At 42.3% G+C, this 230686-nt stretch carries 189 protein-coding genes, 2 tRNA genes and 1 pseudogene (2 of these 192 cut by a window edge); 107 read left to right on the top strand and 85 right to left on the bottom strand.

From position 1 onward, the window contains the following. The 4 genes in view from MUCPA_RS33275 to MUCPA_RS33260 are tightly spaced (at most 21 nt apart) and all read left to right on the top strand, a layout consistent with a single transcriptional unit that may run on beyond the window. Positions 1 to 99, top strand: partial view of a heme/hemin ABC transporter substrate-binding protein gene (locus tag MUCPA_RS33275; RefSeq protein ID WP_040626791.1) — the 3' portion only. Its footprint begins 747 nt before the window's first position; the window shows 99 of its 846 coding nt (coding positions 748–846); the start codon falls outside the window, past its left edge; it ends in the stop codon at positions 97 to 99. After that, the gene (locus MUCPA_RS33270) at positions 100 to 1143 is read left to right on the top strand and encodes a FecCD family ABC transporter permease (RefSeq protein WP_233276815.1); all 1044 of its coding nucleotides are present in this window, start codon (positions 100 to 102) and stop codon (positions 1141 to 1143) included. Then, entirely contained in the window at positions 1143 to 1925 is a 783-nt protein-coding gene (locus tag MUCPA_RS33265; protein ID WP_008512729.1) for a heme ABC transporter ATP-binding protein, read from the top strand. Before MUCPA_RS33270 ends, MUCPA_RS33265 begins: the two co-directional genes overlap by 1 nt. A gap of 21 nt (positions 1926 to 1946) precedes the next feature. Continuing rightward, a complete protein-coding gene (locus tag MUCPA_RS33260; protein ID WP_008512728.1) occupies positions 1947 to 2966 on the top strand; it encodes a hemin-degrading factor in 1020 nt (339 codons plus the stop codon). A gap of 92 nt (positions 2967 to 3058) precedes the next feature. Here MUCPA_RS33260 and MUCPA_RS33255 read toward each other — a convergent pair whose 3' ends face one another. Continuing rightward, positions 3059 to 3706 (bottom strand): pyridoxamine 5'-phosphate oxidase family protein, encoded by a 648-nt coding sequence (locus tag MUCPA_RS33255; protein WP_008512727.1) that lies wholly within the window; start codon positions 3704 to 3706, stop codon positions 3059 to 3061. A 74-nt stretch (positions 3707 to 3780) separates the two neighbouring features. On the opposite strand from MUCPA_RS33255, the gene pdxR reads away from it, so the two are divergent. Continuing rightward, entirely contained in the window at positions 3781 to 5253 is a 1473-nt protein-coding gene (gene pdxR, locus MUCPA_RS33250; RefSeq protein ID WP_008512726.1) for a MocR-like pyridoxine biosynthesis transcription factor PdxR, read from the top strand. A 27-nt stretch (positions 5254 to 5280) separates the two neighbouring features. Here pdxR and MUCPA_RS33245 read toward each other — a convergent pair whose 3' ends face one another. After that, a complete protein-coding gene (locus MUCPA_RS33245) occupies positions 5281 to 6060 on the bottom strand; it encodes a DUF6896 domain-containing protein (protein WP_008512725.1) in 780 nt (259 codons plus the stop codon). Between the two features lie 230 nt (positions 6061 to 6290). Here MUCPA_RS33245 and MUCPA_RS33240 point away from each other — a divergent pair, with 230 nt between their 5' ends. The 6 genes from MUCPA_RS33240 to MUCPA_RS33215 all read left to right on the top strand — a co-directional run bounded on the left by MUCPA_RS33240 (position 6291) and on the right by MUCPA_RS33215 (position 20675). After that, the gene (locus tag MUCPA_RS33240; protein ID WP_008512724.1) at positions 6291 to 7121 is read left to right on the top strand and encodes a mechanosensitive ion channel family protein; all 831 of its coding nucleotides are present in this window, start codon (positions 6291 to 6293) and stop codon (positions 7119 to 7121) included. A 749-nt stretch (positions 7122 to 7870) separates the two neighbouring features. Next, positions 7871 to 11968 carry a hybrid sensor histidine kinase/response regulator transcription factor gene (locus tag MUCPA_RS33235; RefSeq protein ID WP_008512723.1) on the top strand — a complete coding sequence of 1366 codons (4098 nt, stop codon included), beginning with the start codon at positions 7871 to 7873 and terminating at the stop codon, positions 11966 to 11968. Between the two features lie 314 nt (positions 11969 to 12282). Beyond that, a complete protein-coding gene (locus MUCPA_RS33230) occupies positions 12283 to 15468 on the top strand; it encodes a SusC/RagA family TonB-linked outer membrane protein (protein ID WP_008512722.1) in 3186 nt (1061 codons plus the stop codon). Positions 15469 to 15488: 20 nt separating this feature from the next. Next, complete coding sequence (locus tag MUCPA_RS33225) at positions 15489 to 16958, top strand: RagB/SusD family nutrient uptake outer membrane protein (protein ID WP_008512721.1); 1470 nt, start codon at positions 15489 to 15491, stop codon at positions 16956 to 16958. 3 nt (positions 16959 to 16961) lie between these two features. Then, positions 16962 to 18404 (top strand): agarase, encoded by a 1443-nt coding sequence (locus MUCPA_RS33220; protein ID WP_157544032.1) that lies wholly within the window; start codon positions 16962 to 16964, stop codon positions 18402 to 18404. A gap of 39 nt (positions 18405 to 18443) precedes the next feature. Further along, a complete protein-coding gene (locus MUCPA_RS33215; RefSeq protein ID WP_008512718.1) occupies positions 18444 to 20675 on the top strand; it encodes a glycoside hydrolase family 3 N-terminal domain-containing protein in 2232 nt (743 codons plus the stop codon). 72 nt (positions 20676 to 20747) lie between these two features. Here MUCPA_RS33215 and MUCPA_RS33210 read toward each other — a convergent pair whose 3' ends face one another. Next, complete coding sequence (locus MUCPA_RS33210; protein ID WP_008512716.1) at positions 20748 to 22016, bottom strand: Hsp70 family protein; 1269 nt, start codon at positions 22014 to 22016, stop codon at positions 20748 to 20750. Positions 22017 to 22124: 108 nt separating this feature from the next. Continuing rightward, positions 22125 to 24266: an FUSC family membrane protein gene (locus MUCPA_RS33205; protein ID WP_008512714.1), complete on the bottom strand. Its 2142-nt coding sequence runs from the start codon at positions 24264 to 24266 to the stop codon at positions 22125 to 22127. Positions 24267 to 24553: 287 nt separating this feature from the next. Here MUCPA_RS33205 and MUCPA_RS33200 point away from each other — a divergent pair, with 287 nt between their 5' ends. The 3 genes from MUCPA_RS33200 (at position 24554) to MUCPA_RS33190 (ending at position 30120) form a co-directional block, all read left to right on the top strand. Next, positions 24554 to 27139, top strand: coding sequence for a phosphoenolpyruvate carboxylase (locus MUCPA_RS33200; RefSeq protein WP_008512713.1), 2586 nt, complete (start codon positions 24554 to 24556; stop codon positions 27137 to 27139). A gap of 112 nt (positions 27140 to 27251) precedes the next feature. Then, positions 27252 to 27791 carry a DUF4142 domain-containing protein gene (locus tag MUCPA_RS33195; RefSeq protein ID WP_008512711.1) on the top strand — a complete coding sequence of 180 codons (540 nt, stop codon included), beginning with the start codon at positions 27252 to 27254 and terminating at the stop codon, positions 27789 to 27791. A gap of 139 nt (positions 27792 to 27930) precedes the next feature. Next, entirely contained in the window at positions 27931 to 30120 is a 2190-nt protein-coding gene (locus MUCPA_RS33190; protein ID WP_008512703.1) for a bifunctional alpha,alpha-trehalose-phosphate synthase (UDP-forming)/trehalose-phosphatase, read from the top strand. Positions 30121 to 30157: 37 nt separating this feature from the next. Here the strand turns inward: MUCPA_RS33190 and MUCPA_RS33185 are convergent, their stop codons facing one another. Continuing rightward, complete coding sequence (locus MUCPA_RS33185) at positions 30158 to 30592, bottom strand: acyl-CoA thioesterase (RefSeq protein ID WP_008512701.1); 435 nt, start codon at positions 30590 to 30592, stop codon at positions 30158 to 30160. Positions 30593 to 30941: 349 nt separating this feature from the next. Between MUCPA_RS33185 and MUCPA_RS33180 the strand changes: the two genes are divergently transcribed. After that, a complete protein-coding gene (locus MUCPA_RS33180; protein WP_008512700.1) occupies positions 30942 to 31451 on the top strand; it encodes a hypothetical protein in 510 nt (169 codons plus the stop codon). Between the two features lie 52 nt (positions 31452 to 31503). Here the strand turns inward: MUCPA_RS33180 and MUCPA_RS33175 are convergent, their stop codons facing one another. Then, a complete protein-coding gene (locus MUCPA_RS33175; RefSeq protein WP_008512699.1) occupies positions 31504 to 32706 on the bottom strand; it encodes a DUF763 domain-containing protein in 1203 nt (400 codons plus the stop codon). Positions 32707 to 32893: 187 nt separating this feature from the next. Here MUCPA_RS33175 and MUCPA_RS33170 point away from each other — a divergent pair, with 187 nt between their 5' ends. After that, a complete protein-coding gene (locus MUCPA_RS33170; RefSeq protein ID WP_008512698.1) occupies positions 32894 to 33151 on the top strand; it encodes a hypothetical protein in 258 nt (85 codons plus the stop codon). Between the two features lie 119 nt (positions 33152 to 33270). On the opposite strand, the gene MUCPA_RS33165 is transcribed toward MUCPA_RS33170, so the two are convergent. From MUCPA_RS33165 to hemF, 5 genes are all read right to left on the bottom strand, one after another. Then, positions 33271 to 34452 carry a tetratricopeptide repeat protein gene (locus MUCPA_RS33165; protein WP_008512697.1) on the bottom strand — a complete coding sequence of 394 codons (1182 nt, stop codon included), beginning with the start codon at positions 34450 to 34452 and terminating at the stop codon, positions 33271 to 33273. Positions 34453 to 34515: 63 nt separating this feature from the next. Beyond that, complete coding sequence (locus MUCPA_RS33160; protein ID WP_040626787.1) at positions 34516 to 35568, bottom strand: tetratricopeptide repeat protein; 1053 nt, start codon at positions 35566 to 35568, stop codon at positions 34516 to 34518. 81 nt (positions 35569 to 35649) lie between these two features. After that, entirely contained in the window at positions 35650 to 38301 is a 2652-nt protein-coding gene (gene gyrA / locus MUCPA_RS33155; RefSeq protein ID WP_008512695.1) for a DNA gyrase subunit A, read from the bottom strand. A 145-nt stretch (positions 38302 to 38446) separates the two neighbouring features. Beyond that, complete coding sequence (locus MUCPA_RS33150; protein WP_008512694.1) at positions 38447 to 38857, bottom strand: hypothetical protein; 411 nt, start codon at positions 38855 to 38857, stop codon at positions 38447 to 38449. Positions 38858 to 38925: 68 nt separating this feature from the next. Continuing rightward, complete coding sequence (gene hemF / locus MUCPA_RS33145; RefSeq protein WP_008512693.1) at positions 38926 to 39837, bottom strand: oxygen-dependent coproporphyrinogen oxidase; 912 nt, start codon at positions 39835 to 39837, stop codon at positions 38926 to 38928. A 152-nt stretch (positions 39838 to 39989) separates the two neighbouring features. On the opposite strand from hemF, the gene MUCPA_RS33140 reads away from it, so the two are divergent. The 5 genes from MUCPA_RS33140 to MUCPA_RS33120 are packed head-to-tail and all read left to right on the top strand — an operon-like array spanning position 39990 to position 42949. Further along, the gene (locus MUCPA_RS33140; protein WP_008512692.1) at positions 39990 to 40826 is read left to right on the top strand and encodes an ABC transporter ATP-binding protein; all 837 of its coding nucleotides are present in this window, start codon (positions 39990 to 39992) and stop codon (positions 40824 to 40826) included. Between the two features lies 1 nt (position 40827). Further along, positions 40828 to 41613 carry a hypothetical protein gene (locus MUCPA_RS33135; protein WP_008512691.1) on the top strand — a complete coding sequence of 262 codons (786 nt, stop codon included), beginning with the start codon at positions 40828 to 40830 and terminating at the stop codon, positions 41611 to 41613. A 17-nt stretch (positions 41614 to 41630) separates the two neighbouring features. Next, entirely contained in the window at positions 41631 to 42008 is a 378-nt protein-coding gene (locus MUCPA_RS33130) for a GntR family transcriptional regulator (protein ID WP_008512690.1), read from the top strand. Between the two features lies 1 nt (position 42009). Further along, entirely contained in the window at positions 42010 to 42741 is a 732-nt protein-coding gene (locus tag MUCPA_RS33125; RefSeq protein WP_008512688.1) for a hypothetical protein, read from the top strand. A 25-nt stretch (positions 42742 to 42766) separates the two neighbouring features. Beyond that, the gene (locus MUCPA_RS33120; RefSeq protein ID WP_008512687.1) at positions 42767 to 42949 is read left to right on the top strand and encodes a hypothetical protein; all 183 of its coding nucleotides are present in this window, start codon (positions 42767 to 42769) and stop codon (positions 42947 to 42949) included. Positions 42950 to 42951: 2 nt separating this feature from the next. Here MUCPA_RS33120 and MUCPA_RS33115 read toward each other — a convergent pair whose 3' ends face one another. The 4 genes from MUCPA_RS33115 to MUCPA_RS33100 all read right to left on the bottom strand — a co-directional run bounded on the left by MUCPA_RS33115 (position 42952) and on the right by MUCPA_RS33100 (position 45892). Beyond that, on the bottom strand, positions 42952 to 44214 hold the full coding sequence (locus MUCPA_RS33115; protein ID WP_008512685.1) for an MFS transporter: 1263 nt from the start codon (positions 44212 to 44214) through the stop codon (positions 42952 to 42954). Positions 44215 to 44321: 107 nt separating this feature from the next. Continuing rightward, entirely contained in the window at positions 44322 to 44519 is a 198-nt protein-coding gene (locus MUCPA_RS33110) for a cold-shock protein (protein ID WP_008512683.1), read from the bottom strand. A gap of 145 nt (positions 44520 to 44664) precedes the next feature. Beyond that, positions 44665 to 45300, bottom strand: coding sequence for a peroxiredoxin (locus tag MUCPA_RS33105; RefSeq protein WP_008512681.1), 636 nt, complete (start codon positions 45298 to 45300; stop codon positions 44665 to 44667). 82 nt (positions 45301 to 45382) lie between these two features. Next, a complete protein-coding gene (locus MUCPA_RS33100) occupies positions 45383 to 45892 on the bottom strand; it encodes a hypothetical protein (protein ID WP_157544031.1) in 510 nt (169 codons plus the stop codon). A gap of 97 nt (positions 45893 to 45989) precedes the next feature. Here MUCPA_RS33100 and MUCPA_RS33095 point away from each other — a divergent pair, with 97 nt between their 5' ends. Continuing rightward, on the top strand, positions 45990 to 47774 hold the full coding sequence (locus MUCPA_RS33095) for a glycoside hydrolase family 15 protein (RefSeq protein WP_008512678.1): 1785 nt from the start codon (positions 45990 to 45992) through the stop codon (positions 47772 to 47774). A gap of 124 nt (positions 47775 to 47898) precedes the next feature. Here the strand turns inward: MUCPA_RS33095 and rpmA are convergent, their stop codons facing one another. The 4 genes from rpmA to MUCPA_RS33075 all read right to left on the bottom strand — a co-directional run bounded on the left by rpmA (position 47899) and on the right by MUCPA_RS33075 (position 49972). Beyond that, on the bottom strand, positions 47899 to 48309 hold the full coding sequence (gene rpmA / locus MUCPA_RS37370; protein WP_008512677.1) for a 50S ribosomal protein L27: 411 nt from the start codon (positions 48307 to 48309) through the stop codon (positions 47899 to 47901). Between the two features lie 50 nt (positions 48310 to 48359). Next, the gene (gene rplU, locus MUCPA_RS33085; RefSeq protein ID WP_008512676.1) at positions 48360 to 48668 is read right to left on the bottom strand and encodes a 50S ribosomal protein L21; all 309 of its coding nucleotides are present in this window, start codon (positions 48666 to 48668) and stop codon (positions 48360 to 48362) included. A gap of 122 nt (positions 48669 to 48790) precedes the next feature. Then, entirely contained in the window at positions 48791 to 49309 is a 519-nt protein-coding gene (locus MUCPA_RS33080; protein ID WP_008512675.1) for a hypothetical protein, read from the bottom strand. 165 nt (positions 49310 to 49474) lie between these two features. Continuing rightward, a complete protein-coding gene (locus MUCPA_RS33075; RefSeq protein ID WP_008512674.1) occupies positions 49475 to 49972 on the bottom strand; it encodes a hypothetical protein in 498 nt (165 codons plus the stop codon). A 140-nt stretch (positions 49973 to 50112) separates the two neighbouring features. Here MUCPA_RS33075 and MUCPA_RS33070 point away from each other — a divergent pair, with 140 nt between their 5' ends. Further along, positions 50113 to 50688: a nitroreductase family protein gene (locus MUCPA_RS33070; RefSeq protein ID WP_008512673.1), complete on the top strand. Its 576-nt coding sequence runs from the start codon at positions 50113 to 50115 to the stop codon at positions 50686 to 50688. Positions 50689 to 50744: 56 nt separating this feature from the next. On the opposite strand, the gene MUCPA_RS33065 is transcribed toward MUCPA_RS33070, so the two are convergent. From MUCPA_RS33065 to MUCPA_RS33025, 7 genes and pseudogenes are all read right to left on the bottom strand, one after another. Then, the gene (locus tag MUCPA_RS33065; RefSeq protein WP_008512671.1) at positions 50745 to 51491 is read right to left on the bottom strand and encodes an SGNH/GDSL hydrolase family protein; all 747 of its coding nucleotides are present in this window, start codon (positions 51489 to 51491) and stop codon (positions 50745 to 50747) included. A 97-nt stretch (positions 51492 to 51588) separates the two neighbouring features. Beyond that, positions 51589 to 52596 (bottom strand): PorP/SprF family type IX secretion system membrane protein, encoded by a 1008-nt coding sequence (locus MUCPA_RS33060; RefSeq protein ID WP_008512669.1) that lies wholly within the window; start codon positions 52594 to 52596, stop codon positions 51589 to 51591. Next, a complete protein-coding gene (locus MUCPA_RS33055) occupies positions 52597 to 54102 on the bottom strand; it encodes a PKD domain-containing protein (protein WP_316928945.1) in 1506 nt (501 codons plus the stop codon). After that, positions 54099 to 54968: a PKD domain-containing protein gene (locus MUCPA_RS39120; protein WP_040626783.1), complete on the bottom strand. Its 870-nt coding sequence runs from the start codon at positions 54966 to 54968 to the stop codon at positions 54099 to 54101. Before MUCPA_RS39120 ends, MUCPA_RS33055 begins: the two co-directional genes overlap by 4 nt. A 1-nt stretch (position 54969) precedes the next feature. Next, a protein-coding gene (locus tag MUCPA_RS37365) for an IS630 family transposase (RefSeq protein WP_085983330.1) occupies positions 54970 to 56102 on the bottom strand; the annotation gives its coding sequence in 2 pieces (ribosomal slippage) (positions 54970 to 55676 and positions 55676 to 56102; 1134 coding nt in all). After that, positions 56099 to 57219, bottom strand: a pseudogene (locus tag MUCPA_RS39115) (IgGFc-binding protein). Before MUCPA_RS39115 ends, MUCPA_RS37365 begins: the two are co-directional and overlap by 4 nt. A 412-nt stretch (positions 57220 to 57631) precedes the next feature. Further along, on the bottom strand, positions 57632 to 58084 hold the full coding sequence (locus MUCPA_RS33025) for a response regulator (protein WP_008512664.1): 453 nt from the start codon (positions 58082 to 58084) through the stop codon (positions 57632 to 57634). A gap of 127 nt (positions 58085 to 58211) precedes the next feature. Here MUCPA_RS33025 and MUCPA_RS33020 point away from each other — a divergent pair, with 127 nt between their 5' ends. After that, the gene (locus MUCPA_RS33020; protein WP_008512661.1) at positions 58212 to 60344 is read left to right on the top strand and encodes a sensor histidine kinase; all 2133 of its coding nucleotides are present in this window, start codon (positions 58212 to 58214) and stop codon (positions 60342 to 60344) included. A gap of 20 nt (positions 60345 to 60364) precedes the next feature. On the opposite strand, the gene MUCPA_RS33015 is transcribed toward MUCPA_RS33020, so the two are convergent. Further along, positions 60365 to 61417, bottom strand: a complete 1053-nt coding sequence (locus MUCPA_RS33015; RefSeq protein ID WP_008512660.1) for a nucleoid-associated protein — start codon at positions 61415 to 61417, stop codon at positions 60365 to 60367. A 131-nt stretch (positions 61418 to 61548) separates the two neighbouring features. On the opposite strand from MUCPA_RS33015, the gene MUCPA_RS33010 reads away from it, so the two are divergent. The 4 genes from MUCPA_RS33010 to MUCPA_RS32995 all read left to right on the top strand — a co-directional run bounded on the left by MUCPA_RS33010 (position 61549) and on the right by MUCPA_RS32995 (position 64252). Continuing rightward, positions 61549 to 61863, top strand: coding sequence for an RNA recognition motif domain-containing protein (locus MUCPA_RS33010; RefSeq protein ID WP_008512658.1), 315 nt, complete (start codon positions 61549 to 61551; stop codon positions 61861 to 61863). A gap of 186 nt (positions 61864 to 62049) precedes the next feature. Further along, complete coding sequence (locus MUCPA_RS33005) at positions 62050 to 62526, top strand: Lrp/AsnC family transcriptional regulator (protein WP_008512657.1); 477 nt, start codon at positions 62050 to 62052, stop codon at positions 62524 to 62526. Between the two features lie 5 nt (positions 62527 to 62531). Then, positions 62532 to 63479 carry an EamA family transporter gene (locus MUCPA_RS33000; RefSeq protein ID WP_008512656.1) on the top strand — a complete coding sequence of 316 codons (948 nt, stop codon included), beginning with the start codon at positions 62532 to 62534 and terminating at the stop codon, positions 63477 to 63479. A gap of 77 nt (positions 63480 to 63556) precedes the next feature. After that, positions 63557 to 64252 (top strand): toxin-antitoxin system YwqK family antitoxin, encoded by a 696-nt coding sequence (locus tag MUCPA_RS32995; protein WP_008512655.1) that lies wholly within the window; start codon positions 63557 to 63559, stop codon positions 64250 to 64252. Positions 64253 to 64279: 27 nt separating this feature from the next. On the opposite strand, the gene MUCPA_RS32990 is transcribed toward MUCPA_RS32995, so the two are convergent. The 13 genes from MUCPA_RS32990 to MUCPA_RS32930 form a co-directional block, all read right to left on the bottom strand. Beyond that, positions 64280 to 65203 (bottom strand): TPM domain-containing protein, encoded by a 924-nt coding sequence (locus MUCPA_RS32990; protein ID WP_008512654.1) that lies wholly within the window; start codon positions 65201 to 65203, stop codon positions 64280 to 64282. A gap of 135 nt (positions 65204 to 65338) precedes the next feature. After that, positions 65339 to 66871, bottom strand: coding sequence for a rhamnogalacturonidase (locus tag MUCPA_RS32985; protein ID WP_008512653.1), 1533 nt, complete (start codon positions 66869 to 66871; stop codon positions 65339 to 65341). Between the two features lie 157 nt (positions 66872 to 67028). Beyond that, entirely contained in the window at positions 67029 to 67754 is a 726-nt protein-coding gene (gene pgl, locus MUCPA_RS32980) for a 6-phosphogluconolactonase (RefSeq protein ID WP_008512652.1), read from the bottom strand. Position 67755: 1 nt separating this feature from the next. Continuing rightward, the gene (zwf, locus tag MUCPA_RS32975) at positions 67756 to 69270 is read right to left on the bottom strand and encodes a glucose-6-phosphate dehydrogenase (RefSeq protein ID WP_008512651.1); all 1515 of its coding nucleotides are present in this window, start codon (positions 69268 to 69270) and stop codon (positions 67756 to 67758) included. Between the two features lie 47 nt (positions 69271 to 69317). After that, positions 69318 to 70733, bottom strand: coding sequence for an NADP-dependent phosphogluconate dehydrogenase (gene gndA / locus MUCPA_RS32970; RefSeq protein WP_008512650.1), 1416 nt, complete (start codon positions 70731 to 70733; stop codon positions 69318 to 69320). 187 nt (positions 70734 to 70920) lie between these two features. Beyond that, positions 70921 to 71544 (bottom strand): HAD family hydrolase, encoded by a 624-nt coding sequence (locus MUCPA_RS32965; protein WP_008512644.1) that lies wholly within the window; start codon positions 71542 to 71544, stop codon positions 70921 to 70923. Between the two features lie 5 nt (positions 71545 to 71549). Further along, positions 71550 to 72647 carry a transaldolase gene (tal, locus tag MUCPA_RS32960; protein ID WP_008512643.1) on the bottom strand — a complete coding sequence of 366 codons (1098 nt, stop codon included), beginning with the start codon at positions 72645 to 72647 and terminating at the stop codon, positions 71550 to 71552. Positions 72648 to 72784: 137 nt separating this feature from the next. Beyond that, positions 72785 to 73492, bottom strand: coding sequence for a ribose 5-phosphate isomerase A (rpiA, locus tag MUCPA_RS32955; RefSeq protein ID WP_008512642.1), 708 nt, complete (start codon positions 73490 to 73492; stop codon positions 72785 to 72787). Between the two features lie 185 nt (positions 73493 to 73677). After that, complete coding sequence (gene tkt, locus MUCPA_RS32950) at positions 73678 to 75684, bottom strand: transketolase (protein ID WP_008512641.1); 2007 nt, start codon at positions 75682 to 75684, stop codon at positions 73678 to 73680. 16 nt (positions 75685 to 75700) lie between these two features. Beyond that, a complete protein-coding gene (locus MUCPA_RS32945; RefSeq protein ID WP_008512640.1) occupies positions 75701 to 76453 on the bottom strand; it encodes an ROK family protein in 753 nt (250 codons plus the stop codon). A 543-nt stretch (positions 76454 to 76996) separates the two neighbouring features. Next, positions 76997 to 77530, bottom strand: a complete 534-nt coding sequence (locus MUCPA_RS32940; protein ID WP_008512638.1) for a hypothetical protein — start codon at positions 77528 to 77530, stop codon at positions 76997 to 76999. Between the two features lie 797 nt (positions 77531 to 78327). Beyond that, a complete protein-coding gene (locus MUCPA_RS32935; protein WP_008512637.1) occupies positions 78328 to 78882 on the bottom strand; it encodes a hypothetical protein in 555 nt (184 codons plus the stop codon). 26 nt (positions 78883 to 78908) lie between these two features. Next, positions 78909 to 79385 (bottom strand): SRPBCC family protein, encoded by a 477-nt coding sequence (locus MUCPA_RS32930; protein WP_008512636.1) that lies wholly within the window; start codon positions 79383 to 79385, stop codon positions 78909 to 78911. A 194-nt stretch (positions 79386 to 79579) separates the two neighbouring features. On the opposite strand from MUCPA_RS32930, the gene MUCPA_RS32925 reads away from it, so the two are divergent. Then, positions 79580 to 81493 (top strand): AMP-dependent synthetase/ligase, encoded by a 1914-nt coding sequence (locus MUCPA_RS32925; RefSeq protein ID WP_008512635.1) that lies wholly within the window; start codon positions 79580 to 79582, stop codon positions 81491 to 81493. Between the two features lie 231 nt (positions 81494 to 81724). Further along, positions 81725 to 82660 (top strand): YXWGXW repeat-containing protein, encoded by a 936-nt coding sequence (locus tag MUCPA_RS32920; RefSeq protein WP_008512634.1) that lies wholly within the window; start codon positions 81725 to 81727, stop codon positions 82658 to 82660. 237 nt (positions 82661 to 82897) lie between these two features. Here the strand turns inward: MUCPA_RS32920 and MUCPA_RS32915 are convergent, their stop codons facing one another. Beyond that, on the bottom strand, positions 82898 to 83245 hold the full coding sequence (locus MUCPA_RS32915) for a DUF1801 domain-containing protein (RefSeq protein WP_008512633.1): 348 nt from the start codon (positions 83243 to 83245) through the stop codon (positions 82898 to 82900). Between the two features lie 83 nt (positions 83246 to 83328). Here MUCPA_RS32915 and MUCPA_RS32910 point away from each other — a divergent pair, with 83 nt between their 5' ends. The 3 genes from MUCPA_RS32910 to MUCPA_RS32895 all read left to right on the top strand — a co-directional run bounded on the left by MUCPA_RS32910 (position 83329) and on the right by MUCPA_RS32895 (position 86229). Further along, positions 83329 to 83670, top strand: coding sequence for a hypothetical protein (locus MUCPA_RS32910; protein ID WP_008512632.1), 342 nt, complete (start codon positions 83329 to 83331; stop codon positions 83668 to 83670). Between the two features lie 256 nt (positions 83671 to 83926). Next, positions 83927 to 85666, top strand: a complete 1740-nt coding sequence (gene lysS / locus MUCPA_RS32905) for a lysine--tRNA ligase (protein WP_008512630.1) — start codon at positions 83927 to 83929, stop codon at positions 85664 to 85666. A gap of 356 nt (positions 85667 to 86022) precedes the next feature. Beyond that, the gene (locus MUCPA_RS32895; protein WP_008512626.1) at positions 86023 to 86229 is read left to right on the top strand and encodes a hypothetical protein; all 207 of its coding nucleotides are present in this window, start codon (positions 86023 to 86025) and stop codon (positions 86227 to 86229) included. Positions 86230 to 86278: 49 nt separating this feature from the next. Here MUCPA_RS32895 and MUCPA_RS32890 read toward each other — a convergent pair whose 3' ends face one another. Continuing rightward, a complete protein-coding gene (locus tag MUCPA_RS32890; RefSeq protein WP_008512623.1) occupies positions 86279 to 86833 on the bottom strand; it encodes a hypothetical protein in 555 nt (184 codons plus the stop codon). Between the two features lie 67 nt (positions 86834 to 86900). On the opposite strand from MUCPA_RS32890, the gene ung reads away from it, so the two are divergent. After that, positions 86901 to 87578, top strand: a complete 678-nt coding sequence (gene ung, locus MUCPA_RS32885) for a uracil-DNA glycosylase (RefSeq protein WP_008512622.1) — start codon at positions 86901 to 86903, stop codon at positions 87576 to 87578. Positions 87579 to 87661: 83 nt separating this feature from the next. Here ung and MUCPA_RS32880 read toward each other — a convergent pair whose 3' ends face one another. Continuing rightward, complete coding sequence (locus tag MUCPA_RS32880; protein WP_008512621.1) at positions 87662 to 89101, bottom strand: tetratricopeptide repeat protein; 1440 nt, start codon at positions 89099 to 89101, stop codon at positions 87662 to 87664. Between the two features lie 398 nt (positions 89102 to 89499). On the opposite strand from MUCPA_RS32880, the gene MUCPA_RS38495 reads away from it, so the two are divergent. The 8 genes from MUCPA_RS38495 to MUCPA_RS32875 are packed head-to-tail and all read left to right on the top strand — an operon-like array spanning position 89500 to position 91045. Next, positions 89500 to 89646 (top strand): hypothetical protein, encoded by a 147-nt coding sequence (locus MUCPA_RS38495; RefSeq protein ID WP_008512620.1) that lies wholly within the window; start codon positions 89500 to 89502, stop codon positions 89644 to 89646. Positions 89647 to 89693: 47 nt separating this feature from the next. Next, positions 89694 to 89840 carry a hypothetical protein gene (locus MUCPA_RS38490; RefSeq protein WP_169316217.1) on the top strand — a complete coding sequence of 49 codons (147 nt, stop codon included), beginning with the start codon at positions 89694 to 89696 and terminating at the stop codon, positions 89838 to 89840. 29 nt (positions 89841 to 89869) lie between these two features. Beyond that, positions 89870 to 90031 carry a hypothetical protein gene (locus tag MUCPA_RS38485; RefSeq protein WP_008512618.1) on the top strand — a complete coding sequence of 54 codons (162 nt, stop codon included), beginning with the start codon at positions 89870 to 89872 and terminating at the stop codon, positions 90029 to 90031. Between the two features lie 36 nt (positions 90032 to 90067). Continuing rightward, positions 90068 to 90229: a hypothetical protein gene (locus tag MUCPA_RS38480; protein WP_008512615.1), complete on the top strand. Its 162-nt coding sequence runs from the start codon at positions 90068 to 90070 to the stop codon at positions 90227 to 90229. 36 nt (positions 90230 to 90265) lie between these two features. Next, a complete protein-coding gene (locus MUCPA_RS38475; protein WP_008512616.1) occupies positions 90266 to 90427 on the top strand; it encodes a hypothetical protein in 162 nt (53 codons plus the stop codon). Positions 90428 to 90463: 36 nt separating this feature from the next. Next, positions 90464 to 90625, top strand: a complete 162-nt coding sequence (locus MUCPA_RS38470; protein ID WP_008512615.1) for a hypothetical protein — start codon at positions 90464 to 90466, stop codon at positions 90623 to 90625. 36 nt (positions 90626 to 90661) lie between these two features. Next, positions 90662 to 90823, top strand: a complete 162-nt coding sequence (locus MUCPA_RS38000) for a hypothetical protein (protein ID WP_008512614.1) — start codon at positions 90662 to 90664, stop codon at positions 90821 to 90823. Between the two features lie 36 nt (positions 90824 to 90859). Continuing rightward, positions 90860 to 91045 carry a hypothetical protein gene (locus MUCPA_RS32875; protein ID WP_008512613.1) on the top strand — a complete coding sequence of 62 codons (186 nt, stop codon included), beginning with the start codon at positions 90860 to 90862 and terminating at the stop codon, positions 91043 to 91045. Between the two features lie 18 nt (positions 91046 to 91063). On the opposite strand, the gene MUCPA_RS32870 is transcribed toward MUCPA_RS32875, so the two are convergent. Further along, positions 91064 to 92047, bottom strand: a complete 984-nt coding sequence (locus MUCPA_RS32870) for a GDSL-type esterase/lipase family protein (RefSeq protein WP_008512612.1) — start codon at positions 92045 to 92047, stop codon at positions 91064 to 91066. 158 nt (positions 92048 to 92205) lie between these two features. On the opposite strand from MUCPA_RS32870, the gene MUCPA_RS32865 reads away from it, so the two are divergent. The 10 genes from MUCPA_RS32865 to MUCPA_RS32820 all read left to right on the top strand — a co-directional run bounded on the left by MUCPA_RS32865 (position 92206) and on the right by MUCPA_RS32820 (position 102080). Further along, the gene (locus tag MUCPA_RS32865) at positions 92206 to 93576 is read left to right on the top strand and encodes a dipeptidase (RefSeq protein WP_008512611.1); all 1371 of its coding nucleotides are present in this window, start codon (positions 92206 to 92208) and stop codon (positions 93574 to 93576) included. 85 nt (positions 93577 to 93661) lie between these two features. Further along, entirely contained in the window at positions 93662 to 94630 is a 969-nt protein-coding gene (locus MUCPA_RS32860) for a glycosyltransferase family 2 protein (protein ID WP_008512610.1), read from the top strand. Positions 94631 to 94764: 134 nt separating this feature from the next. After that, positions 94765 to 95733, top strand: coding sequence for a glycosyltransferase (locus tag MUCPA_RS32855; RefSeq protein ID WP_008512609.1), 969 nt, complete (start codon positions 94765 to 94767; stop codon positions 95731 to 95733). 4 nt (positions 95734 to 95737) lie between these two features. Further along, positions 95738 to 96475: a hypothetical protein gene (locus tag MUCPA_RS32850; protein ID WP_008512608.1), complete on the top strand. Its 738-nt coding sequence runs from the start codon at positions 95738 to 95740 to the stop codon at positions 96473 to 96475. 2 nt (positions 96476 to 96477) lie between these two features. Next, on the top strand, positions 96478 to 97983 hold the full coding sequence (locus MUCPA_RS32845) for a GH3 auxin-responsive promoter family protein (RefSeq protein WP_008512606.1): 1506 nt from the start codon (positions 96478 to 96480) through the stop codon (positions 97981 to 97983). A 70-nt stretch (positions 97984 to 98053) separates the two neighbouring features. Further along, the gene (locus MUCPA_RS32840; RefSeq protein ID WP_008512604.1) at positions 98054 to 99244 is read left to right on the top strand and encodes a 1-deoxy-D-xylulose-5-phosphate reductoisomerase; all 1191 of its coding nucleotides are present in this window, start codon (positions 98054 to 98056) and stop codon (positions 99242 to 99244) included. Positions 99245 to 99258: 14 nt separating this feature from the next. After that, positions 99259 to 100584, top strand: coding sequence for an RIP metalloprotease RseP (gene rseP / locus MUCPA_RS32835; protein ID WP_008512603.1), 1326 nt, complete (start codon positions 99259 to 99261; stop codon positions 100582 to 100584). 183 nt (positions 100585 to 100767) lie between these two features. Further along, the gene (gene hscB, locus MUCPA_RS32830; protein WP_008512601.1) at positions 100768 to 101298 is read left to right on the top strand and encodes a Fe-S protein assembly co-chaperone HscB; all 531 of its coding nucleotides are present in this window, start codon (positions 100768 to 100770) and stop codon (positions 101296 to 101298) included. A 28-nt stretch (positions 101299 to 101326) separates the two neighbouring features. Then, positions 101327 to 101406: transfer RNA gene (locus MUCPA_RS32825), tRNA-Leu, on the top strand. A 158-nt stretch (positions 101407 to 101564) separates the two neighbouring features. Then, complete coding sequence (locus MUCPA_RS32820) at positions 101565 to 102080, top strand: DUF6155 family protein (RefSeq protein ID WP_008512598.1); 516 nt, start codon at positions 101565 to 101567, stop codon at positions 102078 to 102080. A gap of 919 nt (positions 102081 to 102999) precedes the next feature. On the opposite strand, the gene MUCPA_RS32810 is transcribed toward MUCPA_RS32820, so the two are convergent. The 9 genes from MUCPA_RS32810 to MUCPA_RS32775 form a co-directional block, all read right to left on the bottom strand. Continuing rightward, a complete protein-coding gene (locus MUCPA_RS32810; RefSeq protein WP_157544030.1) occupies positions 103000 to 103596 on the bottom strand; it encodes a hypothetical protein in 597 nt (198 codons plus the stop codon). Between the two features lie 127 nt (positions 103597 to 103723). Further along, positions 103724 to 103873: a hypothetical protein gene (locus MUCPA_RS37995; RefSeq protein WP_008512596.1), complete on the bottom strand. Its 150-nt coding sequence runs from the start codon at positions 103871 to 103873 to the stop codon at positions 103724 to 103726. A 210-nt stretch (positions 103874 to 104083) separates the two neighbouring features. Next, positions 104084 to 105607: a glycoside hydrolase family 32 protein gene (locus tag MUCPA_RS32805; protein ID WP_157544029.1), complete on the bottom strand. Its 1524-nt coding sequence runs from the start codon at positions 105605 to 105607 to the stop codon at positions 104084 to 104086. A gap of 50 nt (positions 105608 to 105657) precedes the next feature. Further along, positions 105658 to 107139, bottom strand: a complete 1482-nt coding sequence (locus MUCPA_RS32800) for a glycoside hydrolase family 32 protein (protein ID WP_008512594.1) — start codon at positions 107137 to 107139, stop codon at positions 105658 to 105660. Between the two features lie 48 nt (positions 107140 to 107187). Continuing rightward, on the bottom strand, positions 107188 to 108579 hold the full coding sequence (locus tag MUCPA_RS32795; protein WP_008512593.1) for a DUF4960 domain-containing protein: 1392 nt from the start codon (positions 108577 to 108579) through the stop codon (positions 107188 to 107190). Positions 108580 to 108595: 16 nt separating this feature from the next. Beyond that, a complete protein-coding gene (locus MUCPA_RS32790) occupies positions 108596 to 110317 on the bottom strand; it encodes a RagB/SusD family nutrient uptake outer membrane protein (protein WP_040626775.1) in 1722 nt (573 codons plus the stop codon). Between the two features lie 18 nt (positions 110318 to 110335). Continuing rightward, positions 110336 to 113425, bottom strand: coding sequence for a SusC/RagA family TonB-linked outer membrane protein (locus MUCPA_RS32785; RefSeq protein WP_008512580.1), 3090 nt, complete (start codon positions 113423 to 113425; stop codon positions 110336 to 110338). A gap of 39 nt (positions 113426 to 113464) precedes the next feature. Next, positions 113465 to 114382 carry a carbohydrate kinase family protein gene (locus MUCPA_RS32780; RefSeq protein ID WP_008512578.1) on the bottom strand — a complete coding sequence of 306 codons (918 nt, stop codon included), beginning with the start codon at positions 114380 to 114382 and terminating at the stop codon, positions 113465 to 113467. 14 nt (positions 114383 to 114396) lie between these two features. Beyond that, positions 114397 to 115734, bottom strand: a complete 1338-nt coding sequence (locus MUCPA_RS32775) for a sugar porter family MFS transporter (RefSeq protein WP_008512577.1) — start codon at positions 115732 to 115734, stop codon at positions 114397 to 114399. Positions 115735 to 116103: 369 nt separating this feature from the next. Here MUCPA_RS32775 and MUCPA_RS32770 point away from each other — a divergent pair, with 369 nt between their 5' ends. The 7 genes from MUCPA_RS32770 (at position 116104) to MUCPA_RS32745 (ending at position 122788) form a co-directional block, all read left to right on the top strand. After that, positions 116104 to 118848 (top strand): substrate-binding domain-containing protein, encoded by a 2745-nt coding sequence (locus tag MUCPA_RS32770; protein ID WP_008512572.1) that lies wholly within the window; start codon positions 116104 to 116106, stop codon positions 118846 to 118848. Between the two features lie 555 nt (positions 118849 to 119403). Further along, the gene (locus MUCPA_RS37990) at positions 119404 to 119574 is read left to right on the top strand and encodes a hypothetical protein (protein WP_008512571.1); all 171 of its coding nucleotides are present in this window, start codon (positions 119404 to 119406) and stop codon (positions 119572 to 119574) included. Beyond that, positions 119571 to 119831 carry a hypothetical protein gene (locus MUCPA_RS32765; protein ID WP_040626774.1) on the top strand — a complete coding sequence of 87 codons (261 nt, stop codon included), beginning with the start codon at positions 119571 to 119573 and terminating at the stop codon, positions 119829 to 119831. Before MUCPA_RS37990 ends, MUCPA_RS32765 begins: the two co-directional genes overlap by 4 nt. Next, complete coding sequence (locus MUCPA_RS36585) at positions 119828 to 120337, top strand: ankyrin repeat domain-containing protein (RefSeq protein WP_008512569.1); 510 nt, start codon at positions 119828 to 119830, stop codon at positions 120335 to 120337. The genes MUCPA_RS32765 and MUCPA_RS36585 overlap by 4 nt, the downstream gene beginning before the upstream one ends. A gap of 5 nt (positions 120338 to 120342) precedes the next feature. Further along, on the top strand, positions 120343 to 120768 hold the full coding sequence (locus tag MUCPA_RS32755; RefSeq protein ID WP_008512568.1) for a VOC family protein: 426 nt from the start codon (positions 120343 to 120345) through the stop codon (positions 120766 to 120768). A gap of 73 nt (positions 120769 to 120841) precedes the next feature. Then, the gene (locus MUCPA_RS32750; RefSeq protein WP_008512567.1) at positions 120842 to 122128 is read left to right on the top strand and encodes a retropepsin-like aspartic protease; all 1287 of its coding nucleotides are present in this window, start codon (positions 120842 to 120844) and stop codon (positions 122126 to 122128) included. 273 nt (positions 122129 to 122401) lie between these two features. Further along, positions 122402 to 122788 carry an acyl-CoA thioesterase gene (locus MUCPA_RS32745; RefSeq protein WP_008512566.1) on the top strand — a complete coding sequence of 129 codons (387 nt, stop codon included), beginning with the start codon at positions 122402 to 122404 and terminating at the stop codon, positions 122786 to 122788. Between the two features lie 51 nt (positions 122789 to 122839). Here MUCPA_RS32745 and MUCPA_RS32740 read toward each other — a convergent pair whose 3' ends face one another. After that, on the bottom strand, positions 122840 to 123817 hold the full coding sequence (locus tag MUCPA_RS32740) for a 2-hydroxyacid dehydrogenase (RefSeq protein ID WP_008512564.1): 978 nt from the start codon (positions 123815 to 123817) through the stop codon (positions 122840 to 122842). A gap of 325 nt (positions 123818 to 124142) precedes the next feature. On the opposite strand from MUCPA_RS32740, the gene MUCPA_RS32735 reads away from it, so the two are divergent. The 11 genes from MUCPA_RS32735 (at position 124143) to MUCPA_RS32685 (ending at position 141854) form a co-directional block, all read left to right on the top strand. Then, positions 124143 to 126197, top strand: coding sequence for a copper-translocating P-type ATPase (locus MUCPA_RS32735; RefSeq protein WP_008512562.1), 2055 nt, complete (start codon positions 124143 to 124145; stop codon positions 126195 to 126197). Positions 126198 to 126229: 32 nt separating this feature from the next. Continuing rightward, positions 126230 to 126610: an HYC_CC_PP family protein gene (locus MUCPA_RS32730; protein WP_008512560.1), complete on the top strand. Its 381-nt coding sequence runs from the start codon at positions 126230 to 126232 to the stop codon at positions 126608 to 126610. A gap of 142 nt (positions 126611 to 126752) precedes the next feature. Next, positions 126753 to 126998, top strand: coding sequence for a heavy metal-binding domain-containing protein (locus MUCPA_RS32725; RefSeq protein ID WP_008512558.1), 246 nt, complete (start codon positions 126753 to 126755; stop codon positions 126996 to 126998). A gap of 156 nt (positions 126999 to 127154) precedes the next feature. Beyond that, positions 127155 to 128429, top strand: coding sequence for an efflux RND transporter permease subunit (locus MUCPA_RS32720; RefSeq protein ID WP_040626773.1), 1275 nt, complete (start codon positions 127155 to 127157; stop codon positions 128427 to 128429). Further along, complete coding sequence (locus MUCPA_RS32715; RefSeq protein ID WP_008512554.1) at positions 128426 to 130318, top strand: efflux RND transporter permease subunit; 1893 nt, start codon at positions 128426 to 128428, stop codon at positions 130316 to 130318. Before MUCPA_RS32720 ends, MUCPA_RS32715 begins: the two co-directional genes overlap by 4 nt. A 4-nt stretch (positions 130319 to 130322) precedes the next feature. After that, positions 130323 to 131582, top strand: a complete 1260-nt coding sequence (locus tag MUCPA_RS32710) for a TolC family protein (RefSeq protein WP_008512552.1) — start codon at positions 130323 to 130325, stop codon at positions 131580 to 131582. Between the two features lie 43 nt (positions 131583 to 131625). Then, complete coding sequence (locus tag MUCPA_RS32705) at positions 131626 to 132879, top strand: HlyD family efflux transporter periplasmic adaptor subunit (RefSeq protein WP_008512551.1); 1254 nt, start codon at positions 131626 to 131628, stop codon at positions 132877 to 132879. Further along, positions 132876 to 134114 (top strand): efflux RND transporter periplasmic adaptor subunit, encoded by a 1239-nt coding sequence (locus MUCPA_RS32700; RefSeq protein ID WP_008512550.1) that lies wholly within the window; start codon positions 132876 to 132878, stop codon positions 134112 to 134114. Before MUCPA_RS32705 ends, MUCPA_RS32700 begins: the two co-directional genes overlap by 4 nt. Before the next feature lie 154 nt (positions 134115 to 134268). Beyond that, positions 134269 to 135489 carry a BamA/TamA family outer membrane protein gene (locus tag MUCPA_RS32695; protein WP_008512548.1) on the top strand — a complete coding sequence of 407 codons (1221 nt, stop codon included), beginning with the start codon at positions 134269 to 134271 and terminating at the stop codon, positions 135487 to 135489. A gap of 361 nt (positions 135490 to 135850) precedes the next feature. Further along, entirely contained in the window at positions 135851 to 139453 is a 3603-nt protein-coding gene (locus MUCPA_RS36580; protein WP_050982193.1) for a family 43 glycosylhydrolase, read from the top strand. Between the two features lie 568 nt (positions 139454 to 140021). Then, entirely contained in the window at positions 140022 to 141854 is a 1833-nt protein-coding gene (locus MUCPA_RS32685) for a DUF4859 domain-containing protein (protein WP_008512544.1), read from the top strand. A 595-nt stretch (positions 141855 to 142449) separates the two neighbouring features. On the opposite strand, the gene MUCPA_RS32675 is transcribed toward MUCPA_RS32685, so the two are convergent. The 7 genes from MUCPA_RS32675 to MUCPA_RS32640 form a co-directional block, all read right to left on the bottom strand. Beyond that, positions 142450 to 143427, bottom strand: a complete 978-nt coding sequence (locus tag MUCPA_RS32675) for a hypothetical protein (protein ID WP_008512542.1) — start codon at positions 143425 to 143427, stop codon at positions 142450 to 142452. A gap of 34 nt (positions 143428 to 143461) precedes the next feature. Next, positions 143462 to 144160 carry a hypothetical protein gene (locus MUCPA_RS32670; RefSeq protein WP_008512540.1) on the bottom strand — a complete coding sequence of 233 codons (699 nt, stop codon included), beginning with the start codon at positions 144158 to 144160 and terminating at the stop codon, positions 143462 to 143464. Between the two features lie 23 nt (positions 144161 to 144183). Continuing rightward, entirely contained in the window at positions 144184 to 145689 is a 1506-nt protein-coding gene (locus MUCPA_RS32665; RefSeq protein WP_008512538.1) for a RagB/SusD family nutrient uptake outer membrane protein, read from the bottom strand. A gap of 41 nt (positions 145690 to 145730) precedes the next feature. Then, positions 145731 to 147065 carry a SusC/RagA family TonB-linked outer membrane protein gene (locus MUCPA_RS39110; RefSeq protein ID WP_040626771.1) on the bottom strand — a complete coding sequence of 445 codons (1335 nt, stop codon included), beginning with the start codon at positions 147063 to 147065 and terminating at the stop codon, positions 145731 to 145733. Between the two features lie 143 nt (positions 147066 to 147208). Further along, a complete protein-coding gene (locus tag MUCPA_RS39105; RefSeq protein ID WP_040626769.1) occupies positions 147209 to 148921 on the bottom strand; it encodes a TonB-dependent receptor plug domain-containing protein in 1713 nt (570 codons plus the stop codon). Between the two features lie 731 nt (positions 148922 to 149652). Continuing rightward, the gene (locus tag MUCPA_RS32645; protein ID WP_008512535.1) at positions 149653 to 151935 is read right to left on the bottom strand and encodes a S9 family peptidase; all 2283 of its coding nucleotides are present in this window, start codon (positions 151933 to 151935) and stop codon (positions 149653 to 149655) included. A gap of 99 nt (positions 151936 to 152034) precedes the next feature. Continuing rightward, positions 152035 to 154263, bottom strand: coding sequence for a putative Ig domain-containing protein (locus MUCPA_RS32640; RefSeq protein ID WP_008512534.1), 2229 nt, complete (start codon positions 154261 to 154263; stop codon positions 152035 to 152037). 190 nt (positions 154264 to 154453) lie between these two features. Here MUCPA_RS32640 and MUCPA_RS32635 point away from each other — a divergent pair, with 190 nt between their 5' ends. Then, positions 154454 to 156229 (top strand): aminopeptidase P family protein, encoded by a 1776-nt coding sequence (locus tag MUCPA_RS32635; protein ID WP_008512532.1) that lies wholly within the window; start codon positions 154454 to 154456, stop codon positions 156227 to 156229. A 91-nt stretch (positions 156230 to 156320) separates the two neighbouring features. Here MUCPA_RS32635 and MUCPA_RS32630 read toward each other — a convergent pair whose 3' ends face one another. The 7 genes from MUCPA_RS32630 to MUCPA_RS32600 form a co-directional block, all read right to left on the bottom strand. Next, positions 156321 to 157778, bottom strand: coding sequence for an APC family permease (locus MUCPA_RS32630; RefSeq protein WP_008512529.1), 1458 nt, complete (start codon positions 157776 to 157778; stop codon positions 156321 to 156323). Positions 157779 to 157826: 48 nt separating this feature from the next. Continuing rightward, on the bottom strand, positions 157827 to 159650 hold the full coding sequence (locus MUCPA_RS32625; protein WP_008512525.1) for a DUF885 family protein: 1824 nt from the start codon (positions 159648 to 159650) through the stop codon (positions 157827 to 157829). A gap of 196 nt (positions 159651 to 159846) precedes the next feature. After that, positions 159847 to 160749 carry an AraC family transcriptional regulator gene (locus MUCPA_RS32620; protein WP_008512523.1) on the bottom strand — a complete coding sequence of 301 codons (903 nt, stop codon included), beginning with the start codon at positions 160747 to 160749 and terminating at the stop codon, positions 159847 to 159849. Positions 160750 to 161126: 377 nt separating this feature from the next. Further along, the gene (locus tag MUCPA_RS32615; RefSeq protein WP_008512522.1) at positions 161127 to 162371 is read right to left on the bottom strand and encodes an NAD(P)/FAD-dependent oxidoreductase; all 1245 of its coding nucleotides are present in this window, start codon (positions 162369 to 162371) and stop codon (positions 161127 to 161129) included. Positions 162372 to 162411: 40 nt separating this feature from the next. After that, positions 162412 to 163413: a 4-hydroxyproline epimerase gene (locus MUCPA_RS32610; RefSeq protein ID WP_008512521.1), complete on the bottom strand. Its 1002-nt coding sequence runs from the start codon at positions 163411 to 163413 to the stop codon at positions 162412 to 162414. Between the two features lies 1 nt (position 163414). Beyond that, on the bottom strand, positions 163415 to 164998 hold the full coding sequence (locus MUCPA_RS32605; RefSeq protein ID WP_008512520.1) for an aldehyde dehydrogenase (NADP(+)): 1584 nt from the start codon (positions 164996 to 164998) through the stop codon (positions 163415 to 163417). A gap of 15 nt (positions 164999 to 165013) precedes the next feature. Further along, positions 165014 to 165952 (bottom strand): dihydrodipicolinate synthase family protein, encoded by a 939-nt coding sequence (locus MUCPA_RS32600; RefSeq protein WP_008512519.1) that lies wholly within the window; start codon positions 165950 to 165952, stop codon positions 165014 to 165016. 311 nt (positions 165953 to 166263) lie between these two features. Between MUCPA_RS32600 and MUCPA_RS32595 the strand changes: the two genes are divergently transcribed. Continuing rightward, positions 166264 to 168633, top strand: a complete 2370-nt coding sequence (locus MUCPA_RS32595) for a glycoside hydrolase family 127 protein (protein ID WP_008512518.1) — start codon at positions 166264 to 166266, stop codon at positions 168631 to 168633. Positions 168634 to 168675: 42 nt separating this feature from the next. Continuing rightward, on the top strand, positions 168676 to 171081 hold the full coding sequence (locus MUCPA_RS32590) for a glycoside hydrolase family 127 protein (protein WP_008512517.1): 2406 nt from the start codon (positions 168676 to 168678) through the stop codon (positions 171079 to 171081). Positions 171082 to 171169: 88 nt separating this feature from the next. Here MUCPA_RS32590 and MUCPA_RS32585 read toward each other — a convergent pair whose 3' ends face one another. After that, positions 171170 to 172096 (bottom strand): hypothetical protein, encoded by a 927-nt coding sequence (locus MUCPA_RS32585; RefSeq protein WP_008512516.1) that lies wholly within the window; start codon positions 172094 to 172096, stop codon positions 171170 to 171172. 73 nt (positions 172097 to 172169) lie between these two features. Then, positions 172170 to 173636, bottom strand: coding sequence for a POT-type proton-dependent oligopeptide transporter (locus tag MUCPA_RS32580; protein ID WP_008512514.1), 1467 nt, complete (start codon positions 173634 to 173636; stop codon positions 172170 to 172172). A 289-nt stretch (positions 173637 to 173925) separates the two neighbouring features. Here MUCPA_RS32580 and MUCPA_RS32575 point away from each other — a divergent pair, with 289 nt between their 5' ends. Next, on the top strand, positions 173926 to 174276 hold the full coding sequence (locus MUCPA_RS32575; RefSeq protein ID WP_008512513.1) for a hypothetical protein: 351 nt from the start codon (positions 173926 to 173928) through the stop codon (positions 174274 to 174276). A gap of 33 nt (positions 174277 to 174309) precedes the next feature. Here MUCPA_RS32575 and MUCPA_RS39375 read toward each other — a convergent pair whose 3' ends face one another. Continuing rightward, positions 174310 to 174435, bottom strand: coding sequence for a hypothetical protein (locus tag MUCPA_RS39375; RefSeq protein WP_262492976.1), 126 nt, complete (start codon positions 174433 to 174435; stop codon positions 174310 to 174312). 194 nt (positions 174436 to 174629) lie between these two features. On the opposite strand from MUCPA_RS39375, the gene MUCPA_RS32570 reads away from it, so the two are divergent. From MUCPA_RS32570 to MUCPA_RS32535, 9 genes are all read left to right on the top strand, one after another. Further along, complete coding sequence (locus MUCPA_RS32570; RefSeq protein WP_008512512.1) at positions 174630 to 176246, top strand: DUF6377 domain-containing protein; 1617 nt, start codon at positions 174630 to 174632, stop codon at positions 176244 to 176246. A 55-nt stretch (positions 176247 to 176301) separates the two neighbouring features. After that, positions 176302 to 176424, top strand: coding sequence for a hypothetical protein (locus MUCPA_RS39370; protein ID WP_262492975.1), 123 nt, complete (start codon positions 176302 to 176304; stop codon positions 176422 to 176424). A gap of 539 nt (positions 176425 to 176963) precedes the next feature. Further along, positions 176964 to 179969, top strand: coding sequence for a SusC/RagA family TonB-linked outer membrane protein (locus MUCPA_RS32565; RefSeq protein ID WP_008512511.1), 3006 nt, complete (start codon positions 176964 to 176966; stop codon positions 179967 to 179969). A 22-nt stretch (positions 179970 to 179991) separates the two neighbouring features. Then, the gene (locus MUCPA_RS32560; RefSeq protein ID WP_008512510.1) at positions 179992 to 181575 is read left to right on the top strand and encodes a RagB/SusD family nutrient uptake outer membrane protein; all 1584 of its coding nucleotides are present in this window, start codon (positions 179992 to 179994) and stop codon (positions 181573 to 181575) included. Between the two features lie 64 nt (positions 181576 to 181639). Beyond that, positions 181640 to 182716: a SusE domain-containing protein gene (locus MUCPA_RS32555; protein WP_008512509.1), complete on the top strand. Its 1077-nt coding sequence runs from the start codon at positions 181640 to 181642 to the stop codon at positions 182714 to 182716. Between the two features lie 110 nt (positions 182717 to 182826). Continuing rightward, entirely contained in the window at positions 182827 to 185283 is a 2457-nt protein-coding gene (locus tag MUCPA_RS32550; RefSeq protein ID WP_008512508.1) for a glycoside hydrolase family 31 protein, read from the top strand. 10 nt (positions 185284 to 185293) lie between these two features. Further along, complete coding sequence (locus MUCPA_RS32545) at positions 185294 to 187147, top strand: glycoside hydrolase family 13 protein (protein ID WP_008512507.1); 1854 nt, start codon at positions 185294 to 185296, stop codon at positions 187145 to 187147. 57 nt (positions 187148 to 187204) lie between these two features. After that, positions 187205 to 188611, top strand: a complete 1407-nt coding sequence (locus MUCPA_RS32540; RefSeq protein ID WP_008512506.1) for an MFS transporter — start codon at positions 187205 to 187207, stop codon at positions 188609 to 188611. Between the two features lie 31 nt (positions 188612 to 188642). Beyond that, the gene (locus MUCPA_RS32535; protein ID WP_008512505.1) at positions 188643 to 190556 is read left to right on the top strand and encodes an alpha-amylase family glycosyl hydrolase; all 1914 of its coding nucleotides are present in this window, start codon (positions 188643 to 188645) and stop codon (positions 190554 to 190556) included. A gap of 103 nt (positions 190557 to 190659) precedes the next feature. Here MUCPA_RS32535 and MUCPA_RS32530 read toward each other — a convergent pair whose 3' ends face one another. The 4 genes from MUCPA_RS32530 to MUCPA_RS32515 all read right to left on the bottom strand — a co-directional run bounded on the left by MUCPA_RS32530 (position 190660) and on the right by MUCPA_RS32515 (position 195991). Beyond that, on the bottom strand, positions 190660 to 192000 hold the full coding sequence (locus MUCPA_RS32530) for a hypothetical protein (protein ID WP_169316216.1): 1341 nt from the start codon (positions 191998 to 192000) through the stop codon (positions 190660 to 190662). A 613-nt stretch (positions 192001 to 192613) separates the two neighbouring features. Then, on the bottom strand, positions 192614 to 193777 hold the full coding sequence (locus tag MUCPA_RS32525; RefSeq protein WP_157544027.1) for an O-antigen ligase family protein: 1164 nt from the start codon (positions 193775 to 193777) through the stop codon (positions 192614 to 192616). 179 nt (positions 193778 to 193956) lie between these two features. Further along, on the bottom strand, positions 193957 to 194526 hold the full coding sequence (locus tag MUCPA_RS32520; RefSeq protein WP_008512502.1) for a hypothetical protein: 570 nt from the start codon (positions 194524 to 194526) through the stop codon (positions 193957 to 193959). Positions 194527 to 194536: 10 nt separating this feature from the next. Continuing rightward, complete coding sequence (locus MUCPA_RS32515; protein ID WP_008512500.1) at positions 194537 to 195991, bottom strand: hypothetical protein; 1455 nt, start codon at positions 195989 to 195991, stop codon at positions 194537 to 194539. Between the two features lie 756 nt (positions 195992 to 196747). Between MUCPA_RS32515 and MUCPA_RS32510 the strand changes: the two genes are divergently transcribed. The 3 genes from MUCPA_RS32510 to MUCPA_RS39660 all read left to right on the top strand — a co-directional run bounded on the left by MUCPA_RS32510 (position 196748) and on the right by MUCPA_RS39660 (position 198892). Further along, a complete protein-coding gene (locus MUCPA_RS32510) occupies positions 196748 to 197467 on the top strand; it encodes an acyltransferase family protein (RefSeq protein ID WP_008512498.1) in 720 nt (239 codons plus the stop codon). A 639-nt stretch (positions 197468 to 198106) separates the two neighbouring features. Further along, the gene (locus tag MUCPA_RS37355) at positions 198107 to 198472 is read left to right on the top strand and encodes a hypothetical protein (RefSeq protein WP_050982192.1); all 366 of its coding nucleotides are present in this window, start codon (positions 198107 to 198109) and stop codon (positions 198470 to 198472) included. 225 nt (positions 198473 to 198697) lie between these two features. Further along, positions 198698 to 198892, top strand: a complete 195-nt coding sequence (locus MUCPA_RS39660; RefSeq protein WP_083839429.1) for a DUF4261 domain-containing protein — start codon at positions 198698 to 198700, stop codon at positions 198890 to 198892. A 59-nt stretch (positions 198893 to 198951) separates the two neighbouring features. Here MUCPA_RS39660 and MUCPA_RS32500 read toward each other — a convergent pair. The 5 genes from MUCPA_RS32500 to MUCPA_RS32480 form a co-directional block, all read right to left on the bottom strand. Continuing rightward, a tRNA-Lys gene (locus MUCPA_RS32500) sits at positions 198952 to 199024 on the bottom strand. Between the two features lie 124 nt (positions 199025 to 199148). Further along, positions 199149 to 200384, bottom strand: a complete 1236-nt coding sequence (locus MUCPA_RS32495; protein WP_008512494.1) for a M20 family metallo-hydrolase — start codon at positions 200382 to 200384, stop codon at positions 199149 to 199151. 96 nt (positions 200385 to 200480) lie between these two features. After that, positions 200481 to 201371, bottom strand: a complete 891-nt coding sequence (locus MUCPA_RS32490) for an SdiA-regulated domain-containing protein (protein ID WP_008512492.1) — start codon at positions 201369 to 201371, stop codon at positions 200481 to 200483. Then, positions 201368 to 203416 carry a polyphosphate kinase 1 gene (gene ppk1 / locus MUCPA_RS32485; protein ID WP_008512490.1) on the bottom strand — a complete coding sequence of 683 codons (2049 nt, stop codon included), beginning with the start codon at positions 203414 to 203416 and terminating at the stop codon, positions 201368 to 201370. Before ppk1 ends, MUCPA_RS32490 begins: the two co-directional genes overlap by 4 nt. A 5-nt stretch (positions 203417 to 203421) precedes the next feature. Beyond that, a complete protein-coding gene (locus tag MUCPA_RS32480; RefSeq protein WP_008512488.1) occupies positions 203422 to 204657 on the bottom strand; it encodes a Pycsar system effector family protein in 1236 nt (411 codons plus the stop codon). Between the two features lie 122 nt (positions 204658 to 204779). Between MUCPA_RS32480 and MUCPA_RS32475 the strand changes: the two genes are divergently transcribed. Then, on the top strand, positions 204780 to 205391 hold the full coding sequence (locus tag MUCPA_RS32475; RefSeq protein ID WP_008512487.1) for a phosphatase PAP2 family protein: 612 nt from the start codon (positions 204780 to 204782) through the stop codon (positions 205389 to 205391). A gap of 168 nt (positions 205392 to 205559) precedes the next feature. Next, entirely contained in the window at positions 205560 to 207944 is a 2385-nt protein-coding gene (locus tag MUCPA_RS32470; protein ID WP_008512485.1) for a hypothetical protein, read from the top strand. A gap of 40 nt (positions 207945 to 207984) precedes the next feature. Here MUCPA_RS32470 and MUCPA_RS32465 read toward each other — a convergent pair whose 3' ends face one another. The 4 genes from MUCPA_RS32465 to MUCPA_RS32450 are packed head-to-tail and all read right to left on the bottom strand — an operon-like array spanning position 207985 to position 210857. Then, positions 207985 to 208494 carry a molybdopterin-dependent oxidoreductase gene (locus MUCPA_RS32465; protein ID WP_008512482.1) on the bottom strand — a complete coding sequence of 170 codons (510 nt, stop codon included), beginning with the start codon at positions 208492 to 208494 and terminating at the stop codon, positions 207985 to 207987. Then, positions 208491 to 209663 carry a cytochrome-c peroxidase gene (locus MUCPA_RS32460; RefSeq protein ID WP_233276814.1) on the bottom strand — a complete coding sequence of 391 codons (1173 nt, stop codon included), beginning with the start codon at positions 209661 to 209663 and terminating at the stop codon, positions 208491 to 208493. Before MUCPA_RS32460 ends, MUCPA_RS32465 begins: the two co-directional genes overlap by 4 nt. Continuing rightward, a complete protein-coding gene (locus MUCPA_RS38560) occupies positions 209630 to 209875 on the bottom strand; it encodes a hypothetical protein (protein WP_008512478.1) in 246 nt (81 codons plus the stop codon). The genes MUCPA_RS32460 and MUCPA_RS38560 overlap by 34 nt, the downstream gene beginning before the upstream one ends. A gap of 10 nt (positions 209876 to 209885) precedes the next feature. Further along, complete coding sequence (locus MUCPA_RS32450) at positions 209886 to 210857, bottom strand: GlxA family transcriptional regulator (RefSeq protein WP_008512477.1); 972 nt, start codon at positions 210855 to 210857, stop codon at positions 209886 to 209888. A gap of 131 nt (positions 210858 to 210988) precedes the next feature. On the opposite strand from MUCPA_RS32450, the gene MUCPA_RS32445 reads away from it, so the two are divergent. The 8 genes from MUCPA_RS32445 to MUCPA_RS39365 all read left to right on the top strand — a co-directional run bounded on the left by MUCPA_RS32445 (position 210989) and on the right by MUCPA_RS39365 (position 215286). Continuing rightward, entirely contained in the window at positions 210989 to 211492 is a 504-nt protein-coding gene (locus MUCPA_RS32445) for a DinB family protein (protein ID WP_008512475.1), read from the top strand. A 56-nt stretch (positions 211493 to 211548) separates the two neighbouring features. Then, positions 211549 to 211926, top strand: a complete 378-nt coding sequence (locus MUCPA_RS32440) for a DoxX family protein (RefSeq protein WP_008512473.1) — start codon at positions 211549 to 211551, stop codon at positions 211924 to 211926. 386 nt (positions 211927 to 212312) lie between these two features. Further along, positions 212313 to 212744 (top strand): VOC family protein, encoded by a 432-nt coding sequence (locus tag MUCPA_RS32435; protein ID WP_008512472.1) that lies wholly within the window; start codon positions 212313 to 212315, stop codon positions 212742 to 212744. A 95-nt stretch (positions 212745 to 212839) separates the two neighbouring features. Then, entirely contained in the window at positions 212840 to 213217 is a 378-nt protein-coding gene (locus tag MUCPA_RS32430; protein WP_008512471.1) for a hypothetical protein, read from the top strand. A 40-nt stretch (positions 213218 to 213257) separates the two neighbouring features. Then, entirely contained in the window at positions 213258 to 213482 is a 225-nt protein-coding gene (locus MUCPA_RS32425) for a hypothetical protein (protein WP_008512469.1), read from the top strand. 32 nt (positions 213483 to 213514) lie between these two features. After that, complete coding sequence (locus tag MUCPA_RS32420) at positions 213515 to 213904, top strand: VOC family protein (RefSeq protein ID WP_008512467.1); 390 nt, start codon at positions 213515 to 213517, stop codon at positions 213902 to 213904. Between the two features lie 141 nt (positions 213905 to 214045). Beyond that, complete coding sequence (locus MUCPA_RS32415; RefSeq protein WP_040626762.1) at positions 214046 to 215071, top strand: serpin family protein; 1026 nt, start codon at positions 214046 to 214048, stop codon at positions 215069 to 215071. A 2-nt stretch (positions 215072 to 215073) separates the two neighbouring features. Then, on the top strand, positions 215074 to 215286 hold the full coding sequence (locus MUCPA_RS39365) for a serpin family protein (RefSeq protein ID WP_316928944.1): 213 nt from the start codon (positions 215074 to 215076) through the stop codon (positions 215284 to 215286). Positions 215287 to 215501: 215 nt separating this feature from the next. On the opposite strand, the gene MUCPA_RS32410 is transcribed toward MUCPA_RS39365, so the two are convergent. Beyond that, the gene (locus MUCPA_RS32410) at positions 215502 to 216398 is read right to left on the bottom strand and encodes a pirin family protein (RefSeq protein WP_008512464.1); all 897 of its coding nucleotides are present in this window, start codon (positions 216396 to 216398) and stop codon (positions 215502 to 215504) included. 305 nt (positions 216399 to 216703) lie between these two features. Here MUCPA_RS32410 and MUCPA_RS32405 point away from each other — a divergent pair, with 305 nt between their 5' ends. The 11 genes from MUCPA_RS32405 to MUCPA_RS32350 all read left to right on the top strand — a co-directional run. Then, a complete protein-coding gene (locus MUCPA_RS32405; protein WP_008512463.1) occupies positions 216704 to 217864 on the top strand; it encodes an ABC transporter substrate-binding protein in 1161 nt (386 codons plus the stop codon). Beyond that, positions 217864 to 219012 (top strand): CaiB/BaiF CoA transferase family protein, encoded by a 1149-nt coding sequence (locus MUCPA_RS32400; protein ID WP_008512461.1) that lies wholly within the window; start codon positions 217864 to 217866, stop codon positions 219010 to 219012. Before MUCPA_RS32405 ends, MUCPA_RS32400 begins: the two co-directional genes overlap by 1 nt. A 3-nt stretch (positions 219013 to 219015) precedes the next feature. Next, positions 219016 to 220164, top strand: coding sequence for a CaiB/BaiF CoA transferase family protein (locus MUCPA_RS32395; RefSeq protein ID WP_008512460.1), 1149 nt, complete (start codon positions 219016 to 219018; stop codon positions 220162 to 220164). Next, entirely contained in the window at positions 220154 to 222472 is a 2319-nt protein-coding gene (locus tag MUCPA_RS39100; RefSeq protein ID WP_008512458.1) for an extracellular solute-binding protein, read from the top strand. The genes MUCPA_RS32395 and MUCPA_RS39100 overlap by 11 nt, the downstream gene beginning before the upstream one ends. Positions 222473 to 222989: 517 nt before the next feature. Beyond that, complete coding sequence (locus MUCPA_RS32380) at positions 222990 to 223436, top strand: MaoC family dehydratase (RefSeq protein ID WP_008512456.1); 447 nt, start codon at positions 222990 to 222992, stop codon at positions 223434 to 223436. Positions 223437 to 223439: 3 nt separating this feature from the next. Continuing rightward, entirely contained in the window at positions 223440 to 224744 is a 1305-nt protein-coding gene (fucP, locus tag MUCPA_RS32375; RefSeq protein ID WP_008512454.1) for an L-fucose:H+ symporter permease, read from the top strand. A 5-nt stretch (positions 224745 to 224749) separates the two neighbouring features. Then, on the top strand, positions 224750 to 225994 hold the full coding sequence (locus MUCPA_RS32370) for a ribulose-bisphosphate carboxylase large subunit family protein (protein WP_008512453.1): 1245 nt from the start codon (positions 224750 to 224752) through the stop codon (positions 225992 to 225994). Between the two features lie 38 nt (positions 225995 to 226032). After that, the gene (locus MUCPA_RS32365; protein WP_008512451.1) at positions 226033 to 227427 is read left to right on the top strand and encodes a four-carbon acid sugar kinase family protein; all 1395 of its coding nucleotides are present in this window, start codon (positions 226033 to 226035) and stop codon (positions 227425 to 227427) included. 11 nt (positions 227428 to 227438) lie between these two features. After that, positions 227439 to 228098: an aspartate/glutamate racemase family protein gene (locus tag MUCPA_RS32360; RefSeq protein WP_008512449.1), complete on the top strand. Its 660-nt coding sequence runs from the start codon at positions 227439 to 227441 to the stop codon at positions 228096 to 228098. A gap of 11 nt (positions 228099 to 228109) precedes the next feature. Continuing rightward, positions 228110 to 229426, top strand: coding sequence for a bile acid:sodium symporter family protein (locus MUCPA_RS32355; RefSeq protein WP_008512447.1), 1317 nt, complete (start codon positions 228110 to 228112; stop codon positions 229424 to 229426). Positions 229427 to 229647: 221 nt separating this feature from the next. Next, positions 229648 to 230686: the 5' portion of a metallophosphoesterase family protein gene (locus tag MUCPA_RS32350; RefSeq protein ID WP_008512445.1), read on the top strand. Its footprint extends 128 nt past the window's final position; the window shows 1039 of its 1167 coding nt (coding positions 1–1039); it begins with the start codon at positions 229648 to 229650; its stop codon lies off the right edge, out of view.

The raw sequence follows: 230686 nt of genomic DNA, 5'->3' as shown, positions 1-230686 counted from the left end.
AGAAATAAAAAATTCATCACGATGGAAGGCGAGTTACTTACCGGTTTTGGGCCAAGGCTGGGGCAAGCGGTAGTTCAGTTATCACAAAAGCTAAAATAAGTGTTTAAAAACCATCGATTGATTTTAACCGGTTTAACGTTGCTATTGTTAGCAGTAATGGTGGCATCGGTTTGTATAGGCGCGGTGCATATCAGCCTACCGCAGTTCTGCTCCATAATTGCCAATTATATAGGTATTAGCCACCAGGCAAACTTCAGCACACAGCAAACAGCCGTGTTGTTAAGCTTGCGGTTACCCAGGGTATTGTTGGGTGTTATTATTGGAGCCGCGCTGGCTATTTCGGGTGCTGCTTTACAGGGCTTATTCCGCAATCCACTTGCCGAGCCCGGATTAATTGGCATCTCATCGGGCGCTACCTTATTTGCCGCTTTAATGATTGTGTTTGGGGGTAAACTGCTCAATACTATCGGCAGTATTTATGGCTATTACGCTTTGGCTATAGCAGCCTTTACAGGTGCGTTTATTACCACGCTTACCGTTTACCGCATGGCCATGCACCAGGGCCGCACGGTAATTACGGCCTTGCTGTTAACTGGCATAGCCATCAATGCACTGGCTTTTGCTTTTACCGGTTTGTTAACCTATATCTCTACTGATGAGCAATTACGTAACATTACCTTTTGGAGCCTGGGCAGCTTGGGGGGCGCCAGTTGGATATCATTCTGTAGTGTGCTGCCCTTTATAGCGGTGCCGCTGGTTGGCTTGCCTTTTATGGCAAAATCACTCAACGCTATTTCCCTCGGCGAAGTGCAGGCCGGACACATGGGTATCCAGGTAAACCGCACAAAAAGGATGGTAATTATATTAGCCACCATGGCCGTTGGTGCTTCGGTAGCGGTGGCAGGTATCATTAGCTTTGTTGGCCTGGTTATCCCGCACATCCTGCGCATGGCTTTCGGCTCCGATAACCGCCTGGTACTGCCGGGTTCGGCTTTGTTGGGCGCGGCGGCTTTAACACTTTCCGATTTGATATCCCGCACCATCGTAGCACCGGCAGAATTGCCTATTGGCATTGTAACCGCATTGGCCGGTTCGCCGGTATTTATTTATATGATTTTTTCACAACTTAAAAAACAGGCTTGATGATCAGCGTACAAAATGTTTCCTACATCGCCGGGCGAAAGAAGATCCTCAACGATATCAGCTTCCAACTTTCGCCCGGAGAAATGCTGGCTGTAATTGGCGCTAATGGTGCGGGCAAAAGCACACTGCTCAAACTACTTTGCCGGGAAATGAATGCGCAAAGCGGCAGCATACAGTTTAATGGAAAGGCAATTAACGCATATGCTATTAAAGAACTGGCCCAACTAAGGTCGGTACTTACGCAGCATAGTACGGTAAGCCTGCTATTTACGGTAAAGGAATTGGTGCTGATGGGCCGGTATCCTCACTTTGAGCATCATCCCTCCAGCCTTGACCTATGGGTAATTGATGAGGTAATGCGCGAAACGGGGATTACTGATTTTGCTTTACGCGATTATAATACTTTATCCGGCGGGGAACAGCAAAGGGTGCAACTGGCACGGGTGATAGCCCAGATTTATGACAAGCCTAACGCTTTTTTGTTTCTGGATGAGCCCACCAACGGGCTCGATTTACTGTATCAGCAACAGATACTGCAACTGGCCCGCAACATGGCTGATAGGGGTTATACAGTAATCAGCATACTGCACGATATTAATTTTGCTTCGCGATATGCGGATAAGATACTGATCCTGAAAGACGGGCAGACGGTTGCCTTCGGCGAGCCGAAGAATGTCATTAACTGCGAAAACATTCACCGGGCGTTCAATATCCATGTCAAGCTGATGGACTGCGAAGGATTAAAGTGCCCGCTGGTTATTCCAAGCGGCGTATTGGTATGAAATTAATTAAAATAAAGAGAAATGGAAAAAGTAATCAATTCAATAAAAGAACAATGGCAACAGTTAAAAGTTAGCCAACCTAAACTTCGCATCCGCGATGCGGCAAAACAATTGGGTGTTAGCGAAGCGGAGTTAGTTAATACCGGTGTTGGCGATCAAAGCACCCTGCTCAATAGCGATTTTAAAGAGTTGTTAAAAGAAACTGCTTCGTTAGGCTATGTAATGGCCCTAACCCGTAATGATTATTGCGTACACGAACGAAAGGGCATCTATACAAAAGTTGGTTTTAACGGGCCTGTCGGGCTGATTGTTACGCCTGATATTGATCTGCGACTGTTTATGCACCACTGGCACTTTGGCTTTGCAGTGAACGAAAACGACAGACTGAGCCTGCAATTTTTTGATGCGGCTGGCAGTGCGGTACATAAAATATATTTAACCGAACAAAGCGATGTGACGACCTATCATCAACTGGTGAAAAAATTTAAAGCCGACGATCAACATCAGCAATTGAACATTCAGCCGCCTGCGGAAAAGGCCATCGAGAAATCAGACCTTGAGGTAGATTTGAAAAGTTTTAAGGAGGCCTGGATTGCATTGCAGGATACACATGATTTTCATGGTTTATTAAAAAACTACAGCCTAAGCCGTACCCAGGCCTTAAGGCTTGCGCCAGAGGGCTATGCCAGGCAAATTAGTGTAAACTCGTTAAAACAAATACTCACTAAGGCATCCGAAACAAATTTACCAATTATGGTATTTACCGGTAGCGCGGGCTGTATACAGATCCATACCGGCGAGATTAAAAAACTGGTACAAACCGGCCCCTGGTTCAATGTGCTCGACCCGGAATTTAATATGCATTTGCGCGAGGACGGCATTGCATCGGTATGGTTGGTTAAGAAACCGACTACAGATGGCCCGGTACATAGCCTGGAAGTTTTTGACCAAGATGGAAACATCATTGTACAGTTTTTTGGAAAGCGTAAACCGGGCATCCCCGAAAGCGAAGATTGGAGAGCGGTACTTAACAGTTTTTAAGCAAACGGGATTTATCCTTAGTAATGTAAACAGGCTGCTCATGATGGTAAGTGGGCAGCCTGTTTGGTATTCTCAACTATGTAATAGTCCAATTATATCGCATTCAACGCTAAAAGGTGGGGCGGCATTGCTATATCCAGGCTTGTTTCATCGGGCACAAAAGGCATTCTCTGCGTTTTGAAGGGGATAATTCCCGACCATATCGGCAAGGCTTTATCTTCTTGCTCATCATTGGGCATACCCGTACGTATTTTGGCAGAGGCTTCTTCTATACTAAATGCCAGGGCGGTTGTTTTGCGCACTTCGCTTTCGGTTACCGGTCGCAGGTAATCCCAACTGCCCGGCACCATTTTATTGGTGAGCCACTCAAACGATCTGATCTTATCATCTATACTCTCAATTTTTTCCGCTTTAGCGAACATAATTACAGCCCTGTAATTTACCGAGTGGCTAAATGCCGACTTAGCAACTACCAAAGCATCCATCAGTGTAACAGAGATACAAACCGGTATGCCCTTTTCAATTTCCCTGATAAAGTGACTACCTACCGAACCGTGGATATAAATTTTGTCCTCATATCGTACAAAGGCGGTTGGTATGGAATATGGCTTGTTATCTACAGCGTAGCTGATGGTGCAATATAAAGCTTCGTCGAGTATCGGGAAGATAGTTTCCGGATCAAAATGGGCACGCTTGGCGGCGCGACTTGGCACAAGGTGGGGTGGAGGTGTTTTCATCATTTTTTTTGATACAAATGTGTACCTTTATTGGATGCTTTCAATCAGCCAATTTTAATAAATTAAGTAGTCCAATTATGCAGGCCGTCTTTCTTACCATCAGTATCAGCAAGAATTCTTTACAGCCCGTTTACCTACAATTGGCAGAAATCATCACGTCTCTAATTAAAAATGGCAATTTAAGAGCTGGCGACAGGCTGCCAAGCACGCGGCAACTGGCTCAATTTCTGGAGGTGCACCGCAAAACAGTGGTCAGAGCTTATGACGACCTGTTGGCGCAAGGATGGCTGGAAAGCGAAACAGGCAACGGAACCTTTGTAGCACGCAACTTACCGCAAGCAAAACCTAAGCAACTGATAACTGGTAACCAGGTTATACCCGATCCGGTAAAAGTTGCAGGCTTCGTTTTTGAGCAGCCCGAGCATTTAAACAGGCATCTCAATATTTCAACCTCAACCTACCATTTAGATGATGGCTTTCCGGATACCAGGCTGGCCCCTTTACATGATCTTTCAAGGGCTTACCGCACACAACTATTAACCGGGAATCCCTATAAGAAGATGGGCTATGCTGATACGCAAGGCTCTTTAGCCCTACGGGAACAATTATCAACCCATCTGAATATTACAAGAGCGTTAAATATCACTGCTGATAATATCCTGATCACCAGGGGCTCTGTAATGGGTTTGTACCTGGCGTGCACCAGTTTGTTAAAACGAGGCGATAGGGTAGTGGCCGGTTCGCCGGGTTGGTTAGGCGCAGATACTAATTTTGCCCAGGCGGGCGCTGATTTGATCAAGATTCCGGTGGATGAGTTTGGTATCAGGGTGGCTGAGCTTGAGCAAATTTGCAGCAAAAAAACTGTGCGCCTGGTTTATGTTACATCGCATCATCATTATCCTACAACCGTAAGCCTGCGGGCCGATCGCCGCATTCAATTGCTCCGGCTGTCCGAAAAGTATGGCTTTATCATTTTTGAAGATGACTACGATTACGACTTTCACTACCTGAACAAGCCGCTGTTGCCTTTAGCCAGTGCCGATCAGCAAGGTACGGTACTCTATTGCGGGTCATTCACTAAAACCATCTCGCCAGCCTTCAGGGTTGGTTATCTTGTTGGGCCAGTCAATGTAATTCAGCATTTGGCTAAACTGAGAAGAATTGTTGACCGCCAGGGCGATGAGATGCTTGAAAACGCAATAGCAGAGTTATTACAGGATGGCATCATTCAAAGACATCTGCGTAAGTCGTTACGTATTTACCGGCAAAGACGCGATATGCTTTGCGATTTGTTGCGCACAGAGTTAAATGACTATTTGCAGTTTGAGGTTCCAGATGGCGGCATGTCTGTCTGGACCTGTTTCGACCAGAAGATTAACCTGGAAAAATTAGCGCTGGAGGCCAAAAAGAAAGATCTTTACTTTTCCGATGGACGTATTCACCACACGCCGCTCAATCAACAAAATGCTACGAGGCTCGGATTCGCCTCATCTTCGATCATCGAGTTGGAGCAAAGTACCAATATATTGGCTGGCTTGCTGAAAAAGTAGGATGCTGATTGAAACCTTAACTAACTTTTATTTTAATCCTAAAAACCTGCGTATGCTAAACCGGGATGGCGTAAAATCATCAGGGTCGGGCTCATAAATATGGATTGCAATCTTTTCTCTATCTGTTACAGCAACACCAAAATGGTTGTTAATATTGGATGTTATCCGTTCATATTTTCCAAGGGAAAGCATGGTTTCAATTATCCTGACCCCATCAGCATAATCCTCATAAATGCAAACCGGCAGGGGCTGATATTGAGGTGTTGATTTGATATACCTCGTGAAAAAATAAGGATCTAAATCTCCAAACTCAAGGCCAAAAACCAAAGGGACTTCTATCAACTGCCCTGTTGATGAATGTTCGAAACCACAATGATAGCCGTGCAAATTATAACGCCATGCGGCAAGCTTACCAATCTGCTTTTTTGAATTCTTCAACTCATTGAACGAGATTAATGGAAACGAATTATTAATTTTAATACCAAGTTTAGTTGATAGCATCAATATAAGCCTCTCTGCTAATGCCCGGTAATCTTTAGCGCACTGCTCAAAAAACAACTCGTTGGCTTCAATTTCTGCGTTGCTTATAAGTTTACAGATATTTATTTCAGGTTGAATGGTGTGTACCGATACCTGGAATCCGGGGAGCTCATTTTTTAATTCCAGTCCAATCCGCTCACGTTGCTGTTGAAAATCGCCCTCAAAACAAAGCTTTAGTTTGGTTTCTCTTGCTGTTTCAAGAATCGTTTTAACGGACGGGACCTGCTCAATTGCTTCAATAATTTTTATTTGTGTTTTTCTTTCCAAGCAGTTTTTCTATCGTTTCATAAACAGGCAGTGGTTTGCTCTCGCTGGTACTGTAATTCACTAACAAAAATAGCTAAATACCAGGTCCTTCCACCGCCTTTTTTTTACATACATTATTTTTTTACTTATTATTATCATTGCTTTAATAATTGTGCGTTATCATTGCTTTAATTACATCAACTGTACACAATTAATCTCATACATAAACTTAAACCACAATTCAATTCATTATGGAGAACGTAACCATTTACACAGCTGCTATTTTTAACTGGCTAAGCACCTTCGGTATTAAACTGGCCAGCGCATTAATTGTCTTTTTAGTAGGGTTGTACATCATTAACTGGATAGGCCGGGTGTTTAATATTTCAATGGCCAAGGGAAAAATTGATGTATCCTTGCAAACATTTTTTAGCAGCCTGATGATGGCCGGTTTAAGAATTTTACTGCTTATTACCGTTGCCGGAATGTTAGGTATCCAAACCACGTCGTTTGTAGCCATTATTGGTGCGCTTGGTTTAGCTGTCGGATTGGCTCTGCAAGGCTCTTTAGCTAATTTTGCCGGAGGGGTTTTAATACTGGTTTTTAAGCCCTTTAAAGTGGGCGATATCATAGAGTCGCAGGGCCAAACCGGCGCAGTTATAGAAATCCAGATTTTTAATACCATGCTACTCACTCCCGATGGCAGAACCGTTATTTTGGCAAACGGGGCGGTATCAAACAATACGGTAATCAACTTTAGCGCTTACGGTAGTCTGCGTGTAGATATTTCCGTTGAAATTGAGCCTAAAAACGATATGGATTTTGTGCGTCGTGTAGCAACCGAAACTTGCCTTTCGCACCCACTGGTTTTAGACAAGCCATCACCTGTGGTTAAGGTGGCTAAAATAAACGAAGGTAAAATCGCAATCAATATTTGCCCTTACACCCATGCTCACGATTACTGGGTTGTATTTTTCGGCGTTCAGGAAATGATCAAAAAAGCCTTTGACGAAAATAATGTAATTATGCCAGAACCGCATTTATACGTTACCCAACTTGCATCTAAGGAATCGATGGCGTAAAACCACGTCCGGGTTTTATCATCAATACCCATTTGTACATCCAATTATATAAAAGGCAAGGTGTTAATTACCAATACCTTGCTTTTTTATTATTCAGTTTGAGAACTAAAAATTTCTTGGTTTTTTAACATATTGGTAATGTGATTTTTTGTAATCATTAATTATATTTGTTTACCAATTATAAACTTTTAGCATGTGAAGAATACTGCCCTTACCACAGCTATGTTTAATAACAACCAAAATTTAAATCCGAAGAGGGTGTGCCGATGTGGTCTTACAGACAAAAGCAGTCTGGAGCGTATCAGAAGGCCAAAATGGATGAAATTATTTTTGTTTTGGCTGCCCGTAAAAAGATATAAATGTTTTAAATGCGGCAGGAAGCAATATGTATTTAACGAAAAAAACTACGAATAACTGTAGCTTCGCACACTCACGGTGGCGCGCTTTTAATAACTTAGCTCTGTAAAGAAATAACAGTTTGCTCAATCAATAACCGTCCCGGTAACTTTCAATACTATTTCTTCGCTGGATTCACAAACACAAAAGTAAATATTGCCCATATCTTATAATTAATCGGGAAGAAAATACTTGCCATGTATTTTAGGATGCCAGGTACAGTTGATCACTTCTTCGGCAAAGAATAACTGTTAGTAATCTCAATATTAGCATTATATTTGAATATCAATATGCAATAGCGGTTACGCCCCTGTTTTGCCAATTATAACATAAAAATAGATTTGTTTTTTGCCATGATAAAACAAGGGACTATAGCCGCGTTTTTTTTGATGATCGCGTTTCTGCCTTGCTATGCTCATGCTCAGCAGCCAGCAATACGTTTCAGGCATATCAGCTATAAAGATGGCTTGGTGCAAAGCCCCATTTCTACTATCCTTCAGGATAAAAGCGGTTATGTCTGGATAGGTAGTTGGGCTGGCTTATCGCGCTACGATGGCTCGTATTTTAAAAATTTCCGCCCAAACGACTCCAGTAATACCAGTATCAGCCATAATCGTATCAACCGAATTATACAGGATGCACAGGGGCATCTGTGGATAGGTACAGGCGGTGGTTTAAATTTATATGATAGTAAAACAGAGAAATTTCGACACGTTGGCTTATCAAGCGCCAAAGGTGGAGGCAATTTTATCACCGCCATTCAGCAGGATCACAGTGGCAAGATATGGGTTGCCACATTTAACGGGATAAAGTCCATCACTTCAGATTTGGCAAACCTGATCAGCATTGACCGTTGGAAAAATAAAGAAAATGAACTTTTTAAAGGCGTTGCATTTTCCCTGGCTGAGGATGATAAGCAAACTATATGGGCAGGAATCAACCAGGGCCTGAAAAGGTTCAATCCTCAAAATGCGGCTGTCATACCTTTACCGGATATCCTGCGCAGCCAAAAAGAATTATTGTCAGCAAAAGTGATTGTTATCACGGCCGATCATAATGGGTCCCTTTGGTTCGGCACTGAAAGCGACGGGATTTTTAGATATAACGAGCGTTTAAATAGTTGCACTCATTATGTAAATAAGGCTAATGATATATACAGCTTACCATCTAACTGGATAAACGACCTTTTAATTAAAGATGGAAACGTTTGGGCGGCTACACGTAACGGTTTAGCCATTTTAAACCCGCAGACAAATACCTTTACCAATTACAAACACGACCCGGACGATTCCAGAACCATGAGCGATGGCTCTGTATGGAGTTTAATGACAGACCATACCGGAAACGTATGGTTAGGCACCTACTCCGGGGGGCTTAATTTATATTATCCTGGCAATTCTAATTTTGTAAATATAGGTGAGCGGGTTGGTAACAATATCGGGCTGAGTAAATCACTTGCCGAAGCAATTGTGGGGGATGCGGACGGCGGCTTGTGGATAGGTTCTTTTGGCGGAGGGTTAAACTATATTAACCGTCAAAAAGGCTTGGTTAGCTACTTCCCGGCATCAGAAGAGATCAAGGCGCTGGTTAAAGATTCGGTAAAAAATTTATGGGCAGGTACTTTAAATGGCTTGTTTAAATTTAACCACCAAAACAAAACTTTTGGCCGTATCAGCCTCGAAACGTTTAATAATAAAACCGCCGCCAGGTTAATTAATGCATTGTTACCTGCCAAACGTGGTATCTGGGTGGGCACTAACGGCGCAGGTTTAAGACTGGTTGACTACCAAGGCAAAGAAATACTGCGCTTGCGTAGTGAGCCCGGAGCACAAATAGGCCTGAGCGATAACTATGTTAACTGTTTGTTGAATGACGGTAGCAAATTATGGATCGGCACGCAAAATGGTTTGAATTGTTATGATCAAATAACACAGCAAATCAAATATTACCGACGAAAGAATAGCGGCTTAGGCAACAACAATGTGCTTTGCCTATACATGGATAACCACAAACGTTTGTGGATTGGCACCGATGGCGGAGGATTGAATTATTTGGACGAACCAAATAACCGGATATATGCCATTCGGCAGGCAGACGGATTGATTGACGACGTTATTGCCGCTATTGTTGCCGATAAACAAGGGGCTTTATGGATAAGTACTAATAATGGCATTTCTCAGCTTAAGTTGGTTAGAGAAGAATTTCCTTTAAAGCGCGGTGATTATCAAATTGCCAATTACACTGCCGCTGATGGATTACAAAGTAACCAGTTTTTGGTGAACTCTGCCTATCAAACTGCGCAAGGTGAAATACTATTTGGAGGTATGAATGGTATAACCGCCTTTTTTCCGGATAAGATTGTAAAAAATAAATTTAAGCCCGACATTTTGCTGACCGGCTTTTACATCAGCAACAAAGAGGTTAGCTTTGGTAATCAGTCATATTTAAAACTCCCCCTTAACGAAACCTCTGAACTGACCCTGCCCTATAACCAAAATAATTTCACCATAAAGTTTTCCGCATTAAATTTTATTAACCCAGAAAAAAATGTTTATGCCTATAAAATGACGGGCTTACGCAACAACGACCAATGGATAATAACCGGAAACCAAAAGGAAGCCGGTTTTACCAACCTTGCGCCAGGGCATTACGTTTTTACAGTGAAGGCTGCTAACAACGATGGTTATTGGAACGAAAAAGGGCGAACGATAACGATTAACATTTTACCACCACTTTGGGAAACCTGGTGGGCTTACTGTTTTTATGCGTTGGTAGTGGCTTTTCTGTTTTACAAGGTGATCCGTTTTGTACAGATCCGTGCCGCTCTTGAGAGGGACCTGTATAACGAACATTTACAAAACGAACGGCAGGAAGAGTTTTATCAAATGAAGCTTGATTTTTTTACCAATATCTCACATGAAATACGTACCCCATTAACGCTGATAATGGGGCCGGTGGAAAACTTGTATAATAACACTATGGATAATCCATTCATTAGCAGGCAGGTGCTTCAGATTAAGAATAACGCTGAACGTTTATTAAGGCTTATGACAGAACTGATGGACTTTAGAAAGGCCGAAACCGGAAACATGGTATTGTACGTACAGTATAATAACATCGTTGGTTTTATCAAAGAGATTTATCTTTCGTTCACAACCCTGGCCGAGAGCCGCCATATCAGTTATCAATTTACCAGCAACCTGCCAGAAATTTATTTATATACTGATAACGAACAATTAGAGAAGGTTTTTTTTAACCTGCTATCCAATGCTTTTAAGTTTACGCCAGATTATGGCTGTATAACTGTAGAGCTGCAAAGCAACGAGCAATACGGCTTAACAATTAATATTGCCGATAATGGGCAGGGTATCCCGGCTGAATATCAATCTAAATTATTTACCAATTTTTACCAGGTACATAGTAAAAAATCAAACCAGGGTACCGGGGTAGGGCTGGCTCTCTCGAAAAGCATTGTTGAATTGCACCAAGGCACTATTGCTTTTAAAAGTTCGCCTCAACAAGTTGATCAGCCGGGGGATACGGTATTTACCGTTCATTTACCTGTTAATTTTAAGCCGGTAAACAATGTTCACATCATCAGCGATAACTCGGGGATTGAAAGCGTTGCCTCGTTCAGGATGCGCGCGGAAATTGATGTACTTAATCAAGAAGAACATCCAAATGGCGGACAAAAAGGGACTATAATATTGGCCGAGGATAATGAAGAACTCAGGAATTTCATTGTGGATTCATTGCCCGGATACGAGGTAGCCGCATACGAGAATGGCCACGTAGCATTTGAGCAGGCGATAACGCAAATCCCTGATCTGGTTATCAGCGATGTAATGATGCCCGTAATGAATGGGTTGGAGCTTTGCCGTAAAATTAAAACCGACGAACGCACAAGTCATATTCCCGTTATCCTGCTTACGGCCCTTGCTACCCATATACACCAGGTTAACGGGCTGCAAACGGGTGCCGATGTTTATTTAACCAAACCCTTTAGTATCAAGTTATTGGAGTTAAATGTGCAAAATTTGTTAACATCGAGAGAATTGATGCGTAACAAATTTAGCCAACAGGTTATTTTGCATCCTCAACAAGTAGTTTTAAATAATCCCGACGAGAAATTTATTCAAAAGTTGATGGCTACAATTGAACATAATATGGAGAATCCCGAATTTGGGGTAATAGCCTTAGGTGCCGAGATAGGTATGAGTAAATCTGTGTTGTATAAAAAAATATGTGCTCTCACCAATCTTTCGCCGGCAGACTTTATAAAATCAATGCGTTTAAAAAAAGCTGCCGACTTGTTGCAGCAAAATTCGCTATCGGTTAATGAAGTGGCTTCAATGGTTGGGTTTAACGACCGCAAATACTTTAGTCGAGAATTTAAAAAAATACATGGTAAATCGCCCTCGGAAATGAATACGCCAGCTTCAGCAAGATAATAAATTGTAGCTTTCCGGATCTCCGCTTTCAACCTTTTTTAGCTATTTTCTTCTTTAATTGTTAAGAAAGTCATTTTTTACCCCTAAAAAAGTCTTTTTTTAACCGGCTTTCAGCTGTCTTATCTTCAGTTTTGCCTAACCAATTACAACGGACAAGATTCGTTTTCTTAACCAGTTAAACCAATTAAATTGCATGAAGAATAACTACGTTTTCTATTCCCCGCATTTCTCACTCCCCAAAATGATTTATACTGCCGTTCAATTTTACGACAACCCTAATTTAAACCGATAACCCTAATTAAATTTCCAGAATTATGAAGGTATTTTACTTACACTATTTACAACAACCCCAACCTTTGCCAAAGGGGCGGATATTCACTGTGTTGTTTTTGGCATTATTTTTCCAGGCTTTCTCGCTCTTCGCGCAAACACTTACCATTAAAGGTAAGGTTGTTGATGGTAGCGGCGCCCCTCTTCCGGGTGCCACCGTTATGGTTAAAGGTACTACTACGGGTACTGTTACCGATCCCAACGGAAATTATTCGATTAATATACAGAATAGAAATGCAATACTGGTGTTTAGCTTCATTAGTTTCCAGAAGCAGGAACAACCGGTAGGCAATAACACCCAGGTGAACGTAACCATGCATGAAAATGCCTTATCATTAAATGATGTGGTCGTGGTAGGGTACGGGGAAATGAAAAAGAAAATGTTATCAACCGCAGTAAGTTCCGTTAGCGCAAAGCAAATTGAAGATCGCCTTGTAGCTACCCCGGCCGAAGCGCTGGTGGGACAGGTTTCTGGCGTGCAAATATCGCAGGCTCTTGGCGACCCGGGCGCCGCCCCTGTAATAACAATCCGCGGGCTTGGCTCCATAGGTGCGGGTAACGGCCCGCTGTTTGTTGTTGACGGCTATCCCCTTAACAGTTCCGACGACTTTAACCAGATCAACCCTGCTGATATTGAAACGGTGCAAGTGTTGAAAGACGCGGCAGCCGCGGCCATTTATGGCTCAAGGGGGGGCAATGGCATCATCATTGTAACTACCAAAAGAGGTAAAGCAGGCGCAACAAAATTTAATTTTACTGCCAATACTGGCTTTGCTAACGTGTCGAAAACCGTAGCAGTTTTAAATAAAGATCAGTATGTTGATTATGTAAAAGATGCATTTGCCAATTCAGGCAAAACATTGCCTGCAATCTATAACGACCCATCGACGCTGCAAAATACGAACTGGCAGGATGAAATATTTCGCCGCGGATGGACGAGTTCCTATGCATTGTCTGCCTCCGGAGGTACCGATAAGGTTACTTTTAATGTAACGGGTGCATACTACAGGCAAACAGGTATCATTAAGGCTACCGATTTTAACAGGTATAACCTGCGGGCCAGCATGGATGCCAAGCTGACAAAAAAATTAAAGTTTAGTTTCAATATCGCGCCATCGTATACCATTAATGATCAGACAGCAACGGGCGGTGGTTTGAATAACGCGCTCATTAACGGTATCGGCGTTAACCCATCTGGCGTAGGAGGCACTGTGATCAGCGCACTGCTGCAACCCCCTATAATACCCGTAAGGCAACCCAATGGCGACTATTCAAATGCCACATCGATTTTATCAGTTGGTGGCCAAACATTTAATGGCAATCCGTATAATCCCGTTGCCGTACTTGATTTGTACAAAGACAGAACTTCAACAGGGCGTGTTCTATCCAATACTGCTATCGACTTTGAGATTATTAAAGGCTTGAAATTTAGAAGCAGCTTCGGTTTCGAGGGAATATTTAATAACCGCGCCTGGTTTGTGCCCTCTACCTTACAATCCGACAATGCACCTACAGCAAACATCAACAACCCGGTTTTAACTAACGTAAGGGCAAGAACAACACAGGGAACAAATTATAATTACGTGTCAGAAAATACGCTTAATTACAATACAAAATTTGGCAAAAATCACGATTTAAGCTTATTGGCTGGTTATTCGTTTCAAAAAAACACCTATACCGAAACAAGCCAGGCCGGGCAAAACGGAACTGTTACCAATGGCATAGTTGAAAATCCCAACGATGCTGGGGTTATATTAGGTACATATGCCTACAGTTCTAACGCGTTGATCTCCACTTTTGGGCGTGCCAATTATAGTTATAAGGATAAATACCTGCTCTCGGCATCAGTACGTACCGATGGCTCATCACGTTTTGGTTTAAATAACCAGTACGCCACTTTTCCTGCATTTTCTGCTGCATGGCGCATAGGCGAAGAAGGCTTTATGAAAAAGATAACTGCCATCAGTGAGTTAAAATTAAGAGGAAGTTATGGTGTAAGCGGCAACAATAACATAGGCGATTATAGCTCACAAAGCTATGCAACCCAAGTTAATTATGTTTTTGGGGCCAATAACTCTACCCCTGTATTCGGCTTTTCGCCCAATTCGCTCGCTAACGCCGATCTTACCTGGGAAACCAACAAGCAAACCGATTTGGCTTTGGAAATAGGTTTGTTAGGCGACCGCATTTATTTTACAGTAGATGCTTACCACAGGCTTACCAATAACTTGCTTTTAAGCAGGGGAGTGCCGGGCATATATGGCTTTGCAAACACTATTTTTACCAATGTAGGTTCCGTTCAAAACAACGGTTTGGAGTTTTCAGTTAAAACAAACAATTTGAATGGCACCATCAAATGGACCACTGACGCCAACATTTCCTTTAATCAAAACAAGGTAATCGCTCTTACCGATGATGGCAACTTTGTTGGCTATGATGCCGCTTTCGGTTATACCAACTCCATCCGGGTGGTACCCGGCCAAGCCATGAGCAGTTTCTATGGTTACAGGCAGATAGGAGTTTATAAAGATGCCGCCGATGTGGCTGCCAGTGCAAAATGGGCGGCGGGTGGTTCGGTACCCGGCGATGTGAAATATGCCGACGTTAATGGCGATGGTAAAATTGATGCCAGCGATATTGTGAATATAGGCAGCCCTTTGCCTAAGTTTACTTACGGTATAACCAATAGGTTTGATTATAAGAGTTTCACCTTTAGTTTTCTATTTCAGGGAACTTATGGTAACCAGGTTTTAAACTCGGCCGACAGGTATACGGACTATTATAATGGCTCATTCAACGTTCGTACCAATGCCCTTAACCGCTGGCGGTCAGCCACGGATCAAGGCGACGGGATGACACCGCGTGCAGCCGCAACCAACCCATCTTCTACCACCGTGGTATCAACACGCAATATTTTTGATGGCTCTTACCTCCGCTTGCGTAATGTAACGTTAGGCTATGTGTTAACGGGTAATTTATTAAAAGTACTTCATGTTAACACTGCCAGGGTATTTCTTTCGGCCGAGAACGTGGCCACATTTACCAAATACTTTGGTTACAATCCGGAAGTTAACGTTTGGGCCGGCTCACCCGCGCCGCGTTACGGGGTTGACCAAGGCACCTATCCGCTGCCACGTACATTCTCGTTCGGCTTAAACATTGGTTTTTAATTCTATAAATAAATACAATCATGAAGAAATATATAACACTGCTGTTTCTCCTTTTAGTAATGGGGGCATCATGCAAAAAAGACTATATCGCGTTAGAGGATCCCACTAAAATATCGACGGCCGACTTGTACTCGGATGCCAATGGACTTGGTCTGGCCGTAACGGCAGCGTATGGAACGCTGCAAGATATTTACGGTAAAGGGACAAGCGGCACAGGCATGTACTTGTTTACCGACGTACCTTCGGATAACAGTAATGCCCTGGTATCGGGAGCCGGTTTGGGCGACTTTGACTTGTTTACAGTAGCGCCAGAAAATGTAAACCTTTCAACGCAATGGCAAAATTTTTATAAATGTATTGCACGTTGCAATGCCATTATTGGCCGGGCGCCCGGAATTGACATGACAGCCACCCTAAGAGACCGCTACATAGCCGAGGCTAAATTTTTAAGGGCGCTTAGTTATTTTAATGCCGTAAGAATTTGGGGCGGCGTACCGCTGGTAACTAAAGAAATTCAATCTATCGACGAGTCGTTAAGTTACAAACGGGAAACCGTGGCTAATGTATACGCACAAATAGAGAAAGACCTTACCGATGCCGAAACTGTGTTACCTACCAGTTATGCTACAGCCGATTTGGGCCGCGCAACCAATGGTGCCGCTAAGGCCATTTTGGGCAAAGTGTATCTTACAGAGGGTAAATACGGCCAATGTAAAACCAAATTGGCCGAGCTTTTGCCAAGGGGAACCAATGCCTGGGGGTATGACCTGCTACCGCTTTACAGCGACATTTTTTCTACCAGTAACGAATTGAATAAGGAGACTATTTTTGCCGTAAGGTACACCAAAGGCGGCTTTGGTACCGGAAGCCCGTTTTTTAACTGGTTTGTGCCGAACCAAAGCGGTTCTACTATTGCTACAGTTGGTGGGGGATCGGGGTTTAATACCATTATGCCTGATCTGTACGATGCTTTTCCTGCCACCGATCCACGGCGCGGATTTTCTATAGCGTCCTACGTAAGCAGCGGCGTAACCTATTATTATACCAAAAAATACACCGACGTACCCGCAAACGCCATGGACAGCAATAACGATTGGATCGTGATTCGCTACGCCGATGTCATGCTGATGTATGCCGAGGCAGAAAATGAACTTAACGGCCCCGCAGGTGCAATTAGTTATGTCAATGATGTTCGCCGCCGTGCTTATGGTAATACCACTAATGATTTAACGGCAACTCAAACATCATCGCAAGGCAATATGAAACTCGCTATTGAAACCGAGCGCAGGCTTGAACTTAATATGGAAGGGCACCGCTGGTTTGACTTGTTGAGAACAGGGCGCGCAATTGATGTGATGAACGCGTCTTTTACCAAATATCAAACTAAGAATGGTACGGTAGTGATACAGATATCAGCTCCTCATAACTTATTATTTCCTATTCCGCTTCGCGAAATACAGATCAATCCAAATCTTACACCTAATCCTTAATCAATGATGCTTCGTAAACAGTTCATCCTATTGTTCATGTTATTTTGCGCTTCAACTTTTGCGCAAACTCCAGCTGAGTATACCTTAAAAGTTAGTGCTAAAATTTCAAACCAGGGTAGCGGGCAGAAACCCGGTTTTCGCGAATGGAAAGATTATCCTACACGTACGTTGGCTACCTTAAAGAATTACCAGCCAACCAAAGATATGCAGCTGGATAATTATGGCGGAACAACCACCATTAGGGCAGATGCAACCGGCTTTTTCCATGTTGTCAAGGTAAATGGCAGATGGTGGTCTGTTGATCCCGAAGGAAATTTGTTTATTGATAAAGGAATGAACGATATCAACATCGGCGTTTCTGACAACAATAAGGCTGCTTTTGCCATCCAATTTAGCGATCCATCAAACTGGGCGCTTAAAACTACCCAAATGCTGCGCCAATTGGGTTTTAACGGAGCAGGGGCATGGTCATCTTACAACTTATTAAAAAAACTGGATAATAAGGTAAAACCACTGGCTTATACGGTTATGCTCGATTTTATGGGCAGTTATGGCAAAAACAAAGGTGCTTATCAGCAATCGGGCCATTTGGGTTATCCTGATAACGCCATATTTGTTTTCGATCCCGGTTTTGAAAAATACTGCGATCGGTACGCCCGGCAGATCAGGGATAACAAAAATGATAAAAATTTGTATGGTTATTTCTCGGATAATGAACTCCCGTTCTATAAAAAATCGCTTGATAATTATTTGTCGAAAAAAGACAAAACAGACGCCGGATATATCGCCGCTCAAAGATGGCTTCAGGATCATCAATACGAACAAACGGCCATAACCGACCAAATGCGCAACGAGTTTTTAGGTTTCGTTGTAGATCGTTATTTAAGCATCGTTTCAAAAGCTATCAAGAAGTACGACCCAAATCACATGTATATAGGCTGCCGTTTTAACGGGTACGAAAAAACAGTTAAACAGGTAATTGAGGCCGCGGGCAAATACCTTGATCTCATATCGATTAATTACTACGATCACTGGACACCCGATGCGGGTGATATGCGGAACTGGACAGCTTGGTCGGGCAAACCTTTCATTATAACTGAATGGTATGTAAAGGGCGAAGACTCGGGTATGGGCAACTATTCGGGTGCTGGCTGGGTGGTTAAAACGCAGCAGGACCGTGGCATGTTCTACCAGAACTTTACACTTGGGCTACTTGAATCGGGCAATTGCGTGGGCTGGCATTGGTTTAAATACCAGGATAACGATCCTGCTAATAAAAACGTAGACCCATCCAATACAGATGCCAACAAGGGTATCCTGAACAGCCAGTACCAGCTATATACCGGATTAACCGAGAAAATGGAAGAGCTTAATCAGCAAGTTTACAACTTGATCGGCTTTTTTGAAACCAGGAAAAAAAACGCTGAAAGGCCTGTAAATAAGTAATCAACAGCAAAAGAATAAAATCAATATCATAACTAAAATATGTTTTCAAAAAGGCTTTTATTGGGTATGCTTTGGATGTCTGTTGTTTTAGATGTAAAAGCGCAAAAACAAGATCCCGCAATTACTCAAAAAGTTGATCTGTTACTCAACCGAATGACATTGGAAGAAAAAATTGGTCAGCTCAACCAGTATTCTGGCAAGGCCTTAACAGGGCCGGCTACTGCTAAAAGTAACGATTTGCAAACCGAAATCAGAAACGGCTGGGTGGGCTCTGTACTCAATGTGAAGGGAACAAAAAACACCCGCGAGGTTCAGTCCATTGCAATGCAGAGCCGATTAAAAATCCCCTTGCTGTTTTCTTTGGATGTTATTCACGGCTATTACACTACATTTCCTATACCATTGGCCGAAGCAGCCTCCTGGGATATGGAAGCCATCAAACTATCTGCACATCTCGCAGCACGTGAAGCCGCCGCCTCTGGCATCCACTGGACCTTCGCTCCAATGGTAGATATCGCCCGCGATCCGCGATGGGGACGCATTATGGAAGGGGCAGGAGAGGATCCGTATTTGGGGAGCTGTATTGCAGAAGCCCGCGTCAGGGGGTTCCAGGGCAAAGTTTTGGGCGATACAGATGCCGTAATGGCTACTGCAAAACATTTTGCAGCTTATGGTGCAGCTACGGCAGGTCGCGATTATAGCGGGGTAGAGATGAGTGATCATGAATTATGGCAAACTTATTTGCCACCGTTTAGGGCAGCGGCAAAGGCAGGCGCGGCTACTTTCATGAACTCGTTTAACACCTTGAACGGTATCCCGGCAACTGGTAATTCCTATTTATTGAGAAATATTTTGAAGGGGAAATGGCATTACACTGGCTTTGTGGTAAGCGACTGGAACTCGATAGGCGAAATGGTAACATGGGGATATGCCAACGATGTGAAAGACGCGGCACTGAAGGCTATTACCGCTGGATGCGATATAGATATGGAGGGGGGGGCTTATCGTAAAAACTTGATTTCGCTGGTAAAAGAGGGTAAGGTACCCGTAGCCTTAATTAACGAAGCCGTAAAACGCATACTTTACCAAAAATATCAGCTGGGCCTGTTTGATGATCCGTACAAATTTTGCGACGAAAAACGGGAGAGCCTTGTTTTGAATGATAAAAAAAGCCGCCTGGCAGCAAGATCTGTTGCAGAAAAATCAATTGTGCTACTGAAGAATGATGGAGCAATATTGCCGCTGAATACCAACCTGAAAACTATAGCGGTTATAGGTCCCTTAGCTAAGGCAAAAAGGGATATGGCAGCGGCCTGGAACGTTAACCAGGACACAACTGCCGTGGTGAGTTTATACGATGGCATCAGTTTGGCAATACGTGGCCGCCAAACAGTATTGTACGCTAAAGGTGGAAGCGTGATGCATAGTAGCCAGCAAGACATTGCAGAAGCGGTTTCAATAGCATCTCAAGCAGATATTGTGGTTATGGCCCTTGGCGAGAGTTTTGATATGAGCGGCGAATCCAAATCTCGCGCGGATATTGCATTGCCCGGAAACCAGGAGGATTTGTTTGAAGCCGTAGCGGCGACTGGAAAACCAGTGATTGTTACTATAATGGGAGGGCGGCCGTTGATATTTAACCGTATAGCCAATAAAGCGCAATCTATTTTATATACCTGGTGGCTGGGCAGCGAAGCTGGAAATGCTATAGCCGACGTTATTTTCGGCAAATACAATCCATCCGGAAAGTTGCCGGTGAGTTTTCCGCGCTCCATGGGGCAGATACCGATATTTTATAGCCAAACCAACACAGGTCGCCCTTATAACAATGAGCCCGAAAAACTATACTTGTCATCCTACATCGACGAACAAAATTCGCCGCGCTACGCATTTGGCTACGGCTTAAGTTACACTACCTTTGGTTACAGTGAATTAAAGTTGGATAAAAATATAATTTTTGCCAATGATTCTGTTACGATATCCTTCAGCCTTACTAATACCGGTAGATATGCAGGCGAAGAAGTTGCACAACTATACCTGCGCGATGAGGTGGCATCTGTTGTTCGCCCCCTAAAGGAGTTAAAGAAATTTATTAAGGTGCAGTTGCAGCCTGGAGAGAGCCGCATAGTACACTTCGTACTTGGCAACGATGATCTATCCTTTTATGATGCCAAACTCAATTGGATTGTTGAACCCGGCGTATTCCGGATCATGATTGGATCGGCATCGGACGATATCAGGGCAAGCACCGCTTTTACGTTAAAAAAATAGATGTTGGCACCCCACATCAACACAAAATATTAAATTATAATGAGCAAGTGTTGTTACATTTGCTCATTGTAATTAATCTGCAAACAGGTAACCGCTGTAAGCTAAGCCTGTAGCCACACTTTTAAAGTTATCGCCTGAGTTGAGGCTAACATGCGGAAATTTGTTTTTAAATAGCTTTTGGATACTTCCAACCATGGACGTGCCTCCGGTTAAAAAAAGGCTATCGATATTTTGGCCGGCAATGTTGTTTTGCAACATAAAATCATCCAGGTAATTTGCAATCCGGTCTACATCTTTCGCGATAATCTGTTCATAACTATTGATGGATATTTCCTCGTCAATATCGATATCCATTTTGTGGTAGCTAAATACCGTTTTGTCTGTATTTGAAAGCTCAATCTTGGTACTTTCAATCGATTGAAAAACTGAATAACCCAGGTTGTTTTCAATCAGGGTGATCAGGTTTTTAAATTGCGGATTGTTACCCGAAAAATAGTAATAGTCTTCAATATCTTTTTGAATACGCAATCCATTAAAAAAATTCATTTGTTCCCAGGAACATATGTTTGCGAAAAGCGATTTGGGTACGGTTAATACCTTGCCGGGCGTGGCTTCATATTGGGTATGCTTGCCAAAATAAGGCGTGCCCACTTCCCACATAAAGGCAGAATCGAAACTATCTCCACCTATATAAATGCCTCCATTGGCCATCATGTCGTTTTTCCTGTCTTTGCTGCCCACTTTTTCCGGATCAAGTACCAGGTAAGTAAAATCTGTGGTGCCACCGCCAAGATCCGCCACCAACACATTCTCTTTTTTTACCAGGCTTTTTTCATAGGCGAACGCTGCGCCGATAGGTTCAAACTGAAACCTCACTTCTGTAAATCCGGCAATTTGTGCCGCCTTGTTTAGCCTGGTTTGCGCCAGCGTATCTTTTTGCACGTTGTCGTCGTCAAAAAACACCGGCCTGCCAATTACCGCCTTCCGGCAGTCTTGCCCGATCAACTGATCTGCACGATCTTTCAACTCTTTTAAAATGATAGCCACCAGGTCAGATGCGTTGTACCTTCTGTTATGGATACGAGTTTCCGTGAATGTGCTTCTTGATAAAATTTGCTTAATGGATTTGATAAACCGGCCCTTCATGCCATCACTCAGATAGGCCGTAATGGCATCCTCGCCTACAACATAATTTTGGTCGCTTGCCGGGTTAAAATGGTGGTGAAAATAAATAAGCGATGGAATGATGATAGTGCTATGTATTTCTTTTGTTTCTTCGTTGTAGATAGCCAGAGCCGAGTTGGTGGTTCCAAAATCAATTCCATATAAAAATTTATTCATACCAAAAGGAGATAAAATGATCGAAATTTAAAGGGCGGCGAAACTATAAAAAAATAGCTTAGCAACGAAATAGGTAGAGTGTTTTTATGTTGATGCCGATAAATACGTCTATTCCAATATCGCATCGGTTACCTTGGCAATATCAGCGCTAACCTTGGTAATAAACTCCAGTTGCTCTTTCAATAAATGTGCCTCCAGGTTGCCTTCCGTTTTCTCGGCATGCGGCAACACCGGCGGAATAACTATTTTAGAAGGTTCTTGAATTGCGGGACTGATTTTTTTGGCTGAGTCGTATAGTAGAATGATGGAACGCTTCACCAGTTTTAAATTTTCAGGTTGTACCTTAGCATGGCCTGCACTAATCATCGTAGAAGCTATATTGGCTATATACGATGCCAGGATATGGTTGAGCACCACAAATTTATGCACTTCTTTAATATGCTGTTGCTTCCGTTTAGGCTCAGATGTCATTCGCTCAAACGCGGCAGATAGGTTGGCCGAGTATACATATACATCTTTACGGGCCAGTTTATACTCCGTAGTATTTACATTTTTGCCCGATAACGATTCGGCTACTTTCATCAGGTAGCTGATGTTGGCCTTTAATACATCATTCAGCGTGCTTTTAATCAGCTCAAACTCCCAGGTTGGAAAGATGATATAGCTGGCTATAAAAGCAATAACAGAGCCTATCAGCGTATCAATAACGCGCTCCTCCACCACATGGCCCACGCCTAAAAACTTAAACAGTATCAGTACATAGGGTGTCATAAAAATAACGCTGACAATATAATTTAATCGCTGAAAGCTATAGGCAGCGATCATAAATATCATTAAAAAAACAAACTGTGCGGTGGTATCAGGGATAAAGGTTAATATCAATATTCCAATTACCCCGCCCCCTATGGTGCCTATTAGTCGTTGGTAATTGCGTTGCTTGGTTAAACTGAAACCTGGTTTTAAGATCACGATAATGGTGAGCAATATCCAATAACTATGATGCCCGTGGGTGAGTGTTTTTGCTGCCAAAAAACCAATTAAACACACCAGCGCTACCCTTAATGAATGTTTAAAGATAGAAGAACTAAAGGCCAGGTTATCAATATACACCTGCAAATCGTACTCCTGGTGGCTAACAAATTTAGAGTATTCAACTTCGGCGCGATTCTCGAGCAGGGCGGCCGACTTTGAATTATTATAATCAGAGATGTTAACAATGCTTTGATTGAGGTTACGCAGGTTAATTAATATCTTTTTCAGCACCAGGTTACTTACGCCTATGCTTTCGGTTCCCAACTGGTCAATCTTTTCCTTGAGCTTTTCCAGTTTCGGATTCACATCTACGGTATGCTTGTACCGCGAGTTAGCCTGAATAGCAAAACCCAAATTATCCAGTTCATCAGCAATAAACGACAAAACATAGGCTATATCGTCCAAAATGCCCGTTTTTCCAAACTTTTCGCGAATGGTTGCATAATCGTAATGGGTGGCCATTATTTGTTCAAACAAATCAACCAGGTCAACAAAAGTAAGCACCAGTATCCGGCTGGCATTTGTTGATTCCTTTACCACCAGGCGGCTTTTAAATAGCAATTCCCTAACGGCATCCTGGTTATGGCTTACATGTATTTGCTGCGATACTACCTTATGGTAATTCTCTTCGATATCGGTATCCGGTTTATAAAAATCGGCTTTAATTCTCAAAAATTTTGATACATCAAGCATGTTTTCGCCAATAGCTTGCTGGGCTGCCCTGTATGGCCGGATACTAAAAAAGGTAATACTGAGCAGTGTGTACCATATACTGCCGACCCAGATGGTAGCGCTGTAGCCCAATACTTCCGAAGGGAGCAGCGCCTTTTCCATCATCAGGATCATAATAAGCAAACAAGCGGTGCCGATGGAGGCTGCCCGGTTGCCATAAACTGTAAACATAGAAAAAAAGAATGCCAGAGCTACAATTTCAATACCCATGCTCACTACGTTGAGCCTGGCAAAGCCTGTGGCGATAGCCACGATGAACATCAGAAGGCCGCAAATCAGCATTCCGTTACGTTTGTGGATAACCGGGCCCGGGTTATCGGCGCCACTTACGCAAAGTGCGCCTAATGATAAAGTTAAGCCTGTTTCAAGTTGGTTAAACTGCGCCATCAAAATTGACGGAAGCAAAACGCCGAATGTGATGCGCAGGCCATCAGAAAAGTACTGGCTGTAAAAAAAACTCTTTATCTCTCGGGTTTGCCGGTTCATAACTAAATTACATGACGAATATAGGCAAGTAATGTTTACTCAAACTATCCATATTTCAACAAAAATTAAAAAACAGGTTTACCGCGTTTCTTTGTTGAGCCTTTAAAAACTATTAACGCTCAATAAAGTACAATACACCTTAAGCGGTGTCATTTAATATACACCCTATCAATTTACTGGATTTTTACAATTTTATGCATTAATTCAGCTAATTTGCCTATTTTCATCCGTCGGATAGTATTGTGTACTTTCCACACACTTATTTAAAATCAAACCACACATAATTTATGACCTCGGTTTCAAAACTCAGCCAAAAAGAAACAGCTTTTAACCAGGAAGTTGTTACCCGTTTTGAGTTGTATAATAGCCTTTTTTTAACACTGCCGTTTTACCAGGTTAAAGACACAGGGATATTATTGCCATTCTTTAGTTCACATTGCGAGCACGGGGCTGCCGAGCAATTGTCTCCTTTGGAGATTATCCGCAGTTTTTTTGAAAAATATGTACCTGATATTGACCGCGAGGAGCGCCTTAACCGCCTGTTTCGTTTTATACAGTATATAGAACGGCAAGTGGTGCTGTTCGATTCGATTGAAGATGCAGCGTTTAATAAGCTCGGCCATAGCGATGACGGCGGCGGTACATTGCATAATTTATTCCAGCAAGGTCAGGGTCGCGAATCCATGCGTCAAACGATTGGCGAAAAATTGCAAAAATTTAGTTTGCGATTGGTTTTAACCGCTCATCCTACGCAGTTTTATCCCGGCCCGGTATTGGGCATCATGACGGATTTAAGTGAAGCTTTGAAGCATGATGATATTAACTCGATCAACTTACTTTTACAACAGTTAGGTAAAACCCCGTTTTTTAATAAAACTTCTCCAACTCCTGTTGACGAGGCGGTAAGCCTGGCCTGGTTTCTTGAAAATATTTTTTATTACGCCGCTGCATCCATACAAGCACGTGTTGATGATGAGGTTGAAGGCAATGGCAACCACCAGGTTGTTGAATTAGGTTTTTGGCCGGGCGGAGATCGGGATGGTAACCCGAACGTATCCTCTAAAAGTACAGAGGAAGTAGTTATACACTTACGCAAAGTACTCTTCAGGTGTTATTACAGGGAGTTTAAGGACCTGAAAAAACGGATTACATTCCGCGGTGTAAACGAGGCTATGAATGCTTTGGAAAAGATACTTTATCACAACGCCTTCAACAGCAACCCCAAGCCAGAAAATCAACAAGCCGAAATATTAGCTCATCTGGCTACAGTTAAAGAGGTATTGGAGAAAGATCATTACGCCTTGTTTGTTAACCTGGTTGATAGCCTTGTGCGTAAGGTAAAGCTATTCGGCTGCTATTTTGCTACTTTGGATATCAGGCAGGATAGCAGGGTATTGCGCAACGTGCATCGTTATTGTATCGAAAATAGCTCGCTTAAAAATTTAGTTTCAACTGAATATTTCGACATGAGCGAGGAGGATAAGCTAAAGGCTATTCAATTCACAGAAATCAATTACAGCCCGCTTGAAGATGCGGATCACCTGGTGAAGGACACTTTGGTCACTATCCGGCTGATGAAAGATATTCAGCAATCAGGCGGCGAGAAGGCTTGCCAGCGTTTCATTATCAGCAATTGCCAGCAGGCTTCTGACATATTACAACTCATGAACCTCTTTTTATGGTCGGGATGGAAAAAAGAGCAGCTCAGTGTTGATTTTATGCCACTCTTTGAAACCGTTCATGACCTGGCCAACGCTGCCGGCGTAATGGAACTTCTTTACACTCACCCGTTTTACCAGGAGCATTTAAAAAGGCGGGGTAACAAGCAAACTATCATGCTGGGCTTCTCTGATAGTACAAAAGACGGGGGCTATTTAATGGCCAACTGGTCTATTTATAAAGGAAAGGTTGAGCTTACTGCAATGGCACTCAAATACGGCATCGAACTTGCCTTTTTTGATGGGAGGGGAGGTCCACCGGCTCGTGGCGGTGGCAAAACCCACCGTTTTTATTCATCCATGGGTAAAGAGATCGCAAACGATCATATCCAGTTAACCATCCAGGGGCAAACTGTAAGCTCTCTATACGGATCTTTCGATACAGCGGTATTCAATATGGAACAGTTGGTTAACGCCGGTATTGTATCTGCCTTACATCCTGAAAATAACGATCTGCTGGATAACGAGCATAGGGCGCTTATATCGAAGATGGCCGACACAAGCTACAACAAGTTTATGGAACTGCGTGAGCATCCCTTATTTTTGCAGTATCTCGAAAAAATGAGCCCGCTCAAGCTATTGGCTAACATCAATATCAGTAGCAGGCCAACCAAGCGCAATGCCGATGCAGAATTAAAGCTTGAAGATTTACGTGCCATTAGTTTTGTAACATCGTGGAGCCAGTTAAAACAAAACATTCCGGGATTTTATGGTGTGGGCACCTCGTTAAAGCAAATGCAGGATGAAGGGCATTGGGAAGGCTTAAAAGAGCTGTACGCTAATTCGGGTTTTTTCAAAACGATGATTGATAACTGTATGATGTCGATGTCGAAATCCGATTTCAGGATTACCGCTTACCTGGTAGATGATGCTACATTTGGTGGTTTTTGGAAGATGCTGAAAGCAGAGTTTGACCTTACCCGCGAACTGCTGTTATCCTTAACCGGGTCGACCGTTTTAATGCAGGAGTACCCGGTTGAAAGAAGATCGATCGCCCTGCGCGAAAAAATTGTTTTGCCTTTAGTTATACTACAGCATTTTGCATTACAGCAACTAAACCAGTTGCCGCCTGACGATAAGTTTTATGCGGTTTACAACAAGTTAGTGGTACGTACGGTGTATGGTATAGTAAATGCCGGAAGAAATTTGGCTTAAAACATTGCTCCACAACAGGATTTTCTCAGTGGAATAAAATTTATATTGCCATTAAAATTAATCATCATATCTATAATATTTATTAGTTTTGCCACACAAAATAACAACATCAATGAATTTGAAAATCAAAACACTTAGTTTTATCACGCTGGCCGCATTTGGTGCCGCTTCAATGCAATCTTGCAGCCCGGACAGGGCAAAGGCTTACAATGCACGTACAGATGTTAATGCCAATGGTTTAGCTTTTATTAAGGGCGCTCACGAAGGTGGATTAACCGAGATTGAAGCTTCTAAAATAGCGCAGAAAATTTCTACCAATAAAGCCGTTACAGATTTTGCGGCGATGATGATTAAAGATCACTCTGAAGCCGGAACGGAAGTGGACAAACTGGCTGATGAGAAACAAGTTTTTGTGAGGGATTCCGTTAATCATGAACATAAAATCCTTTTGGATAGCCTGTCAAAAAAATCTGGCGCTGGGTTTGACAAAGCCTACATTGAAATGATGGTAAAGGATCATGAAGAGGCTGAAGAGCTTTTTAAAGAAGGAAAAGAAAGTACTTATGCCGATATCAGGGAGCTTTCTGAAAAAATATATCCGAAGATCAAGGCACACCTGGAATCTGCAATTTCCATCAACAAATCTTTATAGTAAAATAAGCTCAATCCGCTTAAAATATAACGAGGGATCCGATTATTTCGGGTCCCTTTTTTTATTGTGATATTGCTAATAGTGATATTTAAAAAAACAAATACCGCCAAATGGTATTTGAAATAGAAACTCTACAGTTATGAGTAAGACTATCATTATTTCGAACAGGCTACCGGTTAAGATTTTAGAACAGAACGGAGAGTATACTCTTGAAGCTACCGAGGGCGGATTAGCTACCGGCCTGGGTTCTATTTACAAGCAAGGTAACAATATATGGATAGGATGGCCCGGTTTAGAAATGCCCGAGGACAAACAAGATGATATATCCAAAAAACTGCATGACATGAGTTTGTTTCCTGTGTACCTCTCCCAGGAAGAAATTAACGAATATTACGAGGGTTTTTCGAACGAAGTGCTTTGGCCTGTTTTTCATTATTATGCCTCTACCTACGCCAATTACAAGCAAAGCAACTGGCAGTATTATCAACAGGTTAACAAAAAGTTTTGCGAAGTTGTATTGAGCATTGTAGAGCCTGGCGACACCATATGGGTACACGATTACCAACTGCTTCTGCTACCTGGACTGATCAGGAATGCACAGCCAGAACTATCCATTGGTTTTTTTCTGCATATACCGTTTCCGTCATATGAAATGTTCCGGTTAATTCCCTGGCGGGCGGAATTGCTCGAGGGGATGTTGGGCGCAGACTTGATCGGTTTCCATACGTTTGATGATGCAAGGCACTTTTTAAGCGCCACCGGGCGGATCCTGCCGGTAAGGGCTTCGTCAAATATCGTATCCATTAACGATAGATCTGTTGTTGTTGAGTCGTTCCCGATGGGGATCGATCACGACAAATATGCTTCTTTAACTAAGGACGATAAAGTAAAAGAACAGATTAAACTCCTGAAAGCTAATTTTAAAGGCATAAGGATCATTCTATCCGTAGACAGGCTGGATTATAGTAAAGGTATATTACAGCGCTTGCAGGCCTTTGAAATGCTGCTAAAAACCTATCCCGATTATAAAGAGAAGGTTTCGCTATACATGATCGTTGTGCCATCGCGGGATACCGTGCCGCAATATAAGGAGCTTCGCGATCAGATAGATAAAAAAGTAGGAAACATCAACGCGTTGTACCGCACAATGGATTGGAGCCCCATTCATTACTATTACCGCTCTTTCCCGCTGGAAACTCTTTCGGCATTATACCATATAGCTGATGTTGGCCTGGTTACCCCCATGCGTGATGGTATGAACCTGGTAAGTAAAGAGTATGTAGCCAGCCGAACCAAAAACGATGGCGTTTTAATTTTAAGCGAAATGGCTGGTGCATCTAAAGAGCTGATAGACGCGATAATCGTTAATCCTAACAATACACTGGAAGTATGCGGGGCTATAGTGGAAGCTTTGAACATGGATGATGATGAAAAAAAACGACGGATGAGCTCGATGCGAAAGGTTGTTGAAAAATTCAACATTGGGCATTGGGTAAAGCTATTTATGAACAAGCTAACAGAAGTTAAAACCCTGCAGCAATCTATGCGCACCAAACATGTTAGTTATAAAACCGAGCAGCATCTGAAAGGCTGGTATGCCCACGCGGAGAAACGCATCATATTTTTGGATTATGACGGCACTCTTGTAAATTTCAACACCAATATTAACCATGCTTCACCAGACGAAGATCTGTATAGTTTGCTGGACAAGCTTTCTTCCGACCCTTTAAATCACATCGTTTTGATCAGTGGTCGTAAACATGAGAATTTAAGCGACTGGTTTGGCCATATGGATATTGACCTGGTGGCCGAGCATGGCGCATGGACAAAAGCAGCCGGCCAGAAATGGCACAGAATACCAGGCCTTACCGACCAATGGAAGCCGGAAATATTACAAGTGCTTGAAAATTATGTTGACAGGACGCCTGGCTCGTTTGTAGAAGAGAAAACCTATTCGCTGGTGTGGCATTACCGTAAAGTTGAAGAAAGCCTTGGCGATTTGCGATCAAACGAGCTAATGAATAATTTAAAATACCTTGTTGTTGATAAGGGGTTGCAAATATTGCCAGGTGATAAAGTGGTTGAAATTAAAAACATGGAAATTAACAAAGGCAGGGCGGCTCTGACCTTGATTGATAATAAAGAATACGACTTTATTATGGCTCTTGGAGACGACTATACCGACGAAGATATTTTTAAAGCATTGCCGGATACGGCAATTACCATAAAAATAGGCAACAATAGCTCGGCAGCTAAATATTACCTTCGCAATCCTCAGGAGGTACGAAAGTTATTGCGCGTGTTAACTCACCTTCCGCAATTAACTTAAATATAGCGGGGGCTATGCGGCAAAGCCGTATAGCCCCTTATTCGTCAACAAGCATGGAATAGTGTTCTAAAATATCGTCAGGTATTTTAACGCCCTTTCCGTTTTTCATATCTATCATCACAAAATCAAACCAGCCATCGCTGCAAAGTTTATCATTTGCTTTATTGTTAATGGTAAACTTTACCCGGCAGCCGCGTTCGTCTATGGATTCTATGCCGGTACGCACAAAAAAATAGTCTCCGAGCATAAGTGCCCGTTTGTAATTGATCTGCACCGCTTTTACAACCCATCCAAATCCCCTTGCCATAAATTTCTCCATTGACATACCATAGCATTGATCCATCTGATCGTAACGGGCAGCTAATACGTAATCCAGATATTTACTATTGTGTACATGCTGAAACATATCGATATCATCCGGACGAACGCGCAACTCTGTTTCAAAAACCTTGTATGTGGTGGAAGTTAGCATATTGCAAAGATAAATTGATTAACCGAATAGCATAATCAACAATCACGCCCTTTATTTTCATTAAAGTCAATCCGGTAATATCAATATATTAACGGAATTAATGCGCCAATACCAAAAATGTAAAATTGATGATTAATGATTAGTAATTTAGCAATCTGAATGCAGTTGTATTTCGAAAATTGCATTCCCTTAATTGAGATATTGTTAAAATTACACTATCTAAGACAGTCATTATTGAAGATTGTAAAATAAATGTCTTTTTATTGTGTTATTTTCATAAAAATTAAATTTAATTTGAGTATATGATAATATAAGTATACTTTTGTTGTGTAATTTAAATTTTAACAAAATGAAAAAGATATTCATCACAGCCATATTATTCTCGAGTTTGTCAGTTGGTGCTTTTGCTTCGGATGGCGGCAAGAAAAAAGACAACACCAATTCTGAAGCGGTATCATACACTGTATTGAATCAGTTTGCTTATGATTTTAAAGATGCCAAAGAAGTTGTTTGGACAGTTAACGGTAACTGCCAAAAAGCTGAATTTACTTTGGGCAGCAAAAAACTGACAGCATTTTATTCATTAGCTGGTGATTACTTGGGTGTTACACGCCCGGTAACTTACAAAAATGTACCTTTGGCTGCTCAAAAAGAAATCAACTCAACCTATAGTACTTACAAAGTAGGAGAGGTGATTGAGTTGCAACCTAAAACAAGCGAATCTTCAGATCTGTTAGCAAGATCAAGCTACAGCGATGATTCTAAAGTTTACTTTGTTGATTTAAAAAGTGAAAAAGAAGAAATCCTGGTAAGAGTAACTCCTGCAGCCGATGTTTACTTTTTTAAACAAGTTAAATAAGTTTTAATATCATTATAAGTTAGAAAGCTGGGTTCGCCCGGCTTTTTTTTGTTTAAAAGAGTTTCAATTGTGTTTGCAGCGGTGGTTTTGCTTTGCCGAAAACTGTACGACCACCGTATTTCCACGATTCATTTCGTTCTTTTTCAATCACGTTGTTAAAGTTAGCATTCGGGGTAAAATCATTTTCGGCCCGTTGAGCAATTTGAGATAAGCATTTAATGGCTTGTTGCTTATCGGTGAAACCTAACTTGGCTTTGTGGACAGCATTTTGCAAAGTAGCGATTGTATCATCATAAACCTTAACCGGAACCGGAAAAGGATGTCCATCCTTGCCGCCATGAGCGAAAGAAAACCTGGCCGGGTCTGTAAAACGGGATGGTGTACCATAAATTACCTCACTTACCAAAGCGAGCGATTGTAGGGTACGTGGCCCCAATCCCTCCAACAACAACAGTTCTTCAAAATCTGAAGGCCTCTTTTCATGAGCCAACCAAAGTACGGATCCCAAACGTTTCAGATCAACATTGTTGGCCCTTACATCATGATGGGATGGCATCACTAATTTTTTAATCTCGGCCAGCATCCTGTCTGGCTGTTCGTGGGCAATCTCTAAAATACCGTTTCGTGAAGGAGCGGCCCGCTTATCAACCATATTCAAAATATCACCGGCGTTTTGCCCATAAATGGAACTATGCGGCTCTTCAACAAATGAGGTTATGGTAGGGGAGTGCCAGTGGTATCTGCGGGCAGTAGAGCTGTTATTACTCATGCCCTGTTGTACTACAGCCCATTGCCCTTTATCGTTAACAATAAAACTATGCAAATAAAGCTGAAAGCCATCCTGTACGGCGGTATTATCAACTTTGGCGCTTAATTTACTACAGCGTGCTAAATAATTACCGTCCAGTCCGGTACGCTGGCCAACGTCAATAAGTTCCGACGGCGTTTGCCGGGATGATTTCCCTTTTCCGCCACAAATGTAAATTCCCAGTTCTTTAGAATGCGGATTGATGGCGCGCTTTAAAGCACCCATTACCGATGTGGTAATGCCTGACGAATGCCAATCCATACCCATAACCGCACCGAGGCTTTGAAACCAAAACGGATCGCTTAAGCGGCGCAAAACTTCCTGGTTGCCGTATTCAACAATAATTGCTTCAACTATGGCAAGCCCGATTTTGGCCATTCTTTCAGAAAGCCACGGTGGCACATGGCCGTAATGCAAAGGTAAATCAGCACTTCCGGAACGTTTCATTGCTAACAAAGTTAGTAAAAGTTAATGGTATTTCTTTGAAAAAATAATTGTGATTTGCTTTATTTGCGGATTGAAGCCAATTCAACATCATCTTAGGATCAGGCTCATCGTTGGTAACAACAATGCGCTATTGTTTGTGTTATAGCTTAAACGTGTTACTTACACGCTTTACTAATTGTAAAATACTATGGAGCAAAAACCTTTATACGCAGTTAACTGGAGAGATTTCATTTCGGATGAGGACCGCAGCCTGAAGATTTGGGGAAATGTAGATAAAACGGATAGCCAGGTTTATTACACTTGTGCTGTCAATCAGCAGCAGATCGTGATCACTAATTTTGACGGGCGCTGGATAGATAACAGCGGAAAAGATCACGAATTGGCTGCCAAGTTAGGACGTTTGATTGATGGTTGTGAGTTTCTGTTAGCTCTTAAAAAATCATGACGGCAGATAAGTTCGATTCATAAATTAATAAAGTATCAACCGATTTAATATCCTATAATTAATATTATGTTAAGTAGATGTGTTAAATAGAAGCCCGGTCTATGAACCGGGCCCTACTCTTAATTTTTTAAGGCATCTATTTTTTTCTGTATCAAATTGGCATTTACATTGTCTTTTTTTCCAAGGTAAACGTTACGAAGGCTTGTTAAGGCATCCATCGATTTTGGGTTAATTTCTGAGGCCTTGACTAAATACGGTTTTGCTTTTTCAAACAGCGCTACGGCACTTGCCGACATGTCATCGTATTTTTTCTGATTTACTTTGGTTGTAGGTAAATTATTAGCTTTATTGAAAATATCGATACCCGGGTTCAGGTATACGTATCCCATGCTTAAATTGGCCTCGTAGTACTCAGGATCAATAGCCAATGCTTTGTTTAATTGTTCGGCGGCTTTATCGTAGTTTTTAGACTGTAAGTAAATATAGCCTGAATAGTAGTATAAGGATTTGTTTTTAGGATCGTTCGCAATAGCTTTATCCAGTTTATCGCTCACTTCTTTTATCCTGCCGGTTTGCAAGTACAATTGAATTTCGCGATTAGTTAAATTAGCATTCGCCGGATACTTGGCAACGGCTTCTGTTACAGCTTTTAAAGCGCCTGTCGTATCGCGATTCATCAAGTAAATTGATACCAGGTCGCTATAAATATTGGCATTGTTTGAATATTTGGTAGTTACCAAGTTGCTGTAATTAGCAATGGCCTCCGGATATTTTTTAGCATTAACCGCGGCTAAGCCTGTAAGGTATATGGCATTAGTATCCTCTGGCAATACGGTGCGGTAATAGTTAAAAGCTTCGTAAGATGCATTATAATTACCGGCTTTATACGATTTGAACCCGATATTGTATTTGTACTGAGCCAAATTTCTGTAGCCGTTCTCTATCTGTTTCTTGTACTCCCCTTTTGTATCCAGTTCTTTAGCTTTTTTTAATGCTTCGTCGGCAGTGATAAACAACGGCGTAGATGTACTTGGTATGGTATCAAGTAAAGCCAATGATGAATACACACCACCTTTAACAGTGTAAGTTAAGGGTAAGTTTGCCGTCTTTTCGTTAGCGGCAGCTTTATCAATTAAGGTTTTGGCTTCAGTTAAACTTGGCAGGGCCATTTTTAGTTGAGATCCCCTTAATGCATCATATTTGTTGTATGCATCCTGTGCGTCGTTCAACACGCCCTTTTGCGCAAAAACTGCAGTTACCGAAACAAGGGACAATCCTGTTATCAGAAATCTAATTTTCATGGTATTAATTATTTTAATGTTGATAAAATCATATCAGATGCTGACCGGTTTGCTTCAGCAACTTTATTGTTGGTTTAATTGATTAAATTGGTTTAACTTGTTATTTACTTTTTGCAACATATTTTGGTTGCCCGACTGCGAATATAACATTTGTAAAGCTCTTAAGCACGACTCATTGTTCGGAGCCATTTCGTTTGCCTTTTCTAACCAGCTCTTTGATTGGCCTATATTAGCCTGGTATTCTTCGGGCTTGTTACTTGATACCGCTTTTTTAAGGTAAAGTAAACCCAGGTTAAATATCGGGTTATAATCAGCATTGTTAATTTCTATAGCTTTTTGGTAACCGATTTCTGCCTTGTCTAACTCATTTAAATGATCATAGCAATTTGCAGCCATAAATACAACTTCAGGATTATTGGGTTCAACATCCAATAGGTCATTCAACAAAGGTTTTAACAGCGGATATTCCTTTTTGTTGTTATAGATATTAGCTTCTTCAAAAAGTAAATATTTATCTTTTGGATAAATCTCTAAGCCCTGTTGGATGGTTTGTAACGACTTTGACGTATCCCCAAGCATTCTGTAGATATTGGCAGCGGTTTGAATATGCTCTAATTTGGGCATTTTAGCTTGTAATACTGTATCATAGTACATGATAGCAGTTCTGTAATTACCCAGCTTATAATAAATATTGGCCAGATAAACATTGAGTTCGTGCGCTGCGGGTGCATACTGCTTGGCAAGCATAAAATTATTAATAGCCAGTCTGTAATTGTTTTTCGAATAAATGTCAAAAGCTTTGCGCTGATATACATTGGCTAAACACCCTTTGGCATAATTCATCTCAATGTTAAACCTGAATATCTTACGCTTGGTTAATAAACGGTTTACCAATTTGGTAGTTTGCAACAGAAGGGTATCTGGTTGGTTAAGTTTATTTAACGAGTCGATGTACAAGATACTCGAGTAAACTACAGCCTTATATACATTTTTATCCAGGTCAATCGAGTCGGCGTGGGTTTTGAAGGAATTATCAACCGATTTTTTAGCATCACCCAAGTATTTCAGATCATTTTTGGTATGATAGAAAGCAAGGTTATTAATAACATCCTTCATTGCTTCCGATTGCGCTTTGGCAATGGAGGATGTTAAACATATACACGTTATCAGTAAAATTATTTTACGAACGGACATATTTTATTTTTCTGGTTCTTCTTCAGTATCATCGTCGTCTGTATCCAATTCCTCTGGATCGATGGTATGATCTTCAACGTTATCGTGTTCTGGAACAACGTCATCAACAATTACACTGGTTTTGTTTTCATCATCGGCCAGCGCTTCTGTCTCGGCTATGATTTCTGAAATTTCCTCTGCAACTTCTTCTTCGCGCTCAACCTGGGCAACGGATGCGATGCTGTCGTTTTCTTTCAGCGATATCAATCTAACACCTTGCGTAGCGCGTCCCATGGTTCTTAACTGATTCATGGATATACGGATGATGATGCCAGATCTGTTGATGATCATCAGGTCATGTTCATCAGTAACGCCTTTTATCGCTACTAATTGCCCTGTTTTTTCGGTTACGTTGATTGTTTTAACGCCTTTACCTCCACGGTTGGTTACGCGGTAGTCTTCAATGTCGGTACGCTTACCGTATCCTTTTTCAGAAACTACTAACACCGTAGTTTCGGCATCGTCAATCGCTATCATACCTACAACCTCGTCGTTTTCTCCGGCTAAGGTAATACCACGCACGCCGGTTGCCGTACGGCCCATAGGCCTCACTGTCGACTCGTTAAAGCGTATGGCCCTCCCCGATTTCAGCGCCATTACAATTTCGCTGCTTCCGGTAGTTAAAGTAGCCTGTAGCAAGGTATCGCCTTCATTAATATTAATGGCGTTGATACCGTTGGCACGCGGACGGGAATAAGCTTCGAGGGATGTTTTCTTGATCACACCTTTGCGCGTACACATGATGATAAAGTTATTCTCTAAATAATCTCTATCCTTCAGGCTGGTCAACTTGATATACGCCTTAATGTTTTCTTCTTTCGGTATATTGATAATGTTCTGGATGGCGCGGCCCTTAGAAGTACGTGTGCCTTCGGGGATTTCAAATACGCGCAGCCAGAAACATTGTCCGGATTCGGTGAAGAATAACATGTAGTTGTGATTGGAGGCAATCAGCAAGTGCTCGATAAAATCAGCATCACGGCTGTTGCTGCCTATTGATCCTTTACCCCCTCTGGCCTGGGTGCGGTATTCCGTCAATGGTGTACGTTTAATATACCCCTCGTGCGAAATGGTGATCACCACATTTTCATCCTCAATAAAATCTTCGGTCTGCATTTCTGCCGATGAATGTACGATCTGCGTGCGGCGTTCATCACCGTATTTTTCTTTGATCTCTATCAGCTCATTCTTGATGATCTCCATGCGCAAACCTTCGTCGGCCAAAATCGATTTCAAGTAATCTATCAGCTTCATCAGCTCGTTGTACTCAGCTTTGATCTTATCGCGCTCCAGTCCGGTTAAACGGCGAAGTGTCATGTCCAGGATAGCCCGGGCCTGGATATCGCTTAAGTTAAAGCGCGTCATCAAACCATCGCGCGCTTCATCAGGTGTATTTGAACTTCTGATCAGTTGGATCACTTCGTCCAAATGATCTAAAGCAATCAGTAAACCTTCCAGAATGTGTGCGCGTTTTTCAGCCTCGGCCAATTCAAATTTAGTACGGCGTACGATTACCTCATGGCGGTGTTCAACAAAATGATGAATCAGGTCCTTCAGGTTCAATAACATGGGGCGACCGTGTACCAGGGCGATGTTATTTACACTGAACGAAGTTTGTAAGGATGTATATTTAAATAAGTTATTTAATACAATAGCGGCGTTGGCGTCACGTTTAATCTCATAAACAACCCTGATCCCCTCACGATTTGATTCATCGCGCATAGCCGATATACCTTCCAGTTTCTTTTCGTTAACCAGCTCGGCAGTACGCTCGATCATGATCGATTTATTGATCTGGTAAGGGATCTCGGTCACGATAATGCGTTCGCGGTCGTTGTTATAAACTTCGATCTCTGCACGGGCACGTAAAATAATCCGGCCACGACCGGTTTCGGATGCTTCGCGGGCGCCTTCAAAACCGTAGATGATACCACCTGTAGGAAAATCCGGACCTTTTACAAACTTCATCAGCTCGGTGATCTCGATGTTTCGATCATCGATATAGGCCATGGTGGCGTTGATGACCTCGGTGAGGTTATGCGGTGCCATATTGGTGGCCATACCTACCGCGATACCCGATGCTCCGTTAACCAGCAGGTTAGGGAATTTGGCAGGTAATACGGTTGGCTCCTGTTCCGTATCGTCGAAATTGAGCTGATAGTCGATGGTATCTTTATTGATATCGGCCAGCATCTCTTCAGCAATTTTCAGTAATCTTGCCTCGGTATAACGCATGGCCGCAGGATTATCACCATCTATCGAGCCGTAGTTACCCTGCCCGTCAACCAAGGGATACCGCAGGCTCCATTCCTGCGCCATACGTACCATAGTGCCGTAAACGGATGAATCGCCGTGCGGGTGATATTTACCCAGCACCTCTCCTACAATACGGGCAGATTTTTTATAAGGTTTGTTGGAATTTAGGCCCAGATTCAACATGCCGTAAAGCACACGCCTGTGTACTGGTTTTAACCCATCGCGTACATCAGGTAACGCCCTGGATACGATAACAGACATCGAATAATCGATGTATGCCGATCGCATTTCTTCTTCAATATTGATTGGGATAATTCTGTCTTGCGACCCGTTGTCGCCATTCTCTGTATCTTCAGCCATTGTCTATATTTAAGCAATTGTCGCCTGACATAATTTTATTTAGGTACTTTTTAAAGCGACGTGCGAAGTTAACAAAATATGTGGTATGGGGGTACGCTGTGGATAATTTTTGGTATATAAAGATGATATAACGATAATATTGAATTTATTTAATTTTCTTCCAATGCTCCTCAACCAACATGCCGCTGGGCAACTTGCCGGATAGTATAAGTTCTTTTTTACTTATCTTAAAGGTGTAGGCAATGGTTTTACCGATAGCTTGTGATGGTCTGCTGCTATAGGTTTGGGTTTCAAAACAGGTATCTCTTTTAATCCGGTATTTGCCAGCCTCATAGCGCTCTGTTTTGTATCCCTTCTGGCAGGCAAAAGCGTTAAAATTGCTGGAAGTGTAAACACGGCGCATGGTGTATTGTAACGATGCTGTATCGGTTTTTCCGTTATAGGTACCGCCATTAAACTGCCATGTTCCTTGTAGTAAATTGTTTTTATTTTGAGCCGATGCTGTAAAGCTGATCAATGCAATTAAAAGCATTAGCAAATGCGAAAGTTTTTTCATGACTTAGATTTATGCGGGCGGCATCACGCGAAGTTCATTCCGTGTAAAAGCTTGCCCGGCTTAAGATATTATACCCAGTTGATTCCTTTTTTTAAAAGGCTGAGTGTATGTTCCTCTTCTGAACCGGGCTGAGGTTGATAGTTGTATATCCACCTTGCCTGGGGCGGTAAGCTCATTAAAATGGACTCAATGCGCCCATTGGTTTCCAGTCCGAACTTGGTGCCTGCATCGTAAACCAAATTAAACTCGGCATAGCGGCTTCGGCGTTGATACTGCCATTCCTGGTGTGCTTCGGTGTATTCCTTATTCCTGTTACGGTTGACCAGTTCGGTATAAACAGGTAAAAATGACCGGCCTAAAGCTTTCGAGAATTCAAAAATATCGTCCCACGATAAATTATCCGTGGCTGTTATCCGGTCGTAAAATATCCCCCCTACACCCCGTGTTTCGTTCCGGTGTTTGATATAAAAATAGTCGTCGGCCCATTTTTTAAAACGGTTATAAAAATCTGCGCCATACTGGTCGCAAACAGATTTCAATACACCGTGAAAAAAACGCACGTCATCTTCTATTACATAATGCGGAGTCAGGTCAATCCCACCCCCAAACCAGCGAACCGGCGGTTTATCTTTATCGGTAGATGGCATTTCAAAGTACCGGATATTCATGTGGATGATAGGTACCATTGGATGGTTGGGATGGATTACGATAGATACCCCGGTGGCAAAAAAATCGTGCTGATCAACTTTAAGTGCATTTTTGATGGTATCCGGAAGTAATCCTTCTACAGCCGAAAAATTTACACCACCCTTTTCAAGGATGTTGCCGTTTTGTATAACGCGACTTCGCCCTCCTCCGCCTCCATCCCGCTCCCATCGTTCTTCAATAAAAACAGCTTTCCCATCTAACCCTTCTAAACCAGCACATATTTCGTCCTGGATTTGCTGATACTGGCGTGCAATTTCTTCTTTGGTGATCATACCTTGCAAATTTGTAAATATTTACGCAATAAGTCGGCTAAAATGATCCGAATCTTTATCAGTAAAAAAAAATCATAAATATTTTGAAATGTATTTTCTTTAATTACTTTTGTAGTGTACTATTTAACTAATACACTAAACAACGTTGATATATGATACAAATTAAGGATCTCAATTTTGGGTACACTAAAAAAGCTTTGCTGTTTAAAAATTTAAATCTCAGTCTATCTAAAGGACACATTTATGGCTTGTTAGGTAAAAACGGTGCTGGTAAATCAACCTTACTGCATAACATTACCGGCCTAAGCTACCCTCAAAGCGGCTTGTGTACGGTAAATGGATTGAACAGTGCCGATAGGTTAGTTGATTTTTTAGCGGATATGTATTTTATCCCCGAAGAAATATATGTACCATCGGTTACCGCAGCAAGGTTTGTTAAAAATACAGGAAGCTTTTACCCCCGGTTTAACGAGCAGCAGTTTTACACCTATTTGAACGAGTTTGATGTGCCGCGTGAATCCATATTGGATAAACTTTCTTTCGGTCAGCAAAAAAAAGTAATGATTGCTTTCGGTTTAGCCACCAACACCAGCTTATTAGTAATGGATGAGCCAACTAACGGATTGGATATACCATCCAAAGTACAATTTAGAAAAATTATAGCCTCGGTTTTAACGGAGGAGCGCTGTATAATCATATCCACCCACCAGGTTAGGGATCTGGATAGTTTGATCGACACCTTAGTTGTACTGCATAACCGGGAAATTGTGGTAAACCAGGAGCTGGATGCCATATCCGAGAAGATATATTTTACCACGCTGGATAATAATGATACCCGCCCGGCTTTATACCAGGAGGAAAGCATGCGCGGAAAAAACGCCATGGTAGCCAATAACGAAAACCTGTACAGTAAAGTGGATATGGAGCTTTTGTTTAATGCCATTATTAATGGAAACCAACAGACTATTGATCTTTTAAAAATAAATTAATATGAACCAGACCTTTAGTTTAAAACGATTTACCTCGTTATTTAAAAAACACACTATTGAAAATTACCGCGGCTACCTGATGCAGCTTTTTGTATTGCTGGGTATATTGATAGTAACCGTAGCGATACTTAGCAATAACACTTATAAGCTCCTGTCAATACAAGTACAAACCAATGTATTTGTGTTTTTCTTTATTGCTGCGGGAACCATATTTACCAGTAATATATTTATCAATCTGGGTGATAAGCGCAGAAGCATTACAACACTCACGCTACCCGCATCGGCAGCCGAGAAATTTTTGGTTGGCTGGCTCTATTCATACGTTATTTTCCAGGTACTTTTTATCGTGGTTTACTATACCGTAGTTATTCTGTTTTTGAAATTGCATAACGCGCCCACAAGCCCAAAGTACTTAATGAATGTTTTTGAGCCAGATCAAATACTTTTATTGATGTATATGTTTTATATTTTTTTTCATTCCATCATGATATACGGTGCGCTGTTTTTTAAAAAAATGCATTTTATTAAAACTGTTTTTTGCTTTTTTATCATCGCGATGGTGATCTGGTTTTTAAACGCGCAGGTTTTACATCTCATTTTTCATCATGCAGTTGGTGGCCCCCCTCCGTTTACAGGCGTTAATTATTGGGATAATAATAGTACTAATAATGTAACCATTGATCTGACGGACGACCATAGCCCCCAATTAATTTATGCTTTGTTTTATATCATGTCGGTGATGATCTGGTTTGCCGCCTATTTCAGGCTAAAAGAAAAACAAGTTTAAAGGAAGGAATCAGAGAGATGGAGTTTAGAAATAACGAAGCCATATACCTGCAAATTGCAGCATACGTGAGCGAAAAAATATTACGGGGCGCTTGGAGTCCCGGCGAAAAGATACCTTCGGTACGCGATCTTTCGGTAGAGTTACAGGTTAACCCGAATACCGTGATGCGCACCTATGAGTTTTTGCAAAGCCAGGAGGTAATATTGAATAAACGCGGTATCGGCTTTTTTGTACAGCCCGATGGTGTTAAAAAAGTAAAAGCTTACCGCAAAGAACGCTTTTTACAACAGGACCTGCCCGAATTTTTCAGAAACATCTACTTATTGGATATATCACTTGAAGATTTGCAGGCCCGATATGAGAAATTTAAATCAGAAAACTTTAAACCGGAATAACATGAGAACAAGTAATAAGATTTTATTAGCTACCCTGGTAATTTTTGTGGTTTCGTTAGGGATATACAATTGTGCTTTAAGGGCCGAATTTTTAACGGGAGACTATAAAAATCCCTTTAAAAATTATAACACTGTAGATATAAAAAACTTTGACCGTATAGAGATTAACGCGGCCAGCCAGATGGATGTTAGTATTAACAAGGGCGATACTAAAATACATGTAACCAAAAGCCCATCATGGGATATTAATTTTACCCTGAAAGGGAAAACGTTGGTGATTAGTATGGTTAGAAGAAACTACGCTGAAGACTCGTTTAATAGCGTAATTATTTCGTGCCCCAAATTGATATCTGTTAAAGCACAGGCCTTTTATATGTACGATACTACACGAATTGTAGATAACCACGAACCAACAAACTACCGCTACGAACGCACGGTAACTGTCAATGGCTTTACCATGGATAGTTTAAACTTACAACAGGATAACTATAGCAGGGTACGGCTTAACCACAATACCATTGGTTTACTGCAAGCGAGGGCCGGTATCAGCAAAAATGCAACTTCTATGCTTAGTATTGATAAGACCAATATGATTCAAAAAGCCGATTTACAGATCGGCGAAAAAAGCACTTTGGAGCTCGATGATATATTTATCCCCCAACTGAAATATCTTTTTGCGGATAGTTCTAAAGTTACATTTTCTGGAGTAGCGCTAAAGAGTTTAAAACAGTAACACGTTAGCATATTATAGTTAGATCATGAAAAAGATTATTGCAACCGGATTGCTGATCATCCTGATTTTAGGCACAGTATTCTATTTCAGTTTGAGGTATCTCAGTTACATTCGCGCTTTACAAATAGGCTTTGCTCCGGGCATTAGCCTATTCAACCAAGGCGAGTATAGTTTGGCAGGTAAGGATATCTTCAGGGTTGAACCATGATATCATTGTTCAACGTAGTCAAGGTCCTTGCCGAAGCTTTCTTTTAACTGGCTCAAGGCAAACAACGCTATAATGGTAAGTAGGGCCATCATCACATATCCGCTATGGATTAACGCTGTAGACTGGGTGATGCCTTTGGCCTTTTCCTGGGATACGAAATAGCTCACAATGGCATTAAATGCAAACGTAATGGGAATTAAGGCGCCACGCACAAAATTAGGCACCGTAGTGGTTACAGTAGAACGAATGTTAGTGCCAAACTGCTCGGACGCTATGGTAACAAATGTTGCCCAATAGCCAACTGAAATACCCATAAACAAGCTCAAGCCTATAAATTGCGCAGGCGTAATATTTTTTGCGCTTAAATAGCTTGCCATGCTTACAACCGACACCAATAAAAAAACTAACATGGTCAATTTTCTGGACCGGGTAATCTGGGCTAACAGCCCGGCCAGAATATCCCCTATGGCAATCCCGATGTAAGTATACATAATGCCGGTACCCGCGCTCAATGGCTGTACAGCACCAAGCTCTTTGCCAAACTCGGGCGACAAGGTAACCAATATGCCTACCACGTACCATAAAGGCATGCCTATTAATATGCAGCAAAGGTATTTCCAAAATCGCTTTCTGCTGGTAAACAGCATCCGCATATCGCCTTTAGTTACACCACTTTTTTCAACCACCTTAAACATGCCCGACTCAAATGTTCCTACCCGCAGCAACAAGAGCAGTATCCCTAAGCCGCCGCCAACAAAATAGGATGTTTGCCAGGCAAAGTTTTTAGCCACTGTAGCAGCGGCTACGGCACCAAATAAGCCTACACCGGCAACAATCATGGTTCCATACCCCCTGTTCTCTTTACTCATGGTTTCGCTAACCAGGGTAATGCCAGCGCCTAATTCGCCGGCAAGCCCTATGCCTGCAATTAAACGGATAATAGCGTAGGTGTTAACATCAGTGGCAAAGCCATTGGCAAAATTGGCCAGTGAGTATAACAATATGGAGCCGAAAAGCACCTTAATGCGGCCAAATTTATCACCAAGTATACCCCATATAATACCGCCTACCAGTAAACCGGCCATTTGCATATTAATCACAAACTGCCCTTTGCCAAGCATATCGTCGGCGCTAACGCCAATATCATGAAAGCTTTTAATACGCACTACCGAGAATAGTACAAGATCGTATATGTCAACAAAATAACCGAGCGCGGCCACAATAACCAGGAAGATTACGTTTCTTGAAGTATCCTTTTTCTGCATAAAAAGTTTAATTGGTAGGCTAAAGTAAATAAAAATGATGACTGTCTATTATACAAAAAAAACCTCTGAAGATCATTCAGAGGTTCTCAATTATGGTTGAAATTAATTTATATCTTTTTTACGTTTACTGCTTGCAATCCTTTGCGGCCTTCTTCAACTTCGTACTCTACATTATCATTATCTTTAATTGCATTCACACCGCCTTGCACATCCTTAAAATGTACAAATAGATCCTTACCATCATCGGTAACGATAAAACCATAACCTTTTTGAGTGTTAAACCATTTTACTTTTCCAGTTTTCATAATAAATAATAGTGTAGTATTAAAAAATTAAATTGGGCTTAAAATGTAAGACCAAACTGAAAAAGTAATTATTATCAGAAAGGGTATCAATGCATTAAGCCAGTAAATTCAAAGATATAAATTTAACAATAAAATGCAATAAAAATTATTTATTTGGTTGAGGTGTAGTTCTGAGGTATGGTTTTATCTCTGTAAAGCCTTTGGGGAACCTGGCCGGAATATCTTCTGTCTTGATGGCGGGTACAACAACCACATCTTCGCCTTCTTTCCAATCTACGGGCGTAGCAACGCTGTAATTTGCGGTGAGTTGTAATGAGTCTATCACGCGTAATATTTCCTGGAAGTTTCTACCTGTTGAAGCAGGGTAAGTTATGATCAATTTAACAGTTTTATCAGGCGCAATAATAAACAGCGAACGTACAGTGGCATTAACTGAAGCGTTAGGATGGATCATATCATAGGCTTCTGATATTTTACGGTCCTCGTCGGCAATAATCGGGAAGTTTACTTCTACGTGCTGGGTTTCATTAATATCATTGATCCAGCCGTGGTGCGCCTCAACAGAATCAACACTTAAAGCTAATACTTTTACATTACGCTTGGTAAATTCATCAGACAAAGCAGCTGTTCTGCCCAACTCCGTAGTGCAAACCGGCGTATAATCGCCCGGATGCGAAAATAATACGCCCCAGCTGTCGCCTAAGTAATCGTAAAAATCAATCTCGCCCTGCGAGGTTTTTGCTTTGAAATTTGGTGCGGTATCGCCTAATCTTAAACTCATGGTTGTGTTAATTATAATGTCTATAGATTTAATAGAATATTAACCAAAGCTAATACCTATTGTTGTAATTGTGAAATCTATTTTAAAAATATGATATTGAAAGTATCTGTTTTTTGCGTTCAGTAAGCAATTCGTCAATGATAATGGCGATAGGCTTAAAACTATAGCAAAGTTTCGGTACCTCTTCTTCCAGTTTATCCAACTCTACCCAGCCTTGCATCAGCGTTAACGGTCCGTAATTGGTGCTTAAATTTGGCCAGTTTATAGCGTAAGGCCCCAATCGGTTGCGGAATGCCTGGGCAAATTCGCGACTTTGGATCTTATATTGATTTAACTCTCTTAATTTCAATGCGTGTATATTGTAATACAATCTATTGTGTTGAATGCCCTCTGCGCTTACCCATATTGAAAAAAAAATTGACCGCTCAAAAGGTTTACCTTCCGGGGGCTTGTTGCACCAGGATGGCTTCTGGATTTTTAACACGGCACAACCCAGCCACTCTCCTACCTTAAAATGAAGGCCTGCCGAATCGAAATAATGCTTGTTTAAGCCTGTCGCGGTTTTTTGAAATTTGTCCAGGTAGTCCGCCATTTGCATACTGTTAAATATACACGAAATTAAATTTAGAAAACAACACCGAACATAATGGGTTATTGCTGTATAATCAACATCTGTTACAGCATATACTATGGCAAAACATACCTACCAAACCGGCATTATTGGCAATTGCGCCTTTTTAGCTCACGTAAATAAAAATACCAATATCGACTGGCTTTGCTGGCCCCGTTTTGATAGCACCTTTATATTTGGAGGCTTACTGGATAAGCAAAAAGGCGGCGAGTTTTCCATCCTGCCCGAAGGGGACTTCACATCAAACCAATATTATCTTGAAAATACAAATGTATTGATTACCGAGATTACGGATACGCATGGTGGTAAATATAAAATTACAGACTACGCCCCCCGATTTCGCGAACACGACAGGTATTATAAGCCCCTGATGCTGATCAGGCAGATTGACCCTTTGGAGGGCTCGCCGCGCATACGCGTAAAGTGCGAGCCAGTGTCTGAATATGGCGCAACCAAACTTACCGTAAACCGCGGGAGTAACCATATCCAATTTTTAGGTGGCGAAGAAAAGATCCGCTTAACTACCAATATTCCGGTGAGCTATGTTTTTGATGAACAATTTTTCGTATTGAACGAAACACGATACCTTGTGCTTACCTATGGTGAGCCTTTAGAGGCACCTTTGATAAGTACGGCTACCCGCTTTCTGCGCGAAACGATTCAGTATTGGCGTATCTGGATCAAGCATTCTACCATCGCTACGTTTTATCAACCCTTCGTTATCCGATCGGCCCTGGCCCTTAAAATCCATCAGTTTGAGGATACGGGAGCTATTATAGCGGCCAGCACAACAAGCTTGCCCGAATCGCCAGGCAGCGGCCGTAACTGGGACTATCGCTATTGCTGGTTGAGAGATACTTATTACGTAATAACAGCACTAAACCATATAGGCCATTTTGAAGAAATGGAAAGGTACTTTGGATATGTTACCGATATTTCTTTTTCGGAAGATTTTAGGTATCAGCCCTTGTACAGTATTACAGGGCAAAAAAACATTGAAGAATTTGTACTCGATCACCTGGATGGCTATTTAGGCAATAAGCCTGTACGTGTTGGTAACCAAGCTTCTGAGCATATTCAGAATGATATTTATGGGCAGGTTTCGATATCTATACTACCCCTGTATACCGACCATCGTTTTGTTTATAGCGAACGAAAAGACTCCGCCCGGTGGATTGAGTATTTGCTTTTTAAGATAGAAAAAACAATAGATGAAAAGGACGCTGGCATTTGGGAGTTTCGCAATTTTGCCAACATCCATTGCTACAGTAATCTTTTTCAGTGGGCAGGCGCTTCGGCAGCCGAAAAAATGGCGAAGACGATAGGTAATCAGGCGCTGGAAGATAAAGCTATAGCACTGAAGGCGCGAGCGGCCGAACATATTGAGAGTTGTTATGACCCGGAGCGGAAGGTATATACCAACTCGGTAGGTAGTAAAAACCTTGATGCCAGTACCTTACAGCTTATTATGATGAACTATCTCGACCCCACGTCGCAAAAAGCCAAGGATCATCTTATTGCATTAGAAAGCGAACTAAAAGCAAGTAATGGTTTGTTTTACAGGTATTTATATGCAGATGATTTTGGTAAACCTAAAACTACTTTCCTTATCTGCGCTTTTTGGTATGTGGAAGCCCTTGCTGCTGTTGGCCGTATTGATGATGCGGTTCGCGAATTTGAGAACCTGCTGAAGTTTTCAAACCATTTACTTCTATTTAGTGAGGATGTAGACGAAAACGATGGCAGCCAATGGGGTAATTTTCCGCAGGCTTACAGCCATGTTGGCCTGATGAACGCTGCATACAGGATAGCCATGAAATTGGACAGACCGATATTCATGTAATGACTACAGTTAGCTACGGATGATGGCTTTGACGTTTTAAACACTGCCTGATAACGTATGCTCTGCACATAAAAAAAGCCCTGATCAATTTGATCAGGGCTTTTTTTATATTAGCGTGCCTAAATTAAGCAACAACTTCTTCTTCAGTTGAATCTGCAGCAGCAGCTTCTTCTTTCGGAGCTTTTGCTGCCTTAGGGGCTTTAGCTACAGGAGCTTCAACTTCTTGAGCTGCTTGCGCTGCAACAGGTGCCGGAGCGGCATCTTCTGCTACAGGAGCAGTTTGAAAAGGAATAACTGATACGTATGAACGGTTATCAGCTTTCTTTTTGAAAACTACTTCACCAGCTACTAAAGCAAATAATGTATGATCTTTACCGATGCCTACGTTTTTATCAGGATTGTGCCTGGTACCACGTTGACGAACAATGATATTACCGGCAATTGCTGGCTGACCGCCAAAAATTTTAATACCTAAACGCTTGCTATGTGACTCGCGACCGTTCCTGGAACTACCGGCTCCTTTTTTGTGTGCCATTTTTTTTAATATTTTAATGGATTGATAACAACCCTGAGTGTAACCTTAAATTATAACGAAATACCAGTGATCTCTATTTTAGTGAATTGCTGGCGGTGACCATTTTTCTTTTTGTAACCTTTTCTTCTTTTCTTTTTGAAAATGATCACTTTATCACCCTTTAAATGAGACACGATTTTAGCTGTTACTTTAGCGCTTTTCAAATCGGCTCCCAATTTGAAACTACCTTCGTTTTCTGCTAACAATACATTGTCAAATTCAATACTAGCGCCTTCATCTCCCTGTAAGCGGTGTACAAAGAGGTGCTGGTCTTTTGCAACTTTAAATTGCTGTCCGGCTATACTTACTATTGCGTACATTGTTAATTATTTTTGTTTATTTAAAATGAGGTGCAAATATAGGGCTTTAGTTTTAAAATAGCAATACCACCCGGCATTTGTTTTTTTACTTAAACAAATGCCTGATAAGTATTGCTGCTCATTTATCTTGCCTTGATAGATGCTATGTTAATGCCAAAGAAACAATCGTCCTGGCATCCGTTAGGGTAATACCCACATGCTGATATCAATCCATTATTGGCTGCAACAAAAGATATATCATTCGTTTTTTTATCAGCCTTAAGCCATACGCTTTTGGCCTTATCATAAACTTCGTCCAGCGTTAGCAATAAAGCCCCTTCGCTGGCATGTGTATTAAGTGAAGAGGCATCCTCTGCCCAGCTTTTTAAAACCGTGGTATTCCCTCCGGGGCTCTGAGCTATACGATAGGCCTCGTAACTTCTTGCGGTAATTTTTCCATTAATAACAGTGATGATGGTTGTCGAGCCAAAACCGAAAACCGAACCCGACACCACTGTGTAGTCATAATTATTGCCCGAAGTACTTTTGAAACTGAGCCAGGCATTATAACTTTTTTCGAAATCGGATTGATAACTAAAATCTTCCTTTTTACAGCCCAGCAGGCAAACAAACCAAATCAATACAAGTAAAAGCTTTTTCATAAACGATGTTTTATGCCCTTACGTTATGAACGTGATAAACGCTACAATGGAAAGTAGAGATTGTCCGGATGCATCGGCATTGCAATTTATCACTTGAATACCCCCTCCTTCTCCTCTTTCAGTGCTTTGGTTTTGAGCGTATAAATCAATGGTACTAAAGCGCAATTATCTCTTTTCGGCTTCCTCCATCTTTTTTTGTATTTCTCTTACCAAACGTTCTGCGGCATCTTTCAAATCGGGCTTCCCTTCGTAGGCAGAGTCAAAATAAACCTTCTTGGTTTTACGCTTATATTTAAACTCAATATAATAATGCAGCGCTTTGGCATCTTTCCTTATGCTGGTATCATTGACCAGGTTAGACGGAAAATCCCAGAAACCTAAGTCGGCCGCTTTACGGTGTAAGTATAATAAATCGTCTTTGTTCAATTTTAATTTTGATTTGATCAACGAGTCGTGCGAGTTAACGTATTGATATTCCATTGTTTTAGAGTTATACTTATTAATTAAGCTATCCCCTATGCCATAATTAAATACAATGGAATCAAACTCGGCAAATTTATAAGGTGCGTTTTTCACCATCATGCCATAATAATAAAAGCAATAAAGTAAAAATGGCACAACGATGCTGAGCAATAAAAATATTTTTTTCGATTTGTTAGACATGACTTTCTGTTTGAAAGGCCAAAAGTAAAAATTCAAACTCAACTTTGGCAAAATAAAATGGCAACATGCTTTTTACCTCACTATGAAACAAATATTGTTTGCTTTCTCTATTATTGCAGCCACCAAACAAGTAATTTATCATGTCAGAAATATTCGACACCCTATCATCTGTTATCAAAAATCGCCGCACAACGAAGCCGCCTGAGATGAATGGCAAAAAAATACCTGATGAAGTAATTACCCAACTGCTTGAACTGGCCGACTGGGCACCTACCCATGCTAATACAGAACCGTGGAAATTTGTGGTATACACCAACGGAAAAGAGTTTGGCAAGCAACATGCAGAATTATATAAGGCTAATACGCCTGATGATCAATATATGCAGATGACCTATGAAAAATTACTGCATATGCCTGATAAGGCATCGCATGTTATAGTCAGCACGATGCAACGTAAACCAACAACCAGGATACCCGTACTTGAAGAGATAGCTGCTACAGCCTGTGCTATGCAAAATATTTTATTGGGTGCCACGGCTTTGGGTATTGCATCGTACTGGGGCAGCGGCGGTATGGTACACAGCCGGGCCATGAAAACTTTTTTAGCCCTGGGTGATGAGGATATCGTGATGGGGGTATTATACCTTGGTTACTCAGATCATCAACCAACCGGTAAAAGAAATATCCCGTTAAGCGAAAAGGTTAAATGGGTTTAAGCTGGAAAAATGAGGCTTAGCACTTGATGCTCTCCCATCCTGCCAGGCTGTTCAAACTAAAAACCAAGTGCTTTTTTAAACGCAAGATTATTGACAAAGGCTTTGTATATCACCTCGTGCCCCCTGTCGTTAGGGTGGATGCCATCACCGCAGTTATATACTGGCTTAAATAACCATGATGAATCGCTTAACTGATCAAGGTAATCTATAATATGGCCAGGGAACGTTTTAACTAACAGGTTAGTAAAAGTTTTTAAACGTTTACGCTGACTTAAGCTCAGGTTTCTGGGTTGATTTGAGGTGATAAAGTAAGGTATGTTCTGGCGATGCAGTATATCAGCAACAGTTTTGTAGTTGTTCAATATTTCAACATCGTTGTAGCCATTAGCAATATCATTTGAGGGAAGACTGATAATCACCATGATTGGTTTTTTTGCTAAAGCAGTAGTAATGTTCCTGAGGGTATCTGCTTCGGGGCGATTCGTCTTCGTTACGGATTTGGTAGGCAATATGTGATAGGTAGTATATCCGGGAAAAGCGAGATTTATAATGGTATCGTTTTTATGCAGGAATTTTACTTTGGCCTCTAACCTGGATACCCATGAATATTGATGTGCCGAGGCCCCTTTTCCCCAGGCCGTTGAGCCACCCAGGATGACGATATTATGATACTCTACCACGGGGGCCGTGTTATAACTCCCGCCGATAGAAGGCAATTGTACAGGATCTACGGCTGTTTTATTACACGCGGCAAAGGTAAACAGCAAAGCAAGAGCAAGTACCGATAATAAGTTTTTTTGCATTTAATCAAGCAGTTCAATATTAGGGCATCAAACTGTATCAAAGATACTTATATATCGCAAAAGTTACAAACCTTTACGATAATTTTATTCACGAAAGTTAAAACATTCTTTGCGATCCCGAATTGCCTTTATTATTGAGGTGAATACCTACTACTATTTCGTGTGTACCGGTACTTACGGTATTGAGATTAGAGGTTGTATAGTCGTAAGAATACCCCAACGACAAGAATGAATCAATTGTGAAACCCATCATACCAGCCACAGCATCATCTTGTCGGTATGATCCCCCAATCCAAAAATGATCGCGGAAGGCTAATTTGAGATTAACATCCACCGTGTTTTGCGAGGGTTGAATGAGTTTATACATTACAGATGGCAATAACGATACATCATCAGATAAAAAAAACTTTACACCACCTGTAAGGTAATAATGGGGGACTGTTTTACCCTGATTGTAATGAGAGTCTTTAGCAAAATCTAAAGTTTGCGGTAAAAATTGCTGTACCGATAAGCCCGCGAAGTAGTTAGCTGAATACGCCCATACACCAGCGCCAACATTAAGTTTATACTGGCTGTTATTCCCGTTATAAACAGCCGCGTCAAGTGGATATTCAAGGATAACTTCGTTTATATTTAGATTAACGTTATTAAATCCACCTGATAATCCCGCTGAAAGATTAAGGTTAGAAGTTAAACCGATATGATAAGCGTAAGTAGCGTTGATATAGGTTTGGCGGATGGGCCCCGCCTTATCTGTCAGCATCGTTAAACCAATTCCGTGGTGAGGTTCGGCCGCACGGTAAGTGCGGACAAATGATCGGCCGATGGGATTATCACCGTCCGCCGGAACCTGTAAAGCATCGCCATCAACAAAATTACGTCCTAATGGGGCGGTAATGGTAAAATAGGATGTTACCGGAGCTCCCTGCAAACCAGTCCATTGGCTACGGTATCCCGCTTTAGCATCGGTGTAATTTTCAATTCCGCTAACCGCAGGGTTAATTAAAAGCGGGTTTAAAATATACTGCGTGTATTGCGGCAATTGTTGCGCCTTGATATTTACACCCACTACTGTAAGTAATAATACAAACCAAATTCTCTTCATTTACCTGATAATTGTGACAGAGCCAGAAATTTTACTACGGCCGTTTTTAGGATCTATAATATAATAATAGGTACCTACAGGCAAATTAACAGAATTATATCGACCATCCCAAGGTATTCCGTATCCAATAGAATAAAATACTTTCTGGCCATTGCGGTTATAAACCTCAACCGTACAATCGGGGTATGAATTAAGGTATTTTATGTCCCAAACATCATTTTTACTATCTCCGTTGGGTGTAAAAGTATTGGGCACAATTGGTGCCTGTAATACCTTAACGGTTACCGTATCGCTCACCGGGCAAGCCAATGTATCTGTAGTTGACGTAACGGTAAGTGTGTACAAGGTAGTGACCTTGGGAGACGCATATGGATCTTGGATAGTCGGGTCGCTCAATCCGGCTGTTGGCGACCATTGTATTTTATTATTATTACCGCCGCTTATACTTGCTTTTACTTTGGCCTGCCCTCCCGACAAAATGGTAATATCCGGCCCTGCGGCTACCGTAGCTATTGGTTCAACCATAATAGTTTTTGAGCTGCTGGTATCTGCACATGGCGTGCCGTTGGCGGTATAATAACAGGTAACCACATGTGCGCCGGTACCTAAAACCGCTGGATAAAAAATGCCATCAGTAGCTAAAGCACCATCAATGGTGAAGCTTGCTGTGGCGGACGGGCCGCCTGCCTGTGGAATTACTAAGGGCGACAATGGCAATGGAGCGGCATTGAGACATATTTCTGCAGGCAGGTTAAAGGCCGTTATTTTAGGCACGGCAAGCAGGTTAATAGTCTGTGGCAACACAACAGAACATTTTACATCTGATCCTGAATTTGCGGTCATGGTAACCTGGTATGGTGTTGAGAGCTTCACGTATTCTGTTGGATACTTGTGCGTAAATGTACTGCCCGAATCAATTCGAAATGTTTGGATGGGGCTGTTATCGCCAAAATCAATTGTAAAACTATTCACTTTACCCCCGTTAAAATCCTTAACGTAAGCCTGTGTTTCAAACACAACCGCGTGATTGCTGCATAGGGTATCTTTATGCAGAACAGTGAATGCTGCTTTGGGCGATCCGCCGTTTATAGTAAGTTGTTTAATTGTGTCCCTAATGCAACCATTAGCCGTTGTAACCGTGAGTTTAACGTTGTACTTGCCTGGATTGATATAGTGATGCCGCGCTGTTTTACCATTAACCTTGTCCGTTCCGTCGCCAAAATCCCACAAATAACTTAAATTATCGTTCAAGCTGTCTGCCACAGAAGAAAGTGATGTGAAATTTACATAATAATCATATTGGCAAGCATCAGGAAGTGTAAAATCCACCTTGGGTGAAAAATTGACTGTCTTAATTTTAGGCAAAGATGCTGTGCAGCTTTTATCAGTAGTAACTGTTAGCGTAGCGGTATAGGGCTGTGCCGAAGCATAAGTATGAGTCACTGGGTTCGCATCAGCTTTAGGTAAGGTTGTACCATCGCCAAAATCCCAGAACCAAGATGTTATTTTCCCTTCGGATGGAGTGGACTTATCAATAAAGGTAACGGATAAAGGTGAATCGCAAAGTGGTGCGGGAACATCAAAATCGGCAAAGGCCTTGCGTATACATACTTAAAAACCGAGTTTGCACACCCTGTTGTACCGGCAACAGTTAACGTAACTTTGTATTTACCGGGCTGTAAAAAATGATATACGGGATTTTGAACGGCAGAGGTATCGCCGTTACCGAAATCCCAATGCCAGGTTTTGACTGTATTGCCAATGGTAAGGTCTTTAAAACCAACCGTATCAGCAGTGCAAACGGTATCGCGGGAGGTGAATTTAGCTGCGGGGGGATCAACGATGGTAAACGATAAATAAATATCCTCGGTTGAACCGCATAAAGTTGTAATTGTATCAATTGCAGTGACCTTAATATTATAAGTTCCAGCATTTGAATAAGTTATTGGTTTTCCATATGTATATTGGTAAAGTACAGTGGTGTTACTACCCTCTGTTTTAGTTATCGTGGTTTTTGCTGGTCTTGAAACTGTATCAATCGCATTATTACCAAAATTCCATATGAGTTGAGGCGTTGAATATGGCAGTACAATTTGTGGGATCAAAGTGGACGCTGTACAACTGGATGATTCCACTTTGCTCGTGTTTGGGTTCAAAAACTGCACATACTCATTCAGGTTTTTAACATTAGTGCCGGCGGCGTAGCCATATGATTCATGTTCTCCAAATTCGTATGCTATAGCGTTAAAACCCTGATTGGCAGATAAAACATGCGTTGCCCCTTTTGCAACCGAAAATTGGCCATAGGAGTAACCCGTTATATTAGGTACAGCTGTAAAACCACCACCTGGGGTAGCGCCATATAGTGTCACGTCAAGTTAAAATTGTCGGGTAAAGGCGTTTGAGTTTAATCCTTGCATCGTCATTTGTAAATTGCCAGTTAATGGTAGCTTCTTTATTGTTTCGGTGGGTTTGCCAGGCCAACACTTCTTTTTGCATCTTTTTGATATTGTCAATCCTTCGGTTTAGACATTGTCCCATCAAAACATTTAACTCTATTTCTGCCATGTTCAACCAACTGCCATGCTTTGGGGTGTAAACAAATTCAAACCTGTCCCTTAGTCGTTTGGCTTCTTTCGGCTCAAAGGCCTCGTACAACGCTGCTGGTTTATGTGTGCCAAGGTTATCCATTACCAAGGTTATTTTAGTGACTTTCGGGTACCAATCGTCGGCTATTTGTTTGATGAATTTTGCCCAGTCTGTTTTTGTTTTCCGTTCTGTCACCTCCACATATCTTTTCCCGTTCAATGGCTCTGATGCCAAGAATATATTGGCTACCCCGCAACGCGCATATTCAAAATCTTCCCGAGCATCTTGTCCGGGTTTCATTGGGATGGGCAACCGTGTTTCTGTAATCAGCTGTTTTGGGGACTCATCCATACAAACGACCGGAAACTCTTGGCTATAAGGTCGTTTACATACATCCAGCAAATGCTCCATATTAGCAACAAAATCACTGCTTTGGTGCGGTGGTATTACCCAGCCTTTTACTTTCCAGGGTTTTAACTCGTTTTTTTTAACGTCTTTCTTATCGTTTCATAGGAAATATCTTCTACATATTTCAACTCAACCATTTTATCAGCCAATAAACGTAGCGACCATTTTGAAAAGCCTTCGGGTGCTTTGCCACAACTTAATGCTATTAAATGCGCCTCGGCTTCCCCGTCTATTTTTTTTGCTTTTGTCTTGATTATAGGCTTACGGTCCAGGCACGCTTCAAAACCGTCTTCAACAAAACGCTGTTTGACCCGGTCAATCATTCGCATGCTTACTTTTAAAACACGGCTGACTTCTTCGTTGATGATCTTTTCCCCAAGTCCACTTTCATCGCAATTCAATAAAATATAAGCATTGCGATACTGTTGGGCACTGTGAGAACCCTTGCTGATTATTGCACTTAGCCGCCCCCGCTCTTCTTCTGTTAACGTTACTCTATACTTTATCATATCCGTTTTGGATGATAAAGGTATAATAAATATACGACAATATCAAATTGACGCGACACTAGTAAAAAAGATGGGACCGCAGCTGTTGGTATCACAACATTGATATAAGATTGAGTTATTGAATATTTGTCTGTAGAATAAAGTGTAACGTGATTAATATTTTGCTCAAGGGAATTAAGGTATATCATTTCAGGATCGCCGACAGTAGCTTTTTTGTCTGCTGTGCCATCAATTTTATTTCCCTGGGTGACGGCGTATTGAACAACCTGTATTGGCTTATCGGATATTATAACATTCGTAGCCTGGCTGTTAAATTCGTAATAGTATGCACTTCCGGCAGTAACAAGTTTGGCCACATTTGTAATAGGCGAGCCATTTAATGTTATAACTGCGCTTGTATCACTTAACACAACTCTTAAAACATCATAATTATCAACTTTTAAAGGAGTAGTGATGTAATTTTTTCCCCAAGATGCCGTAGATAAACCTGCTGAAATAAGTTATCAGCGCTTGTATTAGGTGAGCCTATATATATTTTGCTGCTTCCTGAAAACATAGCGATTCTTTTGCAGCCACCAGTATTTGTGCTTATAGATTCGATATGTGTCCCTGTCAGGTCGCTATCCGATAGCCCTTGATAGACCTCTCCTTTGTTTAAAGTAACCTGGTATTTGTTTTTTGCAGAATGAGCAATACCTGACGCATCTTTCAATAAGTCGACGGAAGGAGTAATCTCGACCGTCGTATTATCCTCTGTGGCAACAAACATGAAAACAGAATATGATGGCTTAGCTTCCTGTCTTTCCTCTAAAGAATTTGATAGTTGTTTGTAATTCAATGAATAATAGTCATTAGCCAATGTATTAACGGGTAATAGTAATGTTGCACCAGAAACTGCGCTATTGTAGATGTGGGCATAAACCGCTATTGGGTTTAGACTTGTAATGTGGATTCCTTTTTTAGTAATACTTTCTATATCTCCCAAAAAAAGGCTCGAAGGTATTGTAACAAGTGTGGCCAGGTTAGGCACTACTTTAAATGGTATAGCTGCAGTCACACCATCGGCAAAGCTCACAGTACCAGAAGTATTGACGTCCGATGCAATGTATAGTATCATTTGCGAAGCAGTTGGGCCGGCTCCATCAACATGATCCATATACCCTGTCCAGAACTCGGTGCCGATGTTTGAATTTTGGGAATACAACTTGGTTGTAGCCAACAGCAATACAATAAAAAAGGCCGGTATTGCCTTTGCTAATCTCTTCACGTATAATTAATCAGGTGTAAACTATAAAGGTTAAGCTATCGCGTGGGTAAGCAACAGTTCAATTTTTAAATTTAAACAGAAAAATAACAAAACAAAATTTAATAGAGATCATGCCGACAATTGCGTTTTCAACGCATAGCATAATAACATAACAGTAAATGCTTCTAAGTTAAAATTGGCAGATGAAATTCAAATGAAAATTACCGTAAAACAATAAGATTATCATTTTTTTTAAAGGCGTGCAGCAAGTACAAATAAGCAATCAGATGGTGCTTTTGCTGAGGTTCTCCAATTGTTTGTTGGCTATTTCGAGCTTGCGTGCCAAATCACGGTTCTCTTTGCGCAAGTGGTATATTTCTATGGCGTTTTGGATATACATTTTTAATTCCTCGTCAGCCCAGGGCTTTACCAGGTATTTGTATACCTGGCCTCGGTTAATGGCATCCATAACAGCGTTAATATCAGAAAAACCTGTCAATAAAATCCGGATGGTATCCGGATATACAGGTATAATTGATTCTAAAAACTCAATACCCGTCATCACCGGCATCCGCTGATCGGTTACAATAACAGCTATTTCGTTTTGATCCAGGATCTTCCTGCCCTCCCGGGCCGATTGTGCAACATAAATATTAAAATCGCGCCTAAAGGCAGCCTTAAAGCTATTTAAATTATGTATTTCGTCATCTACATACAATACACCAAATCGCATCATTTACATATCATTAAAGTGAGTATTTAAGGATTAATCTATTTAACGGAAAAAAATATAAAAAGTTTATTTTTCTATGCACATTTATATTACAAACGATCATTTAATGCAAATTTGCATGTAATTGCCAATGAAAAAAATATTTGTTTTAATTCTGCTATTTATTGACTGCTACGCTGCCTTGGCCAAACTACCAGACACGCTCGTCGTACACGAGAATGAAAGCATATTAATTACTAATAATTTTTTTACACAAATAGAGGATCCCGGTAGCGGCCTAACCATCCAGGATGTTTTAAAACGTAAGGATTTTATCGCAGTTAAATCGGCTTTGCCGGCGCTAAAAATTTCAAATCCGGTAATCTGGCTCAAAGTAATCATCAAAAACCAAACTGACGAAGCGAATGTCAGGGCCACTATTGGCTCAACGGTTATCGATAAATTTGACGTATACACCACAACAGGTAACAACAACATATTGCATTTTGAGCCCGAAAAACCAGATAGCCACCTTAGTTATTTTACAGCGAAGGAAACCTTTATCAATTGTCTTATCGATGTAAATACAGTAAAAATATTTTACATCAGAATACAAAGCAATTACCCCAACGTAGTGCCAATAAAGATTTATAGTGAGGATGAGTACTGGGAAAGTTTCAATTCTAAAAATACCACCTTCGGAATATTTGCCGGCATCCTGGTTATTATGATGATCTATAATGCGTTCTTGTTTTTCATTGTAAAAGATAAAAGCTATTTATTTTACGTATGCTATGTTTTTTTTCTGGGTGTTTCTCAGGGTATTGTACATGGCTACGGCGCGGATAGCGTTAGCCTGATGCTGATGAACAATTACATACTGCCTGCTACCCGGATACTTTTATGGGTGTCAATCATTTTGTTTATCAATGAGTTTTTACAACTTAAAAGCCAGTATGCACAAATTTACAAGTATTACAGGCTGCTGTATATCACATCGCTGCTCCCTTTCTTGTTTTTTTTACTTGGCTACTCCAACATAGGCTACGATATTATCAGTTTAAACGCAATTATAGTGAGTTCGTCGTTACTGGTAATGGGCTTGTGGCTCTATACAAACGGCGTTACACACGCCAAATTTTTTATGCTGGCCTGGAGCTTATTCCTGGTATCAGTTATTGCATCAATAGCACGTAATAAAGATTTTATCCCCTATAATGATTTTACCTCGAATTTATTTTTGTTTGGCGTGGTACTCGAGCTGGTATTGTTCTCGGTAGCGCTGGCCGATAAAATAAACTTTTACCGGCATCAAAATAACCAGGCGCAATTTTTGGCACTTAAAATTGCAAAGGAAAACGAAAAATTAATTACCGAGCAGAACATTCAACTTGAAAATAAAGTTTTGGAGCGTACCAAAGAACTGCTGGAAAGTAACAAAAGCTTAATGAGCTTGGTAAGCAATTTAAAGGCCGCCCAATCGCAATTGGTAGAAACAGAAAAAATGGCTTCACTGGGCCAGCTAACTGCCGGCATAGCACATGAAATTAACAATCCTATCAACTTTGTAAAATCAAACATCAAACCGTTAAAGCTGGATTTCTATGATGTTTTTGAACTTTTGGACAGATATACAGCTATTGAAAATCAAAACCCTGAGGCTGATTTGTTTAAGGAGCCAATTGAGTTTAAGCAAAAAATAGATATCGGGTTTATAAAAAAGGAAATTACGGACCTGTTAAATGGCATAGAAGAAGGCGCATCCCGTACTGCAGAAATTGTACAAAGTTTGCGGGCTTTTAGCCGCACCGATGAGGTTGAGCTAAAGCCCGCGGATATTAACAAAAGCATTTTAAGCTCCTTGGTTTTACTGCGGAACATCATACCCTATTATATTGAGATAACGCCAGTTTTTGATAAGCTTGAGCCGATTAATTGTTATCCTGGAAAGTTAAACCAGGTTTTTATTAACCTGATACACAACAGCATCCAGGCAATTACCGAAAAGAAGAAACACGAAAAGGAAAATATACTGATAGTTACCAAGGATTATCCCGAGAATGTTTCGATAGAAATTACCGACACAGGCGTAGGCATGACCGATGTTGTTAAGCAAAAAATGTTTGATCCATTTTTTACTACCAAAGGTGTCGGCGAAGGTACCGGCCTGGGCCTGTCTATCGTTTTCGGAATCATAGAAAAACACAAGGGCGCTATTGATGTTAAGTCAAAACGTGGCAAAGGCACAACAATTGTTATCATGCTGCCGAAAACACTAACTTGATTTACGAATGTGGCGCTGCGTCATGATTCCTCCTTGAAATATACTTTATAGTAGTTCATGGCCTTATCGTCGTCAAAACCTTTCTCTATCAGTTCCTTATCGCCGTGAATATAAATGTGAAAGTTTCGGTCGAGCTTCAGCACGGTTTTGTAAACCCTACCCTGCTTTTTTACAGCGGCGTCCGAGATATCAAAGGTTGAGGCTATCTCGGTTTCGTAGTCTTGTTCGTACTGTTGCTTGTAGGTTTTGAACGACTCTATGGCCTGCTCATTACCTAATACCTCGCCCGCAAACTCATCCATGTCAAAAGTTTCTTTTTCCTTAAAGTACTTCATGGACTTGTTAAGCAAGTCTATCTTATCAGCTTTTGTAAGCTCAAACTCCTCGTCAATTTTTTGGGTGACAAAATTTTTGTAGATACTTAAGGTATTGCTGGTTTGGTTATAGCTATCATTCCTGATTTTAAGTTTTAAAAAATCATCTTTCCAGTATACTGCTTCATTGTTGCGGTTAGTTTGATCAATCACCAAAACCTTGTAGCCCTCTTCTTTCTCGCTGTTAAAAATAAGGCAGCCCTTATCCAGTTTATGGATATTGATGCCATCCTCTTCGTATTCCAGGTTAAAGCCGCCCTTGGCGGGATAAACCTTTAAATAAGTTTCTTTGTTCTCCGATTTAAAAATGCCAATGGCATCTAAAAGCTCGCCCTCCAACTGCACGTTTTTTAAATAAGCTACATACAGTTCACCCGATTTTATTTTAGGATGATTGGTAATATCGAACAAATACTTAGTGATCTGCTGGCTAACTTCATGAAAATTTGCTGGGTTTTTAAATATGCTTTCCGAAAAATGAAAAACATCGTTCAAATTCAAATCGCTTGAGTGGATAAATCGATATACCTCGTTTACCTTCTCAAAAGGACTTAAAAAGTATTGCATCAATAGTTTATTTAACAATTCGTCAGTAATTTCTACCGGATTGTCAGATAATACGTAAAATTCATCAAGCAGTTTATTGCCTACCCGGTGTACTGAAAGTTGTGAAAGTGATGCTTCAAATGATGTAACCATATTGTTTTGATATCAACTGCAAAGAAAGTAATTTGAAGCGATTACAATTAATTAATAATTTGATTGATAAATGATAAAAAAGTTTATTTGATATTGATAAAATAAGTATTTTTGAAAGAAGCAACCATTGTATGAATATTTTTATTGGCAACTTACCCTATAAAATACAGGAATCTGAGTTAAGAGAGCTTTTTGAGGATTACGGCGAACTAACATCGTTAAAAATAATCACGGATAAGCAAACCGGACAAAGTAAGGGATTTGGCTTTGCAGAAATGCCTGACAGAGAATCAGCACTCAAAGCTTTGGAAGATTTAAATGCTGCCGAAATTTACGGAAGAAACATTGTGGTTAAAGAAGCGGAAGAAAAGCCAAGGAATACTTCAAGTTCCGGAGGTTTTAAAAGCGGCGGCTACAATAAAGGCGGCTATAACAAAACCAGATAACCCTACCTGCATTACCTTCTTTTTCCCGGTAAATCTATCGGGGCACTGCTTTATTTTCATTTTATTTGCCCTTCTTTTTTTCGAAACTTTTTTACAATTAAAATTAAGTACGTTAAAACAGAATAAAATTCAATTAAGTACAGAATATTTGATTATTAATCTGAATAGCGATAGCTTTACAGAATAGTGGATGGAAGCGAAATTATTCTGGATAAAACCGATCTGCATATTTTGCGTTTGATGCAACATCATGCCCGGATATCAAATGCCGATTTGGCGCGCGAACTTAACATGGCGCCATCCGGAGTTTTGGAGCGCGTTAAAAAGCTTGAGCAAAAGGGTGTTATTTTGCAATATACCACACGCTTAAATCCCGCTGCCTTGCAGCAAAAATTGCTTGCCTTTATTTTTATGAAAGCTACAGATAGTCCGGGCAGCAATGCAACGGCTACGGAGTTGGCTAAAATACCAGAGGTACAAGAGGTTCATCATATAGCCGGCGAAGATTGTTACCTCATCAAGGTACGCACACATGACGCCGCATCGTTAATGCATTTGATGCGTAACAGCTTTAGTAAAATCCCCAACATCTTATCCACCCGTACAACAATTGTGCTTGAAACTGCTAAAGAAGAGCAGCAACTGGTTATACCACCAAATTAGTCACCATGCTACCCAACAATCAAAAGTCAGTTTCGCCGGTAATGGTGGCAATAGCATTTGCAACGGTTTACATTGTATGGGGCTCAACCTATTTCTTTATCCAGATTGCGGTTCACGGCATCCCCCCGATGCTATTAGGCGCCGCCAGGTTTTTTACAGCAGGCCTATTATTATTAGGCTGGTGCGCCATTAAGGGTGAAAAATTATTTAACAGAAACAACATATTACATGCAGCGGTAAGTGGCATATTGTTATTATGTGTAGCTAACGGAACCGTAATATGGGTGGAGCAGACGCTACCCAGCGCTATGGTTGCCATCATGGTGTCGTCTGCACCTATCTGGTTTGTTATACTCGATAAACCTAAATGGAAAGATAACTTTAAAAACAGATCAATAGTTGCAGGGCTGTTAATAGGCTTTACAGGTGTTATATTATTGTTTGGCGAGCAAGTTGCAAAATCGCTTGGCGAAAGTAACGGCCAATCAAAATTAGGTGGCATGGCCCTGTTAATTGTTGCCTCCATTGCCTGGCCATCAGGGTCGTTATATTCAAAATATAGGGCTACCCAAGGTTCTGTGATGGTTAATACCGCATGGCAGATGCTTATTGCCGGCATTATGTTTATTCCTGGTATGTTATTGCATCACGAAACAGAACATTTAAGCTGGCAAAAAGTGCCCGCTACATCCTGGTTTGCATTAATTTATTTAATTGTATTTGGCTCTATTGCCGCGTACAGCGCATATGTTTGGCTACTGCAAGTTAGGTCTGCGGCACAGGTAAGTACTTATGCCTACGTTAACCCAGTTATAGCAGTACTATTGGGCATTTTTTTTGCCCGAGAACATATATCTCTACTGCAAATTGCCGGCTTAGTTATCATTTTGGCAAGCGTACTATTAATTAACCTGGCAAAGTATCAAAAAGAAAAGCAAATTAAAACCGAATAAAAACAAAATAGTATTGAACTTACTTAACCAGTTCATCGTATCTTTATCGTTGCCCGACATCTATTTTTAATTCTGATATGCTACGTATTATTTTGTTTTTCAGCCTGCTCAGTGCCGCTTACGTAAGTTATGGCCAACAGACGTTTATTGTGAATGATAAAATCGCCCCCGATATTACCGCCCAGTATCACGTTTTAAAAGATAGCCCTGATGTGAAGCAAGGCCGATACCTTGCCCTATACAAAAAAAAGATTGTTGCCGCCATGGGTAATTATGAGCGGGGAAAACAAACCAGCATCTGGCATTTTTATGATCCGTCGGGAAAAATAGTACAACATTATAATTTTAGCACTAAACAACTAATTTACGAGGTGCCGGATGATACGCTGAGCTATAAAATTAGTTATGATTTTGATAAAAAAATAGCCGATACCGACCGGGTGACCAAACCCATCAGGATAGGTGATATTTTTTACGGCTACCAGCCTTATCTTAAGTTGTTTAAAATAGATGCATCTACACTGAATAGACAGCCGCTTTTGTATGTTGTTTTACAAGTGTTAGTGAGCCCCAACGGTCGCCTTGCCGAATGCAAATTAGTTGTAAGAGCAAGGCTTAACAACAATATTGTTGATAGCTATTTGATTAATAACGAATCGTTAACTGACGACGATAAACTATTTATCCCGGCAACTATTAACCACGAAAACGTATCGTCAACGATATATATACTTTGCAAACTTACACCAAACGGCGGCGTTAGTATTTATTGAATTTACCGCGTATCGCTAAAGTATAAGCTACCAATCCGAAGTAGCGCCGCTATTGGATGTGTCGCTATCAGAAAAACCACTATCGGGCGATGAATCTCCTGAATCATCAGAACTACTGTCCGGGTACGTCGATGAACTATCGGAATCATCAGCAAATTGATTGGCTGCATAAGCCGTTGCGGCTCCAATTGCGGCTCCGCCAACAAAAGCTCCGGCACGTGAACCATGCTGATTAGAACTTTGATGATTAGAGTGCCCAATGTTACTATTTGTAGTGGATATTGATGTCCTGTAGCCTGTATTATTGCCATATTGGTTTTTAATCACCGTAATGAATAACCAAATTATGCCTATCGCAATCGCTATAAGCAGCAATGCTCCCGCTACCGCAAGGAAGGTAACCAACCAGCTATCCGGCTGCCCAGAGGCCGCCACAGTTTTCTGTGAAATTTCGACCGACTTTGTATCTGCTTTTAGGGCTGCCGAGCGGGGATTATATCCATCTGCTATTTGCCCTACCAATAATTGGAGCCCTCCGGCATAATTTCGGTTTGAGAACCAGGGCTTCATAGCCTGTAAAATAGCCGCACGCTTCTCGGCGGTGAAAACAGAATCTAAGTCGCGTACTACTTCAATATACTGTTGCCCCTGTTTGGTGGCAGCAACAAATACTAAACCACTGAGGTTCCCTCCTACCTGCCATTCCCGGCCTATTGAAGCTGCAAAACTTTGGATATTATATTGAGCAGGAATTTTCTCTACCAGCACAATGGCCATTTGCATACCCTCTATCCTTTCAATTTCATGCATTTTGCTGCTCAGGTTATCAATTTCCGCCTGGTTTAATACATGCGCAAAATCATTAACATAAGTGTTGTTTTGGCGCGTGGGTATTTGCGCCCAGGCAGTATTACAGGCCAGCGTAAACAGAATAAATAATAGTTTCTTCATTAGTTTGCAGGTTCAATTTGCAGGCTTTAAAGTAAAGTGAATTGCTCGAATAAAGAAACATTTGCTACAATTTTTAAAATGCAGTTTGCCTAAAATACAAAAAGCCGGAGCAAAATATGTTATCATTAAGCCAGCTTATAATTCCTTTGCCGCTACATCATTTAGTACTGTATCAGGTATTAACTTACTATTGTAAATATTAAAATCCTTAACATGTTTCAGCATAAACGTTGCAGCCCCTTCAATTTTCGAGGCCCTGATGTGCTGAAAATCAGCACCATCTATATCTTCTAAAAAATAGGCTGGCCGTAAATCAGGTTTGATAAAGCTTACCTCAACATCGCTCATTTTCAAATCCTTTACATGGCGGATAAAAAAGCTGTATGATGGTGTACTACCAAAGGTATCAGGTTCCGGATAACCTTTTTCCAATTCGGGCACCTGGGTTGCCGCCTGTTCTTTTGTTCCTTCCCCTTTAAAATAAACCCTGATGTTATTGAAAGTGAGATCTTCAATTTGATGGCCGGGTACGCCACTAATGAATGCCGCCTGCCTGGCATCAACATTATAGGCAATGATATTACTGATGATTACGCGTTTAATACTGCCAACGGGCGTACCTTCAGGGCCACGCATCCGCGCACCTAAGCGCACAAATATGGGCGAATTAACAATGTCGCGCATGGTGATATTGCTTATCGTTACATCCTCAAGCAAGGCGCCATCTACGGTTTCGAGCGCCAGGCCACGGCAATAATCGAACACGCAGTTGGATATGGTGATATTTTTAAACCCACCGTTTGATTCGGTTCCTAATTTAATACGGCCAATGGGCTTACCTTTCATTACCGCGTTTGAATCGCGTTTATAGGTGCCTTCTAAAAACGAACCTTCGTCATATCCAGATACCTGGCAATTGGTAATAGTAACGTTTTCGGTAGCACGGGCATAGTTTAGCGCATAATCGCTTTTAAGGCAAATGCCATCATCTTCAGGCGAGTTCACAAAACAATTAGATACCCTAACGTTTTTGCAGGATATGATATCCATCCCATCGCGATTGGTATCCATTTTTATATTATCGATGGTGAGGTTATCAACTCCGGTGAGCAAAAATACAAACCAGCCCCCATGTTGCACTGTAAAATCGCGTAATATAACGTTCCGGCATAATTTCAGGCTGATGGTTTTATTGCCAAAACCTTCGTTTACAGTATTTTTTTTAGAAGTGCGTAACAAACCCTTTCCCCATATTTTACCTGGGCCGGCGATGGTTATATTTTCCAGGTTCTCGCCGACGATCAGGCTGTTGTGGAAATGGCTGTGCCCATAATCCTGATATATTTCATTGGCATTTTTCTCGGGTAAATCATACCCCTTTTCGGAGGCAATAAGCGTTGATCCCTGATCCAGGAATAAACCAACGTTACTTTTTAAATGAATGGTAACCGATAAATAATTACCTGCCGGAAAGTACACCGTACCACCTCCGGCCGCCGCTGCCGTCTCGATAGCTTTGTCAATCGCTTTAGTATCTAAATTTTCACCATCGCCTTTGGCCCCATAGGCTTTAACATTGTAAAAACCATTAGGCTGGGCTTTAATTGTTGAATAGGCAACCAGCAATAAGGTAAAGCAGCAGCTTAGTTTGCTAACAATATTTCTCATGAAAAGTCTATTTGGTTTACACCTCTAATTAAAGAAAATTATTACTAATGAGGTGTGTTATATCAAATATTAATCAAATTTAACCGAAAGGCTATGGCATAAAAAAACGCCAATTACAGGTTTACCCGCAATTGGCGTTTTAAATTTAGTATACTTTTTACTTTTTTATTAATGACGCTGCTGACTGATCTAAAAACCAAAGCACATTTTCATCCTTGCGGATCAGTTGTGCAGGGTATTCATCAATATTTTCGGCATCTTCCAGTACGTGGTGCACAGCTTCGGCTTTTCCCTGGCCGTATACTAAAAAGGCAATGTGCCGGGCCTGGTTTATTAAAGCCGCGGTAAATGTGATGCGGTAAACTTGCTGATCTTCCAAAAAGACTTCTTCAACAGAAGCTGTCGGATCGTGCAGAACAAGCGTATGCGGAAACAGTGACGCCGTGTGCGAGTTATCACCCAAACCAAGTAAGATTAGATCGAACACCACTTTTTCAGTTTTAAAAAAGTTGTAGATATCGTCGGTATAATCCTTAGCTGCTTCTTCCGGACTGTGTAGTGTATTCACCTTAAATACCTGAGAATAAGGTATGTTTAATGGGTCAAATAAAGCTTTTTTTACCATCAAGGCATTACTGTCCGGATGATTATCGGGCACGTTGCGCTCATCGCCAAAAAAGAAATATACTTTCTCCCACTCAACCTGGTTGCTGTAAGCGTCAGATGCCAATAACTCGTACAATTTTTTTGGAGAACTGCCGCCCGACAATGCAACTGTAAAACGCTCCTGAACGGCAATTGCTTCGGATGCCGATTTTACAAAAAAATCAGCCAAGCCCGTTAATACTTCATCCGTAGTCTCAAATATCTTCAGTGTAGCCATATTATTTCTTTTTGTTGGCAAGCGGTAAGGTAAACCAGTGGAAACCATCGCGGGCAATTAAAGCCTCTGCAATTTCCGGGCCCCATGAATCAGCTGCATAGTTAGGGAAGCTCAGGCTCTTTTTAGTTTGCCAAGCATTTAATATCGGCATAATCAATTCCCAGGCAGCTTCTACCTGGTCGCCACGCATAAACAGGGTTTGATCGCCAAGCATGGTATCCAACAATAAAGTTTCGTAAGCTTCGGGAGCTTGCCCATCATAAGTACCACTGTAATCAAATACCATATCTACTGCGTTCAGTATCATATCTAAGCCGGGCCTTTTGGCTTGTACCTGCAAACGGATACTCATTTCGGGCTGTATACTGATGATCAGCCTGTTTTGTTGCCAGCTTTCTGTAGACTCTGGTGAGAAAACAAAATGTGGAACATCTTTAAACTGTATAGTAATTACGGATGACGATTGATGCAACCTTTTGCCGGTACGCACGTAAAACGGTACGCCTTGCCAGCGCCAGTTATCGATGAAAAATTTAACCGCAGCAAATGTTTCGGTATTAGATTCTGGCGCTACCTTGGCTTCTTCGCGATAGCCGGGTACCTGCTTACCCTCAATCCAACCACTGCTGTATTGCCCACGCACTGCCGAGTGGCGGATATCCTCGGATGTGAATTTACGCATGGCGCGCAATACCTCTACCTTACGGTTGCGCAATTCGTCTGAACTGAAATTAATCGGCACCTCCATTGCCACAAGGCATAACAACTGCAAAATATGGTTTTGCACCATATCGCGCAAAGCTCCGGCGCCGTCATAATAATCGCCACGCTCGCCCATGCCTAATTGCTCGGTTACTGATATTTGTACGTGCTCAATGTAATTACGGTTCCATAACGGTTCCAAAATGGCATTGGCAAACCGGAAAGCCATAATGTTTTGAACGGTTTCTTTACCCAAATAATGATCTATGCGGTAAATTTGCTTTTCATCATAAAGCCCGGCCAGCAATTTGTTTAATTCGCGGGCGGTTTCCAGGTCGTGTCCAAACGGCTTTTCTATCACCACACGTACCTTTTCGGCATTTTGAGCAAGTTTAGCTTTCGCGATGTTGCAGGAGATGATAGGAAAGAAATTAGGAGATACCGCCAGGTAGTAAATTACGTAAGGTTCCTGGCCCCACTCCGCTTGTTTTTCGTTGATCTTGGTACCAAACTCTTTATAAGTTTCAGCATCATTAGCATCGGATACCTGGTAAGATACATTTTTTGCAAACTCTGCCCACTTGTCATCCTTGGTTTTTCCGGTCCGTGAAAACTGGTTGATACCTTCGTGCATCTTGGTTTGGAAATCCTCGTCGCTCAGTTTGGTACGGCCTGTGCCAACAATGCTAAACTGCTCGGGCATAAAACCATCTAAAAAAAGATTATATAATGCCGGACCCAACTTACGTGAACTCAGATCGCCGGTTGCACCGAAGATGAAAAATATGGTGGGTTGTGATTTGATTGTTTTCATTTTGATAAAATTCTTGCTATCAATTATTTAAAGCCTCCAATTAAACCTTATTTAGGCATCCATTGGGTATGAAATACGCCTTCTTTACCAATTAGCGCATAAGTATGGGCGCCAAAATAATCGCGCTGCGCCTGGGTTAAGTTAGATGGCATATTTTTGGTACGGAAGTTGTCAAAATAACTTAACGCCGCCGCATAAGCCGGTATAGCTATACCCGCGGTAACGGCTGCCGAAACCACGTTGCGCATACCTGGCAAGGCAGCTACAACCAAATCTTTCACATCGCCGTCTAAAAGCAAATGTTCCAGTGTTTTATCTTTGCCGTAGGCATTGTAAATATTCTCGAGGAAAGTTGAACGGATAATACAGCCTCCTCTCCAGATCTTGGCAATTTCATCTAAATGAAGATCGTATTGATATTCGTCGGATGCTTTGGATAACATGTGCATGCCCTGTGCGTAGGTGATGATCATGCTAAAAAAGAAAGCATCTTCCAATACGGTTAAAAAGGCCTCTTTATCCGCAACAAGCGGTTCACTTGAACTGTATATCTCGGATGCTTTGGTACGAAGCGATTTATATTTCGACAGATCGCGCATGGATACAGCGGAATCAATCACCGGGATAGGAGTTTCCAGATCCATAGCACCTTGTGATGTCCATTTCCCGGTGCCTTTGGCGCGGGCTTCATCTTTAATATCGTCAACCAGCAAATGATCGCTGCCTTCGGCTTTATAGGTAAAGATATCACGGGTAATCTCGATCAGGAAGGATTGTAACCGCCCGTTGTTCCATTTTTCAAATACGCCATGTATCTCATCATTGTTTAACTTTAAGCCGTTGCGTAGCAGCTCATAAGTTTCGGCTATTAATTGCATCAAGCCATACTCGATGCCATTATGAACCATTTTAACAAAATGGCCTGATGCACCCGGGCCAATATAAGTAACGCAAGGTGCGCCATCAACTTTAGCCGCTATAGCCTCTAAAATAGGCTTCATTACATTATAAGCGTCTTTATCACCACCAGGCATCATACTTGGGCCTTTACGTGCGCCTTCTTCTCCGCCGGAAACGCCCATACCAAAAAAGTGCAGGCCTTTGCTTTCCAGGTAATCAACCCGGCGGTTTGTATCTGTAAAGTGCGAATTACCGCCATCTATCAGTATGTCTCCCTTATCTAACAAGGGCAAAAGTTCTTCAATAACCTCGTCCACAATTTTACCGGCTGGTACTAACATCATAATGGCCTTGGGGCTTTTCAAACTTTCGGTAAATTGCTTTACATCGCTGAATCCCTTTACCTTATGTGGCGCTCCCTCTTTTTCAAGTTGAACGCCTTTTGAGGCGTCCTTATCAAAACCGGCTCCGGCAACACCATGATCGGCCATATTTAATAATAGGTTGCGGCCCATGGTACCCAGGCCGATCATCCCAAAATCGTACTTATCTTCTGTGCTCATTTGTTAATGGTTATTGTGTTATTTTGTTGTTGAGTTATTTGTTAACGGGTTACTGTTTATTTTGTTATTTATTATTAAGTTATTGGCTTAAAAAGCAGTGAACCAGTGTGATCATCAAATCAGGTAGTTATAGCCTCAGTAACCAATAACTCAATAACAAATAACTCACTCAATAACCTGTATAAACTTACAGCTGGCTCTTCGCCTTTAAACCTTCAAGTATCTCTTTAGTTTTTTCAAAACTGGTGTGCTGATAAGCTTGAATGCCTAATTTTTGAGCCGTGGTAACGAACATGATCCGGTCGTCAAAATACACGCATTGCTTCTCTGATACCTGCGCAATACCCATAGCTAACTTAAAAATGCCAGGATCAGGCTTACGCATCTTCACTTCACATGATGATATAAAAGCGTCAAAACATTCGTGCAGCTTAAATTTCTCAACACGGTAATCGTTCAATTCCTTACCCTCGTTATTGATAGAGATGATACGGAAGCCGCAATCCTTCTTCCAGCTTTTTAGCCAGGCAAGCATATCCGGTAACTCTACCGACTGCTCATAAATAAACTTTTTAAAGTCTACCCTTGTAAAATCCCTGGGTTGGGTAAATATCACCGTATCCAGGTAATCATCCAGGGTGATACTGCCAATTTCGTAAACGTTGAATATAAAATTGTGCAGCGTATTAACTTCTTCGTAATCCAGGCCGAATTTTTCGGCGGCTACCTTACGCGACTCGTGGCCCCAGCCGTTGCTGAGCAAAATGCCACCAACGTCAAAGAACAGAACTTTTACTTCCGATTTTTCCAAGGGAATTATACTTTATTTTTTTGATCCTCAATAGCTTGCAGTAATTTCTCAAAAGGCTTGTTGAATTTTTCGATGCCTTCGTCCTCCAATTGCTGGGTGATAGCATCGATATCAATGCCTGCCGATTTTAGTTTTTCTAATATTTCGGTGGCGTTATCCAGGCCAAGCTCCAAAGTATCGCCTGCTACGCCATGATCGCGGAAAGCTTCGATGGTTTCTAACGGAACAGTATCAACAGTATCCTTGCCAATTAAGGCTTCAACATATTTGGTATCTTTAAAAGCAGGGTTTTTACTGCTTGTACTTGCCCATAACAAACGTTGTGGTTTAGCACCTGCGGCTTCTAATTTTTTCCATCTTTCGGTATTGAATACCCTTTTGTAAATTTCGTAAGCCTTTTTTGCCGAGGCTATGGCAACTTCGCCTTTCAATTCGGGCAGACCTTTTTCATCCAACAAGGGATCAACTATCACATCAATGCGGCTTAAAAAGAAGCTCGCTACAGATGCTATGCTATCAATTGGTTTGCCAGCGGCTAACCGGTCTTCTAATCCTGATATGTAAGCTTCGGTTACATCTTCGTAACGCTGTAAGCCGAATAATAAGGTAACATTGATGTTTAATCCTTCGCTGATGGCTTTACGGATAGCAGCCAGTCCAGGTTGTGTACCCGGAATTTTGATCATTACGTTTTCGCGATCAACGGCTTTCCAAAGCTCTAAAGCCTGGGCAATGGTTTCGTCTGTTTTTAAAGCCAAAAACGGAGATACTTCAAGGCTTACGTAGCCATCGGCACCTTTAACTTCTTCGTTGTAAACATCGCTGAATATATCGCAGGCTTTTTTGATATCGGCCACAGCCAAACCAAAAAATAACTCCTCGTTAGTTTTACTATCTGCCGCTAAGGCTTTAATATCAGCGTCGTAATCTGAGCTGCTGGTAATGGCTTTTTCAAAAATGGCAGGGTTTGATGTTACACCTCTAACACCATCCTCGTCAATCAGTTTTTTTAATTTACCTGAAGAGATGATCTCACGGTCAATAAAATCCAACCAAATGCTCTGGCCGAAACTATGGATCTGTTTTACTTTATTTTCTGACATTTTAAGATTAATTTTAATTTATTGATTTAAAAATAGGTTAAAGTTTATTGATTACGCAGGCATTAGCTAAAGTGCTCATTATTTTTTCAATAATGGTAATCATTGTTTCATTGTAATGCAAGTACAAGGTAAAATTGTTAATTATTACCGGCAACCAAAATTTCTAAAGGGTAGCCTATAAACAAGCCGCTTTCAATAACACCGGTAATTGCCTTAATATCTTTCTCAAGGCTGCTGCCAACCTCATCAAACCGGCAATCCAATATTAAATTATCGTTTTCAGAAATTATCGGCCCGTCCTTCCCTTTTGCCGGCCTTACCACAATGCTATTGGCTCCCAGCTTTTTAAGTTGTTGCTCTACATATAATAGCGCTTGCGGGAACACCTCAATAGGTATTGGAAAATTGGTGCCCAGCCTGGTTACCAATTTGGACTCATCAACAATGATGTAATTTTTAGGGCACGAGCTGATGAGTAGTTTTTCTTTAAATGCTGCCCCGCCCCTGCCTTTAATTAAACTTTTATTGGTATCAACCTCATCGGCTCCATCAAACAACCAATCAGGTTTGTTTTCAAATAGGGTGGTTAAAGGGATGCCGAGTTTAGCGCAAAACATACTGATCTCTATCGAGGTAGGGATACCTTTTACATTAAGCTTTTCGGTTTTGATACGTTCGGCTATAGCAATCAGGGCGAGATACACGGTAGATCCGGATCCTATCCCGAGGGTATCACCATCCGTCACTTTTTCGGCAATTTGCGCGGCTACCTTTTGCTTTCCGCTGATGTTGATAATATCGGCAGACCATTGGAGGTTTTTAATTAAACTACTTTCCCAATCCATGTTTTAGATTTGAGATGTTTAGATGTTAGTAAGGCAACAGAATCACCGCCTTAAGAAGAGTTAGCTCAAGGCAACTCTAACTAACATTGCGCATCGGTATTTATTTTTGATATAAAAACGTTAGACATGAGAAATCAAAATTACCTATCTGGAATTCTAATAGCTCATATCTAACATCTTAAAATCTATAAAAGTGCTTTGGCCTTGTTAACTACATTCTCAACGGTAAAGCCAAATACCTTGTTCAATGCTTCGGCAGGGGCAGATTCGCCAAAGCCGTGCATAGTTACAGTATCGCCCTCGTCGGTAACGTACTTGTGCCAGCCTAATGCCGAACCTGCTTCTATTGCCAAACGTTTTTTAATGGCTTTAGGCAATACGCTTTCTTTATAGGCAGCGTCTTGCTTTTCAAACAGCTCCCACGATGGCATGCTTACCACGGTTGCTGCAATACCTTCTTCCTTTAACTTGGCCTGAGCTTTCATAGCCAGGTCTACTTCCGATCCGGTACCGATCAAGATCAGCTGTGCATCACCTTCGGCTTCCGAAAGTACGTAAGCTCCTTTAACAACATTGGTTGCTTTACCATATTTATCCTGATCCAAAATAGGCAGGCCCTGGCGGGTAAATATCAATACTACTGGTCCGCCTTTATGCTCTAAAGCTACTTTCCAGGCTTGTGCAGTTTCGTTGGCATCAGCCGGACGAAGCACAACAATGTTAGGTATTGAACGTAACGATATCAATTGCTCAACCGGTTGGTGAGTAGTACCATCTTCGCCCAAACCAATACTATCGTGTGTGTACACAAATATCGAACGGATCTTCATGATAGCCGCTAAGCGGATAGGAGGACGTTGATATTCGGAGAAAATTAAAAACGTTGCACCGAAAGGGATAATACCAGGTGTTAAAGCCATACCATTGATGGCTGAGCCCATAGCATGTTCACGGATACCGAAGTGGAAGTTACGGCCGCCGCGGTTTTCGGATGTGAAAGAATCGTAAGCTTTTAAATGAGTTTCGGTTGACGGAGATAGATCTGCCGCACCACCAATTAATCCCGGAATTTTACCAACAATGGCATTTAATACTTTACCTGATGCCTGGCGGGTTGCCATTTTAGGATCAGATGCCTTGAATGTTGGCAGAGCATCTAACCAACCCTCAGGCAATTCGCCGCTGGCTGCTAATTCATATTCGGCAGCAAGTTCGGGGAACTGAGCCTTGTACTCGGCAAATAATTTGTTCCATTTGTCTTCTGTACCTGCACCACGCGCCCCTATCTCATGGTAATATTTCAATACCTCTTCAGACACTTCGAAAGATTTTTCAGGATCAAATCCAAAAAACTCTTTCACCAATTTCACCTCATCAGCGCCAAGCGGTGCTCCGTGAGAACCGGCTGTACCAGATTTATTAGGACTTCCGTAAGCTATCAGCGAACGAACACGGATTAACGATGGTTTTTGTTTTTCGGCCTTGGCATTAGTGATAGCTAACTGCAACGCATGGATATCGTTAACATCATCAACCGATTGTACATGCCAGCCGTATGCTTCAAAGCGTTTATTCACATCTTCGTTGAAAGCAATATCGGTACTTCCTTCGATCGAAATTTTGTTATCGTCATATAAATAAATGATGTTGCCTAATTCCAGGTGACCGGCTAATGAAGCCGCCTCGGATGCCACACCTTCCATCATATCACCATCGCTGCAGATAGAGTAGATGTGATAGTTAAACAGATCAAAACCAGGCTTGTTATAAGTGGCGGCCAAATATTTTTGAGCTATTGCAAAGCCAACACCATTTGAAAAACCAGCGCCCAGCGGACCTGTTGTTACATCGATACCGGGCGTTAAACCGTACTCAGGGTGGCCAGGTGTTTTACTGTTTAACTGGCGGAAATTCTTAATATCATCTAAACTAATATCGTAACCTGTAAGGTAAAGGATACTGTATTGCAACATACAAGCGTGCCCGGCTGATAGGATAAACCTATCGCGATTAGCCCAATGCGTGTTTTTAGGGTTATAATTTAAAAATTCTTTCCATAGAACATGTGCCATTGGTGCCAGTGCCATTGCTGTACCCGGGTGACCGGAGTTTGCTTTTTGAACAGCATCTACTGATAATACACGGATGGTATTAATAGCTTGTTCTTCGATACTTCTTGTTGTTGTACTCATATTTGATTTGTGATAATTATTGATTCTGTTTTAATGCAGTGATCAGATTTTCTCTTTTATCTTGTTTCCAAAGCCGGGCGCCACCTTTGATACCGTCCCGGTTTGAAATTATTTTAATGTTATCATCAAGCTTGAATTTGATTTTACGCGAGTTGCCCCCACCTATATATAAGGTGTCGTAATTGAAAACAGTTTTTAAAATGCCGATAATATATTTTAACCGGTCGTTCCATTTCTCTTCGCCTTCTTTCTCCAAAGCCTTCTCGCCTATGTAGTCATCGTAAGTTTTGCTTTTGGTGATAGGGTGATGGGCTATTTCCAGGTGGGGAAGCAAATAGCCATCGGATAAAAAGGCTGTACCGAACCCTGTGCCCAGGGTTACCACCATTTCAAAACCTACACCTTGTACTACACCTAAGCCTTGCATATCGGCGTCATTAACAACCTTTGTAGGTTTGCCTAAGGCCTGTTCAAGATTTTCAGCCAGATCAAAACCTTTCCAGGCATCGGTACCTAAATTAGGTGCGGTAAATATCACACCGTTTTTTACATAACCCGGAAAGCCTACCGAAACCTTATCATAAACAGGAAATGCCTTTATAAGCTGCTGTATAACCTCTATCAGTTGTTTTGGCTTGGGCGATGGCGGAGTGACTATCTTTTCGTAATCCATTAGCAAAGCTCCTTCGTTATCCAGAATTGTTGCCTTAACATGCGAACCGCCAATATCGATGGACAGTATTTTATCTTCCGAAGATGTTTGTTTCATAGATGTTTTTAATCTTGCCCCTTAAGCAAGCTGCCTTTAGTTATAGACATATGTACAAGTCAAAATGTTTTCTGTTTTCGGTCAGATATCTTTACCTGGTTTATTTCGGGTAAATATAAAAAAAATACAACCGATTGCATAAATCAATCTTGTTAAATATGTTTATCCAAATATGAGGTTAATCAATTAAACCCTCCCAAATTTATGGTTAAAAATTAAAAGAAATAACATTGCCGTGATTTTAAACCACAGGGAAATTAACTTGCCAATTAATTAAAAAGTGAATTATTTGGGCATACTGCAATCAACCACACTATATTAGTAATCCTGGTTTATTAACCAAACATTAAACAATATTGCAATCAATTTACCTACTTAATTTTAGCTGACGCACCCGCTCCAATACCGGAGATAGTTATAAGGCGGAGAAAATTGAAAATTGTGCTCTAAAATTACACATTGCGTAGCTTGCACACCTGGCGAGCACAAGCTAAAAAGGCCAACCAAAAATGGCCGGCCTTCTTACTTAATGATAATGTTTTATTAAAGTTTAAATCCGTAAGCTATACGTAAGCCAACTAAACCATAATTGTTACTTTGGCCCGAAAAATTTTCGTAACGCAAGCCAACATCAAGGCCTTTGTAATTGGCATAGCCAATACCTGGTGAAACGATCAGCTTTGTATTTTTTGCATAATTTGTTTCAAAACCAGCACCAACTTCTCCACTAAAATAAATGTTATCGTTAGCAAATACTTTTAAACCGGCTTTTACAGGCACTATACCCAAATCTTTGCGAGAAACTCCAGCTACATCTTTAAAAAAAGCATTGTAGTAACCAGACGTTAGCATAATCGATAAATTTGACCTGGTATCGTACTGTAATCTGGCCGTTCCGCCAAGTTCAAAGTTAGAAGCGTCGTGAAGATTACCTGTTGGAAGCCCCGCCTCTACACCAACGCCTAAACGCCATACATCGCCTGGGTTTGCTTTTGTCTGTTGGGCTTTAACGTTTGATCCGAAAAGAATGGCAACTGCTGTTACAGCTGATGCAATCCATTTAGTTGAAGTGTTCATAAAATTGTGTTTTCGTTTATATTAAACAACGACCTATATAATTATAAGATCGATAAGCCGGGATCAAAAACATTGCCATTAATGAATCTGGTGATGGAGGTTTACATTTAGATTACTTTTTATTTCGAGCTAATAAAATATTAAATTAATGTTATCATCTGATTATCAATAAGTACTTCGGGCTTGTAGAGCCAGCTATTATTGCGATTATCCTGATAGAAATTCGACGTATATATTCATGGCCACAAAATAAACAAGTGTCCTTTTTACAGTAAAAAGCGTCGCCAAATAATAAATAAAACGGCCATTGATGCCTGGATTATTTAAAATTTAAAGGCCGTGTACTATTAAATATACAAATGACTTTGAGTGCAGCGGTGATATGAATAGCTACTAATTAAAACTAAATCCGCAATATTTTTTTATCCGCAGTAGTTTTTTTGCGAGGTATCCATATACTGCCATACTTGACATAGGAGCCGTTTAAAATTGGGAAGGATGCAAAATCGATATTTTTCTGTGCTTCAAAAACATAGGGTTATGTTTAAAAAGATACTTGGTTTAAACGTTAGTATCCTCGCCTGTCTTTTTCTCAAAAAAAAAGGGAAAACAACAAGTGCTCTCCCCTTTTTTAATTAACTGACCTTATTATTTACCAAATAAAGAACGCTTTTTTATTTGAAATTGGCTAAACGATTTGGTGTTATAAAGTTAGGGGATTGTACATTAACTTAAATTTATTTAACACATTTTAACAATAACTTAAAGCGATACAAAATTAAAGGCGCGAGGAATAATTACTTAATGGCAATGATCTTCGATTTATTTACAATTTCGTTATTTTCCGACTCGCTATACCTTATAACTACGTATCCCTTGTTAAGCGAATCTTTTTCAATGGGTTTTATATGAGCTTCCCATTGGTTACAATGAGTAGTGATAGGCGGTACGGCGTAAATCCATTTATCGTTTTTGTAGGTGTATACCAAATAGCTTCTCCAGCAACTGGTAAACCACTCGGGCAATAAGCCTATCTCATCTTTTCCATCGCCGTTTAAATCACCAAGATTATCAGGTGTCCCATCAATGCAGTTGTTCACCTTAATATCTGCAATCGTCGTATCCGAAAACCTTAAATAGCTTACACAACCACCAACGCAGTCGGTACCTTCTTTATTGAGCTTAGGCTTTACTAACCGTACAATTTCAGGTTTACCATCGCCATTAAAGTCTCCTTGTATAACTTTTGGAACAGGCGGCTTACTGGTTTCGGCGTTTTTTGTATTGTTTACACAGCCCGCGTAAATGCAGGTTAGAATAATGGACAGGCATATCAGGTTAAAGGTTTTCATACCAGAATATTTTTCAATCAATACAGTTAAGCGTGATCTTTGTTTTGCAGCTCACCATTCTCGGCAAATTGTTTGATAATGGCGTTTCTTTTGATAAGCAAATTAGCCATATATTGCTTTAAAAATAGGGCATTGGCTATTTTCCCTAAGATACCGAACGGCGACTCAAATATAAAAACATCAGTCATGTTGGTAAAAACCCCTGCTTCAAAAAAATGATGTTCGTGCCTGAACGATTTAAAAGCGCCATCAACCATTTCATCAACAAAAAAAAGAGGTCGTTCCATTACTGTAATTTTTGAAGTGAGGTTTTGCCATACACCGAAATGCCTTGCCCGCCAGGTTACAGTTTCGTTTAATTCAATTAAGCCGGATGTTTTACCTGCAATAGCGGTTTCGCCCGTTTGCCGCGTTGACGCCAGGTGTAGATCGACATCTCTCGACAAATCAAAGCACCTGTATGCTGGAGCTTTAATCTGGGTTTCTATTTTAATGGTGGGCATATGAATATGGTTTACAAGATAGTTTATTTAACGATGATTTTAAAACCGCGATGCAAGCATTAAAGTAAATGGCAAGCATTTATACGGCTATAAAATATCCAGTTTTTTCTGCATAGCCTGATTGTTGAAAGGTATTTCGTATTTGTAGTAAATAATATAAATTTGTTGTTTGCATTTTATAAACCCATTAGTTAATGAACCCGGTAACAGCGCAATCAACAGTTCCTACTTTAATACGCAACACGGTAACCAATATCCACCCGGAAAACCATACCTTTTTAATATATAAAGAAAATGATAACTGGGTTGAGATTTCCTACCGGCAGGCTTTGGATAAAATTGATGCTATATCGGCTTATATGTTAGATATGGGGATCAGAAAGGGCGATCGCCTGGCGCTGATCATCGAAAATGGACCTGACTACGTTTACTACGACCAGGCCTTACAGCAAATCGGGGCCGTTAACACATCGATTTACCCGACACTTTCTGAAACCGACATCGAATATATTTTAAATGATTCGGGCGCACGGACGATATTGGTGGGTAATCCTTTTTTATTGCGAAAGATCATTAAGATAGCTAACAACTGCCTTGAGCTGATGAGGATTATACCCGCTTTTGATGATTTTGAAAAGCATACTGATAAGGTGAACCTGAATGCTGGGCTGATAGCATTCGCTAACTTGATAGAAGAAGGAAGAAAATGTGTTTCTCAATATAGCCAGGCTATTAATGCTGCCCGCGAGGCTATTATCCCGTCAGATCTTTCGTGCCTCATCTATACCTCTGGCACCACCGGAACGCCCAAAGGTGTTATGCTCACTCACTCTAACCTGGTAGAGAATGTGCGGGTTTGCCTTGATCAGATCCCGGTGATAGACAAAGACGAGACATTTTTATCATTTCTGCCCCTCTCTCATGTGTTTGAGCGAACGGCCACCTACCATGTTTGTTTGGCAAAAGGCTGCAAAATTGCATTTGCGCAAAGTCTTGATCTGTTGGCCAAAAACATGGGTGAAGTGAAGCCTACAGTAATGAACTGTGTACCAAGACTATTGGAGCGAATTCATGACAAGGCGATGAAGAACGGCACATCTGCCGGAGGGACTAAGACAAAAATATTTTTATGGGCGCTTGAAATTGGAAAAAAATATCGCCTGGTGCAGGAAGCAGGTAAAAAGCCTGGATTTATTTTGCAGCAACAACATAAAATTGCTGATAAATTGGTTTTTAGCAAGATCAAAGAGAAAACTGGCGGCCGCTTAAAATTTATGATCTCGGGCGGCGGGGCTCTGCCCAAAAACATCGGTGAGTTTTTTGGCGACCTGGGAATCAAGATCTTAGAAGGCTTTGGCTTAACCGAAACTTCACCAGTTATGTCTGTCACCGAATATCACCGCCAGGTATATGGCACTGTAGGCAGGATTATTCCGGGTATTGAAGTGGCTATACAAAATGTAGATACAGGATATATTTACAGTATCCAAACGCATGAATCCTTCAACCCTGCCTTCCAAAGCGAAGAGGGTGAAATTATTGTGCGCGGCCATTGTGTAATGAAGGGCTACTGGAATAAGCCCCAGGAAACGGCCGTTGCCATTGATGTGGATGGCTGGTTCCATACGGGTGATATAGGTCGTTTTTTTAAAGGCAATCTGCAAATTACCGATCGCCTTAAAAACATGCTGGTTAATGCTTATGGGAAAAACGTATACCCCACACCGGTTGAAAATACCTACCTCAAAAGCCCGAAAATTGAAGGGCTGTTTTTAGTTGGCGATAAACGCGAATACATCACAGCCATTGTAATACCGGCCAGAGAAACACTGCAAGAGGTATTTAACCTTGATAATTCTTTTTTTGAGAATGCAGAAGTATTTATCGATAATCCCGAAATCGTCAAATGGATAGGTCAGGATATCCGCAAATTCAGCAATGAACTTGCAAAATTTGAACGTATAAAAAACTTTAAAGTTAAACGCAATCCTTTCAGCATGGATGAAGGCGAAATTACCCCCACCATGAAACCCAAACGTAAGGTGATTGAAAAAAAATACGCGCAAGCCATTGATGAAATGTACTTGCAGGAAGCTGAAGTTGATTGATGAAGCATTGTTGTTAACTTGAGCGCGGGTTGCGCTATTTTTATCTGTGGCTGTATACAGGGTAATAATCAGAATCGTACTTATCAGAAGCTTACTTATAAAGCACTTTTTTCATTGCTTAACGTTGATATACAACATTAAATTCACATTAAATTAGGCGTACTTATCTCCCATTAACCAAACTTTGCTTGTTTTGAGCTGTCTTACTTTTGATTTTTAAATAACAAGATCATGAAAAACAGCTTGAAAATTTTAGTATTAATTATAGTAATGGGTTTAACCAATGCTAATGCGCAAATCAGCATTGGCATAAGTTTATCTGCACATATTGCACCCCCACCTCTGCCCGTTTACGATCAGCCCGAATGCCCGGTTGATGGTTATTTATGGACACCAGGCTACTGGAGTTATGGCGACGGCGGCTATTATTGGGTGCCCGGCGCCTGGGTTGCCCCACCACAACCCGGTTATTTATGGACTCCCGGTTACTGGGGCTATGATGGGGGTGTTTATGGCTTCCACAGAGGTTACTGGGGAACACATGTAGGCTTTTATGGCGGTGTAAACTATGGCTACGGATATATAGGCACCGGCTTTGTCGGCGGCGAATGGCATGGTGGTGCATTTAGATACAACACCGCTGTTATGCACGTTAACCGTACAGTTGTACATAACACCTATGTAAACAATACCGTTATCCGCAACACAACGGTAAACCGGGTAAGTTTTAATGGCCCTGGTGGCGTAAGAGCAACCCCGCGCCCCGAAGAGCGTGTTGCCATGAACGAGCATCATATCCAGCCAACGGCCCAGCAACAATCACATGTTCAGGCTGCCCGTAACGACAAAAGTCAGTACGTTAGCAATAACCACGGCCAACCGGCACGCTTAGCAGTCAGCAATGCAGGCAACAGAAGCTTTAACCCAACTGCGGCACATTCTGCAACTATCAGGAGTGGTTTTGGTAATAATGCAAATCGCCCGCAAGGCCAGCCCGCTCAACAACAACAGCATGTACAGGAACAACCAAGGTCGCAAATGGAGCAGCAACAGAGGTCACAAATGCAACAGAGGCCAATGCAACAACATCAACAAGCTGGCCGTCCACACCAAGGTGGCGGCTTTGGTAGGCCGACAGGCGGTGGTGGCCACCAAAGGCACGGATAATATAACGGTTTAAACCGGACAGCCGCCCGATATGTATCAGGCGGCTGTCCGGTTTCCATTAAATTTATGCGGCCTAAAACTTATAACCTTATCAAATAGCTCAAGTAATAATGGTGACGAGCTTAATGCTGCTACTTTTAAATATTAAACCTTGCGGCGTCCTTTACATATTTGTTAAATAACTGCATACATAATAATTTTTTTATTTCCCCCAAGCCATAAAGAGCCCTCTTATCATCAATTACGCAGCTTGACTGCAACATTCAGTATCTCGCTAATCACGTTTACAGGTACATCTTCCGCCGGCTCTATCAGCATAATTTTCATTCGCGAACGCTTCTCCATAATCAGTTCGGGATGCTCCATCAGTTTACCATCCACAAAACCGATATAGGGTTGCCCGGTGCCCTTTTTTGTCCATAGATAACAAAGCATCTTATTTTTATAGCAATAAAAAGGCATACCATATTTCCAGGACTCAGTTATCTCCGCATCAAAAGCTAAGATAAACGTGCGCAAGTAAAGCAGACTACTTTTGGCTGGCTCATCCTTTTTCAAAAAGTAATTATCAATATCACGCAGCATAATACTAATGTAGCTATTATCGTTACATGGTGCAAAAGGTTACCTTTTTTAAGGCATGGTATTAACTGATAAATATAATGGTAATGAGTTTACTGCTGCTGCTTTTAATACTTGCTTCGCCCATATTACAAATTATCCTGATCAGCAAAAGATTACGGGATAAAATAAGTCTGAGTGTTTTGACGATAACTTTGTTAACGGTACTCTATGTTTTGGCATCATCCATATTTTTTTTAATCGCCTACCTGCTTGAAAGCACTTACGTATCTACCGAGCATATCAAATGCGATATGACAATACCTGCCATTATTGTTATCGACTTCCTATTAATTATAATTGCCCTACCCGTCATCGGCACCATTGGCAGCATCATGTTGGCAGCAAAAAACAAAGATATACCAGTATCAACCCAATCAAATGGATAACACTTATCACTGATTTTAAACTCCATCAAACCAATCCAACCATGGAATTAATATTACTTGCGCCGGTAGTTCAAATGATATTCATCATATGCCCATCATAGGGATGTTAGGCGGCTGATATAGCACTGTAACCATACGAAGAACCAGGATTGACAGGGCCTCAAAATCACTACAAATGTTTCGATTTGAAATAATCGAAACATTTGCGGTTAAAATCTTACTTTTGCAATCCTTTAAATAAAATACGCTTTCAGTTATGAGCATTGGACTATCCGAACAGGAAATATTTCGCCGTGAGGCGCTGCAGCAATTACGCAATTTAGGCATCAACCCCTATCCTGCCGAAGCATTTGATGTAAATACAAACGCTAAGGATATTTTAGCAAACTTCAACTCCAAGCCTGAGGCTTACCAGGAGGTAGTAATTGCGGGCCGCATCATGAGCCGCCGTATTATGGGCAGCGCATCTTTTGCCGAATTACAGGATTCAACCGGCCGCGTACAGATCTACATCAAGCGCGACGATATTTGCCCCGACGAAGATAAAACCATGTATAACACCGTATTTAAAAAGCTGTTAGACCTGGGCGACTTTGTTGGCGTAAAAGGATACGTTTTTACCACACAAACCGGCGAAACATCGGTTCATGTTAAAGAATTAACCATTCTATCTAAATCGCTTAAACCACTGCCTGTGGTAAGGCGTGAAGAAGATGGTACTGTACATGATGCTTTTACCGATCCGGAAATGCGTTATCGCCAGCGCTATGTGGATTTAACGGTAAACCCGGAGTTCAAGCAGATCTTCATGAACCGCTCTAAAGTGATCAGCACCATGCGCAGCTACTTTGACAGCGAGGGCTGGATGGAAGTGGAAACCCCGATACTGCAAAGTGTGCATGGCGGCGCAGCAGCGCGGCCGTTTAAAACCTACCACAATACGCTGGATATGCCTTTGTTTTTGCGCATAGCTAACGAGCTATATTTAAAAAGATTAATTGTAGCCGGATTTGATGGGGTGTATGAATTTGGCAAAATGTTCCGTAACGAGGGTATGGATCGCACCCATAATCCCGAATTCACTTCGGTTGAAATATACGTAGCCTATAAGGATTATATCTGGATGATGGCTATGGTTGAACATTGCCTTGAAAAAGTGGCAATGGCTGTGCACGGAAAAGCGGTTGTTAAAGTAGGTGAGCACGAGATTAACTTTGCCGGACCGTATGAAAAGCTATCCATGTATGATAGTATTTTGAAGTATACCGGTATTGATGTATCAGCAATGGACGAAGCTGCTTTAAGGCAAACCTGCCGTGATTTAGCCATCGAGGTGGATAAAACCATGGGTAAAGGCAAACTGGTTGACGAAATATTTAGCGCAAAAGTTGAAGAACATCTAATACAACCCACCTATATTACCGACTACCCTATCGAGATGACCCCGCTTGCTAAGAAGCACCGCAGCAAAGAGGGTTTGGTAGAACGTTTTGAACTGTTTGTAATGGGTAAAGAAATTGCCAATGCATATACAGAATTAAACGATCCCATTGATCAGCGTGAACGCTTTGAAGATCAACTGTTACTGGCTGGCCGTGGTGATGAGGAAGCGATGGCGATGGATGATGACTTTTTGCGCGCGTTGGAATATGGCATGCCGCCAACATCTGGCTTAGGAATAGGTATTGACCGCCTGGTGATGCTGATGACGAACCAGACTACCATACAGGAAGTGCTGTTTTTCCCGCAGATGAGGCCCGAAAGCATTACGGTTTCCAATATTAAAGATGAGGCAGAGGAAAACCTTGAATTTGCTGCCGCCGGTGTACCGTCTGAATGGATACCCGTAGTTAAAAAAATGGGTTTCAATACCATTCAGGAATTAAAAGCTGGCAACCCAAACAAGATATTCAATGATCTGGGTGGGATGCGTAAAAAACTGAAGCTCGATATTGCCATGCCTTCAAAGGAAACTGTAATGGCCTGGTTTGTGTAACATTAATTTATTAGCTATTAACACAAATTAAGTATATGTGATAAGTAATTGCTTGCTTTTTTGCTTAACCTACATCTTGATAAGCACTGAAACGTTGGCTATTACTTATCATTTTATTTAAAGTTTTTTGGTAACCTGCGGATAACAATTTTAAATCCGACGGTAGATAAATACAACCTAATGGAAAACGGCGCACGCAAAGTGTATCGGTAATACTTATACCATGAATTCTATTGAACTCCTGCATTTACAGATGAACGTTAATTGATTACAATAACTTAATGAAAACTTAAATAAAGTAACACTTTTGCTAATGGATCAATTTATATTTTTATAATTATAAAAATGTAAACACCATGATCAATACAAGCCTGGAAATAACGGAAAACGAATACCTGATTAAGTTTAACAGAAACAAGTTCGATCTATCATTTATCCGTAACTTACTGCGAATAGTAGAGATATCAAACCCATCTGAAGATCACGCTATTTCTGATAAGAACTTCAGTGAAGCTGCAGTATCGGTAAGCCCGGATTACTACAGTCATCTTGACGAAAAATAAACTACTGATAAAGGAAATCCTCCTTTATCAGTAGTTTTTAACTATTGTATTAAAACTGCTGGCGATAGCCGCCACGTACTACTTGCTGCTTATCCATCTGGGCCATTTGCCCCTTCATCATCTTTATCTGCTCAGTAAGCATTTTATTGGTATCTGCTTTGCTCGCTTCCTGTAAGTACATCTGTGCCTCACGCTTGTTACGCTTAGCCATTGATATTCCGGCAAGGCTTAATTTAGCCAATGCGATGTTATGAGACATCTTCATGCCCAGGGTTAATGCTTTTTTAAAGTATTTTTCGGATTTTAAGGGTGCTTTGCGCGATTCTATTAAGCCCATTAACAAATTGTAGTATCCGTGCTGCGCCTTATACAATTGCTTTTCATAGTCGGTGATCTTCAATAGCCATTCCTCTGCCTTAGTGGTATCTTCCTTACGCAGAAAATATTGCGCTATCAGCATATTTTCATTTAAAAAGAAAGTTAGTAAAACCAATCCGCCTATCAGGAAAACCAGTATACCCCATCCCCATAAACCAAAAACAGACATTACAATAGCAGCACCTAAAACAGCACATGCAATAACTAACCGAACAATATTTGACATAATTTGTAATTTTATACTGCGCAAATATCCGTTTATTTGTGGTGTTAACCAACATCTAATTACATTTATGTCGATTGAATTAGAGCCCTCATGGCTAAATATTTTAAAGAGCGAATTTGAGCAGGATTACATGCTGAAACTTAAAAACTTTTTAAAAGAAGAAAAGAATACTGGCCAGGTAGTATATCCAAGAGGTAAAGATATTTTTAACGCCTTTTGGACTACCCCATTTACAAACCTAAAGGTGGTGATACTGGGGCAAGATCCCTATCACGGTGCTAACCAGGCGCATGGTTTATCTTTTTCAGTGCAAAAGGGTGTACCCCTCCCCCCGTCTTTGCAAAACATCTATAAAGAATTGCAAACCGATATTCCAGGCTTCATCATGCCAACCCATGGAGATTTAACGGAATGGGCAGAACAGGGCGTGTTATTATTAAACGCAACCCTCACTGTACGTGCAAATTCTGCCGGGTCGCACCAAAAGTCAGGCTGGGAAATTTTTACGGATAAGGTGATCAGCCAAATATCGGAACAAAAGGAAGGAGTTGTATTTTTACTCTGGGGCAAATTTGCACAAGCTAAAGCCGTGTTAATCGATGAAAAAAAACACCATATCCTGAAAGCGGCACACCCCTCACCCTTTTCGGCATACAACGGTTTTTTTGGTTGCCACCATTTTTCAAAAACAAATGCTATTTTAACCAAAGAAGGCAAACAACCAATTGACTGGCAAATACATTAAATCAATTATGCACACTTATTCGTTTTGAAAATCAGTGTGCAATAAGTGTATACCATAGTTGCTTATTGGCAAGTGATGGATAACTATCCGTTTTTTGCAGATTCGTGAAGCATCCCGCTCATATCTATAATATTGTCGTCAATTTCAGATACGCATTTATTCATTAGTTTAATACATTCGTCCTGCTGAATCAAATCATCCTTTTCAAGATTCAGTAGTCCTTTTAAAGTCGCTATAGGCCCGCGAATCTGGTGGGATAGATGAAGCGAGTAGTCTGCGAGTTTTTTATTCTTGATCTGGAGATCTTTTGTTCGTTCGTCAATAATTTCTTCCAGGTGATGGTTGATCTGGTTCAGATTTTCTTTTTGTTCGGATATCTTAGCATTCAGTTCCGTAAGGCGTTTGTTAGTTTTGGCTTTTCGGTTTACATTATATATCAGTAAAACAATCACAACCAAAAAAAGGCCTGCCACCAGAGCACTTGCCCAAAACATTTGCCTGTCATACTTCTGGCGCTCGATGATACGTTCGTTTTCTTGTTCTTTTTCGCGATGCTTGTGCTGCTCATCAATCAGGTTAAGCCGTACAGATATGTTATTTTTATAGGTTGCGCTATCCTGTTTGTAAATGTCCCTTAAACTGAATAATGCATTTTTATAATTTTTCCTTTTAAACTCCAGCTCATACCTGGTCAGTTTGTAATCATATTCAAGCTTGGTGCTTTTAACCTGCCTTGAAAATGCAAGGCCCTCGTTTAGATAGGTTTCCGCCAAATCAAATTTATTCTCGGCAATAAAAAGCGAGGTGAGGGTTAAGTTAATGCTGGCAACAGCCATATTCAAATCCATTGTTTTGGCCTGTTGGTTAGCTTCTAACAAAAGTTCCCTGGCTTTATCCAATTGATTCAGGTTATAATAGATAACTCCCCTGTTTTGAAGGCATTGGATCAGGTTAACCGTGTTATTTAATTTGGTAAATAACACGTTGCTTTTATCGTAATATTCTAAAGCCTTGGTAAAGTTCTTTTTCCGATAGTATATATTGCCGAAATTTAGATCAATGGTGGCTATAAGGTCCTCATCTTTTATTTTTTGTGCTATGCTCAAAGCTTTAAAATAATAATCGATGGCAATATCGTAGTCGCTTTCGCGGTATAGCGTGCCAATATTATTGTTCACCTTAGCCTGGCCGCTTAAGTTGTTGTTACTTTGAAAATATTTTAGTGCATTTAAATAACAATCAAGTGATGTTTCTTGTTGTGTTAAATAGTAATAGCCAAGGCCTAACACGCGGTATGCTTCCCCAATACCGTTGATGTAATTTATTTTAATAGCCAGTGCAAGGCTTTTTTTAGCTTGATTAATAGTTCCGCTGGGATCTGTTAACCTGCTATTATATGCCTGTTTATTGATTTTATTAACCTGAATGGTGTCCGGATTTGGATTGTCGCTAAATCCTTTTGCATCAACTTCAGAGAAAAGCAAACAACTAAGAAGTAACGCAAATAGAAATTTGATTTTCATTAAATAAAAGTAATATTTTGTAATGGTGAACCCAAATTTTAATAATTAGTTTTATACGGGCGATGCTTGAACATAGTTCATTTATTAAAGAAATAAATTTTTTCAAAAAAAAATCGCAAAATTATAAAAAAAATTTTGCAATATGAAAATTAAAATTTATGTTTGCATCAACAAAATATTTAAATAAAGTAAGTAAATAATTACATATCAGATAGGTATAGTGAATTAAATTAACACATTTCTGGACTTCAATAACATCAAATTGAAATTTTAGATTTGGAGAAAAAGCCAGTATTTGATGTTGGCAAGCATCGAAACTATCGATGCCTGTTAAAACGAGAAATGATTGTTTAATTAAAAGTTGACAGATTAAAACACAGCGAATAACGCGAAATACAATGAAGAAAATCACCATTATAGCATTTGTTGCTCTTTTTACCGGCATTGCGCCGTCGTACACAAAAGATAGTTCGATTAAACCTTCAAATGCAAAGCTCAAAATAGTTGTTATTCCCAATAAGAGCGATGTTGGTAACGGCGATTAACTCGACAATAAAATAATAACACATTCTTGAACCCACCCGACAGAAATATGAAAAAGGTAATCATTATTGCATTTACTGTACTCGCTACCGCATTGATTTCATCTTGCAACAAAGACAATTCAGTAAAACCGGCTTCAGCTCAAACTCAAAAGTTTATTTCGCCAGACAAAAACGACGTAGGTAACGGAGATTAACCTACATCCCTATAAAATCACATATACTCATGAAAAAGATCATCATTATCGCTTTCGCGATACTAACTACCAGCATGGTATCATCATGTACCAAAGATAATTCTGTTAGGCCGCAAAAAACTGTTGTAGCAGATAAAAACGATGTAGGCAACGGAGATTACACCGGCTCTACAGGAACAGTTAATCCTTAATTCATCTTAACCATCAACTTATAAAAAGTAATACTCATGAAAAAGATCATCATTATAGCTTTTGCTATATTAACTACCGGCCTGGTGTCATCATGTACCAAAGACAATTCTGTTAAACCACAAACCAATGCAGTGCCGGATAAAAATGACGTAGGCAACGGAGATTATACTGGCTCTACAGGAACAGTTAATCCTTAATTCATCTTAACCATCAACTTATAAAAAGTGACACTCATGAAAAAGATCATCATCATAGCTTTCGCGATACTAACTACCGGCATGGTATCATCATGTACCAAAGACAATTCTGTTAAACCACAAAAAACTGTTGTAGCAGATAAAAACGATGTAGGCAACGGAGATTACACCGGCTCTACAGGAACAGTTAATCCTTAATTTATCTTAACCATCAACTTATAAAAAGTAATACTCATGAAAAAGATCATCATCATAGCTTTTGCGATACTAACTACCGGCCTGGTGTCATCATGTACCAAAGACAATTCTGTTAAACCACAAACCAATGCGGTGCCAGATAAAAATGACGTAGGCAACGGAGATTATACCGGCTCTACAGGAACAGTTAATCCTTAATTCATCTTACCCATCACCTGATAAAAAGTACCAATCATGAAAAAGATCATCATCATTGCTTTTGCGATATTAACTACCGGCTTGGTATCATCATGCACCAAAGACAATTCTGTTAAACCTCAAAAAACTGTTGTAGCAGATAAAAACGATGTAGGCAACGGAGATTATACTGGCTCTACAGGAACAGTTAATCCTTAATTCATCTTAACCATCACCTGATAAAAAGTACCAATCATGAAAAAGATCATCATCATTGCTTTTGCCACCTTATCTACTGGCATAGTTTTATCAAGCAACCTCAAAAAAGACAACACCCTCGTTAAGGCTGCACCTGGCTTAAATATTAAAAAAAGTACCATTAATGTTTCGGAAACTAAAGCTGGTAAACCGTCGTACGATGTAGTAGCCACTGCCGATTGATTGAAGTGATTATTAGGATTAGCCTATCACAATCATTTTTTTTGCGAGCTCCCTACCGGCAATTCGCATTACATAAATGTAAATACCGGGCTTGAGATTAGTTAGCGGAAACACGACTTTATGATAGCCCGAATTGTAAAACTCATTGGTTATGGTGCCTACAGGAACGCCATTTATGTTATACAACTGAATAAGCACATTGGCCGACTGGGATAAACTAAAGCCGATGGTGGTGCTACCGACAGCGGGGTTAGGAAAGTTTTGATCAAGACCTATCAATAACAGTTTGTTTTCAATGGCATCGTTGATCGAATCAAACCAAACGTAACTGATTATCCTGTCTCCTTTATCATTAGGATGCAATCCATCCGCCTGGTAAAGCTTAAAATCGTAACCTAATGCGGCGTTGATATCGGCAAGATAAACCTTGCCTTGGTATTTTTTAACCAGACGGACGTAGCCTGCATTTATAGTTTTAATATAGTTATTAGCTACAGCATACGTTTTGTTGTTTTTATCATTTATAAACTGGAGGGTGCCAATAATGGGCACAAGGTTGGCGTTTAACGACATCTCTATCATTTTTTCCATGTTACCCTGAGTGATAGCTAAGGTTTTGTTGATTTGCGCCGGAGTATATTTAATTGGCGAAAGGGCAAGATTTAAGGCATCGTTTAAGCCTATCAGTATGCATACAAAACCAGTCCTGCCTGCTATAGCAGCCGGAAAACGCAGTAATCCCTGAGCGGTTGTTTCTCCTGGAACACCATTATTAGTTACGGTAACTACCTTTCCAACGTAACAATATTCAAAATTTTTCTTTAGATAAGGCTGAAACGAAAAGCCATTAACACCCGCTACAGTACTCGCTCCAAACGTGGTTACATTAATACTATCTTTACTGTAAAATTTAGAAGCAACGCTGCAACTTGGAGTTTGAGCCAGCGCTGTTGAGGTGAAAAATAAAAGAAAAAAAAGTAAAAATACCTTACAATAGCTCATTCCGAATTTATTGCCAGCTCTTAACATAGAGTAAACCAAGCAAATATACAACCATATATGCGCATTTAAAATTCCAGTCAAACTCTTTTTAAACCAAGGGATTTTCTGCACATCTGTTAAAAGTTAATATTCTATATTTGCCTTTAAAAATTCACCCTATGCAGGTTATCAAACAATACATTGAACACAATAAAGATAGAATATTAAACGAACTTTTTGATCTGTTAAGATTCCCGTCGGTAAGCGCCGATCCTAAGTATGGGGAATCTGTTCTACAAACGGCCGAGTTTGTTGCTCAAAAACTTAGGGACGCCGGTGCTGATCAGGTGGAAGTGTGCACTACAGCTGGCTACCCGATAGTTTACGGAGAGAAGATCATAGACCCAAGCTTGCCAACCGTTTTAACCTATGGGCATTATGACGTGCAACCACCCGACCCACTTGAGCTATGGAAAACGCCTCCTTTTGAACCAACCGTTAGGGATGGCAAAATTTATGCGCGCGGAGCCTGTGACGATAAGGGGCAGTTTTACATGCATGTTAAAGCTTTTGAGCTGATGATGCAAACCAATACGCTGCCTTGCAATATCAAATTCATGATTGAGGGAGAAGAGGAAGTAGGATCATCAAATCTTGGTATTTTTGTTAAGGCCAACAAAGAGCGTTTAAAGGCCGATGTTGTTCTAATTTCTGATACATCGATGATCAGCATGGAAAATCCTTCGCTCGAAACCGGCTTGCGGGGTTTATCATACCTTGAGGTTGAAGTTGTTGGTCCTAACCGCGATTTACATTCGGGCGTTTATGGTGGCGCGGTGGCTAATCCCGCTACTATACTGGCTAAAATGATCGCTTCGCTCCATGATGAAAATAATCATATCGCTATCCCGGGCTTTTATGATGATGTAGTTGAATTAACTGGAGCTGAACGCGATGCACTTAACGAGGCGCCATTTGATGAGCAGGAGTACAAAACTGATTTGGATGTTAACGAGCTATGGGGCGAAAAGGGTTACAGTACTATTGAACGTACCGGTACCAGGCCAACTCTTGAGGTAAACGGTATTTGGGGAGGTTACATTGGCGAAGGCGCAAAAACGGTATTGCCATCAAAAGCAAATGCTAAAATCTCAATGAGGCTGGTTCCAAATCAATCATCAGATAAAATCACCAGGTTGTTTACCGATCATTTTACAAAAATTGCCCCGGCTTATGTCAAAGTAAAAGTAACACCGCATCATGGTGGCGAGCCTGTTGTTACCCCAACAGATAGCATAGCATACAAGGCGGCTCAAAAAGCTATTGAAGAATCATTTGGCAAAAAGCCAATCCCAACCCGTGGCGGCGGCAGTATCCCTATTGTTGCGTTGTTTGAAGAGGCGCTGGGCATCAAAACCGTGTTAATGGGCTTCGGGTTGGATAGCGATAACCTGCATTCGCCTAACGAGAAGTATGATATTTTTAATTACTATAAGGGGATAGAAACTATTCCGCTATTTCATAAATATTTTGCCGAACTGAGCAAGTAGTAGTTGAATATCATAAAAAATGTTAAATTTAAATTATTCTTTAAAAAAGCTGGTAGTTTTACCCTGCCAGCTTTGGCCGCAATAAATGGACATATCTGTTGTAATTCCTTTATATAACGAAGTGGAGTCGTTACCAGAGCTTACCTCATGGATAAGCAAGGTAATGGCCGAGAACCACTTTTCGTACGAGATCATTTTAGTTGATGACGGAAGTAATGATGGGTCGTGGGAGATGATCCGCAAGCTAAGCGATGGTAATCAATTTATTGAAGCTATCAAGTTTCGCCGCAATTACGGCAAGTCGGCTGCGCTTAATGTAGGCTTTGCCGCTGCTGCTGGTAATGTTGTAATTACGATGGATGCCGACCTGCAGGATAGCCCTGATGAAATTCCAGAATTATACCGGCGTATTATGGAAGAGAAGTTCGACCTGGTATCCGGCTGGAAAGCCAAGCGCCACGATCCTTTAAGTAAAACCATCCCTACCAAGCTGTTTAACTCTGTTACCCGTAAAATGTCGGGCATTCATAACCTGCACGATTTTAACTGCGGCTTAAAAGCTTACCGCAAAACTGTGGTGAAAAATATCGAGGTATATGGCGAAATGCATCGTTACATCCCTGTACTGGCTAAGTGGGCCGGGTTCACCAAAATTGGCGAACAGGTAGTTGAGCACTTTCCGCGTAAATACGGCAAAACCAAGTTTGGTATGAGCCGTTTTGTAAACGGCTTTCTGGATTTGTTGTCGATATTTTTTGTAGGTAAATTTGCTAAACGGCCAATGCACTTTTTTGGTACCATGGGGGTATTAAGTTTCATGACCGGGTTTATCATAGCAATATGGATTGTTTGTGAGAAGCAGTATCTGATTTATCAAAACGAAAAATACCATTTGCATGTGCCTTATCGTGATGCCACAGACAACCCCGCTTTTTACATTGCGTTAGTAGCTATAGTTGTAGGCTTTCAACTATTTTTAACTGGCTTTGTTGCCGAGCTGGTATCTCGCAACGCTCCAGAAAGAAACAACTACCAGATAGAAGAGAAATTATAACTGATTTGAATGTGCAAATGCGAGAATGTGCAGATATGCAAATGTTACTAAATGTAAAAACATTTGCACATTGGATAAAAGCATTTGCATATCTGCACATTAAATACCTATACAAATTTGCACATTAACGAGAAATGTTTTTTTCCATCATCATACCCCTATATAACCGGCCACAAGAGATAAAGGAGCTGCTGGAAACACTAACCCGGCAAACCTATACCCAATTTGAGGTTTTGATTATAGAGGATGGATCGGTGAATGATGCAAAAGCCGTAGTTGAAACATTTGCCAACTGCCTTGATATTAGTTACTACGTAAAACCTAACGAAGGACAGGGCTTTGCTCGTAATTATGGATTTGCCAGGGCCAAAGGCGATTACTTTATCGTTTTTGATTCCGACTGCCTGATACCCGAAGGATATCTCGACATTGTTAAAAACTATCTGTACACCAACCACCTGGATGCTTACGGTGGCCCAGACGGCGCTACAACCTCTTTTACTCCTATACAAAGGGCTATCAGCTACAGCATGACTTCGCCATTTACCACCGGGGGCATCCGAGGTAACAAAAAAGGCCTTGGTCAGTTTCACCCGCGTAGTTTCAACATGGGTATATCCCGCCAGGTATGGGAAAAAACCGGTGGCTTCATTATCACCCGGCTGGGCGAGGATATTGAGTTCAGCATCCGCATCCATAAAATGGGTTTTAAAATAGGGTTAATACCCGATGCACTGGTTTACCATAAACGCCGTACTGATTTTATTCAATTTTTTAAGCAGTTGCATTTTTTTGGACGGGCGCGTATTAACATTTATCGATTTTTCCCCGGCGAGCTAAAAATGGTTCACTTTTTCCCTGCTCTGTTTACTTTGTTTTTAATAATTACATTATTACTCAACATCATTAACTCACCGCTAAAATTATTGGGCAACATCATAGTGCTCGTTATTATATTGTTAATATTTTTTCATTCGTTAATTATAAACAGATCATTAAAAATTGCATTTTTGAGTATTATTGCCGCATTTATTCAACTCACCGCTTACGGGCTTGGGTTTATGGAAGATTTGTGGAAGCGTGTAATAATTAAAACATCATAAACTCATGTATCATCCATTTTCTGTTGCAGAAACCATTAAAACTGCATGGGACATTTTTAAAAAAAACTTTATTACTATTAGCGTATATTCAATTATTGCGTTCCTGCTAAGTTTTATTATGGGCATCATTATTAGTATTTTGTTGCCGTCCAGCGAGTTTTATCCTAAGTTGTTTGCCTCTTTCGTTCTTGTTCTTATTCAGGCCTTCACCACGTTAGGGCTTTATAAACTAATTTTCACTTTGATAGACAGTGAGTATTACGAATTCGAATTCAAGCAGGTTTTACCAAATATTAAAATGATATTCAGTTATTTATGTGTGATTTTCATCATAGGTTTTTTTATTGCTACATATGAGATATTTATTCTGCGAAAGTTAGAAAAAGATTCCCTTAGTTACCAGATAGCCGACTATATAGGTGCAGGCATAGGTTTATATACCATATTGCGCATTATGTTTTTCAATTCTTTCATTGTTGATGATAAATCCGGCCCAATTGAATCATTAAGGCAAAGCATAGCCCTTACAAAAAATTACATCTCTAAAGTTGTACTCATATTGTCTATAATTATATCAATGATAGTGCTGCTGATACTTTTATACCTATCCTATCAGGCAATTGCGGTGATCTTATTTTTTGTGTTCGTTTATCCCTTCGTGAACATAGTATTGATTGCAATGTATCGTAAGCTCATTTATAGCCATCAGGACGTTGACGACATCGTTGCCGAAGCATTATAACTATGGGATTTAAAGCAGCGTTAAGCAAACCATTTGCGGCCATCATTAACATCCAACTCAATAAACTGCGTAAAAACGCGGTGAGTCTCCAGCAAAAAACATTTACAGGTTTAATACAGCAAGCCAGTGAAACGGCCTTCGGTAAAGACCATCAGTTTGCAGCTATTAAAACTTACGATGACTTTAAAAAGAATGTTCCGATAAGGGATTATGAAGATCTTCGGCCTTATATCGACCGTGTTGTTAACGGCGAAGAAAATATCATGTGGCCCGGCAAACCTGCTTATTTAGCTAAAACATCGGGTACTACGTCGGGGGTAAAGTATATCCCCATCTCTAAGGAAAGCATGCCCGAGCATATTAAAGCCGCCCGCAATGCTTTGCTCAATTACATTCACGAAACCGGGAAAACCGATTTTGTAGATGGCAGCATGATATTTTTACAAGGCAGCCCTATCCTATCCGAAAAACACGGCATCCAGGTTGGTCGCCTGTCAGGCATTGTTGCCCATCATGTACCGCAATACCTTCAAAAAAACCGCAAGCCAAGCTACGAGATTAATTGCATCGAAGATTGGGAAGAAAAAGTTGACGCCATTGTTGACGAAACACTGAACGAGGATATGCGCCTGATATCGGGTATCCCACCCTGGTGCCAGATGTACTTCGACAGGTTATCGCAAAAATCGGGCGAAAAAAAGATTAAAGATATTTTCCCAAACTTTAAGCTGTTTGTTTACGGCGGCGTAAATTACGAGCCTTACCGCGCCCGCATTGAAGATAGCATTGGATTCCCTATCGATTCGATAGAAACTTATCCCGCCTCCGAAGGCTTCATTGCCTTCCAAGATTCGCAAAAAGATAAAGGTTTATTGCTGCTCGCCGATTCCGGAATATTTTACGAGTTTATACCCGTAGATGAATATTTTGATCCCAACCCTACCCGTATCGAATTAAAAGATGTGGAACTTAATAAAAACTACGCCTTGATACTGAATACAAATGCAGGTTTATGGGGCTACAGCATAGGCGATACCGTTAAATTTATTTCTAAAGATCCTTATAAGATCATGGTAAGCGGTCGCATAAAACATTATATTTCAGCATTTGGAGAGCATGTGATAGGCGAAGAAGTAGAACACGCCCTACTGAACGTGGCTAAAGCCGAAGGTGTTGATATTACCGAATTTACTGTTGCGCCACAAGTAAATCCGCCGCAGGGGCAGCTCCCCTATCATGAATGGTTTATTGAGTTTGCAGGGTCACCCAAAAACATAGCCGAATTCAGTTTAAAAGTAGATGAGGCTTTACAAAAGAAAAATATTTATTACTTTGACCTCATTAAAGGTAGTATTTTACAGCCTTTAAAAATAATGCCGCTTAAAAAGAATGCTTTTATTGATTATATGCGCTCAAAAGGTAAATTAGGTGGCCAAAATAAAGTACCCAGATTAGCTAACGACCGCAAAATTGCAGATGAACTATCCTATTACTCAATTAATGAATAACAATTGCCAAAAGAATAATACTTTTGCAAATAGAGAAGAAAGGCGGAGACCGGTTTCAGCTGGGAAATAAATGCATCAACAACATATAAAAAATATAGCTATACTTGGCTCCACCGGCAGCATAGGCACGCAGGCTTTACAAGTAATAAGTAAAAATGCAAGCATTTTCAGGGCATATATACTCACAGCACAAACCAATGCCGACCTGCTGATTGAGCAGGCTCAACATTTTTTGCCTGCTTATGTTATTATCGGCAACGAGAGTAAGTACGCTGACGTTAAAGCTGCGCTTGCACATTTACCTATCCAGGTATTAGCAGGTAGCCAGGCCATCAAAGATGTTGTTACTGAGCCGGCTATTCATACCGTATTAACAGCCATGGTGGGCTTTGCCGGTTTAGAGCCAACTATAGCCGCTATTAAGGCTGGTAAAACCATTGCTTTAGCAAATAAAGAAACATTGGTTGTGGCAGGCGAGCTGATTACATCGCTGGCCAAACAACACCAGGTAAATATTTTACCTGTTGATTCGGAGCATTCAGCTATATTTCAATGCCTGGCCGGAGAAGAAAACAACCGGATTGAAAAATTGATACTGACGGCCTCGGGCGGTCCTTTCCGTGGAAAAAACCTGGATTATTTAACAGGAGTTACTAAAAACGACGCGTTAAAACATCCTAACTGGGTTATGGGCGCTAAAATCACCATTGATTCAGCTTCATTAATGAACAAAGGCCTGGAAGTAATTGAAGCTAAATGGCTTTTTGATGTAGATGTCGACCGTATCGAAGTGATTGTACATCCGCAATCCATCATTCACTCCATGGTGCAGTTTGAAGACGGCTCCATTAAGGCGCAGATGGGCTTGCCCGATATGTGCCTGCCCATCCAGTATGCGCTTACCTATCCCAATCGTATTAAAAGCGATTTTAAACGATTCGATTTTATGGATTACCCCCAACTCAGCTTCGAAAAACCAGATTTAAAAACTTTCCGTAATTTAGCTATTGCTTTTGAGGCGCTTAATCAAGCTGGTAATATGCCCTGCATTGTTAACGCCGCAAACGAAATTGCCGTAGCCAGCTTTCTTAATGGGAATGTCAGTTTTTTAGGTATGAGCGATATTATTGAAATATGTATGCAGAAAATAAGTTTTATAGGACAACCTATATTAGACGATTATTTGAATACTGATAAAGAAACCCGCATATTAGCACAAAGTTTAATAACGCAAACGCCATCGGCGATGATAACCATTTGATATAATTAGAAGGAATGAGTGTAGTAATAATGATAGTTCAGTTGATACTGGGCCTTTCGATCTTGGTGATATTGCATGAGCTTGGGCACTTTTTAGCGGCCCGCGCTTTTGGAATTAAAGTAGAAAAATTTTATTTGTTTTTTGATGCCTGGAATATTAGCCTGGTTAAATTTCATTATAAAGGTGTTGAATATGGTATAGGCTGGTTGCCATTAGGCGGTTATGTGAAAATTGCCGGGATGATTGATGAATCTATGGATACCGAGCAAATGGCAGGCCCTGCCCAGCCCTGGGAGTTTCGCTCAAAACCAGCCTGGCAACGCTTAATTGTGATGCTGGCAGGTATTTTTGTCAATATTGTATTGGGCATCTTCATCTTCTGGATGCTGACAGTTAAATACGGAGAAACTTATATCCCTTCAAGCAGCGTCAAATACGGTATTGCTCCCGGCATTATCGGTAAAAAAATAGGCCTTAAAGCGGGCGATAAAATAACCGAAATTAACGGCAAGCCTATAGTACGCTATGATGAGTTAAGAACCTCAAAAGTTTTAATGGGGAATACCAAGCTTACTGTAGTACGCGGTAACAACGTGTTAACTATAGCCATCCCTCCTACCATTTTGAATGATCTGTCAGACTTGGGTATCGACGAGTTTATTAACCTTCGTACCAAATTTAAAGTAGATTCTGTGGTGCCCAACAGCAACGCCTTTAAGGCTGGCCTGGCAAAAGGTGATAGTATTGTAGCGGTTAATAACCAACCGATCCAGTTTTTTGACGAATACCAGGATCAAATAGCCAAGTATAAAAACGGGCAAACACATTTATCGGTTAAAAGAGCCGGCACCCTGCAAGACCTTGTAGTAAATGTTAAGCCTGACGGTACGCTCGGCTTTGCAAGAGACAGGGATAGCTTTCCGGAAGAAAAGAAAGAAACATTTGGTTTTTTCGGATCACTGCCGGTTGGCGCATCAAAAGCGTGGAGCAGTTTCGCTGATAATGCCAAGGGCTTAGGTAAGGTATTTAAAGGCGAAGTAAAGGCTAATAAAGCATTTGCAGGCCCTGTACAAATAGCAACCATGTTTGGCAGTCATATCGACTGGCCCAAGTTCTGGGGCCTGGTGGGCTTATTATCAATGGCGTTGGCCCTGATGAATCTGTTGCCTATCCCCGTGTTAGACGGCGGCCATGCCATGTTCCTGATTATTGAGATGATTAAAGGCAAACCGTTAAGCGATAAGTTTATGGAGCGTGCACAAATTGTAGGTTTTGTAATTTTAATAACCCTGATGGTATTTGTTTATGGTAACGATATCATTAAGCACGTGGTGAAGTAGTTATTGGGTGGTTAATTAGTTAATGGGTTATTAAGTTATTGGCTACTGTATTTCTGCTGTAAAACTTATAAATAGTAAATAGCTATGTTCTTTTCTGTTTCATTAGCGATGGCTACGGGTCTGCATAACTCAATAACCAGTAACTGAATAACCAATAACTTAATAACTCCACAACACACACCGATGACCACAAGTTACTTTGAATTTTACGGGCTTCCGGAGTCATTTACAATTGACGCTAAAGTTTTGAAAAATAAATTTTACGAGCTGAGTAAACGCTATCATCCTGATTTTTACGCTAACGAAAGCGAGGCCAGGCAACAGGAGATTTTAGAACTATCCACCCTAAATAACAAAGCTTACCAGGTACTGTCAAACCCGCCCAAATTAACGGAATATATCCTGCAACAACACGGACTGTTAGCCGAAGGAGATAAACATCAGCTTGCCCCCGATTTTTTAATGGAGATGATGGAAATTAATGAAAACCTGATGGAAGTTGATGACGAAGCAGGTTTACTGGCAATTAAAACACAGCTTGCAGGTATAGAAAACGATTTAAATGCCCAATTATCCAGCCTGATCAAAAATTATGAAACAGATAATCAGGCTAATAAGATAACAACCTTAAAAAACATCAAAGATATTTACTTTAAACAGAAATATCTATTGCGAATTAAGGATTCTTTAAATACATTTGCAGCCCGCTTCTAAACAATCAAAGTCGTTTAGAATCAAAGATGCCCAGCTGGCGGAATTGGTAGACGCGCTGGTCTCAAACACCTGTGGGAAACCGTGCCGGTTCGACTCCGGCGCTGGGTACTGACCGTAAGTCTGACGTAAGTTTGACTTACGGTTTTTTTGCTATAGGGAAAATGTTTAACATTATTGTTAATCTTCTTTTTAATATTCAATCGCATTATTTTATCTTTCGAAAGAGAAATTTTCACTATAGTAGCCAAAACGGCAATTAAAAAGATATGGGACTGAGTGACATTAAGAAAGAACTTAAAAAACTCGACAAGGAGAAAATCATTAATCTTATAGCCGACTTATATACAAAAAACAAATCGGTTAAAGAGTTTTTCGACTTTTATGTAAATCCAAATGAAAGAGAGCTATTCAATAAATACCGTGACAAGGTATTTGAAGCATTTTATCCAAAACGGGGTTACGGCTACAACCTCAAAGACGGCAAACAAGCAATAAGTGACTTTAAAAAATTAGGAGCTTCGTCGGATTTACTTGCTGACTTGATGCTTTTCTACGTGGAAACTGGTGTGCAATTTACAAACGACTTTGGAGATATCAATGAGGCATTTTATTCCAGCATAGAATCAACATATCTGGCTGTTTTGAAACTTATAAGAAACGAGAGTTTACTGGATAAGTTTTCCGATAGAGCGCGAAAAATAGTAAATGATACTATCGATATTGGATGGGGTTTTCATGACTATTTATTTGACGTTTATTACCAGTTTTATGATGACAAATAAGATCCCCCCCTAACCAGTTATTTAATTCACTTACCGTAAGTTGAACGTATGTTGGCTTAGGGTTTTTTGTTAGGAGAATTTTAAGTAACTAACTTCTTTTTTCAATCTCTTTCTTAACTTCTTCTATTAATTGTTGCTCATTATCAGCAAATTCGCCACATTCACTGATGATAAAATCTATACATTTTACAAAAAGTAACACTACACCTTATGAAACGGCTAATTGACGATATCGAAATATAATTCAATCAATTTGTTGATCATCAAATCAATTATCCGCGGAATGAATGGTTTACGTCAATCGAAATAGACAAGTCAAAACACTCAATCACCTTCAATGAAGAAATATTCAGAGATTATAAGAGTGGCGAGACTACGATAAATTGGTAGTTTATAAAATTGGTGGTAAAGGAATTTAAAGAGCATGTCGAAAGTTTAATACTCCACTCGACTAAAGTACTAATATCTCTCCACCAGCAAATTTTCGGAGATGAGTATCACGAAAGAGAGGGCTATTTTGATTTTGACGGAATGGAGATAATTAGGTATAATAGTTACAAATATCTCCCAAATAGCTTTGATTATCGGATTGAATTAGGATTTGCTCTTGTATCAAATAAAAGTTTTGATATGGATTCCCTGTCGTATTCTTCAATATTTGACAGAAATCAAATAAATAGATTCATTATGGTTGGCGTGAAGCGTGAATAAATATTAAAGATTTTTATGTAATCTGTCAACGGTTTTTAATAATTCGAGCATTTTGTAAACCCTTCAACCTGAGAAAATAACCGATTACCAGTCGAATATTCAGAGTGATGGATAATAGGTTTATATATAACAAACTTCGATTGCATCTTCTGCGTGTTTGCCCGGCATGTACGATGTGATTTTTTGCAACAAAAATTTTTGAAGACCATTATGGTGTATAGGTTTTTATCACCCTATCAAGCACTGTTTTAAAATTGGTTTCATAAGCTGGTTTCTGGTCATTGTTAATGAGTACTAAGTCTGTATGCTTGATCGGCTTACCATCTACAAACTCATAAATGCTTGATAACAGTAAAGATTTACCTGGCTGTATGTTTCTCCACAAAAAAGCAGAAGAACCTTGATAAGGCTTGTTATGGCTATCTTTTAATTGAGCCTCTTTTTGAAGCACCACCGACTTGCCATACCGTTGTGATACATACTTATAGATTGCTTCTGATTCTGCAGTGGTTTCAAATCCTATAATGAGCCCAACTAATTTCTTTTCTTCGATAGAGTTGAGCAAAAATGCAACAAAACAATGTTCTGTTAATGACACAGGCCCAAAACTGTAACCTTCAATATCATAAGTAGTATAAGCTGGTAAAGAGGTTAAAGGTTCTGTTCTATCAGCAGATTTTTTACGATCTTTTACGATAACCCGTGGATCTTCTTTAAATGTCAATTTCTCTAAATCCACTTTTTGTTGTGCACTACATGAATAGCCCATGAAAGCTGTTAGTAAAAATATTAATAATCGTTTCATAAAGTTTTTAATCAACATAAAATTTGCACTGATACCGGATACATCTTCCAGACTCTTTATCACATCAAACTTGGGAATAACCAAGTCTATATATCCATCGGCCTCCGTCTTACCCCCAAAATCATCATCACCTGCCCTTGGTTATATTGGTGATTCCGTCGACCATATTACCAGTGGAGGCAAACAGGTCATAAAACTTTTTAAACTTGAAACTATAGTCTTTTGTTTCGTATTCTTTCTTTTTACTTGCTTTATTCCAGTCGGCTTTGAACCTCATTTTCCAGGATGCTTCTTTTTTGTTCTCAACACCTCTCCGCCCCTATCTTACCTGCCTTTTTTTTCAAATCTTTCCGTTTATCTTTAGACAGGTTTTGTTCTTTGATTGGATAAGCCACTCATGATCTCCCCCTTCTGGCCAATTTAAAATGACCAGATTGCGAAGGCGAAAATGTAGTCCTTTAAATAAAACAAAAGTTAGCAACCTGTTTTAGTTTTTCCAGATAGATTTGAGTCCTGTTATTTGCAATTTTTGAATTGTCACTTCGGTTTGACTTTCCAGAATCAATTTTTCAAGATTTGCCTTAGGGAAAAATATAGCCGTCATCACGCTTAGCCCACCATCTGCGAAAAGTTCGATTGAGGATTTATCCACCACCAAAGTCAAATCGGCGCTTTTGGAGGATGTTAAACGCGGCGCATAAAATCTTCCGGCAAAACCTTTGTGAAAGTCAATGATGCCCGCGTTAGTTCTGTCAATATAATACCGGTTTTTCGCCTTGTCAAAACCGATGGTCAATTTATCGCCGCTTTCGCTAACCAAATGAACCGAACAATCTTGTATCCGAGCAAAATTCACTTTCAACACATACTGATTTTTCAAAGAGCCGGTATATTTCGACAGGTCGAGATGCCGGTTGAGTTTGACGTTTGTTAACGTTATCGCCATGCCCGCAGCGTTTTTATATAATTCTTTAGCCGGCATAGAAGTGACCAGGATGCCAGAATCACTTTGTCTCAATTGAAGTTCACGTGGTATGGTCATCGCGTTCCGCCATTTTTCGGTCGGCACCTCGTTTGCATAATTCCAGTTACTCATCCAGCCCAAGAACAATTTGCGGCTGCCCGTATTACTCCAGGTAACGCCGGCATACTCATCCGGACCGTAATCTATCCAGCGTATACGGGTATCTACGGGTACAAACTCATGCCCGTCAAAATGTCCAACAAAGTATTGAGTCGCAGATCCGCCGTTCGGGCCGCCGGGATTGAGATTGACGATCAGTACCCAATAGGTCTTCCCGTTTAATTTTAATGGGAACAGATCCGGGCACTCCCATACGCCACCATGAGCACCAACTGTTAAGCCAAACTCGCTTTCTTTCTTCCAGTTTTTCAGATCAGGTGCCGAATAAAACGTGATATGATCTTTGGTAGCCAAAGTCATGATCCATTTCTTTTGCTCTGCATACCACATCACCTTAGGATCGCGAAAATCCCTTATTCCCGGGTTTTTCAATACCGGATTGCCAGCATACTTGGTCCAGCTTTGGCCTTGGTCAAGGCTATAAGCCAGGCTTTGATTTTGGAACGTCTCGGTCCCAGCCTTCTCTCCCTTAGAATCGTGATGGGTAAATATGGCCACAAGCGGATATTTCCCATCCTTGCCGAAACCAGATGTATTATTTGAATCCACAACGGCGCTACCCGAAAAAATGTAACCCAGGCTGTCCGGATACAGTGCAATCGGCAATTCCTTCCAGTGTACCAGATCCTTACTGGTCGCATGTCCCCAGTGCATCGGCCCCCAGGTTGTGCCGCCTGGATAATATTGAAAAAATAAATGGTATGAACCATCAATATAAACCATGCCATTCGGGTCATTGATCCAGTGGGCGCCTGGCGAAAAATGAAGTTGTGGCCGGTAAGCTTCCTGATATTGATGTATTTGCCCCATCGCCCGGCTGCTAAAGTATACTGTTGCTATTAATATTAGCCTTAAAAATAATTTCATTTGTGGATGTTTAAAGGGCGACGAAAATCCGCCGCCCATTTTTGTCAATGCTATTTTTGATAGAAAGATAAATTTTTAAAGGTTGCCGAACCATTAGTGGCATAAATGCCCCATGCTTTTTTCTGCAATGCATAAATCCGGGTGGTTAGCGCCGCCTGACTATTCACATATATTGTAGCAATTGAATTTTCTATCACGATCTTAAACGGATATTCCTGTCCCGCCGTTAACTTGTATGGAATTGACGCATCTGTATTGGCCGCGCCGCTAATCACATTATCGCTCTGTAAATTGCCGTTGGTAAAGCCCAGTTTAAAAGTGTTGTTTGCCGTACCGTCTGATCCGAACAGGAACCCGAAACCGGAGGGTAGCTGTGAAAACGTTACTGATCCTTTAATGATACAAGTACCGGAAATATTTCCGAAATAAGCCGCTCCGGTGCCGTTTGAACTGCTGATCTGATAATTACTGCCTGATAGCGTTACTGTTGCATCCTTATTTGTCGCAGTTATGGTTCCCACTTTGGCAACAGCACTCTCAACAGTTGCAGGCACAGAGACCGATAATGTTCCATCGGAATTCTGAACAAGCAGATGACTGCTCATATTACCTGCAAATTCTTTTGCGCCAACATCGCTGAATCCGCTTTTTGTAGGCACCCATCCAAAAAGATATCGGTTTTTACCATCAAAAGTCGTTTTGGCGGCATAAAAGTAACGACCGTCCAACAGCTCATTTGCAGGTGTAATCCATGGGCCGGATGGCGAGGCAGCAATGCGGTAGTGTGTGGCGTTCTCCATGTTGGTATCCGAGAACACGAGGTACCAGTAATTCCCTAACTTAAAAACATCAGGACATTCGAGCATGTCATATTTATTGGGTCCGTAAAAAGTGCCCTGGAAAACCCAGTTAGGCGCTGCCATATCTTTAGTTGTATAATACACCAGTTCGCCAACGTTATTTTTACGTGCACCAACAACCATCCAGTATTCCTGGGTGGCATCATTGAAAAAGATATTAGGGTCGCGGAAGTTATTGAAGTCATAACCAGATGGCGGTATGATCAGGAAACCGCTTTTTTTAGTCCACGAATTTAAATCCGTGCTGGTCGCGTACATAATTCCCTCCTGCGGTCTTGCAGTGTTTAAAAAAAGATAGTTGTGACCGGTATAATATCCGTAGTAGTTGTTTCCTGCTTTGATAACCGAGCCGGTGCCTAATGTATAGTCTTCCTGGTCGGCCCGGCCATATCCAATCATAATGCCCTTATCTGTGTAAGTTAACAGATCAGTTGTTGTAAATTTATACCAGGGATGATATTGTGGAGCGTTATCTCGCCAGTCTGCCAGGAAAAACAGATGGAAGGTATTATTGTCATAAAATGGCATAACATCGCCCACGTAGCCCTTTACTGGCGCCTGGTAAATGGAAAAAAATGGTGCGGTTGGATCAACCGGTGCTATCCCCGAGCTATCTTTTTTACAAGACGCCAGCATAGCACACAGCACAATGATTAATGATATTTTTTTCATTTTTAAGTATTTTGATGTGCCTTGCCGGCAAAGGCAAGGCACGTTCACTTATTGAGTTAATATGCTTAGCGCATTTTGGGTTAATTTGATCACGTTAGGCATATAGGGGTTGGCGATACTCGCTACACCTGTTTTAGCATCGGGTTCATTGTACCAGTCATAAGCGCCCAGGGCAATGATGATAGTTTTTCCGCTTTTATTAACTGAGGGCCATTGTGCAATGTTAACGGTGTTATCAGTTGTAGAACCATCGGTAGATGCCAAAGCGATGCCACCGGTTGCTGCCTGCCAGCCTGCAGTATTGCCATAACCTCCCCACTCGCTTACTTTCCATTGAGCCGTGTGATTTTCCCTTTCCACTCCTTTGCCAAGCAAGTAAGCTGTGGTGGGATTGGTAGCGCTCAGTGTTAATCCCGAGAAAAGTGCGTTCGATGATTGTCCGGGGAACGACATGCCCCAATCACCATTGTTATCAATAGTTGGAGCAGTATCCCCGAATACGTTATTTGGCCCTTTACCGCCCGGTACAATGCCCAGTGGTACCAGGTATTGGTCGGCGTAACCGGTGAAAAAGAAATTGCCCCCACTTGCATAATAAGCCTTTAAGGCATTTATTATATTAGCATAATTAGTCATGTCGGGCAGTTGCTGACCGCTATCGTAGTGCCACCAGATGACTTTATATTTAGCCAAATTTACTTTACCGGTATTAATATCGTCAAAAACAACGTATTCAGCATTCGGGTAGTTAGCAAATAACCAGTCGGCTGCCGCCTTTTCGTCAGGATTGGTGATTCCGGCGCGGGTAGATGCGAATCCTACATAAGCGATGTAAGGAATACTATTCAGCACAGTCACATTTACCGTGTAAGTCACCGATGTAACACTTGAGGTTACGGTATAGGTAACCGGCTTGGTAAAATCCTGGGCTTTGTCTGCCGTAGGGCTGATCGTTAATCCGGAAGATAAAACAATTTTAGGAACAACGTTGCTCACGACAGACCCCGGCGGCATCGTAACAGTAATTGTCCGGTTAATATCATTAATTACCCCGGCAACGGTATCAATTTTGAAACTCACGAACGCAGGTTGAATGGTTGCTGTTACAGTATATGTACTGTAAATGTTCCCATTAATTACTTTGTAAGTAACCGGTAGGGACATATCGACAACCTCGCCCAGAGCTGGAGACGCGACGGCGCCTGAAGCAATCGTAAAAGTCGGTTTTACCTTCGTGATGTCCGATCCAAAAGGCAAAGTGATCTTAATTGTCTTCGCACTTTCGCTGATCGTTGCCGACACGCCGTTGGCCGTGAACGCGGAAATATCGGCGTTGGCGCTTAAGTTAATATCTGAACTGTTCTTTTTACAGGCATTGATGATTACTGCCAGGCAAATGATCACCAACCGGAATTTGTTTTTTATGATAATTGATTTCATCGTTTAAATTTTACGGTTACCACCCTGAATTTTGTTTGTATAGCCCCTTGCTGAAATTGATCTGATTTTGGGGAATTGGCAAGTATTCATCTCTATTTTTCTTGAATACGGCATCCGATAAATGACCTACCCTTGGCTTTTCAGCATTGAAATAAGCGTTTAGGTAGTCAGCGGCTATACCCCAGCGCACCAGGTCGAAGAACCGGTAACCTTCCATGGCAAACTCCATCCGTCGTTCAAAGCGCAGGGCCTGACGGGCGTAGTCATTCGTCCAGGTACAGTTAAGGCCAGGTTGATAAGTACTGATTTTATAATTTGAAGTAGCTCCGCCGCCGGTCTGTTTTAACATACCCGTGCTGTTAGCAGCACGCTGACGCACCAAGTTCACCAATGGAAGTGCTTCTGTTTCTCGTCCCAATTCAATAAGTGCTTCCGCCTTCATCAACAATACATCAGCGTAGCGGATGATTGCCCAGTTTTTGGAACTTGACATAAATGGAGGGAATTTTTTAAATGAAGGATCATCATAAGGAACAGTTTCCTTCATGCTCAACAAAGGGCCATACACCTGCGGCGCGCGCGCCCAGGATGTTTGATAAATAAAATTCTGTTTATATTTATAGGGATGCCCCGGTATGGCGGCCGTGTGATCCATTCGCGGATCAAAGCTGCCGGCAAAATAATTGGCCGAAGTTTCTACATCGTTGTTATTAAAAGTTGTAAACAAGGGCAAACCATTATTATCTGTTTGAAAGGCATTGATCAGGTTATGGCTCGGAACATGAAAACCACAGCAACCATACTGGGAAACCATCGGGTAATTGAGCGAATGCCCGTTATCAACCCTTCCCTGGGGCGTTCCGTCATTGATGGAATACTGGATGGCAAATACCGATTCCTTCCCGTTTTCGTATTGTGTTAAGAAATTATATCCAAAATCTGACAGCAAACCATAATTTCCGGAGTTGATCACATCATCACAAAGACTATTAACCAATGTTAATTTTGTTTTATCTATCCCGGTAACGTTATTATTGTCATCCTGTGTATAAGCCTGGTAAAGCAGCGCTTTTGCCTCATAGACTTCTGCAGCAAATTTGGTAGCCCTCCCCTGGTCGGTTTGCGTGGCAGGTAGGTTACCGGCCGCAAAAGCAAAGTCATTAACAATTTTCGTCCATAACTGATCACTGCTGTAGCTTCGGTTGCTCACCGTGTCATAACCAGGCTTCGGGATATTTTCGTCAATATAAGGAATCCGCTTATACAGTATTTTTAAAAGGAAATAAAAATGCCCGCGAAGGAAACGCATTTCGGCCTGCCTTGCAACCTTGTTCGGGTAGTCGGTCAATGCCATGTTGTTTATCCTGCCAAGCGCATCGTTTACACGGTTCAATCCAACATACAGGCGGTACCATGTAACATCTGATGTACCGAGATCTACCCGGTTGAGAGAAAAGGTTTCATAAGCATGGAAATCGGATACATCTCCGGTACCGTCTCCGCCCTTGTAGGCACCGCCGCTGCGGATGCTGCCGTAAGCCCACATATCGCTGTAGGGTGCCGCCCAATAATCATTACCCAAGGCTGAATAGGCAGAAATTACCATGTCGTCAACATTGGCAGGTGTATTCAATTGTTCACTGGCGATCTGGCCCTGAGGAGTTTGATCGAGATCTTTTTTACAGGAATTGAGTAGTATACAGGCTACTGCTAATGCCATTAATATTTTTGTTTTCATTTGACTTCTCATAATGGATTAAAAAGTTACGTTTACACCGATTGAGGTAACGATAGGTATTGGAAAACTATTGGTTGGATTTTCCGGATCAGTAGCCGTATACGACTTACTTTTTATGGTTAACAAGTTATTCGCCTGAATAAAAATGCGCGCATTGCTAACCTTCAAATTTTTTATCCCTTTTTTAAGATCATATCCTAATTGAACATTCCTTAATTTCAGGTAAGAGCCATTTTCAACAAAATAGGTAGATCCGCGACCTTCGTTGTTACGGTCAACAGTTGTTAATGCTGGAATCGTTGAGTTAGGATTTTGTGGTGTCCATGCCTGTAATACGCGGCTTCCCCAGTTGGCCCCAGGCTGCAGCGATGTAAAATCCGTTAATACCTTATAGGTATTGTAAACATCGTTACCCTGAACACCTTGCAGAAGGAATGTGAAATCAAACGCCTTGTAACGAATAGAAGCATTTAATCCGTAGCTAAAATTCGGATCGAAATTACCGATATAGTCCTGATCACTATTGTTAATAACGCCGTCACCGTTAAGATCTTTATATCTTATCCTTCCCAAGCCTTTACCCGGTTGCGCAGCAGAGTTATCAACTTCGGCCTGAGTAGTAAACAATCCGTCGGCCACGTAGCCAAAAATTGAATTTACAGATCGGCCAAGAATTGTCTTGGTAGTCCCGTTGCCAGGGTACGAGGTCAATACTTCCGGAGGAAGGCTGGTCACTGTATTTCGGTAAGAAGATATGTTTCCCGATAAATCTATCGACCAATCCCGTCCCAGTTGGTTATTATAATTTAATACTGCTTCAATACCTGTATTTTTTACAGAAGCACCATTCGCTGTTTGGTTGCCGCCTTCACCCAAAACGGCAAGGTAAATCGGAGTGATCAGGATATCTGTGGTGTTTTTAATAAAATATTCTACCGATCCAGATAGCTTGTCATTGAAAAGGCCAAAATCTAATCCAAAATTATTTTGAGTTGCCGTTTCCCATTTGAGGTTTGCATTCCCTCGTTGGGTTTGCACGTACCCTGATGGAAGCTGACCGGTACCTGCACCTGTGATATCATAGGCTGTTCCACCATCAAATAGGCCAGTGAGAATAGTTCCGTAAATAGGGGCATACAAGGTACTGGCGGCATAATCGGGACTAGACTGATTTCCGGTCTGCCCCCAGCTGTAGCGCAATTTTAAATTGGACACAGCGGGAACCTTATTCTTAAAAAAAGGTTCATCGCTTATACGCCAGCCGAACGACGCGGAAGGAAAATATCCATATCTGTTATTCGTGCCAAATCGAGATGATCCGTCCCGACGTAATGTGAATGCGGCCAGGTAGCGGTCGTTATAGGCATAATTTGCTTTCGCGAAATACGATAACAACGCATTGCCCGTTCCTCCCCCACCATTCAGCACATTAGTTGTTCCGGCACCGAGATAGGCATAGTTATAATCTTCAATGGCATAACCCTGACGGCTGCCAGACATATTTTGATTGATGACGCTGATCTGTTCATGACCCAGTAAAAAATCAAATTTGTGTTTTTTGTAAGCCAAATTGTACGTCAGTGTATTATGCCAGATCAGGCTGCCATCATAAGAGGCGCTTGTGTTTACAAGATTAGAAAGGTCATTCAAAAACCCTGAAACGTAAGATTTACGGATCGTTCGGGCATAATTAACCGCCGCATCCACACCGTACTCAGTTTTAAAATGTAAGTTTTTTAAAATTGCCAGGTCTGCAAACGCACTGCCGAACAACTTGCCAAAATTGTTTTTATTTTGCTTGTTATCTTCAATAAGGCGCAACGGATTTTGCCTATCGGCCATTCCGTTCGAGGGGCCGCCCCAACCGCCATTAATATCGTATATCGGAGTTGCCGGCTCGTCAATCAGCGCTAAGCTTGTGATATCGCCAACCGGCAATAACACATCTCTCATATAGGTGGCCGTAAAATTCTCTCCTATTTTTAAACGATTATTAAAAAAGTTGTAGTCGGAGTTGAATCGTGCGGTAATTTTTTGATCTCGTGATTCTTTGATGATCCCTTGATTGTCATAATAACTTAATGAGAACAACGAATTGCCTTTTTCAGTTCCGTTAGAAACAGAAAGGTTATAGGATTGCAGCAACGAATTTCTGGAAATCTCATCGAACCAATGCGTATCGGCAGGTCTCAATGTATGGATGGCATCAAGGTATTCCGGCAATAAAACTTTATTCAGTACCGGATTATTATAGTTGCCGTTCCAGTCATATTGGTAGGTAGCATTATTATTGGGACTTGAACCGTCATTAACGGCAGCGCGCCAGTAGGCTTCTCCGCGTTGTTGCGTGTTTAATACCTTTAATTTACTGGCATAAAATTCAAGGGAAGATGTTGCCGAAAAGTCAATTTTACTAACTCCGGCTTTCCCCTTTTTTGTTGTCACAATAATTACTCCGCTTGCAGCCCGCGAACCGTAGATAGATGCGGAAGCTGCATCTTTCAATACCTGGATGGACTCGATGTCGGCTTGGTTAATTTCCTGAAGTCCACGGGTTGTAGGGACGCCGTCGATCACATAAAGCGGATCATTGTTGTTTAATGTTCCGATACCACGTATCCTGATGGAAACATTACCGGCAGGCGACCCATCGGTGGAAATGGTTACTCCTGCCACTCGTCCTTGCAGCGCCTTCATGGCATTACCGGCAGGTATATCCTGGATGTCTTTCACATTCACTACTGCTACAGCCCCGGTAAGGTCCTTCTTTCGTTCCTGGGAGTAACCGGTCACAACAACTTCGTTAAGGTTATTTGCGGCCACAGTTAATTTGATATTGATTTCAGTTGTTGTGGAACTGATCAGATAGGTTTCCTGCCGGGCACCCAGGTAGCTGAATCTCAGATGCTGCCCTACCGACGCCTGAATTGAAAAATTTCCCTTTACGTCGGTCAGCGTAGCTTTTTGTGTTTCCAGTACCACTACACTTACTGCTTCGAGCGACTCTCCGCCCTGATCGGTTACCCTCCCCTTGAGGTTTTTGATCTGCCCGTAACTTAGGCCTATAGCGGCGTAAAAAAGGCAGAATGATAGTATTAATTTTCTCATAAAATGGTTTTTTATTGGTTTGGTTTTGGGTTTAAGGTATTATTGGATATAGTTTCCAAACAATTCGTCACGGAAACGAGTGTATTGAGATAGGTTATATTCCGGGCATCCTCCTTTTTGGGTTGCGACAAATCCTCCCATCGCTATCGCATTCCTTAAAATGGTGCCCGGATGTTCATTCGTGTAATGATTAGCAATAAAGGCTGCTAAAAAGGCATCGCCACTGCCAATGGTGTCCTTAACTTTCACCTCGCGCCCTGCAGCATGATAGGCTTCGCTTTCTTTATAATAAGAGGCCCCAAATTCACCTTTTGTAACAATGACCTCACGCACATTGAATTGATCCTGAACAAATTTGATCTGTTCTGCCTCGTTCCAGTAGGAGCCACGAAAATAGGTCTGCACCATTTCCAGCTCAGCCTGATTAAACTTAACGATGTCGGCCTTTTTTAGCAAGTCGCTCAATAGCTCACGCCCAATAAAAGGCGGTCGTAAATTGATATCCAATACTTTGATCACATCACTTTCCAACAATTCGAACAGGGTATCTTTGGAAACTTTATTGCGCGATGCCAGGCTACCGAATACAAAGTAAGTTGAAGGACTGATTTGTTTGCTGATCAATTTGCTGTCATCGATAAAATCCCAGGCAACCGGGAAAACGATTTCATAGGAAACCTCATTGCCATTGTTCATTTTTGCCAGCACCTCACTTGTGGGGTATTGATCGTCCTGCTGTAACAGGTCTTTCGACAAGCCCCACCGATCAAGGAGGCTCTCAAGTTTTTTTCCATTGCTGTCATTACCTACCTTACTGGCCAGGCTGCCTTTAACACCTAATTTATTTAAATGATAGGCAACATTAAGCGGAGCACCTCCCGGCTGGGGCCCGTCCGGGAGTATATCCCAAAGAATTTCACCGTAACAAATTGCCGGAGGGAAAGTATTTCTATTCATGATGTCTAATTTGATTAGTGCATAACCACCAGCTTGTTTTCGATCTGCTCGAGCGACTTACCTTTAGTTTCCGGCATAAACTTCCAAACGAATATGAGTTGGCAGATCATCATTGTTCCAAAAAAGGAAAAGGTTACAGCGCCGCCCAACTTTTCGGCCAGGTAAGGAAAGCTAAAGGCAATAATAGCAGCCATCACCCAATGGGTAGAACTTCCGAGGGTTTGTCCCTTTGCCCGAACCTGGTTTGGAAATATTTCTGATATAAATACCCAAATAACGGCTCCCTGCGAAAAGGCAAAGAAGGCTATAAAAATCATCATGTAGAGCGGTATAGCAAAGCCATTAAAATTTCCGGTATAAAATGTATAAGCCACCAGGAATAAAGAACAGATCAGGCCTACCGATCCCACCTTCATTAATATCCGCCTACCCACTTTATCTATTACTATTATATTGATGCCGAGTAAAGTAAAAACGAAATTGATCAACCCTATACCAACGGTAGAGAGCAGCGAGGAATGTGCACCGAGGCCGGCCATTTCAAAAATGCGGGGAGCAAAATAAATAACAGCATTGATACCTGAAACCTGGTTAAAAAAAGCAAAGAATATCGCTAAGAGAACCGGTGTTTTATATTGCCCCGAAAACAAATTATCGGCTTTTTTATCCTCCCCCCTTAAATCTGATTTTTGTATCGAAATCAACTCTTCATCACAGTTCAGCGGGTTTATAACGCGTAATATTTCGAGGGCTTTAGCAGTTTCGCCTTTTTTCAAGATCAGCCATCTCGGACTTTCGGGAATGAAACGGATCAACACGAAAAACAACAAGGAAGGAAAAGCTTGTATGCCGAGCATCCATCTCCAGGAAGCTTCCCCTCCCTGACTGATCAGGTAATTTGACAAGTAGGAAATCAGGATCCCCAGTACCACGTTAAATTGAAATAAGCCAACCAACCTGCCACGCCGATCGGCAGGGGAAACTTCGGATATGTATATCGGAGCAGTTACCGATGAGATCCCTACGCCGAGACCACCCAGCAATCTAAAAATCAAAAAGATTACCCAATTATCCGCCATTGCTGTACCAAGCGAAGAAAATAGGTAAGCTGCAGCCACAAAATACAGCGTATTTTTCCTTCCGAAAGCATCAGAAGGACGAGCGCCGAAGAGCGATCCGATCACTGTACCTATTAAAGCGATTGAAATGGTCAGCCCGTGCTGAAATACGGTTAAATGCCAAAATTGTTGAATGGATTTTTCGGCTCCTGATATTACAGCGGTATCAAATCCAAATAAAAAGCCACCAAGGGCTACGACCATGGACCAGGCCATGACGGAGTGTTTTCTCATAAATATAAAAATTAGTTTATTGGTTCTGGGATGCAAGGTAGAAAGCTTTCGGCTCGCAGGACTTCGGAATTGTACCAAAGAATATTAATTTTTATAATAAACGTAAATACCTGTTTATGAGTGATATATTTTTTATCAGAATACTGAAATTTAAACCGGTTTACATTTTTACGACAAGAAAAGTTCAAATTTGATACATCATCTGTAGTCCGCCAGCCTGTTCGGGATGATCAGGATTTGACAGTTAGGCAACCTTTGTTTACCTTTAGTCATGTTCCATTCAGGAACTATCAAAACCAGTTAACCTAAGGGTTCTTCATGTTATATCTATTTAAAAGTATATTGAGAAAATGTACCATAACCCGAGTTATGGCATGTGTCTTATTAGCAGCTGTATTATTTTTTACAGCAGGTTGCAGCCATCACACGGAAGATAAAGAATACGTTATTGGATTTTCACAATGCATCGGCTCCGACCTGTGGCGCAAAACCATGCTTGACGAAGTTAAAATGGAATTGTCGCTTCACCCCGGCGGCCGGTTGATTTATGCGGACGCCGATGGCAACAGTAAAGTTCAGATCAAACAGGTTAGAAAGATGTTGGATGATAAAATTGATATCTTGATTATATCACCAAACGAGGCTCAACCGTTAACATCGGTTGTTGAGGAGGCGTACAATAAAGGAATTCCGGTGATTGTGATCGATCGCAAAACGTCATCAGACTTATATACAGCCTACGTAGGAGCCGACAATTATCAAATTGGGCGAATGGCAGGCCAATATCTGGCATCAAGTTTAAAAGGTAAAGGTAATTTAATTGAAATAATGGGTCTCCCCGGCTCTTCACCTACTATTGAACGTCATCGGGGCTTTAATGATGCAATCAAAAAATTTCCGGGAATCCATATTATTGGACAGGCATACGGCGACTGGTTAAAGGAAAATGCAGAGTCGGGCTTAAAGAAAATTGCTCCTGTATTGCATCAAACAAATGCAGTTTTTGCACATAATGATGTGATGGCCTCCGGGGCAAGAGAAGTTATCGAAAAACTTCATTTTGACCCCAATATTAAGGTGGTGGGCATTGATGCTTTGCCGGGGAATGGCGGAGGACTGCAGATGGTTGCATCGGGCAAGTTAAACGCGAGCATGGTTTATCCCACAGGTGGCAAAGAAGCTATTGTTACGGCATTTAATATTCTGAACAAACATTCTTTCTCAAAAGAAAATATACTCCAGTCCCTGGTCATCGATTCTTCAAATGTTCAGCTGATGAAACTGCAATGGAATAAGGTTAGCAGCCAGCAAGCGGACATAGAACGGCAACAGGCCCTTTTAAAGGAACAAAAAGAGGTGTACGATAATCAGCAGTTGGTACTTAACGTAACCGTGATAACGCTTGTACTCGCCGTGGTTTTTGGAGGGCTTGCTTTTTATTCGTTGCTCGAAAACAGGAAGATCAATAAAAGCCTGGAGCATAAAAACCTTGAGATATTGAAACAGCGTAACCAGTTGATCGAAATGTCGGCCAAGGCTGAGGTAGCCACAGAAGCTAAACTTAATTTCTTCACCAATATATCGCATGAATTTCGTACGCCGCTCACGCTAATCCTTTCCCCGCTGGAAGATCTGATCCAACAGGAAAAAATAAAAACAATTGCCGGAAAAAACCTTAAACTGATCCATAAAAATGTTTACCGTTTATTGCGATTGGTAAATCAGCTGATAGAGTATCGAAAAATTGAATATGAAAAGTTACAGATCAGCGCTTCGCCTAATAACCTTTACGAGTTTGTTAAAGATGTTATCGATAGCTTTAGGCACAATGCATCCAAGCGAAACATCGATCTTCGTTTAATTAGCGAGGAACAACAGATCGAGGCTTGGTTTGATGAGAATATGCTTGATAAAGTACTCTTTAATCTACTTTCCAATGCCTTGAAATTCACGAACGATAATGGCCGGATACACATCCGTTTAGAACAAAACAGTGATCGAATATTCATATCAGTACAAGATAATGGCATAGGTATTTCCGAAGAGGAAGCCAGGCATGTTTTTGATCATTTTTACCAGGCGGACACCAACTCAACCAAAGGTTCTGGTTTAGGCTTATCCTTATCGAAGGAACTGATGTTACTACACCACGGTGACATTGAAGTGAACAGCAAAAAATGGCAGGGGACAACTTTTAGGGTGACTTTATTGAAGGGGAAGAATCATTTTCGCCCTGAGGAGATCAGGCGGAAAGAACGTACCGAAGAAGAACTTTACGAACGGGCAAGAGTATATACAGCTGATTTGGATGAACCGGCGGACATCAAACCTGTAGATGCCTTCGGGGCCATCAAAGAACACACGCTGTTGATTGTTGAAGACAATAGCGATCTATTACGCTATTTACACGATAAATTTTCCGACTCGGTCGAGGTGGTCACCTCATCAAACGGAACCGAGGGCCTGGGTGCCGCCTATGAACAGGTTCCGGACCTGATTATCTCTGACGTGGTGCTACCTGGAATGTCTGGTAGGGAACTTGCACAGAAATTGAAATCAGATATCCGTACCTCTCATATACCGATTATCCTTTTAACCGCTAAAGGCAGCGTGGAACAACAAATTACCGGTATGGAAAGTATGGCCGATGCGTATATGGTTAAACCTTTTAATTTTGATTACCTGATGGCATCAGTAAAAAATCTGATCGGAAACCGCGTATTGTTGAAGTCGCATTATACCAGTGACATCAGTATCACGGGTAAACTGCCCGTTTCAAAATCCCTGGATAAGAAATTTGTTAATGATTTTGCAGGAATTGTTGAGCAAAACCTTGCTAACGAGAATTTTAGCGTAGATGATATCTGTAAAGCAATAGGTGTATCACGTGTACAAGTATACCGCAAAGTTAAGGCACTATTAGGATGCAGTATCACTGATTATATTTTGAACCGGAGGCTTAAAAAAGCCAAATATATTTTGATCAACGAGAATTATTCCATCTCTGAAATTACCTACATGGTTGGTTTTTCTACGCCGAATTATTTCGCAACGGTGTTTAAGGCAAAATATGGCTGTACGCCGAGCGAGTTCAAACGGAATCAGGCGTGCTAAAGTTATTAATTGCTCAAGCCGGGTTTGGGTAAAAACAATTTCAAATCCTTTTCAAAGTCTGTATTACTTGCTTACACGGTAATTTGCAGTGATCATAAGTATAAGAAAACTACTTGTCTTATTCCGATTGCTCAACCAGCAAAAATATCCACCTTAGCAGCCTTATCTTTTGATGCCCCTCGGGCTATTGATTTTATTGATGCCATTTGCTGAACAGGTGAAAGGTAAAATTGCCGATATGTTCTTGATGTTTGGAGAGTGACATTGTTCTGTTATCTTTTATATGCTCCGCTTATTCATTTACGCCCACTTGGGATTAACTATTTGCGGATAGGAGCCTTCCATCGGGATTGGTATGATCATGCGCCTTTTACAGAAATTACAGAAGAGAACAAATAGGGATTGGCATTGCTCTATCCGGTCTTTTTTATTGCTGAGCTGCCCCTGAATTTTTGTTACCGCGAATACGCTTAATATAAAGTAGGCATCATGAAATTAAATGGCTGAAATATTTTTAAATTTAACTATCAATAAACACAAACAAAGTTGTTACCTATGTTGCCGAAACCGCTTTATTTTGACGATGCCATTTGGGGAACCCAAACCTGGCCTTTGCTAAATGCAGCCCATGAGGGCGACGTTCAAACCGTTACTTCGATCGTAAAGGAAGACGACAGCCGGGTTAAATCGCAATTTGCCTATTATGACCATTGCATTATGCTGTGAAAGGTGGGCATATTGAAATGGTGAAAATATTATTGGAGCATGGGCCACATCCAAAAGCGCCCGGCTGGTACTCTTTGGGTGATGAAACGCCTATAGCTAACGCGGTTGACAGAGATTTTATGGAGATAGCCGAATTATTGGAAAAAGCAGCAGAAGGAATGCCCGTGTACACATGGCCTGTACCTAAAGTAAAAACAAGGGAAGAACAACTTAAGTTTGATTTCGAAATTGCCTGTGGCTACGCTCCCGATCTATGAATTTTGGAAAGTACAAGCACCCCGACTGGGTGAATTTGGGCCTTTATGAAGCTATACATCATTACCGAATGGATATTATAAAAATTTTACTATCAGCCGGTGGTGATGTTAATGGGTTTATGCCATTTGCTTGCTGGCTTACGCCATTGATGCACGCGGTAAGATATAAGGAGCCAAGATGGGATTTAGCAGAACTACTTTTAGATTTAGGTGTCCCTGTTAACGGTACCAATGGCTTGGGGATGTCTGCTTTACCTATGGTAATATTTTATGGTTTACCCGAAGCTGCCGATTGGTTGTTAGACCGCGGTGCGGATATTGACTTTATAGAACCTGAATTTTGTTCAACACCCCTGGGATGGGCAGCGCGTTGGGGGAAAGCCGACATGGCCGGGACCTTGCTTAAGCGGGGAGCCCACGTGAAACATGCCGGGATGGTATGGTCTAAACCCATGGCCTGGGCGCTCAAGAACGGGCATACCGCAATTGTTGAACTATTAAAATAGAAACAATGGAAACTAAAACGCAAAACATTAAACTGGCTGTACCATTTTTTATGGTGGCCAATATGGAAGCATCCCTGCTATTTTACAAAGAGGGACTTGGATTTAAACTCATCAATCAATGGACACCGAGGGGAAAGATAGAATGGTGCTGGCTTGAGCGAGACACAGTAGCAGTTATGCTGCAAGAACCACGCAAACCAAATACGGAGCAATCAGGGTCACTGGGAGGCGGCGTAACCATCGCTTACCAATGCGCAGACGCACTGGCGCTGTATCGCGAGTTCAGCGTAAAAGGCCTGACCATATCCGATCCATTTGTGGGTAATGGCCTGTGGGTAGTAGGATTGAAAGATCCCGATGGTTACCGGTTGGAATTTGCAAGCCCTACCGATGTGCCTGAAGAAACAAAATATTCAGAATGGTTTAAATAAAATGCACTTTAACATTTAAACTTTTTCTCGCACCGGCATTTTACAACAATATTCAAATTTTTAAATAGAATATATGAAAGCTACTTTATCAATTTTATTGTTACTGGTAACATTAGCTGCCTATAATCATAAACCTTCACTAAGCGCTGCTGCTGCCAAAAAGCTTCAAAACTTGCTGGATAACAAAGAGTACTTTAAATTGGAAGCCCAGACAAAATTATATAAAGATAGTCTGGATGAGGAGAAGAATTTGTATTACTCATCAATTATCGATAATGTATTTAACCGTAATATCGATTGTATTAATGATGTGAACCGCCTTTTAATAAACTTCTCCGATCAGCTCCCAGATTCTGTTAAGGTCAATATGAGGCGTTTACAAAGTGATAGCTATTTCAAAACCTATCAGTACGCTAAAGCGGCGCAAACAGATAGCACTACACTAAAACTGTATTCAAAATCTTTATCTAAAGATGTTATTGAGGATCTTAAAAAGCAGATTTTAATTCGGAATGCGCTAAAAGATACTCCCCGCCAGCAATCCATCATTAAAAGAAACACCTTGTTATCATGGTCGCACAATAAACTTGGTCTGATCGAGATCCCTGTAAAATGTTCCTCCATTGTTTATAATGCCGTATTTGATACCCGGGCCAATATATCAGCGATAACGAAAACCTACGCTAAAAAGTTAGGCCTGCATATGTTGAATGTTTCTTTCGATGAAAGCAGCGGTGAAACCGGATTAAAGTTTAAAACCACTGAGGGCGTTGCCGACAGTATTGACATTGGCGGTATACTGATAAAGAATGTAGTGTTTGAAATAATGCCGGACTCGGTATTGTATATTTCAGCAGCCAAATTTCAGTTAAACATAATCATTGGTTACCCGGTGATTGAGCAATTTGGTGAAGTGCATATTTATAATAATGGCAAAATGACGATTCCGCTAATACCCACAAAAGGCAACCTGCATAATTTTGCGCTGGATGGCCTCGATCCGATCGTCGCCTTGAAAAAAGGCAATGATACGCTTGCCTTTCACTTTGATACCGGTGCCAGCTCGTCATTGTTTTATGTGTCTTATTTCAACAAATATAAAACGGACATTATAAAATCTGCCAAAAAGAAAACGGTCGGTTTTTTCGGAGCAGGTGGTTCACAAAAAAAGGAAGTATACGTTCTACCCCAAATAAACCTTACACTGGGTAACAAAACCGTAACTATGAATGGCGTTGATGTGCTCCAGCAAAAAATAGTCCCTAATGAAAAATTCTACGGCAACATAGGCCAGGATTTTACTAAAAATTTCATTGAGATCATCTATAATTTTAAATACATGTACGTTAATGGCAATTAATTCTGCCGTGATCTGATTGCTATTGTGCGTAAATGTTCTTTAGATCGACAGATGACACTACTTTTCATAATCTTCAGACTCTCGATTATTTTACTGGCAGATCAGTAAACCGTATCGATTCACTTGAAACAACGCACTAAAATCCCATTTCCTGGTTTGGGAGCTGCCCCGTTACCCTGAAAGCTACAAATAGGCCCTATAATATAACGTTGCAATTAATTAGGTAGCTATAAAACGGAAAATGCGTGTTATACTTGCACCAACTAAAAAACAATGACTTTAGAAGAAAGAATTGACCAGTCGGAAACGAGGATTTTTAAAACGGTATTTCCTAATACCACCAACCATTATGATACACTGTTTGGCGGCGTGGCCATGCAAATGATGGATGAAGTAGCTTTTATAGCGGCAACACGCTTTAGCAGGCAGATTATGGTTACAGTAAGCAGTAACAGGATAGATTTTAAAAAATCAATTCCGGCGGGTACTATTGTTGAGTTGGTTGGCCGGGTTATCCACGTAGGCAATACCAGTTTAAAAGTAGGCGTAGAAATATACGTGGAGCAAATGTATGCCGAAGGGCGTGATTTAGCTGTACATGGCGACTTTACTTTTGTGGCTATCGACGAACATAAAAAACCGGTAAAGGTTATTCAATAGATTAACCTTCTAATTTATCGCGAAATAACCGGCTTAGCTTAATCACGATCACTACTGTTTGTATATAATTGGGTTGAGCACCTGGGGCATTCGGCGGTTTTGTAATGCCGCAATTGCGTTTTCTGCTGCCATAACAGCCATCTTGCCCCTCGTTTCTACGGTTGCAGAACCAATGTGCGGTAAAACACAAACACGTGGCATGCTCAATAAAGCATTATTACTTTGCATAGGTTCTGGCTGGGTAACATCCAGGCCTGCACCCCATATCACGTTGTTTTTCAAGGCTTCGGTTAAATCTGCTTCGTTATGAATGCCTCCTCTGGCTGTATTGATAAATATGGCCGATGGCTTCATCTTTTTAAATACAGCGTGGTTAAACAGGCCCTCGGTTTCCGTTGATAAATTGGCGTGAACGGATAAAACATCACTCTGTTTTAAAAGCTCATTAAAAGATACATACCTGGCCCCAAGTTCACTTTCCAGGTGTACATTGGGCTTGCGGTTATGGTAAATAACATTCATTTGGTATACGGCCTTGCACTTGGCGGCCAGTTCTGCTCCTATCCTACCCATACCAAAAATGCCTATGGTTTTGCCATAAAGTTCTATGCCGAGATTGGCCGTCGGGTCGTAAAAAACCCAATCCCCTTTAGCTATGCTCCGGCTCATAAAAAAAGCATTTCTCGATACCGCCAGTATTAACAAAAAAGCGGTATCGGCAGTGGCGCGGCTCAATACATCGGGCGTATTGCTAACCGGGATACCATAATGCGTGGCAGCTGCCATATCCACGTTATCATATCCAACGCTCATTAAAGCTACCCCTTTAAGATGGCTGCAATTTTTAAAAAAATCGGCATCAAGCTTAATTGGCCCGGTGCTCAGTAAAACATCCTGATGCTGGCATATATCAATCAGCTCCTGTTTTGAAAGTTCGCGCTTTTCCTCATGCTGCCTAACGTTACACCCTGCGGCTTGTAGTATAGTTAATCCTTCAGCCGGAAGTAACCTCGTCACAAAAACATTCATCTTCAAATTTACACTTTTAGTTTCCGGGTTTATTAATTCGTCATTAAATTAAACCCCTGTTTGCTCCTGTCCGGAAATTAAAATAACTCCCCAATTGCCGCTGTACTTCTTCCGGCTATTTAGTTTATCCCAACCGTTGTCAGCTCAGAAAGTGATCATGATCATTCTGTCGGCCATTGATAATGATCATATTTGATTATCAGGCTCAAGAATGTTAATACATTGTTGGCGTGAATATTGGCTTTGCCTGATTAAATGATTGGATCGACGAAAAGAAAAACATCTTTAGCTAAAAACAAACCGATAAAAAAAGTGTAAAATAACTATGAGCAACGCGCCATCAACTCCCCATCAGCATACCGGGCACAACCCGCCCACCGGTATGGATCACGGCGCAATGATGCACGGCCATAGTTCCAAAATGGACATGGGCGGGCATAATCATCATGCCATGATGATTGCTGATTTTAAGAAACGATTTTATGTAGTACTGGCGCTTACCGTTCCAATTATGCTACTATCCCCCATGATACAGCATTTCATGGGTGTAAGCTGGCAATTTACCGGTTCATCCTATATTTTATTTGCCCTATCCTCGGTTGTTTTTGTTTACGGCGGTTGGCCGTTTCTAACAGGCTGGCTGGATGAGATCAAAGCTAAAAATCCGGGGATGATGTTCCTGATTGGCTTTGCCATCACGGTAGCATATGCTTATAGCGCTGCAATTGTTTTCGGATTGCAAGGAATGGATTTCTTCTGGGAACTGGATACATTGATCCTCATTATGCTTTTGGGGCACTGGATAGAGATGAAGTCGGTTGCGGGAGCATCGAAGGAATTGGATTTGCTGGTACAGTTGATGCCATCGGATGCTCATTTAGTAACTAACAATGTTACACACGATGTAAAAACGGATACCTTAAAAGTTGATGACGTTATTTTAACCAAGCCCGGTGAAAAGGTGGCTGCTGATGGAGTTATTGTGGATGGCGAAAGCTATTTAAACGAGAGTATGCTTACAGGCGAATCCACGCCGGTAAAAAAGACAAAAGGCGATAAAGTAATTGCAGGCTCCATCAACGGCAACGGATCTTTTAATGTCAAGGTCAGCCATTCGGCCAAGGATTCCTATCTCTCGCAGGTGGTTAAATTAGTTGATGATGCTCAAAAGTCAAAATCGCAAACCCAACTTTTAGCCGACAGAGCTGCCAAATGGCTAACCATAATTGCTTTGCTAACCGGTATTGCCACTTTTTTATACTGGTATTTAACTGGCCAAACTTTTGCTTTCGCGATGGAGCGGATGGTAACCGTTATTGTAATTTGTTGTCCGCATGCCCTTGGCCTGGCCGTACCGTTGGTGGTGGCAAAGTCAACCGCCTTATCTGCCAAACATGGTTTGCTTATTAAAAACAGAACAGCGTTTGAAAACTCAAGAAAGATAACCACAGTAGTTTTTGATAAAACAGGCACCCTTACCATTGGTAAATTTGAAGTTTCAAAAATAATATCGCTGCACAGCGATGTCGACGATAAAGAAATTCTTCGAATATCATCGGCCCTGGAACAAAAATCGGAACATCCCATCGCGACGGGCATCCTTCAAAAAGTTAAGGAGTTAAATATAGCGATTCCAACGGCCGAAAATTTCAAGGCGCTTACTGGACAAGGAGTTGAGGCAACCGTTGAGGGTAAAGAAGTAAGGGTGGTGAGCCCCGGTTATTTAAAAGAGAACAATTTAAATGTGCCCGATAGTTATCAATCAGATGAAACGGAAACCGTCGTTTTTGTAATTATTGACAATCAACTGGCAGGATACATCGCCCTGTCAGACCAAATCAGGCCGGAGTCGGCAGGTGCCATTCAAACTTTAAGCGAAAATCACATCAAGTCTATACTCCTTACCGGCGACAATGCCAAGGTTGCAGAAAGTGTAAGCAAAACTTTAGGTATGGAAAGCTTTATTGCCGAAGTGCTACCGCACCAAAAGCTGGAAAAAATTAAAGAGTTACAAGCCCATGGTGAATTTGTTGCCATGACCGGAGACGGTGTAAACGACGCGCCCGCACTGGCGCAGGCCGATATTGGAATTGCTGTGGGATCTGGAAGTGACATTGCCGCAGAAACCGCGGGGATAGTGCTGGTAAACAGCAACCCTAAAGATATTGTTAACCTTATCCTTTTTGGCAAGGCTACCTACAAAAAAATGATCCAGAACCTGGCCTGGGCAACCGGCTACAACGTCATCGCCCTGCCTTTAGCAGCAGGCGTATTGTATCACCAGGGAATTTTACTGAGCCCGGCGGCGGGTGCTGTATTAATGACAGTGAGTACCGTGGTTGTGGCTATTAATGCAAGCTTATTAAAAGTTAAAGTTTAGTTTATTAATTACAAAATAGTTAACTTTACATCGTGAAACGCATATCGCTCATCATACTAACGGCCGTCTATCTTATATCCTGCGTGGGTATCGGGGTAAACCGTTTTTATTGCTGCGGTAAACTGGCCGCGGTTACGCTGATTTATGGGGCTACGGATAACACCGAAAAGGAAGCCCCTAAAAAGGAAAGCTGCTGCAAAAACGAAAAACAGAATTTTAAGCTTAAAGATAGCTACGTTAGTTCGGAGCATTTTACATTAAGCCCGGTTTTACACGCCATTTTGCCATCTTTTCCGCAGTGGGAACCCATTGCGTTTAACGAAAGGGCATTAACTATCCAATATCGGGGCAATGCGCCTCCTCCCCTGCCCGATATTCCTATTTATACCCTTAACTGTACTTACAGAATCTGATTCTGCACTCTCCTTTATAGCTTTCACGGTCTGTGAAAATGGCTATTATTTCAACTTAAAATCAATCATCTTAGTTTAATAACCCATGTATTGTGCTTACGACAGCATAATGCCATTAATCAATTTTTAATTAAAAAAAATCATGAAAAAAGTAATGCTGATGGCAACAGCCATCCTGTTTTCGGTTGCGAGTGTTTTTGCAACTACTAATCCTACTACGGTGTCAGACACTACCAAAAGTAAAAAAGTGAAACCTGCCAAGGTGCAATATACTTGCACTATGCACCCCGAAGTGCTTAGCGATGAACCTGGTAAATGCCCTAAATGCGGCATGACCCTGGTTAAAAAGGAAGCTACCAAAAAGAAAGCTGAAAAAATGGTGATGTAGTTAGGGAGAAGCAAGAAGTGAGATGCATGAAGCAGGAAAATCATTAGGTTTCTCTGCTGTCGTAAATACCATGACATCATCCTGCTATCCCACTAACAGCATCTGCAATTGATTAAAATACCCGGAGCAATACGCTCCGGGTTTATTAAAACCGAGATGATTAATCAACTTATTACCCTGTCGTTAAAAAACAGGTACATCGTTTTGCTCATCGCCCTGAGCCTTTTTGCCTGGGGAGTTTACGCGGTGAAAGAAAACCCCATCGACGCCATCCCCGACCTATCCGATAACCAGGTGATCGTATTTACAGAATGGGAAGGCCGCAGCCCTCAAATTATGGAAGACCAGGTAACTTATCCTTTGGTAAGTAACTTGCAAGGTATCCCCAAAGTACGATCAATCAGGGCTACATCCATGTTCGGAATGAGCTTTGTATATATTGTATTTGATGATAAGGCAGATGTATACTGGGCGCGCAGCCGGGTGCTTGAACGCTTAAACTATGCGCAACGCTTGCTGCCAGCAGGAATTACGCCAACATTGGGCCCCGATGGTACAGGCGTGGGCCATATATTGTGGTACACGCTCGATGCCAAAGGCATTGACCTTGGCGAACAACGTGCCCTGCAAGACTGGTATGTTAAACTTGGCCTGCAAACCGTTGCCGGTGTGAGCGAGGTAGCCTCCTTTGGCGGCTTTGAGAAACAGTACCAGGTTACCATCGACCCTCATAAGCTAAACTACTATAACATTCCCTTGTCGCAGGTGCTTAAAGCCGTTAAAAGCAATAATAACGATGTAGGCGGCCGCAAATTTGAGATGAACGGCACCGGTTATATTGTGCGCGGCCTGGGATATATCAAAAGCCTGACTGATGTGGAGAATATCCCAGTTGGCGTAATTAATACCGTGCCCGTTAAAATAAAAGATGTGGCCACCGTACAAATGGGTGGCGACGAGCGCTTAGGCATATTCGACCAGAATGGCGAGGGCGAAGCCGTTGGCGGTATTGTAGTGATGCGCTACGGCGAAAATGCCGACAAGGTGATCCATGCCGTAAAGGATAAAATGAACGACATCCAAAAAGGCCTGCCTGCCGGTGTAAGCTTTAAAATAGCTTATGACCGGAGCGAACTGATTGAGAACGCGGTTAAATCGGTAAAGCATACGCTTATTGAGGAGATGATTACCGTTTCCATTATCGTTATCCTGTTTCTGTTCAGTTGGCGCAGTGCCCTGAGCATCATCATTCAAATCCCTATTACCATTGCTACCAGTTTTATCCTGCTCAACGCATTTGGCATCAGCTCCAATATCATGTCGTTAACGGGTATCGCTTTAGCTATCGGCGTGATAGTAGACAACGGGATTGTGATGGTTGAGAACTCGCACCGCAATTTATCCATCGCACAACAAAAAGAAGTATCATGACCACCGCAGAAAGAATAAAAATTATTGAATCATCCTGCAAGCAGGTGGGCCGCGGCGTATTTTTTTCCACACTTATTATCGTGGCTTCGTTTCTGCCCGTATTTCTTCTGGAAGGCCAGGAAGGTAAATTGTTCGGTCCGCTGGCCTGGACAAAAACATTTATACTGGCCATTGATGCCATACTGGCCGTAACGCTCGCCCCGGTGCTCATCTCGTTCTTTTTAAAAGGCCAATTGCGTACCGACGACCATAACCCCATTAACCGGACGTTGGAGAGCTGGTATCGCCCGGTGCTGGCCTGGTGTGTTAACTGGCGAAAAACGGTTATCGGGATCAATATTGTGGCTTTGCTGATCAGTGTGCCACTATTGTTGAGCCTCGGCAGCGAGTTTATGCCCCCACTGGATGAAGGCACCATTCTATTTATGCCGGTTACCTTACCGGATATATCAAATTCGGAAGCCAAGCAACTGCTGCAAGTTCAGGACAGGATCATCAAAAGCGTGCCCGAGGTGAGGAATGTGTTAGGGAAGGCTGGCCGTGCCAATACCGCTACCGATAACTCCCCCATCAGCATGGTAGAAACCATCATTCTTTTAAAACCGACGAATGAATGGCGCAAAGGCTTAAAAAAAGAAGATATTATTAACGAGTTGAATGCCAAACTACAAATACCCGGCGTAGTCAATGGCTGGACACAGCCCATTATTAACCGCATCAACATGCTGTCAACGGGCATTCGTACCGATGTAGGCCTCAAGGTGTATGGGCAAAATCTCGACACGATATATGCTTTATCTAACCAGATGAAGCAAGCCCTGCAAGGCATTGATGGCGTAAAGGATTTGTATGTGGATCCGATAACGGGCGGCAAATACCTGGATATCCGGATTAACAAAGATGCCATTGGCCGCTACGGTTTAAATGTAGACGATGTAAACGAGGTAATTGAAAGTGCCCTTGGCGGGATGAACCTGACCAGGACTATTGAAGGCCGCAGACGCTTCAGTGTAAATGTGAGGCTGGCGCAAGACTATCGCAGCAACCTCGATGAAATTAAACGTACCCTCGTGCAAACGCCGGGTTATGGACCTATCCCATTGTCATCTGTAGCGGATATTAAGGTGAGCGACGGCCCGGCCATGATCCAGTCGGAAAACGCCTTGCTCCGGGGCACCGTTTTATTCAACGTGCGCGACAGGGATTTGGGTGGGACCGTGCAGGAAGCGCAAAGCCGCCTCAACAACATGGTAAAAACCTTACCGAAGGGCTATTTTATCGAGTGGAGCGGCCAGTACGAAAACCTGATCCGTGCGGAGCATACCCTGAAAATGATATTGCCCGTTGTGCTGCTCATTATTTTCGCCTGTTTGTATTTTGCTTTTCACTCCATCCGCGAGGCGTTTTTCAGCCTGATCAGTATACCGTTCGCTTTAATTGGCGGCGCATATATGGTATACTTCTTCGGCGTGCATTTATCGGTAGCCGTAGCGGTTGGCTTTATAGCTTTATTCGGCATAGCAGTTGAAACGGGGATTGTGATGGTGATCTACTTAAATGATGCCATGCAGCAGTTGGTTGCCCTGAAAGGGAATTCTAACGATACCATCACCAGGGAAGATTTGCGTTTGTACGTAATGAACGGCGCCGTGAAACGCTTACGGCCTAAGCTGATGACGGTATGCGTAGCCCTGTTTGGCCTGGTGCCTGTACTTTGGGCCACCGGCACCGGCAGCGATGTGATGCTCCCTATTGTACTGCCCATGATTGGCGGCGTGCTAACATCGTCCACCCATATTTTACTGGTTACCCCTTTAATCTTCCTGATGGTTAAGGAATATGAACTGAAAAAATACGGTAGGCTTGAAGTATTGGAAGTAAATGAATAAGAGCATGAAAACAAAGAATCAAATTTACATTAGCCTAATTATACTTTGCCTGCTTGGTCTAACAAAAGCAAAGGCGCAAAACCTGCCTTTAGACAGTGTGTTGGCTCGTGTTGGCAGCAACCCGGCCCTGCAAATGTTTAAGGCTAAAATGAGTGCGGAAAACGCTTATGCAAGCGGGGCCAAAAGCCTTGACGCGCCCAAGATCAGCGCGGGCCAATACCAAACACCCTATAAGCTTAACCCGGATATGGGTGCTTTTATGATAACCGGCGAACAAATGTTTACCAACCCGGCCAAGCTCCGCGCCAAAGAAAACTACATGAAAGGCATTTCAAAAGTTACGGAAGAAGATCAGAACTATCTCAAAAACCAGATGATAGCCCAGGCTAAACAATATTATTATGAGCGGGTGGTATTGGAGAAGAAACTGGCATTACTGCAATACACCCAAAACTTACTGGAGTACATGCTCAAGGATGCCAACATCCGGCTAACTTACGGTAAAGAGAAGTTGAGCAATATCTATAAAGCTAAGGCTGATTTATACCAGTTGGATAACACGCGCGAGCAAATGACCAACGACATCAACCAAAAGAATATCATGCTGAATACCCTGATGAACCAGGATAAGCAAACCCGCTTTAGGGTAGATACCAATGTGATCATCAGCAACTACGATTTAAGCTTTACCGATACCTCGGCGCTGGCGGCATCGCGCAGCGATATCAGGGCCATTGGCCGCAGTATTGAATTGCAGCAACTGAATGCTAAAATGGAATACAGTACCCGCAAACCCGATTTTGGCTTGCAGGCAGGCCACATGATCAGTTATGGCGGCGCTGCTAATCAGTATGTATTAATGGGTTCGGTAACTATACCTATAGTACCCTGGTCATCAAAGGCTTATAAAGCCAACATTAAAGGTATCCGTTACGAAGTGGCCAAGCTACAACAAAAAAAACTGGATATATTAAACCAGGCCGAAGGGCAACTGGCGGGTTTAAAAACCGATATGGCCAGCAAGAAAAAGCAAATAACTAATTACCGCCAAAATATTATCCCGGCCTTGCAAAACGCTTATAAAACATCGCTGCAGGCATACGAACAAAACACAGGCGACCTGCCCTCGGTATTGGATGGCATTAAAACGCTGCAAATGGCCCGGATGGAAGCTTTAGACCGATTACAAGAGCTACTGTTGTTACAGGTTGCTTATGAAAAGGAGATGGAAATTACTACGGGTGATAACAAGGAGAATAAATAACCGGCGGAAGCCTTACCAAGATTATCGCCAAAAAAATTATCAAATGAAAACGATTAGGATCCTTTTAACCGCCTTGCTGCTCAGTACAATACTGATCAGTTCCTGCTCCGATCAGCATAAAAAGCCTGCAGTAGTACAGGCGCAAAGCGAAATAAAATATACCTGCCCTATGCATCCGCAGATAGCGGAAGATCATCCGGGCAGTTGCCCGATATGCGGGATGACGCTGGTTAAAAAAACAGGCCAGGCCAGCGAGGGTTCGGGCATTAGTTTAAATACAGTTTTGCAGCCGGTAAACTCGTCGGTTATATCTACAATAGCAGCCATTTTGCCTGAGCAGAAGGAAGTATCAACAGAAATTAAAGCTGATGGGTATTTGGATTTTGATACCCGCACATTTAACAATATCGCTTCGCATTTTTCGGGCCGTATAGAAAAGCTATACCTTAAATATGCTTTCCAGGAGATCCGCCAGGGCCAGCGAATTTTTGAAATTTACAGCCCTGATATGGTAACCGCGCAACAGGACCTGATTTACGTAACCACACACTCGCCGCAGGAAACAGGGTTGATCAATTCGGCAAGGCAAAAATTATACCTGCTCGGCATAACCGATGCACAGCTTAAGCATATCATTAAAACCGGGAAGCCATTTTATAGTCTGCCTGTTTACAGTCCTTACAGCGGGCACATCCATGATGCCCCCCATAGCCAGATGGCAGGCCCGGCAGAAGCCAAACCGGCATCTGATTATGCCAACAACTTGCCCTTATCCATTAAAGAAGGTATGTATGTTGAAAAAGGACAAGTACTGTTTAATGTGGTTAACCCGCACCGTTTATGGGCAGTTATTAAAGTGGATCAATCTGCCGTAGCGGGTTTAAAATTAAATCAGCAGGTAAAAATCACCTTGCCCGATGTGCCCGGCAAAACATTATACGGCAAGGTTAATTTTATTGACCCATTTTTAAAGTCAGGCGAAAAAACTGTGGCTATCCGCGTTTATCTTGATAACATGGATCATCAGTTAATGGTGAATAGCCTGGTTAAAGCTCAAATTAAAACCGGCACGGCAAAGGGCTTGTGGATCCCCCGGTCGGCCCTGCTTAATTTGGGCCGTACGCAGGTGGTATGGCTCAAAAACGGACCTCTATACCAGGCGCACCAGGTTAATGCCGGAAGGATTACCGATACGGCTATACAAATTACCGGCGGCTTATCAGCTACCGACAGCCTGGCATCAAACGCACAGTATCTTACGGATAGCGAAAGTTTTATTAAAACACAAAAGCCATGATCAACTTCAATAAATATTCTATATACCTAAAAACACTCCGGCTATCATTCATCTTTGGGTTGATGATGATTACCATCGCCTGTAAACAAAAAACCGGGCAAGCAGCTATTGAGCAAGGCGCGTCGTATTATACCTGTTCCATGCATCCCCAGGTTCATCTGGACCATCCCGGCAATTGCCCTATATGTGGTATGAAGCTGATTAAAATGGAAGTAACGAGCGATCAGGGCATCGCGATGAACAAGATCACGCTAACCGCTACCCAGATTCAATTAGCTGGAATACAAACTGACACGGTGCGGGAAGAAAATGTGGGCGATGAAAAAACGCTGACAGGAACAGTAAGCACCAACGAAAACACCGCGGAAGAATTGAGTGCCCGGATAGCCGGACGGATACAGCGGCTTTTTATACGTACAACCGGCAAAAAAATAACCGTCGGCCAGCCTTTGTACTCCATTTATAGCGAAGATTTATTGGAAACCGAGAGAGAATATCTTTTAGCCAGGCAACAGCAAAAAATACTTCAGAACCCCGATGTGGATTATAAGCAATTAATTAACGCTGCCGAAAACAAGCTAAAGTTATGGGGCTTATCGGCGGCGCAGATCAAAAATTTGGCCATATCAGAAAAAACATCAGCCACAACAACCATATTGAGTAAGGTAAATGGCACCGTAAGCGAAATAGCAGTCCACGAGGGTGATTATGTAACTGAAGGTATGTCCATCCTCAAAACACAAAACCTTAATAACTTATGGGTGGAGGCCCAGGTATATGCCAATGAGGCGGTAAACTATAAAGAAGGTGCCCGGGTAAGCGTGGCATTTCCTGATCTGGGCGGGCAAAATATCAATGGTAAGGTGGAGTTTATCAATCCGGAACTATCAGATGCATCCAAGGTGGCCCTGCTCAGAGTCAGTATTCCTAATGCACAGGGGCTGATCAGGCCGGGGATGCAAGCCTATATCAGCATCGCCAGCGGCTCAAAACGTTCTTTGGCTATACCGGCATCCGCCGCGATAACGGATGGCCGTGGCAGCAAAGTGTGGGTTAAAAATGTTGATGGAAGCTTTTCGTCCAAAACAATCATTTTAGGTTTAGGCAACCGAATGTACCTGCCCGTGTTGTCGGGATTAAAAGCGGGTGATGTTGTTGTAACCAACGGCGCATATCTATTGAATAGCGAAGCCATTTTTAAAAATGGCAATGATCATGCGGATATGAAAATGTAAGTCTATCTTTTATTAACGGGTTGGATAGATCAGGCGGAGTGAAATGACAAACAGGTGATGATTTAAAATTACGGTTGATAAACAGTTTATGTTTCCGTTTGTATAGTATGAGTGCTTTGCTGATAGGTGCTTAGCTCTTGATGATTTAATTACCATGTTTAAAAGATTGATTTTACTGTTATGCTTGTTGCCTACCGTTTTATTTGCTCAAAACGCGTCTGATATTGTCCCGGTGACTAAAACCGTTCAGGATACTGCCGATCAAACCGACCTGATCGATATTGCTAAAGGTTTGTTCCATATTAACCCCACCAAACCCCGTGACCAGAAAGGAAAGAAGATTTTCTTTTCGATCATTCCCATTGGCGCTAATGTTCCCGGCGGAACGGGCCGCGCACTAATTACCAGCACCACTGCTGGTATTTATCTGGGTCCGCGTAAAACAACCAACCTGTCCAGCGCATCTTTCGCACCTTATTGGGATTTTGGTAGCCGGTTCGGCTTGCCTTTACGCACCAGTGTTTGGCTGCCCAATAACACCTGGACAATACAGGGTGATACCCGCTTTTTAGTATATCCGCAATATACCTGGGGCCTGGGCAGCAGCCATGGAAGTGATGATAAAGCGCTGGTAAACTATAAATACATCCGTTTTTATCAAAGTGCGCTTAAGCGGGTTACCCCTTATTTCTTTGCAGGCTTTGGTTATAATTTAGATTATCACTTCAACATTAATGCCGATGATCCTAATATTGATCTGGCCAAGTTTACAGGTTACCAAAATGGCGTCAGTGGGCATACATTTTCTTCGGGCATCAGTTTAAACTTACTTTATGATACCCGTAATAACTCTATCAACCCCCTGCCGGGAGCTTATGCAAATATTGTGTACAGGGTTAATCCGGTTTTCCTGGGTAGTAATACCAGTTGGCACTCGCTGTATATCGATCTGAGGAAATATGTGGCTTTAAATCCAGCACGCCCTAATCAGCAAAATACAATCGCCTTCTGGTCGTACGTATGGACGGTTATTGATAGCAATGCCCCTTACCTTGATTTGCCAAGCGTAGGCTGGGATCCTTATAACAGATCTGGCAGAGGTATAGATCAGAACCGTTACCGGGGCAAATCATTGGTTTATTTAGAGAGCGAATACCGTCGTGATATTACCGATAATGGTTTATTAGGCTTTGTGGTTTTTGCAAATGCCAATACGGTAAGTGGCTCGGGCACATTTTTAACATCGTGGCACCCGGCTGTAGGTACCGGGCTTCGGGTTAAGTTTAACAAAGGCTCAAACACCAACATCGGTGTAGACTATGGCATTAGCAAGGGTTATAGTTCCATTATGATCAACCTCGGTGAAGCATTTTAAAGCCGAGAGTAATCAACAAGTCACCTTTATATCTTTTTAAATAGTCAAAAAACAGTTTATTAATTTAAAACATCAGTACAATATTTGTTCAATAGTGTACTGATCTTTTAAGATGAAAATTTAACACCGGGGTGGTTTATGCGCCAGTGCGTTATAGTAGATCCTATCTGTAACATATACCGAGGATAAAGGGCCCTGCCAGGCCGCTGGTATGGGTAGAATAAATTCGCAGATAAATGCCAATCATCCATACCGTAAGAAGAACAGGCTAATAAAATATCAGCATAGGTTAATTAATGAAAAGACACAGCCACAAATAGCTTATATATTTGTAAATCAGGCGGTCTTTATCATACTATTTATGCGTTATTTACTTTCGGTTTTAATACTTTCTATCGGTTATTTATACCCATCAGAGTTATCAGCGCAAAATATTCCCTTTACTGCACCAGGCAACCGGAATCCCATTATCCCAGGCTACTTTGCTGATCCAACGGTAAAATGTTTTAACGGAACTTATTATATCTATGCTACAACCGACGGCAATGGAGGCGGCTTGGGCCCCTCGCAGGTTTGGACATCTACGGATTTTGTAAACTGGACCATGCAGGACATGAACTGGCCTACCACCCATAATTATTGGGCGCCGGATGTAGCCTTGGGGAATGATGGTAAATATTACCTGTATTATTGCCAGCCAACTGTTGAAATTTATGGCGCGTCGTCATCCACCCCCGTCGGCCCCTGGACACCTTTGTTTCCGGATGGCAAAGCGGTGGTCCCCAACTATCTTGTACCCAAAGTAATTACCCTGGACGGTCAAACCTTTAGAGATGACGATGGCAAATATTATATGACCTGGGGTACCTGGGGAATATACCCCGGATACGGTTGTGGTGTAGGCCTGCTCAACCCCGACATGAAATCGTTTGCGAAAACAGCGCAAATCCCCAATACCTTAGCCAAAGATTTTTTTGAAGGATCCTTCCTATTTAAACGCAAGGGTATCTACTACCTGCTCTATTCTTCGGGATTTTGTGAAGACGAAACCTACCGGGTGCAATACGCCATGAGTAAAACAGGACCAATGGACGGCTTTCAATTTGGAAAAGACAACCCCATACTGGCCACCAGTGCGGATGGTACCATTCACGGGCCGGGGCATAATTCGGTACTGCAAATCGGTAACGATTACTACATCATCTATCACCGGCATAATAACCCACATTCTGGTGGCGGTTATAACCGGCAGGTTTGCGCCGATAAACTGGTATTTGATGCTGATGGAAATATTGAAAAGGTAATACCTACGCATTCGGGCATAGGCTACCTCGGTAAAAATACAATACCCTACCCTAACCTGGCCTATCAAAAAAAGGTTACCGCATCATCTTATTACGATGCCTATAACCCGGAGTTCGCGGTAGATGATAATAACGGCACGCTATGGAAGCCTAAAGATAACAGCGCCGTACCGGCCTGGATAGAAGTTGACCTGGGCAAGTTAACTACCGTAAAAAGTATTTTAACGCAGTTTGAATATGCTACATGGTATTACCAGTATCATATTGAATATTCCGCAGACGGAAAGCAATGGCAAATGTTTGCCGATAAAAGCGCCAACCGCTGGCATGGCAGCCCTGCCGTAGATGTGGGCAATGTTAAGGCGAGATTTATTAAACTTACGATAACAGGTACAGAGCAGCCCGGCCTGTACAAAGCTATTTGGAACATCAAGGTATTTAGCGAAGGGAACGTTGCGGTGATGCCCTCCAATATTCATCACGCCCCGAAGGCTGAGCAATATGTGCAGAAAGGATTGCTGATAGACCTCAATACCGAAGCCTTACAACCAGGAGAAATCATCAATAGCTGGAAAAATAAGGGCGTACTCGGCGGCGAATTTAAGGCGGATGGTAAGGCCCCTTTTACCGACTTTGTAGCAGGCAAAAAGGCGGTAGTATTCACCGGGCAACAAAGTCTCCGGTCTGCATTTAATGTGCCCCTATCTTTGGCCGGAAACAACAGTTATACCATTTGTTTCTGGGCTTATGCAGCCGAAGCAAAGGATGACAACCCCATTCTTTCGTGGGCCAACTCAAATGAGCAACTCAGCGCAGCCACATTCGGATATGGCAGGAACCGTGATTTTGGAGCAGCGCACCATAACGGCTTTGCCGACCTGCAATATAGCCGGAATTTGCCGCTCGCCGGAAAGTGGCACCAGGTAGCCATCACCTTTGACGGCACCTTTGAAAAAGTTTTTGTGGATGGCCAAATCAACAATCAGGAAAATAAGATGCTGTTTGTTAAGCTCGCAGAACAGTTTAGCCTTGGTAAAACCCAGGGCTCTCCGGCAGCCTTCTCTGGTGCTATCGCCTCTTTACAGGTGTACGATGTACCCTTATCAGATACTGCTATCCAGAGGCTCTATAACCATGTTAAACAAGAACCTGTTTCGGTATACCTGGATGCGAAAAAACTTCCCTACGGAAAGCTTGAAAACTGGAAAAATGAGGGCAGCGCAGGCGGTGTGTTCAAGGCAGTTAACGGCAACCCTGTTGTGGCGGATGCCAGTGGGCGGATCAGCGTATGTTTGTCTGGCAAGGAGTCGTTGGTACTTGATAAGGCCTTAGCACTTACTGGCGACCATAGCCTTGTGATCAGTCAATTTACTGCTAAAGTGCCAAAAAATGAAGCTATGGTTACCTTAACATCATCCAATGCTCATAATAGCTTTGGCTTAAACAACACCCCTACCGCCTTAACCGGCCAATGGCATTATATTATTAAAACATTTAAGGGCGATACCGTTAAGCTGTATATTGATGGCCAATTACAATCGACTACTTATACCAGGCAAACTGCAAGTGGCTCTGATAGCTTATACATCGGCTCGTCGCGCAAATCCATTCCCGGATTTAGCGGCTCCGTTACCAGCTTCAGTGTATATCAATATGCGCTGCAGGAATCTGAAATTAAAACATTTACCAGTAACTGGCAAACAAAACTGCATTCGCCGGTTGATACTGCTTTGTATTACAAGCAACAACCCAAAGCTATTTCGCCATCGCTTGCAAGTATGGAAGCAGGCAACCAAACCCAACAAAGTAATTTACAATATATGTACACCCGTTTAATCAACGGTGTCCCGGTTAGCCAAAGCGACTGGCAGGATAGCCCTTATTACCTGGACGAAGGCCTTTTAGCAGATCATCGTTACGAATATACCTTCAAAATAAAAGACAACTGGGGCAATGTAACGGGTGGCAGCCCGATAGGGACAATTACAACTTCTACTGCTCAATTTAATACCTATGCGGATGAGTTTAACACCAAGCAAGACTTTTTACTGGCCGGGACGTCGGGTTCAATCTGGGACGAACGAATAGGCAAAGGCGATAAGCAGTCGGCTACGGTTATAGTCGCTGCTAATGGCTCGCTGAAGCTGGAATCGCAGGGCACCAGTTGGGATGGCAACGCCCCTTATGGTCCGTTTATCTACAAAAACGTAAAGGGCAATTTTATTGCTGAAGTTGAAGTAAGCGACGTAAGCGGACTCGCTGAAAATAAAGTTGCAGGAAACAACGATGCAGGCTTAATGGTAAGAGCCGACAACCAATTAGGAACCAATAAAGAGCAACTGTTACAAAATGGCATCTTCCCGGCATGGAATGTAGGTAACTTATTAACCAATTTTGAGGATGGTAACCGCCGCCAAACCAACAATCAATCTGCCTGGAAGTATAACCGCTATTTACAAATACAGCGCCAAGGCAACTGGTTTTATATCCGCACCAGCAAAGATAACAGCCATTGGGTGGATTTGCCCGGCAGCCCCGTTTTTAGGCCCGACCTCGAAAATAAAACTTTACAGGTAGGGCTTTACCAGTGTACTTATGGTCCGGGGCAGGCTTACGGGAGTTTTAAAAATTTCCGGTTGATACAGGTTAAACAAAAATAGGCTTTGGTTGGCCATGATTTACTTGACCGGGATGCCTTGACCTCCTAATGCAAGGCTGTTGGGCGTTCGTTATACCAGATTGCAAAAAGAAATATACAACGTAAAATATATCCCGGCGGCGTTCAAAATCCCCTGATCAACTTTCATATATTTTATAAGAACGCCTCAGCCTCCATAAAAACTATAAATAATTTAACGTAGCGCTGCACAGCGTAAATTAATTTACTGGAACAAAAAAACCGAGCAGCAACTATAACGGCAATTATCGCCCTGCGCTGGATAACGCGCTCGCAATAAGTAGCAGGTTGGATAATTTTACCTTAGGGGAAAGCAACGCGCCGTGCTCTCAAAATCATTAAGAGCGGTAGTAGAAACACAACAGTATAACACCTTATTTGAGCGCGGTAAAATACTAAGTGTGCTGCGTTACGCTGTTTCTGCAACATTGACACCACACAAGTTAATTTTGGTAAAGAACACGGTAATTTCCACCTTACTTGCGCTTATCGTTTAAGCTATTTTTGTTTAAATAGATCACCCAACAAACTGATAACCAAACCATTTAATCATGATGAAATTAAAACAACTACCAATTTTGCCACTCTTTCTACTGCTTATCGCAGCGGCATGTAAAAAGAAACCACAGACAGAGATAGCCCCCACTGCTGCCATTGGAAAAGACAGCTTGTCTATCTACATCCCAAAGGAGTTTAGTACTATGAATTTTCGCGATACCACCAGCACCTGGTGCTATCCGCGCAGCAGGCAGTCCAAGCACTTCATTGTGTTTTGGGCCAAGCAATATGGAAGCAGCGACCCCAACTCTTCCAAAATACCAAGTCCGTATCGTGTTGATATCAATGATATGCTGACAAAGGCCGAAACTTTCTATGACCTTAATATTAACAAATTAAAATTTGCCGAGGTAGGCTTAGGGAAATCCAAATTGGATAACTATAAAATGATGATCTTTTTGTATTATGAAGATCAGTGGCGGGCAACAGGCTCAGGTTACGACGATATAATTGGCGCGCTATGGATCAGCCCCGCAGCGGTGAAACCCGTAGGGGCAGTGATAGCGCACGAAATAGGTCATTGTTTCCAATACCAGGTTTTCTGTGATCTGGGTACCGGGCACGGGTTTAGATATGGCTTCAATGGTAGCCCAGGTAATGGTTTTTGGGAACAAACTGCAAATTGGCAAGCTTATCAGAGCTACCCTTCTGAAGTGTTTGCCTCGGCGAATTTCCCGGTTTATCTGGAGAATTGTCACCGCCATTTTAACCACGAGGATTATAGGTATGCGAGTTATTTCCTACACTATTATTGGGCTTCAAAACACGGCATTGATGTGATCGGTAAGATTTGGCGGCAGGCACTTGAGCCGGAAGATCCAGCTCAAGCGTACATGCGGATGATGGGCCTTAGCAACGCACAGTTTAATGATGAACTTTACGATGCGGCCACGAAATTTGTAACCTGGGACCTGGATGCGCTAAGAACCTTAGGTCAAAACTATATTGGTATGCAACCTTATGATTTTAATAAATTAACTGATGGCAGTTTTCAGGTTACGTATGCGCGTTGCCCTGAATCTACAGGATATAATGTTATTCCATTGAAGGTTCCGGCAGCCGGCACTGTATTAACAACTAATTTCACAGGCATGCCTAACGCCAGTGGCTATAATATGGTGAATGCCAGCCAGGCGGGATGGCGTTATGGATATGTTGCCCTGCTAAATGATGGTTCCCGGGTTTATGGCAATATGGCGCAAGGCATAACAAATGCTGTAAATTTTACCGTACCTGCCAATTGCAGTAAAATTTGGTTTGTGGTTACAGGCGCCCCGGTTAATTATTCGCCACATGCATGGGATAACAATAATACCAACGACGAACAATGGCCCTACAAAGTTAAATTCACTAACACTACCTTGTTTAATGACACCGGTTTTGATCCTAATGCCACACCTCAAAACACAACTATCACTACCGACGTAAAAGTGCCGTTTGATAACGTGAACTATAGCAGTACTAATGTAACTATTGATATGCAAAAACTGTCTCAGGCCTTTTCACTATCGCAGAGCCAAATATCTGCGCTGATTGGCAACACTATTACCTTTTATGGAGTAGAGAGTAATGGCAACCTGAACAGCCAAACCACCGCAAATGGCTATGGACATTGGTTCGATATGGGTGGGAATGTGATCAATTGGGGCGATAATGCCAAAGTTTATTCGGAAATGGATGCCACTAAAATTCAGTTTACAATTGGCCTCTTCCCAACACATGTTGCAATAAATGATCAATTTACCATCAGACAGGCTTTAGTTTATCAATATCAGTCTGGAAAAAAAGTACAGGCAACCTTTGTATTCAATGTTAAAATTCAATAGTTTTTGGCATTAAAGTTTGAATAAAAAAGATGAAGTGAATATTTAAATAAGGCGGGGCAAATATTATACATTAAGCACCGCAGCACACTTACTTTCACTGCGTTTTAAAACAAAAAAGCTTCAGCAATTAATCTGAAGCTTTTTTGTTTTACCTATAGTCGGGAATTAATAACGTGCCAGCCAAGTACCTGATATATATCAAGCACTTCTCCCCTAACCAACGTTGAGTAAAAACAAATAAAGTAATATTATCAAATACTTCCGGCGTGGTTATCCTGTATATAGGTAAAGTAAACGCAGTGACATCGCAATCAGAGATGCTATCTTGAGGGCGCTAATTGCTTGAACTATAGAAAATTTCGTCATCAGCCTTCGCAAAGGAAAATTGTATGATGTAAACAGCAGTCTCAAATAAAAAATCTAAATCATCTCGTAAGTATCTACAATTTATATTCTTGCGCATTGTCCATAATACGATAGCCCTGATGACTCTGTCCAAAACCTTTTTCAAACAAATAGTCCACAACAGCATAAATAAAAAGTCCCCGTAAGCAATAATATCGCTCACGGGAACTTAATACTTTGAAATGTTTGTTTAAGGCACTCTGGTTACATCTGTGAGGATTGTAGTAATCGTAAAGGTTCCTTTAGCTATATAGTAATTTATAGTGAAAGTTGTATTACAATTCATACCGATGTCGGTATGTTTTCCAGATACGCTGTAGTAGTGAAGACCGCCGGAAAACCCTGACGGATATGCCTTTGAATCATTAAAAATCGGAAACTGCGGAACGCCTCCCGGATACCTAAACTCAAGCGAAGTGTCAGTTTTTGTTACTGGATAATATGGATCCCAGTCTGCAAAAGAAGGCCGTGAAGGCCTCCCGGTAATTTCGCCATTGGCGGGGTTAAAGTTTTTGCCATTTTTGTCTTTCCACACATATATAATTTTATCCGGCCCCGTTGCATTACGTGTTATCTTACACTTTAATGTACTGGCCGGCAGGGTAGTAAAAGTGGTAAACGCGGCATCGGAGTGATTATATGCCAAGTATAGCAGACTGTCGGCGATGGAGCCGACAACATTGATCTTACAGGCGTTAGTCAAAGTTCTGGTGCCTCTGATATTGGTTACCTGTACATCAATGGTATATTGCCCTAACGGTACAAATTTAGTAGCCTGGGTAAATTGCAGACGGCCGCCAATCGGATTAATACTAAATGGGGCTATGGCACTGTCTTTTAATTTAGCACTCAAAAGGGCAAGCGTCGAATCGTTATAACTTATCGAACCCTTGTACGCTCTGATGGTATCGGGTTTTAAAAAATAACTACCTGCATCTTTACCGGTGGCAAGCTCACGTATGCCAAGCAACTTAACATTAACCGGTGTGGTCGACCCATCGATCACCAAACCGGCTGATACTGTTGTTATCCCTTGAGCCACGGTAAACGGATTAACATTATAGTAAATGTTATCACTTATAAAGCCTTTCTCAATTTTCTGACAGCCGCCAATCAAGGCCGCGACGAGTAAAATGGAAGCAAAAAACAAAATCGTATTTTTGTACATGGTTACTTAATTTAAATGATTTGAGTAAATCCCATTATAATTTGTATAGCGAAACATTATTTGCTAAAACGTGCAACGTTGTGCCGCTACTGGTTTGAATACCCTCGGTTTGACAGTAATACACCGCATCAGGTTTATCGTTTGCCGGTGCGCCAGCGGAGCCATCTAATACACCATTTACTTTTACATAAGCCAGAATGTAGTAATTAAGTGTAAGTGAAGTATAAGCCAGGTTTAGCGCATTGGCTGCGGCAACTTTTTTGATGGCACAGGGTGCAGCTGTGCCAGCCATATTAGTATAGGGTACAGCGGCCAAGGTTGCCTTATCCAGCGTAATTGTTTGGTTAAACATGTACTGTTTAATCAATTTAGAGCTGATTGAGTCGGTAAGTTGACTGATCGTTGTTACAGGTGTCAAAATAAGATTTCCGTTTTTATCTGTGGTTTTAATAATGATTGATTTCATTAACGAGTTAAGGGCCATATCAGTAAAAGCAAAAAACGTCTTGCTATTGTTAACACTATCCTTTAGCTTATAATGATCTATTAATGTTATAAGGGTATCAAACTGATGATACTGGTTATTCTTCAGGTAATCATACGTTGTGAATGGCGTAGCGGCTTTATTTAAACCACCATCAGTGAGGTAGGCGTCTTTCTTACAAGCGTATAAACTCACTACCAATACTATTGCCAACATCATGGTTCCAATCTGTTGATATATATTTTTCATTGCTATATTGTTAAACTTTATAATCAATTTACTTTACCTACCCAAAAAGCAGTTTGTGTTAACTTGGAGTTTGTAATAAACAAGGTTGGATCAACAGGCCAGTAATATTTGCCTGCCAAAAACTCTGCAGTGCTTATACCGTTACTAAATAGGGATACGCCGCCCATCAGCCTTCCAAACCTGATTAAATCAAAAGTACGGTGCCCCTCTAAAAACAGTTCCCTTCCTCGTTCGTCAAGCACGGCCTGTAGTATAGTTACGCTGTTAAGCCCGGTTAAGGGGGCTGCATTTCTGTTGCTTCGTATTGTATTCACAAGCGATAAGGCTGTACCGTAATCGGGCGCAGGTCGGCCACATAGCGCTTCAGCCTTTAACAACTCTATATCCGCCAGCCTAAAAATCACGATATTATTCAAAGAAACTTTGTATGCTGTATTATTATTGACATTTTGGATATTGGTATACTTGATGCACTCGTAAAGCGAGGTGTTACCGTTCGAGATACTAATAAATCCTTTTTTAAACCTGACATCGTTAGTATCGGTATATAACTGGGTTACTACACTGTTGTCAAGCTTCCACAAGGGGGCTGTGCGGATTATATAAGGCGAACTTAAGGTTTGCGATGCAAGGGTGTAATATACATTGGCGTTACTGGCTTCCGCGAGCGTATTTTGGGCTATTTCAAAAATACTTTCCTGCGATTGCCCTTTATAAATATCCATAAAATTGCCTGGGGTAGTTAAACTGTACGAGCCTGAATTGATAACAGCATCGCAAGCTGTGTTGCAACCAGCATAATCGCCAATCCAGGCATCGATATGCGCCAGCAGTGCGTAGGCGGCACCTTTATCGGCACGAACAATCCTATCCGAGGATGAGTTGTCTTTCCAGTCCAGGTATTGAATAGCTTTATTTACATCGGCGATAGCTTGTTTTAGTACGGTTGCTTGCGGAGACCGCACATATTGTTGAGATACTGTAGCATCGGTATTCTCTAAAACAAGTGGCACATCGCCCCAAACCCTGCACATCGTAAAATAGCAGAATGCACGAGTGAAGTAAGCTTCGCCAAGATATTTGTTTTTCCTGGCCATCTGATCAGCATCAGATGTTCCGTTAAAAGCGCTGTTTGGCATCGCGCTTATAAAAGAAACGCACCTGTTACTTTGAGCAATAGCTGTGTAGTAAGGGGTAAATAATCTCAACTTTAAAAGCGGATTATCCACCGCTGTACTCGCAACAGCAGCCCCCCATTTAAATGACAATACGTTTTGAAACCAAGTATCGTCAGATGATACGAATTCGCCGGATATTAAATCGCCATAAGCATAGTAGCCGATTGACGAGTTAAAGGCACCTCGTATCAATGAGTAACATGCTGCCACACCAGTGTTAGCATCCCCATCCGACTGCCAGGTTGTTGCATCTGTTGGGGTACTAATTGGTGATTGATCAAGAAACTTTTTACATGAACTTGCTAACAGCCCTATCGCCGTAATGTATATTAAAATGTATTTAGTTTTCATTTCGTGTTGATTTAGTTGATGTTTCAATTACCACTTATATCCTAAAAGCCGATATTAACACCTAAAGTATATTTAACAGCTGTAGGATAAATCACGTTAGATGATCCGGTGGTTGGATCAACTAATTCAGGATCTGCAATATCTTTTGCTTTTTTCCACATCAGCAAGTTATCTCCCATACCATAAATATTAAACTTCTTAAGGCCTATCGCTTTAAGCCATGCTTGGGGCAAGTCGTAACCAAGGGTTACGTTCTTCAATTTGATAAAACTGCCATCCCGGATAAAGTAGTCGGTACCAATATTCCATGGATCTAAACCATTGGCATCAGTAGTATTGTAAACTAACCTGGCGTATTGACTTTGATCGCCTGGTTTTTGCCAGAATTGGCCCAGCGAATTAGTGAGTGTTGCCACACCTGCTACGGTTCCCCATCCGCTAACGTATTTACTGCCATTTAGGGCATCGGATAGCGCTCCGTTTAAAATTTTCCTTCCGGCCACAAACGAAGCAAAGAAACTTAATGTAAAACGTTTGTATCTGAAATTACTTCCAAAACCGCCGGTGAATTTAGGATTTGGATTTCCTGCGATGTACTTATCATCATCATTGATATTATAGTCGCCGTTAATATCCTGATATTTCGGATCACCCGCGTGGAGCGTGAATCCTTTAAGCGTCATCTTTTTTCCGGTGATAGGGTCTGTGGGTACTTCGGCATCAGTTGCGTATACGCCATCGGTATGCCAAACCCTATAATTGAATATTGGCTCGCCCAGGGTGAGCGTTTTGTAGAACCATGGATTATCAAATAGAAAATCGCGGTTATCGTTCGGTAACTTAGTTACCATATTCTGGTTATAAGAAATATTGAAATTAAAGTTCCACTGTAAGGGCGATTTAGGGCCAAGTACATTGATATTTGTTGCAAACTCAAGTCCCTGGTTACGCAGATCTACATAATTTCCTGAATAGTACTGGTAACCACTTGTGGCCTGCGCAGGCACGTTATAAAAAAACACATCTTTCGAATCCTTTTGATACCAGTCTACCGTAACATTAACACGGCCATCAAAAAGTTCCAAATCGCCGCCTAAATCTAACTGAGGGTCTTTTTCCCATCTTACGGTGTTACTGGCCTTAACCCCATAATTATAAAAATTATTATAATAAGAGTAAGGCGAAACTACCGTCGTACCGTTATAAGTACTGGGATATCCGCCCAGATACCCATTCCTGTCTATTGTCCCGTTAGTGCTGGCAAAATAGCTGGCATCGTTGGCCAACGTCTGATATTTAGAATACCACTGCCCCGGATCCTTTCCTGTAATACCGTAGCTGGCTCTGAACTTTAAGAAATTGACAACCTTCTTCAAAGGCTGAAAAAAGGACTCGTCAGATACTATCCAACCAGCCGCTGCTGCGGGAAAAGTCCCCCAGCGGTATTCGGGGCTGTAAATGGAACTTGCATCCCGGCGAAAACTGGCTGTGAAAAGGTACTTACCTGAATAATCATAATTTAAACGGGCATAGTACGATTCTGTAGTTTTACGTTGCGCGCTTGTAGAAACATATAAGTTTGCTCCGGAGGAAACCGTTTGTATAGTGTTGATTCCCGAAAGCTAATTCCGGCGGCTGACGCATAATTATAATAACTTTCGTAACTGTATAGCGCACCACCAACAGCCATAGTAAACCTGTTTTTTTTGATTTGTTTGCTGTATTGCAGGAAATTTTCAAACGACCACGAAGGATTACTGCTATAGATATCGTAAGCGGTATTTAACGAGCCATTTAACTCTACCGGTGAAAAATAGCCGTATTTATCTGTATAATTTGAAGATCCGTAAGTGCTGCTAATAGTCAGGTTAAGTGTTATCGTATCTACTAAGTGCACCGAGCCGATAATAGAAAACGCCCTATCATCGTCATAGTAATGTTTTTTTCCACTATATACCTCTATCTGCGATGGTGTTAGTTGGGCAAATGAGGTTGGAAAATTCCGTGAATTGAATAAATAAGCACCCGAGCCGCCAACTCCGTGGCTCTGCCGCTCTGAACTCATTAATATATCGGCCGTAATATCCAGTCCTTTAATAGGTTTAATAGTCATGTTTAAATGAGGTGTAAACTTTTCAAGCCCATAACCATTTATAACGCCTTGTTCGTTGTAGTGATTCATTGATATACGGTAAGATGTTGTCCCCGTATAAGCGCTTATAGCTACATCCTGACTGTTTACGATAGCGTTTTGCCTAACCAACAGGCCTTGCCAGTCAACGTCATTATTAAAGGCTGAGTTTAAACTGTCGGTAATAGCCAAGGGGATATATCCCTGTAGCTTATCGTTATAAGACAATTGTTGAAGTAGCTTTAATTTAAGGGCTCTTTCGGCGGCACCCGTACTTACCTTAATAAAATTTGGCGCTGTTGTTACACCCGCATAAGCAGATAAAGAAACCTGGGCCTTACCACGTTTAGCCTGCTTGGTTTTTACAATAATAACGCCGTTACCTCCCCTGGCTCCATAAATAGCGGCCGCGGAGGCATCTTTTAATACATCTATAGATTCGATATCATTTGGATTAATCAAAGAGAGCGGGTTATTATTACCATAAGATGATCCTATCGCATTCACATCAAAAATAACGCCATCTATTACATATAAAGGCCCTGTATTTCCTCCGTTAGCATTCCCAAAATCAATATTGGTAGCGCCGCGAATTACAATGGCTGGCTTCGATCCTAATTCGCCCGTGCTCGACAGTACGCTCACACCGGCAAGGCGGCCCTGGAGCATCTGGTCAAAGCTGGCCTCGGGGATGTTGGCTATATCCTTACCATTTAAAGATGATACGGCGGCGGTAAGTTCGCGCCGGGTTTGGCTTTGATAGCCAACAATAACCACATCGGTAAGCGCATGTTCTTCAACCTGTAGTGTAACTGAAAGGGGCTTATCCCCCACTTTTACTTCCTGGCGCTTAAAGCCAATCAGATAGACTACAATTGTGTTTGCGCCTCCCTTTAAACTGAGCTGAAATTTACCATTGGCATCAGCAAAAGTGCCGTTGGCTACCATACCTTTTTCGGTAATGGTTGCACCTGCTATCGGTTTTCCCTCGCTGTCTTTTACTTGTCCGTGCGCAACAACACCGTTGGTTTGAGCATGGGCATAATTAAGCCAAGTGCTGAACAAGTAACATAGCATGAGGAAGAGTATTCGTTTTCCCATTGTGTTTTGATTTTTTGTGTGATGATTAATCGATGAATTAGATTTTAGTTAAAAGATGTATGTACATCCTTGATGTTGAAAAGATAGTCTGGTAAGTTTATGCCATATCGTTTTATTTTTTTAAATATTAATAAATATTATTTACATGTGTTAAAAAAGCCTTTGTCCAATAATTAATTAAATATTGTTGGGGATGTATTTTAGCGCTATAAACTGAATGCTAAATCTCTGTTAATCAAATATAAACAGATATGGATTTGGCGCCTGTTCATAAATTACCTGTCTGTTACCAGATTTTGGCCTGTTTTATAAAGGGGCAACTTTTTACTTGCTTACTCAAACAATTACCTGTTAAAAAAAGCGCAAAACCGTTTTTCTACAAAACAAAATTTGCATGTTTGATCTATCTGAAAAATACGGACAAGGTCTTTATATGAGCTAAAAAGCCGTGAGAAGAACGAGCGCAGTTGAAGAGCTAAAATGCGGCTACCGCGGTGGCAGAATTTATAAAGAGATTTGGTTATGCCAGTTTATAATTTTAATACAATACCTCTTACTAAAAATTATTTCGAAAATGATAAGCATGAAGATTGCAAGGTTAATGGTTAAAATCAATAACCCGTTTAACCGGAATCACCAGATACCAGCACGAACATCAAAAAAACAATCAAACATCGGTCGCGAAAATATTGGTCTGTTATGTATAGGTTGCAATTAAAAGTTCCTAATTCTCAATGTTCTCCCAGTTCCCTGGCAGGTGGCTCAACCTGCAGTAAATGCCTTACAAAAAAATCTCTCTTTTTGCGACGGCCATAAGGCCCGCCATCGCTGTGCCCCATGCCGGGCACGGTCAAAAAATCGAAGTTTTTGTTGCTTTTGATTAGGGCATCGGCTAAGCGATAGGTAGACTCAGGCGGAACATTTTCGTCGGCCTCGCCAACAATCAATAACAGGTCTCCTTTTAGTTTATAGGCATTGGTAATGTTTGATTGTTGTTCGTACTGCGGGCCTACCGGGTAACCCATCCATTGTTCGTTCCACCATTGCTTATCAATCCGGTTGTCTTGACACCCGCAGGCCGATACGGCAGCTTTATAAAATTCCGGATGGAACAATACCGCGCCTGCCGCATTTTGACCGCCCGCCGAAGTACCATAAACGCCTACCCGAGTGGTATCTGCCTGCGGATATTTTTGGGCCATAGCCTTCATCCACAAAATCCGGTCGGGAAAACCGGCATCCTGCAGGTTTTTCCAGCAAACATCATGAAACGCTTTCGACCGGTTGGCTGTACCCATCCCATCCATCTCAACCACAATAAAACCTAATTCGGCAATGCTCTGCATTTCGTTAACGGGCGAAAAATTTTTCGGCGTAAACGAATCCTGCGGCCCGGCATATATATTTTCGATAATAGGATAGCTTCTGGAAGGATCAAAATTTGAAGGGCGGTAAATCACTCCCCAAATATCCGTTTTTCCGTCTCTGGCCTTGGCCACAAATATTTCGGGTAATTTAACCCCGGCCGCCTGCAAAGCATGGATATCCGTTTGCTCAACAGTTAAAACGGGAGCGCCGTTTGCCGTCAGGCGCAATTCGGTTACCGGAGGGACGTTTACCTGCGAATAGGTATCCAAATAGTACTTTCTATCGGGCGAGTAAACCACGCGGTGATTACCTTGAGCCGGTGTAAGGTTCACTATATTACTACCGTCGAAACCAATGCGATAGCTATGGATAAAATAAGGGTCTTCGCCCGCATTCATACCGCTGGCGGTAAACCAGATCTCACGCTTTTTTGTATCAACGCTATCCATATCCCTCACTACCCAATTGCCTTTAGTTACCAGTTTTTGAGCGCCGGTAATATCGTTAACTATATAAATATGCCTCCAGCCATCTTTTTCCGTTATCCAAACAATCTCGTGTGTTTCGGGCAGGTAGCGGGTATAAATGCGCTGCTCGTAAATAAAAGTGTTTGTTTTTTCGTCAATAATGTTGCGGGTGTTGCCATTTAAAACATCAACTTCTATCACCCTGAAACGCTGATGGCCGCGGTCGACCTTTTCATAAGTAAAATACCGGTTGCTGCCTTTGCGCCAGTGCAATTCGGGAGCGCCAAAAAAATCGATCTTTTCGGTATTTATTTTGATGCTTTTTTTATCGGCTATACTGAATATATAGGGCGTAAAGCTGGTCATATCATCGCCGGGCTGCATATATTCGCGCGATTTAAGCTGGCCGCGGGTTGTCCCGGGTACAGAGCTTAAAACATAATATACCTCTTTCGTTTTTTTAGGATCGATCAAAAATCCGATGACGTTTTTACTGTCCGGCGACCAGCAGAACTCGCCGTAAGGTTTATCCAAACTGCCATCAGCTGTTATCTGTACTTCCTTTTTGCTTTCAGCATTCTTTACAAAAAGATTACCTCCTTTGCCAAAGGCGACCCAATGATGATCCGGGGATACGGAATCCCGACCGACCTCTTCCCACCGGCTATGATGTACCTGCAAGGGTTTATTATTATCATACCGTTTAAAAGCGGTATCGGTGGTTAAATTGCATTTAAAGGTTTTCAGGTTGCATTGTAACCAGGTATTGCTTGTTTTGAAGCTAACGGTACTTTTATCTGCACTAAAAAACATTTTACTGATATTCAATTTCTCAGCATCCTGACTTTTACCCGTTACGGCCTGAATACTTTCGGCTAAACGCTTGTGATCAAACGCTAATTTTTTTGTTTTGTCAGCCCCGTTTACGTAATCATACTCCTGTGTGTTCCGCGGCAAACGTTTTACGTACCAGAAGGAACCGTCCTGCTGCCAGTTAGGAGATATGTTAACATTGAGCGGAATAGATCGAAAGATGGAATCGACTTTGTTTTGACGAATATATGCCTCCCTGATCTCTTGTTTTGAAGGATAATACGGTACCGCCTTTTGTTGCCCGTAGCTATTGCCAGCAACCATGGCAGTAAAAAATAAAACCAGGATACGTGATGAAAAGTGCATATGATTAGAAATAAACAAAGGCTAAATTACAAATACACGCAACGCGTGTTAATCAATATATTAACCGACAATAACTGTGAATTATCCATTTAATAGCCGTTAATTAGCAAATACCTTAATTAACCTAACGCCATGCGGCGGAATTTGAAATATTAGCTGGCGCAAATGGTTGCCTATATTTTTTTGAGCCCATAAATCCCTAATACTGGCGGTCTCATTGATCCCCAAATCAGTCAATTTCAAGGTATAACCAGCATAACTGCTGCCTAAATTAAATATCCCAATCACATGGCTACCATCGGCCATCTGCTTCACCCATACCTGAAAGTTATACTTGTCAATCATCTTTTGAGCCTGTTTTCCCGCCGCATCCTGGTCAACAGCTATCACTTCGTTATTCTTCAATAAATTAAGTGTGAATTCATCCAGGTTACTCATATCACAACCAATGAGCAAGGGGGCCGATAGCAGGCACCATAAACTGATATGCGTATATTGCTCATAAGGGGTTAACCTGCTGGCGTGCAGATTTTCGCCCCAGCCCACCTTACCTACAATCAACATATCCGGGTCATTCCAGCCCCCTGGATGTGCGTACGGATAAAAATTGCTTTGCGCAAAGCCAATACTGTATAAACTTTCCCAGGTATCGGTAATATCTTCTGTTGTGCGCCATAAATTGCCGTTCATGCTGCTCCCCCATTTCCAAACATCGTGGATGCCGTATTGGCAAATACTATATATGATATCCCGGGGTTGTTTTTCCAGATAATTGCGCATCAGCATATAGGGTTTTTGCTGTACTGATAAGGATGTATCATTACCAATAACATCGGTATAGCTACATAAATCATACTTCAAATAATCCACTCCCCATTGGTTATAGGTTACGGCATCCTGTCCCTCATGCCCTAATGAGCCTAAAAAGCCACCGCATGTTTTGGTGCCTGGCGATGAGTAAATACCAAACTTTAAACCTTGCTGGTGCAGGTAATCTCCGAGGCCGCCCATATCCGGAAATTTTTCATTGGCTTTAATTTCTCCATCTCCGGCCCTCCCGGTTGCTTGCCAGCCGTCATCCACATTAATATAGTTCCATCCGTAATCGGCCAGCCCTTTTTGTATCATGGCATCTGCCGAACTTTTTACCTTTTCGGCGCTTACGCTTAGTCCCCAGCAGTTCCAACTGTTCCACCCCATGGGCGGGGTTAAGGCCAGGGTATCACCAACTTTTATTTCTAAACTTTTTTCATATTTGCCCAAGCTATTGCTTGCTTTGATCAATAAAGTATAAGTTCCGTTTGCTTGAATACTGCCCGAAATAATGCCGTTTTTTTCATCTAAGCTTAAACCTTCAGGCAGTTGCTTTATACTGAAATTTATTGGCTTGCTGCCGCTCACAGGTATCCGGTATAAAATAGGGTGCAGCGCCTTTACCCCCAATACTGCCGCACTATTGATAACTGGTGTTAACGGAGCCCGGGGCGTTAAAATATAAGGCGCTATTTCCGTATAACTTTTCCCCTTGCCCGAACTTTGTTCTGTGTAATTGTACACCAACTCGATGCCTTCGCGGTGTGGAAATTCAATTGCCAGTTCTTTTGATTCGAACGGGCCGAGCGCTACCGGCAAATTTACATCCCGCAAACGCTTTTTCCCGGCGGCATCGTTAATGGTGTAATGAATGGTGCCCCTAATGGTTGTGTTAAACTTATTTTGAAGGCTTAACTTACGCAGCACTTTCCCCGAAGGTAAAAACATGATTTCTTTAGCTTCAAACGCAATGCCATCGGTTTTTTCCAGCATGTCTAAAAAAGGCTCACCCATAAATATGCCTCCCGTGCCTCCTCCATCATAAACTTTAACGGCAATTACATTATCCTCGTCCCATTTGATAACAGAACTATTGGCGGATACCGCATAATTACGTATAGCGGGCCATTTACTTACATATCCTCCTTTATCATCTGGGAAAGCACCTGTTTTGCCAATTATTTCTCCGTTAAGATAGGTTTCGTCGGCATCGTTTACATGGGCCAGGTAAATACGCAGGCTATCGCCCCAAACCGCTTGTTTTTTTAAGGACGAAGGGATACGAACATGAATGCGGTACCAAGCGTAGCCGTGATAATCGGGAAAGCCCTGATTTTGCCAAACTTCGCCTGTTTTGATGATCTTCCAATCGTGGTCATTAAACACACGATTCTTCCACTCAGGCTGATCACCAGTTATAAAACGGGCAGTATCCAGCCTGATGTAATCTGCATTTTGAGCCAGGCAAGCAGTAATGTTGAACGTGATAATAAAAGCGATAATAAATTTGGCCATGGCAACTAAAACAGGGATGATGATATAACAAATTTAGGCTTAAACATGGCCGCTTTATGGCTCTATCTTAGTAAACAGCCGCAACATTTTAGCTGGAATACAAAGCCAAAACAATATATAACAACAAGGGGCTAAGATTTGATATGACGGCAAGCGTGCAAATTGTACTTTTGCGTTATAACGTACTATCATGACATATAAACAAAAACTCGCAGCCATACGCGAGCAAATGAAGGATAAGGGTATTTCCGCCTATATCATCCCCTCCGCTGACCCACACATCAGTGAGTATTTGCCCGACTACTACAAATGCCTTCAATTTGCTTCCGGATTTACCGGTTCGGCAGGCACATTGGTAATCACGCTCGATTTTGCCGGACTATGGACGGATTTCAGATACTTTGTACAGGCCGGAGAACAATTGCAGGATACCGGCTATGAGCTGGTTAAGCTGAAAGTTCAGCACGTGCCGGAGTATATCGACTGGTTGGCAGACGTACTGGATGACCATGCTGTTGTTGCATTTAACGACCGATTATTATCGGTTTTACTGGGCGAATTACTGCAAAAGCAATTGGCTGATAAACAAATTATTTTTAAAAGCGAGGATCTTTTAGCCCATATATGGGCGGACCGGCCTGCCTTACCCAAAGCACCGGCTTTCTGTATCGATGCTCAATTTGCCGGCGAAACTGTTGAAGATAAATTGAAGCGCCTTAGAGCCGCCATGAAGGCCGCTAAAGCCGACCATCACCTGATCTCATCCTTAGATGATATTGCCTGGCTGTTTAACATCAGGGGTGGTGATGTGAGTTATAACCCGGTAGTATTAAGTTTCGCCCTGGTCAGCTTTAACTCCGCTTCAATTTTTATGGATCCGGAAAAACTGACAGCGGCAGATACCGCTTTATTAAACCATGCCGGGGTTCAAATTTTTCCTTACGGGGATATCGACAAGGAGCTCTGCGCCCTACCCGAAAGTTGCAATATCCTGATAGACCCTAAACGCAATTGTTTTGGCTTATACAAACTTATACCTCAATCGGCCATAGTTGTACAGGACATCAACCCTACAACACACTTTAAAGCGCTGAAAAATTCTACCGAAATTGAACAAATGCGGTCGGCTATGATTAAGGATGGCGTAGCCATGACCCGTTTTTTTATGTGGATGGAACAAAACATCGGCAAAATAAAAATTACCGAATTATCGGCCTCCGCACAGTTACAAAAATTCAGAGAACAGCAGGAAACCTTCGCCGGGATAAGCTTCAATACCATAGGCGGCTACCAGGCCCATGGTGCCCTACCGCATTATATGGCTACAACTGAAAGCGATTCGGAAATTTTGGAAAAAGGTTTATTCCTGGTTGATTCGGGCGGGCAGTATTTTTACGGAACTACCGACATTACCCGCATGATACCGCTTGGCGAACCCACCGAGGATGAAAAAACAGATTACACGCTGGTTTTGAAGGCTATGATAGAGGGATCTAAAACCCTTTATCCCAAGGGCACCTGTGGCTACCAGATTGACGCTATTTGCCGCCGTTCACTATGGGAACACGCTATTAATTACGGGCACGGCACCGGGCACGGCATAGGCTTTTATCTGAATGTACACGAGGGGCCGCAGACTTTAAGTCCGGCCAATACTGCTGTACCGCTGCAAACAGGCATGATCACGTCTATTGAGCCTGGAATATACAGGCCCGGCAAACATGGCGTAAGGATTGAAAACCTGGTATTAACCGTTAGCCATACCGTTAATGATTTTGCCGAGTTTTATGCGTTTGAAACTTTAACGCTGGCGCTAATAGACACCGCTTTGGTAAAAAAGGATTTATTGGAAAGCAGTAATGTTGCGTGGCTCAATAACTATCACCAGATGGTTTATGACAAATTAAGCCCACATTTAAGTACCGACGAACAATTGTGGCTGAAACAAAAAGCGAAAGCTATATAAAACAAAAACCGAGGCCAGTATCATACAGATATTGGCCTCGGTTTTTGTAATGATGATATGTGTTTTATGGAAGGCGCGCGCCTACCGGTGTTTATTCAACAAGCGGACCTTCTAAGGGTTGCGGTAAGGGATTTAATGTTTTTTGGCGGCGCATAATCAGGTAATATGCAGGTATACCCGCCAAGGTGATGATTAGTCCGGGCCAGGTATAGTTAGGCTTAAATTTAATGAGCAAAATACAGAAAGCCAGCCCCATTACCACATATAAAATGGGCAGCACCGGGTACCCAAAAGCCTTGTAGGGGCGCTCGGCGTTGGGGTATTTTTTACGTAAAATAAAGATACCGATGATGGTGAGCATATAAAATACAACTACCACAAACGAGATCATATCCAGCAGATCGCCATACTTACCGCTAAGGCCCCAGAGGCACGCAAATAAGCACTGCACCCAGAGGCCATAACCCGGTACCGAATTTTTATTTAAAACGCCCGCTTTGTTAAAAAACAACTTGTCTTTAGCCATCGAAAAATACACCCTGGCCCCAGCCATAATTAAGCCATTGTTACAACCAAAAGTTGATACCATGATGAGCACCGCAATGATGACAGTACCTGCGCTGCCAAATATATGTTGCGAAGCAGCCACCGCCACCCTGTCTTTATCGGCAGTAGCTATTTCATGAAGCGAGAGAACGCCCGTGTACATGATATTAGTGACAATGTAAATTACGGTAACCAATAAGGTGCCCAAGGCCAGGCTTAGCCCGATGTTCCGTTTAGGATTGCGGATCTCGCCGGCAATAAAAGTTACATTATTCCACGAGTCGCTGCTGAAAATAGAGCCTACCATGGACGAGGCGATTGCACCCAGAGCAGCAACCGTTGTATAAGACTGAATACCGCCGCCTTTCATCAACCCGTGCAGGTTCCATGCCCCGCTCCAGTTTGCTTTCCAGACATCGCCTTTCAGAGCGATAAACCCGAAAATGATCAGGCCGAATAAACTGAGCAGCTTGGTTAAAGTGAAGGTAGTTTGAATCCGCTTTCCGCTTTTGATGCCCTGGGTATTGATAGCTGTAAGCAGGATGATTAAGATGATTGATACCAGCTGAGCGGCGTTAAAAACAAACGTATAGTTACCTAAAGGTATTTTAAACAAAACATGATCTTCACTTACAGCCGGAACCAGGTAAGCCATAAACTTGGAGAAAGCCACACCCACTGCGGCTATAGTAGCAGTTTGTATTACGGTAAAAAAGCTCCACCCATATAAAAAACCTACTAAGGAGCCATAGGCTTCTTTCAAATAAACATACTGGCCGCCTGCTTTGGGATACATGGCACTTAACTCGCCATAACTAAGAGCGGCAGTAAGGGTCATAAACCCGGTAATCAGCCAAACAAATATCAGCCAGCCTGTACTACCCACATTACGGGTAATATCGGCACTAACTATAAATATACCGGAGCCTATCATGCTGCCGGCTACCAGCATGGTGGCATCTATCAGTCTTAGCGAAGGTTTGAAAGTAGTGTTATCATCCATGGATTGCCAGAGGGGTTTTGTTATTGATTGATTTGTTGATTGAGTGAGTTATTGATTGAAATTGTAAAATTTCCAGTTGGTGTTGAAGTCCTTGTTCAGCGGTGCGCCTCTTAAGGTTGCCCGTACCATCTCGATGGGGATTAGATTTTCATGGATAACGGCATCGTTATATTGTTTGTAGGTCATTTTGCCGCTGTCTACCAATTCCTTTTTCAGGCTCATCAGTTGCAGTCCGCCAATCAGGTAGGCCACCTGGTAAAGTGGGCTATATCCGCCTTCAAAAGAGCGCCTTACTTCACCCTCGGCATTGGCCTTTTCGTGGCCTACCCTATCTACCAAAAAGTTGATGCACTGCTGAGGGGTCCAATTGCCCAGGTGGTAATTGAGCGAAAAAATAATGCGGGCGCAGCGGTGCATCCGCCAGAATAACATGCCTATGCGTTCCTCTGGTGTTTTGGCGAAACCCTGGTCATAAAGCAGCAGCTCCCAATATAACGACCAGCCTTCGATAGCGAATGGCGTGGCAAAATCCTGCCTGTAAGCTTTGTAACGGCTATTAGTAAAATATTGCAGGTTATGGCCCGGTATCAATTCGTGCTGTACTGTTCCGCGCGAAAAATACGGGTTGTTTCCCCGCATACTCATCAGTTTATCGCCCTCAGCCATGTTACTGGTAGGGTAAGATATACTGATCTCTTTTCCTCCGGTAAAAAAAGGGTTCACCAATTGCCTTTGCGGTGTCATCATAACCATTCCCCAGGTTTCCTCGGCCAGGGGCGGTATGGTAATTAAATCTTTTGCTTTGATAAAGTTAATAGCATCGTTGTATAGCTTTAAAATCAGCTCAGGCTGTTTACCCGGATCAACATAACTGTTTTTCACTTTTTCCAGCGCCTTTTTCCAATCATTGCCAAAGCCCATTTCCTGCGATGCCTTGAGCATTTCCTTATCGCACCAGGCAAACTCCTTGTTGGCCAAGTGAATCAGTTCCTCGGGCGTGTACGGTATCATTTCGGCATTTAACTGGCTAATCAGGTCGTCCCTGCCAATTGGCACGCCCTTAATGCCACTGCTATCGGGTTTTTGCGTGGTACTAAATTTAGCCTTTTTGATAATCTGCTTGCCGTATAAAGTTAAAGCGCTATCCAAACCTTTATATGGGGTGGGTACCCACCAGGTAAACATGGGGTCGTAAGTATCATAAAAATCGTAAAAATTTTTGAGCCTGCTTTTGAGTCCGCTTACTGCCTGCTGTGTTGTGATGGCAAGGGGCATATCCAACGCTGTTAGTTTAGCAAATGCGATAGTGTCCTCTTTGAGTTGTTTCAGGATGGCTGTAAGCTGTAAAGCCACCTGCTTGCCATCCATAGTGATACCGCGTCGGCGTTGTTTCTCAAGCTGGTAAATATCGTCGGCAAACGGGATATACTTTTTGATGCTGTTGTATCGCTGTTCTTCTTTTTGGAGTGCTGCCAGTTCAAAATTGATCTTCTTTTTAAGCAAGATGTAATCAACCTTACCATAAATGCTGATAGAATTAAAATCGATTTTATCAAGTTGCTTCAAATAGTCGTTATTGATCTCCACTAACCTTTTACGCTGTTCCGGCGAGTTGAGCACCCTGTCCTTGTACTGCTCCTCCTCTTTTAGGTTAAGCTTATAGGGCCAGTAATATTCCTGTAAAGCGGTAATATCTTGCCCGTACCTCACTACTGTACCGCTAACCTCGCTGGCCTGCTCGTACATACCTGCAGTAGCCATAGTTTGGGCGGCGGCGGTTGCAAAACAACAGGCTATGGTACCGAAAAATGCGATGGCTAAAATCAAAAACCGATACGTATTTAAAACCGAATCTTTTCTTAAATAAATCATGATGCAAGAAGAAAAACGAAAAAATGATGAGATTGAGAAATAGCATGGCGCTAAATCCCTAAGACAAAAATAAAAGGATAAGCTACAGCATCATTACTTAACTTATCCTCTATTAGCAGTTTTTTAACCATTCCAGATTAATCCCGATACGCGAAAAAGCAATGAGGAAGGCTTTATGTAAAGTATTTTCAAATAATCAGCTGGCTATTTTGGTTGCGTTGCTCACGTTATTAATATAGTTATCCAGATACTCGCGCGGCGACGTTCCTATCACGCATTTAAAAACCCGGTTAAAATTGGTGATACTCTTAAATCCGCATTTATAGGCTACCGTAGAAATGCTTTCAAATTTATGCGCAGTGAGTTTTTTACACGCCTCGTTGATCCTGATCTCATTTAAAAAAGAGATAAAAGTATGCCCCGTATGCTTTTTAAAATAACGGCAAAAAGATTCGGATGTCATGTATGCAGCTTTGGCAACATCTTCTAAAGTGATAGGCTCGCTGTAATTCTGCATAATGTAGTTATAAATATTCCCTATCCTGATCCCCTCGTTCTCGGTTATTGCCGGTATATCGCCATATGAAGATAGCGGCTCCAATTTGGTATTAATGGCCAGCATGCTTTTAAGCAGATTTAAAAATTGCATCAACTGATCGGGGCCTGTAGTATTTTTAACAGCATTCATAAACTGTGTGACCGGTTGGTACTGCTGATCGGGAATTTTAAAGCCTTGTTGGTGCTGTTGCAAAAAAATCTTAAAGGCTTTCATCTCAGGCAAACTAAATAAAGCCGCCAAAATACCATCCGGATTAAAGAAAAGTGTGAGTGCCTTAATGCCCCTGTTATTACCCGGCTTAAAATACTCGGGATTACTTTTGAACAGATGCGGCAAATTTGCTCCAATTAAAAAGATATCGCCAGGTTTATAATCATGCATATTGTTACCGGCAATTAGAGTACCTTCTCCCTGCTGTATCCAGGTGATCTGCGCTTCCTTATGGCGATGCAAATAAGGGTAATGATAAGGCAACTCTACCTGATCAATAATTACACTCTTGTCGTGAGCTACGGGGATAGTAAACTGCAATACTTTCATGGGTGCGTTAATAAATTGTTAGTGTAATTTACAGCAATTTAACTTTAAAACAAAAACATCAGCTAATTTAAGATAAAATATGAGAAGAATTGGATAAGATGCACACTAATTAAATATTTTACAACTTAAAAAGTATCAATAATTCAAAATAAATATCAAATCATTAACATTATTCAAACAAAAAAGTTAAATCACTTAAAATTTTGCATAAAATACCTCTTATTGCAGAAACACCAGTTAATAAGGCAATAAACCAGGACTAATTAAACGCAAAAAGAGGACAAAACCTTTTTGGTTGTCCTCCTTTTATACTTATTCTAACACAACAGATCGAAATAGCATTCGTCTGTTCAATTCCCTCAACAGATCTTCACTTTTCAAAAACGATTGGGAGAAAATGCTTCAATGTCTATACTGGTTTTAGCACCACTGATGATCTGGCTCACCAATAAGCCAGTGGCAGGGCCCAGGCTTAAACCCATCATACCATGCCCGGTTGCCATAATTAAATTATTGTATTTATAGCTCCGGCCAATATATGGCAAACCATCTGGCGATGAAGGCCTGAAGCCGAACCAGATCTCCTTCTCGGCTGGAACATCTGGCCGCAAATCCGGAAAGTACGCTGGTATGGATTGTACTATCCCTTTTACGCGGTTCATGTTGATCCGGCTATTAATTTTATCCAGTTCCATGGTGCCTCCATATCTTAGGTTGCCATTCATCGGGGTGATAGCAACCCTTGCTTCGGCAAGCAAAGCCGGGATCTGCATCCGTTGGTTTGGTTCTTTAACCATAAACGAATACCCTTTGCCGGGCATTAAAGATACCTTTAAATTAACCAGCTTGGCTACCGACGGCGAAAATGATCCTCCGGCTATAATATATTGATCGGCAGTCCATTCTTCTCCGGCAGTAAAAACACGGCTAATCGCGTTACCAGTGGTTTCAATCTTGGTTACTTCGTGGTTGCGTACAATCTTCACTCCATTTTCAGTGAGATGTTTCAGCAAAACAGCCATCAATTGATTGGGGTACAGATGCGCATCGCAACGGTAATGAACGGCACCCAAAACATCCAGTTGAAGCTCTGGCTGTAGTGCAAGGCATTCCGCAACGTTAAGCACCTGCATATCTAAACCAAGCTCTCTTCCTTTTTGTGCCAGGTGCGCTTCTTCTTCGGCCGCCTTCTCTGTTTTATAAAACATCAGTATCCCCTTTTCCGAAAGGCCGAAATCAAAACCGGGCTCTTTTGCAAGGTCCTGATAAAGACTTTTGCTGAGCAACGACAGCTCGGTCAAAGGCTGTGCAGATGCCTCTACATGTTTGGTATTGGCATTTTTAAGAAACTTCATTCCCCAGGAAATCAGGTCCGCATTAAGCGAGGGACGTACATAAAATGGGCTTTTGCTGTTAAACATCCATCTTATTCCCTGGCTCACCATACCAGGCGCCGCCAGCGGCACAAAATGGCTCGGAACGATCATCCCAGCATTGCCGAACGAACAATTGTCGGCCAGATCGCCTTTTTCAAGAATCGTAACCTCGTAGCCCGCCTTTTGCAAAAAATAAGCGGAACTAAGCCCCATAATACCAGCACCTATAATCAATACTTTAGACATCGCTATTCTGAATACACTTAAGCAAATAAAAAATTAGTTATCAAATTACCTGGAACCCGTGCGCATACGGATCATCATCATCTATCTTAATGGTGTTATATCCATATACTTTAGCCCATCCTTCAATCCCGGGAATAATGGCGTCAATATCACCCACCTTCACCACATCCTCCACAGTACCGGTAAATTTGCTTCCGATAATACTTTCGTGAATAAATGAATCGCCTTTTTTTAATTTCCCCTTGGCGTACCACTGTGCCATCCTGGCTGAAGTACCAGTACCACATGGCGACCGGTCTATCGCTTTATCGCCATAAAAAACAGCATTTCGCGCAGTTGCATCGGCAGATAAGGTAGCGCCTGCCCAAAGGATATGCGTGCAGGTATTGATAGTGGGGTTTTGCGGATGTACAAAGGTATAAAGCTCATTAATGCGCTGCCTCAGTACGCGGCTCCAGGCAATGAGCTGCCCGGCGGTATAATTTTCCAGGCCTGCAAAATTGGGCTGAGGATCAACAATGGCATAATAATTACCTCCATAAGCCACATCAACGGTTAAGGTACCTAAGTCGGGGCATTCTACCTGCAGATTTTCTGCGGCCAAAAAAGAGGGCACGTTGGTTAGTTTAACAGATTTAACCTTGCCACCCTCCTGCTTGTAAGCTATAGTAACCAAGCCTGCAGGAGCTTCCATCCGGATCACACCAGGTACTTTAGGCTGTATAAGCCCTTCTTCAATAGCAATGGTAATGGTACCAATGGTGCCATGGCCACACATGGGTAAGCATCCGCTGGTTTCTATAAACAGTACGGCCACATCGTTTTCGGGATCGTGAGGTGGGTACAAAATACTGCCCGACATCATATCATGCCCGCGGGGCTCAAACATCAACCCGGTACGGATCCAGTCAAACTCCTTTAAAAAATGCTGGCGCTTTTCACTCATATTATCTCCTTTGAGCGTGGGCCCGCCACCTGCAACCAGCCTGACAGGATTACCGCAGGTATGCGCGTCGATACAAAAAAAAGTTTTACTGCTCATGTTATGCTTTAGTCCAGTTGTTATTGACCTGCCGCCAAATATTCAGCGGATTAGATGCCTGCAATTCGGGTGGTAACAAACTATCCTCCCAGTCCTGCCAGGCTACGGGCCGTACAAAACGGTAAACGGCGCCGGTACCTACCGAAGTAAAACGGCTATCGCTGGCAGCCGGGAACGGCCCGCCATGCTGCATAGCAGCACAAACTTCTACGCCTGTAGGTACGCCGTTTAGAATAACCCGGCCAGTAATGGCTGTTAAGGTATCCAATAATACGGTGTATTGTGGCAGCTCTTCACGATCAGCCATTACAGTAGCGGTAAGTTGCCCTTCGAGCGATTGGATGGCCTGCTCCAATTGCGCAACATCATCGGCTACTACGATTAACGACCAGGGGCCAAATATTTCTTCGCTTAATTTTTTATTGCTGATGAACTCTAACGCGGATACTTTAGCCACCGCAGCTACCGATTGATTGACCTTTGCCGTATTGATCACATCAGATTTGGCTATCAACTCCAAACCATCTTCAGAAAGAACTTCCGAAGATAAGGTTTGATAATTTTGCCAGATACCTGGCGTAAGCATAGCTGCCGATGGGGTGGTTGCAATTAACCTGCCTAATTCGGCCGTAAAACGGTTTAAACCTTCTGACTGTACAGCCAGTATCAAACCCGGATTAGTACAGAACTGCCCTGCGCCCAAGGTAATGGAGGCCGCATATTTTGCAGCAAGCCCAGCAGGATCGGCATTTAACATGGCTGGCAGTAAGATAACAGGATTAATGCTTCCCATTTCGGTAAATATAGGGATGATGCTTTCGCGTTCCTGAGCCAGCTTTATTAAAGCCATACCACCTTTTAACGAGCCGGTGAAGGCTACTGCCTTAGTTTGCTCATGCTTTACCAACTGAGCGCCCACGGCATAACCGTTGTCGTAAAGCATCGAAAAAACACCCTTCGGCATACCTGTTGCTTCGGCGGCTTTGTTAATTGCATAGCCAACCAGCGCACTGGTACCCGGATGTGCCGGATGAACCTTGACAATAACCGGGCAGCCTGAAGCCAGAGCCGATGCAGTATCCCCACCCGCTACAGAAAAAGCAAGCGGAAAGTTACTGGCACCAAATACTACCACAGGCCCAATGGGCACCAACATACGGCGGATATCCGACCTCGGCATCGGTACACGATCGGGCTGGGCTTCGTCAATCACAGCATCAACCCATGATCCCTCTTCCACCAGGTCGGCAAACATGCGGAGTTGCCCCGTGGTACGCCCCATTTCGCCCGTAATCCGCCCTACGGGTAAACCACTCTCGGCAGCGGCTCTGCCAATCAGGGTTTCGCCAAGCAGAGTGATTTGTTCGGCTATGGCGCGTAAAAACCCGGCCTTGCGTTCAGCACCAATGGTACGGTAAACTTTAAACGCTTCGGTAGCTTGCTTTAAAGCTTCGTTAACCGCGTCGCTGTCGGCACCGGCAAAACTGCCGTCAAGCAGTTCGCCGGTTGAGGGATCGATAGCGCTAAATGCGGTGCCATCAACATCAGTATAAGTACAGGCTATTATATTATTACCGTTTATCATCAGCTTATATTAATATTAAGCGGTTACTTCGTTTAACTTACCCCAGCTGCCTTCAGGCAATTCGGGACGGCAGCTTAACGCCTGGTTAATGGTATTTAAAACAGTCTCGCGTTCAGTTCCGCTCAAAGGCAAGCGTGGTGCCCTTACAGTTTCGGTACCAATTTTTGTTGCTACCTCTGCCAGCTTGATATATTGAACCAGTTTTGGATGGATGTCGAGCTCTAAAACCGGCAAAAACCAACGGTGGATAGCGATAGCTTCTTCATAACGGCCGGCTTTTACCAAACGGTAAATAGCAACCGTTTCTTTCGGAAATGCGTCAACCAAACCGGCAACCCAGCCAATGGCACCCATAATCAAGCTTTCTGCGGCAAGAGGATCAACCCCGGTAAATATTTTGTACCTGTCGCCAAAACGGTTAATCAGCCTGGTAATATTGATCACATCGCGTGTTGATTCCTTAATGGCCTGGATGTTCTCGTAAACAGACAATTTTTCAAACATGTCCAGCGTGATCTCTATTTTATAGTCAACCGGATTGTTATAAAGCATGATAGGAAGTGGTGTACTCTCCGCTACAGCGGCAAAGTAAGCTACGGTTTCGTCATCATCGGCCTTGTAACGCATAGGCGGCAACAACATTAAACCGTCGGCCCCCAATTCAAAAGCTTTTTTGGCAATGCTAACAGCACTCTTGGTGGTTTGCTCGGCAATGTTCAATAGCACCGGAACCTTTCCCGCAACTAATTCCAGGGTGTGCTTTAGCAAGGTATATTTTTCATCTTCTGTTAAAGAGCTCGCTTCACCTAATGATCCGCATAAAATAATACCATCAATACCAGCTTCTAATTGCGCCTGGATGTTTACATCAAAAGCATCAAGGTCAAGTTCGTCATTATCGGTAAATTTTGTGGTTACCGCAGGGAATACCCCTTTCCATTCAAATTTTATCATTACGTTATTATCTAATTTTATTATGCTCAAAGTTAGTTTGAAAACAATATCCAAATAAGTTGCAATTTAACCTATACTTATTTTATATTATCCTGATTGGATTTGCCTGACACCCGGCGTGAGCGTATTGCAAATTAAATTAAGGTTTTTACTTGACACTGTTATTATATAATGCAATGCAAAAAGAGCGTTTAACATTAGGTTAAAATCCGTGTAGCAACAGCAAATTTTCATACTTTATTAGTGCCCTGTACTTAGTAATTTTATTTTTTTTAAATACATTATCCTTACATCCAAACAATTGCTTCCAAATGATCAATAAACTAACCTTGATAGCTGCTTGTTGCACGGTATCTGCTTTTTTTAATTTAGATTATGCTGCAGCTCAATCTTACGTGCCGGAGCTGAACGATAGCCGGATGAAAATAAAGCCGACAATTCAGTTGCAGGCCTATTCTTTCGACCTGCAGGATGTACGCCTGCTTGAAAGCCCTTTTAAACAGGCTATGGAGAAAGACGCGGCTTACTTATTATCAGTTGAGCCAGACCGCCTGTTATCGGGTTTCCGTTCGCACTCAGGCTTAACACCTAAGGGTAAAATGTACGGCGGATGGGAATCTTCGGGGCTGGCCGGGCATACCCTTGGCCACTACCTTTCGGCCATATCCATGCAGTATGCATCAAGTCGTAACCCGCAGTTTTTAGAGCGTGTAAATTATATTGTAAAGGAACTTAAAGAATGCCAGGTTGCACGTAAAACCGGTTATATAGGTGCTATACCTAAAGAGGATACAATCTGGGCAGAAATAAAAAAAGGCGACATCCGCTCGCGTGGATTTGATCTTAACGGAGGCTGGTCGCCCTGGTATACTGTTCATAAGGTGATGGCAGGCCTTTTGGATGCCTACCTCTATTGCAATAATGCCGAAGCGCTTAATATTTGCAAGGGAATGGGCGACTGGACCGGCGAATTGCTGCAAAACCTCAATGATGAGCAAATACAATCCATGCTGCTTTGTGAGTACGGTGGTATGGCCGAAACACTGGTTAACCTTTATGCTATTACCGGCAATAAAGCGTACCTGGCTACATCCTATAAGTTTTACGATAAACGCATCCTGAATCCACTGTCCGAAAATAAAGATATCCTCCCCGGAAAGCACTCCAACACCCAGATACCTAAAGTAATTGCCAGTGCAAGGCGATACGAGCTCACCGGCGAAAAAAAGGATGAAGATATCTCTGTTAACTTTTGGAATATCATCACCAAAGATCACTCGTACGCTACAGGCGGCAACAGTAATTACGAATACCTGAGCGAGCCGGATAAATTAAACGATAAGCTGACCGAAAATACCACCGAAACATGCAACACCTATAACATGCTCAAGCTTACTCGGCACTTGTTTTCGGTGAACCCATCGGCAGCGCTGATGGACTATTATGAAAAGGCTTTATATAACCATATTTTGGCTTCGCAAAACCATGACGATGGGATGATGTGTTATTTTGTGCCACTACGAATGGGCGGCAAAAAAGAATATAGCTCGCCATTTGATACTTTTACCTGTTGCGTGGGCTCCGGTATGGAGAATCATGTTAAATACAACGAGAGTATTTATTACCGCGGTAACGATGGTAGCTTGTATGTCAACCTGTTCATTCCATCTGTACTTACCTGGAAAGAGAAAGGCATCACGCTGACGCAGCAAAATAATTTTCCGGCAAGCGATGTTACAACCTTCGTCATCAATTCTACCAAGCCGGTTAACTTTGCTTTAAAAATCCGCAAGCCTAAATGGGCAGGCAACTGCTTAATTAAAGTTAATGGCAAAGCCGGAATTACGACAACAAACGAGCAGGGCTACCTGGTGATTAACCGCCTGTGGAAGAATAACGACAAAATAGAATTTGTAACCCCTGAAAGTATTTACACCGAGGCCATACCTGATAACATTAACAGGAAAGCTTTATTTTACGGCCCTGTTTTGCTGGCAGGTGTGTTAGGCAATGCCGAGCCCGACCCGACGCACGGAGTACCGGTTTTTGTAATCAGCGAAACCGACCCAGCCAAATGGCTAAAAATGGTTGATCAGAAAAGCCTGGCCTTTACTACAGCCGAAAGCTCGCAGCCAGCCGAAGTAAAGTTGATTCCGTTTAACCAAACTAAAAACGAATATTACTCCGTTTACTGGGATGTCTTTACGCCTGCAAACTGGGCTATACAGCAAAAGGCTTACGATGCCGAAAAGAAGAAACAGCAGGAGTTGGAAGTGCATACTACCGATATGATCCGTTTGGGCGAGATGCAACCGGAACGGGATCACAACTTTACCGGCCAGCATGAAACGACCGGCGAAGACCATCAGAAAAAATGGCGAATGGGCGAAGATGGCGGCTACATCAGTTATGAAATGAAAACAGACCCCAACACGCATCATACACTCATCAATACTTATTGGGGGATGGATAACCGCGGCCGGATATTCGATATACTGGTTGACGGTGTTAAATTAGCCACGGAAGATTTGAATAAATACAAGGAAAGCCGTTTTTATACCATTAGCTATGATATACCAGTTGAGTTTACCAAGGGCAAATCCAAGGTTACTATTAAATTACAGGCCAAACCTAACAATAGCGCCGGTCCGCTTTACGGCAGCCGCATGGTCAAGGATTAACACTTTCAGCGCTTCATCTCAAACTAAAAGGATTAATAAGATATGATCACCAGTTTCAAAAACACCTCCATTATACTTTGCTTAGCTGTTACGGCGTTAGGCCAGCCAGCCTTGGCGCAGGTAACAGATTATCCCATTAAACCGGTTGCCTTTACCTCTGTGCACGTACATGATCAGTTCTGGGAACCCAAAATGAAAATTAATGCCGAGGTAACCATTCCGTACATTTTAGAGCAATGTAAAAAGAATGGCCGGATAGATAATTTTTTACGCGCCGCCAAATTAAAGGATGGCGACCAAATGACCGAATTCCCTTTTGACGATACGGATTTGTACAAGGTTATTGAAGGAGCATCTTACGCCATGCAGGAACAGCCAAACCCCAAGCTGGACCGCTACCTTGATACTTTAATATCCATCATCGGTGCCGCGCAGGAAAAGGATGGTTACTTGTACACCTTCCGTACGGTAAATGCCAGTAAACCCCATCCCTGGATAGGCCAAAAACGCTGGCAGAACGAAGAGGTATTAAGCCACGAGTTATATAACAGCGGCCACCTGTTTGAAGCCGCCGTTGCCCATTATCAATCAACCGGTAAAAAAACGCTGCTAAATATCGCCATCAAAAATGCCGATTTGCTGGTGAAAGATTTTGGCCCAGGCAAAATTGAAGAGTATCCGGGCCACCAGATTGTAGAAATGGGTTTGGTAAAACTATACCGGGTTACAGGCAAGAAACAATATCTGGATCTGGCCAAATTCTTTTTAGATGTACGCGGCCCCAAAGGCGATGCTTACAATCAAGCTAACAAAAAAGTAACCGACCAGGATGAAGCCGAGGGCCATGCTGTAAGAGCCGCTTACATGTACACCGGCATGGCCGATGTGGCGGCACTTACCGGCGATGTTAAATATTTTGCCTCTATAGATAAGATATGGGATAACGTTGTGACTAAAAAGCTTTACATAACCGGCGGTATTGGTGCCACCGGGGCCGGAGAAGCTTTTGGCAGCGATTACCAATTGCCCAACATGTCGGCATACGCCGAAACCTGCGCGGCCATAGGCAACGTTTACTGGAACAACCGGATGTTTTTATTGCATGGCGAGTCGAAATATATCGACGTATTGGAGAGAACCTTATACAATGGCTTACTCTCAGGCATATCCCTGAGCGGTAACCGCTTCTTCTACCCTAACCCACTGGCATCCATGTTTCAGCACCAGCGCGGTGCCTGGTTTAGCTGCGCCTGCTGCATTACCAACATGACCCGCTTTTTACCATCGGTGCCAGGTTATGTATATGCACAGAACCAAAACGACCTGTATGTTAACCTGTTTATGAGCAATACCAGCGATATCAAGTTAACCGGTGGCAAGGTGAACTTGGTTGAAACTACAGATTACCCATGGAACGGGAAAATAGATATTGCAGTAAACCCTGAAAAGGCTTTTAACTTTACCCTTAGGGTACGCATACCCGGATGGGCTCAGGAACAACCCGTTCCGGGCGATCTGTATTCTTTCGCGGATAAGGTGAAGCTACCTGTGATCATTTATATTAACAATAAGCCAGAATCCTTCGTTACCGAAAAAGGATACGCGGTTTTAAAACGACAATGGAAAAAAGGCGACCATGTTACCTTGCAATTACCGATGGAAACAGAAAAAGTAATTGCCAATACCAAAGTAAGAGATGATGTAAACCGCTTTGCGTTTGAGCGGGGGCCTATTGTTTATTGCCTTGAAGGGCCCGATAACAAAGATAGCTTGGTACAAAACATCATGATCAACAAATCGGCAGTCGCTTCTCCAAAATACGAAGCCGGTTTGCTAAAAGGCGTTGAAGTAATTAACGTACAGGGTATGAGTGCGAAACGTCAACTTAATTCGGATGCGCTGCTCCAAACAGACCAGACCGTAAAAGCTATTCCCTACTACGCCTGGGCCAACAGGGGGCCGAGCGAAATGACCGTCTGGATACCTTATGAAGCTTCGTCGGCGAGCCCTAAGCCCGCCCCTACCATAGCCAGCCTAAGTAAGGTAAGCTCGTCTTTAAAAAACGTGCGCATGTACGGAGCCATTAAAGACCAATACGAACCGGCCGATTCAAAAGACACCAATTACCCTTACCTGCATTGGTGGCCCAAAAACAACAGCTTAGAGTATGTTCAATACGATTTTGATAAAGAATATACGCTATCAGAATCAAAGGTATATTGGTTTGATGACGGTCCCTGGGGTGGTTGCCGGATACCGGATAGCTATAAATTATTTTATAAAAAGGATGGGGAATGGGTACCGGTAAAAAATACGACAGCCTACGACGTGGCCAAAGACAAATACAACGTTGTTACCTTTGAACCTGTTAAAACTACGGCTCTTAAGCTTGAGATACAGTTATCTAAAGATAATTCGACCGGGATCCATGAATGGGCGGTGAAGTAAGAATAATGGGCTTTTAATAAATATTGATTTACACAAGAATAGGCCGCTTACGCGACCTATTCTTGTTTTAGTATGTTCAGCCGGACGGCTATTTTTTATAGGTCTGATTATTCACATTTAATCCATAATATACATCGCCCGGAATATGATGGCCTGCATAAACCTTTTCCATGATGCTGTAGAGCACAGGGTCGTACGCTTTAAGATCATCAGGAGACTGAACGCGGGTAGTACCGTCGTAAAATTCCATGTTCGACCAAAACCACCATTGTGTCCCTTCGGCCCAATATTCGGCAACAGTATTGATGGCGTATTGCCCTTTGTAAAGTCCCTTTTCTTTCGCTGACTGGTAAGCGGCATGGATTTCCTTAACCAAATCCGGATCAACCGATTCTAAAACGGCCATCACATTATGGCTAAACTCGTGCACCATAATGTTCTCGCCGAAATATTTAGTACCGGGATAGCCTAAAAGGTTTTCTTCGGCGCATGATGTTTGCAGGCCACCCATCCCGCGGGCCCTTTGGTTCCAATAGCCCCGGTCTGTCATGCTGGCTATCCCTCCCGGTTTATAATAGTTAGCCCGCTCGCCCGGCGTTAACCTTTCATCATTAAAATCCGGTTTCTTCCAGTCGCGGCATTCGGGCAGATCTGTTTGCATTTCAGCTTTCCCTATAATAGATAACCTGGCATTCAACTTAATCATCCCGGCGCGAACATCTGGCCTTTTGAGTAACATATAATTGATAATATCGCGGGCAACCAACAGGGCATCGTCCGAAACATTTTCAGAGGCAATAACGGGAATGCCAAACGCATCTGTATACTTTTGATAAAACGGATCAAAACCCAAACTTAACGGCGGCTTAGTAATTATGGCCTTATCAAAACTGGGAATTAACGGCTTTTTATCCGTTAATTGAGTTTGTGCGTGGCATAGGCTATTAACAAGCAAAAAGCCTGTTGTTAAAACCGGCCAAAGGTTTATATTACCCAACAAGGGATACTTTTTCATAAGATTGTTTTTATGTTGATTGAATTTAAAAAATCGACTCTATTTTCTATTGTTGCTATTTGGTCAAACAGCCTTACTCTATCAAATCATAAACCGGGATACTGTCTTCGGGCAGCAGCTGAATATCAGCAGAGTCCTTCCGCTCGCTTATATGGGGAGAGACGAGCATATACACCAGGATAAAAAAGCATAGCAGCCCTATAAAAAACCAATAATAATTGGCACCCTTAAATTGAGCAAAAAAACCGCCGTTACTGATGCTCTTATTAACCAGGGCTGTAAATAAATTACCCAGAGCCGTGGTTAATAGCCAGATAGCTACCAGCGTACTCTTCATGGATTTGCTGGCCTGCGTGTAGGCATACTCCAAACCTGTTATAGATACCAAAACTTCGGCCGCCGCCAGGATAGCATAAGCCAGCAATTGCCATAAGGCAGATGGATGCCCTCCTGCATCAACCTCAACCTGCAATAAGGCAATCACAACAAAAGCGAGCGCTGTTAATACTAAACCTGCTCCTATTCGTCGCAGCGGAGTTGTTTTGATCCCCCTTTTATCTAAAAACGGATAGAGCAGGTAATTAAACAAGGGTATAAACAGCAACAGGAAAAGCGCATTGGCTGTTTGAATTTGCTCAGGCAAAAATTTAAAGCCCAACACGTTCAAGTCCAGCTTGGTGGCTTGCAGCACCCACTCGGATAGATTCTGATCCCAAAGTGCCCAGAAAATAGGGATAAAACTAAAAACGGCCAGTACATTGTATACAGTTTTAACATCCTCCACCTTCACGGCATCAAACTTCTCTTTTGCTACATCAAGCAAATGGCTGCCTTTTTTCTTGCGCTTAAAGTTAAAAAGCGCATACACCGAAATAAACACAAAATTATTTTTGTTAACTCCCGAAGGAGGAACGTTAACGTAGTTTTTGCGGCCAAGAAAGAAGATCAGCGCAGCCAAAGCCATCAAAATACCGGGAATGCCAAAAGCCCATTTCGGACCGTAATTGGCATAGATTAAGGGAATCATGACGGTTGATAAAACTGATCCCGCATTGATACTAAAGTAAAACCAGCTATATACCTTTGATAACAGGTGCCTGTTGGCTGCTGTAAACTGGTCGCCCAGGTTAGCCGTCACGCACGATTTGATGCCCCCGGCTCCAATGGCAATCAAAAGTAAGCCATATTGAAATACCTCAAGCTTATCTTCAAACAGCGCCAAACAGAGGTGGCCGGCACAGTATACCAGCGAAATATAAAAGATAACCTTGTACTTGCCAAAAAACCAATCGGCCATAAGGCCGCCCAAAAATGGCAGCGCATAAGCTAACGAAACAAAAAAATGAGTGGCCTCGTTCGCTTTAGCTTCCGCCACGCTTTGCAGGGCCGGATTTAACGAAGGATTAAAAAAATGAGCCACTAAAAAAGTGGCCAGAATAGATCGCATGCCGTAAAAGCTAAAGCGCTCGGCCCCTTCGTTCGCGATAATATAATAGATGCTTTTGGGATATTTATTGCTGTTTACGCCCGTTTCTGCCATGCTATAAAATTGAAGCAAAATCCGTTATTATTTTTGCCGGATATTCACCTTTAGCGGCAATAATTTAGCTTGTTTTATAAAAAGGCCTTAAATATTAAACAGGTATGAGCTTCGTCGAATTCTCTTACTTTCCTTTGGCAGCCCACTGTAACAGACCTTGAGATGGCTCCTTAGTATAGTTTTAAGCATAAGTTTAATAAGCCCGGTTCAAAAACTGAATATGGCAATGTTTGCTTTTTTTATTGGTGGTTTTGCGATATTTGAGTAACTGATTTTAGTTTATAAGAGTATGTATTACGAACTACCTAAAAAAGATAAAAAAATTGCAAGGCAATTGATGGATAAGGGTCTGTTGATAGAATTTGAACAGGGCTTAAAAGAGTTTGATTCTATTTTACAGGCATGGAAAAGCGGCAACACTGATACCAAAGAAGCTTATTACAAAATTTTTAATGCTATAGCAAAGTTTGATAAACACATTGCACGTCGATACGATGGCATAGGTGGTTCGAGATATTTTGAAACTGTAATAGCACAATTGGTAGACGGCCTTTATGACATCTCGGAAGCTGACGGTTTTAGTCCCGAAGTTAAGGAAGATGCCTTAAGGATTGTTAAATTGAGAAAAGAACCTTTCTGACGAAATACTTCAGCACGCTCCAAGGTCGTTTAGTTAGTAAGCCGAAAGGACGGTCATCAGAAAGAAGTCGATTTTTAAAGCATCCATCATTAAAATACCGGTGGATGTTTTCTCGTCAACAACGCTCAACTCATCAGATACGCATTCGTTTTGGGGCAATTTCTATTTATGCCATTTTAAAGTGCGTTGCTTTATATATGCAGATTTTACAGAATATGATCTTTTGAAATGCCGGTTAAACATTTTGTATTGAATAGTATAAATATGAAATTTTGATAAACTGAACTTCGTACCATTTAAATTTCGTATTTGCATCTAAATTATAGTTTAATTTGCATTTTTAAAGACCAATTATGCGTAGCTTCTTGTTGTTTGCGTTTCTCATACTTTTTTCATTTCCTGCTTTTTCATCGGTTAAAACTGACAGCCTGCTCGAACAACTAAAAAACGAATTTAGCCGCAAACATATTTACGATCAGCGTAAGGAACAGGTTATTCAAAGCCTCAAAGCTTCTTTAAATAAAATTCCAAAAAACAACCTTGTGGCACAGTTCGACAAATGTTCTCAACTTTATGATGAGTATAAATCGTACCAGTACGATTCGGCTTATGTGTTCGCCACCAAATTGCAGGAACTGAGCCATGCCATGAAGGATAAGGGCAAGGAAGATTACAGCAAAATCAAACTCGGCTTCATCCTCTTATCCTCGGGAATGTTTAAAGAAACTTTTGATAATTTAAGCAACATCAATATCGAGCCCCTGGATGATAGCGTAAAAATAGAGTACTATTCGCTGATGACGCGCACCTACTACGACCTGGCTAATTATGATAACGACCGGCATTATGCACCCTATTATAATGCGATGGCTAACAAATATATTGACTCAGCTATCGCGATAAGCAAGCCAAACTCTTACAACAAAATTTACCTTACGGGATATAAGAAACTGAAAAATGGGCAATTGCAGGAAGCATCAGTTGATTTTATTGAACTGATGGATCACCATGCGCTCACCGATCACCAAAAAGCCATTGTGTACTCTACACTAAGCACTATTTATTCGAATACCAAACGCGAACAAAGCACGGATCTTTTATTGCAGGCTTCTATTAACGACATCCGCTCATCAACCAAGGAGACGGTGGCCTTGTTCTGGCTTGCCGAATTGTTGTATAAATCGGGCGATGTTAATCACGCCTACATTTACCTGCAACAGGCCCTTGCTGATGCCGAGTTTTACGGCGCACGCCAGCGAAAGATCCAGATAGGCACCCTGCTACCCATTGTAGCATCAGACAGGCTGAATTTTATTGAAAGTGAAAAAAGGAGCTTTATCATCTACATGGTTACGCTTACCGTATTGGCCCTGCTGGTGGTTTGGTTTTCGGTGATGCTGTTCAGGCGGTTAAATGATCTGAAAGCGAAAGAAAAAATCATTGACGACAAGAATATACAGTTAGAACGCATCAATGAGAAGCTGCTTGAAGGCACCAAGATTAAGGAAGATTACATCGGTTACTTTTTTAATGTGATATCAGGCTATATTTTGCAGCTGGAAAAGTTAAAGCGCTCCGTTGATACGAAACTACGTGCTAAAAAATACGATGACATCCAGATTGTTGTGGATAAGATCAACATCAAAAAAGAGCGCGACACTTTGTTCTATACCTTCGACCATGTATTCATCAAGATATTCCCCAACTTTATTACCGAGTTTAATGCCATGTTCCGTAAGGAAGATCAGATATGGCCCAAAGAGGATGAGGTTTTAACAACTGATCTCCGCATTTTCGCACTGATACGCATGGGCATATCGGATACAGAAACAATTGCCAAAATTTTAGAGTATTCAGAAAAAACCATTTACGTATACAAAATGCGCATCAAAGCCAAAGCCATATCCAGCGATCAATTTGAACACCGTATTATGGCCATCAAAGCGGTTGATATTTCTAACAAAGCTTAGATTCTTGGTGTGCCTTGATCTATTGTTGGCAAGCCTGGTTTATGGTTGTGTTTATATGGATATCGTTAAAAAGATAGATCAACCCAAATTGTTCCACATCTCCTTATCCGGGAAGATCTTCCGGAATGATAACGTTCGCGATGTAAAATGGATCAGCTTCCCTTCTGTGCACGCTTGATATACCCTTATTGTATAGTTAACACTATGTAGGGTTTTATTTTTCCTGCCTTGTAAATCGCTGTTTTCCCGTCAAGTTATCCCTGAAAAATCTAAAATTACATTTATATTTTTCCAGATGCATTATTTTAAAAATACTTATAAATCAATATTTTAACTTTTAAAAAGGCGTTATTTTTTTAAATTTTCTCTAAACAAATAGCTTTTACTCCAAAAGCCATCTTCCTTTGTATATCAAATCAATTCCGGCTTGCCTTGCAAATCAAAGGCAATAAAACTAACCAGAATTTTTGACGCATAAACCGATTATTGTTTGCTGTTAAAGTGCCTTCTAAACAGTTGTATTTAACCGTACAGCTATAGCGGAAACTTAACCGGCAAAAAAAAGAAACCAATTAAAACCCAATAAACCAATATGAAAATACGCTACTCAACTTAAAATGCAGTTATTGCTTAATAACAGGAAGCAAGCTTTTTTGTCTTTTAAAACCAATTAAAATAACCAGAATAAAATCCTTTTTATTCACAAATTCCAAATAAATGAGACACAATTATTTAAAAAAGTACATGCTGTTAATGGCAATGCTCATCATATCCGGTATGGCATTTGCTCAAACAGGAAGTATTTCGGGTAAAATTATTGATGAAAATAAACTCCCCTTGCCTGGAGCATCGGTTACCCTATCGGGGGGCATTGGTGGTGCTACTGACGGCAATGGTGTTTTTACCATTAAAGGGGTTAAGCCCGGTGCCTATACAATAACAGCCAGCTTTATTGGCTACGCGGCTTTATCAAAATCAATTACGGTAACGGCTGGCCACCAAACGGTTGATTTTAGCCTGGCTCCCAACTCAAAAAGCTTGAACGAGGTGGTGGTAATTGGTTACGGTACACAAACTAAAAAAGATTTAACCGGAGCTATTTCAACCGTATCGTCCAAGGATTTTCAACAAGGTACTACCGCGTCGCCTGCCCAACTCATCCAGGGTAAAATATCGGGCGTGTCTATCACTACCAATGGCGGCCAGCCGGGAGCCGGTTCAACTATCCGTATCCGTCAGGGTGCATCATTAAATTCAAGTAACGATCCCTTGATCATTGTTGATGGTATCCCCTTGCAAAGCACCAAGAAAGCCGATGGCACATCATCCATTTCGGGTGTGGGCGATCCGTTAAGTATGATCAATCCTGATGATATTGAAACCTTTACCGTATTGAAAGATGCCGCATCAACAGCTATTTATGGTTCAAGGGCTTCAAACGGTGTAATTATCATCACTACCAAAAAAGGTACCTCGGGCGCACCTCAATTCAGTTTCTCTTCTAAAAACTCTATTGCTACCAACCCTAAAGAGATCTCGGTTTTAAGCGGCGACCAAATTCGCGCATACGTTAAAGCTTATGATGCTGCTAACGGCACCAATAAAGCGGCTCTGTTAGGCAACTCCAATACCGACTGGCAAAAAGAGATTTATCAGAACGCATTTGCATCTGATAATGATTTCAGTGTAAGCGGTACTACTAAACATACACCTTACCGCTTTTCGTTAGGTTACCTTAACCAAAGCGGTACTTTATTAACAGACAAGTTGGAGCGCACAACCATGTCTATCAGGCTGAGCCCTAAGTTTTTTAACGACGACCTGAAATTTGACTTTAACGTTAAGGGCGCTTATGCAAAAAGCAGGTTTGCCAACCAGGATGCCATCGGCGCAGCCTTAACATTTGATCCAACTCAACCCGTACACGTTACCGGTTCGCCATGGAACGGCTATTACGAATGGTACAATACACCGGGAACAGCTTCAAGCGGAGTTAACCCTAATGCTCCACGTAACCCTGTAGGCCTGTTATTGGATAAATACAACAATGGTGATACCTACCGCAGTATTGGCAATGGTACAATTGATTACCGTTTTCCGTTCCTAAAGGCTTTACACGCCAACATCAACCTTGGGTATGATGTTTCAAAAGGCGGCGGCGGCACCTACATACCTGCTAACGCGGCACAAGGCTACTCAACCCAGGGTACCAATACAGAGTATCACCAAAATATCTTTAACAAAACCGCCGAAGCTTATTTAAACTATACCAGTGATATTAAATCAATAAAAAGTAACATCAATGTAACAGCCGGTTACGGTTACTACGATTTTTTAACCACCAACTATAACTACGCCAATTACAGCGCCAACGGCACCCTGATAGCGGGTTCTGAACAGGTTTATCCTTACGATAAACCTCAATATACGCTGATATCGTACTACGGTCGTTTAATTTATACTTTTGATACCAAGTATATCTTTTCGGGCTCTTTACGTACAGATGGTTCATCTAAATTTAGCCCGGCTAACCGTTGGGGTGTTTTCCCTTCGGCGGCATTTACCTGGAGGATTAGCGATGAGAGTTTCCTGAAGGATTCTAAAACCCTGTCTGACCTTAAATTGCGCTTAAGCTATGGCGTAACCGGCCAGCAAGATGGCATTGGTAACTATGGTTATCTGCCAACCTACTCGTTAAGCGGCAACGGCTCGCAATATCAGTTTGGTAACAGCTATTACTACCTGTACACACCAGCTGCTTATGATAGCAACCTGAAGTGGGAAACTACACAGGCCACCAATATTGGGTTTGATTTTGGCTTTCTCAACCAGCGTATTACCGGTACTGTTGATGCTTACTACAAAAACACCAAAGACCTGCTTTCCACAGTGTTCATCCCGTCAGGTACTAACTTTACCAACCAGTTAACCACCAACGTAGGTAACATGACTAACCGCGGTATCGAGTTAAACTTAACCGGCATAGCTATCAAAACCAACGATATCACTTGGAGCATCAGCTATAATGTTGCTTATAACAAAAACAAAATCACTAACCTGTCAATCACCAGCGATAACAATTCCGTAGGTACTTTGGTTGGAGGTATATCAGGCGGTACCGCAAATACCGTTCAGGTAAATACCGTTGGTTACAACGCCAAAAGCTTTTATGTATACAAACAGGTTTATGATGCCAATGGTAAACCCTTACAGGGTGTGTATCAGGATTTAAATGGCGACGGCATCATTAACTCAAGCGATCTGTACCGTTATAAATCCCCATACCCAACTTACGTAATGGGCTTCAGCACCCAGTTTACTTATAAAAAATGGACAGCAAGCACTGTATTGCGTGCCAACCTGGGTAACTATATGTACAACAACATTGCATCAAATTTGGGTACCCAAAATACCCTGATCAGTTCTGCAGGTTTAATCAATAACGCGAGCAGCAGTCTTTTAAAAACCGGCTTTACCAATAGCCAGTACATGAGCGATTATTATGTAGAGAACGCGTCGTTTTTGAAAATGGATAACGTTGGTTTGGGTTACAACTTCGGTAAGATTTATAAAACCATGAACCTGCGCTTAAACGCCAATGTTCAAAACGTATTTACCATTACCAAATACTCTGGTGTTGATCCTGAAATTTATGATGGTATCGACAACAAATTTTATCCAAGGCCAAGAACCTATACCCTGGGCTTAAATCTTGGTTTTTAATTAACGATATAATTTGAAAGACATGAAAAAGAATTTAATAAAATATTTGAGTATCACGCTTGCCATCACTGTGAGCCTGGTATCATGCCAAAAAGACCTGAACCGTACCCCTACAAATTCAACTACCAGCGATCAGGCTTATGCCACCCCGCTGGGTTACAAAGAATCATTAGCTAAGGTATATGCTGCCTTTGCGTTAACAGGCAGCGGCGGTGCAGGTACATCAGACCTTGGCGGGATAGATGCCGGAACATCCGACTTTGTACGTTTATACTGGAGCGCCCAGGAATGGACTACCGACGAGGCGATCTGTGCCTGGAACGACCCTGATGTTCCGGATTTTCACAACATGGGCTGGTCGGCAAGTAACTCATTGCTTAACGGTTTGTATAACCGTTGTATTTACCAGGTAAGGGTGGCCAGCTCGTTCATTTCCGAGTCTACCGATAGTAAGTTAAGCTCCCGTAACATCACCGGTGCCGATTTAACCAACGCCAAATACTACCGTGCCGAAGCACGTTTTTTAAGGGCCTACGCCTACTGGGTATTGATGGATCTGTTTGGTAATCCACCTTACATTGATGAGAATACGCCGACTGGCAAATTTTTTCCGCCGCAAATTATGAGGGCTAAATTGTATGCCTACATCGAATCGGAATTAAAAGCGATCGACCCCTTGCTGATGGCGCCTAAGCAAAACGAATATGGCCGCGCAGACCAGGCCGCCGATTGGGCGCTGCTTGCCCGGATGTACCTGAATGCCGAAACCTATTTAGGTGCAGGCAACGGCAAATATGGCGATGCCATCACTTATTCCAGCAAAGTAATAGCCTCAGGGTATACATTGGCCACCAACTACCGCAATTTATTTTTAGCCGATAATAACCTGAACAACCCGGAAACTATTTTATCAGTTAACTATGATGGCATAAACAGCCAGAACTACGGCGGCACCACTTATATTATTAACGCAGCTGTAAACGGCGCCATGACACCCGCATTATACGGCATCCCCAATGGAGGCTGGGGTGGTAACCGCAGCACCAAAATGCTTCCGCAATTATTTGCCGATCAAAGCGGTAACACCGATAAACGCGCCATGTTTTACGGTACCAAGCAGGATATTGATGATGTAAATACGTTTACCGACGGTTTGGCCGTAGTTAAATTTAAAAACATCACATCGGGCGGTGCTACGGCAGCATCATCAAACGGAACCTTCTGCTCAACAGATTTCCCGCTTTTCCGTTTAGCCGAAATGTACCTGGTGTACGCCGAGGCTACTTTGCGTAGTGGCGGTAGTACCTCTGGGGCCCTAAACTATGTAAACCTACTGCGTGCCCGTGCCTATGGCAATACATCGGGAAACTTAACCTCAATTACATTAAGCGATGTTTTAAACGAACGTGGCCGCGAGTTGTATTGGGAAGGTTTCAGGCGTACAGACCTGATCCGTTATGGTATGTTTACCGGGTCAAATTACGTATGGCCCTGGAAAGGCGGAGTTAAAGCAGGTAAAGGAGTTGAAAGCTTCAGAACTTTATACCCGATACCATCGAGCGATATTACCAATAACACTAACCTGATCCAGAACACCGGTTATTAAGCTATAGCAAAGGGGCTTATTGCCCCTTTGCCTAACCAATTGATAAACCAATAAATACAAAAAAATGAAAACGGTTTTTACAAAGTATTTACAGCTGGCTACAGGTATGATGCTCCTGTTGGCGGCCTGCAAAAAGGATGAACAGATCATATCTGTTGATAGCAGCAAAACAAAAGCAGCTGTGCTTACGGCATCCACAACCACACCGGCATTAGTTAAAGCAAATTTATCAGCTACGGCAGTTACCTTTACCGCTACGGCTCCCTCCTACGGCTATACTGCCGCGGTGAGCAATGTTTTGCAGTTTGATACCAAGGGCGATAATTTTGCAACGCCAAAAAAGGAAGTTGCATTAGGGGCCAATGTACTATCGCAAGCATTCTCGGTGCAAGATCTGAACAACGTATTATTAGGCATGGGTATTTCAGCAGGTACCAGCACCCAGGTTGAAGTCCGTTTAAAATCATCATTAAGCGCAACAGCGGGTATTGTGTACTCAAACGTGGTCACCTTAACAGCTACCCCATTCGCACTGGCATCTTATGTGTATGTTCCTGGCGCATACCAGGGTTGGACCCCGGCTACTGCAGATAGTTTGCAATCGGCCACAGGCAACGGTATTTTTACAGGCATCATTAATTTTACCGGTAGCGATCAGCATTTTAAAATCACAACAGCCAAAAACTTCAATGTTGCATACGGCAATGCAGGCAGCGGTTTGATAAGTACTACGGGCGGCGATATCCTCGCTCCTACCAAAACTACAGTTGATCCTAACTTCAATATCAAATCAAACCTCGTTACGGTCGACCTTAATCAAGGTACCATCGCCTTTACACAAGTGCAATGGAGTATTGTTGGCGATGCCACACCTAACGGCTGGCCAAATGGCAGCGGTGTTCAAAGCGATACCGACCTTAAATTTAACAATGGCACGCAAACCTGGTCGGGCGTGGTAGCCCTCACGGTTGGCGCATTAAAGTTCAGGTTAAATCACGATTGGGGAACAAGCTATGGCTCATTAACCAATAATGGCACACTTGATACTCAAAACGGAAACAATATTCCCATTACGGTAGCAGGTAATTATTTAATCACACTGGATATCAGTAAGCTGGCTTACACTATAACAAAGCAATAATTAATAACTGACCTTATTCCTGCCCGCCCTGATAAGCGGGCAGGTTATTGCTACATCACGATCGTTTTTTGGTTAATTTTAAATGATCATCATTAAACAACACATTGACTATGAATATCAAATCCTGCTTTTTAATTCCCTTTGCCTTACTTGCCAATTGTTTAACGTTTGCACAAACCAGTCCGGTTAAAAGTGTGGGTAACATTACCAGTGTAGCCATTGAAGGGCAGCAGGTAAATATTACAACCGATAATGCCTTCGCTACTATAGCGGTTTACGCTCCAAACGTGATCAGGGTAAGGATAGATAAACAAAAGCTGGCTCCCGATTTTTCGTACGCAGTTATCGCGCAAGCACAAAAAACTCAAACCAACATTACCCAAAACACCAACGAGGTTAACGTGGTAACCGACTCGCTGAAGGTTACCATTACCAAATCGCCTTTCGCTATTACGTTTTATACGCCCGACGGCAAAATCATCAACCAGGACGAAACCGGTTTAACCACATCATGGGTAAATGAATCCGTTACTACCTATAAAAAAATGCAGGATGGCGAACGCTTCGTGGGTTTAGGAGAAAAAACCGGGAACCTCGACCGTAAAGGCAGTGGGTATACCAACTGGAATACCGATGCCTTTGGCTACAGTGCCGGGCAAGATCCTATCTATTCTACCATTCCCTTTTATATCGGCATTCACCACCAGGTTAACTACGGTATATTTCTGGATAATACCTACCAAAGCGATTTTAACTTCGGCGCCAGTAATAACCGCTTTTCGTTTTTTGGCGCACGCGGCGGCGAGATGAATTATTACTTCATCTACAACAAGCGTATTGCCGATATTATTACATCTTATACAGCACTAACCGGCCGCATGAAAATGCCGCCGCTATGGAGTTTGGGCTACCAGCAAAACCGCTACAGCTATTATCCCGAAACTGAAGTTTTTCGCATAGCGCAAACCCTGCGCGAAAAGAAGATTCCGGCAGACGGCATTACCCTGGATATCCATTACATGGACCATTACAAGGTATTTACCTGGGATAAAGACCGCTTCCCCGACCCTAAAAAAATGAACGACAAGCTCAAAGATATGGGCTTTAAACTCACCGTGATTGTTGACCCTGGCGTAAAAATTGAAAAGGGATACGGCACCTACGAACGTGGCCTAACGGCTAATATTTTTGCCAAATATCCCGACAGCACCAATTACAGCGGCGAAGTATGGCCGGGCTGGTGCCATTTTCCCGATTTTACAAACCCTAAAACCCGCACCTGGTGGGCGCAGGAAATGAAGACGTACGGTGCCGACGGCATTAGCGGCATTTGGAACGACATGAACGAAATAGCCAGTTGGGGGCAGAAAATGCCTGATAACATCATTTTTGATTACGATGGTAAAAAGGCATCGCACCTGCAAACCCATAATGTGTACGGCATGCAAATGGCCCGTTCAAGTTACGAAGGTGCCAAGGAAGCTTTTGGCAAACGCCCGTTTATTTTAACTCGTGCGGGTTATGCAGGGCTGCAACGCTATACAGCCATCTGGACAGGCGATAACCGGTCCGAAGATAGCCACATGCTGGCGGGGGTGCGTTTACTCAACAGCTTAGGTTTAAGCGGTGTAGCCTTCACCGGGATGGACATTGGCGGCTTTACAGGCAACCCCTCAATATCGCTTTTTGCCCGCTGGATCCAGATCGGGGCGTTTAATCCCTACTTCCGTAACCATACGGCGGTGAACACCAAATCGGCCGAGCCCTGGACGTTTGGCGAAGAAGTGCTGGAAATATCCAGAAACTACATCAACCTGCGCTATAAGCTGATGCCTTATTTATACTCGGCATTTTACGAAGCTACCCAAAACGGGCAACCGCTGATGCGCTCATTGGCTATCGATTACACCTTTGATGCCAATATTTATAACGAACAATTTCAAAACCAATACCTTTTTGGCAGCGCATTCCTGGTAGCTCCATTTGAGGGCGATGCCAAGTTTGGCAAAGTTTATTTCCCGGCAGGTAAATGGTATGATCTGTACAACGGCGAAGTACAAAATGGCGGTCAGCAAAAAATTATCCAGTTATCGCAAAGCAAGCTTCCTGTTTATGTAAAGGAGAGCAGCATCATCCCCATGCAGTCGTTAGTTCAAACTACAGCCCAAAAACCAACCGACACGCTCACTATCCATGTGTACCAGGGTGCGGTTAAAAACACCTACGTGTATTACGAGGATGACGGCGAAAGCTATAACTACGAGCATGGCGATTTTTACAAACGCGCCATTACTTATGATGCGGCTAAGAATACTATCGTTTTCGCCAAAGCGGAAGGAACCTTAACATCAAAATTCAAGAACATTAAACTGATGTTGCATGGGTTTGCTAACAGCACATCGTTTAAAATGAACGGAGCTAAAATGAGTATCACCGACGATTTTGTATCCTTCTTAACGCCTATTTCCAAATTTGATCCACAGGGAAATGCAAACACCGCCGAGGGTGAGAAAGTAAAAAGTATAGTGATCAAAAACATTAACGATCAGTTTTCAATAAACTTCTAAATAGATCAAAATGAAATTACGCCTGTCAGTTGCCTTGCTCTTCATGTTCGTTACCGCGAGCGCTATCGCCCAGATCCCGGCATTAGAACGTGTTGAACCCGCCTTTTGGTGGGTGGGGATGAAGAACCCTAAGTTGCAGCTGATTGTACATGGCAACCAGATAGCCAGCCGCTCGGTAAAGCTGAATTATCCCGGGGTACGGCTGGCGCAGGTTCACCAGGTAGAAAATTCTAATTACCTGTTTTTAGATATTGAAATATCCGCTACAGCGAAACCGGGTTTATTTACCATCGCGTTTGCTAAAGCAGGCACTAAAAACATTGAATACCAGTACGAGTTAAAGGAGCGTAACCGCTCCCCTAACCGGGCGCAGGGTGTTACCAGCAAAGACCTGATTTACCTCATTATGCCCGACAGGTTCTCGAACGGCGATCCGTCAAACGACAGCAAGCCCGGTATGTTGGAAACTGCTGTAAACCGCGATTCTATCTATTACCGCCATGGCGGAGATATCCAGGGGGTAATGAATCACCTGGATTATTTGAAAGACTTAGGCGTAACCACCATTTGGCTAACGCCCGAAATTGAGAACGATGAGCCCCAGGCATCATACCACGGTTACGCCGTTACCGATCATTATAAAACCGACCCGCGCTACGGCAACAACCAACTGTATAAACAGTATGTAGAAAAATGCCATGCCATAGGCTTAAAGGTAATTAAAGACCTGGTGCATAACCACGTAGGTACCGAGCATTGGTTTATTAAAGATATGCCGATGAAAAGCTGGGTGCATCAGTGGCCAACGTACACCCAGTCGAACTTTAGGGATGCCGCCGTAATGGATCCGCATGCCTCGCCAGTGGACCGTAAAACTATGCTCGACGGCTGGTTTGACCACCGCATGGCGGATATGAACGAAAGCAACCCCTACGTACAGAATTACCTTACTCAAAACCACATCTGGTGGATAGAGTACGCCGGGGTTGATGGCTTCCGTTTGGATACTTACCCTTATAATGATGCGGCTTACATGGCCGATTGGGCCCGCAAAATAAAAGCCGAGTTTCCGCACTTCTCCATCTTTGGCGAAACGCTGGTATGGTCGGTACCTAACCAGGCTTACTTTACGCAGGGCAATACCGTAAACCGTGGCTTTGATACGCATTTGCCCGGCATTACGGACGGGCAAATCAAAGACGGCATTTTTGAGGCCTTAAACGGAAAAGACGGCTGGACAGATGGTGTAAACAGGCTCTACTCCATTTTGGCGCAGGATTTTTTATACCAGGATGCCACCCGCAACGTGGTATTTTTGGATAACCACGATATGAGCCGCTTTTACTCGATGGTAAACGAGGATTTTAGCAAGTTTAAAGCCGGCATGGCTTTACTGCTTACCATGCGCGGCATCCCACAGCTATATTATGGTGACGAGATATTGATGAAAAACTTTTCTAACCCGGATGGTTTGGTGAGGCTTGATTTTCCGGGTGGCTGGGCTGGCGATAAAAGCAACAAGTTTACGCAAGATGGCCGTACCGGTAAGGAGAACGAAGCCTTTAACTACGTAAGGGCCCTGGCTAACTTCCGTAAGCAATCAAGTGCCCTGCAAACCGGCAAGCTGATGCAATATATCCCCGCCAAGGGCATCTATGTATACTTCAGGTACGATGCGCAGCAAACCGTCATGGTGGCTTACAACAGCAATGCCAAAGATGAAACCCTGAATACCGAACGCTTTGCCGAACGTACCAAGGGCTTTACGGCAGGTATTAATGTAACGACCAGCCAGCAATTGGCGTCTATACAAAATATCAGCATACCAGCTAAAACCACACTGGTAATTGAGCTGAAAAAATAATCCGCCGCGTTTGCAATGCCCCGGACGTTTGTTTGAATACCATTTATTGAACCAACAATGAAAAATATTGTAGAGCGGCCCAGGCTCAGCACCTGGCAAATTTTTGACATGAGCTTCGGGTTTCTGGGTATCCAATTCGGGTTCGCGTTGCAAAACGGCAATGCATCAAGCATGCTCCAGATTTTTGGTGCCAATGTAGAACACTTGTCGCTTTTCTGGCTGGCAGCGCCCATCACCGGGATGATCGTTCAACCCATTATTGGCCATTACAGCGATGGCACCTGGAATAAAATGGGCCGCCGCAAGCCCTATTTTTTAGTGGGCGGCATTTTAGCAGCGCTCGCTTTGGTATTTATGCCCAATGCCTCTTTATTGTTGGTGCTATCCCCTATTATGGTTGGCGCGGGTGTGCTCATGATGATGGATGCCTCCTTCAACGTAGCGATGGAACCCTTCAGGGCGCTCATTGCGGATAACCTGCCCGATAGCCAGCGCGGGCAGGGCTTTGCCATGCAAACGTTTTTAATAGGCGTGGGTGCGGTAGCAGGTTCATGCCTGCCTTATGTATTGTACAAATATGTTGGCGTTGCCGAAACTGCCGTACCAGGCCATGTGCCCGATAATAAGACCTACTCGTTCTATATTGGTGCGGCGGTGCTCATGGGAAGTTTACTGTACACCATCTTCACTACTAAAGAGTATTCGCCGGCGGAGTACGCCGCTTTCCATCCCGAAGAGGGCAAAGAACCATCCAAAGGCATTTTATCCATCCTAACCGATTTCGGTAACATGCCCAAAACCATGAAACAACTGGGGCTGGTACAATTTTTCTCCTGGTTCGCGCTGTTTTCTATGTGGGTATTTGCCGCGCCTGCCATAGCACAGCATGTTTATCATGTGGGCCTGCACGATACCTCGTCGGCCAAATTTGCCGATGCCGGTAACTGGGTGGGCATTTGCTTTGGTATTTATAACGGCGTTTCGGCCATCTATGCGCTGATGCTGCCTGCCATAGCGAGGGCCACCAGCCGTAAGGCAGCGCATTCGTTTTCGTTAGTAGCGGGGGGCCTGGGTTTACTATCCATCTTCTTTATCCAAAACCCCACTATGCTCATCCTGCCTATGGTGGGTATCGGCCTGGCCTGGGGCAGTATTTTGGCTATGCCTTACGCCATCCTGGCCGGCTCCATCCCCGCTAAAAAGATGGGCGTTTACATGGGCATCTTCAACTTCTTCATCACCTTCCCGCAAATTGTCAACGGCTTTTTTGGCGGCTGGATAGTGAAAAACATCTTCGGCGGACAGGCTATTTACGCCATTGTGCTGGCTGGTGTATGTATGTTTTGCGCGGCGCTTTCGGTATGGTATGTGCAGGACAATCAAGATTTACCCTTGCGGGGAGAGCAGAGCATTGCCGCTAACCCGGCGGTAAGCCAGGGCGAATATGCCGGAACAGTAAAATAACTTTCAAACTCCAATAAAAACCATGTAAACCATGAGAAAAATATACCTGATCCTGGTGGCTGTAGCCATCATGGCTAATATGGCCTGCAGCAAGAAGAGCGACCTGACGGATAGCGCAACCAACCCCGTAACTACCATCACTAACGGAAAAGACTTACCCACCGGTGCTGTAGACGGCGTTACCTACATTAACTCGGGCACATCCGTGATATTCAATTTGTATGCGCCGGGCAAAAAAACGGTATCGGTAATTGGCGAGTTTAATAACTGGCAGCCCTCAGCCATGAATCAAACCACGGATGGTACCCGATGGTGGATACAGGTAGATAATTTAGATGCCAGTAAAGAATATGCCTACCAATACCTGGTTGATGGCACCCTAAAAGTGGCCGACCCTTATTGCGAAAAAATCCTCGACCCGGCCAACGATCAGTACATCACAGCGGATGTATACCCTAACCTTAAAGCCTATCCAAGCGGCCAAACCGGTATTGTGAGCGTGTTGCAGGCTAACCCCACTCCTTACACCTGGAAAAATACAAGCTTTACCCGCCCGGATAAAAAGAACCTGGTGATTTACGAGCTGCACGTGCGCGATTTTATTGCCGCCCACAACTACAAAACGCTTAAAGATACCCTGAACTACCTTAGTAATTTGGGCGTGAATGCCGTAGAACTGATGCCCATTAACGAGTTTGAGGGTAACGATTCCTGGGGATATAACCCATCATTTTACTTTGCGCCCGATAAATATTATGGCACCCGTAACGATCTGAAGGCTTTTATTGACGAATGCCACTCGCGTGGGATAGCCGTTATTATGGATATGGTGCTGAACCACTCGTTCGGGCAATCGCCCATGGTACAGTTGTACTTTGATCAGGCTGCGCAGAAGCCGCTGGCCAGCAGCCCATGGTTTAATGTTGACCCAACACACCCTTACAACGTGGGTTACCAGTTTAATCACGAAAGTGCCGCCACCAAATACTTCGCTAAAAATGTAATGCAGTTTTGGATGAAGAATTATAAGATTGACGGATACCGTTTTGACCTGGCCAAGGGTTTCACTCAAAAAAACTCCGGCACAGCCGACGCGAATGTTGCCGCCTGGACCGCCTATGATGCCAGCCGCGTAGCGATATGGAAAGACTATAACAGTTTTATTAAAAGTGTTGACAATAATAACTTTTACGTGATACTGGAAAACTTTGCTACAGACCAGGAGGAGAAAGAGGAAGCCGACAACGGCATGATGCAGTGGAACAACCTGAACTATAGCTTTAACGAAGGCACCATGGGCTGGGTTCCCACGTCGGACCTGACGCGCATGTTCTTCAATTCGCACACGTTTACGCAGCCGGACAACATTGTAACCTACATGGAAAGCCATGACGAGGAACGCCTGATGTTTAAAAACGAAACTTACGGCAATACCGGCGGCGCCAACGGCTATAACGTGCGCGACCTGGCAACAGGCCTTAAGCGCCAGGAATTGGCCGCAGCCTTTATGCTGACCGCCCCCGGCCCCAAAATGATGTGGGAGTTTGGCGAACGCGGCTACGACATCAGCATCGATAACGGCGGTCGCCTCGGCGATAAACCCGCCCACTGGGAATACATGAGCGACCCTTTACGTAAAAAACTGTACAACGCTTACGCCAGGCTAATCAAAATGAAGATCAAAAACCCGGTATTCAGCACATCCAACGTGCAATACGTAGCTACAGGCTTTGTAAGATCAACCACCCTGCAAGCCACAGGTGTTAATGTAGAGCTAGTTGGCAATTTTGATGTGAACCCGCAAACGTCCGCTGTAACTTTTCCGGCCGCAGGTGTTTATTATGATTACATGACAGGGACTGCGGTTAATATACCAACGGTGACTTATACCTTGACATTGGCGCCAGGGGAATATCATATTTATAGTTCGGTGGCGTTGAATTAGCGGGTGGGGGATTTGAGGGTGAGGGGTGTAAGCTATTGGCGCAGAAAGAATTTATTGATTAAGAGGATGTGCTCACAAGCACCGGGAAGTAAGTAACCGTTTTTCAATATAATCGATCTCCCTCTCTCAGTACTTTTCCTGTACCATCGAAAAGATAATAATGATCAGTCCTTGCCGACCAGTTCAGCTTGGGGTCTACGGGCGGAAAAATTGGGGCTGTTTCACCATGCGGCGTTGTGATGGAATGGTAGCGTAATAGCACCATGTTACCAGAATATATCGTCCATTGTGATGTGTCGTCTGGCTCACTGGCATAAAAGCTAATTGATTGAGTAGAATCCACATCGGCCAATTCCGGCAATGACCTTTTCAGAGATCGTGTTGAACTATAGGGTGAATGATAGGCTTCAAAGGGGAAGCCTATGTGTGCCTTTGGAACGTTTCTGTAATATTTGAGCACGAAATTATTGCCTTCAAAGTAGTGATCGATCAATGCGGCATATTGAACCAGCATCCCCACGTCTTTCATAGATGCCATGTCGATATTTGCATATATGACAGCATTTGAAGGCATCTTACTGGTTTTTAATATGCAGGAATATACATTTTCGTACTGAAGTTTTTTTTGAATGCTAAAATGCTGCCTAAGTATTCCAAGTGTGTAGGGATAGTAATAATGCCATCTAAAAGTCGATATTGGCTCGTCGGCATTATGGTCATCAATATATTTGAAAATAGCCGCCTTCAATGAGTTAACATTTAGCAGCTCCTTATTTGGTATATTTTCGTTTCCTGCGGCTGCTTCTATAAATTTGTTAATTCCCATATCGTAACTTATTTTATTATTTATTGTCCAGGGAAGCTTGGTGGGACACATATTCCGGGAAGTAACTTTGATTGTGTCGTTTCGCTTAGAAATAATATCAACCTCGCAAAAAGTTAAATAATCCATAATATCCATTTTGATAACTGTTTTTGCTACTGCTTCATCAATTATTGTTTGCGAAATGAGTTTGTCAAAATCCGGTGCCTCACTGATCGGAATTTTTGCACCACTTTTCAATTCTGAGATCAAGCGCTTGGGGTTCAGATCAAAAGTTGACGAATTGATACCTGTCTTGGTATGGGTTATGCAATTCAACAGATCACCAACATCTGCGGGGGGCAATATTCCCAAAAGCTTGTAAGTGGTGTTCTTTTGCGCTTGCAAACCAAAACCACTACTGTCTTTAATTGTCCTGAAGCTTTTCCATTGACCTGCTTCAGACACAATCTCGAAGCTTTCGCTATTTCCGGTACGCATTCCGGCTACTGTGGTTTGCACTGTAATCTTCTTAATCTGTTCAATCGAAAGTTTGACTTGCCCCCAAGTCAACATGGAAATCAGGTTCACGGCAACAAAAGCTAAAGCAGAGCTCGATCGGTTCATGCTTAAAGTTAACACAATTCTGATTTATTTTAATGATATATAGTTAGCAAATAGAAATATCTTTATAAAATATTTCTTTTAACATTCCCATTCCTAAATATATAATAACCGGCTTACATGTCAAAAATACAAAATCCCCGCTGCCGCAAGGGTCTCCCTTGTGGCCCGAATGCTAAGTATACGTTATACTTTCAGGCGAATGACTATATAATTTAACTTTCACCCCCCCCCCTTTCGCCCCGGCATAATCGCGTGTGCTGACATACAGTAATCGTAGTCATCTTCTACAAAAAATCAAAATACAACAACCTCACAAACAAATCTATCCAAAACATAGTCGCAGAAACTACAAAATACAATTCTTCTGGATTTTTGAATTTTCAATTACGACTTACCTATTAAAAATACAAAATTGCGGAAATGTATTATAACATCGCGGATTTGCATATTCAATACTTAGCATATGGACCAAAAGGGAGGACCCTTACGGTGGCGGGGTATTTTGAGTAAACAACCGGTGTGGTATTTATCACTGAATATTAAATCGCGATGAATGAGACCAGTAGTCAATTGTATCAGCAGTCAATTGAGGCGAATAAGCCGCCCGGTTCAAAAACCTAAAGTAAAGTTATTTATTAAAATCCTGTGCAACCACGCTTTGGATGTGTTTAATTATAGCGGAAGGGATTTTTACAGGCAGGTTTAACAGGCCTTTCCCTGTTTCAGCAGCTTTTTTTGTTTGTCCTGTATCCCGATAAAAAACATACAGTGCATATCTATTCCTGAAACGGTTGGGTACCATATTAATTCCCTGGATATAGGCTGCTTCTGCCAGTGAAAACTCGTGTAAAAGGTAATAACATTCACCTAATTGCATGTAGTTATCTGCTATGGAAAGATGTTCTCCGGCTTGTTTTAATATCATGACCGCCAATTTTGTTTTATTGCTATAGGCTAACTGTTTGCCGAAATAGGAAAGGTAATCTCCATCATGATTTAAAACGGGATACAGGGATTGCAGTTTATTCAGGGCTGCCGCTCTGAATCCCGATTTTACAAGCATCCTACTTTCCTCATAGGTTTGATATACCCTGTAGTGATATAATCGCCTTGTCCCATCTGAAAAAATAAGCAGACCGGATAACATGCTGGCATAGACCAACTGAAACCCCCTGTTGAATTTGGGAAACCGGAGCCGGTAAAGCAAGATGCTGACTGCCGTAACAAGGCAGCAAACAGCCCATAAATTCTCCAATACATGCGTAAAACATGCAGCAATTGAAATGGTTAAGCAAGAGATAAAGGCGAGTTCGAAAATCAAACCGGCCCCGGCTTCAAAAGATAGCGCGGACTTGATGGCCACAAAAAGGAAATAACAGTGGCCGGATACCAATACACAGCCAAATACCCCTAATTCCAGTATCACCTGCCAGTAATCGTTGAAGGCAAAACGGGTATTATCTGCCAGAAGCAACTCCTTATTTGAATAATGGCCCGTAGCGAAATAAGCTGCCTGGTATTCCAGATATACTTTCTTGAACCCACTCCAGCCAACGCCTTGTAAAAAATGATCCCGCCAGATGGATAGAGATATTTTATAGATCAGTAACCTGCCGAGTGAAGAATCTGATTTAAGCTGAATAACGCCAATAGCGAGGATGAAGACGATAACTAACCCCATCCACAAAATTCTCCTTTTATGATCGCAGAAATACCTGATGGCAATCAGCCATAGGCTGATAACAAAGCCAAGGAAAAAAGCGCGGCTGCCACAAAATGCAGAAATACACATGCCGGATAAACAAAAAACGATTGGCAGCAGTTGCCTTTTGTTTTTGATAGGATTCAATGGATAGGTTTATCGTGATTATTCCACTTCTTTTGCAAATCGAAATTCTAATGGCAAGAGAGGTAAATGGAGGCAGTTTGTTCCCTAACCTCCCTTTTCTTTTACCTTAACAAGTCCATTCCCTAATACATCACATATCCGGTATTAACCGGTGCAAGCAAAATGCAGTTGACCGAATCGGTCTTTCCCTTGAAGAAATTCAGCATATTAAGGAGCGAGTTCATCGATTGGTCGTATGAATCCTGCCTCCTGGCATACATCTCTTTTGTTTTTTCATCGGGCTTATAATTCTTATCTTCCCAACCCGTCATAAAACCGCAGCCGTCCCTGTTATAGATGATTACCGGTAAAATATACTCGCTGTTACAGATCTTAGGCAATTGATTGATCCGGGGTGCCTTTTTATTGATTGATTCAAAAGCGCTCATCAGTGCATCCTTAATAAATATCGGCGTCTTGGCTGTATAATCAATATTGGTGAATTCCCCGTTCTTGTTTATGGTGAACCTGATGAATACGCAACCGCACCAGCAATGGTCTTTTACAGAATCGGCTTGTGGGTGATAATAATCAATCACAGCATCTCCAATATCATTTAAAGTTTTTATCACGATATCTTTAGATGGCGTTGTCTGCGCATTTGCAGAAAGAATAAAAAACCAAACAGGGAATAATATAAATAGCTTTTTCATATCGTATTTATTATGGGCAAGGTGTACCGTGTAATCCCGTACGTTGCATTTCAGAATCAAAATCCCTTGTTCCTTCAGTGAGATCTTTAGCTTTCAAAAGGTCGGCATATTCTGTGGGGTTCTTAGTAGCAAAATCTTTAAGACCACCAAATGCCAAAGCATTCGCATTTTCGGTATCTGTTCCGAAGGCATCATGGAGCATTGTTGCGATATCGGAAATATAGTCACGGGCCAAATCAGCATGTTGCTTTAGCTGATTATTATAATCAATCTTCTTGTAATCCAAATAGGCATGGATAATTTCATGAATAATGATTGATGCTTTATAATCTTGCGAAGCGTCACTTGGCAGAACATCAGGATTTATACGAATCTCCATGTTAACCGTTGTGCTGTTAGCCCCACTTGTGACTATCGTAATAGCAGGAGCTCCGTTAGTGTTTGTACTTGAAACAAAATGTAGGTTTGTCTTATCGTTTTTATTAAACACGTCCTGGAGGATCTTACTAATGTTGTTGGATATATTTTTATCCATAAGCTTATTGACCACGGAACCATTACATCCTGTCAGGTCATTGGTTACGGTAGGGGGCGGGGAGGAGGGGGTACCACCACCAATAACACCACCATTATCGCCATCACCAGGATCTTGAGGCTGGGGATCTGGTGGATTAGATCCGTCGTCATAACAATAATCATAACATTCCTCGTATCCGCTGTCGACATCAACGCAATCTTCTACGCCGTCAATAGTGATACAATTTGTATTGTACGCTTCTTCACATACCGGGAAGCAGTGTATATCCATTGTCTTAATGGTGGATTGAATCGTTTTATTGCTGCCGCCTGATTGAAGTAGCCTTATGTTATAACGGGCTACCTTTTTGCCACCGGACATCCTTAACAAATACTTAGGCGTACTGTTCCAGTTTCTGTACTCGATGTACCCGCTAAAATCAGATGAAATATGGTTAAGCCAATTGTCACTGGCATCATTCTCGTGCCGTAATAAATAAGCCTTGTCAGGGAAGTAGGTAACGATCTCCTTCTCCACGCTTTTGGTATTTACATTCTGGAAAATGATCAATCGTGTGAGTATAGCCCTTGCAACCGATGCATCCGGTTTTAATTTTACGCTGTCACCGGGAAAATCATGTAAACTGATAGTCCTATTGCTTACGATTAAGGGTACTTCCACGACATTAAATTGCTTCATCGTGTAGGCTTTTGCCTGTTTCCAATAAGTGAAACCGGTAGGGTTGGGATTGCGGGCTGAATCAATGCTGGCCAGTTTAATTGTGCTCGATGCGGACTGGGTTGAGTTTTCAAAGAAGGTTTTGGCTTCCTTAACACCGAAACCGCTTGGCGCACTTGGATACTCCTCATCATTGAGCAGGCTTTTCCTGCAAGCCACGATCAGAAACAATAAGCACAAAGAAATAATAAGTAAAAACTTTTTTTTCATAGGGTAATAAGAATAAAGGTTAATGTAAATGGTTTAATACTTAGAGGAGTGATGCAAATATAGAAATAATAAAATACATTGTATATGATTATTAAAAATATAAAACCTGCTTTTGATTATCTTTTGGACAAATTGTAGTTCTATTTTCAGTTACGATGCTGTTCCATACAGGCATTCGATAGAAATTGTTTACTGTATCAATTGGGTATAATTGAACAGGCGGTAGTTAGCGTGATGGCGACCGATTAGCTGAATGACCGGGAATTTGATACCCGATGGTCTGTATAAATCTTTTTATCCAATTTGAGCATTACCTATGCTGCCCCCTACGTTGTCGCAAGGATGCCCCTTGTGGCCCGAATGCTAAGTTTATCTGAAGCTTTTTGGTTGACGAACTATGTAGTTTAAGTTTCACCTCCCCTTTCTCCCCAGCATAGTCGTATGTGCTACGGTACAGATAATTGTAGTCATTTTCTACAATTATCAAACACATCTATCCAAAACAACTGTTGCAGAACTCACAAATTAAAGTCCTTCTGGATTTTCGAATTTATAATTACAACTTACCTATTAAAACAAAAAAATGCTCAATATATGATAACATCCCGAATTTGCATATTCAATACTTAGCATACGGACCACAAGGGAGACCCTTGCGGTAGCGGGGGTATTTATCCAATACTGACTTGCATTTTTACCTAATTCAAAGCAAGCCCATATAAATTTTTTATTTAAATTACAGGCTTACTGTATTACATGTCTGCACCTATTCTAACTTCACAAATTTCTGATCAACATAAACTATTAGGCCTTGATCATCTTAGGGCTTTGGCCATAACTTATGTCTTACTTTTTCATTACCAGATGTTCGGACATCCTGATTGGGTAAATACGATTGGTGAGTTCGGGTGGACGGGCGTTGATTTATTTTTTGTTCTAAGCGGCTTTTTGATAGCCGGACAGTTATTTAGCACTATAGCTGAAGGGAAAGCTCTTTCGATGCGCGTATTTTTTATCAAGCGCTTTTTTCGCATAATCCCTCCCTACCTTATTATGGTTGGAGTTTATTTCGTATTCCCAGTGCTAAGAGAACGGGAACAAATGGCACCATTATGGCGGTATCTTACTTTTACCCTGAATTTCGATTTGGACCTGAAGCACACCGGCACTTTTACACATGCATGGTCACTGTGCGTAGAGGAACAGTTTTATCTCATTTTGCCTTTAATCATTTTACTATTCAAGTATTTAAACATCGGCAAAAAAGGCATCTACCTTTTATTGGTTTTATTCTTAGGCGGCTTTATGATCAGATATGTGAATTGGACGCATTTTATTGAGCCAAACCTGCAGTCAGATGATTTTACAATTCTATTTTATAAAGTGATTTATTACCCCCCCCTACGCTGCCGCAAGGGTCTCCCTTGTGGCCCACATGCTAAGTATACGTTATGTTTTTGTAGCCGGAAAGAATGAATACAGAGTTTTTGGCAATTAGTGATACAGAACATTCGGCAAGAATGTTGTCGGGAAATCGGCAAGAATGAATGCAGAGCTCTGTCAAAAGTATGGTATTAGTTTTTAGGATTCAAAGGAAGTTTTTCTGTTCTGTAAACGGTAACTATCACCGGATAGATTAACCACTTCGCATTTAAAAAGCCCACATGCTGGTGCGCGCGTTCCCCTTATAATAAAATGTAAGCAGTTTCGCGTTATGGATTGCAGCGTATATTGCGACTTGCTGTCGGAGAGTAAAGTAAACCCAATGCTTGCCGCAAGTCTCCCGTGTGAATTAAGGCGCATACCCGCCGACAAGTTCATTGATGCATACACCTCTCATGCCATAAAATTAAGCTTGATTGACTGTAGCATAATTGTAACAATTCATCTTGAAAATAGCATAAATTACTGCTTGATTAAATATAAATAAAAAAGCCATTTCGATTAAAAATCGCTTTTTCGCTTCAACTAAGTTGTTTTGAAAGACCGATAAGGTCCAGGCGTCGAACTCTTTTATTGAGGACGTGAAGAAAATAGTGGCATTAAAAGATGATTAGCTGTCCTGAGCTATTACAAGAAATATTTATCTTTATTGTAATAGCTAAATTTAATTAGATGCCCTTTTTCAACTTCTTTAAGAAAGAAAAACAAGAGATAAAACAAAGTGACATTTTATTGGCAATGCCTATATTTAAGGATGATAGTAGGTATCAGCTTGATAAGGTTATTGATAATTTGAAAACATTTTGGAATTTGAATATTACAGACATTGCAGGAGATGATGAAGTAGCTTCCTTTAATATCAATGGAGAATCAATAGCGTTAGCAAACATGCCTGTGCCAGTACCAAATGGGGATATAGAAGGAACAGCTCAATATGCCTATAATTGGCCTTCAGCGTTAGAAGATTTAGACGGACATACCGGACATGCAATAGTATCGATTATGGCTGGACAAAAGTCCCCGGTAGAAAGATTTTAAATATTAAGTCAAGTTTTGAGTTCAATTTTAATGACTTCCAGTGCAGTTGCGGTATACCAAGGAAGTCAATCGCTACTTATTCCTCGCAAACAATATCTGAGTCATATAGAAGAGATTAAAGAAAACGGTATTCCTGTTATGTTATGCATTTACATTGGACTAAGAAACACTACTGAGGGGAACTGTGCTTACAGTTACGGTTTAAAAGATTTTTAAAAGTCCGAAATTGAAATCCTTGATTCAAAATTAAGCTTAGAAGATTTATTTGATTTCTTATTCAATATTATATCCTATGTAATTGATAATGATATTACTCTAAAAGATGGAGAAACGATAGGACTTACGGCAGAACAAAAAATATCTATTAAATTGTCGAAAGCACGATTTGTAGACGGAACTTCTATTAAGCTTGAGGTATGAGCATAAAAAAAGACCACATTGTTTTGTGATCTTTTATTTACAACTTAAGTAGTACCAAGTGACCCCTCAGGGATTCGAACCCTGGACCCAATGATTAAGAGTCATTTGCTCTACCAGCTGAGCTAAGGAGTCTGGTGTTTTTAAGGACCGCAAATATACGATATATTTTTTTCGTTAAAAGTTTTTTGTTAAATAATCATGTCAAACTCCAGGTACTGGCCTTGAATAGGCGTAAGCGCCTGAAGATGATTTGGTTTTATTTGTTCAGCACTTTTAATACCGTGCCGTACAGGATCTCGGTACCCAGGGCTAAGTCCTCGTCAGACGAATATTCCAGCGGATTATGGCTGATGCCGTCCTTGCAGCGGATAAAGATCATCCCGTAGTCGCAGGCGTAGGATAGCGCCAGGGCATCATGGAAAGGGCCGCTCATCAGTTCGGGTGCGTCCAGGCCAAGGGCTGCACACTCTTCCCCAATAATGGCCTTGATCCAGGGGGCACAATAGCGTGGAGCGCTGTTGGTGTCTTCGCTTACCTGGTAAGCTAACTGGTGTTTTTTGGCGGTTGCTGCTATCAGGTCTTTCAATTGTTGTTCGTAGGCGTTCCTTCGTTCAAGGTCGATATCGCGCAGGTCGAGCGTGAACACCACTTCTTCGGCAATAATATTTCGCGAAGCGGGGAAAACATCTATGGTGGCCACTGTGCCAACGGTTGGCGCTCCCGCAATTTGGGTAACTATCTTGTTGAGCCCTGTAATAATTTCGGCGGCTCCTAAAAGCGCGTCCTGCCGCAGGTGCATCGGTACCGAGCCGGTATGCCCTGCCATGCCTTTGAGCTTAATGATTAGCCACAGCGGCCCGGCTATGCCGGTTACAATTCCGATTGGCTTGTCTGACCTATCGAGTACCGGGCCTTGCTCAATATGGAGCTCTAAAAAGCAATAAATACTGCCGGGAGCATAAAGCGATTCGGAAAAGCGGGAAGGATCGCATCCAAAATCAATCAGGGCTTGCTCGCGCGTTACACCATCCTGGTCGGTGCGGAGCAACTCCCCTTCTTCCAGCCGGCCTAATATTCCTCTCGATCCAAATAAGCCTTTGTTAAACCTCCAGCCCTCTTCGTCGGCAAACGACACTATTTCAATGCTTCGCTCCGGCTTCATACCATTTTCTGTGAGAGTAGTAATGGCTTCTATGGCACATAAAACGCCTGCTACGCCGTCAAAACGGCCACCATAGGGTTGTGAGTCTAAATGCGAGCCCAGCATCAGCACGGGTAGTTTGGGCTTGCTGCCCTCAAGCCTGCCAATTAAATTGCCAAAATTATCTATCCGGGTTTGCATACCAGCGTCATGCATCCAGCTCGCGGCCAGTTCAAAGGCCTGCTTTTCTGCACCCGAATGAGCGGGTCGGCAGGTACCTGTTTCACCAATTTTACCAATCAGGCTCATCTCCCTAAAATGGAGGCTCAAACGTTGGGCGTTAATTTTCATCTCAATATTTATTCGTCTGGGTATAAACCCAAATAAACTGTTTTTTTATGTGATAACCAATATCCGGGCAAGCACCGGACAAAAAAACTGAGGCAATTAACGGGTGTATTTAAATTTCAATACATTGCCGGGGCTAACCTTGTCGCCTTCGTTGGAGATGTATAAATTATTTTGATTATCAAAGGTGATGCCTTCGGGTTGGATAAACAACGATGGGTTGATGGGATATACCGCTTTCACCTTAAAGCCGGCATCAGCAACTACCAATATTTTATTAACCGACGATAAGATATACCACTCGTTGGTGTTTTGATTTTTAGTTATAGCGGAAGGATGAAAAGCGATTTTTTTTGTGCCGGTTAAAGCTTCTATCTCTTTAACGTTGATATTGAACTGGCCGCTTTGTTTAACCGATCCATCGGGCAATAGCTTAAAGATGTAACCACTGCTGCTTTTGGCGGTATTATCATCACTGCAATGCTTGCACAGTACGTAAAGCTGGTTATTTTTTTCGTCGCCAAACAGCCCTTCATATTCGCCGGATGGTAAAATATAGTTCCACTTCTGTACATTTTTAATCTCGGGGTTTCTTAACCCATTAAACGGGAACACAAAGAAAACGCCGTCGCTTCTCAGCATCACTACCTGTTCGCCTAAAATGGTGATATCCTCGTAATCGCCTGCCTTACCGAACCTGGAGTGGTTTACTTTTGGGTCGCCTAAATGCATGTAATACACTTTGCCGTCTTCATCTTCTTCGGCATATAACGAATCGGGCTTGCCATGATGAAAAGCGATGCCCGATATTTCGTGCAGGCTCTCGGGCATATTGTACTTTACCGGCTTATTCAAATCATACCCCGGCGGACTGGTATAATTTGTTTTATCCATGCAAGAAAAACCAAAAAAAGCGATTGTTATACCCAAAAACAGGATAAACAATCCGTGCCTATCTTTTAATTTGTTAGCAGCAGTTATTGCTTTCATTCTACTTTATTCTTCAATAGTTGGTAAATCTGGCTCTGCGACTGAACAGTTTCATCCGCCCTTTCAATTTTTACGTTCTCCAGTTTTTCGTTCAGGCTAACGGCTTGCACATTATCCTTCAACTGTAAGTTAATAATCCCGGTCATCTCCGCATTAATGGCCTCGTTATAAACAGGGAAACAAACCTCAATCCTATGGTATATATTGCGGTTCATCCAATCAGCCGATCCCAGAAACATCTCGGGCTCGCCATTATTGTTAAATATAAACACCCGGCCATGTTCCAGGTAACGGTCAACAATCCGTTTCACGGTAATGTTTTCGCTCATGCCCTTTACGCCCGGAATAAGGCAACAAATGCTGCGGATAATCAACGCAACTTTAACTCCCGCCTGCGATGCTTCATACAGTTTACTAATCAGCACCCGTTCTTCCAGGTTGTTCATTTTTAACGTAATCTGTGCCGGTAAACCTTGTTTGGCGTAATCAATTTCGCGGTCAATCAATTCAATAAACCGGGTTTGCATATTAAACTGCGCTACCAGGATGTGGTTAAAGTTGATATGATTGCTTAACGATGGCTTTTCGCGCTTCACTAAAAACAGAAACAAAAGCTCCATCTCGCGCAGCAGGTTGGTGTTGGCTGTCAGCAGGATATGATCTGTATAAAACTGCGCCGTGGTTTCGTTAAAGTTGCCCGTTGCAAGCAGGCCCGCGTATTGCCTGCGGCTGCCGTTTTTTATTTTGATGAAAGCAATTTTGGCATGTACCTTATTCGCGGTAACGCTATAGGTAATTTTCACGCCGGCATCCTTCATTTTTTTGGCCCATTTCAGGTTGTTGGCTTCATCAAAGCGGGCCTTTAATTCAACTACTACGTTTACATTTTTGCCGTTTTTTGCCGCACTGATCAAGGCGTTAACAATCAGCGAGTTGCTGGCCACCCGGTAAAGTGTTACGTTAATTTCTTCAACATCCGGGTTGATAGCCGCCTCGTTAAAAAACCTTAGAATAGTATGATAGCTTTGGTATGGGGTATGAACGATCAGATCTTTTTTGTTGATGAGCGATACCAGTGTTTCGGCCTCTGTAATTTCGGATGATTTGAGCGGCTGCCAGGCCTGGTAGGATAAGCCCGGAAAATTTGCCGGGAAGGAACTGAAATCCTTCAGGTTATGATAAGATCCGCCTGTAGTTTTGGTAGCGTTGCCCAGGTCGAGTTGCTCGCTAACGTATTGTACCGTGCGCAACGGGATACCCGCCTGGTGTAAAAAACGCGTGGCTAAACCAAAATCCCTTTTGCTTAATTGTTCCTCAATTTCGGCAGATAAATCTCCCGAATATTCATCCTTTAAATCCAGTTCGGCATCACGGGTAACTTTAAAGCTATAACATCCTTTAATCAGCTTATCTTTAAAAAGGCTGTCCAGGTTAAACCGGATCACATCATCCAAAAAAACAACAAACAATTGCTCTTGATGCTTCAGGGTATAAAACCTGGGCATGCTATCCGAGGGGATATTTAACAAAACCATTTCCTCCTGGTTTTCCTGGTTTGCCAGATGCACCATAAAGTATAGCTTATTATTTTCCGGGAAGAACGGCTTTTTAGTACCCAACCACACAGGCTGCATAAATGCCAGTACCTGGGTGGTAAAATATTCGCGCACGCTTTGGTTTAAAAAATCGGGAATGGGTTCGTTATAAACCAGGTGGATGTTTTGCGCCTTTAACGATGGAATAATTTGCGTAGTTAAAATCTGCCCGAACCTGGATTGCTGGGCATCAATAATATCCCTTATCTGTTGCAATATCAGCGCGCGCTCGTTGCCATCAATAACGCTGCTATCCCCTATCCCAATTTTATGAAGCGCACGCAGCACGGGCATCCGCACCCGGTAAAACTCATCCAAGTTGGAAGAAAAGATGCCCAGAAATTTAATCCTGTCTAACAAAGGCACCTCGTTGTTGGCAGCCTGCTCCATTACCTGCGCGTTAAAGTGGAGCCAGCTTAGGTCTCTGTTAAAAAAACGGTATGGTTCCATTCAATTTATACGGCTGGGTGATGACTGAAAAATGTGGAGGCGATAATAAAAGCAGCTACCGAAAAGATTAAACCGAACATAAACACGTTATACGATATACGCAACAGCCGGTATTTTTTCCCCAGCACAACCCCTTGCGAATACACATCCTTAATAAGGCTACCATATAAAAAGTCTTCATCTTCCATCATCTTTCGCATCCCGTAGTTATAATCGTCCAGTGGCATTTTATAAAAATTACCAAAAAACAACAGGTTTACACTCTTATTATCTATGTCGGCCTTGTTAAACACCCCGCTGGGGATAGATGGCCGGGTTGAGAGGATAGCGAACGTCATGGCGAGCACGCTTACTGCCAGCAGGATAAATGTAGGGATAATGAGGTAGCCATATTCGTTAAGCCTGCGCAGCACCAAACTGATGATGGCTGATAAGATGATGGAGTTTACGGTGATCATGATATGAGCCTTATTGTCGGCCATATTGCTCAAGCGCTGGTGATTGCTGGAACTGATCCTGAACATGGTTTCAATTCCCTTTTCAGGCTTGCTTTTTTTCTTGTCTTTTTTTGTTTGTTCTACAGGTACTTCTTCCTGATTATTAACAACCGCAACCTGTACACTTTTTTTAGCCGACTTTTCCTCCTTTTCGGCAACCTTACTTTTTATTTTAGCTAAGTTTTGCGCCTGACCGTCATTCAATAATACTTTACAGTATTCGGTATGATAGTTATGTTTCTCTAAAAAATCAATGGTCTTTTTCCGCCAGTCCTGTTTGCTGATATCGGTTTGGTGAAGGATGTTAAACTCCTTTAAAACAAGCTTATCTTTTTCAAAAAAATCGTCCAGGCCTAAATGGAACAAATCGGCATCACAAACAATTTGCTGTATTAAGGTAGTTGGCGATTGTGGCATTTTAGTAGCCATAATACACCCCTTCACCTGTTGTATAAAATCGTCATCAGCGTTGTTATCTTTTAAAAAGGTTTCGGCTAAAGTTGCACCCACTTCCTCATGAACGGCGGCATTTTCCACGTAACCTAAATCATGAAACCAAACCGCAGTTAAAACGATGGCAAAATCCTGGTCGTTTAGCTGATAGTGGTTGGCTATCTGCGTTGCTGCGGCAATAACATCTTCGGTATGTTGCAGGTTATGGTATGCCAGGTTATCGGTATTGTGCGTTCTGTAGTAGTTTAATACGTAATCCTGCGCCTGTTGAATTAATTGCTGGTAGTTCATGTAAAGGTAAGTTGTTTATGAGGATACTTGTTTTAGGATTGAATTATATAATTAATATTAACTTGCTACTTTTATAAAAGTAAGAAATCAAACGGTAAAATTAATCTTAATAATCTTGTTGCATGCGCTTGGTAACCTATAAATATCTCTTTGTATTCTCATTTTTTCAACTTCTTGTTTCGTTCGGCGTGCCAGTTTCGCTTTTTGCACAGGGCAAAATACAACAATTTGACGAACGGATATTGAACGACCTTGCCGCCCAACGAACTCCAGAGAAAACAGCCTTTTTCCGATTTATATCAGACAGTTATCCGTACGGCGATGTTGGTGTACCCGCCGGGTTATTCATTGGCGGCGTTATCGGTCATGATCAGCAAATGCGCCAAAATGCGCTTTACGTGGGCTCCAGCACGGTGCTATCCTATGCGCTAACTACCTTAATTAAGCACATTGTTAAGCGCCCAAGGCCATTTGTGCGTAATATCAACTTTGTACCGGTTTACAGGGCCCAAAATTCATCATTCCCATCCGGGCATACCTCCTCTACCTTTGCTACGGCTACGGCGCTATCTATAGCCTATCCTAAATGGTACGTAATAGCGCCTTCGTATTTATGGGCGGGCGCGGTGGGTTATTCCAGGATGTATTTAGGTGTACACTACCCTACAGACGTAGCCGGTGGCATTGTGGTGGGCGCAGGTAGTGCGGCATCTACTTTATTTTTAAAAAAATAGACTATTAATTTTCTTCATTCTATTTTATCTTTAGGGCAATGTATTGCTTAATCGATGTCATTTAAGCTGCTTAATTGCCATCGTAAATTCATCTTGCAGCTTACAGGTGGCTATAAAAGATTAGAATATTAAATTTTGATAAATTTGTAGCTATAATTTATTTAATTAATGAAGCTTCCGCAGTTCCCTGTTAACCCATTCCGTTTACAACTTTCTTTTCATAAAGTAATTGAGAGGATGGAGCAAATGGCTACCAGCGGTAATCAATTTGAAAGCCCCAGGGCTCAAAGCTTATTACAACGTGTAGCTGCTCAGCCTGAACTTAAAGACGGGATAACCGAAATTGAGCAGATAGAAAAAAATGCTTCGCTGATTGCTGATTTATTGTCGGATTTATTTCCGGCTGGACTCACAACAAACGAAATTAAAGCGGTAAGCATTCCCTTTCAGGGTTATTTATTTAACATGACCGACAGGTTTAAAAATATTTTAAACGGTGCCGGCCCCTCGTTCGATTTTACCATCCGCGATTTTGACGACCACAAATTTTACATATACAGTTGTTGCTTAATTCTTAATAGCTTTTACGGCACGCGTTTTGACTTTGCCAAGCCTCTTTTTTACGATATACCAACGGCTACCGGGGTTATCAGGCATTATCGTATTTTGTACAATGCTGATTTTTTGGAAATAATGCGCACCGAAAAATCAATTGATTTAACTCCAGACGATATTGCCCTGCTGATGGATAATTATAACGATCTGGCCTTATGGAAAGCCAAGTTACCACCGGAAAGCTATGTGCTCAAAGGCTTCGCGCTTATAACGTTGGTTGATGTTACCGTGGAAAATGCCGTATCCGACTTAAAAACCAATTTATTGGGCAACTCTGCCATTCCTGATTTTTTACAGAAATTCGAAGTGATTTTGCGGTCCATCTTCAGCATCCCGGATATCAGGATGGGGTTTACTTCCTTTGATAAAGAAACCGGGCAGTTTAACAACCACCCTTTTGGCAAAAAGCTTCCCAGTTTTTTATTGCCCGTAAAACTGGAAGAAGAATGCAGAAAACTGTTGTGTAACGGATCGTACCATAACATCATGGAAAAACACAGCTATTTTTCGGTTTCTAATCTGCCGGAATATATCAGGGCCAACCCCGGAAACGAAATGGGCATGCATTTTAGCGAACAAAACGTACAAAGCTTTATTTTGGCGCCCGTTGTAAAAGATGACGTTTTACTTGGTATTTTGGAGTTGGTATCGCCGCGCAAAAAAGAGTTTAACAGCGTTAACGCCAATAAACTGGAAGTGGTAATGCCCTTGCTGATCGATAGTATTGAAAGGAAGATCAGGGAGATGCAAAACCAGATACAAGCAGTTATACAAAACAATTATACTACCCTGCACCCCAGCGTTGATTGGAAATTTAAACTTGAGGCGCAAAAATATATCCAACACATTAACATGGGGTTGCTTTATACCTTAAAAGAAATATCCTTTAAAGATGTATATCCGCTTTATGGGCAGGTTGACATTAAAGATTCATCCATCACCAGGAACTTAAGCGTTAAAACCGATCTGGAAAACCAATTAAGGCAGCTGATTCCGCTGTTTGAGCAATTGCACCAATACCAGTATATTGTTACTGCCGAAAAAAATCTGCTTAAATTAAAGTCGTTTGTTAATGATCTATCGATCGGCATTAATGCCGATACAGAACAACAGATACAGCATTATCTTGAAACGCGGATATATCCTCTGTTAAAAGCTAATGCATCCAACGGTGTACTTTCGGACAAAATTGAGTATTATTTTAAACAAACCGACGCAGCCAAGGGCGAGTTTTATAGCAGCCGCCGAAACTACGAAAGAACGCTATCGCTGGTAAACGAAAAACTGGCCAGTATATTGGATAGCAGACAATTAGAAATACAATCTTGTTTCCCGCATTATTACGAAAGATTTAAAACTGATGGCGTGGAGCATAATCTGTATATAGGTGCTTCTATAGCTCCCAAACAGAACTTTACGGATGCCGACCTTAGCCGCCTGCGTTTATGGCAACTACGGGTAATTATTGAAATGGAGATGGAACTCCATATTTTACGCGATACACTTCCCTATAATTTGGGTGTGGCTTCGCTAATACTTGTTTTTAGCAATCCGATAGATATCCGTTTCCGGATGGACGAAAAACATTTTGATATCGATGGTGCTTACAATATCCGCTACGAGGTCATAAAAAAACGAATCGACAAGGCGCATATTAAAGGCACTACCGAGCGTATTACGCAACAAGGCAAAATAACGATCATCTATTCCCAAAAAGAGGATGAGCAGCAATATCGCCAATACATTTATCTTTTACAGAAAAACGGTTTGCTGACCGATGATATTGAACAATTTGACGTGGAGGATCTGCAAGGGGTATCGGGATTAAAGGCGCTCCGGATCGGTATTTTATATGAGAGCTATGCCTCTATCAACAGCCACAATATGTACAGCGATTTATATGTGCAGATACAGGAAGAGAATATCGTGAATAGCTAAAGCTCCTTCCCACCGTAAGCCAGCCCACACCACCACGCTGCTATTTGGCGAAGCGAACGGTGATACCGATAACCTGTTTGATACAACGTGCAGGCTTTTTTTCGTCTTGAACGATGATGCGGAAGGGCCCATCTGCTGGCGGCAGTGCCTTTCCATCTACCTCATCGGCAAGGATAATCGTCCGGTCGGTAAACTCTTTATCCAATTCGGCCAGCGCGAAAACAACCTGGTAACCATCACTGGCTTCAACGTTAGCGTACTTGGTCAGGTTCTCTCCTTTTAAATCTTTACCCATGGTTGCGCCAGCCTTTTGCAGTATCAATGCCAGTACCACACCCGAGTAGCTATGATCTTTACCGTCGCGGTCTTTCCGGGTTACTTTGGTTTGCTCAAACTCATGCATATCGGCCAGGGTAAGGTTAAACGGATTAGTCAGCTCACCTGCAATTTTTACGGTAGCCGCTTTCGTTGGTGTTTGAGCGCGGGTAATAGTTGAGTTAATGGTAAGCGCAATAATTAGGGTTATTGCCAATAGGTGAATGTTTCTCATTTGGATTTCAATTTTATTTTTCTGTTGGATGTGATGAGGTGCGGATCTGCAAACCGCGGATCGCTGATAAAGGTTGAATCGGTTAACATATTTAAAAAAGCGATGATGTCCTTCTTTTCTCCGGGAAGTAATTTTAGCGTTTTTCCGCCGAGCTCGTTTGATTCGCCGATCAGAAAAGCACTTAGCGATGCCGATTGCAACACGTGATCGCTATAATGATCAATCACTTCTTCCAGCGTTTTAAACCGGCCATCGTGCATATAGGGAGCCGTAAGCGCAATATTGCGTAAGGTTGGCACTTTAAAACGCCCACGGTCGCTCGGCTGGCCGGTTAATACCTCAATGCCCCTATCCCTGGGGATACTATCCAAACCGTTATTATGAAAAAGTTCCTGGTACATTTTAACGCCGCCGTGGCAGTGCGCGCAATTAGCGCCACGAATCCCTTTTTCCGGCTGCGGCCGCTGGTTAAACAATTCCATCCCCCTTAGCTCCTGCGGCGTTAGTTGGTAGGCATGCCGCAGGTATTGATCGTATTTGGAATCAGCCGAAATCAGCGTCCGCTCAAACTGGGCTATCGCCTTAACAATACGGTTGGCGGTGATGTTTTGATCTCCATAAACCAGTTTAAACAAAGCCGGGTACGGTGCCGATTGTTTAAGTTTTTGAACAGAAATAGCCAGCGACTGCCCCATCTCGTGCTCGTTTGTGAGCGGAATGTTGGCCTGATCTTCCAGGCTTGCAGATCGCCCATCCCAAAAAAACTTCCTCGTCCACAGTAAATTAACAAGGGCCATTGAATTTCTGGACGTAGCCACATGGTCAACCCCTTCGCTAAAGGCTCTGCCATCTGTAAATGCTTTTTGCTGCTGATGGCAGCTGCCGCACGAAATTGTGTTATCGGCAGACAGGCGCTTTTCGTAAAACAACATCCGGCCCAGGTATACACCCTGTTGCGTTGTGGGATTATTATCCGGCGTATTAATGCGGTTGCCGAAATTAGCAGGATAGTTGAGCGGGTAAGGCCCGATGGGTACCGGTTCATGACCGTAATTCCAGGCTGAGATAGCTGTTACCGCTACCAGTAAAAGCAATATCATACCCATCTTACCCGATATTTGGCTCAGGCAAGGCATTAACCGGCGTTGCGTTTTAGTTTTGATGACCACAGATATACTCGATAGCTAATTTGATAATTATACATGAGGTTTAAAAAGTAGTTTCTGCCTTCCTCGGGGTAACCCTCAACTAAAGTGTAATTTCGGATAGAGCCAGAGGCCTGGATGCGTTCCAGTAACTCTACCCAGCCATGGCCCAACACTTTTTCGCCGCCTATCTCCATCCAGATGCGGCCATTTAACTCAAAGGGGAACTCTTCCATATGGGGCCCGTTATTTTACATGAAACTTTTCGCGATATTCTGAGGGTGTCATCCCAACGCTTTTACGGAATACTTTCCGGAAAGCTTTCGGGTCGCTATAGCCCGAGTTTACAATCACCTCGGTCATTTGCTGCCCGGTTTGCACCAGCAGCTTTTTGGCTGCCTCAATTCGGGTTTGCTGCAGGTACTCAATTGGTGTTATTCCGGTAACCTGTTTAAATCTGCGCACAATATTTCTGCGACTGGCCGGGATATCCTTAATCAGCTCCTCAATGGTGCCGGTATCATGGTAATTTGCTTCAATTTTTTGCTGCGCAATGGCAACCAGGTCATCATTGTGGTTGCGCGTAGGTTGAAACGTGCTGAAATACGATTGCTTGTCGCGGTCCATGTCTATAGCAAAAACCTTAGCCACCCGCACCGCCATTTCTTTGCCGCAATGGCGCTGAATTAAATGCAATAACAAGTGAAACGACGACGTGGCCCCGCCACTGGTATACAAGCGACCATCACGGGTAACCGTTTTATCAGCCTTCAGATCAACCTCCGGAAAGGCCGACGCAAAAGCCTGACAGGCATCTACATGGGTGGTGGCTATTTTACCGTTAAGCAGGCCGGTAGCGCCCAGTAAAAAGGCACCGGTGCAAACTGTGGCTATTTCGGCCCCATCCTTAAATTGTTGTACCAACCAAGGGATAAACTCGTAATTAGCACCAATGGCCGGCTTAATATCATCGGTATTAAAAGAAGGTATCACAATCAAACTTTTAACATCGCTTGTCTGGATCGACTCGGTTGGATAATCCAGGTAAGGGTTGGTTATTTTCTGACTATCACTCTCCAGGTAAAGCAAACTAATATGGTAGGGTTTAGGCTTATCGCTCTCGCTGTAAAACCTGTTTACAGTTTCAAAAACATCCAAAACTGCGGCTAAACTTAATAAACGGTATTGCCGGGTTAATAAAACGCCAATCTGTATCATGGTATATTTTTCGGTTTAATATTGTAAACATAAAAAAAATGTCTCAAATACCCCCTAAAATTGACTTTTACGGCAAGCATGCCATTGGAGCCATTTTTTTAATTTAGAATTATAATTAAAACCCGCAAATAATGGACATTCAAGCCAGCCTAAAAGAGACGGATCAAACATTTACAGAGTTCCTCCTTATCTTAGCTTCCGTCAGGGAAGATCAAATTAACACGATCCCGTTTAAGGGCAGCTGGACCGCAGGGCAACTGGCGCAACATATCGTGCTATCGGCAGGCGGCTTTGTACAATTGATAAACGGCCCGTTTAATGACACCAATCGTGATCCCGAACTGCATTCGGCTAATATAACAGCGACATTTTTAAATTTCAATATTAAAATGCAATCACCTGATTTTATTAATCCGCCTGTAAAGGAGTATCATCAACAGGAGCTGATCCATACCTTACAGGATATAAAGGCAGACTTATTAAAAGCCATTCAAAAAACAGACCCAACCTTAACCTGCACCGCGTTTGAAGTGCCCGTACTGGGCTACCTAACACGTGCCGAAGCCATTACATTTACCATTGTACATACCCAAAGGCATATCAACCAGCTAAAAAATATCAATAAAAACTTGTGAGTTAACAATACAATACTATTTTTAACTATTAAACCAAACCAACCAATATATATAACATGAGTATTAAAGCCCTTAAAATAACCTATTGGATACTGACAAGCATTTTTGTATTGGCTATGCTGGCTGATGCATACGGTGGCCTGTCTCAACAGGAAGCAGGCAAAGAAGCACTAAAACACCTCGGATATCCGGCTTATGCGCTTGTGATCTTCGGCACGGCCAAATTATTGGGGGCGCTTGCCATATTACAAACCCGGTATAAAACTTTGAAAGAATGGGCCTACTCCGGTTTTGTGATCAATTGTACAGGAGCAGCCATGTCGCATGTTTTTGTTGGTGATAGCGCGGGTATTGTTATTGCCCCACTTATTTTGCTGGCGTTTACTTTACTAACTTATTATTTTTGGAAACGATATCAATCAGCTACCGCATGATAAATTGTAGTTATTGGTTATTTAGTTATTTGTTATTAGGTTATTGAGATGATGGTAGCAAAAAGTATTTCCTGCCAATTTAAACCGTCAAAACGATACTTCACTCGCAGCAATTATTTTCCAAATACACAACTAAAGCGTTACAACTTGATAATCGATAATTCAATAACCTAATAGCGAATAACTAATAACCTAATAACAAATAACTAAATAACTAAATAACTAAATAACTAAATAACTAAATAACTAAATAACTAAATAACTAAATAACTAAATAACTAAATAACTAAATAACTAAATAACTAAATAACTAAATAACTAAATAACTAAATAACTAAATAACTAATAACTAATAACTCAATAACAAATAACTTAACAACCAAAAAATGGCAACACTTAATCCTTACTTAAACTACCCCGGCACAGCCGAAGAGGCGTTTAACTTTTACAGATCAGTTTTTGGCGGCGAATTTGCTATGCTGCAACGATACAAGGACACACCCGAGGCTGGAACTATAGCGCCGGAAGAAGCTGATAAAATTATGCATATCGCGTTACCGATAAGCAACGGTGTTACGCTGATGGCTACAGATGCTACCTCATCTATGGGGCAGCCCTTTATCCCGGGAAACAATTTTTATTTATCGCTTGGCGCCGAAAGCGAGGCAGAGGCAGAGAAATTATTTAACGGGCTATCAGCAGGCGGAGCTGTAGTTATGCCCTTGCAGAAAACTTTTTGGGGAGCCTACTTTGGGATGTTTAACGATAAATTCGGCATCCAATGGATGGTAAATTACGATTACAACGAGCAGGAATAAGCAGCACCTGGGCAGGTAACTGCCCGCTTTATTAATTGTGGCAGAAAACCTATCGGCAATTATCAATAAACCTTAAATCATTAATTTAAAACCAGATGAAAATCGCATTTATTATTATCCGGATCCTGATGGGGCTTATGTTTATGTTTGCTTCCGTTGCCTATTTTTTCAAACTGTATCCACAACCCGTTTTGCATGGCAACATTAAAATTTTTATGGAAGGCGTAACGGCTTCAGTTTACCTGATGCCCTTAGTTAAAATAACCGAATTGATTTGTGCGATAGCTTTTTTAATCGGTCGCTACGTTAGCCTTGCCGCCGTAGTAATATTCCCAATTATCATTAATATTTTGCTGGTTCATATTTATCTTGATCCATCAGGTACTCCGCTGGCGATAGCGCTTTTATTGGCCGATTTGTTTATCGCCTGTTATTACCGCCAAAATTACGCTACCTTGTTTAACGCTAAATAGTTGCACAGCGGCGTGTGTTAACAGGTATAATTTAATTAGTATGGTAGAAGTATTTAAAACTGATGTGAGTGAGCGGTGCCATGCCAATATGCTGATAGCCCAGATTCACCAGATTTTTACTGATTATAAAGCTAATTTTGATTTGGAAGACTGCGACCGGATATTGCGCGTAAAATGCGCGAACGGAACCGTGCATCCGCCATGCCTGATTGAACTGCTGAAGGATTTTGGCTTCCATGCGGAACTCCTTCCTGATACCTGGTAACAAATTAATTAATCATCAATAAAAATAAAAACATGTTTAAGCACCAACAACCGTTCAGCGGGTTTTCCGTAGATGATGCAGAAAAAGCGAAAGAATTTTATAGCGCGATACTTGGTCTGGAAGTTATCGAAGTACCCGATATGCAGGGCATTCTGAAGCTTAAATTATCGGCGGACAGCCATATTTTGATTTATCCAAAACCTAACCATATTCCCGCTACCTTCACTATTCTCAATTTCCCGGTACATGATATCAACGACGCTGCGGCCGCGCTAACCCAACTCGGGGTGAAATTTTTGATTTATGATGAACCCGGTTTTAAAACGGATGATCAGGGAATCTTTCATGGCGGAGGCCCTAAAATAGCCTGGTTTACCGATCCGGCGGGTAACATCATATCTATATTGGAGCAAAACGATTAAAACAACCCGCAATGTGATCTGGCGAAAAGACTCCACCCGAAAGCAGTTATAATAATGAATCATAAGATATATAGAAATTAATATCAATTATTGTAGCGTTTAACATCAGGTTTGCGTATTGACAATAAAACCAAACCACACATGAAACGCAAACCCCTACTTATTGGCTTATGCCTGCTCAGCACGTTCTCAGCCTGTAAAAAAAGCACACCCGTTCCGCAAGATACAGGGAAAGACCTGGTACTAACGGCAGTGGAACAGCAAAAAGTTGGTGCCGATAACGCTTTTGCCTTAAAATTATTTAAAACTATTTCGGCTGGCAATACGGATAACAGTAACCTGTTTTTTTCGCCGCTGAGTGTAAGTTTTGCTTTAGCCATGGCTGATAACGGAGCTAACGGCCAAACCCTGACAGACATCAACAATGTGATGAACTTCAATGGCTTTACGCAAGACCAGGTTAACAGCTATTATAACAAACTAATTACCGAACTGCCACAGCTGGATCCAAATACCACACTTAAAATAGCCAATTCCATTTGGTATCAGCAAAATTTTACGGTGCTGCCTCAATTTTCACAAACCAATACCAACTATTATAAAGCCAAGGTTCAAAGCGCCGATTTTTCGTCGTCGGCTACAAAAGATATGATCAATGCCTGGGTGAGCGGCCAAACCAATGGAAAGATTCCAACAATAGTTGATCAGATCCCCAGTAATGTGATCATGTACCTTATCAATGCCATCTACTTTAAAAGCACCTGGAACGAAAAATTCAACGTCGCTGATACACGCCAACGTTCATTTTACCTTGCAAACGGTAGTACTGTTCAAACCGACTTTATGTCGGCAAGCATCCATCTCAAGGTTTGTAATGATTCGCAGACAGCAGTTGTTGAATTGCCATACAGCAACAGTAAATATAGTATGGTAATTGCAATGCCAATAAATGGAAATAGCCTTCAAAGCCTAAGCAGCAATCTTGATTCAGTAAAATGGCAAACATGGATGAGCAAACTAAGCTCAATTAAAGGTGATATCATACTTCCAAAATTTAAATTCAGTTATAGCCGCCTGCTTAACAATGATTTAATTTCACTTGGCATGGGGAGCGCGTTTTCAGACGCAGCTGATTTTACACGCATCAACGCAGACGGGGGGGGGTAAATATAGACAGGGTAACGCACAAGGCGTTTATTGAAGTTAATGAAGATGGTACGGAAGCCGCTGCGGTAACGTCTGTATCCATTGGAGTCACTACAGCAGCTCCGGTATATATACCTATTGACCATCCCTTCCTGTTCGCCATCAGGGAAATGAAAAGTGGATTGATCTTGTTTACAGGTATAATAAATAATCCGCTGTCAACCGGAAGTAATTGATAGTGAATACAATGCAACGATGAAGTATTTTAATTTCAGAGATCGCCAATTTACAACGCTTAGATCAGCGAAATCATCTCTACCAATGTGATACAAAGGCGGCTACTCACAATAAAGGATGTAGCCGCTGATATTAACACCGTAGCAAATTGCGTTTGTAACGTTTTTTTTGCCTTTCAATGCTCTTAAAGCATAACCCGAAAAATAACTTGCCGTTATCTATGCTGTTTAAAATTATTATTCTCCGTAGGCAATGGAATAAAACCCGTTTCGCCGGGTACAGGCTGGAATTTTTGTTCCAGCCATTTTTGTTTAGCTCGCTCAATAAGATCAAGATTGGATGCTACAAAGTTCCAGTAAATAAAACGCTCCTCGGGGAAGGCCTCTCCGCCAAAAAAGTAAACTGTGGTATTGGCATTCATCGTGAACTCGCACAAGCCGCTATCCTTAGCAACCAACAGTTCTTTGGGGCCAAATGTGGTGCCTTCGCTTTCAATGCTACCCTCTAAAATATACAGGCCAACTTCGCCATACAGGGCATCTCCTATGGATACCTTTTTCTGCTGCGCACTTTTAAGCTGCAAAAAATATAGCGGACTAAAAACAGGTACGGGCGATTTTTTTTCCATGATAGATCCGGCAATAAGTGTATATGCAACATCATCGGCTTCCCAATAGGGCAGTTGCTCTGTATCGGCATGAAAAAAGGATGGCTCCATCTCTTCCAGCTCCTTTGGCAGGGCCACCCAGATCTGTAAGCCATGTAAAGTTTTGGATTGCTCCCGCAGATAGCCCGGTGTTCTTTCAGAATGGGCAATGCCGCTGCCTGCTGTCATCCAGTTTACCTGACCGGGTTTAATTTCCATTTCGGTGCCCAGGCTATCCTTGTGCACAATATTGCCCTCAAAAAGATAAGTGAGGGTAGATAAACCGATATGCGGATGCGGGCCAATATCCATATTTTCGCCGGGTTTCATCAGGGCCGGCCCCATGTGATCGATAAATATAAACGGCCCTACCATTCGTTTGCCCTGAAATGGCAATAACCGGCCTACCATAAAGTTGCCAATATTGCGCGGGCGCTCTTCGATAATCAGGTTGATGTTAGACATGTTGTATCTTGCTAAGTATACCGCAAGATAAGCATAGCCATTGTATTTTGATTAGTAAAAACCTTTTGTTAATCGCGCAAGTAGGTTCATTTACTTCTCTTAAACTATCCAAAATTTTGCTTAATACAATCCCAATGATAAGATTCTACAACTCCTTGCACAGATCATACAGTAACCTTATGCCCTGCCCGGATAAATTTGTTCTATCAATAAATCTAATCAGTTTATCATTTAGCATATTTAATTATACTCCTTGAGATGGTGTTTGCCAATGGCAGATGTCACCAGGTGAAACTTGTAAATCCATGTCCGAAAACATCGCCCTTAAAGGAATTACCTGGAACCATAGCCGCGGTTTTGTACCGATGACAGCGACTGCGCAGCGCTTTTCAGAATTAAACCCGTCTGTGAACATCAGTTGGGAGAAAAGGTCATTACAACAATTTGCCGATCTTTCTATACAGCAACTGGCCGAAAGATACGATTTGCTGGTTATAGATCATCCCTGGGCGGGCTTCGCTGCCAAAACGGGGTCTATCCTACCCTTCGATCAATATCTGCCGGAAGATTTTTTAAAAGACCAGGAACAAAATTCCGTAGGCCATTCATACGAAAGCTATGCCTACAATGGCCATCAGTGGGCTCTGCCTATTGATGCCGCTACCCCCGTTGCTTCAAGCCGACCCGATCTGTTGGAAAAGCATGGTTTAAGCCTGCCTAAAACTTATGATGAGCTACTTACTTTGGCTAAACTCGGTCTGGTTGCTTTTCCGGCTATCCCTATCGATTCGCTGATGACATTTTATACCTTCTGCTGTTCTTTGGGTGAAGATCCCTGCCAGCATGATGATACGGTGATCAGTGAAGCTACCGGGATCAAGGCCTTAAAATTGTATCGTGAGCTCGCTCAAAATATTGATGTGGCCTGCTTCCACCGGAACCCGATCCAGACATACGAGGCGATGACACTGACTGATGACATAGCCTATTGCCCTTTTGCTTATGGCTATTCCAATTATTCGCGCAAAGGGTACGCCCGCAAGTTGCTTCATTTTCATGATATGATTATCCTGGACGGAACGTCAAACCTGCGTAGCTCCCTGGGCGGTACAGGGTTGGCAGTATCGGCTAACTGCAAGCATGTGGACATTGCCATGCAATACGCAGAATTTGTGGCGTCGCCCCAATGCCAGCAAGGGATATACACCGAAAATGGCGGCCAACCCGGGCATTTAACCGCCTGGACAGACGAGGATAACAACCACAAAACGCATAATTACTTCATCAATACCTTGCCCGCTTTGCAAAGGGCATATTTAAGACCGCGCTACTTCGGTCACATGTTTTTCCAGGATCATGCCGGTGATGTGGTTCGCAATTACCTGATGAACGGTGGCAGCGAGCAGCAGGTATTGGCAGATTTAAACAACTTATACCTTCAATCAAAACAAAAGGTACAGGCATGATGAAACCATTGGAAGGACTGTTAGTATTGGAGTTTAGCCAGTTTATGGCCGCGCCTACAGCAGGACTAAGGCTGGCCGACCTGGGCGCCCGCGTTATAAAAATAGAACGCCCCGTTAAGGGTGAAGCTGGCAGGCAAATTGCCATCCGCAATATCTTTGTCAACGGTGATAGTTTGGTTTTCCATACCATTAATCGCAACAAGGAATCGTACGCTGCCGATCTGAAAGATGCTGACGACCTGGAAAGAATTAAGAAACTCATAGCGAAAGCCGATGTGATCACACATAATTTTCGCCCTGGTGTGATGGAAAAGATAGGGCTCGATTATGAATCTGTTAAAGCCATCAACTCGCGTATTATTTATGGTGTGGTTACCGGCTATGGCACTAAAGGCCCCTGGGCATTAAGGCCCGGGCAAGATTTATTGATCCAGTCGCTATCTGGTTTAGCTTACCTGTCTGATACCAACGACGCAGGCCCTGTGCCCTTTGGTTTGGCTACAGCCGATATGATCTGCGGGGCACATTTTGTGCAAGGTATACTGGCGGCATTAATTAAACGCGCTAAAACCAATACAAGCGCGCTGGTAGAAGTAAGTTTAATGGAATCGGTACTTGACTTGCAATTCGAGGTGATTACCACGTACTTAAACGATGGTGGCAAATTACCGCAACGCAGCAGTGTAAAAGGCAACGGGCACGCCTACCTGAGCGCGCCGTATGGCATTTATCAAACTAAAGATAACTACCTGGCTTTAGCTATGGGCAATTTGCACCAAATTGGAAATGTTTTGGGAATTGACCTGTCGGAAGATTATCCCGATAAAAGCTTATGGTTTGTTCATCGCGACGAGATCATGTTGTTGATCGCCGGTCAGCTGAAAAAGAAAATCACGGCCGAATGGCTCAATAAACTACAGAGTGAAGGCATCTGGTGCTCTGAGGTTTTAACTTACGACCAAAGCCTGCAACACGAAGGTTACCGGGTATTGGGAATGCAGCAGGAAGTGATACTGCCCGATGGCGGCACCCTCACTACCACCCGCTGCCCCATCCGCATTAATGGTGAAAAACTATATTCAAATGTGGCGGCGCCGCGGCCTGGAGCGCAAACAGAAGAAATTAACCATCAATTTAACCTGGTATAACCGATGAGACCATTAGAAGATTATTTGATCATCGATTTTAGTCAGTTCCTTTCGGGGCCTTCGGCGGCATTGAAATTGGCCGATATGGGCGCCCGAGTAATAAAAATAGAGAAGCCGGATACCGGCGACATCTGCCGTCATTTGTATACCTCAAATGTGATTATGAATGGCGAATCCTCAGTTTTCCATGCCATTAACCGCAATAAAGAAAGTTTTTCAGCAGATATTAAAGACGACCACGACAGGCAGCAAATTTGGGACCTGGTTAAGCAGGCCGATGTGGTGATGCATAATTTTCGTCCCGGTGTGATGGAACGATTGGGCTTTGATTACCAAAGTGTATACAGCGTAAACCCATCGGTAATATATGGTGAAATATCAGGCTATGGCAATGAAGGGCCCTGGAAGGATAATCCCGGTCAGGATCTGTTATTGCAATCGTTAAGCGGTTTAACCTGGCTAAGCGGCAATGCAGGCGGCCCTGTGCCTATGGGGCTTTCCATTATTGATATGTTAGCGGGTAATCACCTGGCGCAAGGTCTATTGGCTTGCCTGTTCCGTCGTACCATTAGCGGCGAAGGCGCGTTGGTACAGGTGAGCATGCTCGAGTCGGCTTTTGATTTTCAGTTTGAGGCTATTACCACTTATTATTATGATGGCAAACTGCCCGAGCGTTCGCAAAAAAACAACGCGCATGCCTATCTGGGGGCACCTTATGGTATCTACCAAACTGCTAACGGCTTTATTGCTTTGGCTATGGGGTCTATCCCGCAATTGGGCACGCTGCTGGGTTGTGACCCTCTTTTGGTTTATACCGATGTAGCATCAGCCTTTCATCTTAGGGATGAAATCAAAGCTATCTTGGCTAATCATTTATTAACCGGAACCACAGAGCAATGGCTGGGTATTTTGCAGAAAGCGGATATCTGGTGCGCCGATGTATTAACCTGGGACACACTGATGCAGCATGATGGCTTTAAAGCTTTGAATATGCTGCAGCAAGTTGAAATGAGCGATGGCTTTACCTATCGTACCACCCGCTGCCCTATCAGTATCGACGGAGAATTATTAACATCGGCAAAGGGCTCGCCAAAGCTTGGTGAAGACAATGCCGCCATTATAAACGATTTGATAACCAGGCATGAGCACTAACACCATCAGGATAGCGGTTAGAAAGTTTGGGCCGTTTGAGAGCGCTCTGCAAAAAATGTGGGATAGCTTTTGCGCTGCAACCGGCTGCAACTTAAAGGCAGAGATGGTGCCTATGGATTTGGACGACCTGCACCTGGCTATTTTAAAACAGGGTGGCTTAAAAAATGGCGACTGGGATATTGCGCACCTGGTTACCGACTGGCTTTACGAAGCCTGGAGCTCAGGCGCACTTGAGGATTTGCAGCCTTACATTACCCAAAAGCCACCGGAAGATTTTCCGTTGGGCTGGAGCAATTCATTACTGGATATGCAGAAGTTTGGCACATCCATAGCCGGGCTGCCCTTCCACGATGGGCCGGAATGTTTAATTTACCGCAAGGATTTGTTTGCTGATGTAAGCGAGATTAGAAACTTCCACGAGCAATTTGGCAAACCATTGGCAGTACCCCAAACCTGGGATGATTTTAAAACCGTGGCCCGCTTTTTCCACCGGCCGGAGCAAAACCTGTACGGCTCTGTTTTCGCCGGTTTTCCGGATGGGCACAATACCGTTTTTGATTTTTGCCTGCAATTGTGGACACGCGGCGGCAATTTAACCGATGCCAACAGCCGTGTTAATATCGATACGCTGGCCGCCACAGATGGATTAACATTTTACCGCGATATTTTACGGGATCAAACAGCAGTGCATCCTAACGCGATGCAGTATGAATCCGTGCAAACCGGCATGGCCTTCGCCCGCGGTGAAGCTGCTATGATGGTGAACTGGTTCGGCTTTGCGTCCATGTGCGAAGTGATTGAAGAATCGAAGGTTAAGGGACTGGTTGATATAGCGCCGGTCCCTTTTAACTCCGGAAACGAATCTGCTTCGCTTAATGTATACTGGCTGTACACCATAGGCTCCGGCAGCAGACATAAACAAGCTGCTTATGATTTTATACGCTTTGCAACCACCGTAGCCAACGATAAGCTATTGACCTTAGAGGGCGGCATAGGTTGCCGCATTTCCACCTGGACCGATGGCGGCGTAAACGCTATCATCCCCTACTACCATAAACTGGAAACTTTGCACCGCTCGGCACGCTCGCTGCCGCAAAAAGATAACTGGACCCTGATAGCTAAAATAATTGACGAGGTTGTTTTACAGGCCATCCACAGCGATATACCCGTTAAACGACTCCTTAAAGAAGGACAACATCAAATAAACCTGATTGATAAACGAACGCCACAAACCATGCAGATACCCTATAAACCCATATTGCCTCAAACGCCTGTACCCATTGTGATTGTTGGAGCAGGCGGAATTGTGGGCGATGCCCATTTACCCGCCTATAAAAAAGCTGGTTTCAATGTGATTGGCATTACCAACCGTACCAGGACCAAAGCCGAAAACCTGGCCATCCAATTTGATATCCCCAACGTTTACAATACTATTGCCGAGGCTGTGGCCAACTCGCCTGCCAATACGGTATACGATGTTACCATTATGCCCGATCAATTTGTGGAAACGCTGGAACAATTGCCCGATGGTGCGGGTGTGTTAATCCAAAAGCCGATGGGCGATTACTTTTGGCAAAGCAAAGAGATTTTAGAAGTTTGCCGCCGTAAAAAACTGGCAGCGGCCATCAATTGCCAGCTACGCTTTGCTCCTTTTGTAAGTGCGGCCCGCTATATGGTTGAGCAGGGCCTGATAGGCGAATTGTATGATATGGAAGTACGGGTTACTTTGGAAACCCCCTGGCATTTGTTTCCGCATGTGATGGTGCATCCACGTTTGGAGATACAATACCACAGCATCCACTACATCGATTTGATGCGCTCGTTTTTAGGCGATCCGCAGAGTGTGATGGCTAAAACATTGAAACACCCGGCCAAAAAACTGTCCTCATCGCGGTCAACTATATTATTCGATTATGGCGATACCATGCACGCTGTGATCAATACCAACCACGATCACTCCTTCGGGCCGCATAACCAGGAAAGTTTTATTAAGTGGGAAGGCACCAAAGGCGCCATTAAAGCGCGCATGGGTTTATTGATGGACTACCCGCACGGCGTACCCGATAAGTTTGAATATTGTATAGTAGAAGAAGGCAAAGCACCCGAATGGAAAGAAATTGAATTGGAAGGCTCCTGGTTCCCGGATGCTTTTATTGGCACCATGTCGAGCCTGATGCGTTATAAACTCGGCGAAACCGATGTATTGCCAACCAGTGTAGAAGATGTAATTAAAACCATGGCTGTGGTAGAGAGCGCTTATATTTCGAGCGATAATGGTGGCGTAGTAGTGGCTGAACGGTTTGTTTGATGTGGCTGGCATGTTGAAGATAGTGCAGAGCTCCCCCCGCATCATCGTCATTGCGAGGAGGTACGACGAAGCAATCTCTATGCTATACAGGGCGAATATGCAGAGCGGCTCTGCTACTATGTCATTGAGGTACGAAGCAATCGCGAACTATGCAGGACGAACATGCCCCTGTGCGATTGCTTCGTACCTCGCAATAACATAGGTCATAACAGGGACATATCCCCACGTTAGGGATTGCAGCGGAAAGCCCGGAATGAGCGATAGCGAATGAGGACTTGGAGCGTAAAGCCCGGCCGAAGGCAACGCCCAAAACAGGAATGAATATATAGTATAAATGAAATTATACGCCCCACTGAATGAATTGAGTTAAACGGCAATGAACCATCCAAACCTTTACCATATTATGCAAAGCGGCTTGAAAGTTAAAATATAAAGCAAAACAAGAGCTAATTAGACTTAACTCATTAAAAAACAAACATTAACAACATTTAAATAGATTAAAACATTAAATAAAAACATGTATTTTAAATCGACTTTTTTTGAGGATTATACCATTGGCGATAAGCGGGTAACCTTTGGCCGCACCATTACCGAAACCGATTTTGTGGTTCATGCCGGGCATACCGGCGATTTTTTTCCGCACCATATGGATGCCGAATGGTGCAAAACGCAACCGTTTAAACAACGGATAGCGCATGGCACGATGATATTCAGCATTGGCATTGGCTTAACCGCATCGGAGATAAACCCGGAGGCCTTTTCTAAAGGGTACGATAAGCTGCGCTTTGTGAAGCCTGTTTTTATTAATGATACGATACACTCCGAGATCACGATATCAGAAAAAGCTGAGGCCAAAAAGCCCGAATATGGTACGGTTACAGAACATGTGGAAATTATTAATCAGCATGGCGAAGTGGTAGTGGTATGCGACCATTTACTGTTGGTTAAAAAAAACGGGTTATAAACGATGGCCAACATAAGCAATAGCGCGGAAAGCGCTGCAATTGACGAATCGGAATTGAAGGGCAAGTCGTTGCTGTTACCCTTTATTTTGGTGTGCAGCCTGTTTTTTTTGTGGGGCATAGCGCATAATCTCGATTCTATATTAATTCCGCACCTCAAGAAGGCGTGTCAGCTTAATAACCGCCAATCTACCTACATTGATATGGCTGTATTTTTTGCCTACTTTGTAATGGCAATACCTGCCGGTATGCTGCTGAAAAAGTTCGGCTATAAAAACAGCATTATTATTGGCCTGGTACTTTTTGCCTGCGGTGCCTTGTTGTTTGTGCCTGCGGCTAACACTTTGGGCTACGGTATATTTATAGTGGGCCTGTTTATTATTGGCTGTGGACTGGCCACTTTAGAAACAGCGGCTAACCCTTATGCGGCTGTTTTAGGCGATCCGGCAAAGTCTACCAACCGTTTAAACCTGGCGGCCTCGTTCAACGGACTGGCGGCAGTGGTAGCGCCTTATATCGGCACACACTTTATCCTTTCGGGAAAGGAATATACTAAAGACCAGATGGCGGCCATGACGGACAGTTACCGGATGAGCTATTTATTGCATGAAGCTTCGGCGGTAAAGCTACCCTATATTATTTTAGCCTGCATCCTGATTGCGGTGGCCGTTACCTTTTGCTTTATCCATTTTCCGGAAATAAAAAATATATCAAAAGAAGCAACTACCGGTGGCAACTTCTTTGGTGCATTAAAACACAGGCATCTGTCGTGGGCTGTTGTTGCGCAGTTTTTTTATGTGGGCGCGCAGGTTTGTGTAACCAGCTTTTTTATACGAATGGCCAAGCAAGGCGCCGGATTTGACGAAATACTGGCCGGTAATTACCTGATTGCCTACGGTTTGTTATTTACCGCCGGCAGATTTGCAGGTACGTTTTTTTTACGTTTTACCTCGTCCAACAAATTGCTTACCATTTATGCCATTATATCCGTGCTGCTTTGCGGCGTAGCCATTTTAGGCAAAGGCGCATATGTGGTTTATTGCCTGGGCGCTATCGGCTTTTTTATGTCGATCATGTTCCCTACCATTTTCGCGCTGGGTATTGACGGTATTGGCGATGATACCAAGCCCGGTTCGTCATGGTTGGTGATGTCGATTGTGGGGGGCGCCATCATACCTTATGTGATGGCTACGGTAATTGATTTAAACGGCGACAACATTCAAACCGGGTATATAGTGCCGCTGATTTGTTTTGTAGTGGTGCTTTATTTTGGCATGAGCGGTTATAAAATCAAAAAGCAATTGATTTAAATGATATGGAAAGAATTACAGCAAAATATTACATAGAAACACCTTACGCGGTGGAAAAAGCGGTCCAGGTTTTAGCGGGCGAGCAGTCGTCGGGCACGTTTGTGGCCGTTCCGGGCGAGACAGAAGAGTTAAAGCAACGCTTTGCAGCCAGGGTAGAAAACATTGAACCTTTGGAATCGGTAACGCAGCCTGCCATACCGGGCGCGGTGGCCCAGCAGGGCTTATATCACCGGGCCAATATCGAGGTATCTTGGTCGGTAGAGAACTTTGGCTATAACCTGCCGGTGCTGGTATCAACCTTACAGGGTAATTTATACGAGCTTACGCAATTTACCGGCTTAAAGCTGATGGATATTGACTTGCCCCCTTCCTACAGCGATCATTTTGTTGGGCCGCGTTTCGGAATCAATGGCTCGCGCAAAAGTACAAACGTTACGGGCAGGCCGCTCATTGGTACCATTATTAAACCAAGCATCGGCATGACGCCCGAACAAACAGCCGCTTTGGCTAAAACCCTGGCCGAAGCGGGCATCGATTTTATTAAGGACGATGAACTACTCTCATCTGCGGCCAACTCTAAATTTGAAGACCGGGTTGATGCCATTATGCGGGTGGTTAATAACCACGCCGATAAAACCGGCAAAAAAGTAATGTATGCCTTTAACATTAGTGATGAGGTGGATAGCATGCTGCACCGCTACGAGTATATTTTGAAAGCGGGAGGCACCTGTGCAATGATCAGCGTAAACAGCGTGGGTTTATCGGGCACCAAAAAAGTTTGCGACCAGGGTGAACTGGTGATCCACGGGCACCGCAACGGCTGGGGGATGCTTAACCGCCACCCCCTATTGGGCATTGAATTTCCGGCTTATCAAAAGCTATGGCGACTGGCGGGGGTAGATCAACTGCATGTAAACGGCATCCAGAATAAGTTCTGGGAATCGGACGATTCTGTGGTCCGGTCTATCGAAGCGTGCTTAAAGCCGATGTTTGACGGCGAAACGGTATTGCCTGTAGTATCATCCGGCCAATGGGGCGGCCAGGCTTTTGAAACTTACCGCCGAACCCAAACTACTGATTTGCTGTATATGGCTGGCGGCGGGATTATGGCGCATCCTGATGGGCCTGGTGGTGGCGTGGTAGCCCTGCAACAGGCCTGGGAAGGTGCCGTAAATGGTTTGAGTATGCAGGAAGCAGCCGGGCAGTATCCTGAGTTTGCAAAATCGGTAGAGAAATTTGGTGGGAAGTGATCACACAGTTGTTTATTTTTTAAAAGGATAAATTAATCATGGCCAACCAAACCGAATTGCTATTAGCTTACTACGGTGACGATTTTACCGGATCGACAGACGCGCTGGAGTTTTTGAGCCGTGCCGGTATTAAAACGGTGTTGTTTATTGCTCCCCCTACTCCGGCTCAGTTAGCACGATATGAGGGTTTGCAGGCGATAGGCGTTGCCGGCATGAGCCGCTCTATGCCGCCAGCCGAAATGGAGCGTGAACTGATACCCGCCTTTAAAGCACTGAAAAACCTTGGTGCCGCGCATGTACACTATAAGGTCTGCTCCACGTTTGATTCTTCGCCACAGATCGGCAGCATTGGTAAAGCCATTGATGTGGCTACCGACATTTTTAAGGCTCCGTTTGTGCCCTTATTGGTAGCCGCACCCGCTTTAGGCCGCTACTGCACCTTTGGCAATTTATTTGCCCGTATGGGGATAGGTAGCCAGGGCGATATCTACAGGCTTGACAGGCACCCTTCTATGAGCAGACACCCGGTAACGCCTGCCCATGAAAGCGACCTGCGATTGCACCTGGCCAAGCAAACGTCAAAAAGTATTGGCCTGGTTGATGTACTAACCATTGCCTCAGATAAGCAGCAGCGGCAACAGAAATTGCAAACGGAGCTTGACAAGGGTAAGCAAATTATTTTGTTTGACGCCCTGTATGACGATCATTTATTAACTATTGCCCAACTCATTAACCAATATGCCACCGCGTCTCAGCCGCTTTTTTCGGTAGGATCATCGGGTATTGAGATGGCTTTGGGGAAATACTGGACAGAACAGGGCTTAGCAAAACCCAAACAGGAGTGGCAGCCCTCAGGAAAAGCCTACGGTATGCTGGTGGTGTCGGGCAGTTGTTCGCCGGTAACGGCTCAACAAATTGAATATGCCGAAGCTCATGGTTTTGCCGCTATCGCGATTGATACCGCTGCCATTGCCAAATCCACTTTAATTGAAGTTGAAACCTATATTCTTCAGTCAGTTGAACTGATGCAACAAGGCATCCCGGTTATTGTGCACACCAGCCTTGGCCCCAACGACCACCGGATTGAAGATACTTACCAGGCCTTCATCAAACAGGGGTTAAACGAAGATGATATCCGCACCAAAACGGCAAAGCTTTACGGCGAAACATTGGGTTTAATAGCCATCGGCGTAGCCAAAAAGGGTTTATTAAAACGGCTGGTTATTGCCGGAGGCGATACCTCAAGCTTTGTGGCGCGTGCGATGGGTATCGAGGCGGTTGAAATGATAGCCCCGGTTTCACCGGGTGCGCCTTTGTGTAAGGTGCATGCGCCAAACTCTGCTGCTCACGGTATCGAAATTAATTTTAAAGGCGGGCAGGTAGGCAGCGATAATTATTTTGAAACTGTTTTAAACGGACAAACAACGACATAAATACTAAAAACATGAAAGCAAAAACATTAGGATTGATCCATACATCAGCTACGCTGATACCTATATTTCAACAACTGTGTAAAGAGTATTTACCGGGTGTAACTACTTTTAATATTGTGGACGACAGCCTGGTTAGAAACATCCGCGAACGCGGAGAGCTTACCCCGGCCATCAGCAAACGTGTGGCCGACTATGTATCATCGGCTGAAGACTCTGGCGCAGATTATATTTTGGTGACCTGTTCATCCATCGGCGCTGCCGTTGAAGCCGCTGCTGAAACAGCCAAGGTGCCCGTGTTGCGGGTTGACCAGCCCATGGCCGACCTGGCCGTTCAAACAGGTAAACGTATCGGTGTGATTGCTACCCTATCAACTACCTTAGAGCCTACCAGCGATTTGGTGCAGCGCCGTGCAGCACTTGCCGGGAAAGAAATTGAATTGACATCACAAGTATGCGAAGGCGCCTTTGAGGCATTGATGGCCGGTGATAGCGCTAAACATGATGAATTGGTAGCCGATGTGCTTCGCCACCTCTCCAAAAAAGTCGACGTGATCTTACTGGCCCAGGCATCAATGGCACGTGTTGTGGATACGCTTAGCGAAGAAGATAAAATTGTACCTATTGTGGCAAGCCCGCCAAACGCCATAAAATACCTGGCATCCATTTTATAAAAACTGCACCAATGAAGCTATTGCAAAAGTTTTGTCTCGTTATCAGCGGATTATCGTTTATTGGCCTTTTGGCAGGTTTGCTACTGACCGATATAACCATTTGGCAAGCTGCTGCCGTAAGCCTTGCGGTAAGTTTTGCAATAGGCATTGGCGCGTTAAATGCCTTAAAAAACTACCAGTATACTGCCTGGATCATCGTGGCTGTAGTAGCAGCTATGGTTTACCCGCATGCTTTTTTAAAATGGGGTGCTATCGACCTGCGCAATAAATGGCTCATCCTCATTATTGTACAAATGGTGATGTTTGGTATGGGGATACAGATGAGCATCCGCGATTTTTCGGGCCTGGCCAGTACCGGCAAAGGTGTACTGATTGGCCTGGCCTGCCATTTTTCGGTGATGCCACTGATGGGCTTTTTGCTTACCAGGCTGTTCCATTTTGAACCGGAGATAGCCGCCGGGATTATCCTGATCGGCTCCTGCTCCAGCGGCCTGGCATCCAATGTGATGGTTTACCTGGCACGGGCCAACCTGGTATTATCGGTAACGGTTACTGCTATGGCTACCTTGGCAGCCCCGTTTTTAACGCCATTACTGATGCGCCTGCTGGCTGGTACGCTCATTGAAGTAAAGTTTGTATCGATGATGATGGAGATCATCAAAATAGTGATTGTGCCTATCGGCGCGGCTTTTCTGCACGATTATTTAAAAAACGCACCAGCCAAAGGCAAACGCAATACCTATATTGTTTTTGTTGCCTGTATCATCTGGCTTATTTGCCTGCCTTATGGTTTATGGCAATGGTTCAGTATACACTTATCTGCACCTGCCCTGCAATCTGCCGAGGTGTTTAACTTTTTTACCGGGGCCTTTGTGGTAGGCACGGTTTATCATCAGTTGTATGTGAGATACCGGCAGATTGATCAGTATATCCCCTACCTATCTATGTTCGGCATCGTTTATTTTACCACGGTTACTACAGCGGCCGGGCGCGATAACCTGTTGCACGTAGGGTTGTTGTTATTTTTAGCATCGGTACTGCATAACGGGGCTGGTTATTTCTTCGGATACTGGCTCAGCCGCTTATTTAAGCTCGATAAAAATTCGGCACGTACCATCGCTTTCGAAGTTGGTTTGCAAAACGGCGGCATGGCATCTGGCCTTGCAGGTACCATGGGCAAGCTGGCTACGGTTGGTTTGGCCGCTGCGGTGTTTAGCCCCTGGATGAATATTTCGGGCTCCATCCTGGCTAACTATTGGAGGCGCTATCCGGCAGGTGATCAAACTTTACTGGATGAGGATAAGCTACCAACTCAATCAGAAAAGTAGTATCATAAAATATTGATATGCATTAGCTTAATTACTATTTCATTAATTAATGCTACGATGGCCGATCATCCGCATGGCTTAATACTTATCACCGTATTTTTAAATTTACAAGGCAAAGCATATTAAATTCAGGTTACGGTTGTGTTATTTAATTTAACACAGCGCTATACTTCAAAATTTATACAGATTTGAACTCCTTAATTTGCAGAAAATTCAATTTCATGCTCATAACTAAAGCCGCGTTCACTAAATTACATTGTGTTTTATTGTTGCTTTTCTTGTTTCGGCAGACTGCGCTATGCCAAGGCAAAAATGATGGCGCGGTAATCAACTTTGTTTATTCATCCGATGCGCATTACGGCATAAGCCGTGCCGACTTTCGTGGCGATACCAATGTAGCCGCTTATAAAGTTAACGCCGCCATGATCAGGCAGATGAATACCCTTCCCGAGCTGACGCTACCTAACGGAGAACTCGTTAAGGCGGTAGATTATTTAGTGCAAACCGGCGACGTGGCCAACCGCATGGAGTACCCCATACAAAGCGCGGCTCAATCGTGGAAGCAATTTGAGCACGATTATGTGCAAAGCATCACCTTAAAAGGTCACGACGGAAAACCCGCTAAGTTATTATGCGTACCGGGGAATCATGATATATCCAACGCTATTGGTTATCCTAAGCCGCTTAAACCGCTAACTGATCCAACTATCATGGTGAACATGTATAACCAGATGGTGAAGCCTAAAAAAGCATTAACCAATCAAACTTATAATTACCAAACGGATAAAGTTAATTATTCACTGAATATCAAAGGTGTGCATCTGATGTTTATTACCCTTTGGCCCGATTCGGCCGAAAGGATCTGGATGCAAAAAGATCTGGATACGGTTGCCCGTAACACTCCGGTTATCATTTTTACGCACGACCAACCTACCTGCGAGGCCAAGCATTTTACAAACCCTGTGCCGCCATACCAGATGAAGCCCGGAAATAAATTTGAAAACCTGACTGCTGAGCATTATAAAGAAGGTGTGACCGCAGCAGCCGATGGCGGTTCTACGGAAATAGAACAGCGTGGCTGGGTAAAGTTTCTGAAATTACACCCCAACATTATGGCTTATTTTCATGGCAACAGCAACTGGAACGAATTTTACGTTTATCATGGCCCGGACAATGACGTTAAATTGAATGTGTTCCGGGTAGATTCACCCATGAAAGGCAAATATTCCGCCAAAGATGAAACCAAGCTCTCCTTTCAGC

Origin of the sequence: Mucilaginibacter paludis DSM 18603, assembly GCF_000166195.2 — a bacterium.
GTDB classification, from domain to species: domain Bacteria; phylum Bacteroidota; class Bacteroidia; order Sphingobacteriales; family Sphingobacteriaceae; genus Mucilaginibacter; species Mucilaginibacter paludis.
Note: the sequence above shows the minus strand (reverse complement) of the source record. Positions and strands in the feature narration are given on the sequence as shown.

Excerpts from the sequence above, each read along its gene's own strand:
- MUCPA_RS32890 (WP_008512623.1), bottom strand. The coding sequence starts at position 86,833 with ATGTCAAATATTGTTCGGTTAGTTATTGCATGTGCTGTTTTAGGTGCT.
- MUCPA_RS32805 (WP_157544029.1), bottom strand. The coding sequence starts at position 105,607 with ATGAAATTATTTTTAAGGCTAATATTAATAGCAACAGTATACTTTAGC.
- MUCPA_RS38480 (WP_008512615.1), top strand. The coding sequence starts at position 90,068 with ATGAAAAAGATCATCATTATAGCTTTTGCTATATTAACTACCGGCCTG.
- MUCPA_RS37995 (WP_008512596.1), bottom strand. The coding sequence starts at position 103,873 with ATGAGGTTCAAAGCCGACTGGAATAAAGCAAGTAAAAAGAAAGAATAC.
- MUCPA_RS33130 (WP_008512690.1), top strand. The coding sequence starts at position 41,631 with ATGGAGTTTAGAAATAACGAAGCCATATACCTGCAAATTGCAGCATAC.
- MUCPA_RS32465 (WP_008512482.1), bottom strand. The coding sequence starts at position 208,494 with ATGAGAAACATTCACCTATTGGCAATAACCCTAATTATTGCGCTTACC.
- MUCPA_RS32555 (WP_008512509.1), top strand. The coding sequence starts at position 181,640 with ATGAAAACGGTTTTTACAAAGTATTTACAGCTGGCTACAGGTATGATG.
- MUCPA_RS33105 (WP_008512681.1), bottom strand. The coding sequence starts at position 45,300 with ATGAGTTTAAGATTAGGCGATACCGCACCAAATTTCAAAGCAAAAACC.
- MUCPA_RS33140 (WP_008512692.1), top strand. The coding sequence starts at position 39,990 with ATGATACAAATTAAGGATCTCAATTTTGGGTACACTAAAAAAGCTTTG.
- MUCPA_RS33060 (WP_008512669.1), bottom strand. The coding sequence starts at position 52,596 with ATGAAGAGAATTTGGTTTGTATTATTACTTACAGTAGTGGGTGTAAAT.
- MUCPA_RS36580 (WP_050982193.1), top strand. The coding sequence starts at position 135,851 with ATGCGTTATTTACTTTCGGTTTTAATACTTTCTATCGGTTATTTATAC.
- MUCPA_RS32860 (WP_008512610.1), top strand. The coding sequence starts at position 93,662 with ATGGACATATCTGTTGTAATTCCTTTATATAACGAAGTGGAGTCGTTA.
- pgl (WP_008512652.1), bottom strand. The coding sequence starts at position 67,754 with ATGGCTACACTGAAGATATTTGAGACTACGGATGAAGTATTAACGGGC.
- MUCPA_RS32570 (WP_008512512.1), top strand. The coding sequence starts at position 174,630 with ATGCGTAGCTTCTTGTTGTTTGCGTTTCTCATACTTTTTTCATTTCCT.
- MUCPA_RS32910 (WP_008512632.1), top strand. The coding sequence starts at position 83,329 with ATGAGTTTACTGCTGCTGCTTTTAATACTTGCTTCGCCCATATTACAA.
- MUCPA_RS32700 (WP_008512550.1), top strand. The coding sequence starts at position 132,876 with ATGATCAACTTCAATAAATATTCTATATACCTAAAAACACTCCGGCTA.
- MUCPA_RS38485 (WP_008512618.1), top strand. The coding sequence starts at position 89,870 with ATGAAAAAGATCATCATTATCGCTTTCGCGATACTAACTACCAGCATG.
- lysS (WP_008512630.1), top strand. The coding sequence starts at position 83,927 with ATGAGCATTGGACTATCCGAACAGGAAATATTTCGCCGTGAGGCGCTG.
- MUCPA_RS33190 (WP_008512703.1), top strand. The coding sequence starts at position 27,931 with ATGAGTAAGACTATCATTATTTCGAACAGGCTACCGGTTAAGATTTTA.
- MUCPA_RS33265 (WP_008512729.1), top strand. The coding sequence starts at position 1,143 with ATGATCAGCGTACAAAATGTTTCCTACATCGCCGGGCGAAAGAAGATC.
- MUCPA_RS33215 (WP_008512718.1), top strand. The coding sequence starts at position 18,444 with ATGTTTTCAAAAAGGCTTTTATTGGGTATGCTTTGGATGTCTGTTGTT.
- MUCPA_RS32720 (WP_040626773.1), top strand. The coding sequence starts at position 127,155 with ATGATTAATCAACTTATTACCCTGTCGTTAAAAAACAGGTACATCGTT.
- MUCPA_RS32995 (WP_008512655.1), top strand. The coding sequence starts at position 63,557 with ATGCTACGTATTATTTTGTTTTTCAGCCTGCTCAGTGCCGCTTACGTA.
- MUCPA_RS33120 (WP_008512687.1), top strand. The coding sequence starts at position 42,767 with ATGAAAAAGATTATTGCAACCGGATTGCTGATCATCCTGATTTTAGGC.
- MUCPA_RS32420 (WP_008512467.1), top strand. The coding sequence starts at position 213,515 with ATGTTTAAGCACCAACAACCGTTCAGCGGGTTTTCCGTAGATGATGCA.
- rseP (WP_008512603.1), top strand. The coding sequence starts at position 99,259 with ATGAGTGTAGTAATAATGATAGTTCAGTTGATACTGGGCCTTTCGATC.
- MUCPA_RS32600 (WP_008512519.1), bottom strand. The coding sequence starts at position 165,952 with ATGATAAAATTTGAATGGAAAGGGGTATTCCCTGCGGTAACCACAAAA.
- MUCPA_RS32845 (WP_008512606.1), top strand. The coding sequence starts at position 96,478 with ATGGGATTTAAAGCAGCGTTAAGCAAACCATTTGCGGCCATCATTAAC.
- MUCPA_RS32755 (WP_008512568.1), top strand. The coding sequence starts at position 120,343 with ATGGAAACTAAAACGCAAAACATTAAACTGGCTGTACCATTTTTTATG.
- MUCPA_RS37990 (WP_008512571.1), top strand. The coding sequence starts at position 119,404 with ATGTTGCCGAAACCGCTTTATTTTGACGATGCCATTTGGGGAACCCAA.
- MUCPA_RS32360 (WP_008512449.1), top strand. The coding sequence starts at position 227,439 with ATGAAAGCAAAAACATTAGGATTGATCCATACATCAGCTACGCTGATA.
- MUCPA_RS32985 (WP_008512653.1), bottom strand. The coding sequence starts at position 66,871 with ATGAGAAATATTGTTAGCAAACTAAGCTGCTGCTTTACCTTATTGCTG.
- tal (WP_008512643.1), bottom strand. The coding sequence starts at position 72,647 with ATGTCAGAAAATAAAGTAAAACAGATCCATAGTTTCGGCCAGAGCATT.
- MUCPA_RS32510 (WP_008512498.1), top strand. The coding sequence starts at position 196,748 with ATGTCTGCACCTATTCTAACTTCACAAATTTCTGATCAACATAAACTA.
- MUCPA_RS38000 (WP_008512614.1), top strand. The coding sequence starts at position 90,662 with ATGAAAAAGATCATCATCATTGCTTTTGCGATATTAACTACCGGCTTG.
- MUCPA_RS33125 (WP_008512688.1), top strand. The coding sequence starts at position 42,010 with ATGAGAACAAGTAATAAGATTTTATTAGCTACCCTGGTAATTTTTGTG.
- MUCPA_RS33235 (WP_008512723.1), top strand. The coding sequence starts at position 7,871 with ATGATAAAACAAGGGACTATAGCCGCGTTTTTTTTGATGATCGCGTTT.
- MUCPA_RS32750 (WP_008512567.1), top strand. The coding sequence starts at position 120,842 with ATGAAAGCTACTTTATCAATTTTATTGTTACTGGTAACATTAGCTGCC.
- MUCPA_RS32665 (WP_008512538.1), bottom strand. The coding sequence starts at position 145,689 with ATGAAAACTAAATACATTTTAATATACATTACGGCGATAGGGCTGTTA.
- MUCPA_RS33220 (WP_157544032.1), top strand. The coding sequence starts at position 16,962 with ATGATGCTTCGTAAACAGTTCATCCTATTGTTCATGTTATTTTGCGCT.
- MUCPA_RS32370 (WP_008512453.1), top strand. The coding sequence starts at position 224,750 with ATGGAAAGAATTACAGCAAAATATTACATAGAAACACCTTACGCGGTG.
- MUCPA_RS38475 (WP_008512616.1), top strand. The coding sequence starts at position 90,266 with ATGAAAAAGATCATCATCATAGCTTTCGCGATACTAACTACCGGCATG.
- MUCPA_RS38470 (WP_008512615.1), top strand. The coding sequence starts at position 90,464 with ATGAAAAAGATCATCATCATAGCTTTTGCGATACTAACTACCGGCCTG.
- MUCPA_RS33170 (WP_008512698.1), top strand. The coding sequence starts at position 32,894 with ATGGAGCAAAAACCTTTATACGCAGTTAACTGGAGAGATTTCATTTCG.
- MUCPA_RS32515 (WP_008512500.1), bottom strand. The coding sequence starts at position 195,991 with ATGAAAAAAAAGTTTTTACTTATTATTTCTTTGTGCTTATTGTTTCTG.
- MUCPA_RS39100 (WP_008512458.1), top strand. The coding sequence starts at position 220,154 with ATGAGCACTAACACCATCAGGATAGCGGTTAGAAAGTTTGGGCCGTTT.
- MUCPA_RS32355 (WP_008512447.1), top strand. The coding sequence starts at position 228,110 with ATGAAGCTATTGCAAAAGTTTTGTCTCGTTATCAGCGGATTATCGTTT.
- MUCPA_RS32630 (WP_008512529.1), bottom strand. The coding sequence starts at position 157,778 with ATGGATGATAACACTACTTTCAAACCTTCGCTAAGACTGATAGATGCC.
- MUCPA_RS33075 (WP_008512674.1), bottom strand. The coding sequence starts at position 49,972 with ATGTCTAACAAATCGAAAAAAATATTTTTATTGCTCAGCATCGTTGTG.
- MUCPA_RS33160 (WP_040626787.1), bottom strand. The coding sequence starts at position 35,568 with ATGAAGGATGTTATTAATAACCTTGCTTTCTATCATACCAAAAATGAT.
- MUCPA_RS38495 (WP_008512620.1), top strand. The coding sequence starts at position 89,500 with ATGAAGAAAATCACCATTATAGCATTTGTTGCTCTTTTTACCGGCATT.
- MUCPA_RS32935 (WP_008512637.1), bottom strand. The coding sequence starts at position 78,882 with ATGAAAACCTTTAACCTGATATGCCTGTCCATTATTCTAACCTGCATT.
- MUCPA_RS32855 (WP_008512609.1), top strand. The coding sequence starts at position 94,765 with ATGTTTTTTTCCATCATCATACCCCTATATAACCGGCCACAAGAGATA.
- MUCPA_RS32470 (WP_008512485.1), top strand. The coding sequence starts at position 205,560 with ATGAAGCTTCCGCAGTTCCCTGTTAACCCATTCCGTTTACAACTTTCT.
- MUCPA_RS32930 (WP_008512636.1), bottom strand. The coding sequence starts at position 79,385 with ATGCCCACCATTAAAATAGAAACCCAGATTAAAGCTCCAGCATACAGG.
- MUCPA_RS33135 (WP_008512691.1), top strand. The coding sequence starts at position 40,828 with ATGAACCAGACCTTTAGTTTAAAACGATTTACCTCGTTATTTAAAAAA.
- MUCPA_RS33020 (WP_008512661.1), top strand. The coding sequence starts at position 58,212 with ATGAAAAAAATATTTGTTTTAATTCTGCTATTTATTGACTGCTACGCT.
- MUCPA_RS32840 (WP_008512604.1), top strand. The coding sequence starts at position 98,054 with ATGCATCAACAACATATAAAAAATATAGCTATACTTGGCTCCACCGGC.
- MUCPA_RS32615 (WP_008512522.1), bottom strand. The coding sequence starts at position 162,371 with ATGTCTAAAGTATTGATTATAGGTGCTGGTATTATGGGGCTTAGTTCC.
- MUCPA_RS32415 (WP_040626762.1), top strand. The coding sequence starts at position 214,046 with ATGAAACGCAAACCCCTACTTATTGGCTTATGCCTGCTCAGCACGTTC.
- MUCPA_RS32450 (WP_008512477.1), bottom strand. The coding sequence starts at position 210,857 with ATGATACAGATTGGCGTTTTATTAACCCGGCAATACCGTTTATTAAGT.
- MUCPA_RS32445 (WP_008512475.1), top strand. The coding sequence starts at position 210,989 with ATGGACATTCAAGCCAGCCTAAAAGAGACGGATCAAACATTTACAGAG.
- MUCPA_RS32870 (WP_008512612.1), bottom strand. The coding sequence starts at position 92,047 with ATGAGCTATTGTAAGGTATTTTTACTTTTTTTTCTTTTATTTTTCACC.
- MUCPA_RS32780 (WP_008512578.1), bottom strand. The coding sequence starts at position 114,382 with ATGAATAGAAATACTTTCCCTCCGGCAATTTGTTACGGTGAAATTCTT.
- MUCPA_RS32800 (WP_008512594.1), bottom strand. The coding sequence starts at position 107,139 with ATGAAAAAAATATCATTAATCATTGTGCTGTGTGCTATGCTGGCGTCT.
- MUCPA_RS32410 (WP_008512464.1), bottom strand. The coding sequence starts at position 216,398 with ATGTCTAACATCAACCTGATTATCGAAGAGCGCCCGCGCAATATTGGC.
- MUCPA_RS37355 (WP_050982192.1), top strand. The coding sequence starts at position 198,107 with ATGCCCTTTTTCAACTTCTTTAAGAAAGAAAAACAAGAGATAAAACAA.
- MUCPA_RS32400 (WP_008512461.1), top strand. The coding sequence starts at position 217,864 with ATGAAACCATTGGAAGGACTGTTAGTATTGGAGTTTAGCCAGTTTATG.
- MUCPA_RS32520 (WP_008512502.1), bottom strand. The coding sequence starts at position 194,526 with ATGAAAAAGCTATTTATATTATTCCCTGTTTGGTTTTTTATTCTTTCT.
- MUCPA_RS32940 (WP_008512638.1), bottom strand. The coding sequence starts at position 77,530 with ATGAACACTTCAACTAAATGGATTGCATCAGCTGTAACAGCAGTTGCC.
- MUCPA_RS33115 (WP_008512685.1), bottom strand. The coding sequence starts at position 44,214 with ATGCAGAAAAAGGATACTTCAAGAAACGTAATCTTCCTGGTTATTGTG.
- MUCPA_RS32920 (WP_008512634.1), top strand. The coding sequence starts at position 81,725 with ATGAAAAACAGCTTGAAAATTTTAGTATTAATTATAGTAATGGGTTTA.
- MUCPA_RS32550 (WP_008512508.1), top strand. The coding sequence starts at position 182,827 with ATGAATATCAAATCCTGCTTTTTAATTCCCTTTGCCTTACTTGCCAAT.
- MUCPA_RS32725 (WP_008512558.1), top strand. The coding sequence starts at position 126,753 with ATGAAAAAAGTAATGCTGATGGCAACAGCCATCCTGTTTTCGGTTGCG.
- MUCPA_RS32675 (WP_008512542.1), bottom strand. The coding sequence starts at position 143,427 with ATGTACAAAAATACGATTTTGTTTTTTGCTTCCATTTTACTCGTCGCG.
- MUCPA_RS32495 (WP_008512494.1), bottom strand. The coding sequence starts at position 200,384 with ATGAAAATTAACGCCCAACGTTTGAGCCTCCATTTTAGGGAGATGAGC.
- MUCPA_RS32785 (WP_008512580.1), bottom strand. The coding sequence starts at position 113,425 with ATGAGAAAATTAATACTATCATTCTGCCTTTTTTACGCCGCTATAGGC.
- MUCPA_RS32430 (WP_008512471.1), top strand. The coding sequence starts at position 212,840 with ATGAAAATCGCATTTATTATTATCCGGATCCTGATGGGGCTTATGTTT.
- MUCPA_RS32620 (WP_008512523.1), bottom strand. The coding sequence starts at position 160,749 with ATGAAAGTATTGCAGTTTACTATCCCCGTAGCTCACGACAAGAGTGTA.
- MUCPA_RS32605 (WP_008512520.1), bottom strand. The coding sequence starts at position 164,998 with ATGATAAACGGTAATAATATAATAGCCTGTACTTATACTGATGTTGAT.
- MUCPA_RS32475 (WP_008512487.1), top strand. The coding sequence starts at position 204,780 with ATGCGCTTGGTAACCTATAAATATCTCTTTGTATTCTCATTTTTTCAA.
- MUCPA_RS33015 (WP_008512660.1), bottom strand. The coding sequence starts at position 61,417 with ATGGTTACATCATTTGAAGCATCACTTTCACAACTTTCAGTACACCGG.
- MUCPA_RS32525 (WP_157544027.1), bottom strand. The coding sequence starts at position 193,777 with ATGTGTATTTCTGCATTTTGTGGCAGCCGCGCTTTTTTCCTTGGCTTT.
- MUCPA_RS33195 (WP_008512711.1), top strand. The coding sequence starts at position 27,252 with ATGAATTTGAAAATCAAAACACTTAGTTTTATCACGCTGGCCGCATTT.
- MUCPA_RS32710 (WP_008512552.1), top strand. The coding sequence starts at position 130,323 with ATGAAAACAAAGAATCAAATTTACATTAGCCTAATTATACTTTGCCTG.
- MUCPA_RS33100 (WP_157544031.1), bottom strand. The coding sequence starts at position 45,892 with ATGGCGGACTACCTGGACAAATTTCAAAAAACCGCGACAGGCTTAAAC.
- MUCPA_RS32425 (WP_008512469.1), top strand. The coding sequence starts at position 213,258 with ATGGTAGAAGTATTTAAAACTGATGTGAGTGAGCGGTGCCATGCCAAT.
- MUCPA_RS32405 (WP_008512463.1), top strand. The coding sequence starts at position 216,704 with ATGTCCGAAAACATCGCCCTTAAAGGAATTACCTGGAACCATAGCCGC.
- hscB (WP_008512601.1), top strand. The coding sequence starts at position 100,768 with ATGACCACAAGTTACTTTGAATTTTACGGGCTTCCGGAGTCATTTACA.
- MUCPA_RS32715 (WP_008512554.1), top strand. The coding sequence starts at position 128,426 with ATGACCACCGCAGAAAGAATAAAAATTATTGAATCATCCTGCAAGCAG.
- fucP (WP_008512454.1), top strand. The coding sequence starts at position 223,440 with ATGGCCAACATAAGCAATAGCGCGGAAAGCGCTGCAATTGACGAATCG.
- MUCPA_RS33255 (WP_008512727.1), bottom strand. The coding sequence starts at position 3,706 with ATGATGAAAACACCTCCACCCCACCTTGTGCCAAGTCGCGCCGCCAAG.
- MUCPA_RS32770 (WP_008512572.1), top strand. The coding sequence starts at position 116,104 with ATGGCATGTGTCTTATTAGCAGCTGTATTATTTTTTACAGCAGGTTGC.
- MUCPA_RS32945 (WP_008512640.1), bottom strand. The coding sequence starts at position 76,453 with ATGAAACAAACATCTTCGGAAGATAAAATACTGTCCATCGATATTGGC.
- MUCPA_RS33150 (WP_008512694.1), bottom strand. The coding sequence starts at position 38,857 with ATGAAAAAACTTTCGCATTTGCTAATGCTTTTAATTGCATTGATCAGC.
- MUCPA_RS32670 (WP_008512540.1), bottom strand. The coding sequence starts at position 144,160 with ATGAAAAATATATATCAACAGATTGGAACCATGATGTTGGCAATAGTA.
- MUCPA_RS32895 (WP_008512626.1), top strand. The coding sequence starts at position 86,023 with ATGATCAATACAAGCCTGGAAATAACGGAAAACGAATACCTGATTAAG.
- zwf (WP_008512651.1), bottom strand. The coding sequence starts at position 69,270 with ATGAAAACAATCAAATCACAACCCACCATATTTTTCATCTTCGGTGCA.
- gndA (WP_008512650.1), bottom strand. The coding sequence starts at position 70,733 with ATGAGCACAGAAGATAAGTACGATTTTGGGATGATCGGCCTGGGTACC.
- MUCPA_RS33225 (WP_008512721.1), top strand. The coding sequence starts at position 15,489 with ATGAAGAAATATATAACACTGCTGTTTCTCCTTTTAGTAATGGGGGCA.
- MUCPA_RS32775 (WP_008512577.1), bottom strand. The coding sequence starts at position 115,734 with ATGAGAAAACACTCCGTCATGGCCTGGTCCATGGTCGTAGCCCTTGGT.
- rplU (WP_008512676.1), bottom strand. The coding sequence starts at position 48,668 with ATGTACGCAATAGTAAGTATAGCCGGACAGCAATTTAAAGTTGCAAAA.
- MUCPA_RS36585 (WP_008512569.1), top strand. The coding sequence starts at position 119,828 with ATGAATTTTGGAAAGTACAAGCACCCCGACTGGGTGAATTTGGGCCTT.
- MUCPA_RS33010 (WP_008512658.1), top strand. The coding sequence starts at position 61,549 with ATGAATATTTTTATTGGCAACTTACCCTATAAAATACAGGAATCTGAG.
- MUCPA_RS32610 (WP_008512521.1), bottom strand. The coding sequence starts at position 163,413 with ATGAGCAGTAAAACTTTTTTTTGTATCGACGCGCATACCTGCGGTAAT.
- MUCPA_RS32880 (WP_008512621.1), bottom strand. The coding sequence starts at position 89,101 with ATGAAAATCAAATTTCTATTTGCGTTACTTCTTAGTTGTTTGCTTTTC.
- MUCPA_RS32575 (WP_008512513.1), top strand. The coding sequence starts at position 173,926 with ATGTATTACGAACTACCTAAAAAAGATAAAAAAATTGCAAGGCAATTG.
- MUCPA_RS32810 (WP_157544030.1), bottom strand. The coding sequence starts at position 103,596 with ATGAAACGATTATTAATATTTTTACTAACAGCTTTCATGGGCTATTCA.
- MUCPA_RS32685 (WP_008512544.1), top strand. The coding sequence starts at position 140,022 with ATGATGAAATTAAAACAACTACCAATTTTGCCACTCTTTCTACTGCTT.
- MUCPA_RS32635 (WP_008512532.1), top strand. The coding sequence starts at position 154,454 with ATGACATATAAACAAAAACTCGCAGCCATACGCGAGCAAATGAAGGAT.
- MUCPA_RS38560 (WP_008512478.1), bottom strand. The coding sequence starts at position 209,875 with ATGGAAGAGTTCCCCTTTGAGTTAAATGGCCGCATCTGGATGGAGATA.
- MUCPA_RS32705 (WP_008512551.1), top strand. The coding sequence starts at position 131,626 with ATGAAAACGATTAGGATCCTTTTAACCGCCTTGCTGCTCAGTACAATA.
- MUCPA_RS33110 (WP_008512683.1), bottom strand. The coding sequence starts at position 44,519 with ATGAAAACTGGAAAAGTAAAATGGTTTAACACTCAAAAAGGTTATGGT.
- MUCPA_RS32745 (WP_008512566.1), top strand. The coding sequence starts at position 122,402 with ATGACTTTAGAAGAAAGAATTGACCAGTCGGAAACGAGGATTTTTAAA.
- MUCPA_RS38490 (WP_169316217.1), top strand. The coding sequence starts at position 89,694 with ATGAAAAAGGTAATCATTATTGCATTTACTGTACTCGCTACCGCATTG.
- rpiA (WP_008512642.1), bottom strand. The coding sequence starts at position 73,492 with ATGGATTGGGAAAGTAGTTTAATTAAAAACCTCCAATGGTCTGCCGAT.
- MUCPA_RS32795 (WP_008512593.1), bottom strand. The coding sequence starts at position 108,579 with ATGAAATCAATTATCATAAAAAACAAATTCCGGTTGGTGATCATTTGC.
- MUCPA_RS32545 (WP_008512507.1), top strand. The coding sequence starts at position 185,294 with ATGAAATTACGCCTGTCAGTTGCCTTGCTCTTCATGTTCGTTACCGCG.
- MUCPA_RS32925 (WP_008512635.1), top strand. The coding sequence starts at position 79,580 with ATGAACCCGGTAACAGCGCAATCAACAGTTCCTACTTTAATACGCAAC.
- MUCPA_RS32990 (WP_008512654.1), bottom strand. The coding sequence starts at position 65,203 with ATGAAGAAACTATTATTTATTCTGTTTACGCTGGCCTGTAATACTGCC.
- MUCPA_RS32440 (WP_008512473.1), top strand. The coding sequence starts at position 211,549 with ATGAGTATTAAAGCCCTTAAAATAACCTATTGGATACTGACAAGCATT.
- MUCPA_RS33095 (WP_008512678.1), top strand. The coding sequence starts at position 45,990 with ATGGCAAAACATACCTACCAAACCGGCATTATTGGCAATTGCGCCTTT.
- MUCPA_RS33080 (WP_008512675.1), bottom strand. The coding sequence starts at position 49,309 with ATGAAAAAGCTTTTACTTGTATTGATTTGGTTTGTTTGCCTGCTGGGC.
- pdxR (WP_008512726.1), top strand. The coding sequence starts at position 3,781 with ATGCAGGCCGTCTTTCTTACCATCAGTATCAGCAAGAATTCTTTACAG.
- MUCPA_RS32365 (WP_008512451.1), top strand. The coding sequence starts at position 226,033 with ATGGCCAACCAAACCGAATTGCTATTAGCTTACTACGGTGACGATTTT.
- MUCPA_RS33185 (WP_008512701.1), bottom strand. The coding sequence starts at position 30,592 with ATGCTAACTTCCACCACATACAAGGTTTTTGAAACAGAGTTGCGCGTT.
- MUCPA_RS32435 (WP_008512472.1), top strand. The coding sequence starts at position 212,313 with ATGGCAACACTTAATCCTTACTTAAACTACCCCGGCACAGCCGAAGAG.
- MUCPA_RS33260 (WP_008512728.1), top strand. The coding sequence starts at position 1,947 with ATGGAAAAAGTAATCAATTCAATAAAAGAACAATGGCAACAGTTAAAA.
- MUCPA_RS32790 (WP_040626775.1), bottom strand. The coding sequence starts at position 110,317 with ATGAAAACAAAAATATTAATGGCATTAGCAGTAGCCTGTATACTACTC.
- MUCPA_RS32820 (WP_008512598.1), top strand. The coding sequence starts at position 101,565 with ATGGGACTGAGTGACATTAAGAAAGAACTTAAAAAACTCGACAAGGAG.
- MUCPA_RS32875 (WP_008512613.1), top strand. The coding sequence starts at position 90,860 with ATGAAAAAGATCATCATCATTGCTTTTGCCACCTTATCTACTGGCATA.
- MUCPA_RS32395 (WP_008512460.1), top strand. The coding sequence starts at position 219,016 with ATGAGACCATTAGAAGATTATTTGATCATCGATTTTAGTCAGTTCCTT.
- MUCPA_RS33240 (WP_008512724.1), top strand. The coding sequence starts at position 6,291 with ATGGAGAACGTAACCATTTACACAGCTGCTATTTTTAACTGGCTAAGC.
- MUCPA_RS33065 (WP_008512671.1), bottom strand. The coding sequence starts at position 51,491 with ATGCAAAAAAACTTATTATCGGTACTTGCTCTTGCTTTGCTGTTTACC.
- MUCPA_RS33230 (WP_008512722.1), top strand. The coding sequence starts at position 12,283 with ATGAAGGTATTTTACTTACACTATTTACAACAACCCCAACCTTTGCCA.
- MUCPA_RS39105 (WP_040626769.1), bottom strand. The coding sequence starts at position 148,921 with ATGGGAAAACGAATACTCTTCCTCATGCTATGTTACTTGTTCAGCACT.
- MUCPA_RS39370 (WP_262492975.1), top strand. The coding sequence starts at position 176,302 with ATGGATATCGTTAAAAAGATAGATCAACCCAAATTGTTCCACATCTCC.
- MUCPA_RS33180 (WP_008512700.1), top strand. The coding sequence starts at position 30,942 with ATGAAAAAGATATTCATCACAGCCATATTATTCTCGAGTTTGTCAGTT.
- MUCPA_RS32595 (WP_008512518.1), top strand. The coding sequence starts at position 166,264 with ATGATCAATAAACTAACCTTGATAGCTGCTTGTTGCACGGTATCTGCT.
- ung (WP_008512622.1), top strand. The coding sequence starts at position 86,901 with ATGTCGATTGAATTAGAGCCCTCATGGCTAAATATTTTAAAGAGCGAA.
- MUCPA_RS32490 (WP_008512492.1), bottom strand. The coding sequence starts at position 201,371 with ATGAAAGCAATAACTGCTGCTAACAAATTAAAAGATAGGCACGGATTG.
- gyrA (WP_008512695.1), bottom strand. The coding sequence starts at position 38,301 with ATGGCTGAAGATACAGAGAATGGCGACAACGGGTCGCAAGACAGAATT.
- MUCPA_RS33000 (WP_008512656.1), top strand. The coding sequence starts at position 62,532 with ATGCTACCCAACAATCAAAAGTCAGTTTCGCCGGTAATGGTGGCAATA.
- ppk1 (WP_008512490.1), bottom strand. The coding sequence starts at position 203,416 with ATGGAACCATACCGTTTTTTTAACAGAGACCTAAGCTGGCTCCACTTT.
- MUCPA_RS32535 (WP_008512505.1), top strand. The coding sequence starts at position 188,643 with ATGAGAAAAATATACCTGATCCTGGTGGCTGTAGCCATCATGGCTAAT.
- MUCPA_RS32695 (WP_008512548.1), top strand. The coding sequence starts at position 134,269 with ATGTTTAAAAGATTGATTTTACTGTTATGCTTGTTGCCTACCGTTTTA.
- MUCPA_RS33070 (WP_008512673.1), top strand. The coding sequence starts at position 50,113 with ATGTCAGAAATATTCGACACCCTATCATCTGTTATCAAAAATCGCCGC.
- MUCPA_RS32645 (WP_008512535.1), bottom strand. The coding sequence starts at position 151,935 with ATGCACTTTTCATCACGTATCCTGGTTTTATTTTTTACTGCCATGGTT.
- MUCPA_RS32585 (WP_008512516.1), bottom strand. The coding sequence starts at position 172,096 with ATGAAAAAGTATCCCTTGTTGGGTAATATAAACCTTTGGCCGGTTTTA.
- MUCPA_RS32560 (WP_008512510.1), top strand. The coding sequence starts at position 179,992 with ATGAAAAAGAATTTAATAAAATATTTGAGTATCACGCTTGCCATCACT.
- MUCPA_RS32380 (WP_008512456.1), top strand. The coding sequence starts at position 222,990 with ATGTATTTTAAATCGACTTTTTTTGAGGATTATACCATTGGCGATAAG.
- MUCPA_RS32590 (WP_008512517.1), top strand. The coding sequence starts at position 168,676 with ATGATCACCAGTTTCAAAAACACCTCCATTATACTTTGCTTAGCTGTT.
- MUCPA_RS32640 (WP_008512534.1), bottom strand. The coding sequence starts at position 154,263 with ATGGCCAAATTTATTATCGCTTTTATTATCACGTTCAACATTACTGCT.
- MUCPA_RS32865 (WP_008512611.1), top strand. The coding sequence starts at position 92,206 with ATGCAGGTTATCAAACAATACATTGAACACAATAAAGATAGAATATTA.
- hemF (WP_008512693.1), bottom strand. The coding sequence starts at position 39,837 with ATGATCACCAAAGAAGAAATTGCACGCCAGTATCAGCAAATCCAGGAC.
- rpmA (WP_008512677.1), bottom strand. The coding sequence starts at position 48,309 with ATGGCACACAAAAAAGGAGCCGGTAGTTCCAGGAACGGTCGCGAGTCA.
- MUCPA_RS32540 (WP_008512506.1), top strand. The coding sequence starts at position 187,205 with ATGAAAAATATTGTAGAGCGGCCCAGGCTCAGCACCTGGCAAATTTTT.
- MUCPA_RS33205 (WP_008512714.1), bottom strand. The coding sequence starts at position 24,266 with ATGAACCGGCAAACCCGAGAGATAAAGAGTTTTTTTTACAGCCAGTAC.
- MUCPA_RS32625 (WP_008512525.1), bottom strand. The coding sequence starts at position 159,650 with ATGATTTATTTAAGAAAAGATTCGGTTTTAAATACGTATCGGTTTTTG.
- MUCPA_RS33025 (WP_008512664.1), bottom strand. The coding sequence starts at position 58,084 with ATGATGCGATTTGGTGTATTGTATGTAGATGACGAAATACATAATTTA.
- MUCPA_RS32580 (WP_008512514.1), bottom strand. The coding sequence starts at position 173,636 with ATGGCAGAAACGGGCGTAAACAGCAATAAATATCCCAAAAGCATCTAT.
- MUCPA_RS33210 (WP_008512716.1), bottom strand. The coding sequence starts at position 22,016 with ATGAATAAATTTTTATATGGAATTGATTTTGGAACCACCAACTCGGCT.
- MUCPA_RS32740 (WP_008512564.1), bottom strand. The coding sequence starts at position 123,817 with ATGAATGTTTTTGTGACGAGGTTACTTCCGGCTGAAGGATTAACTATA.
- MUCPA_RS32480 (WP_008512488.1), bottom strand. The coding sequence starts at position 204,657 with ATGAACTACCAGCAATTAATTCAACAGGCGCAGGATTACGTATTAAAC.
- MUCPA_RS32565 (WP_008512511.1), top strand. The coding sequence starts at position 176,964 with ATGAGACACAATTATTTAAAAAAGTACATGCTGTTAATGGCAATGCTC.
- MUCPA_RS33175 (WP_008512699.1), bottom strand. The coding sequence starts at position 32,706 with ATGAAACGTTCCGGAAGTGCTGATTTACCTTTGCATTACGGCCATGTG.
- MUCPA_RS32735 (WP_008512562.1), top strand. The coding sequence starts at position 124,143 with ATGAGCAACGCGCCATCAACTCCCCATCAGCATACCGGGCACAACCCG.
- MUCPA_RS33165 (WP_008512697.1), bottom strand. The coding sequence starts at position 34,452 with ATGAAAATTAGATTTCTGATAACAGGATTGTCCCTTGTTTCGGTAACT.
- MUCPA_RS33200 (WP_008512713.1), top strand. The coding sequence starts at position 24,554 with ATGACCTCGGTTTCAAAACTCAGCCAAAAAGAAACAGCTTTTAACCAG.
- MUCPA_RS32915 (WP_008512633.1), bottom strand. The coding sequence starts at position 83,245 with ATGCTGCGTGATATTGATAATTACTTTTTGAAAAAGGATGAGCCAGCC.
- MUCPA_RS32850 (WP_008512608.1), top strand. The coding sequence starts at position 95,738 with ATGTATCATCCATTTTCTGTTGCAGAAACCATTAAAACTGCATGGGAC.
- tkt (WP_008512641.1), bottom strand. The coding sequence starts at position 75,684 with ATGAGTACAACAACAAGAAGTATCGAAGAACAAGCTATTAATACCATC.